This is a genomic window from Tsuneonella sp. HG222, assembly GCF_053819185.1.
Genome location: NZ_JBSOQZ010000001.1, coordinates 1,926,414 through 2,153,566 on the forward strand (window position 1 = coordinate 1,926,414; position 227,153 = coordinate 2,153,566).

At 65.7% G+C, this 227,153-nt stretch carries 209 protein-coding genes, 1 tRNA gene, 1 other RNA gene and 1 pseudogene (2 of these 212 cut by a window edge); 93 read left to right on the top strand and 119 right to left on the bottom strand.

Translation table 11 applies throughout. The features are described 5' to 3' along the window. The 8 genes from ACWPMZ_RS09790 to ACWPMZ_RS09825 all read right to left on the bottom strand — a co-directional run. On the bottom strand, positions 1–361 hold the start of the coding sequence (locus ACWPMZ_RS09790) for a glycosyltransferase (RefSeq protein WP_455703820.1). 782 nt of this gene lie to the left of the window's left edge; 361 of the gene's 1,143 nt are visible here — the first part of the coding sequence; it begins with the start codon at positions 359–361; its stop codon lies off the left edge, out of view. A gap of 45 nt (positions 362–406) precedes the next feature. Then, positions 407–1,465 (bottom strand): 3-isopropylmalate dehydrogenase, encoded by a 1,059-nt coding sequence (gene leuB / locus ACWPMZ_RS09795; protein WP_455703821.1) that lies wholly within the window; start codon positions 1,463–1,465, stop codon positions 407–409. Beyond that, a complete protein-coding gene (gene recO / locus ACWPMZ_RS09800; RefSeq protein WP_455703822.1) occupies positions 1,462–2,070 on the bottom strand; it encodes a DNA repair protein RecO in 609 nt (202 codons plus the stop codon). Before recO ends, leuB begins: the two co-directional genes overlap by 4 nt. Before the next feature lie 12 nt (positions 2,071–2,082). After that, a complete protein-coding gene (locus tag ACWPMZ_RS09805) occupies positions 2,083–2,595 on the bottom strand; it encodes a DUF1993 domain-containing protein (protein WP_455703823.1) in 513 nt (170 codons plus the stop codon). A 104-nt stretch (positions 2,596–2,699) separates the two neighbouring features. After that, positions 2,700–2,987, bottom strand: coding sequence for a hypothetical protein (locus ACWPMZ_RS09810; protein ID WP_455703824.1), 288 nt, complete (start codon positions 2,985–2,987; stop codon positions 2,700–2,702). Between the two features lie 70 nt (positions 2,988–3,057). Then, entirely contained in the window at positions 3,058–3,306 is a 249-nt protein-coding gene (locus ACWPMZ_RS09815) for an accessory factor UbiK family protein (protein WP_455703825.1), read from the bottom strand. 24 nt (positions 3,307–3,330) lie between these two features. Further along, positions 3,331–3,885: a TspO/MBR family protein gene (locus tag ACWPMZ_RS09820; RefSeq protein ID WP_455703826.1), complete on the bottom strand. Its 555-nt coding sequence runs from the start codon at positions 3,883–3,885 to the stop codon at positions 3,331–3,333. A gap of 43 nt (positions 3,886–3,928) precedes the next feature. After that, positions 3,929–4,711: a TlyA family RNA methyltransferase gene (locus tag ACWPMZ_RS09825; protein WP_455703827.1), complete on the bottom strand. Its 783-nt coding sequence runs from the start codon at positions 4,709–4,711 to the stop codon at positions 3,929–3,931. 64 nt (positions 4,712–4,775) lie between these two features. Between ACWPMZ_RS09825 and ACWPMZ_RS09830 the strand changes: the two genes are divergently transcribed. From ACWPMZ_RS09830 to ACWPMZ_RS09840, 3 genes are all read left to right on the top strand, one after another. Beyond that, positions 4,776–5,318 carry a hypothetical protein gene (locus tag ACWPMZ_RS09830; RefSeq protein ID WP_455703828.1) on the top strand — a complete coding sequence of 181 codons (543 nt, stop codon included), beginning with the start codon at positions 4,776–4,778 and terminating at the stop codon, positions 5,316–5,318. Between the two features lie 602 nt (positions 5,319–5,920). Beyond that, positions 5,921–7,048, top strand: a complete 1,128-nt coding sequence (locus ACWPMZ_RS09835; protein ID WP_455703829.1) for a branched-chain amino acid aminotransferase — start codon at positions 5,921–5,923, stop codon at positions 7,046–7,048. Between the two features lie 82 nt (positions 7,049–7,130). Beyond that, positions 7,131–8,915, top strand: a complete 1,785-nt coding sequence (locus ACWPMZ_RS09840; RefSeq protein WP_455703830.1) for a DUF885 domain-containing protein — start codon at positions 7,131–7,133, stop codon at positions 8,913–8,915. Positions 8,916–8,930: 15 nt separating this feature from the next. Here the strand turns inward: ACWPMZ_RS09840 and ACWPMZ_RS09845 are convergent, their stop codons facing one another. The 6 genes from ACWPMZ_RS09845 to ACWPMZ_RS09870 are packed head-to-tail and all read right to left on the bottom strand — an operon-like array spanning position 8,931 to position 15,725. Further along, positions 8,931–9,992: an MBL fold metallo-hydrolase gene (locus ACWPMZ_RS09845; RefSeq protein ID WP_455703831.1), complete on the bottom strand. Its 1,062-nt coding sequence runs from the start codon at positions 9,990–9,992 to the stop codon at positions 8,931–8,933. After that, positions 9,992–11,059: a HupE/UreJ family protein gene (locus tag ACWPMZ_RS09850; protein ID WP_455704187.1), complete on the bottom strand. Its 1,068-nt coding sequence runs from the start codon at positions 11,057–11,059 to the stop codon at positions 9,992–9,994. The genes ACWPMZ_RS09845 and ACWPMZ_RS09850 overlap by 1 nt, the downstream gene beginning before the upstream one ends. After that, positions 11,059–12,666 carry a GMC family oxidoreductase gene (locus tag ACWPMZ_RS09855; protein WP_455703832.1) on the bottom strand — a complete coding sequence of 536 codons (1,608 nt, stop codon included), beginning with the start codon at positions 12,664–12,666 and terminating at the stop codon, positions 11,059–11,061. Before ACWPMZ_RS09855 ends, ACWPMZ_RS09850 begins: the two co-directional genes overlap by 1 nt. Further along, entirely contained in the window at positions 12,663–13,646 is a 984-nt protein-coding gene (locus tag ACWPMZ_RS09860; RefSeq protein ID WP_455703833.1) for a glutathione S-transferase family protein, read from the bottom strand. The genes ACWPMZ_RS09855 and ACWPMZ_RS09860 overlap by 4 nt, the downstream gene beginning before the upstream one ends. A 33-nt stretch (positions 13,647–13,679) precedes the next feature. Further along, positions 13,680–14,693, bottom strand: a complete 1,014-nt coding sequence (locus ACWPMZ_RS09865) for a DNA topoisomerase IB (RefSeq protein WP_455703834.1) — start codon at positions 14,691–14,693, stop codon at positions 13,680–13,682. A 39-nt stretch (positions 14,694–14,732) separates the two neighbouring features. Beyond that, a complete protein-coding gene (locus ACWPMZ_RS09870; protein ID WP_455703835.1) occupies positions 14,733–15,725 on the bottom strand; it encodes a methyltransferase in 993 nt (330 codons plus the stop codon). Positions 15,726–15,853: 128 nt separating this feature from the next. Here ACWPMZ_RS09870 and yghU point away from each other — a divergent pair, with 128 nt between their 5' ends. The 4 genes from yghU (at position 15,854) to ACWPMZ_RS09890 (ending at position 18,594) form a co-directional block, all read left to right on the top strand. Continuing rightward, positions 15,854–16,720 (top strand): glutathione-dependent disulfide-bond oxidoreductase, encoded by an 867-nt coding sequence (yghU, locus tag ACWPMZ_RS09875; protein WP_455703836.1) that lies wholly within the window; start codon positions 15,854–15,856, stop codon positions 16,718–16,720. A 74-nt stretch (positions 16,721–16,794) separates the two neighbouring features. Continuing rightward, a tRNA-Gln gene (locus ACWPMZ_RS09880) sits at positions 16,795–16,869 on the top strand. Between the two features lie 22 nt (positions 16,870–16,891). Beyond that, positions 16,892–17,278 (top strand): VOC family protein, encoded by a 387-nt coding sequence (locus ACWPMZ_RS09885; protein WP_455703837.1) that lies wholly within the window; start codon positions 16,892–16,894, stop codon positions 17,276–17,278. Beyond that, complete coding sequence (locus ACWPMZ_RS09890; protein ID WP_455703838.1) at positions 17,275–18,594, top strand: sulfatase-like hydrolase/transferase; 1,320 nt, start codon at positions 17,275–17,277, stop codon at positions 18,592–18,594. Before ACWPMZ_RS09885 ends, ACWPMZ_RS09890 begins: the two co-directional genes overlap by 4 nt. Here ACWPMZ_RS09890 and ACWPMZ_RS09895 read toward each other — a convergent pair. Continuing rightward, positions 18,591–19,541, bottom strand: a complete 951-nt coding sequence (locus ACWPMZ_RS09895; RefSeq protein WP_455703839.1) for a LysR family transcriptional regulator — start codon at positions 19,539–19,541, stop codon at positions 18,591–18,593. The two genes, ACWPMZ_RS09890 and ACWPMZ_RS09895, sit on opposite strands and share 4 nt — an antisense overlap. Before the next feature lie 133 nt (positions 19,542–19,674). On the opposite strand from ACWPMZ_RS09895, the gene ACWPMZ_RS09900 reads away from it, so the two are divergent. Together ACWPMZ_RS09900 and ACWPMZ_RS09905 are read left to right on the top strand one after the other, a co-directional pair. Further along, entirely contained in the window at positions 19,675–22,773 is a 3,099-nt protein-coding gene (locus tag ACWPMZ_RS09900; RefSeq protein WP_455703840.1) for a TonB-dependent receptor domain-containing protein, read from the top strand. 88 nt (positions 22,774–22,861) lie between these two features. Further along, complete coding sequence (locus ACWPMZ_RS09905; protein ID WP_455703841.1) at positions 22,862–24,313, top strand: sulfatase-like hydrolase/transferase; 1,452 nt, start codon at positions 22,862–22,864, stop codon at positions 24,311–24,313. Between the two features lie 50 nt (positions 24,314–24,363). Here ACWPMZ_RS09905 and ACWPMZ_RS09910 read toward each other — a convergent pair whose 3' ends face one another. From ACWPMZ_RS09910 to ACWPMZ_RS09945, 8 genes are all read right to left on the bottom strand, one after another. After that, positions 24,364–25,734, bottom strand: a complete 1,371-nt coding sequence (locus tag ACWPMZ_RS09910) for an MFS transporter (RefSeq protein WP_455703842.1) — start codon at positions 25,732–25,734, stop codon at positions 24,364–24,366. A 58-nt stretch (positions 25,735–25,792) separates the two neighbouring features. Continuing rightward, positions 25,793–26,467, bottom strand: coding sequence for a retropepsin-like aspartic protease family protein (locus ACWPMZ_RS09915; RefSeq protein WP_455703843.1), 675 nt, complete (start codon positions 26,465–26,467; stop codon positions 25,793–25,795). 39 nt (positions 26,468–26,506) lie between these two features. Further along, complete coding sequence (locus ACWPMZ_RS09920; RefSeq protein ID WP_455703844.1) at positions 26,507–27,439, bottom strand: DUF5996 family protein; 933 nt, start codon at positions 27,437–27,439, stop codon at positions 26,507–26,509. Beyond that, positions 27,436–28,422: an L-histidine N(alpha)-methyltransferase gene (egtD, locus tag ACWPMZ_RS09925; protein ID WP_455703845.1), complete on the bottom strand. Its 987-nt coding sequence runs from the start codon at positions 28,420–28,422 to the stop codon at positions 27,436–27,438. The genes ACWPMZ_RS09920 and egtD overlap by 4 nt, the downstream gene beginning before the upstream one ends. Further along, positions 28,419–29,654: an ergothioneine biosynthesis protein EgtB gene (gene egtB, locus ACWPMZ_RS09930; protein WP_455703846.1), complete on the bottom strand. Its 1,236-nt coding sequence runs from the start codon at positions 29,652–29,654 to the stop codon at positions 28,419–28,421. The genes egtD and egtB overlap by 4 nt, the downstream gene beginning before the upstream one ends. Positions 29,655–29,759: 105 nt before the next feature. Then, the gene (locus tag ACWPMZ_RS09935; protein WP_455703847.1) at positions 29,760–31,535 is read right to left on the bottom strand and encodes a diguanylate cyclase; all 1,776 of its coding nucleotides are present in this window, start codon (positions 31,533–31,535) and stop codon (positions 29,760–29,762) included. A gap of 115 nt (positions 31,536–31,650) precedes the next feature. Then, positions 31,651–33,024: a class II 3-deoxy-7-phosphoheptulonate synthase gene (locus ACWPMZ_RS09940; RefSeq protein WP_455703848.1), complete on the bottom strand. Its 1,374-nt coding sequence runs from the start codon at positions 33,022–33,024 to the stop codon at positions 31,651–31,653. Positions 33,025–33,119: 95 nt separating this feature from the next. Further along, a complete protein-coding gene (locus ACWPMZ_RS09945) occupies positions 33,120–36,032 on the bottom strand; it encodes a M16 family metallopeptidase (protein ID WP_455703849.1) in 2,913 nt (970 codons plus the stop codon). A gap of 89 nt (positions 36,033–36,121) precedes the next feature. Between ACWPMZ_RS09945 and ACWPMZ_RS09950 the strand changes: the two genes are divergently transcribed. From ACWPMZ_RS09950 to ACWPMZ_RS09990, 9 genes are all read left to right on the top strand, one after another. After that, positions 36,122–36,694, top strand: a complete 573-nt coding sequence (locus ACWPMZ_RS09950) for a NifU family protein (RefSeq protein WP_455703850.1) — start codon at positions 36,122–36,124, stop codon at positions 36,692–36,694. Continuing rightward, positions 36,694–37,284 carry a malonic semialdehyde reductase gene (locus ACWPMZ_RS09955; protein WP_455703851.1) on the top strand — a complete coding sequence of 197 codons (591 nt, stop codon included), beginning with the start codon at positions 36,694–36,696 and terminating at the stop codon, positions 37,282–37,284. The genes ACWPMZ_RS09950 and ACWPMZ_RS09955 overlap by 1 nt, the downstream gene beginning before the upstream one ends. 13 nt (positions 37,285–37,297) lie before the next feature. Then, on the top strand, positions 37,298–37,930 hold the full coding sequence (gene tsaB / locus ACWPMZ_RS09960) for a tRNA (adenosine(37)-N6)-threonylcarbamoyltransferase complex dimerization subunit type 1 TsaB (protein ID WP_455703852.1): 633 nt from the start codon (positions 37,298–37,300) through the stop codon (positions 37,928–37,930). Continuing rightward, complete coding sequence (locus tag ACWPMZ_RS09965) at positions 37,927–38,397, top strand: GNAT family N-acetyltransferase (RefSeq protein ID WP_455703853.1); 471 nt, start codon at positions 37,927–37,929, stop codon at positions 38,395–38,397. Before tsaB ends, ACWPMZ_RS09965 begins: the two co-directional genes overlap by 4 nt. Positions 38,398–38,531: 134 nt before the next feature. Continuing rightward, positions 38,532–38,978: a MucR family transcriptional regulator gene (locus tag ACWPMZ_RS09970; protein ID WP_455703854.1), complete on the top strand. Its 447-nt coding sequence runs from the start codon at positions 38,532–38,534 to the stop codon at positions 38,976–38,978. Positions 38,979–39,050: 72 nt separating this feature from the next. Beyond that, positions 39,051–39,473, top strand: coding sequence for a Fur family transcriptional regulator (locus tag ACWPMZ_RS09975; protein WP_455703855.1), 423 nt, complete (start codon positions 39,051–39,053; stop codon positions 39,471–39,473). Positions 39,474–39,477: 4 nt separating this feature from the next. Beyond that, complete coding sequence (locus tag ACWPMZ_RS09980; protein WP_455703856.1) at positions 39,478–40,191, top strand: lysophospholipid acyltransferase family protein; 714 nt, start codon at positions 39,478–39,480, stop codon at positions 40,189–40,191. Positions 40,192–40,298: 107 nt separating this feature from the next. Continuing rightward, on the top strand, positions 40,299–41,642 hold the full coding sequence (miaB, locus tag ACWPMZ_RS09985) for a tRNA (N6-isopentenyl adenosine(37)-C2)-methylthiotransferase MiaB (protein WP_455703857.1): 1,344 nt from the start codon (positions 40,299–40,301) through the stop codon (positions 41,640–41,642). Continuing rightward, entirely contained in the window at positions 41,639–42,373 is a 735-nt protein-coding gene (locus ACWPMZ_RS09990) for a transporter (protein ID WP_455703858.1), read from the top strand. Before miaB ends, ACWPMZ_RS09990 begins: the two co-directional genes overlap by 4 nt. Here the strand turns inward: ACWPMZ_RS09990 and ACWPMZ_RS09995 are convergent. Beyond that, positions 42,370–42,930, bottom strand: coding sequence for a hypothetical protein (locus ACWPMZ_RS09995; protein WP_455703859.1), 561 nt, complete (start codon positions 42,928–42,930; stop codon positions 42,370–42,372). The genes ACWPMZ_RS09990 and ACWPMZ_RS09995 overlap by 4 nt on opposite strands. A gap of 130 nt (positions 42,931–43,060) precedes the next feature. Between ACWPMZ_RS09995 and ACWPMZ_RS10000 the strand changes: the two genes are divergently transcribed. The 4 genes from ACWPMZ_RS10000 (at position 43,061) to ACWPMZ_RS10015 (ending at position 46,534) form a co-directional block, all read left to right on the top strand. Beyond that, complete coding sequence (locus ACWPMZ_RS10000; protein WP_455703860.1) at positions 43,061–44,116, top strand: PhoH family protein; 1,056 nt, start codon at positions 43,061–43,063, stop codon at positions 44,114–44,116. A gap of 8 nt (positions 44,117–44,124) precedes the next feature. Then, the gene (ybeY, locus tag ACWPMZ_RS10005; protein ID WP_455703861.1) at positions 44,125–44,631 is read left to right on the top strand and encodes an rRNA maturation RNase YbeY; all 507 of its coding nucleotides are present in this window, start codon (positions 44,125–44,127) and stop codon (positions 44,629–44,631) included. 5 nt (positions 44,632–44,636) lie between these two features. Then, positions 44,637–45,572: a hemolysin family protein gene (locus ACWPMZ_RS10010; protein ID WP_455703862.1), complete on the top strand. Its 936-nt coding sequence runs from the start codon at positions 44,637–44,639 to the stop codon at positions 45,570–45,572. Between the two features lie 77 nt (positions 45,573–45,649). Further along, positions 45,650–46,534, top strand: coding sequence for a LysR substrate-binding domain-containing protein (locus ACWPMZ_RS10015; RefSeq protein WP_455703863.1), 885 nt, complete (start codon positions 45,650–45,652; stop codon positions 46,532–46,534). Between the two features lie 7 nt (positions 46,535–46,541). Here ACWPMZ_RS10015 and ACWPMZ_RS10020 read toward each other — a convergent pair whose 3' ends face one another. Continuing rightward, complete coding sequence (locus ACWPMZ_RS10020; protein WP_455703864.1) at positions 46,542–47,069, bottom strand: PilZ domain-containing protein; 528 nt, start codon at positions 47,067–47,069, stop codon at positions 46,542–46,544. Positions 47,070–47,116: 47 nt separating this feature from the next. Then, a complete protein-coding gene (locus ACWPMZ_RS10025; RefSeq protein ID WP_455703865.1) occupies positions 47,117–47,578 on the bottom strand; it encodes a peptidylprolyl isomerase in 462 nt (153 codons plus the stop codon). Between the two features lie 97 nt (positions 47,579–47,675). Here ACWPMZ_RS10025 and mgtE point away from each other — a divergent pair, with 97 nt between their 5' ends. Further along, positions 47,676–49,094, top strand: coding sequence for a magnesium transporter (gene mgtE / locus ACWPMZ_RS10030; RefSeq protein WP_455703866.1), 1,419 nt, complete (start codon positions 47,676–47,678; stop codon positions 49,092–49,094). 188 nt (positions 49,095–49,282) lie between these two features. Further along, a complete protein-coding gene (locus tag ACWPMZ_RS10035; protein WP_455703867.1) occupies positions 49,283–49,675 on the top strand; it encodes a DUF1489 family protein in 393 nt (130 codons plus the stop codon). Between the two features lie 28 nt (positions 49,676–49,703). Here ACWPMZ_RS10035 and ACWPMZ_RS10040 read toward each other — a convergent pair whose 3' ends face one another. From ACWPMZ_RS10040 to ACWPMZ_RS10050, 3 genes are read right to left on the bottom strand one after another with little or no spacing between them, the layout of a single operon-like run. Beyond that, positions 49,704–50,384, bottom strand: a complete 681-nt coding sequence (locus tag ACWPMZ_RS10040) for a DsbA family oxidoreductase (RefSeq protein ID WP_455703868.1) — start codon at positions 50,382–50,384, stop codon at positions 49,704–49,706. Then, positions 50,381–51,253: an NAD(+) diphosphatase gene (gene nudC / locus ACWPMZ_RS10045; protein ID WP_455703869.1), complete on the bottom strand. Its 873-nt coding sequence runs from the start codon at positions 51,251–51,253 to the stop codon at positions 50,381–50,383. The genes ACWPMZ_RS10040 and nudC overlap by 4 nt, the downstream gene beginning before the upstream one ends. After that, positions 51,250–52,530 carry a serine hydrolase domain-containing protein gene (locus tag ACWPMZ_RS10050; protein WP_455703870.1) on the bottom strand — a complete coding sequence of 427 codons (1,281 nt, stop codon included), beginning with the start codon at positions 52,528–52,530 and terminating at the stop codon, positions 51,250–51,252. Before ACWPMZ_RS10050 ends, nudC begins: the two co-directional genes overlap by 4 nt. A 101-nt stretch (positions 52,531–52,631) precedes the next feature. Between ACWPMZ_RS10050 and ACWPMZ_RS10055 the strand changes: the two genes are divergently transcribed. Further along, complete coding sequence (locus ACWPMZ_RS10055) at positions 52,632–52,853, top strand: hypothetical protein (RefSeq protein ID WP_455703871.1); 222 nt, start codon at positions 52,632–52,634, stop codon at positions 52,851–52,853. Here ACWPMZ_RS10055 and ACWPMZ_RS10060 read toward each other — a convergent pair. Further along, positions 52,850–53,878 carry an A/G-specific adenine glycosylase gene (locus ACWPMZ_RS10060; RefSeq protein WP_455703872.1) on the bottom strand — a complete coding sequence of 343 codons (1,029 nt, stop codon included), beginning with the start codon at positions 53,876–53,878 and terminating at the stop codon, positions 52,850–52,852. The genes ACWPMZ_RS10055 and ACWPMZ_RS10060 overlap by 4 nt on opposite strands. Before the next feature lie 29 nt (positions 53,879–53,907). Between ACWPMZ_RS10060 and ACWPMZ_RS10065 the strand changes: the two genes are divergently transcribed. The 4 genes from ACWPMZ_RS10065 to ACWPMZ_RS10080 all read left to right on the top strand — a co-directional run bounded on the left by ACWPMZ_RS10065 (position 53,908) and on the right by ACWPMZ_RS10080 (position 59,468). Then, positions 53,908–54,477, top strand: a complete 570-nt coding sequence (locus tag ACWPMZ_RS10065; protein ID WP_455704188.1) for a DUF721 domain-containing protein — start codon at positions 53,908–53,910, stop codon at positions 54,475–54,477. Beyond that, a complete protein-coding gene (locus ACWPMZ_RS10070) occupies positions 54,474–55,139 on the top strand; it encodes a DsbA family protein (RefSeq protein ID WP_455703873.1) in 666 nt (221 codons plus the stop codon). Before ACWPMZ_RS10065 ends, ACWPMZ_RS10070 begins: the two co-directional genes overlap by 4 nt. Positions 55,140–55,264: 125 nt before the next feature. After that, entirely contained in the window at positions 55,265–56,017 is a 753-nt protein-coding gene (locus ACWPMZ_RS10075; RefSeq protein WP_455703874.1) for a DsbA family protein, read from the top strand. Between the two features lie 28 nt (positions 56,018–56,045). Further along, entirely contained in the window at positions 56,046–59,468 is a 3,423-nt protein-coding gene (locus tag ACWPMZ_RS10080) for a chromosome segregation SMC family protein (protein WP_455703875.1), read from the top strand. Between the two features lie 3 nt (positions 59,469–59,471). Here the strand turns inward: ACWPMZ_RS10080 and ACWPMZ_RS10085 are convergent, their stop codons facing one another. Continuing rightward, a complete protein-coding gene (locus tag ACWPMZ_RS10085) occupies positions 59,472–60,650 on the bottom strand; it encodes an alpha/beta fold hydrolase (protein ID WP_455703876.1) in 1,179 nt (392 codons plus the stop codon). Between the two features lie 142 nt (positions 60,651–60,792). Here ACWPMZ_RS10085 and mddA point away from each other — a divergent pair, with 142 nt between their 5' ends. Together mddA and ACWPMZ_RS10095 are read left to right on the top strand one after the other, a co-directional pair. Beyond that, positions 60,793–61,530 carry a methanethiol S-methyltransferase gene (gene mddA, locus ACWPMZ_RS10090; protein WP_455703877.1) on the top strand — a complete coding sequence of 246 codons (738 nt, stop codon included), beginning with the start codon at positions 60,793–60,795 and terminating at the stop codon, positions 61,528–61,530. A gap of 161 nt (positions 61,531–61,691) precedes the next feature. Next, positions 61,692–62,339: an ATP-dependent Clp protease proteolytic subunit gene (locus ACWPMZ_RS10095; protein ID WP_455703878.1), complete on the top strand. Its 648-nt coding sequence runs from the start codon at positions 61,692–61,694 to the stop codon at positions 62,337–62,339. Here the strand turns inward: ACWPMZ_RS10095 and ACWPMZ_RS10100 are convergent. The 3 genes from ACWPMZ_RS10100 to soxR form a co-directional block, all read right to left on the bottom strand. Further along, on the bottom strand, positions 62,290–63,513 hold the full coding sequence (locus ACWPMZ_RS10100; protein WP_455703879.1) for a PQQ-dependent sugar dehydrogenase: 1,224 nt from the start codon (positions 63,511–63,513) through the stop codon (positions 62,290–62,292). The genes ACWPMZ_RS10095 and ACWPMZ_RS10100 overlap by 50 nt on opposite strands. Before the next feature lie 71 nt (positions 63,514–63,584). Next, positions 63,585–64,253, bottom strand: coding sequence for a spermidine synthase (locus ACWPMZ_RS10105; RefSeq protein WP_455703880.1), 669 nt, complete (start codon positions 64,251–64,253; stop codon positions 63,585–63,587). 22 nt (positions 64,254–64,275) lie between these two features. Beyond that, positions 64,276–64,719 (bottom strand): redox-sensitive transcriptional activator SoxR, encoded by a 444-nt coding sequence (soxR, locus tag ACWPMZ_RS10110; protein WP_455704189.1) that lies wholly within the window; start codon positions 64,717–64,719, stop codon positions 64,276–64,278. Positions 64,720–64,876: 157 nt separating this feature from the next. On the opposite strand from soxR, the gene ACWPMZ_RS10115 reads away from it, so the two are divergent. Both ACWPMZ_RS10115 and ACWPMZ_RS10120 read left to right on the top strand, forming a co-directional pair. Then, positions 64,877–65,251 (top strand): VOC family protein, encoded by a 375-nt coding sequence (locus ACWPMZ_RS10115; RefSeq protein WP_455703881.1) that lies wholly within the window; start codon positions 64,877–64,879, stop codon positions 65,249–65,251. Beyond that, the gene (locus tag ACWPMZ_RS10120; protein ID WP_455703882.1) at positions 65,244–66,062 is read left to right on the top strand and encodes an arylamine N-acetyltransferase family protein; all 819 of its coding nucleotides are present in this window, start codon (positions 65,244–65,246) and stop codon (positions 66,060–66,062) included. Before ACWPMZ_RS10115 ends, ACWPMZ_RS10120 begins: the two co-directional genes overlap by 8 nt. Here ACWPMZ_RS10120 and ACWPMZ_RS10125 read toward each other — a convergent pair whose 3' ends face one another. Further along, positions 66,063–66,941, bottom strand: coding sequence for a metal-dependent hydrolase (locus ACWPMZ_RS10125; protein ID WP_455703883.1), 879 nt, complete (start codon positions 66,939–66,941; stop codon positions 66,063–66,065). A gap of 145 nt (positions 66,942–67,086) precedes the next feature. On the opposite strand from ACWPMZ_RS10125, the gene ACWPMZ_RS10130 reads away from it, so the two are divergent. Next, positions 67,087–67,674: a TetR/AcrR family transcriptional regulator gene (locus tag ACWPMZ_RS10130; RefSeq protein WP_455703884.1), complete on the top strand. Its 588-nt coding sequence runs from the start codon at positions 67,087–67,089 to the stop codon at positions 67,672–67,674. On the opposite strand, the gene ygfZ is transcribed toward ACWPMZ_RS10130, so the two are convergent. Genes ygfZ through ACWPMZ_RS10145 form a run of 3 tightly spaced genes read right to left on the bottom strand, consistent with a single transcriptional unit; the run spans position 67,671 to position 69,878 of the window. Continuing rightward, positions 67,671–68,399 carry a CAF17-like 4Fe-4S cluster assembly/insertion protein YgfZ gene (gene ygfZ / locus ACWPMZ_RS10135; protein ID WP_455703885.1) on the bottom strand — a complete coding sequence of 243 codons (729 nt, stop codon included), beginning with the start codon at positions 68,397–68,399 and terminating at the stop codon, positions 67,671–67,673. The two genes, ACWPMZ_RS10130 and ygfZ, sit on opposite strands and share 4 nt — an antisense overlap. A 4-nt stretch (positions 68,400–68,403) precedes the next feature. Beyond that, positions 68,404–68,784 carry a response regulator gene (locus ACWPMZ_RS10140; protein WP_455703886.1) on the bottom strand — a complete coding sequence of 127 codons (381 nt, stop codon included), beginning with the start codon at positions 68,782–68,784 and terminating at the stop codon, positions 68,404–68,406. Next, on the bottom strand, positions 68,781–69,878 hold the full coding sequence (locus ACWPMZ_RS10145) for a PAS domain-containing protein (protein ID WP_455703887.1): 1,098 nt from the start codon (positions 69,876–69,878) through the stop codon (positions 68,781–68,783). The genes ACWPMZ_RS10140 and ACWPMZ_RS10145 overlap by 4 nt, the downstream gene beginning before the upstream one ends. A gap of 99 nt (positions 69,879–69,977) precedes the next feature. On the opposite strand from ACWPMZ_RS10145, the gene pyrC reads away from it, so the two are divergent. Beyond that, the gene (gene pyrC, locus ACWPMZ_RS10150) at positions 69,978–71,021 is read left to right on the top strand and encodes a dihydroorotase (RefSeq protein ID WP_455703888.1); all 1,044 of its coding nucleotides are present in this window, start codon (positions 69,978–69,980) and stop codon (positions 71,019–71,021) included. Here the strand turns inward: pyrC and rarD are convergent. Next, positions 71,018–71,932 (bottom strand): EamA family transporter RarD, encoded by a 915-nt coding sequence (gene rarD, locus ACWPMZ_RS10155; RefSeq protein WP_455703889.1) that lies wholly within the window; start codon positions 71,930–71,932, stop codon positions 71,018–71,020. The genes pyrC and rarD overlap by 4 nt on opposite strands. 166 nt (positions 71,933–72,098) lie before the next feature. On the opposite strand from rarD, the gene ACWPMZ_RS10160 reads away from it, so the two are divergent. Further along, entirely contained in the window at positions 72,099–72,569 is a 471-nt protein-coding gene (locus ACWPMZ_RS10160; protein WP_455703890.1) for a glycine zipper 2TM domain-containing protein, read from the top strand. A 291-nt stretch (positions 72,570–72,860) separates the two neighbouring features. Next, the gene (locus ACWPMZ_RS10165; protein WP_455703891.1) at positions 72,861–73,577 is read left to right on the top strand and encodes a hypothetical protein; all 717 of its coding nucleotides are present in this window, start codon (positions 72,861–72,863) and stop codon (positions 73,575–73,577) included. A 174-nt stretch (positions 73,578–73,751) separates the two neighbouring features. Here ACWPMZ_RS10165 and ACWPMZ_RS10170 read toward each other — a convergent pair whose 3' ends face one another. The 4 genes from ACWPMZ_RS10170 to ACWPMZ_RS10185 form a co-directional block, all read right to left on the bottom strand. Continuing rightward, the gene (locus tag ACWPMZ_RS10170) at positions 73,752–75,518 is read right to left on the bottom strand and encodes a flotillin family protein (protein WP_455703892.1); all 1,767 of its coding nucleotides are present in this window, start codon (positions 75,516–75,518) and stop codon (positions 73,752–73,754) included. Between the two features lie 24 nt (positions 75,519–75,542). Then, entirely contained in the window at positions 75,543–76,172 is a 630-nt protein-coding gene (locus ACWPMZ_RS10175) for an OB-fold-containig protein (RefSeq protein ID WP_455703893.1), read from the bottom strand. A gap of 237 nt (positions 76,173–76,409) precedes the next feature. Beyond that, the gene (astD, locus tag ACWPMZ_RS10180) at positions 76,410–77,825 is read right to left on the bottom strand and encodes a succinylglutamate-semialdehyde dehydrogenase (protein WP_455703894.1); all 1,416 of its coding nucleotides are present in this window, start codon (positions 77,823–77,825) and stop codon (positions 76,410–76,412) included. 82 nt (positions 77,826–77,907) lie between these two features. Further along, complete coding sequence (locus tag ACWPMZ_RS10185; protein ID WP_455703895.1) at positions 77,908–79,305, bottom strand: protein adenylyltransferase SelO family protein; 1,398 nt, start codon at positions 79,303–79,305, stop codon at positions 77,908–77,910. 65 nt (positions 79,306–79,370) lie between these two features. Between ACWPMZ_RS10185 and ACWPMZ_RS10190 the strand changes: the two genes are divergently transcribed. The 5 genes from ACWPMZ_RS10190 (at position 79,371) to ACWPMZ_RS10210 (ending at position 85,040) form a co-directional block, all read left to right on the top strand. Next, entirely contained in the window at positions 79,371–80,246 is an 876-nt protein-coding gene (locus ACWPMZ_RS10190) for an alpha/beta fold hydrolase (protein ID WP_455703896.1), read from the top strand. Then, complete coding sequence (locus tag ACWPMZ_RS10195) at positions 80,243–81,367, top strand: glycosyltransferase family 4 protein (RefSeq protein ID WP_455703897.1); 1,125 nt, start codon at positions 80,243–80,245, stop codon at positions 81,365–81,367. Before ACWPMZ_RS10190 ends, ACWPMZ_RS10195 begins: the two co-directional genes overlap by 4 nt. 112 nt (positions 81,368–81,479) lie before the next feature. After that, entirely contained in the window at positions 81,480–82,274 is a 795-nt protein-coding gene (locus tag ACWPMZ_RS10200; protein WP_455703898.1) for a tetratricopeptide repeat protein, read from the top strand. An 11-nt stretch (positions 82,275–82,285) separates the two neighbouring features. Further along, the gene (locus ACWPMZ_RS10205; RefSeq protein WP_455703899.1) at positions 82,286–83,635 is read left to right on the top strand and encodes an outer membrane protein assembly factor BamB family protein; all 1,350 of its coding nucleotides are present in this window, start codon (positions 82,286–82,288) and stop codon (positions 83,633–83,635) included. 49 nt (positions 83,636–83,684) lie between these two features. After that, positions 83,685–85,040, top strand: a complete 1,356-nt coding sequence (locus ACWPMZ_RS10210) for a methyltransferase family protein (RefSeq protein WP_455703900.1) — start codon at positions 83,685–83,687, stop codon at positions 85,038–85,040. 1 nt (position 85,041) lies between these two features. Here ACWPMZ_RS10210 and ACWPMZ_RS10215 read toward each other — a convergent pair whose 3' ends face one another. The 3 genes from ACWPMZ_RS10215 to ACWPMZ_RS10225 are packed head-to-tail and all read right to left on the bottom strand — an operon-like array spanning position 85,042 to position 88,503. Next, entirely contained in the window at positions 85,042–86,259 is a 1,218-nt protein-coding gene (locus ACWPMZ_RS10215; protein ID WP_455703901.1) for a cytochrome-c peroxidase, read from the bottom strand. 58 nt (positions 86,260–86,317) lie between these two features. Further along, positions 86,318–87,688: a glutamate--cysteine ligase gene (locus tag ACWPMZ_RS10220; protein ID WP_455703902.1), complete on the bottom strand. Its 1,371-nt coding sequence runs from the start codon at positions 87,686–87,688 to the stop codon at positions 86,318–86,320. Positions 87,689–87,747: 59 nt separating this feature from the next. Then, the gene (locus ACWPMZ_RS10225) at positions 87,748–88,503 is read right to left on the bottom strand and encodes a 16S rRNA (uracil(1498)-N(3))-methyltransferase (protein WP_455703903.1); all 756 of its coding nucleotides are present in this window, start codon (positions 88,501–88,503) and stop codon (positions 87,748–87,750) included. Between the two features lie 40 nt (positions 88,504–88,543). Between ACWPMZ_RS10225 and ubiA the strand changes: the two genes are divergently transcribed. After that, a complete protein-coding gene (gene ubiA / locus ACWPMZ_RS10230) occupies positions 88,544–89,461 on the top strand; it encodes a 4-hydroxybenzoate octaprenyltransferase (RefSeq protein WP_455703904.1) in 918 nt (305 codons plus the stop codon). Positions 89,462–89,493: 32 nt separating this feature from the next. Here ubiA and ACWPMZ_RS10235 read toward each other — a convergent pair whose 3' ends face one another. Then, a complete protein-coding gene (locus ACWPMZ_RS10235) occupies positions 89,494–92,478 on the bottom strand; it encodes a TonB-dependent receptor domain-containing protein (RefSeq protein WP_455703905.1) in 2,985 nt (994 codons plus the stop codon). A 93-nt stretch (positions 92,479–92,571) separates the two neighbouring features. Further along, positions 92,572–93,096, bottom strand: a complete 525-nt coding sequence (locus ACWPMZ_RS10240; protein ID WP_455703906.1) for a hypothetical protein — start codon at positions 93,094–93,096, stop codon at positions 92,572–92,574. Positions 93,097–93,257: 161 nt separating this feature from the next. Between ACWPMZ_RS10240 and purC the strand changes: the two genes are divergently transcribed. The 4 genes from purC (at position 93,258) to purQ (ending at position 97,986) form a co-directional block, all read left to right on the top strand. Next, the gene (purC, locus tag ACWPMZ_RS10245; protein WP_455703907.1) at positions 93,258–94,058 is read left to right on the top strand and encodes a phosphoribosylaminoimidazolesuccinocarboxamide synthase; all 801 of its coding nucleotides are present in this window, start codon (positions 93,258–93,260) and stop codon (positions 94,056–94,058) included. Positions 94,059–94,110: 52 nt separating this feature from the next. Next, the gene (locus tag ACWPMZ_RS10250; protein WP_455703908.1) at positions 94,111–96,957 is read left to right on the top strand and encodes a M16 family metallopeptidase; all 2,847 of its coding nucleotides are present in this window, start codon (positions 94,111–94,113) and stop codon (positions 96,955–96,957) included. A gap of 106 nt (positions 96,958–97,063) precedes the next feature. Beyond that, the gene (gene purS, locus ACWPMZ_RS10255) at positions 97,064–97,315 is read left to right on the top strand and encodes a phosphoribosylformylglycinamidine synthase subunit PurS (protein WP_455703909.1); all 252 of its coding nucleotides are present in this window, start codon (positions 97,064–97,066) and stop codon (positions 97,313–97,315) included. Continuing rightward, positions 97,315–97,986, top strand: coding sequence for a phosphoribosylformylglycinamidine synthase subunit PurQ (purQ, locus tag ACWPMZ_RS10260; protein ID WP_455703910.1), 672 nt, complete (start codon positions 97,315–97,317; stop codon positions 97,984–97,986). Before purS ends, purQ begins: the two co-directional genes overlap by 1 nt. Before the next feature lie 3 nt (positions 97,987–97,989). Here purQ and ACWPMZ_RS10265 read toward each other — a convergent pair whose 3' ends face one another. The 5 genes from ACWPMZ_RS10265 to glmU all read right to left on the bottom strand — a co-directional run bounded on the left by ACWPMZ_RS10265 (position 97,990) and on the right by glmU (position 104,273). Further along, positions 97,990–100,290, bottom strand: coding sequence for a putative bifunctional diguanylate cyclase/phosphodiesterase (locus ACWPMZ_RS10265; protein WP_455703911.1), 2,301 nt, complete (start codon positions 100,288–100,290; stop codon positions 97,990–97,992). A 116-nt stretch (positions 100,291–100,406) separates the two neighbouring features. After that, entirely contained in the window at positions 100,407–102,230 is a 1,824-nt protein-coding gene (glmS, locus tag ACWPMZ_RS10270; RefSeq protein ID WP_455703912.1) for a glutamine--fructose-6-phosphate transaminase (isomerizing), read from the bottom strand. Positions 102,231–102,233: 3 nt separating this feature from the next. After that, positions 102,234–102,611, bottom strand: a complete 378-nt coding sequence (locus tag ACWPMZ_RS10275; RefSeq protein WP_455703913.1) for a PIN domain-containing protein — start codon at positions 102,609–102,611, stop codon at positions 102,234–102,236. A gap of 3 nt (positions 102,612–102,614) precedes the next feature. Beyond that, the gene (locus ACWPMZ_RS10280) at positions 102,615–102,869 is read right to left on the bottom strand and encodes a ribbon-helix-helix protein, CopG family (protein ID WP_455703914.1); all 255 of its coding nucleotides are present in this window, start codon (positions 102,867–102,869) and stop codon (positions 102,615–102,617) included. 36 nt (positions 102,870–102,905) lie between these two features. After that, positions 102,906–104,273: a bifunctional UDP-N-acetylglucosamine diphosphorylase/glucosamine-1-phosphate N-acetyltransferase GlmU gene (gene glmU, locus ACWPMZ_RS10285; protein WP_455703915.1), complete on the bottom strand. Its 1,368-nt coding sequence runs from the start codon at positions 104,271–104,273 to the stop codon at positions 102,906–102,908. Positions 104,274–104,335: 62 nt separating this feature from the next. Here glmU and ACWPMZ_RS10290 point away from each other — a divergent pair, with 62 nt between their 5' ends. Further along, the gene (locus ACWPMZ_RS10290; protein ID WP_455703916.1) at positions 104,336–105,043 is read left to right on the top strand and encodes an HAD-IA family hydrolase; all 708 of its coding nucleotides are present in this window, start codon (positions 104,336–104,338) and stop codon (positions 105,041–105,043) included. A gap of 422 nt (positions 105,044–105,465) precedes the next feature. Here the strand turns inward: ACWPMZ_RS10290 and ACWPMZ_RS10295 are convergent, their stop codons facing one another. The 4 genes from ACWPMZ_RS10295 to ACWPMZ_RS10310 are packed head-to-tail and all read right to left on the bottom strand — an operon-like array spanning position 105,466 to position 108,462. Beyond that, positions 105,466–105,819, bottom strand: a complete 354-nt coding sequence (locus ACWPMZ_RS10295; RefSeq protein WP_455703917.1) for a DUF2794 domain-containing protein — start codon at positions 105,817–105,819, stop codon at positions 105,466–105,468. Between the two features lie 16 nt (positions 105,820–105,835). Continuing rightward, positions 105,836–106,546: a serine O-acetyltransferase EpsC gene (gene epsC / locus ACWPMZ_RS10300; protein WP_455703918.1), complete on the bottom strand. Its 711-nt coding sequence runs from the start codon at positions 106,544–106,546 to the stop codon at positions 105,836–105,838. Positions 106,547–106,576: 30 nt separating this feature from the next. Beyond that, positions 106,577–107,188: an ATPase gene (locus ACWPMZ_RS10305; RefSeq protein WP_455703919.1), complete on the bottom strand. Its 612-nt coding sequence runs from the start codon at positions 107,186–107,188 to the stop codon at positions 106,577–106,579. A gap of 8 nt (positions 107,189–107,196) precedes the next feature. Beyond that, entirely contained in the window at positions 107,197–108,462 is a 1,266-nt protein-coding gene (locus ACWPMZ_RS10310; protein ID WP_455703920.1) for a heavy-metal-associated domain-containing protein, read from the bottom strand. A 71-nt stretch (positions 108,463–108,533) separates the two neighbouring features. Between ACWPMZ_RS10310 and purM the strand changes: the two genes are divergently transcribed. The 4 genes from purM to ACWPMZ_RS10330 all read left to right on the top strand — a co-directional run bounded on the left by purM (position 108,534) and on the right by ACWPMZ_RS10330 (position 116,608). After that, a complete protein-coding gene (purM, locus tag ACWPMZ_RS10315; protein WP_455703921.1) occupies positions 108,534–109,643 on the top strand; it encodes a phosphoribosylformylglycinamidine cyclo-ligase in 1,110 nt (369 codons plus the stop codon). Then, entirely contained in the window at positions 109,636–110,610 is a 975-nt protein-coding gene (gene purN, locus ACWPMZ_RS10320; RefSeq protein WP_455703922.1) for a phosphoribosylglycinamide formyltransferase, read from the top strand. Before purM ends, purN begins: the two co-directional genes overlap by 8 nt. 101 nt (positions 110,611–110,711) lie before the next feature. Beyond that, on the top strand, positions 110,712–113,600 hold the full coding sequence (locus tag ACWPMZ_RS10325) for a M10 family metallopeptidase C-terminal domain-containing protein (RefSeq protein WP_455703923.1): 2,889 nt from the start codon (positions 110,712–110,714) through the stop codon (positions 113,598–113,600). A gap of 179 nt (positions 113,601–113,779) precedes the next feature. Beyond that, positions 113,780–116,608 (top strand): hypothetical protein, encoded by a 2,829-nt coding sequence (locus ACWPMZ_RS10330; protein ID WP_455703924.1) that lies wholly within the window; start codon positions 113,780–113,782, stop codon positions 116,606–116,608. 268 nt (positions 116,609–116,876) lie between these two features. Here the strand turns inward: ACWPMZ_RS10330 and ndk are convergent, their stop codons facing one another. From ndk to ACWPMZ_RS10345, 3 genes are all read right to left on the bottom strand, one after another. After that, positions 116,877–117,299: a nucleoside-diphosphate kinase gene (ndk, locus tag ACWPMZ_RS10335; protein WP_455703925.1), complete on the bottom strand. Its 423-nt coding sequence runs from the start codon at positions 117,297–117,299 to the stop codon at positions 116,877–116,879. Positions 117,300–117,371: 72 nt separating this feature from the next. Further along, positions 117,372–117,809, bottom strand: a complete 438-nt coding sequence (locus ACWPMZ_RS10340; RefSeq protein ID WP_455703926.1) for a DNA polymerase III subunit chi — start codon at positions 117,807–117,809, stop codon at positions 117,372–117,374. A gap of 73 nt (positions 117,810–117,882) precedes the next feature. Further along, complete coding sequence (locus ACWPMZ_RS10345; RefSeq protein ID WP_455704190.1) at positions 117,883–119,346, bottom strand: leucyl aminopeptidase; 1,464 nt, start codon at positions 119,344–119,346, stop codon at positions 117,883–117,885. 96 nt (positions 119,347–119,442) lie between these two features. Here ACWPMZ_RS10345 and ACWPMZ_RS10350 point away from each other — a divergent pair, with 96 nt between their 5' ends. The 8 genes from ACWPMZ_RS10350 to ACWPMZ_RS10385 all read left to right on the top strand — a co-directional run bounded on the left by ACWPMZ_RS10350 (position 119,443) and on the right by ACWPMZ_RS10385 (position 129,043). Then, on the top strand, positions 119,443–121,785 hold the full coding sequence (locus ACWPMZ_RS10350) for an LPS-assembly protein LptD (RefSeq protein WP_455703927.1): 2,343 nt from the start codon (positions 119,443–119,445) through the stop codon (positions 121,783–121,785). Positions 121,786–121,925: 140 nt separating this feature from the next. Beyond that, positions 121,926–123,293, top strand: coding sequence for a peptidylprolyl isomerase (locus tag ACWPMZ_RS10355; protein WP_455703928.1), 1,368 nt, complete (start codon positions 121,926–121,928; stop codon positions 123,291–123,293). Continuing rightward, positions 123,271–124,296 carry a 4-hydroxythreonine-4-phosphate dehydrogenase PdxA gene (gene pdxA / locus ACWPMZ_RS10360; RefSeq protein WP_455703929.1) on the top strand — a complete coding sequence of 342 codons (1,026 nt, stop codon included), beginning with the start codon at positions 123,271–123,273 and terminating at the stop codon, positions 124,294–124,296. Before ACWPMZ_RS10355 ends, pdxA begins: the two co-directional genes overlap by 23 nt. 9 nt (positions 124,297–124,305) lie before the next feature. Then, positions 124,306–125,130, top strand: coding sequence for a 16S rRNA (adenine(1518)-N(6)/adenine(1519)-N(6))-dimethyltransferase RsmA (rsmA, locus tag ACWPMZ_RS10365; protein ID WP_455703930.1), 825 nt, complete (start codon positions 124,306–124,308; stop codon positions 125,128–125,130). Positions 125,131–125,176: 46 nt separating this feature from the next. Further along, positions 125,177–126,388 (top strand): hydrolase, encoded by a 1,212-nt coding sequence (locus tag ACWPMZ_RS10370; RefSeq protein WP_455703931.1) that lies wholly within the window; start codon positions 125,177–125,179, stop codon positions 126,386–126,388. Beyond that, a complete protein-coding gene (locus tag ACWPMZ_RS10375; RefSeq protein WP_455703932.1) occupies positions 126,385–127,401 on the top strand; it encodes an arginine N-succinyltransferase in 1,017 nt (338 codons plus the stop codon). Before ACWPMZ_RS10370 ends, ACWPMZ_RS10375 begins: the two co-directional genes overlap by 4 nt. Next, positions 127,398–128,645 (top strand): N-succinylarginine dihydrolase, encoded by a 1,248-nt coding sequence (locus tag ACWPMZ_RS10380; RefSeq protein WP_455703933.1) that lies wholly within the window; start codon positions 127,398–127,400, stop codon positions 128,643–128,645. The genes ACWPMZ_RS10375 and ACWPMZ_RS10380 overlap by 4 nt, the downstream gene beginning before the upstream one ends. A 116-nt stretch (positions 128,646–128,761) precedes the next feature. Next, the gene (locus ACWPMZ_RS10385; RefSeq protein ID WP_455703934.1) at positions 128,762–129,043 is read left to right on the top strand and encodes a hypothetical protein; all 282 of its coding nucleotides are present in this window, start codon (positions 128,762–128,764) and stop codon (positions 129,041–129,043) included. Between the two features lie 54 nt (positions 129,044–129,097). Here ACWPMZ_RS10385 and ssrA read toward each other — a convergent pair. Together ssrA and mscL are read right to left on the bottom strand one after the other, a co-directional pair. Continuing rightward, positions 129,098–129,446, bottom strand: a transfer-messenger RNA (tmRNA) gene (ssrA, locus tag ACWPMZ_RS10390). Between the two features lie 19 nt (positions 129,447–129,465). After that, entirely contained in the window at positions 129,466–129,879 is a 414-nt protein-coding gene (gene mscL, locus ACWPMZ_RS10395; RefSeq protein WP_455703935.1) for a large conductance mechanosensitive channel protein MscL, read from the bottom strand. Between the two features lie 148 nt (positions 129,880–130,027). On the opposite strand from mscL, the gene ACWPMZ_RS10400 reads away from it, so the two are divergent. From ACWPMZ_RS10400 to ACWPMZ_RS10445, 10 genes are all read left to right on the top strand, one after another. Beyond that, complete coding sequence (locus ACWPMZ_RS10400; protein ID WP_455703936.1) at positions 130,028–130,702, top strand: LemA family protein; 675 nt, start codon at positions 130,028–130,030, stop codon at positions 130,700–130,702. 23 nt (positions 130,703–130,725) lie between these two features. Continuing rightward, positions 130,726–131,568 (top strand): TPM domain-containing protein, encoded by an 843-nt coding sequence (locus tag ACWPMZ_RS10405; RefSeq protein ID WP_455703937.1) that lies wholly within the window; start codon positions 130,726–130,728, stop codon positions 131,566–131,568. Positions 131,569–131,604: 36 nt separating this feature from the next. Continuing rightward, the gene (locus tag ACWPMZ_RS10410; protein ID WP_455703938.1) at positions 131,605–132,246 is read left to right on the top strand and encodes a TPM domain-containing protein; all 642 of its coding nucleotides are present in this window, start codon (positions 131,605–131,607) and stop codon (positions 132,244–132,246) included. Between the two features lie 58 nt (positions 132,247–132,304). After that, positions 132,305–132,817, top strand: a complete 513-nt coding sequence (locus ACWPMZ_RS10415) for an NUDIX hydrolase (RefSeq protein ID WP_455704191.1) — start codon at positions 132,305–132,307, stop codon at positions 132,815–132,817. Next, positions 132,814–133,737, top strand: a complete 924-nt coding sequence (locus ACWPMZ_RS10420; protein WP_455703939.1) for a ketopantoate reductase family protein — start codon at positions 132,814–132,816, stop codon at positions 133,735–133,737. Before ACWPMZ_RS10415 ends, ACWPMZ_RS10420 begins: the two co-directional genes overlap by 4 nt. 62 nt (positions 133,738–133,799) lie before the next feature. Continuing rightward, positions 133,800–134,636 carry a beta-etherase gene (locus ACWPMZ_RS10425; RefSeq protein ID WP_455703940.1) on the top strand — a complete coding sequence of 279 codons (837 nt, stop codon included), beginning with the start codon at positions 133,800–133,802 and terminating at the stop codon, positions 134,634–134,636. Between the two features lies 1 nt (position 134,637). Continuing rightward, positions 134,638–135,606 (top strand): 2-hydroxyacid dehydrogenase, encoded by a 969-nt coding sequence (locus tag ACWPMZ_RS10430; protein ID WP_455703941.1) that lies wholly within the window; start codon positions 134,638–134,640, stop codon positions 135,604–135,606. Beyond that, positions 135,603–136,463 (top strand): kinase, encoded by an 861-nt coding sequence (locus tag ACWPMZ_RS10435; RefSeq protein WP_455703942.1) that lies wholly within the window; start codon positions 135,603–135,605, stop codon positions 136,461–136,463. The genes ACWPMZ_RS10430 and ACWPMZ_RS10435 overlap by 4 nt, the downstream gene beginning before the upstream one ends. A 44-nt stretch (positions 136,464–136,507) precedes the next feature. After that, a complete protein-coding gene (locus ACWPMZ_RS10440; RefSeq protein WP_455703943.1) occupies positions 136,508–136,978 on the top strand; it encodes a (2Fe-2S)-binding protein in 471 nt (156 codons plus the stop codon). Beyond that, the gene (locus ACWPMZ_RS10445; protein WP_455703944.1) at positions 136,971–139,187 is read left to right on the top strand and encodes a molybdopterin cofactor-binding domain-containing protein; all 2,217 of its coding nucleotides are present in this window, start codon (positions 136,971–136,973) and stop codon (positions 139,185–139,187) included. The genes ACWPMZ_RS10440 and ACWPMZ_RS10445 overlap by 8 nt, the downstream gene beginning before the upstream one ends. Here the strand turns inward: ACWPMZ_RS10445 and ACWPMZ_RS10450 are convergent. Continuing rightward, positions 139,184–139,762: a nucleotidyltransferase family protein gene (locus ACWPMZ_RS10450; RefSeq protein ID WP_455703945.1), complete on the bottom strand. Its 579-nt coding sequence runs from the start codon at positions 139,760–139,762 to the stop codon at positions 139,184–139,186. The two genes, ACWPMZ_RS10445 and ACWPMZ_RS10450, sit on opposite strands and share 4 nt — an antisense overlap. Then, positions 139,759–140,607, bottom strand: a complete 849-nt coding sequence (locus tag ACWPMZ_RS10455; protein WP_455703946.1) for an XdhC family protein — start codon at positions 140,605–140,607, stop codon at positions 139,759–139,761. The genes ACWPMZ_RS10450 and ACWPMZ_RS10455 overlap by 4 nt, the downstream gene beginning before the upstream one ends. Positions 140,608–140,705: 98 nt before the next feature. On the opposite strand from ACWPMZ_RS10455, the gene hmgA reads away from it, so the two are divergent. From hmgA to maiA, 3 genes are read left to right on the top strand one after another with little or no spacing between them, the layout of a single operon-like run. Then, a complete protein-coding gene (hmgA, locus tag ACWPMZ_RS10460) occupies positions 140,706–141,980 on the top strand; it encodes a homogentisate 1,2-dioxygenase (RefSeq protein WP_455703947.1) in 1,275 nt (424 codons plus the stop codon). After that, a complete protein-coding gene (gene fahA, locus ACWPMZ_RS10465) occupies positions 141,977–143,269 on the top strand; it encodes a fumarylacetoacetase (RefSeq protein WP_455703948.1) in 1,293 nt (430 codons plus the stop codon). The genes hmgA and fahA overlap by 4 nt, the downstream gene beginning before the upstream one ends. Continuing rightward, positions 143,266–143,907: a maleylacetoacetate isomerase gene (gene maiA / locus ACWPMZ_RS10470; RefSeq protein ID WP_455703949.1), complete on the top strand. Its 642-nt coding sequence runs from the start codon at positions 143,266–143,268 to the stop codon at positions 143,905–143,907. The genes fahA and maiA overlap by 4 nt, the downstream gene beginning before the upstream one ends. Here the strand turns inward: maiA and eda are convergent. The 3 genes from eda to ACWPMZ_RS10485 are packed head-to-tail and all read right to left on the bottom strand — an operon-like array spanning position 143,904 to position 145,842. Next, the gene (gene eda, locus ACWPMZ_RS10475) at positions 143,904–144,515 is read right to left on the bottom strand and encodes a bifunctional 4-hydroxy-2-oxoglutarate aldolase/2-dehydro-3-deoxy-phosphogluconate aldolase (protein ID WP_455703950.1); all 612 of its coding nucleotides are present in this window, start codon (positions 144,513–144,515) and stop codon (positions 143,904–143,906) included. The two genes, maiA and eda, sit on opposite strands and share 4 nt — an antisense overlap. Further along, positions 144,512–145,489, bottom strand: a complete 978-nt coding sequence (locus tag ACWPMZ_RS10480) for an NAD(P)H-dependent flavin oxidoreductase (RefSeq protein WP_455703951.1) — start codon at positions 145,487–145,489, stop codon at positions 144,512–144,514. Before ACWPMZ_RS10480 ends, eda begins: the two co-directional genes overlap by 4 nt. Continuing rightward, positions 145,486–145,842: an ArsR/SmtB family transcription factor gene (locus tag ACWPMZ_RS10485; protein ID WP_455703952.1), complete on the bottom strand. Its 357-nt coding sequence runs from the start codon at positions 145,840–145,842 to the stop codon at positions 145,486–145,488. The genes ACWPMZ_RS10480 and ACWPMZ_RS10485 overlap by 4 nt, the downstream gene beginning before the upstream one ends. Positions 145,843–145,976: 134 nt before the next feature. Here ACWPMZ_RS10485 and ACWPMZ_RS10490 point away from each other — a divergent pair, with 134 nt between their 5' ends. After that, entirely contained in the window at positions 145,977–146,657 is a 681-nt protein-coding gene (locus ACWPMZ_RS10490) for a response regulator transcription factor (RefSeq protein WP_455703953.1), read from the top strand. A gap of 9 nt (positions 146,658–146,666) precedes the next feature. Here the strand turns inward: ACWPMZ_RS10490 and ACWPMZ_RS10495 are convergent, their stop codons facing one another. Next, positions 146,667–149,369 carry a TonB-dependent receptor domain-containing protein gene (locus ACWPMZ_RS10495; protein WP_455703954.1) on the bottom strand — a complete coding sequence of 901 codons (2,703 nt, stop codon included), beginning with the start codon at positions 149,367–149,369 and terminating at the stop codon, positions 146,667–146,669. Positions 149,370–149,448: 79 nt separating this feature from the next. Continuing rightward, positions 149,449–151,047 (bottom strand): hypothetical protein, encoded by a 1,599-nt coding sequence (locus ACWPMZ_RS10500; RefSeq protein WP_455703955.1) that lies wholly within the window; start codon positions 151,045–151,047, stop codon positions 149,449–149,451. 263 nt (positions 151,048–151,310) lie between these two features. On the opposite strand from ACWPMZ_RS10500, the gene ACWPMZ_RS10505 reads away from it, so the two are divergent. Further along, a complete protein-coding gene (locus tag ACWPMZ_RS10505) occupies positions 151,311–151,685 on the top strand; it encodes a hypothetical protein (RefSeq protein WP_455703956.1) in 375 nt (124 codons plus the stop codon). A gap of 42 nt (positions 151,686–151,727) precedes the next feature. On the opposite strand, the gene ACWPMZ_RS10510 is transcribed toward ACWPMZ_RS10505, so the two are convergent. The 4 genes from ACWPMZ_RS10510 to ACWPMZ_RS10525 form a co-directional block, all read right to left on the bottom strand. Continuing rightward, entirely contained in the window at positions 151,728–153,914 is a 2,187-nt protein-coding gene (locus tag ACWPMZ_RS10510; protein WP_455703957.1) for a xanthine dehydrogenase family protein molybdopterin-binding subunit, read from the bottom strand. Further along, positions 153,911–154,891: an FAD binding domain-containing protein gene (locus tag ACWPMZ_RS10515; protein WP_455703958.1), complete on the bottom strand. Its 981-nt coding sequence runs from the start codon at positions 154,889–154,891 to the stop codon at positions 153,911–153,913. The genes ACWPMZ_RS10510 and ACWPMZ_RS10515 overlap by 4 nt, the downstream gene beginning before the upstream one ends. After that, complete coding sequence (locus ACWPMZ_RS10520) at positions 154,888–155,406, bottom strand: 2Fe-2S iron-sulfur cluster-binding protein (protein ID WP_455704192.1); 519 nt, start codon at positions 155,404–155,406, stop codon at positions 154,888–154,890. Before ACWPMZ_RS10520 ends, ACWPMZ_RS10515 begins: the two co-directional genes overlap by 4 nt. A 180-nt stretch (positions 155,407–155,586) precedes the next feature. Next, positions 155,587–156,174, bottom strand: a complete 588-nt coding sequence (locus ACWPMZ_RS10525; protein WP_455704193.1) for a trehalose-6-phosphate synthase — start codon at positions 156,172–156,174, stop codon at positions 155,587–155,589. Between ACWPMZ_RS10525 and ACWPMZ_RS10530 the strand changes: the two genes are divergently transcribed. Beyond that, on the top strand, positions 156,109–156,294 hold the full coding sequence (locus tag ACWPMZ_RS10530; protein WP_455703959.1) for a hypothetical protein: 186 nt from the start codon (positions 156,109–156,111) through the stop codon (positions 156,292–156,294). The two genes, ACWPMZ_RS10525 and ACWPMZ_RS10530, sit on opposite strands and share 66 nt — an antisense overlap. Positions 156,295–156,580: 286 nt before the next feature. Here ACWPMZ_RS10530 and ACWPMZ_RS10535 read toward each other — a convergent pair whose 3' ends face one another. Together ACWPMZ_RS10535 and ACWPMZ_RS10540 are read right to left on the bottom strand one after the other, a co-directional pair. After that, positions 156,581–157,954 (bottom strand): sensor histidine kinase, encoded by a 1,374-nt coding sequence (locus tag ACWPMZ_RS10535; protein WP_455703960.1) that lies wholly within the window; start codon positions 157,952–157,954, stop codon positions 156,581–156,583. Beyond that, a complete protein-coding gene (locus ACWPMZ_RS10540; RefSeq protein ID WP_455703961.1) occupies positions 157,948–158,634 on the bottom strand; it encodes a response regulator transcription factor in 687 nt (228 codons plus the stop codon). Before ACWPMZ_RS10540 ends, ACWPMZ_RS10535 begins: the two co-directional genes overlap by 7 nt. A gap of 138 nt (positions 158,635–158,772) precedes the next feature. Here ACWPMZ_RS10540 and ACWPMZ_RS10545 point away from each other — a divergent pair, with 138 nt between their 5' ends. Together ACWPMZ_RS10545 and ACWPMZ_RS10550 are read left to right on the top strand one after the other, a co-directional pair. Beyond that, entirely contained in the window at positions 158,773–159,648 is an 876-nt protein-coding gene (locus tag ACWPMZ_RS10545) for an ABC transporter ATP-binding protein (RefSeq protein ID WP_455703962.1), read from the top strand. 12 nt (positions 159,649–159,660) lie between these two features. Beyond that, a complete protein-coding gene (locus ACWPMZ_RS10550) occupies positions 159,661–163,257 on the top strand; it encodes an ABC transporter permease/M1 family aminopeptidase (protein ID WP_455703963.1) in 3,597 nt (1,198 codons plus the stop codon). 394 nt (positions 163,258–163,651) lie between these two features. On the opposite strand, the pseudogene ACWPMZ_RS10555 reads toward ACWPMZ_RS10550, so the two are convergent. The 8 genes and pseudogenes from ACWPMZ_RS10555 to ACWPMZ_RS10590 form a co-directional block, all read right to left on the bottom strand. Then, a pseudogene (locus ACWPMZ_RS10555) lies at positions 163,652–164,331 on the bottom strand (IS6 family transposase). A gap of 14 nt (positions 164,332–164,345) precedes the next feature. Further along, a complete protein-coding gene (locus ACWPMZ_RS10560; protein WP_455704194.1) occupies positions 164,346–164,507 on the bottom strand; it encodes a DDE-type integrase/transposase/recombinase in 162 nt (53 codons plus the stop codon). A 97-nt stretch (positions 164,508–164,604) separates the two neighbouring features. After that, positions 164,605–165,393: a YaiO family outer membrane beta-barrel protein gene (locus tag ACWPMZ_RS10565; RefSeq protein ID WP_455703964.1), complete on the bottom strand. Its 789-nt coding sequence runs from the start codon at positions 165,391–165,393 to the stop codon at positions 164,605–164,607. A 17-nt stretch (positions 165,394–165,410) separates the two neighbouring features. Further along, positions 165,411–166,007, bottom strand: coding sequence for a hypothetical protein (locus tag ACWPMZ_RS10570; RefSeq protein ID WP_455703965.1), 597 nt, complete (start codon positions 166,005–166,007; stop codon positions 165,411–165,413). Between the two features lie 10 nt (positions 166,008–166,017). Then, positions 166,018–167,154, bottom strand: a complete 1,137-nt coding sequence (locus tag ACWPMZ_RS10575) for a glycosyltransferase (RefSeq protein WP_455703966.1) — start codon at positions 167,152–167,154, stop codon at positions 166,018–166,020. A gap of 10 nt (positions 167,155–167,164) precedes the next feature. Beyond that, positions 167,165–167,803, bottom strand: a complete 639-nt coding sequence (locus ACWPMZ_RS10580; RefSeq protein WP_455703967.1) for a PIG-L deacetylase family protein — start codon at positions 167,801–167,803, stop codon at positions 167,165–167,167. A gap of 528 nt (positions 167,804–168,331) precedes the next feature. Beyond that, complete coding sequence (locus ACWPMZ_RS10585) at positions 168,332–170,461, bottom strand: sensor domain-containing protein (protein WP_455703968.1); 2,130 nt, start codon at positions 170,459–170,461, stop codon at positions 168,332–168,334. A gap of 228 nt (positions 170,462–170,689) precedes the next feature. Then, the gene (locus tag ACWPMZ_RS10590) at positions 170,690–171,211 is read right to left on the bottom strand and encodes a BLUF domain-containing protein (protein ID WP_455703969.1); all 522 of its coding nucleotides are present in this window, start codon (positions 171,209–171,211) and stop codon (positions 170,690–170,692) included. 250 nt (positions 171,212–171,461) lie between these two features. Between ACWPMZ_RS10590 and ACWPMZ_RS10595 the strand changes: the two genes are divergently transcribed. Further along, positions 171,462–172,115, top strand: a complete 654-nt coding sequence (locus ACWPMZ_RS10595; protein WP_455703970.1) for a PilZ domain-containing protein — start codon at positions 171,462–171,464, stop codon at positions 172,113–172,115. Positions 172,116–172,259: 144 nt separating this feature from the next. On the opposite strand, the gene ACWPMZ_RS10600 is transcribed toward ACWPMZ_RS10595, so the two are convergent. Both ACWPMZ_RS10600 and ACWPMZ_RS10605 read right to left on the bottom strand, forming a co-directional pair. After that, the gene (locus tag ACWPMZ_RS10600; RefSeq protein ID WP_455703971.1) at positions 172,260–172,958 is read right to left on the bottom strand and encodes a response regulator transcription factor; all 699 of its coding nucleotides are present in this window, start codon (positions 172,956–172,958) and stop codon (positions 172,260–172,262) included. Continuing rightward, complete coding sequence (locus ACWPMZ_RS10605; protein WP_455703972.1) at positions 172,951–174,501, bottom strand: PAS domain-containing sensor histidine kinase; 1,551 nt, start codon at positions 174,499–174,501, stop codon at positions 172,951–172,953. The genes ACWPMZ_RS10600 and ACWPMZ_RS10605 overlap by 8 nt, the downstream gene beginning before the upstream one ends. 969 nt (positions 174,502–175,470) lie before the next feature. Here ACWPMZ_RS10605 and ACWPMZ_RS10610 point away from each other — a divergent pair. From ACWPMZ_RS10610 to ACWPMZ_RS10630, 5 genes are all read left to right on the top strand, one after another. Continuing rightward, positions 175,471–175,773 carry a hypothetical protein gene (locus ACWPMZ_RS10610; RefSeq protein ID WP_455703973.1) on the top strand — a complete coding sequence of 101 codons (303 nt, stop codon included), beginning with the start codon at positions 175,471–175,473 and terminating at the stop codon, positions 175,771–175,773. Positions 175,774–176,064: 291 nt separating this feature from the next. Beyond that, positions 176,065–177,435 (top strand): site-specific DNA-methyltransferase, encoded by a 1,371-nt coding sequence (locus tag ACWPMZ_RS10615; RefSeq protein WP_455703974.1) that lies wholly within the window; start codon positions 176,065–176,067, stop codon positions 177,433–177,435. A gap of 117 nt (positions 177,436–177,552) precedes the next feature. After that, positions 177,553–178,083 carry a DUF5681 domain-containing protein gene (locus tag ACWPMZ_RS10620; protein ID WP_455703975.1) on the top strand — a complete coding sequence of 177 codons (531 nt, stop codon included), beginning with the start codon at positions 177,553–177,555 and terminating at the stop codon, positions 178,081–178,083. Then, the gene (gene terL / locus ACWPMZ_RS10625) at positions 178,080–179,537 is read left to right on the top strand and encodes a phage terminase large subunit (protein WP_455703976.1); all 1,458 of its coding nucleotides are present in this window, start codon (positions 178,080–178,082) and stop codon (positions 179,535–179,537) included. Before ACWPMZ_RS10620 ends, terL begins: the two co-directional genes overlap by 4 nt. A 424-nt stretch (positions 179,538–179,961) precedes the next feature. After that, a complete protein-coding gene (locus ACWPMZ_RS10630; RefSeq protein ID WP_455703977.1) occupies positions 179,962–180,465 on the top strand; it encodes a MucR family transcriptional regulator in 504 nt (167 codons plus the stop codon). A 15-nt stretch (positions 180,466–180,480) separates the two neighbouring features. On the opposite strand, the gene ACWPMZ_RS10635 is transcribed toward ACWPMZ_RS10630, so the two are convergent. The 16 genes from ACWPMZ_RS10635 to ACWPMZ_RS10710 form a co-directional block, all read right to left on the bottom strand. Beyond that, entirely contained in the window at positions 180,481–181,371 is an 891-nt protein-coding gene (locus ACWPMZ_RS10635) for a bestrophin family protein (RefSeq protein ID WP_455703978.1), read from the bottom strand. A 208-nt stretch (positions 181,372–181,579) separates the two neighbouring features. Next, a complete protein-coding gene (locus ACWPMZ_RS10640; protein WP_455703979.1) occupies positions 181,580–182,818 on the bottom strand; it encodes an NAD(P)/FAD-dependent oxidoreductase in 1,239 nt (412 codons plus the stop codon). Between the two features lie 3 nt (positions 182,819–182,821). Further along, on the bottom strand, positions 182,822–183,139 hold the full coding sequence (locus ACWPMZ_RS10645) for a 2Fe-2S iron-sulfur cluster-binding protein (RefSeq protein ID WP_455703980.1): 318 nt from the start codon (positions 183,137–183,139) through the stop codon (positions 182,822–182,824). Then, the gene (locus ACWPMZ_RS10650; protein ID WP_455703981.1) at positions 183,139–184,251 is read right to left on the bottom strand and encodes an S-(hydroxymethyl)glutathione dehydrogenase/class III alcohol dehydrogenase; all 1,113 of its coding nucleotides are present in this window, start codon (positions 184,249–184,251) and stop codon (positions 183,139–183,141) included. Before ACWPMZ_RS10650 ends, ACWPMZ_RS10645 begins: the two co-directional genes overlap by 1 nt. 248 nt (positions 184,252–184,499) lie before the next feature. After that, positions 184,500–185,912: an aldehyde dehydrogenase family protein gene (locus tag ACWPMZ_RS10655; RefSeq protein ID WP_455703982.1), complete on the bottom strand. Its 1,413-nt coding sequence runs from the start codon at positions 185,910–185,912 to the stop codon at positions 184,500–184,502. 244 nt (positions 185,913–186,156) lie between these two features. Continuing rightward, the gene (locus tag ACWPMZ_RS10660) at positions 186,157–186,534 is read right to left on the bottom strand and encodes a hypothetical protein (protein ID WP_455703983.1); all 378 of its coding nucleotides are present in this window, start codon (positions 186,532–186,534) and stop codon (positions 186,157–186,159) included. Then, entirely contained in the window at positions 186,531–186,929 is a 399-nt protein-coding gene (locus ACWPMZ_RS10665) for a c-type cytochrome (RefSeq protein WP_455703984.1), read from the bottom strand. The genes ACWPMZ_RS10660 and ACWPMZ_RS10665 overlap by 4 nt, the downstream gene beginning before the upstream one ends. Next, a complete protein-coding gene (locus ACWPMZ_RS10670; protein WP_455703985.1) occupies positions 186,926–188,464 on the bottom strand; it encodes an FAD-binding oxidoreductase in 1,539 nt (512 codons plus the stop codon). Before ACWPMZ_RS10670 ends, ACWPMZ_RS10665 begins: the two co-directional genes overlap by 4 nt. A 371-nt stretch (positions 188,465–188,835) precedes the next feature. After that, the gene (locus ACWPMZ_RS10675) at positions 188,836–189,420 is read right to left on the bottom strand and encodes a TetR/AcrR family transcriptional regulator C-terminal domain-containing protein (RefSeq protein ID WP_455703986.1); all 585 of its coding nucleotides are present in this window, start codon (positions 189,418–189,420) and stop codon (positions 188,836–188,838) included. A gap of 260 nt (positions 189,421–189,680) precedes the next feature. Further along, on the bottom strand, positions 189,681–190,682 hold the full coding sequence (locus tag ACWPMZ_RS10680; RefSeq protein WP_455703987.1) for a zinc-binding dehydrogenase: 1,002 nt from the start codon (positions 190,680–190,682) through the stop codon (positions 189,681–189,683). Positions 190,683–190,725: 43 nt separating this feature from the next. Then, positions 190,726–191,349 carry a nuclear transport factor 2 family protein gene (locus tag ACWPMZ_RS10685; RefSeq protein WP_455703988.1) on the bottom strand — a complete coding sequence of 208 codons (624 nt, stop codon included), beginning with the start codon at positions 191,347–191,349 and terminating at the stop codon, positions 190,726–190,728. Beyond that, positions 191,346–192,383: a Rieske 2Fe-2S domain-containing protein gene (locus tag ACWPMZ_RS10690; protein ID WP_455703989.1), complete on the bottom strand. Its 1,038-nt coding sequence runs from the start codon at positions 192,381–192,383 to the stop codon at positions 191,346–191,348. The genes ACWPMZ_RS10685 and ACWPMZ_RS10690 overlap by 4 nt, the downstream gene beginning before the upstream one ends. 126 nt (positions 192,384–192,509) lie before the next feature. Next, positions 192,510–193,382, bottom strand: coding sequence for an SMP-30/gluconolactonase/LRE family protein (locus tag ACWPMZ_RS10695; RefSeq protein ID WP_455703990.1), 873 nt, complete (start codon positions 193,380–193,382; stop codon positions 192,510–192,512). Positions 193,383–193,517: 135 nt separating this feature from the next. Next, a complete protein-coding gene (locus tag ACWPMZ_RS10700; RefSeq protein WP_455703991.1) occupies positions 193,518–195,920 on the bottom strand; it encodes a TonB-dependent receptor in 2,403 nt (800 codons plus the stop codon). A gap of 164 nt (positions 195,921–196,084) precedes the next feature. Beyond that, positions 196,085–196,225, bottom strand: a complete 141-nt coding sequence (locus ACWPMZ_RS10705; RefSeq protein ID WP_455703992.1) for a hypothetical protein — start codon at positions 196,223–196,225, stop codon at positions 196,085–196,087. A gap of 68 nt (positions 196,226–196,293) precedes the next feature. Further along, positions 196,294–196,809, bottom strand: coding sequence for a TetR family transcriptional regulator (locus ACWPMZ_RS10710; RefSeq protein WP_455703993.1), 516 nt, complete (start codon positions 196,807–196,809; stop codon positions 196,294–196,296). Positions 196,810–197,014: 205 nt separating this feature from the next. Here ACWPMZ_RS10710 and ACWPMZ_RS10715 point away from each other — a divergent pair, with 205 nt between their 5' ends. Together ACWPMZ_RS10715 and ACWPMZ_RS10720 are read left to right on the top strand one after the other, a co-directional pair. Further along, positions 197,015–197,818 carry a hypothetical protein gene (locus ACWPMZ_RS10715; protein ID WP_455703994.1) on the top strand — a complete coding sequence of 268 codons (804 nt, stop codon included), beginning with the start codon at positions 197,015–197,017 and terminating at the stop codon, positions 197,816–197,818. 14 nt (positions 197,819–197,832) lie between these two features. After that, entirely contained in the window at positions 197,833–198,207 is a 375-nt protein-coding gene (locus ACWPMZ_RS10720) for a DUF6152 family protein (protein ID WP_455703995.1), read from the top strand. Position 198,208: 1 nt separating this feature from the next. Here the strand turns inward: ACWPMZ_RS10720 and ACWPMZ_RS10725 are convergent, their stop codons facing one another. After that, positions 198,209–199,264: a MarR family winged helix-turn-helix transcriptional regulator gene (locus tag ACWPMZ_RS10725; protein ID WP_455703996.1), complete on the bottom strand. Its 1,056-nt coding sequence runs from the start codon at positions 199,262–199,264 to the stop codon at positions 198,209–198,211. 207 nt (positions 199,265–199,471) lie between these two features. Between ACWPMZ_RS10725 and ACWPMZ_RS10730 the strand changes: the two genes are divergently transcribed. Beyond that, positions 199,472–202,426 (top strand): TonB-dependent receptor plug domain-containing protein, encoded by a 2,955-nt coding sequence (locus ACWPMZ_RS10730; RefSeq protein WP_455703997.1) that lies wholly within the window; start codon positions 199,472–199,474, stop codon positions 202,424–202,426. A 124-nt stretch (positions 202,427–202,550) separates the two neighbouring features. Here ACWPMZ_RS10730 and ACWPMZ_RS10735 read toward each other — a convergent pair whose 3' ends face one another. Further along, positions 202,551–203,222 carry a TetR/AcrR family transcriptional regulator gene (locus ACWPMZ_RS10735; RefSeq protein ID WP_455703998.1) on the bottom strand — a complete coding sequence of 224 codons (672 nt, stop codon included), beginning with the start codon at positions 203,220–203,222 and terminating at the stop codon, positions 202,551–202,553. 238 nt (positions 203,223–203,460) lie between these two features. On the opposite strand from ACWPMZ_RS10735, the gene ACWPMZ_RS10740 reads away from it, so the two are divergent. Beyond that, positions 203,461–203,751 carry a putative quinol monooxygenase gene (locus ACWPMZ_RS10740; RefSeq protein ID WP_455703999.1) on the top strand — a complete coding sequence of 97 codons (291 nt, stop codon included), beginning with the start codon at positions 203,461–203,463 and terminating at the stop codon, positions 203,749–203,751. Positions 203,752–203,958: 207 nt separating this feature from the next. Here the strand turns inward: ACWPMZ_RS10740 and ACWPMZ_RS10745 are convergent, their stop codons facing one another. The 8 genes from ACWPMZ_RS10745 to ACWPMZ_RS10780 form a co-directional block, all read right to left on the bottom strand. Then, positions 203,959–204,447, bottom strand: coding sequence for a DUF6644 family protein (locus ACWPMZ_RS10745; RefSeq protein ID WP_455704000.1), 489 nt, complete (start codon positions 204,445–204,447; stop codon positions 203,959–203,961). Positions 204,448–204,462: 15 nt separating this feature from the next. After that, positions 204,463–204,930 carry a hypothetical protein gene (locus ACWPMZ_RS10750; protein WP_455704001.1) on the bottom strand — a complete coding sequence of 156 codons (468 nt, stop codon included), beginning with the start codon at positions 204,928–204,930 and terminating at the stop codon, positions 204,463–204,465. A 174-nt stretch (positions 204,931–205,104) separates the two neighbouring features. Beyond that, positions 205,105–205,905, bottom strand: a complete 801-nt coding sequence (locus ACWPMZ_RS10755) for a hypothetical protein (protein ID WP_455704002.1) — start codon at positions 205,903–205,905, stop codon at positions 205,105–205,107. 36 nt (positions 205,906–205,941) lie between these two features. Then, on the bottom strand, positions 205,942–206,313 hold the full coding sequence (locus tag ACWPMZ_RS10760; RefSeq protein WP_455704003.1) for a DUF6152 family protein: 372 nt from the start codon (positions 206,311–206,313) through the stop codon (positions 205,942–205,944). A 30-nt stretch (positions 206,314–206,343) separates the two neighbouring features. After that, a complete protein-coding gene (locus tag ACWPMZ_RS10765; RefSeq protein WP_455704004.1) occupies positions 206,344–206,751 on the bottom strand; it encodes a DUF6152 family protein in 408 nt (135 codons plus the stop codon). Positions 206,752–206,777: 26 nt separating this feature from the next. Then, positions 206,778–207,680 carry a hypothetical protein gene (locus ACWPMZ_RS10770; protein ID WP_455704005.1) on the bottom strand — a complete coding sequence of 301 codons (903 nt, stop codon included), beginning with the start codon at positions 207,678–207,680 and terminating at the stop codon, positions 206,778–206,780. An 88-nt stretch (positions 207,681–207,768) separates the two neighbouring features. After that, positions 207,769–208,407: an NAD(P)-dependent oxidoreductase gene (locus ACWPMZ_RS10775; RefSeq protein ID WP_455704006.1), complete on the bottom strand. Its 639-nt coding sequence runs from the start codon at positions 208,405–208,407 to the stop codon at positions 207,769–207,771. A gap of 51 nt (positions 208,408–208,458) precedes the next feature. Next, complete coding sequence (locus ACWPMZ_RS10780) at positions 208,459–210,066, bottom strand: GMC family oxidoreductase (RefSeq protein ID WP_455704007.1); 1,608 nt, start codon at positions 210,064–210,066, stop codon at positions 208,459–208,461. Between the two features lie 200 nt (positions 210,067–210,266). Between ACWPMZ_RS10780 and ACWPMZ_RS10785 the strand changes: the two genes are divergently transcribed. Continuing rightward, positions 210,267–211,469: an MFS transporter gene (locus ACWPMZ_RS10785; RefSeq protein WP_455704008.1), complete on the top strand. Its 1,203-nt coding sequence runs from the start codon at positions 210,267–210,269 to the stop codon at positions 211,467–211,469. An 18-nt stretch (positions 211,470–211,487) separates the two neighbouring features. Here ACWPMZ_RS10785 and ACWPMZ_RS10790 read toward each other — a convergent pair whose 3' ends face one another. From ACWPMZ_RS10790 to ACWPMZ_RS10825, 8 genes are all read right to left on the bottom strand, one after another. Next, positions 211,488–212,489: a hypothetical protein gene (locus ACWPMZ_RS10790; RefSeq protein ID WP_455704009.1), complete on the bottom strand. Its 1,002-nt coding sequence runs from the start codon at positions 212,487–212,489 to the stop codon at positions 211,488–211,490. Positions 212,490–212,492: 3 nt separating this feature from the next. Beyond that, positions 212,493–213,389 carry an SDR family NAD(P)-dependent oxidoreductase gene (locus ACWPMZ_RS10795; RefSeq protein ID WP_455704010.1) on the bottom strand — a complete coding sequence of 299 codons (897 nt, stop codon included), beginning with the start codon at positions 213,387–213,389 and terminating at the stop codon, positions 212,493–212,495. A 127-nt stretch (positions 213,390–213,516) separates the two neighbouring features. Next, the gene (locus ACWPMZ_RS10800; protein ID WP_455704011.1) at positions 213,517–214,998 is read right to left on the bottom strand and encodes a carotenoid oxygenase family protein; all 1,482 of its coding nucleotides are present in this window, start codon (positions 214,996–214,998) and stop codon (positions 213,517–213,519) included. 450 nt (positions 214,999–215,448) lie between these two features. Continuing rightward, positions 215,449–216,375, bottom strand: coding sequence for an NAD(P)H-binding protein (locus ACWPMZ_RS10805; RefSeq protein WP_455704012.1), 927 nt, complete (start codon positions 216,373–216,375; stop codon positions 215,449–215,451). 201 nt (positions 216,376–216,576) lie between these two features. Next, the gene (locus ACWPMZ_RS10810) at positions 216,577–217,626 is read right to left on the bottom strand and encodes a Rieske 2Fe-2S domain-containing protein (RefSeq protein ID WP_455704013.1); all 1,050 of its coding nucleotides are present in this window, start codon (positions 217,624–217,626) and stop codon (positions 216,577–216,579) included. Positions 217,627–217,723: 97 nt separating this feature from the next. Beyond that, positions 217,724–220,213 (bottom strand): TonB-dependent receptor, encoded by a 2,490-nt coding sequence (locus tag ACWPMZ_RS10815; protein ID WP_455704014.1) that lies wholly within the window; start codon positions 220,211–220,213, stop codon positions 217,724–217,726. A 346-nt stretch (positions 220,214–220,559) separates the two neighbouring features. Then, entirely contained in the window at positions 220,560–221,678 is a 1,119-nt protein-coding gene (locus ACWPMZ_RS10820; RefSeq protein ID WP_455704015.1) for an amidohydrolase family protein, read from the bottom strand. Positions 221,679–221,739: 61 nt separating this feature from the next. Continuing rightward, positions 221,740–223,323 (bottom strand): MFS transporter, encoded by a 1,584-nt coding sequence (locus ACWPMZ_RS10825; protein WP_455704016.1) that lies wholly within the window; start codon positions 223,321–223,323, stop codon positions 221,740–221,742. Between the two features lie 170 nt (positions 223,324–223,493). Between ACWPMZ_RS10825 and ACWPMZ_RS10830 the strand changes: the two genes are divergently transcribed. The 4 genes from ACWPMZ_RS10830 to ACWPMZ_RS10845 all read left to right on the top strand — a co-directional run. Further along, positions 223,494–224,183, top strand: coding sequence for a TetR/AcrR family transcriptional regulator (locus tag ACWPMZ_RS10830; protein ID WP_455704017.1), 690 nt, complete (start codon positions 223,494–223,496; stop codon positions 224,181–224,183). A gap of 340 nt (positions 224,184–224,523) precedes the next feature. Beyond that, a complete protein-coding gene (locus ACWPMZ_RS10835) occupies positions 224,524–224,655 on the top strand; it encodes a short-chain fatty acyl-CoA regulator family protein (RefSeq protein WP_455704195.1) in 132 nt (43 codons plus the stop codon). Between the two features lie 361 nt (positions 224,656–225,016). After that, complete coding sequence (locus ACWPMZ_RS10840; RefSeq protein WP_455704018.1) at positions 225,017–226,837, top strand: glycosyltransferase family 2 protein; 1,821 nt, start codon at positions 225,017–225,019, stop codon at positions 226,835–226,837. After that, a protein-coding gene (locus ACWPMZ_RS10845) for a hypothetical protein (RefSeq protein ID WP_455704019.1) crosses the window boundary here: on the top strand, positions 226,834–227,153 show its 5' portion. It continues 166 nt past the right edge of the window; the window shows 320 of its 486 coding nt (coding positions 1–320); it begins with the start codon at positions 226,834–226,836; its stop codon lies beyond the right edge, outside the window. Before ACWPMZ_RS10840 ends, ACWPMZ_RS10845 begins: the two co-directional genes overlap by 4 nt.

Genomic DNA, 227,153 nt, shown 5'->3' on the forward strand with positions numbered 1-227,153 from the left:
TTTCGAGCAGCAAGGCCGGATCGTGCTGGTGGTCGGCATCCATCACCGCGACATAGGGCGCGGCCGTGGCGCACATTCCCTCGATCGCCGCGCTGGCCAGGCCCCGGCGGCCGATGCGCTGGATAACGCGGATGCGCGGGTCGGTCTTGCCGATCTCGCGCGCCGCGTCGGCCGTGCCGTCGCGCGAATTGTCGTCGACGAAAACGGCTTCCCAGCCCCCCGGGCCCAACGCTTCGTCCAGCCGGGCGACCATCGGCGCGATATTCGCCTTCTCGTTCAACGTCGGCAGGACGATGGCGAGCTCCAGCGGCCTGTCGGCTGCGGTCACGGCACGGTCCAGTTCGGCATGGGTCATGTCCATGGACCTGCCCGATATATGGTAAAGATCAAGAAAACGTTGCGGCGGTCAGAGCCGCGCAACCACCGCGTCCCCGATCTGGACCTTGCTTGCCCCGCCGCCCAGGTCCGCGCCCTTGACCTCGTCGGCCAGCGCGCGCGCCACCGCGGTTTCGACCCGCGCCGCGTCCGCCTCGCGCCCCAGCGAATGGCGCAGGAGCATGGCGAGGCTCAGGATCGCGGCCATCGGGTTGGCGGTGCCCTGCCCCGCGATGTCGGGCGCGCTGCCGTGGATCGGTTCGTACAGCCCAAAGGTACCGAACGCCGTCCGCCGCTCGCCAAGGCTGGCGCTGGCGAGCAAGCCGATCGACCCGACGCACATGCTCGCCTGGTCGGACAAGATGTCGCCGAACAGGTTGCCGGTCACGATGGTGTCGAACTGGCCGGGATTGCGCACCAGCTGCATGGCCGCGTTGTCGACGTACATGTGGCTCAGCTCGACGTCGGGGTATTCCTGCCCCACCTCGATCATCACGTCGCGCCAGAGCTGGCTGGTTTCGAGCACGTTGGCCTTGTCGACGCTGCACAGCTTCCGGCGGCGGCCGCGCGCGGCCTGGAACCCGACATGGGCGATGCGCCGCACCTCGTCCTCGGCATAGGACATGAAGTCGAACCCCTGCCGCCGCCCGTCGTCGAGGATGCGGATCGCCTTCTCGCCGAAATAGACGTCGCCATTGAGTTCGCGGACGATCAGCAGGTCGATCTCGCGCGCGATCTCGGGGCGCAGGGCCGACAGGTCCTCCAGCCCGGGAAACAGCGTCGCGGGCCGCAGGTTGGCGAACAGACCCAGCGCGCTACGCAGGCCGAGGATCGCCTGCTCGGGCCGCAGATGCCGCTCCAGCCCGTCGCATTCGGGATCGCCCACCGCTCCGAACAGCACGGCATCGGCCGCGCGGGCCATTTCCAGCGTCTCCGGGGGAAGCGGATGGCCATGGCGCCGATAGCCTACCCCGCCGACGTCGCCTTCCCACAGCGTGAGGCCGGGCAGTTCGAGCGCGGCGAGCACCTTGCGCGCCTCGGCCATGATCTCCGGCCCGATCCCGTCGCCGGGCAGTATCGCGATCTTCATGCCATTCTCCCCAGCAGCTCCCTCAGGCGGGCGCGGGCGGCCATAACGTCTCCCCTCCGGTCGGCAAGGAGGTAGTGGTCGAGCGGCGCCGCCAGCTTGTCCATCGCCGCCAGCACGTCGGCGAGATCGCCCTCGGGGACACGGGCGCCGGCGGCGCTGGCGCCATAGCCGAGCTCGCGCAGCAACAAGATTTCATAGCCGACCAGCGCGGGCGCCCAGCCCCGCGCGGACGGCGCGTGGCAGATCGCCGACAGCAGGGCCGTAAGCGCCTGCCACAGCGCGGGATAGGCGTGGCGTTCCGGCAGCGCGGTCGCGGTCAGCGCGCAGGCCCAGCCGATCGCCGCCGCCGGCAGCGGCTCGCCAAGCCAGGGCCCGCGGCTTTCGACCAGCTCGAGCCTGGCGAAGGGAAGCTGCGTGTCGGAGCGCGAGCGAAAGTCGGCCGCCACCAGGTTGCCGGGAATGACGACCGGCCGCAGCACGCGCCCGCGCCCGCCAGCGACATAGCCCGCGACGACGCCCGCCTCCTCGGTCAGGAGGCGCGCAACCACCGCCGTCTCGCCGTGCTGGCGAGCGGACAGGACGATGGCGGGCGCACGCAGTTCCATCGCGGGGCGGGGTTACATCTGCTCCGGCTGGCCGAGATGCTGGAGGAAGTCCGGCTTGCCTAAAGGCACGCCGTTGGCCCGCAGGATGGCGTAGGCCGTCGTCGCATGAAAATAGAAGTTGGGCAGCGCGAAATCGCGCAAGTAGTCGGCGCCTGCCCAGCGATAGCCCATGCCGTTGGGAAACTTCATCACGACCTCGCGCGATTCGACTCCATCGAGCTGCGAGGCGTCGACGCTCTTGATGAAGGCGATGGTCCTGTCACACCGGTCCGCCAGCTCGGCGAACGTGGTCTCGGTATCCTCCATCACGGGGGGCGTGATGCCCGCCAGCCGGGCGATCGCATTCTTCGCAGCGTCGGAGGCGAACTGGTACTGCGCGGTCAGCGGCTTCATGTCTTCCGCCAGCCGCGCCCCGGCCAGCGCCTCGGGGTCTCCCTCCTCTGCCGCCTTGTCGAGCCACGCGCGCATGTTGCGCAGCATGGCGATGAAGGCGGGGGCGGCAATGGAGTACAGATTGGTCGGCATGGCATTCTCCCGGTAACAAGGTCCGGGTCTTTGCGCCGATCCGCCCGCTACGGCCAGCCCGTCCTGTCAGGCCCAGCCCGACCTGTCAGGCCCAGCCCATCCTTTCAGGCATAGTCGCGCGGAGTCGCCAGCAGATCGGCGCAGTCTGCGCACGGTTGTTCGCGGCGCGCGGCCTTCTCGGCGGAAACCAGGGGATTTTCCTTGCGGCCCATCGTCCAGTTCTTCTGCATCCGGACCTTGGGGTTGGGGGCGCACCAGATTTCGCCGGTCTCGTCGATCGCCGTGATCCAGATCAGGTTGTGCTCGGGGCCGTAGTCGATCAGTCCGATCGCCTGGCCCGGGCCCTTGCCGAGCACATGGAGCGGAATCGGAGGATTAAGCTGGGTGAACATGAGGGATGCCTTTCGACATCGCCAATGCCCGGCGCGCGCGGCCAGTTCCCCGCGCCGCGCAAAACAAAAGCTATTTCGGCAACTTGGCTTCCAGCACCGCGATCTTGGCTTCGAGGATCTCGACCTTTTCGCGGGCCATCGCGGCCATGTCCTTGACCGCGTCGAATTCCTCGCGGCTGACGAAGTCGAGCCCGCCCAGCGCTTCCTTCAGCCGCTCGCGCCCAGCCTCGCGGGCTTCGCGGGTCATGCCGGCAAAGGTCCCGGCGGCGGCGTTCGCCATCTTCACGAAGTCGGCGATCAGGGGGTTTTCGCTTTGCATGGCGCTATTGTGGCCCCGCTTCGATCACAATTCAATCCGCTGGACCGAACCTGACACGTCCCTACCGTCGGCATCGGGGTTCAATTGCAGGAACTGCCAGTTGAGCACCGTCGCGAACAGGACCCACGCCAGATAGGGGACCAGCAGCCAGCCGGCCAGGCGCCGCACCCGGAAGAACAGGATCGTCGTGGTCAGCACCGCCACGTCGATCGCCAGCAGCAGTGCCAGCGCCAGGGTGATCTGGTGGAAAGCGAAAAAGGTCGGCGACCAGGCAAGGTTGAGCGCGAGCTGGATGACGAAGGCGGCGATCGCCAGCCCGCGCCCGCGGGCACCCCAGGCGGCGCAGACCAGCGCCAGCGCGATGCCCATCAGGAAATAGAGGATCGACCAGACGATCCCGAAGGCAGCCGGCGGCGGGAAGATCGCCGGCTTGTCCAGGCTCATGAACCACGGACTGTCCGCCGTGCTGCCCCCGACCACACCGGACAGGTATCCCAGAAGCATGACGGTGGGCACGAGAAACAGGGCCCAGCGCAGGACGCTGGCACGCAACTGTGACGGGGACGCGAGGCGGTTCATGCGGACTCCTGCGATTCGCCCGGTCTTATGGCGGGGGGCCCGGTCAGGCGCAACTTGGGTCCACGATGCCGTCCCGCCCCGGGCCAGAGCGATGCCCGCGTTGCGCCGCGACGAGGAACTCGACGTTGCCTTCCGGGCCGGTGATCGGGCTTTCGACGATCCCGTCGACGGTCCAGCCGCCGCTCTCCAGCCAGTCGCGCACTTCGGCGCATACGCGGGCATGGAGTGCCGGGTCGCGCACCACCCCGCCCTTGCCCACTTCCTCGCGCCCAACCTCGAACTGCGGCTTGATCAGGGCGACCAGGCGGCAGTCCGGCGAAGCCAGTTCGAGCGGGCGTTCGAGGACCTTGGCCAAGCCGATGAAACTGGCATCGCACACCACCCAGTCGCACGGTCGGTCGATCTGCTCGGGCGAAAGAATCCGCGCGCTGGTCTGTTCCAGAACCGTCACGCGCGGATCCTGTCGCAATTTCCAGGCAAGCTGGTTGGTGCCGCTGTCGACCGCGAAGACGTGCTGCGCCCCGCCCTGCAACAGCACGTCGGTAAAGCCGCCGGTCGAACTGCCGATGTCCATCGCCATCGCCCCGTTTGGGTCGAGGGCGAAGTGCTGGATCGCGTGGGCCAGCTTGATCCCCCCGCGGCTGACCCAGGGATGATCGCGCCCCTTGACCTCGATCGACGCATCTTCAGCCACTTGCTGGCCGGACTTGTCGATCTTTCGTGTATCCGCGAAGACCAGGCCCGCCATGATCAGTGCCTGTGCCCGCGCGCGGCTTTCGGCCAGGCCGCGGGACACAAGCAGTTGGTCGATGCGTTGTTTCGCCATGGAAACGCGCTTAGCCGCTGCGGGCCGCTTGAGCCAATCCCGTCGATCCGCCAAGGTCGAGCTGATGACCCGCACCAGACTTCTTATCGCCCTGCCGCTGCTGGCTGTTGCCAGCGCCTGCGTCCCCTCGACACCTGCTCCGACGCCGATCCCGACCCCCACCCCGCGCCCAAGCCCGGTACCCACGCCCACGCCGACCCCTGCGCCGACCCATGCGAGCTGGATGGACGCTCCAGCAACGCCGGGCGACTGGACCTACCGGACGACGGCAGGCGGAAGCGCCGCGACGTTCGGCGAGGCCGCCAGTGGGGCGCGCTTCACTATCGCCTGCAATCGCGCCGCGCGCAGCGTCTCTCTGACCCGCGCCGCCAGTTCCCAGGTCGCGGTGCCGATGCAGGTCCGCACCGAGACGGCAGAACGGGCATTCACCGCGGTGCCGGGACAGGGCGGCGTGCCCGAACTTGTAGCCACGATCACGGCCAACGACTCGTTCCTCGACGCCATCGCGTTTTCGAGGGGTCGCTTCGCTGTGGAAATCGCCGGGGTGGCGCCGCTTTATATTCCCGCATGGCCCGAAATCGGCCGGGTAATCGACGACTGCCGCTAGGAGAAAGGCATGCGATTTGCGCAGGCCAGAAGCTGAGAATTCTGACAGCGAAAAACTTTAATGCAAGACTTGCGTTAGCACCTGCAACGAATCACATTGCACCTCGGAAGAAGCGGTACACGCGGCTTCCGGACCCCGGTGAAACGGCGGGCCTGGCTTAAACAGCGCGAAAGGAGGTGATCCGATGTCTCATGGTTCAGCAGGGAGGTCGGAAACGACCCGCGCGGAGCATATTCGGTAAACATCACTTTCGCCGAGTAAGGCTCCGTGAGCGGTCCCAACACGACCGCTGACCATGCGAAGGGCGGTATCCCATCCGGGGTGCCGCCCTTCTCATTTTTTCGCTTTCCTACCGCCGGCGAGGCGTTTCATGGTGACGCGTGTCGACGCACGATGAATGCATACCGGATCACCGGTTCGCCTCTCGCCGGCCAGGCCGGAGTGCATTCGGCGCGTCCAATTTAGGTGTCACCTTAGGGGTAACCTTCGACGTACCAGCGCATCCCTTCAATTGCGGTCCAAGACACGCTAGACGGGGCATTCCAGTTCAATAGCTTACCATTTATTTCATTTCGCTTGCCTGTTTTGAAATAATCAGACAGATGCCGCGCCGAAAGCAGGACTTCATGCACGCCACCGCCAAACCGCCAATCGACTTCGACCGCATTGCCCATCCCGCCCCCGTTCCGGGTGCGACGCGCGATCAGGCCATCGCCGATCCCGGCTTCGGCAAGGTCTTCACCGACCACATGGTCTCGATCGACTACACCGAAGGGCGCGGCTGGCATTCTGCGACGCTCGGCGCGCGCGGCCCTCTGACGCTCGATCCGGCGGCGGCCGTTCTGCATTACGCCCAGGAAATCTTCGAAGGCATGAAGGCCTATCGGCTCGACGACGGGACGATGGCACTGTTCCGCCCGGAGGCGAACGCCGCGCGCTTCAACGCATCGGCCGATCGCCTGGCCATGCCGCGCTTGCCGGAGGAAACCTTCGTCGAGGCGGTGCGCCAGCTCGTCCTGGCCGACAGGGCCTGGTTCCCGCCGGTTGATGGCGGCTCGCTCTATCTGCGCCCCTTCATGTTCGCGTCCGAGGCCTTCCTCGGCGTGCGCCCGGCACGGGAATACAAGTTCCTCGTGATTGCCAGCGCGGCGGGCAACTACTTCAAGAGCGGCGTTCCTGCGGTCTCCATCTGGGTGAGCGAGGACTATACCCGCGCGGCGCCCGGCGGGACCGGGGCAGCCAAGTGCGGGGGCAACTACGCCGCCAGCCTCGTCCCGCAGGCGGAGGCGATCGCCAAGGGCCACGACCAGGTCGTGTTCCTCGACGCCGTCGAGCGCAAGTGGATCGAGGAACTGGGCGGGATGAACCTGTTCTTCGCCTTCGACGACGGGTCGGTCCTGACCCCGGAGCTGACCGGCACCATCCTGCCGGGCATCACCCGCGATTCGATCCTGCAACTCGCGCGAGAAGAGGGCCTTTCGATCCGTGAGGGGCGCTACAGCATCGACCAGTGGCGCGCCGATGCCGAGAGCGGCAAACTGCTCGAAACCTTCGCCTGCGGCACGGCGGCCGTCGTCACGCCGGTGGGCAAGGTAGCCGGGCGGGATGGAGAATTCACCATCGGCAGCGGAGGGCCCGGTCAGTTGACCGGCCGCATCCGCGACCGGTTGGTGGGCATCCAGCGCGGCATCATCGAGGACCGCCACGGCTGGGTCCATCGGCTCGACTGAGCCGCCATGCGCCCCGACGAGCGACTTTGCCTGCCGACGAACGGCATGACATAGCTGGGCTGCCAAGTTCAGGGGATACCACATGACCGTTCGCCTCGCCTCTCTTCTGGGCGCTGCCGCCCTTGCCTTCGCCGTGCCGGCCGCGGCGCAGGACAATTCGCCGCCCGCATCTGCCACGACCGACGACAAGGCGTGGATCGAGAAGAGCAACACCTACACCACGGCACTGATCGAAGCGCAGGCCGCCTTTTCTCCGGAAGGCGCGTCGGGCGCCGGCCTCGAGCAGTTCGACGGGCTGGCCATGGACCTCGGCCCCAATCTCCCCGATCGTATGGTTGCCATGCTGGAGAGCCAAGTCACGCGCCTGACCGCCGCCAAGGCGTCGGAAGGCGATCCGCGCGTGAAGCAGGATCTGCAGATCCTGATCGACGACCTCATTCATTCGATCGAGGGAGTCCGGCTTAACCAGAAGACCCAACTGGCGTGGACCGACGTGCCCGCCACAGTGTTCGGCGTGATGAACGGGGTGCTCGACGACCAGCGCTCGCCCGCGCGCCGGCAGAAGGCGCTGGAGCTGCTGCAGCGCTATACCGGGCTCTACAAGGGCACCACGCCGCTGACCGAGCTGGCCAAGGCGCGTTGGGCCGAGAGCCAGAGACAGGGGAAGATCGGTCCGTTCAAGGGCCGGGTCGAGGACACGCTGGGCAAGACCGACGTCTATATTTCCGGCGTGCGCGAACTGTTCGCCAAGTACAAGATCAAGGGCGCGGACAAGGCGCTCGACGCCATGGAAACGCAGCTGCGCGACTATGCGGAATGGGAGCGCGCCAACGTCCTCCCCGCGGCGCGCGAGGATTTCCGCCTGCCGCCCGAACTCTATGCTTATCAGCTCAAGGGCTACGGCATCGATATCGCGCCCGAGGAACTGATCAGCCGCGCCCGCCGCGGGTTCTACGAGATCCGCCAGCAGATGCGCGCTCTCGCCCCGCAGATCGCGGCCAAGAACGGTTGGAGCGAAACCGATTATCCCTCGGTATTGAACAAGCTGCGCGAACAGCAGATACCGCCCGAAAGGATGGAGGCCCGCTACGCCGAGATCCTGGGCGAGATCCAGCAGATCGCCGCGCGCGAGAGGATAGCCACCCTGCCGTCATATCCAGTCGCCATGCGGCTTGGGACCGAGGCGGAAAACGCCGCCAGCCCCGCGCCGCACATGCGCCCCCCGCGTCTTATCGGCAATACCGGCGAGCAGGGCGTGTTCGTGCTGACCACCGGGCAGACGAAGGACAACCCGATCGAAGCGCACGACTTCGACTTCGATGCCGCCGCCTGGACCCTGAGCGTCCACGAAGGGCGCCCGGGACACGAACTCCAGTTCGCCCGCATGGTCGAAACCGGGGTCAGCCAGGCCCGCGCGCTCTATGCCGCCAATTCGGCCAACGCCGAAGGTTGGGCGCTCTATGCCGAAGCCGAGATGCAGCCTTACGAACCGCTCGAAGGCCAGCTGATCGCGTTGCAGCACCGGCTGCTGCGTGCCAGCCGGGCGATGCTCGACCCGATGCTCAACCTGGGCCAGGCGGACCGCGAGACGGCCGAGCGTATCCTGCGCGAAGAAGCGGGTTTCTCCCCCGCGATGGTGAAGCAGGAAGCCGACCGCTACACCTTCCGCGCCCCTGGGCAGGCGGGCAGCTATTACTACGGCTATAGCCGGCTGCTCGATATCCGCATGCAGGCCGAGGTCGCGCTCGGGGCCAAGTTCGACCGGATGGCCTTCAACGATTTCATCCTCGCCCAGGGTCTGCTGACCCTGAACGGCCTGGAAGACGCCGTGAAAACGCAGTTCATCCCCGCGATGGCGGCCAGGTAACCGGCCGCGGCCGGATCAGGGCTTGTAGCCCTGGTCCGGCGGCAGGTTCATGATCAGCGGCGGCTTCTCGCCCTTGAGTTCGGCGAAGGCCACCATGGCATTGATCAGTGCGCGGTTCTGGCCGGTGCTGCCGTATTCGAGCCCGGTCAGCGTGGTCGGCTTGAGGAACGGCGCATACTTGCCGCTGGCGATCAGCGCGGTGACCACGTCCTTCGGCTGCCCGCCGGCTGCCTGAACCCGGCGCGATTCGTCGACCAGCGCGCGGTTGAACGCGGCGAAATCCACCAGCCGCTGCCAGGGCTGGATATAGCCGTGCCCTTCCACGATGGTGTCTACGTTCTTCACGGTGCGGACCAGTCGTTCCATCGTGTCGGCCGCCTTGACCGCGCTACCGCCCGAGTTGCCGTCGATCAGCGGGGCCATCGACCACGCCATCGCATCGCCCATCGCCATGACCTTGTCGTTGGCGAAGACGACGAACGCATCCCCGTCGGTATGCGCGGGGCCGGTGTAGTAGAGGTCGATGCGGTTCTTCCCGCTGCCCAGCGTCATCGTGTCGCCGAACTGGCGGGTCGCGGGATTGGCCGGCATCGGCCCGACCGGCTTGCTCATCCGCAGGGCTGTGTTGGCTTGGGCGACCACCTCGACCGTCGGCCGCTGGTCCTTGAAGAACTGGTTCGAGCCGTTGTGATCGGGGTGGCTGTGGGTGTTGATCACCAAGGTGACCGGCTTGTCGGAAACCTTGCGGATCTCGTCGAGGATCTTCTGGCCGTTATTCGCCAGCTTGGTGTCCACGATGGCGACCCCGTCGTCCATCAGGAAGACCGTGGTGTTACCGCCCGCGCCGAAGATCTTGTAGACGTTGCCCTTCACGTGCTCGATCGGGCTGATGCCGGGCAGGCCGGGCCCGCCGCCCGGAACGTAGTTCGGCGGCGCGGAGTCCATCGGCGTCGTGGCGACGACGCCCGAAGGCGCGCCGCCGTTGCCTCCGGTGCTGGCAGTGTCGCCCGGCTGCGTTGCGCAGGCGGCGGCGACGCCGGTGACCACGATGGCCGACAAGATGGCACTGCGCTTCATCAGGTTCCTCCCCAAAGGATTGTTCTTTGGACGAACCAGTAGACGCCCCCTGCGATCACCGCAACGGAGCCGAGAGTAGCAATTTGTCGTGCGGCGCGCGGGCGGGTTCGCCACAGCCAGCCCAGTGCAAGGGTGAGCGGTATGACCACGGCGAGCTGGCCCAGCTCGACCCCGAGATTGAAGCCGAACAAGGACCAGCCGAGCGACGCGGGCGGAAGCCCGAATTCGCGCAGCACGGAGGCAAAGCCGAACCCGTGGATCAGCCCGAAGGCGCCCGCCATCCACGCCCGCAGATCCTTGCCCTCGCCGCGCAGCAGGTTGTCCGCACCCACCACGACGATGGTCAGCGCGATCGCCGGCTCGATCAGCCAGGCCGGCGGCACCACGAGGTTCGTCGCCGCTAGCCCGAGGGTGATCGAGTGGCCCAGGGTGAAGGCGGTGACGATGCCGACCAGCCGCCGCCACGTGCCGCCGAACAGCAGCAAGCCGAGCAGGAAAAGCAGGTGATCCGGCCCGATCCAGATGTGATGCGCGCCGGCGGGGATGAAGGTCCGCAGCACCGACAGGCGCCCTTCGGCGGTGCCGCGCCAGAAAGTCTGCGGGGCGCTCGTGCCCGAGGTGATCCACTGCTGGCGGATTTGCTTGCCCTCGTAGACGTTGACGAAGGTCTGATGCTGCGGGTCGTAGGGGAACAGGTCGCCGCGATAGGTCAGCTTGCCGCCTGGCGGGGCGGTCGCCTCGAACCACAGGCGGATCGCGTCCTGCCCTTCCACCGGCTCGATGTAGGTCCATTCGAGCGCGAGGGGCCCGTCGTCGTTCGACAGGGCAAACCTCTTCGCCAGCATCTGGTCGAGCAGACCGAGCTGGTGAATGAGGAAATGCGGATCCTTCAGGACCCGGGGATCGCCCAGCTGCAATTCATGCGCGGCATCGAAATCGTGGATCGTCAGCGTGCCGGTCAGCTTGTCGCCCTCGTACCGCAGGTCGAGGTAGGAGAACGGCGCCGGGTGAGCCGCCGCCGGTGCCGCCGCGAGCAGCGCCAGGATAGCCAGCAGGAACCGAAGCATCACGCCGCCAGCTTGCCCTTGAGCCGGTCGAGGATCAGGTCGCTGGCCCGCTCGCCGATCATGATCGCCGTGGCGTTGGTGTTGCCCTGCGGGATCGTCGGCATGATCGAGGCGTCGGCCACCCACAGGCCGTTGATGCCCCGCACACGGCAATCCGGCCCGACCACCGCCATGGCGTCGTCCACCGCGCCCATCCTGGCGGTGCCGACCGGGTGGTACATCGGGATTGTCGCCGCCCGCACGTAATGGCCCAGCGCCTCGCGATCGGCGAGCTCCCTCCCAGGGCGGACCTCGCTAGTCACGTCTTTCGCGATGGCGGGCTGCGCCATGACCTTGCGGGCGATTTCCAGACCGTCGATCAGCTGTTCGAGGTCATCCGTCTCGCCCAGCAGGCGGTGGCGGATCAGCGGCGGAGCGGAGGGATCGTTGCCGCGCAATTCGATCGAACCGCGCGAGGTGGGCCGCATCAAGCCGACCAGCGTGGTGACGCTGGGCTCTTTGCGCAGTTCGAGGTTGCCCTGCAGGGTGATGTCGAAGGCGAAGGCGCTGAAGGCGAGCTGCAGGTTCGGCGCGGACATCCCCTCGCGGCTCTTCACGAATGCCTGCGCGTGGCCGATACCAGTGGTCAGTGCGCCGCTTCGGCGGATCGCCATGGCCAGCACCTGCCGCAGCCCGGCCAGCCCACGGCTGTCGTCGTTGAGCGTGCGCGCGCTGACGGTATTCACGAGGTGGCAGGCGGAATGTTCCTGCAGGTTCTGCCCCACGCCCGGCAGGTCGCAGACGACCGTGATGCCGTGATCGCGCAGATGGGCCTGCGGACCGAGCCCGCTCAGCATGAGCAGGCGAGGCGTGTTGAGCGCACCGGCACACAGGACCACGCCCTGGCCGGCGACGATCGTCTCCTGGCGACCCGCCCGCTGCACGCGAACGCCGGTTGCCCGGGCGCCCTCGAATACGATCGCCTCCACCTGCGCTTCGGTCATGACCGTCAGCCCGGCAGGCGGCGGGGTGAGATAGGCGGCGGCGGTCGAATGTCGCAGTCCGCGCTTCTGCGACAGCTGGATGTAGTCGACGCCCTCGGCGTGCTGGCCGTTGAGGTCGGGCGAACGGGGATAGCCGGCCTGTTGCACGGCCTCGATCCATTCGTCGGTCACGGCGTAACGGCTGCGGATCTCGCCGACCGAGAGCGGGCCGCCCTGCCCGCGCCAGGCGTCGGTGCCCCGCTCGTTGTGCTCCATCCGGCGGAAATAGGGCAGCACGCTGGCGTAGTCCCAGCCGGTTGCGCCAAGTTCGGCCCACCTGTCGTAATCCCACCTGTGGCCGCGGATGAACATCATTCCGTTGATCGCACTGCCGCCGCCCAGGCGCTTGCCGGCGGGCCAGACGTCGGGGCGGCCGCCCACGCTCTCGTCCGGCTCGGCGCTGTACATCCAATCGAAATCGGGCGTGTGGACGATGCCGCCCATCAGCGCGGGGACCTTGGACCGGATGTCGCGATCGCTCTTGCCGGCCTCGATCAGCAGGACCTTTCTGCCGCCCTGGGCGAGACGTGCGGCGCAGGCCGCCCCGGCGCTGCCGCCGCCGACGACTATCAGGTCCGAGGTCACGCGGCGTACTCCCGCTCCCGCATACCCTGCCCGGGTAGCGCATCGCGGCCGTGCTGCGTCGTCAGGTCGAGCTCCGGGCCGATCGCATGGATCCCGTGCTTGTCGGTCAGCGCGTAATAATTCTGTTTGATTTCATCGAGTTTTACGGTCGCGGCGATACCCGGCCACTGATAGAGCTCGCGCAGATAGCCGCGCAGCGCCGGATAGTCCTCCACCCGCCGCAGGTTGCACTTGAAGGCGCCGTGGTAGCCGACGTCGAACCGGACGAGCGTGGTGAACGCGCGCCAATCCGCCTCGGTCAGCCATTCCCCGGCGAGATAGCGGCTGTGCGACAGGCGATCCTCGAGCGAATCGAGCGCTCGAAACACGCCCCGGACAGCCTGATCGTAAGCGGCCTGCGTGCTTGCGAAGCCCGCGCGGTACACGCCGTTGTTCAGCGCCGGATAGATCAGGTCGTTCCAGCGGTCGATCTCGGGGCGCAGGTCTTCGGGATAGAGGTCGAGCCGGTTACCCGTGATCGCATCGCACGCGGTGTTGAGCATGCGGATGATGTCCGCGCTCTCGTTGTTGACGATGCGGCCGGTCTTCTTGTCCCACAGCGTCGGCACGGTGGCCTTGCCGGTGTAGTGCGGATCGTGCGCCTGGTAGACTTGGTAGAGCGGATGCGGCACCTCAAACGGCGGGATCGTGTCGTCCTGGAAGATCCACCCCTGGTTGCCGATCACTCCGTGGCTGGCCGAGAGCGAGATGACGTCCTCGAGCCCCTTGAGCACGCGGTAGGCGGTGACGCGGCTGGCCCACGGGCAGACCCAGGCGACGAAGAGATGATAGCGGCCCGCCTCGGCCGGGAACTCGGCATCGGGATCGGGCGAGATCCAGTTACGCAGCGGGCTCTCGATGCGGCGGAACTCGCCGTCCGATCCGATTTCCTCGGCTGCCGGGGGGCTGCCGCGCCAGACGCCGTCGTAAAGCTGGGACACTAGAGGCTCCTTCCGAAGCCTCCCTAACCGTTCTTACGCGGCGAGCAACTTCTGTGCCTTCGGGTTGGCTTCCAGCAGTTCGATCAGCCCGCGCTCCTCGCGGCTGAGCCAGCGGGTCTTGCGCGGCAGGCGCAGGCCCTCGCGCCATTTCACCTGCCGGTCGACCAGCGCAACCACCGCCGGATGGACGTAGCTCTTGCGCGCGATCGTGGGCGTGTTGCCCAGCTTCTCGCTGACTTCCTCCATCAGCGCCTTGAGCGTCATCGCGCCCGACGCCTCGGCCAGTATCTTGAACGCCAGCACGCTGGCATGCCAGGTGCGGAAGTTCTTGGCGGTGAAATGCTCGCCCATCGTCTCGCACAGGTAGGCGTTGACCTCGCCCGAGCCGACGTGATGGATCGCGCCGTCCTCGGCCTCGTACTGGAAAAGGTGCTGGCCGGGCAGGTCCTGCATCTTGCGTACGAAGTGCGCCAGGCGCCGGTCGGAAATCGTCACCTCGCGCATCTTGCCGCTCTTGGCCTTGAACTTGAGCGTCAACCGATGGCCCTTCACCTCGGCATGGCGCTGGCGCAGCGTGGTCGCCCCGAAGCTCTTGTTCGACTTGGCGTAGGCCTCGTTGCCCACGCGGATGACGCCCAGGTCGAGCAGCCGCACGACGCTGGCGATGGCATGGGCGCGCGACACCTTGGAACCCGAAAGGTCCTCATCCACCCGCTTGCGCACCAGGGGCAGCAGTTCGCCGAAGACACGGCAGCCGTCGAACTTCTCGCTTTCCTTCATGGTGCGGAAATCGGGGTGATAGCGATACTGCTTGCGCCCCTTGGCATCGATACCGGTGGCGAGGATATGGCCGTTCTCCGCCGGGCAGTACCAGGCGTCGGTATAGGCGGGCGGCAGGGCGATGCGGTTCAGCCGGTCGATCTCGTCGCGGTCGGTGATGCGCTCGCCCTTGGGGTCGAAATAGGCCCACCCCTTGCCCTTCTTCTGCCGGCTGATGCCGGGCATGTCGTCGCTGACGTAGATGAGCTTGGGCGTCCGACCGGTCATTGCGAGCGCTGAACGCGCCGCAACTTCAAAGGGTTCCGGCTAGATCGGCAAGGCCTCGATCACGCTGTGCCCGCGCGGGTTGCGAATGGCCCTGCCCATGCGAAAGCCCGCCCGTCCGAAAAGCTGCGCGAACTGCGCCAGCGTCCGCTCATGCCCGGTGGCCCAGACCATCATCGCGATGTCGGTCGACAGCGCCTCGCCCGGCTCCGGGCTCTCACCGAGAAGGTGGTCGATCACCACGACCGCACCGCCGGGCGCGATGGCGGCCCGTATCGAGGACAGGATGGCGACGGATTCCTCGTCGCTCCAGTCGTGCAGGATCTGCTTGAGAAGATAGAGGTCGCCCGGCGGGACAGCCTCGAAGAAACTGCCGCCGATCGCTTCGATCCGCGTGCCGGCGAACCGGCCCTGCGCCCGCGCGGCGACTTCGGGCAGGTCGAACAGGATGCCCCGCGCCTCGGGCCGGTCAGCCAGCACGTATTCCAGCAGGCTGCCCTGGCTGCCGCCCACGTCGATCGCCACGCTGAACGGGGCAAAGGCGTAGTTTCCGCGCAGGAAATCCAGCGTCCGCGCGGTCATGAAGGACATGAAGCTGCCGAACTGGGCGCCCAGTTCGGGATGGTCGGCGAAGTATTCGAACACCGGCTGGCCGAATCGCGCCTCGAACCCGTTGGTGCCTGCGGACAGTCCGTCGAGCAGCGATGCGCCCGCGGCAGTGGTGTTGATCATCTGCTGCCACAACCCGCGCAGTTCGGCGATCCGCGCGGTGCGCGAATTGGCGATCAGGTGTCCGCCCGGCTCGACCTCCAGCAGTTCGTGCGCGGCAAGGTAGTTGCCGATCCGTCGGATGCTGTCGGCGGGAAGCCCGCTGGCCCGCGCGAATTCCGCCGGATCGACCGGACCCGCGGCCACCGCCTCCGCCAGGCCAGAGCGGCAGGCGAAGTGCAGCATGGGCAGGCCGATGGCGACGGAGTGCAGCCAGTTGAACAGGATGTCCGGATCGTCGAGATTCCGGCCGATCGGTTGCTGCACTCGTGCCTCCCTCGCGAACTTCGGGGGGTGATAGGTAACATTGCCGTGCCCGGCGGCAAGTTCGCTTGCGCCGCCGCCCCGCCAGTCCCATGTCGCAGGCCGCAAGACAGAACGAGGAGCCCCGCACGATGTCCGACGTCTACACCCCGCCCGAAGTCTGGGCCCCCGACGAGGCAAACGGCGGGGCCTTCGCATCGGTCAACCGCCCGACTGCGGGCCCGCGCGAGGAGCGGGAGTTGCCCGTCGGCGACCACCCGTTCCAGCTCTATTCGCTCGGCACGCCCAACGGGGTGAAGGTGACGGTGATGTTCGAGGAGCTGCTCGAAGCCGGGTTCTCCGATGCCGAATACGATGCATGGACGATCAAGATCTTCGACGGCGACCAGTTCTGGTCGGGCTTCGTCGACCTCAATCCCAACTCCAAGATCCCCGCCCTGCTCGATCGCAGCGGACCCGAACCGTTCCGCGTGTTCGAGAGCGGGGCGATCCTCGTCCATCTGGCGGAGAAGTTCGGCTATCTCCTGCCCACTTCGGGTGCCGCCCGCGCCGAAACGCTGAGCTGGCTGATGTGGCAGATGGGCAGCGCGCCGTTCATCGGCGGCGGGTTCGGGCATTTCTACGTCTACGCGCCCGAGCGCTACAAGTACCCGATCGACCGCTATGCGATGGAGACCAAGCGGCTGTTCGACGTGGCCGACAGGCAACTTGCCAAGACCGAGTACCTGGCGGGCGACTACTCGATCGCCGACATCGCCGCCTACACCTGGCTCGGCAACCTCTATCACGGGGCCTACAACGGCGCGGACAGGTTCCTGTCGCTGCACGAATACGAGAACGTGGGCCGCTGGGTGAAGGCGATCGACGCGCGGCCCGGGGCGATCCGCGGGCGGCTGGTCAACAGCCCGGCCATGCGCGAGCGGCATTCGCCGGTGGACTTCGACTCGGTCGAGGACCGCAGCCTGTTCGAACCGGTCCGCAAACGCGCCGACGTCTGACCCCGGCACGCTGCCGGGCGCGGCCTTGCGCCGCACCGGCCAAGCGCTATAGGCGGCGCGCAGCACGCGCATGCTGGGGCGTCGCCAAGTGGTAAGGCACCGGTTTTTGGTACCGGCATTCGCAGGTTCGAATCCTGCCGCCCCAGCCAGTCTTCCCATGCGGAGGGACAAGTGAACGGCATCCGGCTCGCGTTTTTCAAGCTCAACGTTCCGGCGATGGAGCCGGCTCTCGCCTTCTGGTGCGGGGCATTCGGGTTCGCCGTCACCATGACCTTCGACGAGCCGGGTTTCCTCGAACATGTGTTGGCGCTTCCGGGGCAGGAAGCCGGGCCGATGCTGATGCTGGTGGAAAGCAGGGACGGGCGCGACGTGACAGTGGGCCGCGGTCACGGCCCGGTGGGCCTGATGTGCGACGACATCCAGGCGGAATGGGACCGGGCGATCGCGCACGGGGCCACCCCCGTGCTCGCCCCGTTCGAGGCTGGCGGCGCACAGGTGGCGATCCTTGCGAGCCCGGAGGGTCACGAAATCGAACTGGTGCAGCTGCCCCTGGAATGAGCCGGCAACCCAACATCGTCTTCATCATGGCCGACGACCTCGGCTACGCCGACCTGAGCTGTTACGGCCGGCAGGACTATCGGACCCCGGTGCTCGACGGACTTGCCGCGCAGGGCGTCCGGTTCACCCAGGCCTATGCCAACAGCGCGGTGTGTACCGCGACGCGCGTGGCGCTGATGACCGGGCGCTATCAATACCGCCTGCCGATCGGGCTGGAGGAGCCGCTGCAGGACCGCGCGCTTGGCCTGCCGCCGGAGCATCCCACGCTTGCGTCGCTTCTGCGCGGCTGCGGTTATCATACCGCGCTGGTGGGCAAGTGGCACCTTGGATCGCTGCCGGAGTACTGCCCCCTCAAGAGCGGCTTCGACCAGTTCTGGGGCATCCGCGGGGGCGGGGTGGATTATTGGACCCACCAGCTCGACGGCGTGAACGACCTGTGGGACGGGACCACGAACGTCGAGCAGGCTGGTTACCTCACCGACCTGCTGGCCGACAAGGCGGTCACGGTGCTGGAAGAGCGCGCGGCGGCGGGCGGTCCGTTCTTCCTCAACCTCAATTTCACCGCCCCGCACTGGCCGTGGGAAGGTCCGGACGCGGCGGGCCGGGCCGAGTCCGAGCGGCTCGCCGCGAAAGCCGGGCCGATGCCGATCCAGCACTGGGACGGCGGCGATAACCCGACCTACGCCGCGATGATGCGCTCGCTCGACGAGGCATGCGGCCGGGTCCTTGCCGCGATCGACCGGCTCGGAATGCGCGAGGATACGATCGTCGTCTTCACTAGCGACAACGGGGGCGAGCGCTTCTCCGACGTCTGGCCTTTTGTCGGCCGCAAGACCGAGCTGCTGGAGGGCGGACTGCGGGTCCCCGCGATCGTTCGCTGGCCGGGCGTCGCCCGCCCAGGAAGCGAGAGCGCCGAACTGCTGATAACGATGGACTGGCTGCCCACCTTCCTTGCCGCGGCGGGCAGAGCGACCGATCCCGCAGCGCCTTCCGACGGCATCGACCTGCGCCCTGCCATTGAGGGAAGAACCCTGCCGGACCGGACCCTGTTCTTCCGCTTCTCCCACCGCGAGCAGAAGGCCGCGCGCAAGGGGCGGATGAAGTTCCTCGAGATCCTCGGCCAGAGTTTCCTGTTCGACGTGGTCGCCGATCCGATGGAGCGGGCGAACCTGAAGGACCGCCGGCCTGACGAGTTCGCTGCCTTGGTGGCCGAGTGGGATGCATGGAACGCGGGCATGCTGCCACCCGACCCCGCCGCGGGGCGGCACGGCTTCACCGGCGACAAGCTGGCCGAATACTTCGGGGTCGACAGTTAGCCCGAATAGCCTTCGGCGAAGACGTCGATGGTCGGATAGTTGGGATCCTGCAGTACGGCGGAGAGCATAAAGCTCTCGACCGCCTCGCAGCGCGGGTCGCCGCCCCGGTCCTTGCGGAACCACAGCAGGCGCCAATTCTCGAGCGGATAGATCAAGGCCACCGTCTCGCGCGCCTCGGGGCTGAGCATGAACTCCGAGAACGAGGCGACGCCCAGCCCGCGCTCCACCATAGTACCCATGACGTCGAAATATTGGGTGTGGCCGATGACCTTGCGCGGCACGATCCCGTGGCGATCGAAGGCCTGCAGCACGTCGAGCTCCTGCTGGCTGCCGACCTGGGGCAGGATGAAGGGTAGGTGGTTGATCTCGTCGGCCGATAGCGGCGCCGTGCGCCCCTTCAGGAAATCGCGATGCCCGAAGATGCCCCCGCGCACCATCGCCAGCTGGCGCAGGCCGGGATCGACTGGCCGGTCGGCGCGCAGGTGATAGAGTGCGAAATCGAACCGGCCGTCCTGGATGTCGAGCGCGTAGCGGAAACTCGGCGGCCGGGCGTCGAACTCGAGGTCGATCTGCGGATGGCGGGCGAGAAAACGATCGAGCTTGGGGCGGATGAAATTGTCGAGCATCCCCTGCCCGACCCTGATCCGATAGGTTGCCGGGCGCACCATCTCCATTGTGTCGCGCCGGTGCGCGGCCAGCCTCTCCCCGGCCTGCTGGAAGACGGCAAGATCGTCGAGGAAAGCTACCCCCTCGACTGTCAATGAGGGCCGCTTGCCCGGCTTGCGCGCCAACAACGAGACCCCGAGCTGCGCCTCCAGCGCCTTGATCTGGTTGCTGACCGATGCCTGCGAAATTCCCAGCGCATTGGCCGTGCGGCGGAAGCTGCGCGTGGCGCACAGGCTGTCGAACACGTCGAGCTGGCGCAAGGTGAAAGGTAGAGTGGGCATTATCGCTCTCGACCCCACACATAACTGCGAAGTGATGACCTGTCATCACCTCGCGATGCGTTGCTTTGTAAGGCCGATAACTCGATTTCCGATCCCATGAACGGCCGAAAAGGCCGGCATTGGGGAGGAAACGATGAGAACACTGTCCGCTTCCAAATCGACGCCGCGCACGCGTCGCTGGGCGTCACGCACCGTCAGCGCCATGGCCCTTGCGCTGGCCACGCAGGCTCAGGCGCAGGACAACCAGCCTCCGGCCGACGAAGCGGACGCGGGCGAGGCGATCGTCGTTACCGGATCGCGCCTTGTCACTTCGGGCATGGATTCGCCGGTCCCGGTTACCGCGGTCGCGGCCGAGGAACTGAACGCGATGGACCCCGGGGCGCTAATCAACGCGGTCAGCCAGTTGCCGCAGTTCTACGGCAACCAGACGCCCAACAACTCGAACTTCTTCGTGCGCGGCGGCACCGGAAACCTGAACCTGCGCGGGCTCGGCCCCAACCGCACCCTGACCCTGCTCAACGGCCGCCGGGTGCCGGCCACCAGCGCCTTCGGCGGGGTCGACATCAACCTGTTCCCCGAAGCGATGATCCGCGGCATCGAGACGGTCACCGGGGGCGCCTCCGCCGCCTACGGCACCGACGCGGTGGCCGGCGTGGTGAACTTCCTGATCGACACCGATTTCGAAGGCCTGCAGTTCGATGTCCAGGCCGGAATCACCGACGAGAACGACGGCGCGAACTACGAGGCGAAAGGCGCCTGGGGCATGGCGCTGGGCGATCGCGGGCATCTGCTGCTGTCCGCATCCTGGGCCAAGCAGGAGGGCATCCACGACATCACCAGCCGCGAATGGTACCGCAACTACGGCGCCATCAACACCGGCACCACGGCGGCGCCGTTCTGGGATGTGTTCCCCGACGTGCGATCGATCGGAGCCTCGTTCGACGGCATCATCTACGCGCCCAACACGCCGATCAACGGGCTCGCCCTCAATCGCGACGGGACTCTGGCACCGCTCAACATCGGTTCGATCAACACGGGCGCGGGCACCGTGGGCAACCAGGGGCGCGCGGTGGGTGCCGGCAACGATCTCAATGCCGAACTCTTCACGCTCTATCCCGACACCCAGCGCTATTCGGCCTTCGCCTATGGCGAATACGACCTGACCGACGACCTGATGTTGTTCGGCCAGTACATGCGCGGCTGGAACAAGCAATTCCAGTACAACACCCCGCGTTCGTCGCTGCAAGGCGTGCCCACCGCTATCACGATCTTCCGCGACAACGCCTTCATTCCCCAGCAGCTGCGCACCATCCTCGACGCGAATCCCACCATCGCATCGTTCAACCTGCGGCGCGTCGGCAGCATCGAGGACATCGGCGACGTCTGGTTTCGCGACGAGGTCACCCAGAACGTCGGCACCGCCGGCTTCGAGGCGAGCGTGCTGGGCAACTGGAAGCTCAACGGCTACTACCAGTACGGCAAATCCAAGCGGATCTGGGATCAGTACACGCTGCGTGTCGACCGCATCTTTGCGGCGGTCGATGCGGTCAAGAATGCCAGCGGCAACATCGTCTGCCGGGTGAGCACTGTGGCGGCCGGGGCAGCAGCCTTCCCTGGCTGCCAGCCGCTCAACCTGTTCGGGCGCGGCAATGCCAGCCCGGGCGCGATCGACTACGTGCTGGGCAACGACCCCGGACTTGCCATCAGCACTCCGCTCTATTTCGCCAACCTGGGCCTCACGGGCGAAACCTACGACTACACGTCGGTCGCTCCCAAGCGCAACGTGACCACGTTCGAGCAGCACCTCGCAGAGGTTTCCGCAGCGGGCGAACTGTTCGACGGCTGGGCTGGGCCGATCTCGCTGGCACTGGGCGCATCGTGGCGCAAGGAATCGATCTACCAGGTGGTGCAGGACACGGCCAATCTGCAGTCGAACCACGACGGCGGCTATCGCCCCTGTCCCACTGCGGCCGTCGCCGCCACGCTGGGCTTGCGCGGCCTCAACCCGCCGGACTGCAACAACACGGTGGCCTTCCAGTTCTCGAAAGTCTCGAACGTACAGGGCCAGGCGACCGTCAAGGAAGCCTTTGCCGAAACGCTGATCCCGCTGGTGAACGCGGGCAGCTTCGATGCAACGCTGAACCTCGCGGGCCGCTGGGCGGACTATTCGGGGTCCGGATCCATCTGGGCCTACAAGGCCGGTCTCGACGTCGCGCCGTCCGACTGGCTGCGCCTGCGTGGCACCTATTCGCGCGACGTGCGCGCCGGCAACCTGTCCGAACGGTTCGACAAGACCGGCGGCACCGCCAACGTGACCGATCCGCGTTCCGTGGCAACCAACCCCACGTATGGCGGCACGACCTACCAGACCACGATCTTCTCGGGCGGCAATCCGGCCATCCAGCCCGAAAAAGCCGATACCTACACCGCGGGCATCGTGTTCCAGCCGGCATTCCTGCCCGGCTTCTCGGCTTCGGCCGACTGGTACAAGGTCGGCATCAGAGATGCGATCGCGCAGCTCACCGTGAACGACGTGGCTCGCCGCTGCCTGATCGACCAGGAGCCGACCTTCTGCGCGCTGGTGACCACCGATCCCGGCCAGAACGGCAAGATCATCCTGGTGGGCAACCAGTTCGTGAACATCAACAAGCTGCGGGTCGAGGGGATCGACGCTGAAGTAGGATATCGCACAAGCGCCGACATTTTCGGCGGCGGCGACGAAAGCCTGGGGTTCAGGTTCCTCGCTTCGTGGCTGCTCGACAGGTCGGATGTGGGCGCCCCGACCGCAGCGGCGCCGAACGGCGCGGTCACCCGGTTCGACGGGCTGACCGGCATCGCGCCCGACAGCGGCACGGCGGGCATTTTCCCCAAGTTCAAGGCCAACGCCAACCTGACCTATCGCAACGGCGGCTTCTCCAGCTTCATGCAGGCCCGCGTCATCGGCAAGGGCAAGAACACGTACCTGTTCGGCACCGCGCCCGCTGTCGAAGGCGTCAACATCGCCGACAATTCGGTGCCCGCGGTCACGTACATCGACCTGCGGCTTGGCTACGAGGTACCGGTGGCCAATTCGACCGCCGAGTTCTGGGCCTCGATCACCAACCTGTTTGATAAGGCCCCCCCGGTCACCGCCACATACTCGACCTTCACCGCCACCTCCACGCAGTACAACGCCGCGCTGTTCGACGTGTTGGGGCGGCGCTTCACCCTCGGCATCAAGTTCAAGCTTTGATTGTGCTTCGACCGAAACGGAACCTAGGATCGGCCCCGCTGCGGGGCCGATCCGCCCGCCGCGCCTGAATTACCTGAAGGGACGCCCAATGACCGAAACCATTTTCCCGTCAGCAATTACCCGCCGCGCCGCCGTCGGCGGGATGGCTGCAACCGCCGCCCTCGCGGCCGGACCGGGCTTCGCCCACACCCCGGCGCGCAAGCCGAATTTCCTGTTCATTATGGCCGACGATTTCGGCTGGGCCGACCTGTCGTGCTACGGCCGCCAGGAATACCGGACCCCGGCGATCGACAGCCTCGCGGCGCAGGGCATGAAATTCAACCACGGCTATGCCAACAGCGCGGTGTGCAGCGCCACGCGCATGGGGCTCATCACCGGCCGCTACCAATATCGCCTGCGGTCCGGGCTGGAGGAACCGATGGGCGGGCCGGTCCACGGGCTGCCGCCGGAGCACCCCACCCTGCCCTCGCTGCTCAAGAAGCAGGGATATCGCACCGCGCTGATCGGCAAGTGGCACCTCGGCAACCTGCCCACCTTCGGTCCACTGAAAAGCGGATACGACGAGTTCTGGGGCAACCGGGGCGGCGGCGTCGATTACTTCACCCACAAGGTCGGCGGCCAGCTCGACGTGTGGGACGGCGACGTGAAGGTCGAGCAGATGGGTTACTACACCGATCTGTTGGCGGACCGGTCGATCAAGTATCTGGAGGACCGCGCAAAGGAAAAGGACAAGCCCTGGCTGCTCAGCCTGCATTTCACGGCCGCGCACTGGCCGTGGGAGGCGAACGACGCGAAGGGGCGCGCGGAAAGCGCCCGACTGGATGCGAAGAACACCGGGCAGTCCGCCAACGGCGCGGATTCCGCGCTGCACATCGCCCATTACGACGGCGGCGACATGGAAACCTATGCCGGGATGGTCACGTCAATGGACATGAACGTCGGGCGGATCCTCACCCGGCTGCGCGACCTAGGCATGGAACGCGATACGGTGGTGGTCTTCACCAGCGACAATGGCGGCGAACGGTTCAGCAACAATTGGCCGTTCACTGGAATAAAGACCGAGCTGCTCGAGGGAGGGCTGCGGGTGCCTTTCATCGTCAAGTGGCCGGGTCTCGTCGCGCCCGGCAGCGAGAATGATTACCCTGTCCTGTCGATGGACTTCCTGCCGACATTCCTAGCCGCCGCGGGCGGCGCGCCAGACCCGCGCTATCCCGCCGACGGGGTGGATATCCAGCCCGCGCTGGCAGGTGCGGCGCTGCCCGAACGGACGCTGTTCTGGCGGTTCTGGAACAAAGACCAGAAGGCCGTGCGTCGCGGGCGCTACAAATACCTGTCGATCAACGGCAACGAATACCTGTTCGATATCGTGGCCGACCCCCGCGAGCGCGGAAACCTGGCCGCCCGGATGCCGGACAAGTTCGCCGAACTGAAGGCCGCATTCGCCGACTGGAACAAGGACATGGTCCAGTACGACAAGGCCGTGTCGAGCTTCGGTTGGGGTCCGGCCGAACTGGCCGACCATTACGGCATCAACGACTGAGGTTGAGGGGGGAGCCGGGCGGCGAGCGGGACATCCGCTGCCGCCCGCTTTCAGTGACTGATGGCGGCGCGCTTGCGAGGATAAAGCACCGGAGCGACGAAGCCGAGCAGGATCACGAGCAGGCCCACACACACCGCCAGCGCGGCGACGCCGGCCATGATCGTTTCGAGCGGCATCATCATCCTGAGCGCCATGGCACCGGCGAAAGGCGCCATGACCATGCCCGAAATGCGGCCCCACCCGCCGGCCCAGCCGATCCCGGTGGAGCGCATCTCGGGCGGGTAGCTGAGGGTCGCCAGATTGTTGAGCCCGGTCTGCCCGCCCACCTGCGTGAAATTCCACATGATCAGCGCGCCCAGGAACACGCCTGAGCTGAACGGCACGTTCCCCAGCACAACCAGTGCGATCGCCTCAACGAAGTAGAACAACGCGATCAGCCAGTAAGGGTTGAGCCGGTCCATCAGGAAACCCATGATCAGCGTGCCGGTCGCCCCGCCGATGAAGCTGATCATCGCCGAAACCGCGAATTCCTGGATCGGGATGCCGCCGATTTCCTGGAAGAAGGTCGCCATCCAGTTCTGCAACAGGGCGATATTGCCCAGCGACAGGAAGCAGGCGACCCACAGGATCAGCGTCTGCGTCAGGAACTTGGGCTGCAACAGCGCCAGCGGGCCCAGCTTGGTCGACGGCGGCGCCTCGTCCCCCATATGGAAGGCTTCGCCGCCCTGGATCGGCTGGTTGGCGCCGATCGCCTTGATGGTCAGCGGGATTTTCGGATCCTCGCGATTGCGCACCATACGAAAGGCGAGCGATTCGGGAATGGCGGCAAGCAGAGGCAGCGCCAGGAAGCCCAGCACGCCGCCGACCCAAAAGCCGATCTGCCAACCGTACAGGTCGAGCAGCCAGGCCGCGATGATTCCGCTCGCCGCATTGCCGCCGGAAAACCACACCAGCGCAATGGCCATGAACGCCGCGCGCCAGCGCTTGGGTGTCATTTCGGAAAGCAGCGCCAGCGCGATCGGAAGCATGGCGGAAAAGAAGATGCCCGAAAGGCCCCGGACGATAGCCATGTGGGTGACCGTCTGCGCGTAGGCGCCCACGATCGACAAAACGCCGAAGCCGAATGCGCAGACTGCCAGGACCGGGCGCCGCCCGATCCTGTCGGCCAGCGGGGGCATGAGGAACGCGCCCACCGCCATGCCGACATAGGTCCAGAAGATCACCGTTTCCATGTCGGCCGGCGCGGCATTCAGCCCCGTGGCGATCGCCGGCAGGATCTTGCCGAAGAAGTACATGTCGAAACCGTCGATGAAGAGCACCAGCGAGCAGACCGCCAGCATCAGGATTTCGCGCCAGGTAATCGGGCGGTCGTCCATCCACGCTGCGACGTCGAAGCGCCGTTCGGCTGCCGCCGTGGCCATGCGTCCCTCTCCCCTGGACTCTGTCAAAAAGGGAGAGTGACCGTGCGAAGGGCCGCCGTCAATCGGCGGTTTCGAGTTCCGGCTGGGGATTGTGCGGCACCAGGATCAGCTCGTTGTTCTCCACCCGCCACGAGGCGAGGCGGCTGAGCAGATTCATGCCGATGACGTTGGTGTTGCCGAGGCCCGGTGCGATCACCGCATCCAGCCCGCGCGCCGCGACATTGCCGAAGCGCAGTTCGTCCAGCGTGGTCAGTTCGGCCGAGACCGAGCCATTGGCGGTCTGCATGATGACCGGGAACCCGGCGTTCTTTGGTTCCAGGCCCGCCCGGTCGGCCGTCTCGCGCGAGACCGCCGTCAAGGTCGCGCCGGTATCGACGAGGAAGCGGACCGGCACCCCATCGACCTCGCCGCGCAGCCAGAAGTGGCCGTCGGGCGCCAGCGGCACGCGGGTCTCGTTGCCCTCCACCACCTGCTGCGGCATCCCGAGTTCGGGCACGGCCATCTCGAAGCGCGGATCGATCCGCGAGATCTGCAGCACGACCATGACCAGCACGCCCATGAGGCCCAGGGTGCTGGCCATGCGCAGGCTTTGCCCCAGTGCGGGCAGGCGGCGCATCACCAGAGAGCCGAGCACGCCCATGATCATCGCCGCGAGCGCCGCCAGCAGCAGCCCCGACTTGGGCAACGCGCGCACCGTCGCGGCCAGTTGTTCGAAGATCGGAGCGATGTCCATGCAGGGTATATAGGGCGGCGCTGCTTGCCTTGCGATGACTTAGAGCGGCGGCGGCCGGCCGAACGTCGCGGGCTCGGCTCGGGCAAGGTCGGGCGGCCAGTCCAGCCGCTTCGCACCCGCCGCGTAAGTCGATTCAAGGAAGCTGCGCAGTGCGGCGTCGGGGTCCGGTGAACGGCGCACCACTTCGTATGGCAGGACGAACTCACCGAGCCCCTCGTCCCAATAAGCTCCGTCCGGCGCGACAGGGCCTTCGGACAGGCCCTCCGGCGCAGGGTAGGCGTAGGCATAGAAGGCCGCCTGTCCGAACCCACCGTTGCCAGGCCAGAAGCCGGCGCTGATCTCTTCCGCGCTGTAGGCCTCGCGCGTAACCGGGTCGGGCAGGTTGGGAATGCCGCCGGGGTGCGCGGGCGCGGGGCGGCCGGAAAACCGCGTCACGGCCAGGTCGAAGCTGCCCCAGAACAGGTGGCTGGGGGAGGACTTGCCGCTGTAAAGCGAGCGAAACTCATTGAAGACCCGGTCGGCGCTGAGGAACGCCCGGTGCAGCCGTATCGCAGCATCCGGGTCACATTCCCTCGGGCGGTCGTCGCCAGCGAAAGGCAGGGGATCGGGCAATTCGTTGGGCCCGCCCCACAGCGGCGCGGGCAGGCCCATCGAAACCAGCAGCGCCGAAAGCTCGGCATGAACCGCTGCGATCGTCTTGCCGGCGACGGACAACTCCTCCGCAGCGCCGGTGTCGCAGGTAACGCGGATCGCCCCGGCGAGGAAATCGAGTTCCGCCGCAAAGTGCCGGCCGCCAGCCGGGATCGAGCGGGTGATCGCGCCGCGCGGGGTCATCCGCAGCGCGACATGCCAGCCATGGTTTACCCAGGGATGAAGCCGGGTGGGTAACTTGCCGATTAGTTGCAGCAGCAGGTGGAGGCTCTCGATCGTCCCCTCGTCCTGCGCAAAATCGAGCTTGGGCCAGTCGCTCACGGGGCGCCGCGCGGCACGGTCCAGTCGGCGAGGATCAGCGAGAACCGCCCCTCGCCATCGGTCCAGCGGTGGACCGGCGTCCATCCCCCGGCCAGAAGCAGGGTGTTCTGGCTGCGCAGGTCGAACTTGTGGCTGTTTTCGGTGTGGATGGTCTCGCCCTTCGCCATTTCGAAGCGATTGTTCGAAACCTCGAACCTGATGTCGTCGCTAGCCTGGAGATGCATTTCGACCCGCGCGAACGTGTCGTTCCAGCGCGCGACGTGGCGCAGCTTGTCCACCGGAATCGTGCCGCCCAGCTCGCGATTGATCCGATGCGCCAGGTTGAGATTGAACGCCGCGGTCACCCCCTGCGCGTCGTCGTACGCGGCTTCCAGCACCGCCGGGTCCTTGATGAGGTCCATGCCGATCAGCAGTTTCGCGCCGGCTCCGAGCGTTTCGCGCATCGAGCGCAGGAGGTCGACCGCCGTGCGAGCAACCATGTTGCCGATGGTCGATCCGGGAAAGAAGCCGAGCTTGGGCATGTCCGCCACCGCATCGGGCAGGGTGACCGCGCGCATGAAGTCCGCCTCGACAGGATGCACCGGCACATCGGGAAACTTCGCCGACAGCTCAGCCGAGGATTCGCGCAGGAAGTCCCCCGAGATGTCGAGCGGGACATAGGCTGCCGGCTGGATGCAGGAGAGCAACACCGGGGTCTTGACCGAACTGCCCGAGCCGAATTCGACGACTGCCCGGCCCGGCCCTATCAGCGATCCGAACTCGCTGCACCGCTCGCGCAGGATCTCCGTCTCGGCACGCGTCGGATAATATTCCGGCAGGCCAGTGATGTCCTCGAACAGGCGTGAACCGGCTTCGTCATAGAACCAGCGCGCGGGGACGGCCTTCTGCGGCTGCGCCAGCCCGGCCAGCACGTCCGCGCGAAAGGCCCGGTCGACGCCGTCCTCGTCGCGATCGACGAGCGCGAGGCCTTCATGCGGACTCACAGGTCGCGCGCCAGGCGCAGGCCGGTGAACTGCCAGCGTTGTTGAGGGTAGAAGAAGTTGCGATAACTCGCCCGCGAATGGCCGCGCACGGTGGCACAGCTTGCGCCCTTGAGCACCCACTGGCCGGCCATGAACTTGCCGTTGTACTCGCCCACCGCCCCTTCCGCGGTCCGGAAACGCGGATAGGGCAGATAGGCGGACCGTGTGAACTGCCAGCAATCGCCGAACAGCGCGTCGCTGCCTCTGGGTGTCGGCGGCGCCGCCTCGTCGAGCTGGTTGCCCCCGTCCGGATCGTGCCCCTGCAGCGCAATCGCCTCCCATTCGAACTCGGTCGGCAGGCGATGGCCAGCCCAGGTCGCGAAGGCATCGGCTTCGTAATACGAAATGTGCGTGACCGGCGCGAGCGGATCGCGCGGTTGCCAACCCTGCAGCGTGAACTGGTCATCGCCCCGCCAGTAGAGCGGCGCAACGATCCCGCAGCGCTGGACCCAGGTCCAACCGTCGGACAGCCAGTGCGCGGCGGTCGAATAGCCGCCGTCGGCGATGAATTCTTCCCACTCCCCGTTGGTGACGAGCCGCCTGGACAGCGCGAAAGGCTCAAGCAGCACGCGGTGCCGCGGGCCTTCGTTGTCGAACGCGAAACCCGCGCCGTCATGGCCGATCATCCCGATGCCGCCCGGATGTTCGTGCCAGCCTTCGGTCGATCCGGCGGATGGTTCGGGCGAACCTTCCCACATCGCGGGCCCGAGCGGGTTCTGGAACAGCGCATGCTTGATATCGGTCAGCAGGAGCTCCTGGTGCTGCTGTTCGTGCGCAATGCCCAGTTCGATCAGGTCCGTATGAGCCGGGTCGGCCAGCAGGTTCTCCATTGCCGCATCGACGTGATGGCGCCAGCCGAGCACGTCGGCCACGCTGGGCCGCGAAAGCAGCCCGCGCTTAGCGCGCATGATGCGTTCGCCTTCCGCCTCGTAATACGAGTTGAACAGGTACGGCCACTGTTCGTCGAACAGGCGGTATCCGGGCAGCCGGTCCCGCAGCAGGAAGGTTTCCCAGAACCAGGTCGTGTGCGCGAGATGCCACTTGGTGGGACTGGCATCGTCCATCGACTGAATGGTCGCATCCGCTTCGGAAAGCGGAGCCGCGAGCGATTCGGACAGGGTGCGCGTCGTGCGAAACCGGTCGGCGAGGGGTTGGTCTTCATGCGCCGCTGTGCGCACACCCGCTTCGGGCAAGGTCGTCTCCTCTGAGCCGGTTCCATCGGGACAATGGCGGGGTTGGATGACGATGAAAAGACCGACCGGGAAAAAAGTTTCCCAAATGTTCCGACAGCACGACTGTCAGGCCGCCTTGCGCACCCGGTTGCGTCCGTCATCCTTCGCGAAATAGAGCGCCTTGTCCGCACGCACCAGTAGATCGCTCGCACTCTCGTCGGAGCGGCGGCAGGCCAGTCCAACACTGACTGTAACCGGCGGAAGACCACTCCTGCCGGTATTGCCCGCAATGGCCTGGCGCAGGCGCTCGGCCAGCCGCGCAGCGCCCGCCTCGGCAATCCCCGGCAACAGCCATACGAACTCCTCCCCGCCCAGCCGGCCGACCAGATCGTCGGCCCTCACCATGGCCTGCGCGATCCGCGCCACGCGCACCAGCACCTCATCCCCTACTCCGTGGCCATGCCTGTCGTTGACCTGCTTGAAATGGTCGATGTCGAACATCACGAGCGAAAGCGGCGTGCCTTCGCGGCGTGCCTGGAGCAGCATCTTGTCGAGCGTGGCCAGCGCACAGCGCCTGTTGGCCATACCGGTCAGGACATCGGTGTTGGCCAGCCGTTGCGCCTCGGTAGCAAGGCGCAGGGCATCGGCGCGTTCACGATCGAGCGATCGCTCGCGGATGCGCTGGTCGGTGACATCCATGGCCACGGCGAAGATGGCGCTGCGCCTGTCACCGCTGAACTCGTTGAAGGCATTCATCCGGAGGATCTTCTCGTGTCCGACCGGCGGCTGAATGCGGTAGTCGAAACTGTAGGGTATACGGCTTTCCCGGCGGGCCGCGATCAGGCCGAACAGCTCGGTCCCGCCGTCGGGCAGGAGTTCGCGAATGTCCCCGGGATCGGGCGCGTACCCCGGCGGCAGGCCGTTGAGCGCCAGCATCTGTTCCGACCAGTTCTGTTCGCCCGTGCGGCAATCGAGCCGCCATCGCCCCATCCCTGCGAGCGTTTCCGCCAGCTTCAGGATCGTCATGTTGGCACGCAAGTCGTCGTTCCGCCTGCGCAGCGTCCTCTCGAGCCGCTGCCGCGAGATCAGCGCGGAGGCGAGCGGCAGCGACGTTGCCAGCATCAGCAGCATGTAGGCTTGCAAGGCCAACCCGGCGAGGAATGGCGACAGGCCGAATGTCTCCGCCTGAACGAAACCCAGCCTTTCGCCCACCGTCGCGGTCGCGGCAAAGCCCAGGACCGATGCGGCGGCACCCATCTGCCCGCTTTTGAGCACCCCGAAGACGAGACCGCAGAACAGGAGCGGGATCGTGGCAAATGAGTTACCCGTCAGGACGAGGGCCGACAGCACGACCGCCGACACGAACACGACGATCACGTTCGCCGGGGGATTTCGCTGCAGCGTCTGGGTGCGCTGTTCGCCGCCATGCAGGAGCTGCCGCACGTAAACGATGATCGGCGTTCCAACGAGCATCCCCAGCGTCGTCGCGAGGAACCACCAGACCTGCTGGCCGAGACCGCCGTGCAGGCGGAACGGCAGGGCAAGCAGCGTACTTGCAGCGCTGGCAGCCAGCGCGGCGAAGAATATTCCCGTCAGGTGCCGCATCGTCTGCGGTACGTCATGGCGGCCCAGCACCCTGCGCCCGATCGAGACGCAGACCACGGCCTCGGCCAACTGTGCGGTCGCGAAACCGGCCGACCGGCCGAGCGGAATGCCGAACAGGAGGCTGGCGGCGAAATTCGCGCAGAACAAGGCGATCAGGAACGGCGGCCATTCGTCTCGTCTGCGCTGCGCGAGCGCGGCGACGGCAACCGCGCTCGGCAACCAGAGGAGCAGCACGCCGTGCCCGCTTTCCCGCACGCCGAGCGAGGCGCAGGCAAGAACTGCCCACGCAGCTGCCATCCTTGCGGGGCATTTCCACTGGCTCAACAACTGCAGGGTTCCGACCTCCGTATCGAGGTGGAAGCTCTACCGCCGCTTGGTTAGCGGGCCCGCGCCGGGCCCCTAGGCAAAAACCCTAGGCAGCATCCCGCTGGCGCTCGACCGATTCCAGGTTGAGCATCTCCGCGATCAGGAACGCCAGTTCGAGCGACTGGGCCGCGTTGAGGCGCGGATCGCAATGGGTGTGATACCGATCGGCTAGGCCCGCATCGGTGATGGCCACCGCGCCGCCGGTGCACTCGGTCACGTCCTGCCCGGTCATCTCGATATGGATGCCGCCGGCGTGGGTCCCCTCGGCGCGATGGACCGCGAAGAAGCCCTTCACCTCGGTCAAAATGCGGTCGAACGGGCGGGTCTTGTAGCCGCTGTCGGCCTTGATGACGTTGCCGTGCATCGGGTCGCAGCTCCAGACCACGGGATGCCCTTCCGCCTTCACCGCGCGGACGAGCCGGGGCAGGCCGGCTTCGACCTTGTCGTGCCCGAACCGGGTAATCAAAGTCATACGCCCCGCCTCGCGCGCGGGATTGAGCGTGTCGAGGAGGCGCAGCAGGGCGTCCGGCTCGAGGCTCGGGCCGCATTTCATGCCCAGCGGATTGCCGACCCCGCGCAGGAACTCGACGTGGGCCGATCCTTCGAAGCGCGTCCGGTCGCCGATCCACAACATGTGCGCGCTGGTGTCGTACCATTTGCCAGTGAGCGAATCCTGCCGGGCAAGCGCCTGTTCGTAAGGGAGCAGCAGCGCTTCGTGGCTGGTGTAGAAGTCGGTGCTCTTGAGCTGCGGCACCGTCGAGGGATCGATCCCGCAGGCTTCCATGAAGTCGAGCGACTCGCCGATGCGGTCGGCCAGGTCGGCGAACTTCGCGGCCCAGGGGCTGCGGCCCATGAAATCGAGCGTCCACTGATGCACCTGGCGCAGGTTGGCATAGCCGCCCCCGGCGAAGGCGCGCAGCAGGTTGAGCGTCGCGGCGCTCTGCGAATAGGCCTTCACCATCCGCTCCGGATCGTTGACCCGCGCGGCCGCTTCGAACTCGATCCCATTGACGCTGTCGCCGAGATAGCTCGGCAGGGTGGTTTCGCCCTGCGTTTCCATCGGCGCGCTGCGCGGCTTGGTGAACTGGCCCGCCATGCGGCCAACCTTCACCACCGGGCGCTTGCTGGCGAAGGTCATCACGACGGCCATCTGCAGAAGCACGCGGAAGGTGTCGCGGATGTTGTTGGGATGAAACTCGGCGAAGCTTTCGGCGCAATCGCCGCCCTGGAGCAGGAAGCCGTGCCCGGCCGCGACGTCGGCCAGCTGGGCGGTCAGCGCGCGCGCCTCGCCGGCAAACACCAGCGGCGGATAGGTGGCGAGGATCCCTTCGGTGCGGGCGAGCGCCTCGCGATCTTCGTACTGGGGCAGGTGCTTCGCTTCGCACGCCTTCCAGCTGTCGGGTTTCCAGTCCTGTGCCACGTAAAAGCCTTCCAGATGCCTTGGCCGATGGTTGCGGGGAGCGGCGCGTTTACGCCCCGCCCCGCCCCATTGCAAAGGTTACATCTGGTATCGAATCAGCGGCCGGCGACTGCCTGTGTCTCGCCCCGCGGAAGCACTTCGATGCGGAAACTGCGGCCCGGCACCAGATATTTCGCGGCGAGCATCTGCAGTTCCTGCGGGCTCGTCTGCGTGTAGTCCACGAGGAGCGAGCGCAGGTTGTTCACGTGGTTGGCGTCGGCCGTCGAACCTTCGAGCTGGTTGAGCCAGAAGGTGTGACCCGTCTGCAATCGGGCGATCAACTGGGCCATCGGCTCCGTTGCGCGCGAGAGTTCCTCGGCCGTCGGCCCGGTCGCCGCGAGGTCGGACGCGATCTTCTCCGCCATGGTGAAGAACGACGAGACCTTCGCCACCGGGATATTCGCGAGCGCGACGATCTGGCCGCCGCTGTCGATGTCGGTCGGCCAGTCGGAGAACACCTGCGGCGAATAGGCATCGCCCGCATTCTCGCGCAGGGCATCGAGCAGGCGGTTGGAGAAGACCTGGGTCAGCAGATCGACCTTGCGACTTTCCGGGAGCCCGGCAGAGCCCGCCCCGCCTTCCCAGGCGATGACCGCGGCGGCCTGGTTGGAATCGCCGGTATGGCGGAGCGTGACCGTGGGCTTCCCGGCGGGAAACTCGGTCTTGCGCGCCAGGGCGGTGGCGGGGATCGGCTGACGCGTAGGAAGAGCGCCGAACGTGCGCGAGATCGCCTCGACCGCGGCATCCTTGTCGATATCACCGAACACGTCGACTTCGACCGGACCCTGGGCGAGCAACGGTTCCCACACCTTCTGGAAGCCTTCCACCGTGGCGCGGTCGAGCGCTGCCGGGTCGGGCGTAGCGAAGCGAGGATCGTTGTTGCTCAACAGGTATCCCAGGTCGCGGTTGAGCACGCCGACGGCATTGATGTCGTAACTGTCGTAGGCGAGTTTGGCAGAGGCCAATGCGCGCTGGATCGGCCCCGCGTCCCACCGCGGCTGCGCCAGCTTGAGCGCGAAGAGATAAAGCTGGTCGGCCAGATCGTCTTTCCGGGTCAACCCCTCGAAGACGAAGACGCCGTCCTCGATCTTGAACGAGAAGCCGAGCTTCCGCCCGCTGGTGACGGCGTCGATCTCGTCCTGGCCGAGTTCGCCCTCGCCGGCGCTGACGAGCGCCAGTTCGCCCAGCTTGGCATAGACCGCGTCCTGCCCGGCGAAACCGCGCCAGCCGCTGCCGAAGCGGACCCTGACGGTCACGCGGCCCGGCTCGTTGCCGCTGTTCCAGACCATCGCCTTGACGCCGTTGGGCCAGTCGTACTGCTCGATGTCGTAGACGCCGATGCTCGTGCGCGTAACCGGATCGACCTTGGCGCCGATCGGGGGAAGATCGGCGAACGACATGGCGGCGGCGGACAGGCGGCCGCTTGCGTTAGCCACTGCCGTCTGCCGCAGCGCGGCGGCAATATCCGCGGCGTCCGCCTCGCCCACGGCCGGCGTGAGATAGAGAGCGCGGATCACGTCGCCCTTGTAGAGCGCGCGGGTGTGCTCGAGCACTGCCTGGGGAGTGAAACGCGGCTCCATCTCGCGGAACAGTTGCAGGAACAGGTCGGGCGTACCGACTGCTTCGCCGATATCGATCGCGTTGATCACGTCGTCGGCCAGTTGCGACCCGGCCTGAACCGGACGCTGCTCGACCTGGTTGACGAACGCCACCTCCAATTGGGCGCGCTCGCGGTCGATCTCCTCCTGCGACGGCGGCTCGGTAAGTGCATCCGCGATCACCGCACGCACGTCCGCCAGGGCGGCGCGCCAGTCGGAATCGAGCGGGGCGAAAGTCACGAAGGTGCCCGAGACCGAACGGCTGATGTCCTGATTGTCGGCCTGCGCGAACAGGAAGCGCCCGCCGTCGCGCGCACGCTTCTCGAGCCGGCGGTTGATGATCATCTGGCCGATTGTGTCGATCAACCGCCCGCGGTTGAGCTCCAGGTTGTCGGTCACCTGAACGTAGGGCTTGGCATAGATATAGGTGAAGGCCCGCGGCTGGCCGGGCTCCACCAGGACGCGGGTGTTGCCCACCGGATTGGCAGGGTCGACGCCCGCTTCGGCCTTGATGACGCCGAAGTTAGGCGCGGGGGTGCGCGTTCCGCTGACCTTCCAGTCGACGAAATACTTCTCAATCAGCCCGGCGAGCAGCTTCTGGTCGACATCGCCGGCGGCGACAACGACAGTGTTTTCCGGCCGGTACCAGCGGTTGTGGAACGCCTTGACCGATGCAGGAGTCGCCTTTTCCAGCGCCTCGACCGTCCCGATGACGCCATGATCGGCCAGGAGCGTGCCTGCAAACAGGGTTTCCCTTGTGGCGTCGCCCAGCCGCTCTTCCGGCCCGGCCCGGTCGCGCCGTTCGGCCAGTACGATCGGCACGTCGGCCGAAACCGCCCGCTGCGACAGGGTCGGCTCGCGCACCATGCCGCTCATGTACTTGATCGCCAGATCGAGCGTCTCGGGCTGCGCGTTGGGTAACGTCAGCTTGTAGACCGTATGCGTCGGCGAGGTCTCGGCATTGGTGTCGCTACCAAAAGCCGCGCCCCAGCGCTGAAATGTCGGGATCGCCTCGCCAAAGCCGAGATACTTGGATTCGCGATAGGTCAGGTGCTCGAGCAGGTGGGCAAAGCCTTCCTCGCCCTTGCGTTCGTGCAGCGAACCGGCGTCGATCCTGATCCGCAGCACGACCTGGCCCGGCGGCACGCCGTTGTGCCGCACCGCATAGCGCACTTTGTTGGGCAGTTCGCCGAACAGCCATTCGGGATCGATGGGAATGTCGGTTCCGCGGAAAATCCACGGATCGTTCGGCTGCGAATAAAGCGGCGTCGCGCTGGTTGTGGCAGGTGCCGCCTGCTGCGCGGCGAGCGGCAGCGGGGCGATCAGCAGGAAGGGAGCGAGAACGCGGAACGCGCGCGGTAGGGAAGTCATCGACCCCGCCATATCGGGCAAGGCGATGAAGGGACAGTGAATAGTCAAGCTTGCTTGCGGGTGCGGTCCGCCGCTCCTACATCGCGGCCATGTTCATAGAAACCGAGACCACGCCCAACCCCGCAACGCTCAAGTTCCTGCCCGGGCGGCAGGTGATGGAAAGCGGCACGCGCGAGTTCACCACGCCGGAAGATTCCGCGGCATCGCCGTTGGCCGAGGCGCTGTTCGATACCGGCGAAGTGACGGGTGTGTTCTTCGGCGCCGATTTCGTTTCGGTCACCGCGGCGCCCGGCGCCCAGTGGAGCGCGCTGAAGCCGCAAGTGGTGGCGACCCTGCTCGACCACTTCGTGTCGGAAGCGCCGCTTTTCGCGGGCGGCGATGCCACCGGGATCAGCGTTCCCGCCGAAGAGGAGATAGCGGACGATCCGGCGGACGCGGAGGTCGTGGCGCAGATTCGCGAGCTCATCGAAACCCGCGTCCGTCCGGCGGTTGCCGGTGACGGGGGCGACATCCAGTACCGTGGCTTCCGCGACGGAGTGGTCTATCTGCAGATGCAGGGTGCCTGTTCGGGCTGCCCCAGCTCCTCCGCCACGCTCAAGCATGGCATCGAAGGCCTGCTGAAGCACTATGTCCCCGAGGTCAGCGAAGTCAGGGCCGCGTGATGGCAAAGCTCGACGACAAGGCGCTCGACCAGCTGTTCCGCGAAGCGCGCAGCTACAATGGCTGGACCGACGAGCCGGTGTCCGATCAGGACATTCATGCGATCTACGAACTGATGAAGATGGGTCCGACTTCTGCCAACATGCAGCCGGCACGGATCGTCTGGTGCAAGTCGCAGGACTCGCGCGAAAAGCTGGCCGCTCTCGCCAGCGAGGGAAACAGGAAGAAGATTCTGGCGGCGCCCGTCGTCGCGATCATCGCTTACGACATCGACTTTCACGAAGAACTGCCCTGGCTGTTCCCGCATACCGATGCGAAATCGTGGTTCGAGGGCGACGAAAAGGGCCGCGAGCAGGGCGCTTTTCGCAATTCCAGCCTGCAGGGTGCATACCTGATGTTCGCCGCGCGTGCGCTCGGGCTGGACTGTGGACCGATGTCCGGGTTCGACAATGCCGCCGTGGACAAGGCGTTCTTCCCCGATGAGCCGCGCCATCGCAGCAACTTCATCTGCGCCATCGGCCATGGCGACCGGTCGAGCATCTTTGCCCGCAGTCCGCGGCCCGAATTCGACACCTTTAACCGCATCGACTGACCGGGCGGATCCCGTGCCGGGGTTGTCGAGAACATTGGTCATAGACTGCGCCACCGAGGCCTGCTCGGTCGCGCTGCTTGAGGACGGCAATCTGCTGGCCGGGCGCTATGAGGTGCTTGGCAGGGGGCATGCCGAGAAGCTGGTGCCCATGATCGCGGCTCTGCCCGACAAGGGAAAGGCTGACCGCATACTCATTTCCCTCGGGCCGGGGAGCTTCACGGGCGTGCGTATCGGTCTCGCGACCGGACGCGCCCTGGGGCTGGCCTGGAAAGCCACCGTCGACGGCTATCCGACGCTGGCGCTCGTCGCGGCGATGGCACAGCGCGAGCGGACTTTAGAACCGGTGAGCGTCTGCATGAGCGGCGGACATGGCGAATGGTTCGTCGAGAATTTTGCCGCCGATGGATCGTCGGAAGGGAATCTTGCCTCGCTTCCCCCTGCGGCGGCTGCCCAGGCATGCCGCCACCCATTGATCGCTGGAAGTCAGGCGGCCGCAGCTGCTTCGCTGCTGGGCGACGACCGGACGAGCCTGGACCTGCTGCCCGACGCGCGCCAGACGATGGTCCTGCCGGAACGCGCCATCCTTGGCGCCCTCGCCCCTCTCTATGGTCGGCCACCCGATGCCAAGGTCAAGGGTGCCTTGTGACTGACGATCTCGACCGCATCATGGAAGTCATGGTCGCCGCGTTCGACCCCACGTTCGGCGAGGCGTGGAATCGGCGCCAGGTGGGCGAGTCGCTGGTTCTGCCGCACACGCATTACCTGCTGGCCGGCCCCGATGGTGAGTCGCCGCAAGAGGATCAGCCCACGTGCGGCTTCCTGCTTTCACGCGGTGCGGCCGGCGAAGAGGAGTTGCTTCTGATCGCGGTTCATCCCGACCACCGCCACAAAGGCATCGGACGGCGCCTGATCGAGCGCTTAGCCGAAGAAGCAGGAACGAGGGGAACCACGCGCCTTTTTCTGGAGATGCGCGACGGAAACCCCGCGGCGTCGCTTTACCTGTCTTGTGATTTTGTACCGGTCGGTCGGCGAAAGAACTATTATCGGCAAGCGAAGAGCGGACCGATTGACGCCGTTACTTTCGCGCGTCAAATTACTCCTCTCAATACTTAGCACTTGCGAAGAGCGGAATTTTGCGCGTTAGAGAAGCGGGCCCTGAGCGCTCGTTCCAATCCTCGCCCTGGGCCTCGGGGATCGCTCCTGCGAAGGCGCAAAAGCGCCAAGATAATAAAAAGAAAGTTCGCACCATGACTGACATCGAAAACGAGATGGCTGAAACGCTTATCATGCACACGACGGATATCGTCGTCTCCTATGTCTCGAACAACTCCGTGGCGGCCGACGAGGTATCGACGCTGATCCGGACCGTGCACGCCACCCTCGCCGGGCTCGGCGGGGCCGAAGCGCCGGTGGAAGAACGGCCGGAACCGGCTGTGTCGGTTCGCTCCTCGATCAAGAGGGATCACATCGTCTGCCTGGAAGACGGCAAGAAGATGAAGATGCTCAAGCGGCATCTGATGACCGATCACGGGATGACGCCCGATGAGTATCGCGCTCGCTGGGGGCTGCAGGCGGATTACCCCATGGTCGCGCCGGAATATGCCGAGAAGCGCCGCGACCTCGCCGTGAAGATCGGCCTGGGGCGCAAGCCCGGCCAGAAGCGTGGCCGCAAGAAAAAGGTCGCAATGACGTAATCCGGTGACGGCTTGAGATAAGCGCCCTGGGCCTCTACGGTCCCGGGGCGTTTCTCAATTGGCGAGCCCGAATTGCACCAGACCATCGATCTTGAAGCCCTCTGCGCCGAACGTGGCCTGCGCATCACCGAGCAGCGGCGCGTGATCGCGAGGGTCCTGTCGGAGAGCGAGGACCACCCCGACGTCGAGCAACTGCATCGCCGGGCCAGCGCCATCGATCCGAAGATCTCCATCGCCACCGTCTATCGCACCGTCCGCCTGTTCGAGGACGCGGGCATTCTCGACCGCCACGACTTCGGCGACGGCCGCGCCCGTTACGAGCCCGCGCCCGAAGCCCATCACGATCACCTGATCGATGTGGAGACCGGCAAGGTCGTCGAGTTCGTCGATGCGGAACTCGAGCTCCTCCAGCGTCAGATCGCCGAGCGACTGGGCTACCGCCTGGTCGATCACCGGATGGAACTCTACGGCGTCCGCATCGACCGCGAGGGCTGAGCGGATGGGCACGGCGCGCCTCGCCCTGCGCGGGCTGGCGATTGTGCTGGGTTTCCTGCTGCTAATCCCTGCCCATTTGCTGATGAGTCTTCTGGGCCGGCGCAACGCGGTCCCACCCATATTCCTGGGATACATGGGACGCGCCGCCGGATTGCGCGTCCGCACCCGGGGCAAGCCGCGCAAGGGTGCCCTGTTCATCGCCAACCACGAATCGTGGCTCGACATCCTCGCGCTCGCCGGAGAATCGCGGGCGATCTTCGTGGCGCACAGCGGCCTGGCGGGGCATCCGGTCCTCAAATGGCTGTGCGACCAGAACGACACCGTATTCATCACTCGGGACCGGCGCGGCAGCGTGGCCGCACAGGTCGCCCAGGTGCGCGACGCGCTGGGCGACCGTCCGCTGACGATCTTTCCCGAAGCGACGACCAACGATGGGCGTGACCTGCTGCCCTTCCGAAGCTCGCTCCTGTCCGCGGTCGAACCTCTGGCACACGAAGTTCCGATCCAGCCGGTCGCGCTCGAATATGCCGATGCGGAGGAAACCTGCTGGTTTGGTGACGAGCCCGGCCTTGCCAATGCCAGACGGATCCTGTCGCGGCCGGGGTCGGTCGGGCTGACGATCCACTTTCTCGATCCGCTCGAGGGCCAAGCGCTGGCCGACCGTAAGGCGATGACGAGCGCCGCCCGTGAAGCGATCGGCGCCGCCCTTGCGCGGTGAGGAAGCTGCGAAAAAGGCTGCGCATTCGCCGGATGTTCCGCGGCTCAGCGCTCTGCCCACACCCGGCGTTTGAAACGGCGCGGCGAATAACCTAAAGGCCGCGCCGAATGGACGTTCGAGAGAAACCACGGACCTTCAGGGTCAAGAGCTTCGGCTGCCAGATGAACGTCTACGATGGCGAGCGCATGGCCGAGCTCCTCGCTTCGGACGGGATCGCTCCCGCCGCCGAGGGCGAAGAGGCCGAGCTCGTCGTGCTCAACACTTGCCATATTCGCGAGAAGGCGGCCGAGAAGGTCTATTCTGATATCGGTCGCCTTGTGAAAGCGGGCGCGCAAGCGGGCCGCAAGCCCATGATCGCCGTCGCCGGCTGCGTGGCACAGGCCGAAGGCGAGGAGATCATGACCCGCGCCCCGGCGGTCGGAATGGTCGTGGGACCGCAGGCCTATCACCGCCTTCCCGCGATGATTGCGCAAGCCGTGAAGGGTGAACGGGCAACCGACACCGACATGCCGGCCGACGCGAAGTTCGCCGCCCTCCCGGTGCGCCACAAGACCGCGCCGAGCGCCTTCCTGACCGTGCAGGAAGGGTGCGACAAGTTCTGCACCTACTGCGTCGTTCCCTACACCAGAGGCGCGGAAATTTCCCGTCCCTACGGCGATTTATTACGCGAAGCGGAGAAGCTGGTCGAAGCCGGGGCACGCGAAATCACGCTGCTGGGCCAGAACGTCAACGCCTGGACCGGCGTGGATGGCAAGGGCCGCGAGCTTGGGCTCGACGGCCTGATCCGCGACCTGGCCAAGCTGCCCGATCTCGCCCGCATCCGCTACACCACGAGCCATCCCAACGATGTGACCGAGGGCTTGATCGCCGCGCACGGCGAGATCGACAAGCTGATGCCGTTTCTCCACCTGCCGGTGCAGAGCGGCAGCGACCGCGTGCTCAAGGCGATGAACCGCAGTCATTCGGCGGACAGCTATCTCGCGCTTCTCGACCGGTTCCGGGCGGCCCGCCCCGACATCGCGCTCTCGGGCGATTTCATCGTCGGGTTTCCCGGCGAGACCGAAGCCGAGTTCGCCCAGACCCTCGCCCTGGTCGACGCCGTCGGTTACGCCCAGGCCTTCAGCTTCAAGTATTCGCCCCGCCCCGGCACACCGGCGGCGGGAATGGAAGGCCAGATCGCCCGCGAAGTGATGGACGAGAGGCTGCAGCGCCTGCAGGCAGCACTCAACCGCGACCAGTTGGCCTTCAACCAGGCGAGCGTGGGCAAGCGCTGCGACGTGCTGATCGAGCGCAAGGGGAAGAAGCCGGGCCAGTGGCTTGGCAAATCTCCCTGGCTGCAATCGGTGCTTTTCGAAGGCGATGCAGCGATCGGCGAGATCGTTCACCTGGACCTGGCCGAAGCGGGCCCCAATTCGCTCCGCGGTGTGACGAGGCAAACGGTCGCGGCATGAGTTCCTTGGCGCCGCGAGCTCTGGCGGCGCTCTCGGCCCTCGTCACCGCGCTGCTATCCGACCCTGCGCGCGCCGATATCCCGTTCACGACCGATGATCCCGGAGTTCTGGCGCCCGGCGAATACGAAGCCATCGCCTATAGCGACGGAACACTGGGCCTCGGGCAATACGAAGGCGAACTCGGGCTCGACTTCTCGCTCGGCGTGGCGGAGCGCATCCAGGTGGGCGTCGCTCTGCCGGTCGTACGGTTCGACGACGAGCCTGATCGTTTCGCCATCGGCGATGTAGCCATCGGCGCGAAAATTCTCCTGCTCGACGGCGGCCAGAGTGGCGTGTCAGTCGCGCTGGCGCCGACGGTCAACGTCCCGGTCGGCAGCAGATCGCGCGGCGATTTCGGCATCGACGTTCCACTCTGGTTCGGGACCGAGACGGGAAAGTGGTCGCTTTACGGCGGCGGCGGGATCGGCATCGCCTCGCGAGCCGACGGCGGCGATGTGCGGTTCGGCGGCCTGGTGGCCAGCCGCAAGCTCGACGAACGTCTTTCGCTGGGCGCCGAACTTTACGTCCAGGAGGCGGACCAGGACGGACAGGCGTTGGCTCTCGCCGGGGTCGGGCTTGCCTGGCAGTTCGCGCAGCGCCTGTCCCTCGCTGTCGGCGCCCACGCGGCACTCGCCAATCGGCGCGAAAACGGCGATGGGACCGTGTTTGTGGCGATCCGGCTGACCCCCTAGTTCAGCCAGTCGAGCTCGGTATCCTCGATCAGGATCTGCGCATCCAGAACCTTCAGTTCTTCCGCCGGGGGCACCGTCGGATTGCTCGGGTAATTGTCGCCATCGTAGCGCAGGATCCGCCTTCCGCTCAGTTCACCTCCCCCCGCGGTCGAAACCCACAGATCGCGCCAACCGTTGGTCGAGCTGTCGAGAACGCCCACCGGGAGCCGGGTCACAGAGGTTTGCAAGACCTTGGTCAGAGCCTCCCCTTCGCGCTTCGCGACGACCAGCGCACAGCCGCCCGTGCCGCATAGCGTCGTCCCGCCGATATAAGCCAGGACCTCCGGCTTGCCATCGCCGTCCAGATCGTACTCGCTCGATAGATAGCCGAGCTTTCCGTATGTCGCGTAATTGGCCAGGATCCACTGCTCGAGCAGTTCGCGCGGAAGCGGTCCAGCATCGGATGCACTCGCGCTCCGCTCGTTTTCCGAGGCCGGGGTCATGGGATCGTCGTCGGGGCTGCTGCCGCAGGCTGCCAGTGGCAGCGCCAAGAGCGCCGCCGTCCACCACTTTGTCATTTGCCTGAACTCCCCTGTTTGCCCTGAAACGCTTCAGGCGCGGTTGTTTTCCCCGCCGGTGTGGCCCCCTTGCGCTTGCGCCCCACTTCGCCGGGCCTACATTTCCGACTCGTACACGCGAAAGGAGAGCATGGCTCGCAAACCTGACCGCAGCGACGCCAACGCGGCGCTGGCTCATTCCGAAGACCGCCAAGGCGGCCTGCGCCACGATCTCGGGCGCCGGGCGCGAGCGGAGATCGAATTCGATGCACAGGCCGTGTTGGGCGCGCTGTTCGGCGAATTCGACGCCAACCTGGTCCTCATCGAGAATCGCCTGGGCGTCTATATCGGCGCCCGCGGCAACAAGGTCGTGATCGAAGGCACCGAAGATGCCGTCGCCCGGGCTCGCGAGGTGCTCAAGGCGCTGCACGAGAAGCTGCTGACAGGGCAGGACTTCGACGCCGGAGCCATCGAGGCGCTGATCGCGATGTCGGGCGAGCCGACGCTGGAAGGCATCATCACCGGCGAGGCGAAGACCCCGCCCATCATGATCCGCACACGCAAGAAGACCATCGTGCCGCGCACCGCCATGCAGGGCGGCTACATGCGGCAACTGGCCAGCCAGGACATCATCTTCGCCCTGGGCCCGGCCGGCACGGGCAAGACCTATCTCGCGGTGGCGCAGGCGGTGAGCCAGTTGATCACCGGCAGCGTGCAGCGCCTGATCCTGAGCCGCCCGGCGGTCGAAGCGGGCGAGAAGCTCGGCTTCCTACCGGGCGATATGAAGGAGAAGGTCGATCCCTACCTTCGCCCGCTCTACGATGCGCTGTACGACTGCATGCCGCCCGAGCAGGTCGACCGCCGGCTCGCCAGCGGCGAGATCGAGATCGCACCGATCGCCTTCATGCGCGGCCGCACGCTCAGCGATGCCTTCGTGATCCTGGACGAGGCGCAGAACACCACGCGCGAGCAGATGAAGATGTTCCTCACACGCTTCGGCCAGGGCAGCCGGATGGTCGTGTGCGGCGATCCGCGCCAGGTGGATATTCCCGGTGGCGACAAGATGAGCGGCCTGGCCGATGCGGTGGCCCGGCTCGAAGGCGTCGAGGGCGTTGCAGTGACCCGCTTCACCGCCGCCGACGTGGTGCGACACCCGATCGTGGGCCGCATCGTCGAAGCCTACGAGGGCGAGAACGCGAGGCCCTAGCCGTTCCGGTGGAGCTCGATGTCGACATCGAAGAGCCCTGGCCTGCGGGCCAATGGCAGGACCTGGCCCAGCGCGCGACGGACGCGCTGACCGCAGTCGCGCCGGAGCTCGCCAACCCGCGGCTGTCCGCCAGCGTGCTGTTCACCTCGGACGAGGAAATCCATCGGCTCAATCGCGAGTGGCGCGGACGCGACAAGCCGACCAACGTGCTGTCGTTCCCCATGCTGGAGCGCGGCGAGCTGGTGACCTTGCGTGACGAGGGGCCTCCGGAACTGCTCGGCGACATCGCCCTCGCCCACCAGACTTGCGCCCGCGAGGCCGCGGACAAGGGCATCGCGCTGAGCGATCACGCGGCGCATCTGATCGTCCACGGGCTGCTCCATCTGGCAGGGCACGACCACGAACTGGGCGAGGCCGAGGCCGTGGCGATGGAACTTCTCGAGACGAAGGCGCTTGCACTAATCGGTATAGCCGACCCATATGGGGACCGCATGACAGATACAGGGGAAGCGTAAGGGCGATGCCCGAGAGTTCCAGACCCGAATCCTCCAGCGGAGACGGGGACAGTAGCGGCGGCCTGTTGAAGGCTATCCGCAAGTTGTTCGACACAACCGAAGCCGACACCTCTCTTCGAGCGCAGCTCGAGGAAGTGATCGACGAGCACGCCGAGGAGGCGCAGGCGCCCGGCGGCCAGGAGCCGGAATCCGGCGACCTGACCCCGTTCGAAGTGCAGATGGTGCGCAACCTGCTGCATTTCAGCGAGCACGACGCCGACGACGTGGCGATTCCGCGCGGCGAAATCATCGCGCTGAGCGCCGACGCATCGTGGGAGGAGGTCGTCGCCGGCTTTGCCGAGCACGGCCATTCGCGCATGCCGGTCTATCGCGGGACGCTCGACGAGGTCATCGGCATGATGCACATCAAGGATGTGTTCCCCTTTTTGGCCACGGGAGCGCCGCCTCCACCCGTCTGGACCAGCTTGATGCGCCAGCCGCTCTACGTGCCCCAGGCGCGCGGCGCGCTCGACGTGCTGGCCGACATGCGATCCAGCCGGACGCACCTCGCCATCGTCCTCGACGAGTTTTCAGGCACCGACGGGATCATCACGATCGAGGACCTGGTCGAGGAGATCGTCGGCGATATCGAGGACGAACACGATGAAGCCCCGGTCGAGCTGATCACGCCGCTGGGCGATGGCATGTGGGATGCCGATGCCCGTGCCGAGCTTGAAGACGTGGCCCAGATCGTCGGCGATCCACGGATTGCCGAGGTGGAGGAAGCCGTCGACACGCTTGGCGGACTGGCTTTCGTGCTTGCCGAACAGGTGCCCCAGCCGGGCGCGATGCTCGAACATCCCAGTGGATGGCGGATCGAGGTGACCGAGGGCGACGAAACCCACGTCACCCGATTGCGGCTTCACCGGCCGGTAGTGCGAGAAACTCCCGAAGGCGAGTAGCGGCCGATCTGAAAAATTGTGCAGTGCGGCAAATACGGGCTCGACTTTTGTTGCTATGACGCACAACAATCCGTCTCATGCCGACGCGCCGCCTACCACCTCTGCGAGCCCTCGAAGCGTTCATGCGGACCGTTCGTTTGGGCTCGGCCCGCGCGGCGGCCAGTGAAATCGGACTGAGCCCCTCGGCGCTGTCGCGGCGGATCGGCAGTCTGGAAGATTTCACCGGCCGCAAGCTGTTCTCGCGCAGCGGGCAGACGATGAAACTGACCGACGAGGGGCGCGTTTTCTACGATTCGATCGCCCCGGCGTTCGACGCGCTGGCCACCGCTGTCGAAAACCAGAGCGAGAACCAGCAGCTCCTGCGTCTGCGCCTCGGCGTGTTGCCCCTCTTCGGCACGCAGCGGCTGTTCCCGCGGCTGCAGGAACTGCGCAAGCTGCACCCGCGGCTGCACATCGACATCGACACGGGGCCGCACCTGATCGACCGGGTCGGCGACACGCTCGACGCCGCGATCCTGCTGACCACCCGGCCGGACGCGAGCTATTACGCGGTGCAACTGGACCACAACACGGTCCACGCGATCACCAGCAAGGTTCTGGCCGAAGAGCTCGGCGCGAACCCCGGCATTGCCGAGCTGGAACGCCAGACCTTCCTGATCCACTCGGACATGCCCAACAGTTTCGACGCCTGGAAGGCCGCGATCGGGATGCCGGGGCTGCACCCGCAGGCGATCGACCATTACGATTCTGGCCAGCTGATCCTCGAGGCGGCGGCCCAGGGGCTGGGCGTGGCGATCATGCACGACGACCACTTGAAGCGAGCCGGCGACCCGCGTCTCGGCCACCTGTTCGATGTCGAGGTGGAAAGCCCCTACAGCTATTGGTTCGTCTGCCGTCCGGTCGACCTGACGAACCGCCCGGTAAAGATCTTCCACGACTGGCTGGTCGGCGCCGGGCTGTAGCCCCCGATCACTTGTCGAGCGCGGCGATCACCAAGTGGAGGATGTCGCCCAGCACCTGTTGCGAACCGTGGTAGACCGCCGCCGCCCCGGCCACGGCAAACAGCAGGATCGATGCGAAGTCGAAGCTCCGGGCCAGCAGGCGGCTTTGCTCGAACGCGTCATGGACTTGGCTCCGCGGCCTTGCGACAACGGGCGGGCGGGCAGACCGGCGACGCTCGATGCCCGGAGGGCGTCGGGTGCCCGAGGGCGAACCTGCAAGGAGCGCGATGTCGACGTCGTCCTGCGTGCGGATGCCGCAGCGCTTCCCCCGGTTCCACACGACCCGGCCGACGATCACCTGATCACAGTGCCGCACTTCGATGAAGGTCTGCCGCTCCAGCGCGAGCGGCGCTTCCAGCAACATGCCGCGCGACGAGGCATTGCCGATCGTGACATCGTGCCAGCTGCCGTCGAAGCGCATCCGCGCTCGCACGCACAACGGCACACGTTGCTCTCGAAGCTTGTCCCGACCCATGGCACGCTTCTGGCGCGCCATGGGTCAAGAGCTTGCTGTCCCCGAGCTAGGGATTGTCCGCTAGGGACCTAGCTGACGGTCGCCTTGACGATCTTGCCCGGCTGCCGCGGCGGCTCGCCCTTGGGCAGGGCATCGACGTGCTCCATGCCGCTCTCGACCTGGCCCCACACGGTGTACTGCTTGTCGAGGAAGCGGGCATCGTCGAGGCAGATGAAGAACTGGCTGTTGGCGCTGTCGGGCACGGCGGTGCGGGCCATCGAACAGACGCCGCGCACGTGCGGCTCGCTGTTGAATTCGGCCTTCAGGTCCGGCTTGTCGCTGCCGCTCATGCCGGTGCCGGTCGGGTCGCCGCCCTGCGCCATGAAGCCCGGGATCACCCGGTGAAAGACGACGCCGTCATAAAACCCGTCGTTGGCGAGTTCGGTAATGCGCTCCACGTGGCCGGGAGCGAGGTCGGGACGCAGCTTGATCACCACGTCGCCGCCCTTTCCGTCGCCGCAGTCCAGGGTGAAGGTCAGGGTATCGGCCATGGGGTAATCTCCTTTGAATGCGGGGCCGATATAGGGGCGCGATGCCAGTTGTCACCCCGCACTTGCTTTTGGCCCCCGGCGGCATAGGGAAGCGCGCATGAGCGAAACCTCCCTCGACGATCTGGCGGCCGACAGCGCCGAGGCGGCCGAGGAGGAACAGCTCGACGACGAGAACCGGCTCAAGTCCGAGTTCGTCCGCTCGGTGGCCGAGGCGATCGAGCAAGGCGACGAGGCGCGCGCTTACGAACTGGTCGAGCCGCTCCACCCGGCCGACATCGCCGACCTGTTCGAGCTGATCGACCGCGAGGACCGCGGGCCGCTCGCCAAGGCCATCACCGACCTGATGACCGGCGAGGTCATCGCCGAACTCAACGACTATGTGCGCGAGGACATGGTCGAGGCCCTGCCCGCCTCCGCCGTGGCCGAGATCGCCGAACAGCTCGACACCGACGACGCCGTCCAGCTGATCGAGGACCTCGAGCCCGAGGACCAGCGCGCCATCCTGGCGGCGATGGAGCCGGAAGACCGCGCCGCGATCGAAAGCGCGCTGGCCTACCCCGAGGAAACCGCCGGCCGCCTGATGCAGCGCGAGCTGGTCGCGGTGCCCGAGCACCTGACCGTCGGCGACCTGATCGACTACATGCGCGACAACGACGACCTGCCGACCGAGTTCTGGGAGGTTTTCGTCGTCGACCCCAAACACCACCCGGTCGGCACATGCGCGCTCAGCTGGATCCTGCGCACCCCGCGCCACATCGCGCTGGCCGACGTGATGAAGCGCGACCAGACGCTGATCCCGGTGGGCATGGACCAAGAGGAGGTCGCCCTCCGGTTCCAGAAATACGCCCTGATCTCGGCCGCCGTGGTCGACGAGAGCGGGCGGCTGGTCGGCCAGCTCACGGTCGACGACATCGTCCACATCATTTCCGAGGAAGCGGGCGAGGACGCGCTGCTCCTGTCCGGCGCCGGCGAAGGCGACATCAACGAGCCCATCCGCGAGGCCTATACGGCGCGGGTCCGGTGGCTGATCGCCAACCTCGCCACCGCCTCGATCGCCTCCTTCGTCATCAGCCGGTTCGAGGACGTGATCGCCCAGCTGGTGACGCTGGCCGTGCTTATGCCGATCGTCGCCGGAATCGGCGGTAATGCCGGGACCCAGACGCTGGCAGTGACGGTTCGCGCGCTGGCGACCAACCAGCTCACCGCATCCAACACCTGGCGCGCGGTGCGGCGCGAGATGTCGATCGCCGCGCTCAACGGGGTCAGCGTGGCGATGGTCATCGGCGTGGTCGTCACCGCGCTGTTCGGCGACTGGCATCTCGGCCTCGTCATCGGGCTGGCCATGCTGACCAACATCCTCATCGCCGGCGTGGCCGGCGTGCTGGTGCCGCTTACGCTGGAAAAACTCGAGGTCGATCCGGCCATCTCGAGTTCGATCTTCGTCACCATGACGACCGATTCGATGGGCTTCCTGGTTTTCCTGGGACTGGCCGTGGCGACGGGCCTGGTCGGCTGACGCCGGAGACATGGACCGGATGTTACACGGTCCAGGGGCAAGAAACCGGCCTGCCCACAACACCGCCGCCAGCAAGGAAACGCTCGCGAGGAAAATCGGCCCGACCATAGCAGCCACTGGTCACATTCCGGGCATTGTAGGAAAGCGATTTCCTTGCCCGCCACGCAGCGATCCCTATCTCCCTTGTCATGCCGCTTTCGATGACCAAGATCGCCTACACCTCGAAAACCATCGAAGTGCTGCGCAAGTGGGTCGAAGCGGAACCCGAGGCGCTGATGACCACGCGCTATCTCCCCAAGCGGCACGAGGAGATGATCGGCGGCTCGCTCTACTGGATCCTGCAGCACGCCATCGTCGCCCGGTGCGAAATCCTGGGCTTCGAGCAACGGCCCGACGGGCGTTGGACGATCCGCCTGGAAGGCAAGCTGCGACTGGTCCATCCCAAGGCCAAGCGCGCCCACCAGGGCTGGCGTTACCTCGCGGAGAAGGACGCGCCCGCCGACCTGGCGGAAGGCGAGGAACAGGGCGACGCCTTGCCCGGCAGGCTGGTGCGCGAGTTGAGCAAACTGGGGCTGGCCTGACGACCGGTCGCGACCGGCGCGCCGGGGATCAGACCGTTGCCAGTTCCGCCACCTTGCGGATCGTCGCTTCGAAAACCTCCGGCTCCTGCGCGCCGGGGACGAGATACTTGCCCGCGAATACGAAGCTGGGGACCGAGTTGATGCCCGCCTCGATGCCCCGGCGCTCTTCCATGCGGGTGGCGATGGCCAGCGCCTCCTCGTCCAGCGCAGCGGCGGCGGCCGAGCGGTCGAAGCCCTGCTCGGCGGCGATGTCTAGCAGGACGTCGCGATCCCCCACGCGGCGAGCCTGCTGGAAGTGCGCCTCGAGCAGCGCGACCTTGAGGCGGGTCTGCGCCTCCGGCCCCTGCGCGGCGAGCGCCCAGCGCAGCAGCTTGTGCGCCTCGAACGTGTTCCACATCATCGCCGGCTCGCCATCGGGCGTAGTGAAGCGCATCGGAAAACCGGCTTCCTCGGCCCGCTTCTCCATCCCGGTCTGCATCTCGGCGATCTGTTCGGGCGTACGGTTGTAGACCGCCGCGATGTGCGCTGCCTGGCTCTTGCCCTCGGGCGGCATGTCGGGGTTGAGCTCGAACGGCATCCAGCGCGCCTCGACCTCGATCTCGCCGTCGAGCGCCGCGACCGCCTTGGCGAACTGCGCATAGCCGATGGCGCACCAGGGGCACATTACGTCCGACCAGATCTGGACTTCGACCTTCTTTGCTTCGCTCATGCCGTTTCCTCCAGCCACCAGTCGAGCAGGTGCCACGCGACCGCCATGGGCGGCGGCGGAATGAATGTGTGGCTCTGCTCGCGTTTATCCATCGCCTCGGCCACCTCGGCGCGGGTGAACCAGCGCGCATCGGCCAGTTCGGTTTCGTCGATCATCAGCGCGTCGTCGTCGGCCATGCAATGGCAGGCGATCATCAACTGGCTGGGAAAGGGCCAGGGCTGGTTGGCGACGTAACGCACGTCGCGCACTACAACCCCCGCCTCCTCCAGCACTTCGCGTGCGACGGCTTCCTCGATCGTCTCGCCCGGCTCGATGAACCCGGCGAGCGCGGAGTAGCGGCCCGGCGGAAAGCGGCTGTTGCGCCCCAGCAGGATCCGGCCGGCGTTCTCGACCAGCATGATCGTAACCGGGTCGGTGCGCGGAAAATGCTGGGCCTTGCACGCCGGGCAATCGCGCTGCCAGCCGCCCTTGGCGATCCGCGTCGGCTGGCCGCACTGGGCGCAAAAGCGATGCCGGGCGTGCCAGTCGAGCAGGCTGCGCGCGCCGCCGTAAATTGCCAGATCGTCGAGCCCCATGCGCCCGAGCGCGGCGAAGGTCTGCGCGCGGGAATAGGCAGGATCGGGGTCGCCGGCCTCGGGCACCGCGCCGAACAGCGCCTCGCCATGGAGCAGCCCGAGGAACACAAGATCGGCGCCATTCGCATCGCCCAGCCGGCCCCATTGCAGGCTGTCGCCTTCGCCCAGGTCCGGGGTCAGCCCGTCGAGCTTGAGCAGCCGGGCGTCTGGCGTCGCCAGCGCGGCCAGGCGCGCGGGATCGGCGCGAACATGATCGGCACGGTCGAGCGGATGGCCGGTGAAGGCGATCCTCATCCGAGGCCCTGCGCCTTGAGATCGGCCAGGACCGCGGCGGGAAATTCATCCATCAGCGGGTAGGCCTGGCTGGGCATGTACTGGGTGAACAACCCGGCGCGCAGGCCGAGTTTCGAATGGATGAAGCCGATCGTCCCGGCCGCCCCGGCCCAGCCGTAGACCCCGTCCCAATCGCCGCGCCCGACGCGGCCGAGCGCGCCGAAACCCCAATCCCTGCCATAGTTTTGCTGGTTCAGAAGCGTGCGGGGCAAGATGTCGCTGGTGCCGAGGCGGACAGCCGCGGCGCTCATCACCTTTGCCCCGTCCGGCTCGCCCAGCGCGAGCAGCATGCGCAGGAAGCGGTCGTAATCCAGCGGCGAGCTCGCCAGCCCCGCCCCGCCGAACGGGAACGGCGGTTCCTCGAGGTAGATCGAATTCGCGCCCAGATCGATCGGCAGCGGCAGCCCGCCGGCGAGGAAATAGCTGGTGGTCAGCCGCTCGGCCTTCTCGTGCGGGACCTGGAAATGGGTGTCGCCCATGCCCAGCGGATCGAAGAACCGCTCCTGCAACACGCGGTCGAACGGCTTGTCCTCGACCACCTCGATCACCCGGCCGAGCAGGTCCGCGCCGGTCGAGTAGGACCAGTGCTCGCCCGGGTGGTAGACGAGCGGAAACTCGGCCAGCCGGTCAGCGAAGTTCGCCAGGCCGCGCACCGGCGTGCCGCGAAAGGCGGGCGAGGTCTGCGGCCGCGTGGCCATCGCCGGCACCACGCCGCGATCGCGCATTGCCTCGGCCAACGGGCCCTGCTGGACTATGGGATAGCCCAGGCCCGCGGTGTGGGTCAGCAAGTGGCGGATGGTGATGGCGCGCCTCGCCGGTTCGACGTCGCCCGGCCCGATGCCGCCGTCATAGACCTTCTGCACCTGCATGGTGCGGTAGGCGGGCAGGATGTCGTGCAGCGGCTGGTCCAGACCCAGCTTGCCATCGGCGATCAACTGCATCGTCGCCATGCCGGTGATCGGCTTGGTCATTGAATAGATGCGATAGAGCGAATCGCCGTCCGACCGGCGCGGCTTGCCGAAGGTGTCGGCGCCCGCGGCGATGAGCATCGGCGCGGCCTGGCCGAAGCCGAGGACGGCGACCATGTTTGCCACCTTGCGCCCGTCGACGTAGCTGGCGATCAGCCGGTTGAGGTTGGTCCAGCGCGCGGCGTCCTGCGCCATGGCCGGCACGCCGAACGCGGCCCCCGCACCCAGCGCGGCCGCGCCGCCAAGCCATTGCCTGCGTGAAAACTCCATCGGCGTCCTCTGCATCCTCGTCCGGGCGCCAGCTTAGGCAGGCGTCCCGAAAATCGCACCACAATCTTGCGCTTGCCAAGTGCCTTATCTAAGTAAGACACATGCTGAACGTGCTCTCGATCCTCACCGGACTGCTGTCGCTGCTGATAGTGATCCCCTCGCAGATCCCGCTGCTCGGCTGGGGCAACTGGTTCGCCTTGCCGCTCTGCGTCGTCGGGATAGGCCTCGGGGCGCTGTCGAGCAGCAACGGCGGGCGCAATTTCTGCCTCGTCGTCTTCGCGGTGGCGGTGGTCCGGCTGATGCTGGGCGGCGGCGTGATCTAGGCCAGCGCGAGCCGCGCGGCCTTCGCGAACAGCGTCGGCAGCCCGGCCTGGTTCAGATCGGCGACCGGCCACCATTCGCCCTCGTCGAGCAGGGAAAACGCCTCCCCCGCGTAGATCGCCAGCCCCAGTTCGAGATCGAAATGGGTGAACCCGTGGCGCACGACGCCGCCCGCCTTCCACCCGCCGGTCAGCGGCGGATCGCCCGATCCGTCGGCGCTGGCCGACCAGCCATCGTCGGGCAAGGCGCGCATCCCGCCGAGCATTCCCCTGCCCTGCCGGCGCACCAGCCAGACCGCCCCCTCGCGCTCGATCCAGAACGCGGTGCCCATGCGCTGCGGCCGGGCCTTCTTGGGCGCCTTGACCGGGAGCCGCGCGGGATCGCCCTCCGCCCTCGCCCGGCATGAGACGCTAAGCGGACAGAGCAGGCATTTCGGATCGCGCGGGGTGCACATCGTGGCGCCCAGGTCCATCATCGCCTGCGCGAAATCGCCCGCGCGCTCGTCTGGCGTGATCGTATCGGCCGCGGCGCGGATGGCCCTGCGCGCACCCGGCAGCGGCTCGGCAATGGCGAAGAGGCGGGCGACGACCCGCTCGACATTGGCATCGACCACCACCGCCCGCCGGCCGAAGGCGATCGCGGCGACCGCGGCGGCGGTATAGTCGCCCAGCCCGGGGAGCTTTCGCAACTCGCCCTCGGTGGACGGAAACGCCCCCATTTCCGCGACTTGTCGCGCACAGCTGACGAGGTTTCGCGCCCGCGAATAGTACCCCAGCCCGGCCCAGGCGGCCATCACGTCATCTTCCGGCGCGGCGGCGAGCGCATCGACCGTCGGCCACCGCTCGGTAAAGGCGCGGAAGTAGGGGGCGACCGCCGTCGTCGTGGTCTGCTGCAGCATCACTTCGGACAGCCAGACGCGGTAGGGATCGGCCGCACCGTCGCCCGGCGGAACGCGCCAGGGCAGGCGGCGCGCGTTGCGGTCGTACCAGCCGAGCAAGGCTTCAGCGATGGACCCGGTGGCGCTCACGCGGCGGCTATGGCATGGCGGCGCGGCACATGGAACGCGACGGCGACAAACCCCCACAGGCCAAGGAGCCCAAGACCGCGCGCGGCGCGAAAGCGGGGCCGGCGGTCAAGCCGTACGAACGCCCGCGGGGCGGCCCCGCAAGGCCTATCAGCGAGCTGATGCCCCAAGTCGGGCGCGCCGCGTTTCGCCGCTTCGGCTTCGTCCAGAGCTCGGTCGTCACCCGCTGGCCGGAAATCGTCGGCGAGCGCCACGCGCGCGTCTGTCAGCCCGAGGCGATCCGCTTCCCACCGGGCGAGAAGAGCGAGGGCATCCTTCAGCTCGTCGTCCTGCCCGCGCACGCGCCGATCATCCAGCACGTGATCCCTGAGATCATGGAGCGGGTGAACCGCTTTTTCGGCTACAAGGCCGTGGCCAAGGTGAAGATGCGGCAAGGCGAGGTTAAGCCGCAGAATGCTGAAAGGCCCAAGGCGCCGCCTTCGCTCAAGCCGATCCCGATGGAATTGGGGGAAAGCCTGCGCGACATCGGCGATCCGGAATTGCGCACGGTGCTCGAATCGCTCGCCCGCAGCCTGGGCGATCAACAGGACGAACAGGGATGAAGAAATCGATCGTTCTCGCCGCTCTCGCGGCGCTGGCCATGCCGGCGATGGCTGCCGGGCAGAACTGGCTCGCCACGCAGGCCTCCACGCCCGACGGCGGCAAGCGCGTGGGCAACCCGGCCGCGGAAAAGAAGCTGATCGAATTCGTCAGCTACACCTGCCCGCACTGCGGACACTTCTTCCAGGAGGCGGACGGCGCGATCAAGCTGGCGCTGGTGCAGCCGGGCAAGGCTTCGGTCGAAGTGCGCCACGTGATCCGCGATCCGATCGACGCCACCGCCGTGGCGCTCGCCAATTGCGGCGACCCGAAGAAGTTCTGGGGCAATCACGACATGTTCTTCGCCCAGCAGGACAAGTGGCTCGGCAAGGTCCAGCAGACGACGCAGGCCCAGCGCCAGCGTTGGCAGACCGGCCCCATGCCCGATCGGCTGAAAGCGATCGCAGGCGACCTGGGTTTCTACGGCATGATGGCGACGCGCGGCTACTCGCGCGCCCAGGCCGACCAGTGCCTAGGCGACGTGAAGAAGCTGCAGGCGCTGGCCCAGCAATCGGAGGCCGCGGCGACCAAATACGGCGTCTCCGGCACGCCCAGTTTCGTGCTGAACGGCAAGCTGCTCGACGGGGTGCACTCCTGGGATACCCTGCAAAAGGCGCTCAACTGAGCTGGCAGGCACCGGCAGGGTGAAAAGCCTGTGTAAAAGACCGGCCGCGTTGGTTACCGTGCTTTGCCGCAGGTGCGGCCTTCGCTAGCTTCGCCATCCGTATTTCACGCTCGTCAGGAAACGTCATGACCATGCTCCGCCGCATCGCACCCCGTTCGCTCTTGGCCGCTCTGCTCGTCGCCGGGCTTGCCGCCTGCAACGACACGGAGGCCGACGGTACCGCGCAGCAGGCCGCCATCGCTCCGGTCGCCGCGCCCGCGGGCCAGAACTGGGTCGACGTGGCGACCGAAACGCCCGAGGGCGGGTTTCTCATCGGCAATCCGAACGCGCCGGTGAAGTTGATGGAATATGCCAGCCACACCTGCCCCCACTGCGCCGACTTCGCGGCCGAGGCGGGCGAGGAACTGCGCGAGAAGTATGTCGCCAGCGGCGTGGTCAGCTACGAGCTGCGCAACCAGATCCACGATCCGATGGACCTGACCATGGCGCGCCTCGTGCGTTGCGGGACGGAGCCGACGGCCGTGATTCCGCTGGCCGAGCAGCTGTGGCAGAACCTGGGCAACATGTCGGCGCAGATGCAGGCCAACCAGGCCGCGATGCAGCAGGCGATGAGCCTGCCCGAGAGCGAGCGCTTCTTTGCGCTCGCACAGACGCTCGGCCTGGTCGATTTCATGGCAGCGCGCGGCGTCTCCAGCGATCAGCAGCGCCAGTGCCTGAGCGATTTCGCCTCGATCCAGGCGATCGCCGATCGCTCCAACAAGCAGTCCGAAGAACTCAACGTCACCGGCACCCCGACGTTCTTCATCAACGGCCGCAATGTCGGCACGCTGGGGTGGAAGGAATTGCAGGCCAATCTGCAGAACGCCGGCGCCCGGTAGGGCCGGCGGCGGGGGGGCCAGCACGAGGATGCTCTTCAGGAAGCTCAAGCTGTCGGGCTTCAAGAGCTTCGTCGAGCCTTCCGAACTGCGTATCGAGCCGGGCCTGACCGGCGTCGTCGGGCCGAACGGCTGCGGCAAGTCCAACCTGCTCGAAGCGATCCGCTGGGTCATGGGCGAGAACTCGCCCAAGTCCCTCCGTTCGGGCGGGATGGACGACGTCATCTTTGCCGGGACCGCGACCCGACCGCAGCGGGACTTCGCCGAGGTCGTGCTCGACGCGGTCGACGACGATGGCGAGGAGCTCCAGGTCACCCGCCGGATCGAACGCGGCGCAGGCAGCGCCTATCGGGTGAACGGCCGCGACGTGCGCGCGAAGGACGTGGCGCTGGTGTTCGCCGATGCCGCCACCGGCGCGCATTCCCCGGCGCTGGTCTCGCAGGGCAAGATCGCCGCGGTGATCGCCGCCAAGCCGGCCGAACGCCGGATGATGCTGGAAGAGGCCGCGGGCATCGCCGGCCTCCACGTGCGGCGCCGCGATGCCGAGGGCAAGCTGCGCCAGACCGAGGCGAACCTGGCGCGGCTGGAAGACCTGATGGCCGGGCTCGACAGCCAGATCGCCACGCTGCGGCGCCAGGCCAAGCAGGCAGAGCGCTACAAGATCCTGTCCGACCAGATCCGCATGGCCGAAGCGCGCCTGCTGTTCGCCCGTTGGCGCGACGCCGCCGCAGCGGCTGAGACGGCGCGCGAGCAGGCAAGCTCGGCCGATGCCCAGGTGGCGCAGGCCAAGGGCGCCGCCGATGCCGCGCAGAAGGCCCAGGCAGCTCTCGCACTCAAGCTTGCCGAAGTGCGCGACGAGCTTGCCGACCGGCGGGACGATGCCACTGCCCACGGGCACCGCATGGCGACCCTGACCGGGCAGCTCGAAGCGGCCGAGCAGCGGCTCGCCGACCTCGACCGGCAGAAGGCACGACTGGAGGAGGACCGCGGCGAGGCGGACCGGCTGACCGGCGATGCGGCCGAGGCGCTCAACCGGCTGCGGGCGGAGGTCGAGGCCGGCGAACAGGCCCTCGCTGCCGAGGAAGCGCGCCGCCCCTCGATCGCCGCCGCAAGCGAGGAGGCCGAACGGGCCGGGCGCGCGGCCGAACTCGCGCTGGCCCGGGCGACGGCCAACCACGCCGGTGTCGAGGCCGAATGGCGAGTGGCCGAGGCGGAGGTGGCGCAGGCGTGCACCCGGATCGAGCGCATCGGCGGGGAAATGCGCCGGCAGGACGAGGCACGGGCTGCGCTGGCGCGCGAAAGCGATCCCGAGGCTGCCGCCGCGCAGGCCCGGCAAGCTGCGGAGTCCGCCGGGCAATCGCTCAACCGCCTGCGCGCCGACCTGGAGGAGGCCCGATCGCGCCGTGAAGGGCTGACGGAGAAGCGCGATGCCGCGTCGAGCGCGCTTTCCGCGGCGCGCGCCGAACTGGCCGGCATCGAGCGTGAATACGGCGCGCTCGCGCGCGACCGCGAGGCGCGCGCGAAGCAGGCGGCGAACAAGCACGGCCTGCCGGCCGCGCTCGACAAGGTGGCGGCCGAGAAGGGCTACGAACGGGCACTGGCCGCCGTGCTGGGCCGCGATGCGCGGGCGCCGCTCGGCTCCCCTGAGCACGGGGCGGAAGGCCGCTTCTGGACCGGCTCGCAAGCGCCCGCAAAGGTTGCCGATTCCCTCGCCGATCATGTGCCGCGCTGCCCGCCGGAACTGCTCGCGCGGCTGGCGCTGGTGCATGTTGCGGACGAAGATGACGGGCGGGCGCTGGGGCCGGGCGAATGGCTCGTCACCAAGGGCGGCGCATTGCGGCGGTGGGACGGTTTCGTCGCCCGCGGCGAGGGCGCGGCGGAGGCGGCGCGGCTCGAAGCGGAGAACCGGTTTGCCGATCTGGAGCAGCAACTCCCGGCGTTGCGCCAGGCGGCCGGTGCGGCCGAGGCGGTCCACCGCGATGTGAACCAGGCGCTCGAAGCGCTGCAGAAGCAGCTGGTGAGCGACGAGCGATCGGTCGCCCAGGCGTCCGAACAGGAGCGGCAGGCCCTGCGCGCGCTCGACCAGGCCGAAGCCGCGCGCGAGCGGCTGGCGGCGCGGATCGAACAGCTTGACGCGACGGCGGCGGAATTGGCCACGCAGCGCACGGCGGCTGAGGCCGAACTGACGGCGGCCGAAGAGAAGCGCTCTGCCCTGCCCGATCCCGAAAGCGGCCGCGCTACGCTGAACGCCGCACAGGCGCGGCACGAAGCGGCGCGAACGGCGCTCCAGGCCGCGCTCGCCGCGCTTGCCGCGCACGACCAGGCGCTGGCCGTGGCGCGTGAGCGCTCCGCAGCGCAGCGCGCCGACATTCGCGGCTGGGAAGCGCGTGCCGGCGATGCCGCGCGCCGCCTGGCCGAGATGGAGCGCCGCTTCGCCGAAATCGCCGAGGAGCGAGCGGTCGTCGCGGCCAAGCCGGCGGGGCTGATGCGCGAGATCGAGCAGGGCGACACCGTCCGCGCGCGCCTGGCGGAGGACCTTGCCGCCGCCGAAGCCGCCGTCGCCGCCGTGAGCGACGAAATGAAGCGCGCCGAAGCCGCCCTGGCGGAGGCGGCCGAAGCCTTGTCCACCGCGCGCGAGAACCGCGCCGGCATGGCCGCCCGGGCCGAGAACGAGGAACAGCGGCGCGAGGAAATGGCGCGTATTTCGGGCGAGCGGTTCCAGGCCCCGCCCCCGCTGCTGGGCCAGCGCTTCGGGTTCGACGAGACCGAGGTTCTGAACGCCGGTCTCGAGAGCGAAGAGATGGACCGCCTCACCGCCTCGCGCGAGCGGATCGGGCCGGTCAACCTCGTCGCCGCGGACGAGCTGGCCAGGCTGGAAAGCCAGCATGGGTCGAGCGCGGAGGAACAGGCCGAACTCGCCGAGGCCGTCAATCGCCTGCGCGGGTCGATCGGCAGCCTGAACCGCGAGGGGCGCGAGCGCCTGCGTGCAGCGTTCGAGGCGGTCGATACGCACTTCCGCCGCCTGTTCACCCGGCTGTTCGAAGGCGGCCAGGCACATCTCGCGCTGGTCGACAGCGACGATCCGCTGGAGGCCGGGCTGGAAATCTATGCCCAACCGCCCGGCAAGCGGTTGCAGTCGCTCACCCTGCTCTCGGGCGGCGAACAGGCTCTAACCGCAACCGCACTCATTTTCGCGCTCTTTTTAACCAATCCGGCACCCATTTGCGTGCTGGACGAGGTCGACGCGCCCCTCGACGATGCCAATATCGACCGCTTCTGCGACCTGCTCGATTCCATGGTCGCCGAAACCAAGACGCGTTATCTGATCGTCACCCACAACGCCGTTACGATGAGCCGGATGCACCGCCTGTTCGGCGTGACGATGGTGGAAAAGGGCGTCAGCCGCCTCGTTAGCGTCGATCTGGGCCAGGCGGAACTGCTGGCTGCGGAGTAATCCTCAGGCGTCGAGGAACCGGCGCAGCTCGGCGCGGAAGTCCTGCCACGCCGGCTCGTGTTCCAGGAGAATGTGGTTGGCGCTGTCGAGCGGCAGGAAGCGCGCCCCGGGGATGCGCGCGGCCAGTTCGCGCCCAAGCGATGCCGGGATCACCTGATCGCGCAGCGAATGGGCGACGAGCACCGGCAGCGACAGGCGGGGCAGCAGGTCCATCACGTCGAGCAGGCCTATGGCATTCTGCAGCCGCTCGGCATTGGCCGGCGAGGTGGAAATCCGCTGCAGCTCGTTCCACCAGCCGAGCTGCTCGGGCGTTCCGCCGGGGATGTAGAGGTTGGTGAAGGTCTGCCGGAACACGGGCTTGTCGCTCCCCCATCCCGTGCGCGAGAGCGTCACCAGTGCTTCGGCCAGCCGGAGCGTCTCGCCGCGCATGCGCAGGCGCCAGCCTTGCGCAAAGCCGCCCAGCAGGATCATCCGGCGCACGCGGTGCGGATGGCGCGCGGCATAGGCGATCGCCACGGCCGCACCCTGCGACAGCCCCAGTATGTCGAACCGCTCGACCCCGGCAGCGTCCACCACGGTTTCGAGATCGTCGACGAAGGCATCGAGCGAGAGTTCGGGCGTGTCCCAGTCCGACAGGCCGTTGCCGCGCTCGTCGTAACGGATCAGCCGCCGCCCGGCCGACAGTTCCGCCAGCCAGGGCCGCCAGACCGGGCTCTTCGCATCGAAATCCAGATGGTTCAGCCAGTTGGCCGTCTTCACCAGCGGAAAGCCCTCGCCCATTTCCGACCACGCGATGGTCGTGCCGTCGGTCGCGCTGCAGTATGCGATCGCCTGCGCGGCCACGCTATCAGCACGGGGGAATTGCCCTGCGCGCGCCCAGGCGATCGGCGATGCCCCGAACTGCCGCCGGAAGGCGCGACTGAACGCCGCCTCGCTGCCGAACCCGACCCGGTAGGCCGTCTCGCTGGCGGTCGCTCCTTCCGAACGGAGGATCTCCGCGGCCCGGTCCAATCGGTAGCGGTTGCAATAGCGCATCGGCGGACAGCCGAACGCGGCGACGAACCGTTCGCGCAGGATCGTGCGGGACACGCCGGCCGCGCGGGCGAGCATGGCGATGTCGATCGGCTGGGCGTAGCTCTGCCCGATCGTCGCCAGCGCGCGATCGAGGGCCAGATCGGCCATTCCAGCGCCTGTTTCGCCAACGCTTGCGGCCATGCCCCCGGTTACCCCCTTCCGGCTTTTCAATCAATCAATACGGCGGCCCGGTCATTGCCGCGAGGGGCGCAAAGGCGGATTGTTGCGATCTTGCTTGGGGAGACCTGTCATGGCCGCCGTCGTCAGCCTGCTTTTCGCCGCCGCATCCTACGCCATCTTCTTCGCGACCTTCCTGTACCTGATCGCCTTCACCGGCGACATGCCTTTCGTGCCGGTCACGGTCGACCGTGGGCTGCAGGCTTCGCCGATCCTGGCAGCGGTCATCAACGTGGGCCTCATCGCCACGTTCGGACTGCAGCACAGCGTGATGGCCCGCAAAGGCTTCAAGCAGGCATGGACCCGGATCGTCCCCAAGCATCTTGAGCGCAGCGTCTACGTCCTGGCCGCGAGCCTGGCGCTGATCCTGCTGTTCGCCTTGTGGCATCCGATCGGCGCGACGGTCTGGTCCGTCGAGAACCCGCTCGGCCGCGGTCTGCTGTGGGCGCTGTTCGCCACAGGCTGGGTGACGGTCCTGGTCAGCACCTTCCTGCTCAACCATTTCGAACTGTTCGGACTGCAACAGACCTGGTTTCACGCCCGCCGCCGCGAGAGTGCCGCCCCGGTGCTGCGCGAGCCGTTCTTCTACCGCTTCGTGCGCCATCCGCTCTATTCGGGCTTCCTGCTGGCCTTCTGGGCGATCCCGGTCATGAGCGTGGGCCACCTGCTGCTGGCGGCGGGCATGACCGTCTACATCCTGATCGCGATCCGCCACGAAGAGCGCGACCTGGTCGACCTGTTCGGGCAGCAATACGTCGATTACCGCGCGCGCGTCGGCATGCTGACGCCGCGGATGGGACGGCCGAAATAGCGGCTGCCTGACGCCCCCTTCTGCTGGTCTGTTCACTGGCGGAGGAAAGTTCTGATCCGGCAATAGCTTGCCACCTGTCGCCACGCGTCGCGCCGGCGCGGCCACGGGAACCACAACCCGGCCGCCCGGTTCCGGTCCTGCATCGGCAGGGAGCAGGCGAGATGGCACGAGACGACCGAGACATGGCGCAAGACCGGGTCGAATTGCTGCGGCCCCGGATCGCGCTGCGCGGCGAGGTCGGCGAGGCCATGCTCGGCTCCCTGATCGAAGGGCTTCAGGCGGCCGAGCAGGACCCGCACGGCGGGGACGTTACCGTCGAAGTCTGCACGGTGGGCGGAGACGCCGAGATCGGCCGCCGGATGATGCTGGAAGTCGACCCGTTCCGCCGCGCGCTTGCCCCCCGCCGCCTGCTGTTCCTCGGCAAGACGACGGTCTATTCGGCCGGAACCACGCTGATGGCGGCGTTCCCGCGCAAGGACCGCATCCTGACCAGCGACGCGACGCTGATGATCCACTGCCGGCAACTGGAAAAGACGTTGCAGATTTCCGGGCCGATTCGCAGCAGCCGCCCCAAGATCGAGGCCCTGCTTCACCAGATCGAGGCCGGGATCGAACAGGAAACCGCCAACTTCGAGCGCTTGATCGAAGGCAGCGACGTGACGATGGACGAACTGCTCGGGAAGGCGCTCTACAACTGGTATCTGCCTGCCGGCGAGGCGCTCGAGCGTGGCCTGATCGGGGCTATCGCGGACACCGGCGTCAGCGAGCCGGGACAATCCGCAGGATCGCCCCGTCCTTCTGCTCGGTAGCCAGGTAGATGTAGCCGTCAGGCCCCTGCTTCACGTCGCGCACGCGCTGGTGCAGGTCCCACAGCAGGATTTCGCGCCGCAGTTCCTCCATGTTCTCGTTGAACACGATGCGCTGGAGATGGCCGGTGCCGGGAATCTCGCCGGTGCGCAGCGCGCCGACGAAAACATCGCCCTTCCACGCCGGCAATGCGTCGCCGGTGTAGAACATCAGCCCCGAAACCGCGATCGCGGGGGTCCAGTAGACGACCGGGGGCTCGAAGATCTCGTGCCCCGGCCGGTTGCTCGACTGCCACGGCCCCGGATAGGTGCGGCCCAGGCTGACGAAGGGCCAGCCGTAGTTGGCGCCCGGCTTGATACGGTTGAGCTCGTCGCCGCCGTTGGGGCCGTTTTCCGATTCCCACAGTTCGCCGGTCACCGGGTGGATCGCCAGGCCGAGCGCCCCGCGATGACCATAGGAATAGATCCCCTTGGCGACCGCATCGTTGCCGGCGAAGGGATTGTCGGCGGGTATCGTCCCGTCATCGTTGAGGCGCAGCAACTTGCCGCCCGGGGCCGACAGGTTCTGCGCGTCGCCCCCCGCCCCGCTCAGGAACAGCTTGCCGTCGCGCGCGAAGGTGATGACGATCAGCCCGCCCGCCTTGGGCGGCGCCTGCCAGATGTCGGCGAACCCTTCGATCCTGGAGCCCGTCCAGCGCCCCCGCCCGACGGCCGCGCGGCGACCGTCACCGTCGGGCTTGTTGTACGATAGGTAGACCAGCCGATTGGTGGCGAAGTCGGGATGCAGCGCGATGCTCATGTAGCCGTGCGAGGTGCCGGCATCGCCGGATTCGCCGCGAAACACGGCCCGCGGGCTTCCGCTCACGATGGTCGAGCGGGTCGCGCCGGGCGTCAGGTGGCGCAGTTCGCCCTTGCGGGTCGCGACCAGCATCGAGCGATCGGGCAGGAAGGTCAGCGCCATCGGATATTCCATCCGCGCGACCACCTCCACGCGGATGTCCATTCCTTCCGCCGTGCGATAGGTGAACGGTCCTGGCGCCAGCGGATTGTCGGCCACGCCGGTCGGCGCGACTGGGATGCCGTTGGCCATGGGAACCGCGCGCTGAGCCTGGACGGCGGTGAACCACAACGCAGCCCCGGCGAGCGCGCACAACGACAGCCGCGATGTCTTCATCATCCCTCTCCCCCAAATCGCCGCCGACAATGCCATTGCCGCCGCCGATGCGGAAGGGGCGTCTGTGCCGCTGCCTAAACCTGCGCGAACCAGATCGTGTGCTTGGCGCCCTTGCCATTGCTGCGGGCACGCACCTGCACCTCGTCAACCGTGAAGCCGGCCCGGCGCAGGCGGTTCGCGAAGACCGTATCCTTTGCCGCAGACCAGACGGCCAGCACCCCGCCCGGCGTCAGCGCGGCCTTTGCGGCTGCCAGGCCATCGCGGGTGTAGAGCCGGTCGTTCTCGGCCCGCACCAGGCCGTCGGGCCCGTTGTCGACATCGAGCAGGATCGCATCCCATGCGCTGCGCTTACCGGCGATCTGCAGCGCGACGTCGGCATGGACCAGCGTGACGCGCGGATCGTCGAGACAGCCGGCGGTCAGCTCCGCCATCGGGCCGCGCGCCCACTCGACGATCTTGGGCACGAGCTCTGCCACTGTCAGGCGGGCATCGGGCCCAAGCACGCCAAGCGCGGCGCGCAGGGTGAATCCCATGCCGTAGCCGCCGATCAGCCAGCGCTGGCCCTTCCGATCGACAAGGCGCGCAGCCGTCATCGTCGCAAGCGCCTCTTCGGATCCGCTCATCCGGCTGTTCATCAACTCGTTGCGGTCGAGCACGATCATGTGGTCGGGACCGCGCCGCATCAGCCGCAGCTCCGCGCCGCCGGGGACCTGCGCAGTGTCGAGATGTTCGAGCGGGATCATGCCCGCCGCCCTAGCCTTGCGCTCAGTCGAGCACCAGCCTCGGCCCGGTGGCGCCCGCCGCGCCCATCTTGTCGTCGCGGTTGTAGAGCTGGCATTTCTGCAGGCTCAGGCAGCCACAGCCGATGCATTCGTCGAGCTTGGCGCGCGTGCGGCTGAGCAGTTCGATCTTCTTGTCGATCGCGCTGCGCATCTGCTGGCTGATCTGGCGCCAGTCGCGCGGGGTGGGCGTGCGGCCGCGCGGGAGAAGCGAGAGCTGCTCCTCGATCTCCCACAGCGACAGGCCCAGGCGCTGCGCGATGAGGATAAAGCTGATGCGGCGGATGTCCGATCGCAGGAAGCGGCGCTGGTTGCCGCTAGTGCGGACCGAATGGATCAGCCCCTTGTCCTCGTAGAACCGGATCGCCGAGACCGCGACGCCCGTGCGCCCCGCCAGCTGCCCGATCGGGATGATGTCGTCTTTTGTTATCGACCCCATGACATTCACTTGTCCGAACCTCCCAGTCCCGGCCTTGACCTCAACTTAGCTTGAGGTTGCATAATGGCAAGCACGCGATTCGCCCTCGCCCGTCCCGAGGCGAAATTGTGACCTGAAACTGGATGCCGGATGAACGAAAGGGGCCGATATGCCGCAAGGCACGATGGAACATGCAAATCTGACGGTGAGTGACATCGAGCGCTCAGCCGCGTTGTTCGAGCGGCTGCTCGGCTGGGGCCAGCGCTGGCGCGGCCCGGCGATGAACGGCGGGGAGACCATCCACGTCGGCGACGAGAAGACCTACCTCGCGCTCTACACCGACCGCAAGCCGCACGCCCGCCACGCCAAGGGTGCGCCGCTCAACCACGTCGGTTTCGTGGTCGACGATCTGGCGGCTGCGGAGCAGGTGGTGCGCGACGCAGGGCTGGAACCGTTCAACCAGGGCAAGTACGAACCGGGCCCGCGAACGTTCTACTTCTTCGACTGGGACGGCATCGAGTACGAGGTGGTGAGTTATGGCTGAACTGCAGCGCTACCTTGGCCGGATCGGTTTCGCGGGCGAGCCCCGGCCCGACCGTGCCACGCTGCGCGCCCTCCACCGGCTGCACCTCGCTGCGATCCCGTTCGAGGCCATCGACGCGCAGAGCGGCGTCGTCCCGTCGATGCGGATCGAGGACATCTTCGCCAAGCTCGTCGAACGGCGGCGCGGCGGCTGGTGCTACGAGATGAACGGCCTGTTCGGCTGGGCGCTCGAGCAGATCGGTTTTCCGGTCACGCGTGTGTCATGCGGAGTCATGCAGCATGTCGGCGGCGAGGAGCGGGCGGATACGCACCTGGCGCTGCTGGTCGAAGCGGACGGGCGCACTTGGCTCGCCGACGTCGGCTTCGGCAGCACGCAGGCCGAACCGATCCCTCTGGACGAAGGCGAGCACGATCACCTCCCCTTCAAGGTCGGACTGTCGCGGATCGACGGCGCGCGCTGGCGGTTCTCGGAGCATTCGGGCGGCGACCCGTTCTCCTACGACTTCGCTGCGGCGCCCGGAGACGAGAGCCGGTTGACGGCCAAATGCCACTGGCAGGCGACCGCGGCGGATTCCAATTTCGTGCAGAACTTCGTAGCCATGCGGCGCGACGGCGACGATCACCTCAGCCTGCGCGGTCGGGTGTTCACGCGCCGGTCGGCGAACGGCGCGCAGCCGGAGACGCTGTCCAGCGCCGAGGAATTCGACGAAGTGCTGCGGACCCGGTTCGGCATCGACCACCCCAACGCCCGCGCCCTGTGGCCCGCCATCTGCGAGCGTCACGAGGCGCTGTTCGGCGCGCCCGCGAGTTGATCAGCCCGGCAGGACTGCGTCGGCGAATTCGCTTTCGTACTTACCGATCAGCGCGCGGTCGTCGTGGTTCCAGGGGTGGAAGCCCGGCAGGAAATAGCCGACCCATGCGGGGAAGATGCGCCGGAAGATTCCGGGGTTGCCGAACATGTACCAGTACAGCCGCGCGCGAGCCTTCCAGCCGGTGATCCCGTCCTGCGCCAACATGGTCAGGGCATCCTGGCTGCGATGCTTGATGAACCGCACGGTGACGTCGAGCATGACGTAGGACCGCAGTGCCCAGCGGCGCCGGCGCGGCCAGTCGCGGGTTGCCCACAGATAGGTATCGTAGGCGACGCCCTTGTGCTCGATCTCCTCGATCGCATGCCAGCGCCAGATATCGGACAGCGAGTTGCTTTCGGGGAAGAAATCCCCGGGCCTTTCCAGGAACACGCGGGCGAACATCGCCGTGTAGTGTTCCAGCGCGATGGTGACGGCGAGTTGAACGATCGGCGGGCGCGAGCGGGCGCGGGCGACATTCTCGGCGATGCCGGCGTCGATCGCGGTCATGTCGTAGCCGGCCTGCTCGGCTGCCCGGTTGAAGGCCAGGTGCTCACGGGTGTGGTTCACTTCCTGCTGCACGAAGGCGCGGATTTCCTGCGCCAAGCGCGGGGGAGCCCCGTCGCGGAAAGCCTTTACCGAATCGATGAAAAGCCCCTCGCCGCGCGGGAAGCTGGCAGATAGCGAGTTGTTCCATGCGGTGGCGATCGGATCGCCGCCGCACCACCAGCGCTCCATTTGCGCGCCGCGCCCGAAGCGCCGGTCGCGCACGGTGATCGAAAGGTCGCCCGGCGTGGGCGTTTCAAAACTCGCCGGTTCGGCGATGCGGACAGGGGCGTTCATGCATTGGCTCCGTTATGCCCACTGAAATATGCAGAACTTACATTCGTGTCAATAAGCCAACCCTGCCTTGTCGCCGTGGACGCTTCGCTCTACGTCTTGACCATGGGTCCTATAGTGGCCCGAAAACTATTGGGCATGAAAATCAATGACAACCCGCAAACGCCTCTCTCCCGAACAATCGCGTCTGGCCGCGCTTTCGGCGGCGCGATTGTTGCTGATCGAGGCCGGGCCGCAGGCAGTTACGCTCAAGGCCGTGGCCGGCCGGGTCGGCAAGACCCACGCGAATCTGCTGCATCATTTCGGGTCGGCATCCGGCCTGCAGAAGGCTCTCGCCGAGCACCTGGCGCAAGCGGTCTGTGCCAGCATCGCCGATGCGGTGCGGGCGACGAGGGCCGGCATCGGCACCCCGCGCGAGGTGGTCGACCTGACTTTCGACGCGTTCGACCGCGAGGGCGCAGGCGCGCTGGCGAGCTGGATGCTGCTGTCAGGCAACGAGGATGCGCTCGACCCCATCGTCGAGGCGATCCACGATCTGGTCGAGGAACTGCATCCCGAGGAAGCCGGACATGAGGGGCTCGACCGGATGCACCGCGTCACCCTCTCGCTCGTGCTGCTGGCGCTTGGCGATGCGCTGCTGGGCGCGCAGCTGGCCGGATCGCTCGGCCTGCCGCGTGGATCGGCCCGGGAAACGGCCGACGCGATGCTGACCCAATCGCTCCAGCCGGCGCGCTAGGCGCCTTTCATCCACGCCGGGAGCGTCGCCGGGTCGAGATCCTCGACGCGCAGGTGATCCACCGCCAGGCCGAATTCCGGATAGCTCGCCTTGCGGCGCTTCTCGTCGGATTGGCCGAGCGGCACGACCACCAGCCGGCGGTTGACCTTCTGCCGCCAGTTCATCCGCGCGGTGTTCTCCTGGCCGACATAGCAGCCCTTGTCGAAGCTGACCCCCTTCAGTTCGACCGCGTTCGCCTCGAGCCACAGGATGTCGCCCAGTTCGCCGCGCCCTTCGGGCACACCGAGCGAAAGGCGATGGCGGGTCCACGCGTCGTCGGCGCCAGTTTTGTCGTCCTCGGCAATTTTCGCGATCCAGCGCTGGCCGAGATCGGGCAACCGCGGGTCGGGCGCGCCGCCGTCGCCCAGTTGCGCCTGCCAGTAGACACCCAGCGTGTCGTCGCGTTCGATCGCGATCTTGCGCCGCAGACGATAGAGCGACAGGCGCTTGGCCAGATCGTCGGCCGCATCGGCTTCGCAGTCGATCAGCAGTCCGCCCTCGCCCGCCGGCCAGACGATGAAATCGAACATCGCCTTGCCCTGCGCGCTGAGCAGGCCCGCCCAGACCGGCAGGGTGCCGGTCACGTCATTGGTCACCAGACCCTGGAGAAAGGCGGCCACGTCTTCCCCCGGCTCCTGCGGTGACAGCCGGATCAGGGCGCGGGAAAAAAGGCGGCCCCCGGTCATCGCGTCAGGCGCAGTGGCCGCCCGCGGCGCCGAGCGCGGTGCGGATGACCTTGTGAGCGTTGGCCGGCTTCGGAATCAGCAAGGCCCCCAGAGCGCGCACGGTCTCGTTCTGGCGATCGAGATCGCCGGAATGGAGAATGTAGGGGATGCCCCGCTTCTGCAGCTCGCGTGCGACCGGTTCGCAGGTTTCGCCCTCGCCCAGGTTCACGTCCAGAATGCCGACCTGGATTTCGGGCTGCCCTTCGAGGAGCAGCGCCATGGCTTGCCGCACATTCGTGGCCGAAGACGGAACGCATCCGCAGTCTTCCGCCGCAAACTCGAGGTCCATGAGGATCATCGGCTCATCCTCCAGCAGCAGGACGCGGCATTCGCGCGCGGCGGTCACTCGCCCTTCTTCCCGATCGGCACGTATATTGTCCCCGTCAGGCCCCCGGGTGCCCAGTCGCGGTCGATCCGCCCGCCGCCGAAGCGCAGCAGGCGATCGACGATGGCGGAGCCGGTGCCGCTGCCCGGAGGCGGCGGAACCACTGGGGGCCCGCCCGTTTCGGACCATGTCAGCACCATCGAGGACTCGCCATCCACGATTTCCTCCTGCCAGTCGACCGAAACCGAACCTTCCGGCTCGGACCAGGCGCCGTACTTGGTGCTGTTGGCCGCCAGCTCGTGCAGCACCAGGCCGATGACCGAAACGACCGGAAACGGAACCCGCAGGCCGTTGCCGAGGAATACCAGACGGCCGTCGCCCCCATAGGGTTCGAGGATGGCGCGGATCGCCTGGCCGACTTCGATCCTGCCGGCCGAAGCCTCGTCGAGCGTGGTTTCGTAGGCGCGGCCGAGCGCCTGGACGCGGTCGTTGATTTCCGCCGCCTCCTTTTCGATACCGCGCATGCGGCCGGTCACGTTGACGATGCCGGAGATCACCGCGAACATGTTCTTCATGCGGTGCGACAATTCGCGCGCCATTTCGCGGGCGTAGTGCTCCTCGGCGCGCGCGGCGCGCACGTCGGACACGTCCCACTGGCTGCCGTAGAAATAGGTCAGGCGTCCGGCCGCGTCGTAGATCGGGCCGATGTGCAGCGCATTCCAGAACGGGGTGCCGTCCTTGCGGTAGTTGAGCAGCTCGACAACCGCCACGTCCTCGGTCTGCAATGCGGTGCGGATCTTGGCCACTTCCCCCTGGTCGGTGTCCGGGCCCTGCAGGAAGCGGCAATTTCGCCCGATGATCTCTTCCTCGTGATACCCGGTCAGCTGGCGAAACGCGCGGTTGGCAAACACGATCGGGATGTCGGGCTTGTGCGGATCGCACAGGCAGATCGCCATGCGCGTTTGCGCCATCGCCTGTTCGAACAGCACGCCGGACGAGCCCGCGAACTGATCGTCGGGATGCTCGCCGCGGAAGCGGTCGGGGCTGTCGTCGAAGTCGCGGGGATTGAGGGTCGCTTGCGAGGAGCCGCGTGGCGGATTGTCTTCGGTATTCAAAAGCTGGGGCCCCGCGCGAACTCGACTTGGGTCGTCAACCGCCCACCGCGCCAACGGTTCCGCGCCTTGTCGCACGCTGCCCGTGGGACTATCGGCCCGGTGATGGACACGCTGACGATCCGCCGCCCCGACGACTGGCACGTGCACCTGCGCGACGGGGAGATGCTGCAGGCGGTGGTCGGACACACCGCGCGCCAGTTCGCGCGGGCGATCGTCATGCCCAACCTTGCGCCGCCCGTGACCGACGTCGGCGCCGCCGAAGCCTATCGCGCGCGAATCCTGGCCGCTCTTCCGGAAGGCGCGGATTTCACCCCGTTGATGACGTGCTACCTGACCGATGCGACCGACCCCGACGAGGTGACGCGCGGGTTCGAGGCGGGCGTGTTCACTGCGGCCAAGCTCTACCCCGCCAACGCGACGACGAACTCGGCGCATGGGGTCACGTCGATCGCGAACATCATGCCCGTTCTCGAGCGGATGGCCGAAATCGGCATGACGCTGTGCGTTCATGGCGAGGTGACGGACGCGGACGTGGACGTGTTCGACCGGGAGGCGGTCTTCATCGAACGCTCGCTCGCCCCGCTGGCCGCACGACTGCCCGAACTGCGCGTCGTGTTCGAGCACCTGACCACCTCGGAGGGAGTGCAATTCGTCGAAAGCGCAGGCGAAAACATCGCGGCAACGATCACGCCGCAGCACCTGCACATCAACCGCAACGCCATGCTGGTAGGAGGGATAAGGCCGCACGCCTATTGCCTGCCGGTGGCCAAGCGCGAGGCGCACCGGCTGGCGCTTCGCCGGGCCGCCACCTCGGGATCGGCGAAATTCTTCCTTGGGACCGACAGCGCGCCGCACGCGCGCCATGCCAAGGAAAGCGCCTGCGGCTGCGCGGGAATCTTCAACGCGCCCTATGCGCTGGAAAGCTATGCCGCTGTGTTCGAAGCGGAGAACGCGCTCGACAGGTTCGAGGCCTTTGCCAGCGAGAACGGCCCGCGGTTCTATCACCTGCCGCTCAACGAGGGCACGATGACCCTGGTGCGCAAGGCCATCGAAGTACCCGGCGAGATCGCCGCGGGCAGCGAGACCCTGGTACCGTTTCATGCGAACGAAACGCTCGGCTGGCGTCTCGAGCAGCCGGCCTAGCTGACCGGCGCAGGCACCTGCACCGTTCGGCTGCCGCGCACCGCGTCCGCCACGAAGATCAGCGCCGCGGCCCAGATCGCGACGAAGCAGGCGAGCTGGGCCGGCTTGAGATCCTCGCCGAACACAAACATCCCGGCCAGGAACACGATCGTCGGGCTGGCGAACTGCAGGAAGCCGACCACTGTGTAGGGCAACCGCCGCGCGGCGAAGGCGAACATCGTCAGCGGCACCGCCGTCAGCGGCCCGCCCAGCGCGACCCAGGCCATCTGCACCGCCCCCTTGTCCAGCGCAGAGCCCTGCGCGCTCGAGCTGTACCAGACCAGCACCGCCAGCGCGAACGGGGCCAGGATCAGCGACTCGACCGTCAGCCCCGCCAGCGGACTGGCGTTCACCGTCTTGCGCAGCAGCCCGTAGATGCCGAACGAGACCGCCATGCTGAGGCTGAGCCACAGCGTGGTCAGCGCGCCCAGCGCAAGGAAAGAGACCCCGACCACCGCCAGCGCGACCGCGATCCACTGCGCCCGGTTCAACCGTTCGCCCAGGAACAGCATCCCCAGCACCATCATCACCAGCGGCAGAATGTAATAGCCCAAGCTGGCGGCATAGACGTGGCTGGTCTGGATCGCCCAGACGTAAAGGAACCAGTTGAACCCGATCAGCATCGCCGTGGCGAGCAGCGTGCGCATCGCCTTGCTGTCGCGCAGCACCGCGCGCACTTCGCCCATCGAGCCGCGCCACAGGAGCAGCGCCAAGCAGAACGGGATGCCGAACAGGATCCGCCAGGCGAGGAATTCCAGCGCCGGGACGCTGCGCACCGTCAGCAGGTAGATCGGCATCGATCCCCAGAACACGTGCGCGGTCAGGGCGGCGGCAAGCCCCTTGCGATCCCACTTGCCCGGCGCTTCGCTCATCGCCGGCACGATTACGCCCCGCGCCCGCGGCTCACAACCATGCCTTAGAAACAAATTTCGCTGTCATTTCAGGATGGTGTCGTTTCTTGCAGCGCCGTTGCCGAGCGTTCACCAAACGATGCATAAACCTTAACACATCGAGTGGGGCCAGTCAGGAGTCGCTTCCATGAATACCATTTTCCGTACTACCGCCCTGGCTCTGGCCGCTGGCGGTCTCGCCGCCCCCGCCGTCGCTGCAGACTTCGATCGCTCCGGCGCATCGCCCTATGTCGATGTCCAGTACGACCGCGGCAAGCACAAGGGCTGGCACAAGGGCCGCGGCAACCAGGACCGCTACTACGACCAGCGATCCTATGGCGGCGGCTACTACCAGCCGCGCACCTATTACCAGCCGCGCCAGCAGTATTACGCCGAGCCGGTCTATCGCGACACCCGCGTGTGGCGCGGCAACGACGGCCAGTACTACTGCCGCAAGCGTGACGGGACGACCGGCCTGATCGTCGGTGCCGCCGCCGGCGCGCTGCTCGGCCGCTCGGTCGACCGCTACGGCGATCGCACGCTCGGCACCGTTCTCGGCGCCGCCGCCGGTGCGCTGCTGGGCAAGGAAGTCGCCTCGGGCGGCAGCGGTTGCCGCTGATAGCGCGATAGCGAATACCGGCCGCGCCTTCCCTGTTGGGCGCGGCCGGAGCGCGGCCCCCGGGTCGTAAACTTAATGGGGTCGCGCCAAGGCGCCCGCGCATTAGGTTGTGCGGGCGCCTTGTTCGTCTGGTGGCGGCTTCCGAGCATTCCTCCGAAGGGATTGCGGCGACCCGGCGTTCATTCGCGGCCCCTCGACCGTCCGGAAACGGGACCGGCTCAATCTCGCCCGCCCCGCGCGGCAAGGCATGCGGTAAGGAGACGGCAAGACCCCTACGCTAGAGGTATGCCCATGATCCGCCGTTCGCTCGTCCTGCTCGTCCCCGCCCTTCTTCTCGCCGGCTGCGGCAAGGAGGAAACCGCGCTGCAGAAACCCGAGGACGATCCGGCCATGACCAGCGCGCTGGGCGACCAGATCATGGTCGATCCCGATCTCGTGGGTCAGAACCGCGCCGCCAATGCCGCCGTCGTCTCGAGCGGCGACGGATCGATCCCGGTGGAGGATTCCTCGCCCGAGGCGGTCGCCGCCGCGCGATCCGAAGCGCTCGACCTGGTCGGCGGCCCCGGCAAGATGAAGAAGGCCCCGCAGCCGCGCGAGATCGCCGGCGAGCTCCCAGCCGATGCCACGCTGACCGCCGCCGCCCGCGCCGCGGCCTCGCCCGGCGGATCGGGCGACTGTGCACAGGCCGCCACCTACACCGCCTCGTGGGCCGCTAAGATGCCCAAACCGTTCCCCGTCTACCCGCGCGGCGCCGTGCAGGAATCGGCCGGCACCGACGCCGGCCGCTGCCGCCTGCGGGTGGTCAATTTCACCACGCCCGTGCCGGTGAAGGAGGTCATGGACTTCTACTTCACCCGCGCCGCGAGCGCCGGCTATTCGGCACAGCACGTGTTGACCGGCGAGGAACACGCCATGGGCGGCAACCGCGAAGGCGCCAGCTTCATGGTCTACGCGCGCCGGACCCCCACCGGAGGCAGCTCGGTCGACCTGGTCACCAACGGCGGCTAGTTTTCCTTTGGGCGGGATCGGTCGGTAAATCGAAAGGCACTAAGTTCAAAGCTGCCTGACCGCTAACGACCCTGTTGTTCGAATGCTGGTCATCCCATGACTAGGCCCGCAGCCATTCCTTATGCTTCGGTCCGGCCACAAGTCTCTTGTTCGCCAAGGCGATCCACTCACGAATCAATCAGATGGGTTTGCCTTGCCGAAGCCCTTGGTAATTTCAGCAGCAGGCGCAGCCGTAGGCGCATCCGCCGTGCCGCGGGCATTGCTTTCCGTTTCGACCGCGCCGGTGTCCAGAGGCAGGTGCGCCTTCAACTCGCTCAAAGAAGCCCCTTCGACCATTTTGCCTAGCGAGGAGCCGTCCAAACCCAGCTCCTTCATCAGTCCGTCGAGCACAGGCGCCTGCGCACGATAGGCCAGCGCGGCGGCTACAGCGTCATTGGCAAGGTTGCCGGACCCTCCGGCGTTGCCACCAGTTGTACCCGGCGCGCCGTATTTCTGCGTCAGCCCGTCCACCTGCACGATCTTGATAGAATCTATAGCTTCCATCGGCTTGGCGCTTTCACGGATCATTTCCGGTAGCACCTTCAGTAGCGCCAGCTTGGTCTGCAAGCTGATCTGGTCCATCGACAGGATATTCGCAGCCTCGTTTATGGCCCGTTGGCCAGCGGCTTCCACGTCGAACCGCACGCGGTCGGCTTCGGCCCGCAACTTCACTGCATCGGCAGCGCCTTCGGCCTCGCGACGGATCGCTTCGGCGCGATTGATCGCCGCGTCCTTGTCGGCCTCCGCATCGACGCGAATCTTGATCGCGTCGCGCTCGGCTTGTTTGGCCGCCTCGATCAGCTCGATCTTCTTTCCCCTTTCGGCGATCTCGCTCTCTCGGCTGGTGGCGACACGTTCCTCAGCCTCGACCGCCTTGGCGCGCGCTGCATCGGCTTCGGCCTTTGCCTGACTTTCCTCGCGGCTTTTGTTCTGCACGGCGATCTGCTGTTCCTGCCGTGCGATTTCCAATGCGCGAACCTGATCGATCCGAGCTTCCTCGACTAACCGGTCAGCCTCAATCTGCTGTGCATCGACCTGCTTTTTAGCCTCGATCCGTGCGGCATCGGCCTCGCGGGTTCGTTCGGCCTGTTCGCGGGCGATTTCAGAAGACTGCTTGGCACGGCGCATTTCGACTTCGCGCTCCTGCTCCAGCCGGGCATATTCCTTGTCGCGGCCGATCTCAAAGCTCCGCGTATCAGCCTCGAGATTCTTGGTCTCAATCTGCACGCGAGTGTCTTGCTCGATATCATTGCGCAGCTTCTTTCGTGCCTCGATCTGCTCGGTCAGCTTGGTCAGGCCTTCGGCGTCGAATGCGTTGTTGGCGTTGAAGTGCTCGATGCTGGTCTGGTCGAGGCCGGTCAAAGACACTGATTCCAGCTCCAACCCGTTCATCGCCAGATCGTTGGAGCTGACCTGCTGCACCTTCTGGACGAAGTCGGCCCGCTGTTCGTGAAGCTCGTTCATGGTCATGCCGGCCGCAACAGAGCGCAGCGCGTCAACGAATTTGCCTTCGACAAGATCTTTCAGAGCTTCTGGTTGCATGGTCCGCTGACCAAGCGTCTGTGCCGCCATGCCGATTGCTGCGGCATCGGGCTTCACTCGTACGTAAAATTCTGCCTTCACGTCGATGCGCAAGCGGTCGAGTGTAATCAGCGCCTCGGCATCGCGGCGAATTACCGCAAGTACCAGCGTGTTCATATTGACAGGCATGGTTTCATGGAAAACCGGCAGCACCAGGGCGCCGCCGTTCATCACGACCTTCTCGCCTCCCACACCCGTCCGCACAAAGGCGGTTTCCTTGCTGGCGCGGTGATATAATTTGAGAATGAAAATGATGATGGCGAGTACGCCTATCGCTCCTGACACCGCCAGAACTGTCCCGCTTCCAATTACTTCTAGCATCACTTACCCCGTCGATTGGTTGTGTCAGGACATCGGTGCGAGCTTGCGCTCTGAAAGCGGCACCCCGTAGAAAACTTGGTCTTCCCGGCGCACCAGCAACAGTTCGTCCCCTTCCAAGAGTTCGCTCGCTTGCTCGTGGGGTTCGACCATAACGTAATGTGCATGACCATAACGATCGAGGACCTTGGCCCGCGCTGGATACCCGGCGGCGGCACGTCCATGGGCTATGACAGCCCTGCGCCCGACAAGGCTGTCGACCTCGACTGCACTGGTTTCGTCCTGCGGGAGAACGCGCGCCAGCGGGCGCACCAGTATCCCCGTCGTTGGCAGTGTTGCCACCGCTGAGATGGCAGAGGCAAGCCACGAGTGCAGAGGTGTGCCGATGAGGAAGGAGCTAAGTGACTGGATGCCGATACCTATGGCGGCGAACAGAAAGAGGAAGACGATTAGCCAGATTAGGAATGGCACACGTCCAATGCCCAGTAAGGTGGTGAGGCCACCCAAAAAATTCGTCGCCCCGTCGATGTCGCCATCAACATCCAGGTCCACATCGGGACCGAAATCGGCGAGGCCGACAATTTGTAGCAGCGACAGCAGGAGCATCGCGCCAAGCGCGACGGCAAATGGCAAATTGTAAGATGCCAGCATTTCCATGGCACCCTCCCCTAAACAGACGGCGCACAAAATTGCATCCCTTTTTCAATTGCCATTCGACATCGGCGAATTCGCCCTGATCAGAAAAAGGTATTGAAAACTCTGTATCGAACAAAGGTGACGGCTACCCGCTGATGTCAGCTAACCACCCCACAATCGGACGTTCGCGCTCTCCGGGGCGCAAGCCGAAAGCGGACGCTCTATTGGCTAGGTCCCTGCCCCCACCGGAGACCCGGCCTAGTCGTCCTTGAAGCCAACGCCCAGGCTGGCGCGGGGCTGTTCCATTTCGGTGCTGGCGACCGGATAGGCGCAATAGTCCGCCGCATAGAACGCAGCCGGGCGGTGGTTGCCCGACAGCCCGATCCCGCCGAAGGGCGCGCCGGAACTGGCGCCGTTGGTCGGCCGGTTCCAGTTGACGATCCCGGCCCGGATGTTGGCCCAGAAGCGGTTGTATTCCTGCGGGGTGCCGCCGATCAGCGAAGCCGACAGGCCGAAGCGCGTGTTGTTCGCCTCGGCGATGGCCTGGTCGAAATCGTCCACCTTGATGACCTGCAGCAAGGGGCCGAACAGCTCCACGTCGGGCCGTTCCTTCATCGCCGTGGTGTCGATGATCCCGGGTGTCAGGAACGGCAGGTCGCCCTTGGGGCGGCGCAGGTGGCTTATCGCCCTGCCGCCGTTCGACAGGAAATAGAGGAACGCCTCGGTCAGCTGGTCGGCCGCCTGGCCGTCGATCACCGGGCCCATGAACGGCGCCGGATCGTCGAACGGGCCGCCGATGATGATCCGTTTGGCGAGCCGCTTAATTTCCTCGAGCGCCTGGTCGTACAGGCTGGCCTTCACGATCAACCGGCGCGCCGCCGTGCAGCGCTGCCCGGCGGTGGTGAAGGCCGACTGCACGACCAGCGTGGCCGCATCGTGCATCTTGGGCGTGTCCCACAGGACCACCGGGTTGTTGCCGCCCATTTCGAGCGCCACGACCTTGCCCGGATTGGCCGCCAGCTTGCGGTTGATGGCTATGCCGGCCTGCGCGCTGCCGGTGAACAGCACGCCGTCGATGCCGGGGTGGGCGACCAGCGCCTTGCCTTCTTCCGGCCCGCCCTGCAGCACCTGGATCAGCGCCGCGCTGATCCCCGCGCGATTGAACAGCTTCATCAGGAATTCGCCCACCGCGGGGGTCTTTTCGCTGGGCTTGAAGATTACCGCGTTGCCGGCGATCAGCGCGGGCACGATATGGCCGTTGGGCAGGTGCGCGGGGAAGTTGTAGGGGCCCAGCACCGCCATGACGCCATGTGGCTTGTGGCGCACCGCCGATGCGCCCTTCAGCGCGCTGTCGAGCTTGCGCTGGCCGGTCCGCTCGGCATAGGCGCGCACGGAAATCTCGACCTTGGCGATGACCGACTCGACCTCGGTGCGCGCTTCCCACAGCGGCTTGCCGGTTTCGCGCGCGATCAGCTCGGCGAAGGCGTCCTGCTCCTTGCGCACCTCGTTGGCGAAGCGGCGGACCAGTTCGATGCGGTTGGCGAGCGGCTGCGCGGCCCAGGCCGGCCACGCACGGCGCGCGCGATCGACCGTCTCCTCGACGTTCCCGGCCTTGCCGCGCCAAAATTCCGCGCCGGTCGCCGGCTCGGTGGAGATGATGGTATTCTGGGTCAAAGGGACAGGTTCGGCTCGCGTAGGACTGCGCTGATAACGGCTGCCCGTTAACCAAGCCAGTGCGTTAACGGTTTAAATTGACCTAAGCGTGGCCGGCCGGCACGGGCGGTTCGCCCAGCGCACGGCCCATCTCGCGCAGCGCCGCGACCTTGGTTTCCAGCGGCCCCCAGTCGTCGCGTTCGGCGATGGCCGACCAGATCGCCTCGACCTCGTCGATCAGCATCGCCTGCGGCTCGCCGCCCTGCCAATAAGGATGGTCGTCGCCGACCGCCTCGTAGCCGCTCAGCGCCTCGGCCAGTGCGCCGGTCGCGCCCCGCCCGCCGCGATGGACGAAGAAAAAGGCATCGGGGCCGATGGCCGCCTCGCGCATTTCCTTCTCTGCCGCCGCGATCAGCGCGCCGTCGGTCTCCTGGCCCCGGCTCGCGACGCCGAGGCGCCAGCGGAACCGCCGGGTCATCGCCGCTTCGTAGAGGTCGCCGAAGCGGTTGAACGCGGCGACCAGCGGCTCCGCCTCGCAGATCGTGCGCAGCGCGATGGCCAGCTGGCCCAGGTTCCAGCGGATCGCCTCGGGCTGGCGGGCGAAGGCGTAGAGCCCGGCATGATCGAAATAGGCGGCGGTGAAGGCCGGGTCCCAGCGCGGCAGCCAGCGCCACGGGCCGTAATCGAAGCTCTCGCCCGTCACGTTCATGTTGTCGGAATTGAGCACGCCGTGGACGAACCCGGCGACCATGTAGCTTGCGGCCAGGTCCGCCAGGCGCTCGGTCACGTGGTGCAGCAGGATCGCCGCGGGCTCGTCGCGCCCCGGCGCGTCGGCGGGCGGCGGCAGGCCGGGATAGAGCCGCAGGCAGTAATCGACCAGTTCGCGCATGTGATCGCTCTCGCCCAGCGCGGCGAGGCGCTGGAACGTGCCGATGCGGATATGCGAATGGCTCAGCCGCACGAGGACCGCGGAGCGCGTCGGGCTCGGCTCGTCGCCGCGCTCGAGGTCCTCGCCGGTCTCGACGACCGAGAAGGTCTTGCTGGTGTAGGTGCCGAGCGCCTCGAGCATCTCGGTCGCGAGGATCTCGCGCACCGCGCCCTTGAGCGTCAGCCGGCCGTCGGCCGTGCGGCTCCACGGGGTGCGGCCCGAACCCTTGGTACCGAGGTCGAGCAACCTGCCCTCTCCATCGCGAAGCTGCGCGAAGGTGAACCCGCGCCCGTCGCCGATCTCCGGATTGTACACCCGGAACTGGTGCCCGTGATAACGCTGGGCGAGCGGCTGCGGCAGGTTTCCGGGCAATGGCTCGAAGCGGCCGAAGTGGCGGGTCCAGTCCGCGTCGTCCAGCGTATCCAGGCCCACCGCGCGGTCCCATCGCCGGTTGCGAAAGCGCTGGATCGCCTGCGGAAAGTCGGCCGCCTCGACCGGGTCGGCCAGCCATTCGGCCAGCGAGGAAAGCTGTGGGTCGGGGCGATATTCGCCTGCTTGCGGATCGGCGCGCATCTGCCATTAGTGGCCCCGCCACGGGCCACGTTCAAGGCGGGCCGCAATGGGGAACGGCGCGCAGTATGGCGGAATCCGCCTGGATCGACGGGGAATGGCAGAGCGAGGACGGGCTGACCCTGGCCTATCGCGACTATCCCGCCGCGCCCGGCAAGGGTGGCGGCAGGCCGCCACTATTGTGCCTCCACGGCCTGACCCGCAACGGCCGGGACTTCGCCGCTCTGGCGGAAGATCTGGCCGGCGAATGGCGGCTGATCGTGCCCGACATGCGCGGCCGCGGCCGCAGCGAATATGCCAAGACCAGCGGCAGTTACGACTTGCCGACTTACCTGGACGACGTGGTCCGCCTGCTGCAGGCGCTCGATCCCGGCCCCGTGGCCGTGGTCGGCACGTCGATGGGCGGGCTGATGGCGATGGTCATGGCGGCGACCGGCGCCTGGCCGCTGGCCGGCGTGCTGCTCAACGACATCGGCCCCGATCTGGAGCCTGCGGGCCTCGACCGGATCCGCTCCTACGTGGGGCAGCCGCGCAGCTACGAAACCTGGATGCACGCCGCGCGCGGGCTGCGCGACAGCGCCGGTCCGGCGCACCCCGATTTCGTCCTGAGCGACTGGCTGACGATGGCCAAGCGCACGATGTGCGTCACCGGCAACGGCCGCATCGCGTTCGACTACGACATGAAGATCGCCGAGCCGATGGCCGCGACCGAAGGCGCGCAGGTGCCCGACCTGTGGCCCGCCTACCGCGCGCTGGCGGGCCTGCCGGTCCTGATCCTGCGCGGCGAGAAGTCGGACCTTCTGTCGGAAGCCACCGTCGCCAAGATGATCGCGGAAGTGCCTGGCGCGCAGGCGGTAACCGTCCCGCGCGTGGGCCACGTCCCGCTGCTGACCGAGCCCGAGGCGCGTGCCGCGATCGCCGGCTGGCTCGCCCGCCTGGCATGAGCGTCCCGCGTTTCCTCCACCTGCATTCCGCCTTCGACGCAGGCGGCAAGGAAGTGCGTTGCGTCCGCCTGATCGAGGCGTTCGGCGCGGCGGCGGAGCACGCCATCGTGTCCGGCGATCCCGAGCGGCGCGGGGCGGCGAAGCTGCTGAGCGGCAAGGCCCGGGTCGCCTGGCCCGCCTTCCCGGCCCTGCGCGGCAAGCCTTTCCCCAACCGCCTGCGCCGCCTGGCCGAGGCGATGCGCGGCCACGACCTGGTGCTGACCTACAATTGGGGCGCGATGGATGCGGTGCTGGCGCACACGCTGTTCGCCGACGTCTACAAGCTCCCGCCGCTGATCCATCACGAGGATGGCTTCAACGAGGACGAGGCCACCGGCCTCAAGGCCACCCGCAACGTCTATCGCCGGATTGCGCTGGGCCGTGCCCACGCGCTGGTCGTCCCCTCGCGCACTTTGAAGCGGATCGCGCTCGACGTGTGGCACCAGCCGCAGCGGCGGGTGCGCCGCATCGCCAACGGGATCGCGACGGCCCGTTATGGCGGCAAGCCCGACCCGCGCCTGCTGCCCGGCCTGATCAAGCACGAGGGCGAGATCTGGATCGGCACGCTGGCCGGCCTGCGCAAGGTCAAGAACCTGCCGGCCCTCGTGCGCGCGGTGGCCCCGCTCCCTGACGAATGCCAGCTCGTCATCGCCGGCGAGGGGCCGGAACGCGAGGCGATCCTGGCCGAGGCAGGCAGGCTGGGCATCGAGGACCGCGTGCATCTGCCGGGGTTCGTCGATCCGACGAAGATCGCCCCGCTGTTCGATGTCTTCGCCCTCTCGTCCAACAGCGAGCAATTCCCCATCTCGGTGGTCGAGGCGATGGCCGCCGCGCTGCCGGTCGTCGCGCCCGACGTGGGCGACGTGGCGCCGATGGTCGCGAACGAGAACGCGCCGCTGATCGTCCCGGCGGGCGACGAGCGGGCCCTGTCCGCAGCGCTCGAGCGGATCTGCCGTGACCGCGCCCTGGCGAGCGAGATCGGCGCGGCCAACCGGGCAAAGGCACTGGCCGAGTTCGACGAGGCGACGATGATCGAGCGCTATCGCAAGCTCTACTGGGGAGCCATCGCCCGCCAGGGCTGACCTTCACCCGCTGTTCACCTGCTGGTGGACACATCGCACAGACAGATTGAGTTTCGCCGTCCGTTTCCTTAACGGGGCGCGGACAAGTGAACCGCTAGATCGAAAGCCCGGCGTGGCCCTGACACCCATCACCCCCAAGTCCGAGTCCGAAAAGCAGGCGGCGCGCGAAGCCGCGCAGCAGGACATGCTGCTGCGGGAAGTCGACGATGCCGTCAGGCAGGACGACGCGACCGAGTTCGTCAGGCGCTACGGCAAGCCGCTGGGCGCGCTGTTCGTCGCCGCGCTGCTCGCCTTCGCCGGATGGCTGTGGTGGAGCGGCCATCGCGCGGGCCAGGAGGAAGAAGGGTCCGAGGCGTTCGTCAAGGCGCTCGACCAGTTCCAGGCCGGCAACCTCGACACCGCCGACCGGCAGCTTGCCACGATCGCCGAGAACGGAGCCCCCGCTGCGGCAGCTGCCGCAGCGATGATGCGCGCGGGCATCGCGGCGCAGAACGGCAACATCGACCAGGCCGCGCAGATGTTCAACGCCGTCGCCGCCGACGGCGACGCGCCCAAGGAATACCGCGACTTCGCCACGGTGCGCGCGGTCGCCGCCAGTTACGAGAAGATGAAGCCCGAGGATGTCGTCGCCCGGCTGAAGCCGCTCGCCACGCCCGGCAACCCCTGGTTCGCCAGCGCCGCGGAACTGGTGGCGATGGCCTATATCAAGCAGGGCAATAACGACCTGGCGGGGCCGCTGTTCACGGCGATCGCGCAGGACGAAACCGCGCCGGATACCGCCCGCTCGCGGGCCCGGCAGATGGCTGGCATGCTCGGCTTCGACGCGATCGAGGACGTTGACGCAACGCTGGCCGAACTGCGCGAACGCGATGCCGCCGCGCAGGCGCAGGCTCAGGCCGCTCAATAATGGATCGACAGATGAACCCCACCAAGCGCCTAGTTTCCTTCCGTAGTATCGCTCTGGCGACCGCGGCCCTCGCCATGCTCGGCGGGTGCAGCGCGCTGGGCGGCGGCGGTGACAAGAAGACGACTCCGACCGTGGGCAACCGCAAGCCGATCCTGTCGACCATCAGCCAAGTCGTCACCGCCGACCCGGCGCTGGCGGGCGTATCGGTCGTCGTGCCCACCGCCACCGTCAACGCGGATTGGCCGCAGGCCGCGGGCAATGCCAGCAAGTCGGTCGGCAACGTCGCGCTGGGCGCGGCCCCGGTCCGCGTCTGGACCGCGCAGGTCCCCGGCACCAGCAAGCGCGAGCGCCTTGCCGCGGCCCCTGTCGTGGGCGGCGGCTCGCTGTTCGTGGTCGACGTCAACGGCGAGGTGCAGGCTTTCGACGCGGCAACGGGCGTCAAGCGCTGGAGCCACACGATCGAGGTCGCCCGCGACCTGCGCCCCTCGACCTTCGGCGGCGGCGCGAGCTATGCCGATGGCAAGGTCTACGCCACCAGCGGCGCTGGCGATGTCGTCAAGCTCGACGCAGTGACCGGCGCCGAGGAATGGCGGGTCAAGCCGGCAGGTCCGCTGCGCGGTTCGCCCACCGTGGCCTTCAACGCGGTCTACGCGATGACGCAGGACAACCAGATCGTCGCGCTCGACATCGCCGACGGCCACACCGTCTGGCAGGACGCCGCCGCCTCGGGCGAATCGGGCGTGTTCGGCGTGGCTGCTCCCGCAGCCGGCCAGGGCACGGTGATCGCCGGCTACAGCACGGGCGAAATCGTCGCCTACCGTTACGAGAACGGCCGGACGCTGTGGTCCGATGCACTGTCCCGCACTTCGATCTCCACCTCGGTCGGCACGCTGACCGATGTCGACGCCGACCCGATCATCGACGGTGGCCGCGTCTACGCGCTGGGCCAGGGTGGGCGCATGGCGGCCTACGAGCTGGTCACCGGGCAACGCATCTGGGAACTGCCGCTGGCCGGCATCTCGACCCCGGTGGTCGTCGGCGAATGGCTCTTCACGCTGACCGACGATGCGCGGATCATCGCCATCGCCCGCTCGACCGGCAAGGTGCGCTGGATCAGCCAGCTCATGCGCTACCGGAACGAGGAAAAGCGCGAGAACCCGGTGTTCTGGACCGGCCCGGTGCTGGCCAATAGCCGGTTGTGGATCGCCAACACGCGCGGCGAACTCAAGTCGGTCGATACGATGACCGGCGAAGTGGCCGACTTCGCGGAGTTCGACAGCGCAATCTCGCTCCCGCCGGTCGTGGCCAACCAGACGCTCTACGTGCTCGAGGACAACGGGCGCATCAGCGCCTACCGCTGAGCCGGGTTTTACCGCGGCCTTAACCCTTTCCCGCCTAGAACGGCGGGGCATGAGCGCGCGTTCACCCTCTGCCAGCCGGCCGCCGGCCAGCGACGTCTCGCCCTGGGTCGGCGCGGTCGGCCTGTTCGCGCTGCTCGGCTGGATCGCGGTGGCGCGCCAGTGGCCGGCCATTTCCGCCGCCTTCGACCTGCCCGGACCGCGCGAGCCGCTCTCCGGCCCCTACAGCGCGCTGCTGGCGATGGTGCTGACGGGCGTCGCCATGGCGGCCTGGTCGGTGCTGGTCGACAAGGTTCACCGCAACCCCAGCACCGGGATCGACTGGGCGCGCCCGCGCCCGCTGCACGAGGCGATGGAGACCGCGGTCACCAAGCTCGCCGGCCTGTGGGCGACCTGGGCGGCAATCGGCTTCTTCTACTGCCTGGGGCGCTGGTACTGGGACGGGCAATACCTGTTCGCGATGGAAGTGATCGGCCTCGCCGCGCTGCCGCTGTTCCTGCTGTCGATCCCCTACGTCCTGTGGCTCGACCGCGTGCTGGTGAACCCGCGCGACGGCGCCTGGCATTTCGGCGCGATGCTGATTGGGCGCGAGGCGTGGGATACCGAGCAGGTGAAGAAGCACTGGCGCGCCTGGGCCATCAAGGGCTTCTTCGGCGCCTTCATGATCTCCATCCTGCCACCCGGCTTCGCCGCGGCGGTGGAAACCGACTGGTCGCTGCTGCCCAGCGATCCGGTCTTTGCCGGCAATGCGCTGCTCAACCTGATGTTCGTGTTCGACGTGCAGATCGGCACCGTCGGCTATCTGCTGACGTTGCGCCCGCTCGACGCGCACATCCGCAGCGGCAACCCCTATCTCGGCGGCTGGCTCGCCGCGCTGCTGTGCTATCCGCCGTTCGTGTGGGGCTTCATGGGTGACGGCGGCGCGCTGCAGTACGAGGTCAACACCCAAAGCTGGGACGTTTGGTTCGAAGGGCATACAGTGCTGCTCTGGGCCTGGGCGGCGCTGCTGGTGGCGCTGACCGCGATCTACGCCTGGGCGACGGTCGCATTCGGCATCCGCTTTTCCAACCTGACCTATCGCGGCGTGCTGACCAACGGGCCGTACCGGTTCACCCGGCACCCGGCTTACCTCAGCAAGAACGCCTTCTGGTGGCTTTCGACGCTGCCCTTCTGGGTGACCAGCGATTCCTGGACCGACGTGGTGCGCAACACCGTGTTCCTCGGCCTCGTCAGCGCGATTTACTACTGGCGCGCGCGGACGGAGGAGGCGCACCTGCTGGCCGAGGACGCGAAGTACCGCGAGTACCACGCCTGGATGGCCGAGCACGGCTTGATCACGAGCCGCCTCGTGCGCCTGGCGCAGCTTGCCCGCAGGCGCCCGGTCGCGGCCGCGCAGCCGGCCGAATGAGCTAGCGGAACGGGTCTGAGAACTTCGGGTCGGCCGCCAGCGTCTCGTCGTTCAGGGTCAGCATGAAATCAACCAGCGCCTGCCGGTCCTCCACCGACAGGTTGAGCCGCAGCGGTGCCCCGCCGGCCGCCCCGCCCTGCCGCAGCCGGTTGTCGAGCACGGCCGAGTCCTGGATGCCCGTGCTGTAGAAATTGACCACCTGCGACAGGCTGAGGAAGCGCCCGTCGTGCATGAAGAATGCCGAGCGGCCGACGTTCTTGAGCGAGGCGGCCTTGAACAGCCGCGTCTCGTCGGCATCGAGGCCGTTGCCGCGGCTGCTCGCCGCCAGCGTGAAGGTGGGCGGCACGTGGCAGGCGGCACATCCGGCGCCGCCGCCCGGCCCCGGCGCGTTCATGAACAGCTCGCGGCCGCGCTGTTCGGACGCGGTGAAGCCCGGCAGCGGCTGGTCCAGCCCGCGGTTGGGCGCAGCGGGCGCGAAGACCTGGGCATAGGCGCGGTCCCACTTGCTGTCGGACGAGATCATCGCCCGCTGGAACTGGCCCAGCGCGCGCTGGATGCGGGCCTCGCTGATCGCCGCATCGCCGAAGGCCCGGCGGAACAGTACCGGATAGTAAGGTTTGGTGCCCAGCTTGGCGACCAGTGCCGCAAAGCCGCCCTGGTCCTGCCAGCCCATCTCCACCGGGTTGAGGATGGGGACCGAAGCTTGCGCCTCGACCGTGGCGGCGCGGCGGTCCCAGAACATCGTCCCGGGCTGGAAATAGCGCAGGTTCCCCAGCCGCATCCCGTGCGCGTTGATGAAGGCCGACCCGGTCGATCCGATGCTGAAGCGCTTGTCGTCGGCAAAGCCGAGTGCCTGCCGGTGGCAACTGGCGCACGAGACGGTGTCGTTCGTGCTCAGCGCGCGGTCGTAGAACAGCACCCGCCCCAGCGTGGCCGCGGCATTGGTGACCGGGTTGTTCGCCGGCGTGTTGTCGAGCGCCGCCAGGGTTCCGTCGTAATGGGCCGGCAGCAGCGGCGCGGCATAGTTGGGCAGGTTGGCAAGGTCGATCGTCAGGGCGGCCTGGACCGCGGCCTGGTCCGAAGCCGCCGTTTCGCTCGGCGTCGGGGTGGGCGTGGCGGTGGGCGCGGGCGTCGGCGGGCCAGAGCCGCCGTCGCCACCGCCGCACGCTGTCAGCGCCAAGGCCAGCAAAGCGCCGGTACCTGTTCCCTTCAACCGCATGACCGACCCGTCTCTTTCCCGGCGGCACAATGCCCGATCCGGGGGAGCGATCAAGGGGTCAGAAGCTTTCCTCGTAGACCCGCGCGATGTCGCCGTTCCATTCGCCATGGAACTTGTCGAGCAGGCGCTGGGCCGGGACCTTCCCGCTGGCCACGATCTCCTCGAGCGGTTCGAGGAAGCCGGTTTCGTTGTCGCCGCTCGAATTGAGCATGGCGCGGCTCGACAGCCCGGCACGGGCGATCGGCAGGATTTCGCGGGCAAGGTCGCGCAAGGTGCGCCCGCCGGGGACCGGCGCGGCAAGGCCCTGCGCGGGCACGGCGTTGCGCAGCGCCTCGCGCTCTTCCATCGACCAGCCCTTGACCACGTCCCACGCCGCGTCGAGCGCGCCTTGGTCGTAGAGCAGGCCGACCCACAGCGCCGGCAGCGCGCAGATCCGGTTCCACGGGCCGCCATCGGCACCGCGCATCTCGAGGAAGGACTTGAGCCGCACTTCGGGGAAGGCGGTCGACAGATGGTCGATCCAGTCGCTCTCGGTCGGCAACTCGCCCGGCAGCGCGGGAAGTTCGCCGCGCATGAAGTCGCGGAAGCTCTGCCCCGCGGCGTCGATGTATTGGCCGTCGCGGAAGACGAAGTACATCGGCACGTCGAGCATGTAGTCGACGTAGCGTTCGTACCCGAAGCCGTCCTCGAACACGAAGGGCAGCATGCCCGTGCGATGCGGGTCGGTGTCCGACCAGATGTGGCTGCGATAGCTGAGGAAGCCGTTGGGCTTGCCTTCGGTGAACGGGCTGTTGGCGAACAGCGCCGTCGCCAGCGGCTGCAGGGCCAGGCTGGTGCGGAACTTGGCCACCATGTCGGCCTCGGACGAATAGTCGAGGTTGGTCTGGATGGTGCAGGTCCGCAGCATCATGTCGAGGCCCAGGCTGCCCACACGCGGCATGTGCCGCATCATGATGGCATAGCGCCCCTTGGGCATGATCGGCAGCTCTTCGCGCGTCTTGTCCGGCCACATGCCGAGGCCCAGGAAGCCGACCCCGCATTCCTCGCCGATCGCCTTGACCTGGGTCAGGTGGCGGCCGGTCTCCGCGCAGGTCTGGTGCAAAGTCTCGACCGCGGCGCCCGACAGTTCGAGCTGCCCGGCGGGCTCGAGGCTGACGGTGCCGTCCTCGCCGCCCATGGCGATGACCTTGCCGTTTTCCTCGATCGGCTCCCAGCCGAAGCGCCGCAATTCCATCAGGATATCGCGGATACCTCCGGCCTCGTCGTAACTCGGCGCCCGGTGATCGCCGGTGCGGTAGACGAGCTTTTCGTGCTCGGTGCCGATCCGCCAGCGCTCGCGCGGTTTCTCGCCTGCAGCCATGGGCTCTGCCAGCTGCTCGCGGCGTTCGATGCGCCGCTCCTCCCCCTCTGACGCCTTGCGCGTGCTCATCGCGGCGCGGTTAGGCGAGGATTCGGCCCGGCGCCAGCGCTTTTCGCAGCGATTTCACGCTAATCTTGCGGGCGCCAATCCCCGGCCACGCCCATCCACAGCGCGGTGGCGGCAATGGCGGCCGTTTCGCCCCTCAGGACCCGGGGGCCGAGCGAGATCGCCAGCGCTGCGGGATGCGCGCGGATCGCGGCGCGCTCCGCATCGTCGAACCCGCCTTCGGGCCCGACCAGCAATGCGGCAGGCTCGGTGCGCGCGGCGAACGCATCGGCCGCCGGCGCCCCGCCCTGCTCGTCGGCAAAGAACAGCGCCCGGTCGGCCGTCCAGTCGCGCAGCAGCGCGTCGAGCGTCACCGGCGCTGCGACGGCGAGCAAGGCGGTGCGGGCGCATTGCTCGGCCGCCTCGGTCACGTGCGCCAGGGCGCGCTCCATGTTGAGCTTGTCGGCCACGCAGCGCCGGGTCAGCACGGGCCGGATCGCACGGACGCCAAGCTCGGTCGCCTTCTCCAGCACGAGGTCGAAGCGATCCTTCTTGAGCAGGGCCGGGCAGAGCCAGAAGTCGGGCACGTCCTCGCGCGGGCGGAGCATTTCGACCGCTTGCAGCACGACTTCGCGCTTGCCGGCCGAAACGACTCGCGCCGCCCATTCCCCGGTCGCATCGTCGCACAGCACGACGGCATCGCCCTCGCCCACGCGCATGACCTTGGCCAGATAGTGCGCCTGGTTCCCTTCGACCGTCACGGCCTCGCCCTCTGCCAGCGGCGGGGCGACGAACAGCCGCGGGGCGGAGCGCGGGGGCCAGGCGGGGGTGGCAGGCATGGCTGGTCACTAGCCGCGCCGCGCGTTACGGGGCAAGCGAATGAGCGCCGAGACCATCACTCCCGACAGCGAGCGCAAGAGCCTTTCGGGCGGGCTCGTCGGCGCCCTGCCGCCACGCTTGCGCGATTTCGCGCTGCTGGCGCGGTTCGACCGGCCGATCGGCTGGTGGCTGCTGTTCTGGCCCTGTGCCTGGGGCGTATGGCTGGCAGGCGCCGGGTGGCAGGTCGCGCTGGTCGCCTGGCTGCTCCTGGGCAGCATCGCGATGCGCGGGGCGGGCTGCGTCTACAACGACATCGTCGATGCCGATCTCGACCGGCAGGTCGCGCGCACCGCCGTTCGGCCCGTGGCGAGCGGGCGGGTGAGCGCGAAGGCGGCTTGGGGCTGGCTCCTGCTGCTGTGCCTCGTCGGGCTGGTCGTGCTGCTGCAACTGCGCTGGCAGGCGCAACTCGTCGCGCTGGCGAGCCTGGCGCTGGTTGCGGCCTATCCCTTCATGAAGCGGATCACCTGGTGGCCGCAGGCGTGGCTCGGCCTGGTCTTCACCTGGGGGGCGCCGGTCGGCTGGATTGCGCTTCGCGGCGATCATCTCGGCGCGATGCTCGCGCTCTACGCCGGGGCGTTCTTCTGGTGTATGGGCTACGACACGATTTACGCCTGCCAGGACCGCGAGGACGATGCGCTGGTCGGCATCCGGTCGAGCGCGCTGCGGCTGGGCCGCAAGGTGCGCGCCGGGGTGATCGCGTTCTACTGCCTGGCGCTGGCCATGTGGGCGCTGGCCTTCATGCTGCGGCGGCAGGACTGGCTGGCGCTCATCGCGCTGCTGCCGGCCGCGATCCACCTGCTGTGGCAGGGGCTGACGCTGGACCCCGACAGCGCCGACAACGCGCTCGCCCGCTTCCGCTCCAACCGCTGGGCCGGGGCGCTGGTCGCGGCGGCCTGCTTCGTGGTCGGCAACGCCTGACCCGATCACCTGGCCGGCCGTGGCCGAAGATGCTAGAACCCGATGCTGGCGCCGATCTTGGCCGTGAAGCCCAGCGGGCTGGCGGTGAACGGGTCGTAGTTCTGGTCGAGCCGGGCGAACGGCGGATCGGCGTCGAGCAGGTTTTCCAGCGCCAGCGTCAGCGTTGCCTTCTCCAGCACCGACCAGCGCCAGATCGCGTCGAGCGTGGTGAAGCTGCCGATCCTCTTGCCCGCCGTGACCGACGCCCCGGCAAGCGATGCGGTGTTGGGGCCGAACACGTCGGCGCCGCGCTGGTCGGTATAGCCCGCGACGTGGTTGGCCTGCAGGCGCACGAGGTGATCGCCGCTGCGCCCCTGGAGCCACGCCTGGCCCTTCCAGCGCGGGATCGGATAGGCGGTGGTCTGGAAGTTGAGCTTGCCCGCCGCGTCGAACGCGGGCTGCACCAGGATGCCCTCCACCGCAACGTCGCCCACCCGGTAATCGAACACATGGCTGCCGTTCAGCCCCACCTGGAGCGCCTGGTCGGCAAGCCGGAAATCGTAGCTCGCCCGGAAATCGAGCCCGCTGGTGCTCACGTCGGCGGAATTGAAGGCATAGGTCGCCAGCCGCTGGACGTTGCCCGCCGCGCAGACCCCGCCCGAAAACGTAAAGCGCGCGCGCAACCCGGCATAGGCGGGATCGGCGCAGTTGGCGGTCCCGCTGGCGCCGAACAGCGCGGCGACCATGCCGTTGATCGGCTCGCTTTCGATCGCGCCGGAAAAATCGTAGCGCCAGTAGTCGACGCTGGCCCTGAGGCCGCCCCGGTCGAGCAGCACGCCGGCGTTGTAGGTCGTCGCGGTTTCGGGCGTCAGGTCGGGGTTGGCGAAGATGTCGACCGCGCGGAACGCGCCGCCGATGAAGGTCAGGATGACGAGATCGGCCGCGGTGTTCTGCGGCGGCGGCCCGCGGAACGTCGTGCCCGCCCCTCCCCTGAAGGCCAACCAGTCGGTCGCCTGCCACTTGAGGCGCAGTTGCGGATCGAAGGTCGCGCCGATGCGGCCGCCGTAATCCTCGTAGCGCGCCGAAAGCTGGGCCTGCAGGCGATCGGTCACCGGCAGTTGCAACTCGCCGAACAGCGCCCAGACGTCCTCGGACACCGCGGTGTCGACACCCGAGCCCAGGAAACCGATGGCGCCTGTCCTGACCGCACAGGTCGCACCGGGATCGAGCACCGAGCCGGGGCACGGCAGCAGATCGAGGTTGTGGTTGTCGCTGTAGGTCCGGCGATAACGGTCGTCGCGGTATTGCGCGCCGAGCGCGAAACGCACCTCGCCGCCGGGAAGCGCGAACCCGGCATCGCCCGAAACCTGCAAATCGGCCACCCACTGGCGGGTGAAGGCGCCGCGCTGGATGGTGACGAAGAAATCGTCGAGCGTGGAGGCGTCGTTGATCAGCCCCGCCCCCGGCAGCAGCGACAGGCCGAGCGGATTGGCGGTCCCGGCATAGCCCGGGTTGGTCTGCCCGGTCACCGCGTTGGCGGCGATGGCGGTCGAGAACGGGTTGAAGAAATGGCACCCGCCCGTCCCGGCCACGGCGGCCAGTTGCGCCGCGCTCAGCCCCGCGCGCGCCTGCGGCGAGGCATAGGCGCAGCTTTCCCCGCCGAAGCCCGCGAGCGCGTTCTGCAGCAGGTCGACATAGCTGTCGATGCCCTGGAAACGCCGGTCGTTGGCGGAATAGGTCAGCCCTGCCGAGAGGTCGATCGCGTCGCTCAGCGGCCGGTCGTAGCTTGCGGCGAACTGGTACTGCGCGGCCTCGTACTGCGGCGTGGCCGCCCCGCGGTCGTTCGCATAGAGCGGATTGCCGCCGAGCAGGACCGGGCGGAAGCGCACCGGGAAGGCGAGCGCCGGCTGCTGCGGAGCGCCTGCCGCGTCGAGCGCGCAGCCCGCGGCCGCCCCGAACCGGCTGCAGTAGTCGCGCAGCGCCGGCGCATATTGCGGAATGACGAACAGCCCCTGGCCGCCGAATGCCGCGCTGGTGCTGGGGGCGATCGTCGGCAGGTAGCTGGGCGACGTGGTCAGCATCGTCTCCGACCGGCCGTAGAGCCCGCTCAGCCGGATCTCCCCGCCGCCCACCGGCAGCGCGATATCGGCAAAGGCCTGCCAGCGCTCCTCCGGCTCGACCAGGTTGGTGAACCCGAGGTAGCTCGTCTGGCACAGGTCGCCCGCCGAGCCGGGCAACGAGCGGAAGCCCCCGAGCGCGGTGCAGCCCTGATCGGCGGTGAAGGAAAATCCGCCCAGCGCGCCGTTGAAATCGAAATTGCCCGGGTTGCCGCCGCCGGAATAGCCGCCCTGCGGGTTGGCGGCATAGGGCAGGATGCCCCAGTCGCGGTCGGTCGTCCGCAGCTCGCCGCGCTTCTGCCAGCCGCCCGAAACGAAGACCCGCGCCGGACCGATATCGCCGCCCCAGCTCAGCCCCGCCGTCCAGTCTCCGGCCGAGCCGTCGATCCAGCGATAGTCGGCGCCGAATTCGAAACCGTTGCGATGATTCTTGGTGATGAAATTCATCACGCCCGCAATGGCGTCCGAGCCATAGGTCGCGGCCGCCCCGTCCTTGAGGATCTCGATCCGGTCGAGCGCGGCCAGCGGCAGCAGGTTGATGTCCACCAGCGGCAGGTTGCCCGCCCCCGTGGCGACGATCCGCTTGCCGTTGAGCAGAACCAGCGTGCGCTGTGGCCCCAGCCCGCGCAGGTTGACCGAGGCGGCGCCCTGGTTGAACTGGCTGCGAGTGTCGAACTGGCTGGCATCGCCCAGCACGCCGCTCGAGACGGCCAGCGCCTTCGACAGGTCCATCGCAGTGGGCCCGCCGCGCGCGTCCAGTTCGTCGCGGCCGATCACCTCGACCGGGGCCGGCGCATCTTCCGCCGACCCGCGGATCAGCGTCCCGGTCACGACGATCTCGTCGTCCTGCGCCCGCACCGAGGCGGACAGCATCGCGCAGGCGCACGCGAGCAGCGAAACCGCCGGACGAGAGATGACCACTGTGCGCCCCCGTTGTTGTTGCGCGGGCGTTAGCGGGTCGGACGCGGCAGGGTCAACGCATCAGGGCGTTCGCACTCCCCGTTGCAACGCGTGTCAGCCCGCGGAGTCGGCGGGAACCGACCCGGCCCATGCGACCAGGTCGAAATCGTCCGGCATGCGGATGAAGATGTTAGCCACGGGGGTGAGCAGCCGGGTGACATGCCCCCTGCCGGTGCGGTCCTCCAAATAGACCAGGTCTCCCTTGCCGATCTTCACCTTCGTCCCGTCGCTCACCTCGGCCTCGATGTCGCCCACCACGTTGATCGTGAAGAGCTTCGCGGGCGCGATGTGCCAGTCCTCGGTGCCCTGGGCGATCGAGGTCATCGACACGTCGGTGGCCGGGAGATCCCTGGGCGATCCCATGACCTTGACCTGCTCCACATGGCTCACCCCGTCCTCGTCGGCCCAGATGCGGATGATCTCCGCCAGGCCCGAGGGGCCCGTGGCCGGGTTGGTCGTGGGAGAATCGGTCGGCGCCGACGGCGTCTCCTGCGCGCAGGCCCCCGTGGCGAGCAATGCGGTCAGCGCCGCCCCGCTCGAAATCCCCTTCGTCATCAGCGTACGGCGATCGGTATCCATCGTCCCCTCTCCCTTCGCGGACCGGTCTACGCCGCTGGGGCGGCCCTGCAATTGCTTTTCGGCAGGGTTCGCGTATAGGCTCGCGGCACGCCCCGGGCCCGTGCGAACCCATTTCGCCCGCCGGGGCGCTCGCTTTTCCACTGCCAGTGAAGGTCATGCCCATGTCCCGCCGCCGCCAGATTTACGAAGGCAAGGCCAAAATCCTCTACGAAGGTCCGGAGCCGGGTACGATCATCCAGTACTTCAAGGACGATGCGACTGCCTTCAATGCCCAGAAGAAGGGCACGATCAACGGCAAGGGCGTGATCAACAACCGCATCAGCGAGCACGTTTTCACCCGCCTGGCGCACATCGGCATCCCCACGCACTTCATCCGCCGCCTCAACATGCGCGAACAGCTGGTCCGCCAGTGCGAGATCATCCCGCTCGAGGTCGTCGTGCGCAATGTCGCCGCCGGGTCGATCAGCAAGCGTCTGGGTATCGAGGAAGGCGAGCCGCTGCCGCACACGCTGATCGAGTACTACTACAAGGACGATGCGCTGAACGACCCGATGGTCGCCGAAGAGCACATCGCCTGCTTCGGCTGGGCCAACAACGAGGAGATGCAGGACATCTCCAGCATGGCCATCCGCGTGAACGATTTCATGTGCGGAATGTTTGCCGCGATCGGCATCCGCCTGATCGACTTCAAGCTGGAGTTCGGGCGCATCTGGGACGGCGATTACGCCCGTGTCATCCTGGCCGACGAGATCAGCCCCGACGGCTGCCGCCTGTGGGACATGGCGAGCGGCGAAAAGCTCGACAAGGATCGCTTCCGCCGCGACCTCGGCGGCGAGGAAGAGGCGTACCAGGAAGTCGCCCGCCGGCTTGGCCTGCTGCAGGAAGATGGTGGCCCGGGCGAAGTATTCGACCTGAGCGCCCACCGCACCAGGCTCCGCGGCGGCCCCGCCAAGAAGAAGTAGTCCATCGGATTGACATTGCGGGTTCAGGCACCGTCGGCCAAGGTCGGCGGCAATGAACCCGCGCCTGCTGCTTTCCGCCTTTCTCCTCCCGCTTGCCGCCTGCGCGCAGACACCGCCGCCTGCACCGGCTGCCGTTGCACCGACTGCCGTTTCCCCGACCGCCATGCCCGACTGGGCCTTCCAGGTAAGCGACCTGCCGGTCGATCCGGAGTTCCGCTTCGGCAAGCTCGACAACGGAATGCGCTACGTCATTCGCCGCAACGAGACTCCGGCGGGCCAGGGCATGGTCTGGATGTGGGTCAACGGTGGCTCGCTGTTCGAGACCGATGACGAGCGCGGGCTCGCTCATTTCATCGAGCACATGGCGTTCAACGGCACCACGGATATCCCCGAAGGCGAGATGGTCCGCCTGCTCGAGCGCGAGGGGCTGGCCTTCGGTGCGGACACCAACGCGTCGACCTCGTTCGACCAGACGATCTACAAGCTCAACCTGCCGCGCAACGATGCCAAGCTGCTCGACACCTCGCTGATGCTGATGCGCCAGGTGGCGAGCGAGATCGCCTTCTCCCCCGAGGCGGTCGAGCGCGAGAAGGGCGTCGTGCTGTCCGAACGGCGCGTGGGCGATACCTTTTCCTATCGCAACACGGTCGACTCGCTCGAATTCCAGTACCCCGGCTCGCGCTTCTCGCAGCGCATGCCGATCGGCACGGTGGAGGCGCTGCAGGGCGCCACGAGCGAACGCCTGCGAGGACTGTGGCAGCGTTATTATCGCCCGTCGAACAGCGCGGTCATCGTGATCGGCGCGTTCGACCCGGAGCAGGTCGAGGCGGCGATCAAGGCGCGCTTCGCAAGCTGGCCGGCTGCCGACCCCCCCGCCGTGCCGAGTGCGGGGCCCGTCGCCACCGATCGCCAGGGCGCGACCGACATCTACGTCGACCCCGCCCTGTCCGAACGCGTGACGGTTTCGGCCAACGGACCCTTCCTCGACGAGCCGGACACCGTGGCGAACCGCCAAAAGGCCATCCTGCGCCAGATCGGCTATGGCATCGTCAACCGCCGCCTGCAGCGCCTGACCCGGGCCGACGACCCGCCGTTTCGCGGCGCGGGCCTGGGCAGCTCCGACGTGTTCGAGGACGGACGCACGACCAACCTGATCGTCGACAGCGGCGACGGCGAATGGCAGCGCGGCCTGGCCGCGGCGCAGGCCGAGTATCGCAAGGCGTTGGCCTATGGCTTCACCCAGGCGGAGATCGCCGAACAGCTCGCCAACATCCGCACCTCGCTGGAAAACGCGGCGGCCGGCGCCGCCACCCGCTCCAACGCGGCGCACATGAACGCTGTGCTCTCGCTGCTCTATGACGATGTCGTGCCGGCCACTCCGGAAAGCTCGCTCGAACGCTTCCGCGCGCTCGAGCCTCTGGCGACGCCCGAGGCCGTGATGGCGGCCCTGCGCGAAGAACTGATCCCGCTCGACGATCCCTTGATCCGATACCAGGGGCGCACCGCGCCGGCCGGCGGTGCCGACGTCCTGCGCGCGGCGTGGAAGGAAGGCATGGCGCAGGCGGTGGCGGCCGACGACCGCGGGTCGCTCGGCACCTTCGCCTACACCGATTTCGGGGCGCCGGGCACGGTGGTCGCCGACACGGTCGAGCCGGTCATGGGCATCCGCACCCTGCGCTTCGCCAACGGCCTGATGCTCAACCTCAAGCCGACGCAGTTGCAGAAGGATCGCATCGCGGTGGAGCTGAACGTCGACGGCGGGCAGATGCTCAACACGCGCGATAATCCGCTGGCCACGGCGATGACATCGGTCCTCGCGCAGGGCGGGCTCGGCAAGCACCCGATCGACGACCTGCAGACGATCCTGGCGGGCCGCAGCGTGGGCTTCGGCGTCCAGGCGGAAGACGACGCGTTCGTCATGTCCTCGACCACGACGCCGCGCGATCTCGAGCTGCAGTTGCAGCTCTTCGCCGCCGCGCTGACCGATCCCGGCTGGCGGCCGCAGGGCGAGGCGCAGTACCGGCGCAGCATCGAATCGTTCTTCGGGCAATTGAACGCGACGCCTAACAGCGCCCTTGCCAATGCCCTGGGCGGTATCCTGTCGGACGGGGACCCGCGCTTCACGCTGCAGCCGAAGGAAAGCTACCTCGCGCTCGACTTCGCCAAGTTGCGGCAGGACATCGGCGGCCGCCTGGCGGGCGGCGCGGCCGAGCTTGCTCTGGTCGGCGATTTCGACCCCGAGCAGGCCATTGCCCTCGTCGCGCGGACCCTCGGCGCCATCCCCGCGCGAGAGCCGCAATTCCAGGACTATGCCGCGAACCGCCAGCGCGGTTTCACCGAGGATCGCTCGCCGCGGACCGTGCGCCACGAAGGGGCGGCGGACCAGGCGGTGATCCGCATGACCTGGCCGACCCGCGACGATGCCGATTTCAAGGACTCGCTGCGCCTGGAACTGCTGGAAAAGGTCATGCGCATCCGGCTGACCGAGAGTTTGCGCGAGGAACTGGGGCAGACCTATTCGCCCGGCGTCAACGCCAGCCAGTCGCGCGTCCACACCGGCTACGGCACGTTCAACATGGCGGCGGCGGTCGATACCGCGGATGTCGAGAAAACGCGCCAGGCGATGCTCTCCGCGGTCGAGGCGCTGATCGCTGCCCCGGTCGATGACGACCTTCTGCTGCGGGCCCGCCAGCCGATGCTGGAAGCCTACGACAACGCGCTCAAGACCAACAGCGGCTGGATGAGCCTGGCCGACGATGCCCAGCGCGATCCCGATCGGCTCGCCCGCTTCGCCAGCGGCAAGGCGACATTGCAGGCGCTGACGGCGGCCGACGTGCAGGAGATGGCCCGGCACTATCTCGATCCGGCCACACGGCTGGAAATCGTCGCCCTGCCGTAACAGGGGGAATGATCGGGCGAAACCGCGCGGCTCGCCCTTGCCCGCGCGGGGCACCTCGGCCATAGGCTCCGCGCGAGTCCCCCCGCCCTTCAGCGAAAGGCCCGCCATGAAAGTCCGCGTTGTCGTCAGCCTCAAGCCAGGCGTCCTCGATCCGCAGGGCCGCGCCGTCCATCACGCGCTCGAGGGGCTGGGTTTTTCCGGCGTCGACGACGTGCGGGTCGGCCGGGTGATCGAACTGTCGGTGGCCGACGGGACGAGTGACGAAGCGCTCGACGAGATGTGCCGCAAGCTGCTCGCCAACATGGTGATCGAGAACTACCGGATCGAGATGTTGCCGGAAACGGTGGGCGCCGCCTGATGCGCGCCGCGGTCGTCACCTTCCCGGGATCGAACTGCGATCGCGACATGGCGATGGCGCTGGAAGCGGTCATGGGCAAGCCCGCCATCCGCGTGTGGCACGGCGACGCCGACCTGCCGGCCGATCTCGATTTCATCGCCCTGCCCGGCGGCTTTTCCTACGGCGACTACCTGCGTTGCGGTTCGATGGCGGCGAAGAGCCCTATCATGCGCTCGGTCGTCGCGGCGGCGGAGCGCGGGGTGCCGGTGCTGGGCGTCTGCAACGGCTTCCAGGTGCTGACCGAAAGCGGCCTGCTGCCCGGCGCCCTGATGCGCAACGCGCAGCTGACCTTCACCTGCCGCACCGTTCCGCTGCGGGTGGAAAACAGCCAGTCGCTGTTCACCGGCGGATACGATGCCGGGGAAGAGATCGCGCTGCCGGTGGCCCATCATGACGGCAACTATTTCGCCGACGGCGAGACGCTCGACCGCCTCGAAGGCGAGGGCCGCGTGGCCTTTCGCTATCTCGACGAAGTCAACGGAAGCCAGCGGCGCATCGCCGGAGTCCTGAACGAAGCGGGCAACGTGCTGGGCATGATGCCGCACCCCGAACGGGCGATCGAGCCGGCCCACGGCAACACCCAGGGCCGCGCGCTGTTCGAAGCGGCAGTCGGCGGCCTCGTTGCGGCCTAGGTCCTAGGCGGCCTTCGCGGCGCGCTGGACCAGGGCCATCGCTTCGTCGGCAGGCATCGGCCGGCCGAAGTAGAATCCCTGGATCTTGTTGCAGCCCATTTCGCGGATCAGCGTGGCCTGGGCGGCATCTTCCACCCCTTCGGCGGTGGTCGTCATGTCCAGGCTCTGCGCCATCGCCACGACGGCCCGCACGATTGCCAGCGATTCCGGGCTCTTCTGCGCGGCGCCCTGCACGAAGCTGCGATCGACCTTGATGGTCGAGAAGCGGATCGCGCGCAGGTAGCCGAGCGAGGAGTAGCCGGTTCCGAAATCGTCGAGCGCGATCGTGCAGCCCAGGGCCATGATCTCTTCGAGCGCCTGGCGGGCGATCTGCGCATCGCGCACGAAGATGCTCTCGGTCACCTCGACCTCGAGCCGGTTGGCGGGCAGCCCGCTGTCGGTCAGCGCGCGCACGACCGAGTTTGCGAAACCCGGTTCGAGCAGTTGCTCGCCCGAGACGTTGACCGCGACCTTGATGTGCGTCGGCCATTGCACCGCCTGGCGGCACGCCTCGCGCAGCACCCAGTCGCCGATGGGCACGATGAGGCGCGTATCCTCAGCCAGCGGAATGAACTTGTCGGGCCGGACGAACCCGTGTTCTTCGCTCTGCCAGCGAACCAGCGCTTCGAAGCTGACCACCTGTTCGGTCCGGGCGTCGACCACCGGCTGGAAATTCAGCAGCAGTTCGCCCTTGTCGGTGGCGAAGCGGAGCGAGTTCTCCAGCAGGCGGCGCTCTTCTGCCTCGGCGTGGAGCGTCGGCTCGAACTTGCAGTGCTCCCCGCCGCCCTCGTCCTTGGCGCGGTACAGCGCCAGGTCGGCGTTACGCATCAGCATCTCGACCGAATCGCCGTCGCGCGGCCCCATGGCGGAGCCGACGCTGGCGCCGATGTAGAGCTTGTTGTTCTCGACATCGTAAGGATGCGAGAGCGTTTCGATGATCGAGGCGGCAAACCGCTCGACCGCGCCGCGGTCCGACGCGTCGCGGATCACCACGGCGAACTCGTCGCCGCCAAGCCGCCCGCACATCTCGTTGTCGGTGGCCAGCATTTCGAGGCGCTGCGAGACCTGCGCGAGCAACTGGTCGCCGTACTGGTGGCCCAGCGAATCGTTGACCGCCTTGAAGCGGTCGAGGTCGATCATCAGGAAGCCGCAGCGCGTGCGCCACTGTTCGGAATACTTGAGCGCTTCTTTCAGGGACTCGGTCACCATCAGGCGGTTCGGCAACCCGGTGAGGGTGTCGTAGCGGGCGAGATAGGCGATCTTTTCCGACGATTCGCGCTGTTCGGTGACGTCGGAGCCGACCCCGCGGAAACCGATGAAGTTGCCCTTCTCGTCGCGCATCGGCGTGCCGGAGATTTCCCACCAGCGGCGGCCCGAGCCGACCTCCACCTGGACCAGCAGGTTGGAGAAGTTCTCGCGCCGCTTGAGCCGTTCGGCGAGGTCGTGGAGGCTGGCCGGAAACTGTCCGCTTTCCCACGAGGAGCCGGCGATCATCTTGATGAAGGAAGAGCCTTCGACCTCCGCGACGTCGCGGCCGAGCGCGAAGGCGAAGCGCGGGCTGGCGGAGCGGACGAGGCGGTTGGTGTCGATCTGCCACAGCCAGTCGGCCTCGTTCTCCTCGAACTCGCGCAGCAGCAGCGACACGACCTCGCTCTTTTCGGCGACGCCCTCAAGGGCGATCTGGGCGGCGAGGAAGGTGCGCGATACCGTAAGCGACCCGGCCACCGCAACGCAGACGAAGCCCAGGACCATGGCGGCGTAGGCGAACTGCAATTGCAGTGCGAACGAGACGACGCCGGCAAGCCCGGTAATTCCGCAGAAGACCAGCGTCGCCATCGGCGCTGGCGCCATGGCCAGAGCCGAACCGGCAACCAGCATCGATACGATGCACCACAAGGCGACGTGATCGGCCGGCGGTCCGAAGTAGGGGAGTACCAGCAGCGCTGCGGCCCACGCGCCGGCAGACCCGGCCACACCCTGCGCCTGGCGCTTGAATTCGTACCGCGTCATCGTGCGCCGGTCGATGTCGGCCAGGCTGCAGTCGATGCGCGAGGCATTCCACTGCGCCAGCCCGATCAGCGGCAGCAGGGGCAGCAGCAGCCACAGCGGCGCCTTGCCGAAATAGAGCCCGACCATGACAATCGCCGCCATCGCGTGAACGATCGCCCGGCTGCGCGCCAGGCGGTGCAACGAGGCGTACTGCAACGCACGAATGTGCGCCCAGTTGGCCTGGGCCGGGTCCTTGAGCCCGATCAGCTCCGCCAACGTGAGTTCCGTTGGCAGCTGGTGCAGTGCGGAATTGCTTTCGGTCACCCCTCGCGGATTAGGGGGCAATCGTTGAGACCCGGTAAATTACGGGGTCGCGGATCGCGATTGAGCAATCATTCCACGGTAACCGATTTTGCCAGATTGCGCGGCTGATCGACGTCGGTCCCCTTGGCCACCGCGACGTGGTAGGCGAGCAACTGGACCGGCACGGCATAGACCAGCGGCGCGATCAGCGGATGGACCTGCGGCATCTCGATCGTGGCAAGGCAGCCCTCGCCCGCTTCCTCGAGCCCCGCGCGGTCGGAAATCAGCACGATCTTGCCGCCCCGCGCGCGCACTTCCTGCATGTTCGACACGGTCTTTTCGAACAACGGCCCCGACGGTGCGAGAACGATAACCGGAACGGCCTCGTCGATCAGCGCGATGGGCCCGTGTTTCATCTCGCCCGAAGCATAACCTTCAGCATGGATGTAGCTGATTTCCTTGAGCTTCAATGCGCCTTCGAGCGCCAGCGGGAAGTCCGGCCCGCGGCCGAGATAAAGCACGTCGCGCGCCGGGGCGATGAGGTGCGCCATGCCGGCAATCTCGTCGTCGTGCGCCAGCGCCGCGTTGAGGCAGGCGGGCGCTTCCAGCAGGTGGCGCACGATCTCCGCCTCGTCCTCGCGCGAGAGCTTGCCCTTCTTCACCGCGAAATGCGCGGCGAGCGCGGCGAGGACGGCAAGCTGGCAGGTGAAGGCCTTGGTGCTGGCAACGCCGATCTCCGGGCCCGCATGGGTCGGCAGGAGCAGGTCAGCCTCGCGCGCCATCGAGCTGGTGGGCACGTTGACCACCACGGCGATGGTCTGGCCTTCGGCCTTGCAATGCCGCAGCGCCGCCAGCGTGTCGGCGGTCTCCCCGCTCTGCGAGATGAACAGCGACAGCCCGCCCGGTTGCAGGACCGGCTCGCGGTAGCGGAATTCGCTGGCGAAATCGATGTCGACCGGCACCCGGGCGAACTGCTCGAACCAGTATTTCGCCACCATTCCAGCGTAATAGGACGTGCCGCAGGCGACGATCGTCACCCGGTCGATGCCGGAGATGTCGAAGTCGATCTGCGGCAGCGCCACCTGCTGTTCCATCGGCCGCAGGTAGCTGCGCAGCGTCTGCGCCACGACGGTCGGCTGCTCGAAGATCTCCTTGAGCATGAAATGCCGGTAGTTGCCCTTCTCGATCGCCGCGGCGGAAGCGCCCGAGGTGGTGATCTCGCGCTCGACCGGCCGGTTCTCGGCGTCATGGACCTTCGCGCCCTCGCGCGTGATGACGACCCAGTCGCCCTCGTCGAGATAGGAGATCTGCTGCGTCAGCGGCGCCAGCGCCAGCGCGTCGGAGCCGAGGTAGGTCTCGCCATCGCCGTAACCGACCACCAGCGGAGAGCCCAGGCGCGCGCCGATCAGCATGTCGGGATGCTGGCGGAAGGCGATCGCCAGCGCGAAGGCGCCGCGCAGGCGCGGCAGCACGGCCTTGACCGCGTCCTCGGGTGAGGAGCCTGCCTCGACCTGTTCGGACACCAGGTGCGCCACGACTTCGGTGTCGGTCTGGCTTTCGAAGGTGCGGCCACGAGCCTCGAGCTCGTCGCGCAATTGTTTGAAGTTCTCGATGATCCCGTTGTGGACCAGCGCCACCTCGGCGGTCGCGTGGGGGTGAGCATTGTTCGTGGTCGGCGCGCCGTGGGTCGCCCAGCGGGTGTGCGCGATGCCGACGTCGCCCGGCGCGGGATTGCGCTCAAGCTCGGCGGCGAGATTGCGCAGCTTGCCCTCCGCCCGGCGGCGGACGAGATCGCCGCCGTAGAGCGTGCAGATGCCCGCGCTGTCGTAGCCGCGGTATTCCATCCGCCGCAGTCCATCGACGAGGCGATCCGCCACGGGTTCCTTGCCGACGATGCCGATGATGCCGCACATGTTTTAGGTCTTTCGCTGGAGGATGTAGGGAATGCGGATGCCCGGCATGTTTGCCGGGAAGTCCTTGATATTTCGCGTAACCAGGATTGCCCCATTCACCTGCGCGGTGGCCAGGACATAGGCGTCGAGAAGCTTGAGCCGCGAACGGTGCCGGATATCGGCCGCGGCCGCCGCGATGCGGGCGTCGAGTTCCACCACGTCGAAGGGGAGCAGCGTGTCACGCACCATGTCGCGCCGCTCGAGCGGTTCGCCCGCGAGCACCTCGGTCCACACGATGCGGCTGATCCGGTGGCGATTGTAACGCGACAGTTCCGCGCTGGCCTGCGGAATGTCCCTCAGCCAGTCGATCAGGATGTTGCAATCGAAGAACGGGTCGGACACCCGTCAGATGTCTTCGTATGGCCGGCGATCCTCGCGGATCGCGCGCTGATAGTCGACCCCGTCGCCGATGTCATGGCGGTCCTTCCACAGGCCCGCGCCGCGCGCGATCCAGTCCTTGCGGCCCGAACCGGGCGCCTGCGCCTTGAAGGTGGCCACCGCCTCGCGCAGCACCGACGCGCGGGACTTGCCCTCGGCGGCCGCGCGGGCGTCGAGCCATTCGATGTCGTCGTCGGGCAGGTCGGCAAGAATCCGGGTCATTGATATCGCGATATCATATCATGATATCATTGCAAGCTATTTCTTGGCCTTGGCATCTGCCTTCTTGCGCTTCATCGCGTCGTGGAAGCGGTCGGCCCAGCCAGGCTTCACCAACTGGTCGGCGCGCACCATCCGCAGCTCTCCGGCCGCAACGTCGCGGCTCACCGCGCTGCCGGCCGCGACGATCGCGTCGGCCCCGATGCTGACCGGCGCGATGAGCGAACTGTTACTGCCGATGAAGGCACGTTCGCCGATCACGGTCTTGTGCTTGAAATAGCCGTCATAGTTGCAGGTGATCGTGCCGGCGCCGATATTGGCCCCGGCCCCGATCTGCGCATCGCCCAGATAGGTCAGGTGGCTCGCCTTGGCGCCTTCGCCCAGCACGGCGTTCTTGATCTCGACGAAATTGCCGACCTTGCTGTCGGCGCCCAGCGTCGCCCCGGGGCGCAGGCGGGCGAAAGGCCCGACCGATGCATTGGCCCCGATCGTGCAGCCCTCCAGATGGCAGAATGCGTGGATCGTCGCGCCGCTGGCGACCTTGACCCCGGGTCCGAAGACCACGTTGGGCTCGACGGTCACGTCCTCCGCCAGTTCGGTATCGTAGCTGAAAAACACCGTCTCGGGCGCGGCGAGCGAGACGCCGGCGGCCATCGCTTCCTCGCGGCGGAACGCCTGCCACTGGCGCTCGGCCGCCGCCAGTTCCCCGCGGCTGTTGATGCCCTGCACCTCGCTCTCGTGCGTCTCGATAAACTTGGCTTTGCGCCCGTCCTGCGCGGCGATCTTGACCACGTCGGGCAGGTAGAATTCGCCGGCCGCGTTGTCATTGGTGACGCGCGCCAGCAGCGCGAACAGGTCGCCCGCACGGCAGGCCATCATGCCCGAATTGCACAGGTCGATCCTGCGCTCGTCCTCGGTCGCATCCTTGTATTCGACCATCTTGACGATCGTCTCGCCGTCGACGCTGACGACCCTGCCATAGGCGCCGGGATCGGCCGCCTTGAACGCCAGCACCACTGCTGCCGGGGAATCCGCATCGCCCAGCCGGTCGAGCATCCGCCGCATGGTCGAACGGGCCACGAACGGGACGTCGCCGTACAGGATGATCACGTCGCCATCGAACCCGGCCAGTACGCTTTCGGCCTGCTGCACCGCGTGCCCGGTGCCCATCTGGGGTTCCTGCACCACGATCTCGGCCCGGTCGCCCAGCGCCGCGGCCAATTGCTCCTTGCCATGGCCGACGACGACGACCGTCTTGACCGGGTCGAGCGCCGCCACACTGGCCAGCAGGTGGTCCAGCATCGGCCGCCCGGCGACCGGGTGCAGCACCTTGTGCAGCGAACTCTTCATCCGGGTGCCCTTGCCGGCGGCAAGGACGATGGCGGCAACGGGGCGGCTCTGGCTCATGCCGGGGTCCATGCCAGCAATCGGTTGCGGTTTCCATAACCCTGCGGCAGGGCTCCGCAGGCATGAACGCCTTCCCCTTCGACACCATCGGCTTCGACCTCGACGGCACCCTGGTCGACACCGCGCCGGACCTGTGCCGCGCGGTCAACGCGGCCCTGACCTCGGCCGGCCGCCCCACCGTCAGCGCGGAGGTGACGCGCGAGATGATCGGCGGCGGCACCCGCGCCATGCTGACCCGCGCGTTCGAGCGCACCGGCGGCATGGTCGCCGACGAGGAATTCGCGCAGGCTTACGACGTGCTGATGGACTTCTACTTCGCTCATACCTCGGCCCACTCGCAACCTTATCCCGGGCTGCTCGACGCGCTCGATGCCCTCGCCGCGCGCGGCTGCAAGCTGGCGGTCTGCACCAACAAGGTGGAGCAGAACGCGGTCAAGCTACTCGACGAGCTGGGCATGAGCCACCGCTTCGCCGCGATCCTGGGCGGCGACACCATGGGCCCCGGCCGCAGCAAGCCGCAGCCCGACATGCTGGACGAAGCCCTGCGGCGCTGCGGGGGCAAGCGTTTCGCAATGGTCGGCGACGCGAGCTTCGACGTGCTGGCAGCGAAGGCTGCGGGCGCGCCCTGCGTGGTCTATGCGCCCGGCTATCACGACATGCCGGTCGCGGAGCTTGGCGCCGACGCGATCATCGAGGATTATGGAGAACTGGCCGGGGCGCTCGAGGGGCTCCAGCACCGATCCGCCTCTTCGGGAGAGCAGCCCCGCTGAAGGTCAGCCGGGGGAGTGGCACTTCGGCGCACTCTTCCCTGCGGTTGCAGCCCGCGCGCGTGCCTGTACCCGAAACAAAGCGATCGATGCCTTCTGGGACAGCTTTCGGCGGTGTGGCGGGTATGACGAGCGAGACGCCCATCGTTGCGGTCGGCGACCCCTCGCCCGCCACGGCGCCTGCACCCGAAGCAAGAAATGCAAGGGCGGCGGTCCCCTTCGTCAGCGCACGGCAAACGGCGGTCGGCACGAAAAACTCTCCAACAGATCGCAGGGCATTCGTCTGTCGCAACCGGCCCGCCGTGCCGAGTGCCACGGCCGGGGTGTCGCAACCTGAAACGATCTATTGAGTAGAAATACCGGGCGTTGGCGCCGGTTCCATGCTGCGCGCGCGCGTAATCCCCGACTGAAATGGGGGTGTGGTCCTAGTCGACCGCCTTGACCAGCCGCCGTTCGATCGGGGCGAGGACGTTGGCCAGTTCGTGGCCGCGCTTGAGCACCTGGCCGTGTTCGCCGAACAGGGTCCACATGCCCTGCTTGCCGCGCAAGGCGGGGCGCTTCTCAAGGCGCATCTGCGGCACGTCGGCCGTGCGGCGGAAGGCGGCGAAGGTCGCCGCGTCCTTGCGGAAGTCCATCGCATAGTCGCGCCATTCGCCGGCGGCGACCATCCGCCCGTAGAGATCGAGGATGCGGGACAGTTCGGCGCGCTCGAAACCGACCTGGTTGGGTGGGCGGCCCGGGAAGGCAAGAACCTGGCCGAGGCCCGGCAGACCTTCCATCAGCAGGCGCCTGCCATCAGCTGCCCGTCTTCTTGCTGCGTGCCACGACCGGCGCCGGCTGGGCCGCCGCGGCACCCGCCCGCAGCTTGTCCAGTTCGCCCTGCAACTGCGTCAGCCGCGCCTCGAGATCGTCGATCCGCTGCGTCGAGGGCTCGCACGGCTCGTCGCACGGCGTGCCGTAGGGAATGAATTCGCGCAGCCAGGTCTCCGCCGGGACCAGCGTGGAGCGGGCCTTGAGGCCGATCATCGTCGCGCCTTCGGGCACGTCGTCGGTCACGACCGCATTGGCGCCCACGCGCGCCCGCTCGCCCACCACGATGGGGCCGATGATCTGCGCGCCCGAACCGATGATCACGTTGTCCCGCAGCGTCGGGTGCCGCTTGCCGGCCTGCCCGTTGGTCGGGTTGGTGCCGCCCAGCGTGACGCACTGATAGATCGTCACGTTGTCGCCGATCTCGGCCGTCTCACCGATGACGGTGAAACCATGATCAATGAAAAAATTCTTCCCAATCTTCGCGCCGGGATGGATGTCGATCGCGGTCAGGAAGCGGCTGAGGTGGTTGACCAGCCGGGCGAGGAAATAGAGCCCGGCCTCGAACAGCCAGTGGGCCACCCGGTGCAGGCCGAGGGCCAGCACGCCGGGATAGAGCAGTATCTCGGCCCGGCTGCGCGGCGCGGGATCGCGCGCGCGGATCGAGTCGAGATATTCCAGGAGCGATCCGAACATACCGGCAACAATCCTCCCTCAAACCCCGCTTTAAAGCAAGCGCGGTTCCTCCGGCCCCTCGACCGCCTCGAGTGCCGCCCGCCAGATCGCCAGCGTGGGGGGCACCTTGCGCTCCAGGCTCAACCGGTCGATCGCCTCGACCAGCTTTTCGAGCCTCAGGTAGGATCGCGTCACCCGCGGGACAAGATAGGCCGCCGCCTCGGGCCCCAGCGGCAAACCGCGTTCGGCCGCCAGCGACAGCAGGAGCTCGCCCATCAGCGCGTCGTCCGGCGGGCCGATCTCGAGCTGCAGCGCAGCGCCCAGCCGGCTGCGCAGGTCCGGCAGCGCGATGTCCCACGGGGGCTCCCCGCCGACGATCAAAAGCGGACTGCCGTCCTCCTGCGCCCGGTTCCAGCGGTGGAACACCTCGTCCTCGGGCATCGAGCGCGCGTTATCGAGCGCTCGATTGGCGCCCTGCTCGGCGAACCAGCGGGCGAACAGCGACTTGCCCGATCCCGGCGGCCCGGTGAGCACGGCGGTGCGGAACGGCCAGCCTTGGGGCGCGGCGAGCGCTTCGGCGACGTGGCGGTTGCCCTCCCCCAGCACGATCCGCGCGGGACCGGCGCCCCCTCCGCGCGGCAAGGGCAAGGCGATCTGCGACACGGGCGGACTTACCGCCGGATCGACAGTGCGCTGCCGAGCGACTGGACCTGGAACCCGCGCGCGCGCAGCGCTTCCGCGAGGTCGGAGATGTCGCCCGCGAACGTCACCCGCATCACGGACACGCCGCCGATGGCGATGCTCGACGTGGCGACCGCGCGCACGCCCGGCGCGCTGCGTACGCCCGCCAGCGCGGCATCGACCGAGGCTGGGTCGGGCGTGGCGAACTGGACGGTGATCGCGTTCAGGACCTGCGGCTGGTCGGGCACCGGGCTCGACGTCGGCAGCGCGCCCGGCGTGGCGGACGCTTCTGCGGGCGGCGCGACTTCCGCCTCCTCGGCCCGGCGCGAAGCCTCGATCAACGCCTGGATCTCGGGGCTGAGCTGGATATCCTGCCGGCCGAGCGTGGGGTCGGGCTGCAGCAGGCCCTGGGCCAGCGCATCGGCATACATCCGGTCGAAACGCACCACCGCCTGCTCCAGCATCTGCGGCAGGGCGGCTTCGCTCGGCGCGGTCAGCTGGAACTGGCCGAGCCAGGTGTTGTCGGGGCCGTAGCGGGCGGTGAACGTCCCGCGCACCGGGCCGCCGGGATATTGCCGCTCCAGCCGCGCGATCGGCATGATGACGTCGGCGGCGCCGAACTGGTCGAGGATGGTGTTCCACCAGGCGCGGCTGCGGCGGCCGAGCTGGCCTGCAGTGAGCAGCAGCGATTCGCCGCCCGCGCCGCTGGGGCGCACGTAGTCGATCGCGCTGGCGCCGGCCTGGTATTCGGCCCAGGCGCGCTGCCAGGGGCTGCGCACCTCGTAAAGCGTCTCGGTCCCGCCGCTGATCATGACCGGCAGGGTCAGCATGGGGGCGGAACGGATGCGCTCGCCGTTGCCGGCGCCGAGCAGACCCCCCGCCCGCGCGCGGTCGAAGATCACGCCCAGCTTGGCGACGTAGCGGCGCGGGCCGAGCTGTTCGCTCTCGATGACGATCGCCGAAACGTAGGATGCGAGCTGCCCGTCGGGAATCTTCGGCCCGCCGAGCTTTTCCCAGGCTTTGCGCTGAGCCTCGCGCCAGCCGAGGGCGCGCGCGTCTTCCGAATCCTTGCCCAGCACGTTCACTTCGATGCCGTTCACGGTGATGTCGGTGCTGCTGGCGACCGGCGCGATGCCGCGGTCGCCGCCAACCTGCGCGATCAGCGCGGCCGCGCCCAGCGCGAGCGCGGCGGCGCCTGCCAGCACGAGCAGCGGGCGGCGGTTGCCTGGCTTGGAAGGGAGCGAAAGTGCCGTCATCGGGTAAAACCGCCCGCCTATTGCCCAATGGCGTGTTGGAATCCAAGCGCGAAAGGATAAAGCGTTCGGCGATGGCTACCGACAACCCCAGGCTGAACCGCTACACGTACGAACAGGCAGGCGTCTCGATCGACGCCGGCAACGCGCTGGTCCGGGCGATCGGCCCGCTGGTCAAGGCGACGCGCCGCCCCGGCGCTGACGGAGAGATCGGCGGCTTCGGCGGCTTCTTCGATCCGCGGGCGGCGGGCTATACCGATCCCCTGCTGGTCGCCGGCAACGACGGCGTGGGCACCAAGCTCAAGCTGGCGATCGATCACGACCGGCATGACACCGTGGGCATCGACCTGGTGGCCATGTGCGTCAACGACCTGATCGTGCAGGGCGCCGAGCCGCTGTTCTTCCTCGACTATTTCGCCACCGGCAAGCTGGAGAACGGCGTGGCCGAACGGGTCATCGCCGGGATCGCCGAAGGCTGCAAGATGGCCGGCTGCGCCCTGATCGGCGGCGAGACGGCCGAGATGCCGGGCATGTACGCCGCGGGCGACTACGACCTGGCGGGCTTCTGCGTCGGCGCGGTCGAGCGCGGCGAGCAACTGACCGGCGAACGCGTGGCCCCTGGGCACGTCCTGTTGGGGCTGACCAGTTCGGGCGTCCACTCCAACGGCTTCTCGCTCGTCAGGCGGCTGGCGGCCGACAGGGCCTGGGCGATGGACGCCGCGTTCGGCCGTGATAGCGAAACGGGCACCCTGCTCGACGCGCTGGCCGAGCCCACGCGCATCTACGTCGCCAGCCTGCTGCCCGTGGTGCGCGGCGGCAAGATTGATGCGCTGGCCCACATCACCGGCGGCGGCCTGCTGGAGAACATCCCGCGCGTCCTGCCCGAAGGCGCGCACGCCGTGGTCGACGCCGGCGCCTGGGAACAGCCCGCGCTGATGGCCTTCCTGCAGGCCGAGGGGAATATCGAGCCCGGCGAGATGGCCCGCACCTTCAACTGCGGGATCGGCATGGTCCTCGCCGTCCAGCCCGAACTCGCCGGCGAAGTGGTCGCCGAGCTCGAGGAGGCGGGCGAGGAGGTGGTTCACGTCGGCGAGATCGCGCAGGGTCCGCGCGGCTGCACGGTGCGCGGCCCGGCCGGAAGCTGGCGTTCCGAGCAGGCGTGGGAAGCCGTCCACAATGCCTGACAAGGCGCCGCGCAAGGTCGGCGTGGCGGTCATGCTGTCGGGCAGCGGCACCACGATGTCCTCGCTGCTGTTCCAGTCGCGCCTGCCCGACTGCCCCTACGAGATCGTCCTGGTCGCCAGCAACGTGCCCGATGCCCGCGGCCTGGCCATCGCCGAGGCCGAGGGGATCGCCACCTTCGCGCACCCGCACGGCGGGATGACGCGCGAGGAGCACGAGGCGATCATGCTCGCCGCGCTGGAGAATTCGGGCGCCGAATACATCGCACTGGCCGGCTACATGCGGGTCCTGACCGCCGGTTTCGTCGACAAGTGGGAGGGCCGGATGGTCAACACCCACCCCTCGCTGCTGCCCAAGTTCAAGGGCCTGCACACCCATCGGCGCGCGATCGAGGCGGGCGAAAGCCACGGCGGCTGTTCGGTCCACGTCGTGGTGCCGGAACTCGACGCCGGCCCGCTGCTCGGCCAGGTGCCGGTGCGCATCCTGCCCGACGACACGCCCGAAACGCTGGGCGCGCGGGTGCTGATGGCCGAATACCAGCTCTACCCCCGCTGCCTTGCCGATTACGTCGGCCGGCCGTTCCGCGCCGACTGGCTGCTCGAACAGGTGAACCGCATCGCCCTTGCCCTGCCCGAGGTCGAGGAGCGCGAGAGCCACGGCTCGCCCGGCTGGCGCACCGGCGGCAAGAGCGGCAAGTACTTCGCCTATTTCAGCGATCAGCATCACGGCACCGAGCATGTCGCGCTGCTGATCAAGACCAGCGGGCCGGACGAACTGGCCGCGCTGTGCGAACGTTCGCCCGAGACCTATTTCAGGCCCGCTTACTATGGCGCGAGCGGCTGGGTCGGCCTGATCCTCAACCGCCCGGGCGTCGACTGGGATCACGTCGGCGAATGGCTCGAACGCAGCTGGCGCAGTGTTGCCCCGAAGAGACTCACCGCATTAATGGACGCGGCCGACGCCTTTTGACGGCGGCAATCGGCTTTACTTCGCGCAACTTTGAGTCATTGTTCCGGACATAGGGGGTCGGGGAGCGGCCGTCTGGTCATACCGGTCGCGGAGCAACACCCATGGACGTCATCGAACCCGGCACCAGTGGGCGCGCCGAAACCGACGCGCTTGTCGAAGGCCCCAAGTGGGCAGGCACGACGATCACGTTCTCCTTCCCCGACCTCGCGGGCTATGCCGATTACGGCGGGGTCGACGAAGTGGCCAAGAACTTCGAGGCGTTCAACGCGGTCCAGCAGGCAGCCGTCCGCTCGATCCTGACGCAGATTTCCAGCTTCACCGGGTTGACCTTCGTCGAATTGAGCGGCCCGAATGCCGCCAACGCCACGCTGCGCTTCGCCATGAGCGACGAGGCGGAAACCGCCTACGCGTACCTGCCCAACCCCGGCAGCTTCGGCGGCGATGCGTGGTTCAACAATTCCAGCGGCGATCACGACAACCCGATGCCGGGCAACTACGCCTGGTACTCGCTGATGCACGAGATCGGCCATGCGCTGGGGCTCGGTCACCCGCACGAATCCGCTCCGCCGATGTCTCACGAGACCGATTGGATGCCCTACACGGTAATGAGCTACCGTACGCGCCAGGGCGGAACCGTCGAGAATTATCAGGCGGGCGACGGGTCGTTCGCGCAGACCTTTATGCGCGAGGACATCGCCGGCCTGCAATTCCTCTATGGAACGAATGCCTCCTTTCGCGCAGGCGACACCGTCTATCGGTGGAGCGAAACGACCGGCGAAATGTTCGTCGACGGCGTCGGCCAGGGCGCCCCGATCGAATCGAGGATCTTCGGCACGCTCTGGGACGCGGGCGGCATCGACACTCTCGACCTGTCGAACTTCCGCGGTGCAACCGTGCGTTTGACCCCGGGAATCTTCAATACTTTCAGCCCCACGCAATTGGCCAACTTCGATGGCCCCAGCGCTCCGGGAAATATCGTCCTGCCCTTTTCGCCGACGGGTGACGCGCGAGGCCGGATCGAAAACGTGATCGGCGGCGTCAGCTTCGTGATTCACGGGAACGAGGCGGACAATCACCTGAGGATGGTGGCGGGACACAACACCCTTTGGGGATATGACGGAAACGACTGGATCGAAGGCGGAAACGACCTCGATGTGGTTTACGGCGGCACAGGTAACGATCGACTCGTCGGCAATGAGGGCAGGGACGAACTCAGAGGAGAAGACGGCGACGACCTTCTCGACGGCGGGGCTGACGCCGACGAGCTCGTGGGCGGCTTCGGCAACGATTACATTGCCGGTGGGCCGGGCACTGATCGTTTGATGGGGGACGAGGGCAGCGACCGGCTTTTCGGCGAGGACCTGGACGACATTCTCGACGGTGGGGCGGGCGCCGACTACATGGCCGGCGGCACCGGAAACGATGACTATTACATCGATGATCCCGACGACGTAATCTTCGAAGCTCCCGGCCAGGGTACCGACCGCGTCTTCACTCCGTTTTCCTACGAAGTCAGCGATGTATTCGAGGACGCATGGTTGATAGGCACGGCCAACGCCCAGCTGACCGGCAATGCCCAGTCCAATATTTTGAGGGGCAACGCGGGAAACAACATCATCGATGGGCGCGCCGGTGCGGACGTGATGGTCGGCGCGGCAGGAGACGACGTGTTCTTCGTCGATGACATCGGCGACAAGGTCTACGACGGGTACGCCGAAGGTGGCTTTGACACCGTTTACAGTTCGGTCGACATCGTCCTGATCGACACAAATATCTATCACGATCCCGGCGCCGGTGCCTCGCTGGCAGGGTATACCGGCTGGGCGAACCGCATCGAGTTGGTCATTTTGACCGGTTCGGCGAACCTGTCCGCCAAGGGCAATGTCTACGAGAATATCCTGCGCGGAAACTCCGGCGACAACCGCCTCGAGGCCGGCAACGGCAACGATATTCTCCAGGGTGGAGCGGGTGCCGATACGCTGATCGGCGGAGCCGGATTCGACTTAGCCGATTACAGCCAGAGTTCCGGAGCGGTCACGATCAATCTGCTGACCGGACGCGGCTCGGGAAGCGAAGCCGAGGGCGATACTCTCGAAACGATCGAATGGGTTATCGGGGGCTATTACGACGACACGCTTGTCGGCGACGCCGAAAACAACGTGCTGACCGGCCTGTTCGGCGCCGACACGCTTATCGGCGGGGGCGGCATTGATACCGCCAGTTACGAAAGCGACGCGGGGAGCGTGTTCGTCAACCTGACCCTGGGTCGCGGCTACGGCAACGCATCGTCCGGCGACACTTACGACAGCATCGAAAACGTCATCGGTACGTCGTACAACGATTTCCTGATCGGGGACCCCGGTGTAAACCGCCTCGACGGGGCGGCGGGCGACGACATCATCATCGGTGCGGTGGGGCCCGACGTCGTCGTCGGCGGCGCCGGGGCCGACTGGGCAAGCTTCGAGGACAACTCGGGCGTGGTATTCATCAACCTGATGCTGGCCAGGGGTTTCAATAACGCCGCCGAAGGCGACACCTATCAAGGCGTCGAGCACCTGATCGGCGGCTTGATGGACGACTTCTTCATCGGCGACGACAACGCCAACCGCCTGAATGGCGCGATGGGCGCCGATACTCTGGTGGGCAACGGCGGGCAGGACATTTATATGTTCACCTACGCGCCGGGCGCGACGAGCATCTGGGGCAATCCCAACCTCGACCTGATCCTCGACTTCGCGACGGGCGTCGATCGGATCGAGCTCAGCGCTGGTGCCTTCCCGGGCCTGCCGGTGGGCACGCTGGCGGCCGGCGCCTTCTGGGCCGGCACGGCGGCGCACGATGGTGACGACCGGATCCTCTACGACGCTGGCACCGGCAAGCTGTTCTTCGACCCTGACGGCACCGGCGGCCAGGCCGCGCTGCTGTTCGCCGTGCTGGGCGAGACAAGCCACCCCGCCGCCCTCGCGGCGAGCGATTTCGTGGTGGTCTAGGCCGTAAAGGATCGCAGCAGGCGCAGTGTTGCCCCGAAGAGACCCACGACACTGACGGGCGCGACCGACTCCTTTTGATGGCGGCAATCGGCTTTACTTCGCACAACTTTGAGTCATTGTTCCGGACATAGGGGGTCGGGGAGCGGCCGTCTGGTCATATTGGTCGCGGAGCAACACCCATGGACGTCATCGAACCCGGCACCAGTGGGCGCGACGAAACGGACGCGGTAGCCGGCTCCTACAAGTGGGCCGGAACCACGATAAGTTTCTCGTTTCCAACCTTGGCGGGGTACGCGGATTACGGCGGCACGGGCGAACCAACTCTGGAGTTCGCCGTGTTCACCCCCGCCCAGCAAGCGGCCGTGCGCGAAATCCTTGCGCAAGTATCACGGTTCAGTGGACTCACTTTCGTCGAACTGACGGGTGCGGAAGCAGGCACCGCCACTTTGCGGTTCGGTCGGACGAGCGTGTCAAGCGTCGACATCTATTCGTCATATTCACCATCATCCGACCCAAGAGGGGGTGACGTCTGGTCGAGTAACTTCGATTTCTTTGCTCCGGCCCCGGGCAACAAGCAGTGGTATCTGCTCACGATCGAGATCGGCCATGCATTGGGTCTCGATTACACGAGACAGGCCTCGCCCCAGCTGGACCAAGACCTCGATTGGATGAGTTACACGGTCATGAGCGAGAGGGCATGGAAACCCACTGCTCGTGACGATTACAGCTACGTCAGCACATGGAGTTACCCGCAGACGTTTATGCGCGAAGATATCGCGGCGCTGCAGTTTCTTTATGGCGCCGGTTTTAACGGCCGCACCGGTGACAATACTTATCGCGTCGACCCGGTGACAGGCGAGCTATTCGTCGACGGAATCGGTCAGGGCGTGCCAAACGGCAACAAGGTGTTCTTCACCCTCTGGGATGGCGGCGGGGTGGACACCTTTGATTTTTCCGGTTTTGGCAAGGGCTTGGGCCTTAATTTCCAGCCGGGCGGGACAATCCAGCTAACGGATGCAATCGAACCCAAACTAGCGATCAACGATCTGGTCGACTGGGGGATCGTGAATGCCCTGTCGTACCATGGCGACACCCGTTCGCTGATCGAGAATATAATCGGGACGGCATTCAACGACTACATCGCCGGCAATGCTGCCGACAACATCCTGCTTGGGGGCGAAGGCCGAGACTTTTTAGCTGGATACGAGGGAGCGGATTTCATCGACCTCGGCCCGGGAGACAATCGCGGTTACGGCGGGCCGGGAAATGACACGATCATTGGCTACGACGGCAATGACGAAATCTATGGCGACGACGGGGACGATTACATCGATCCAGGCAACGGTAGGAATATAGTTGCGGCAGGATCGGGAAATGACAGGATTTTTGGAGGGTTGCAGGATGATAATATCGACGGCGGAGATGATAATGATCTGATTATAGGAGGTTTCGGATTCGATTATTTGGATGGCGGCCAAGGCGACGACGAAATTCACGGCGGGCCAGACAATGATACTATCGGCGGAGGCGGAGGCAACGACCGCCTTTTCGGCGACGATGGTAACGATTGGGTGTACGGTTGGGGGAACGACGACTACATGGTGGGCGGCCTGGGGGACGATACCTATCAGGTCGATTCCCCTGGCGACGTAATCGTCGAGTTTGAAGGGGAAGGATACGATTGGGTATCCGCCAGCATCAACTACACCTTACCACTCCAGGTTGAGGCAATCAGTGTAAACGGTTCGCCCGACGGCACCAAGGCCACTGGAAACGAGCGCGACAATGTGATGGTCGGGGGGTGGAACTCGGAAATCTTCGACGGGATGGGCGGTCGCGATATCATGAGGGGAGGACCTGGCGACGACACCTATTACGTTGATAATCCCGAGGACAAAGTTTGGGAGTTTCAACGTCTGGATTTCGTCCCGGTGATCGGTACCCCAAATCTCTACGGAAACGATACAGTCTATTCGACTGTTTCCTATGTTCTAGATAGCACCACCGAAGCGGTAACTGCACATTTCAACTTGATTTATGATCCGACATACCTCGGCGGAGCTGAAAATCTCATCCTGATCGGTTCAGGAAACCTGAACGCGACTGGGAATTTGCTCGACAACAAGCTGCTCGGCAATGGCAGTAACAACATTCTCAGCGGACTCGCCGGCAACGACATCCTTGTGGGCGGTACCGGCGAGGATGCGCTGTTCGGCGGCGCCGGTATCGACACCGCCAGCTACGAGGGCGACGAGGGCGGCGTCTTCGTCAACCTGTCGCTCGGCCGCGGGTACGGCAATGCCAGCTTCGGCGACACCTACGACAGCATCGAGAACGTCATCGGCACCGCCTACAACGACTTCCTCATCGGCGATCCGGGCCTGAACCGGCTCGACGGGGCGGGCGGCGACGACACGATCGTCGGCGCGGTGGGGGCGGACGTCATCATTGGCGGCAGCGGTTTCGACTGGGCGAGCTACGAGGACAACTCGGGCGTCGTGTTCATCAACCTGACGCTGGCCAAGGGCTACAACAACGCGGCCGAGGGCGACACCTACGAGGGGGTCGAGCACCTGGTCGGCGGGCTGATGGACGATTTCTTCATCGGCAACGACGGCGCCAACCGGCTGAACGGCGCGATGGGCGCCGACACGCTGCTCGGTGCCGGCGGTGCGGACATTTTCATGTTCACCTATGCGCCGGGTGCCACCAGCATCTGGGGCAATCCCAACGTCGACCTGATCCTCGACTTCGCGACGGGCGTCGATCGGATCGAGCTCGGGGCCGCCGCCTTCCCCGGTCTGCCGGTGGGCACGCTGGCGGCCGGCGCCTTCTGGGCCGGCACGGCGGCGCACGACGGCGACGACCGGATCCTTTACGACGCTGGCACCGGCAAGCTGTTCTTCGACCCCGACGGCACCGGCGGCCAGGCAGCGCTGCTGTTCGCTGTGCTGGGCGAAACCAGCCACCCCGCCGCCCTCGCGGCGAGCGATTTCGTGGTGGTCTAGACGGCTAGGGGAGCCATTCCGAACAGCCCGAAGGAACGCTGAGAAACCGCCTTCCTACTGGCTCCCGATCATGGCTCAGGCTCGTGGATGCCGCAGCTGCCCCCTGCCCCGCCAGCCACTTCGCCCGGCGCGAGGACCGGCAGCGGGATTGGGGCGGTTTCAGGTGTATACTTGGTGTCACCTTTGCCCCCGCGCGGCCCTGGCAGGACAACGAAAAGGGCCGCCGGATCGCTCCGGCGGCCCCTTTGCTGTCAGGATGGTCCGCGGATCAGCCGACGATTTCGTCGGGCTTGAAGAAATAGTCGATCTCGATCGCGGCGTTTTCTTTGCTGTCCGAACCGTGGACCGAGTTCGCCTCGATCGATTCAGCGAGTTCCTTGCGGATCGTGCCTGGCTCGGCGTTCTCGGGGTTGGTGGCGCCCATCACGTCGCGGTTGCGCTTCACGGCGTCCTCGCCCTCGAGCACCTGGACCACCACCGGGCCGCTGGTCATGAAATCGCACAGTTCGCCGAAGAAGGGGCGTTCCTTGTGCACGGCGTAGAAGCCCTCGGCCTGCTCGCGGGTCATGTGGATGCGCTTGGAGGCGACGACGCGCAGGCCGGCGTCTTCCAGCATCTTGGTGACCGCGCCGGTCAGGTTGCGGCGGGTGGCGTCGGGCTTGATGATCGAAAAGGTGCGGGTGACCGCCATGGGGATTTCCTTGCGCTGGGGGGTGGGAGAATTGGGCGCGCCCCTAGCGCTGCGGTGCACCCCGCGCAAGTGTCACGCCTTCTTGACCCACTTGCCGCCTTCCTGCGCGAAGTAGCCGGGCGTCACGTCCTCGCGCCCGGCGAACAGCCGCCAGACGATGCGGGCGTCCTCCGCCCCGGCCTCGTCGAACAGCAGGATCGTGCGGTCGAAGCCGATCGCCTCCTCGCGCCAGATGCCGTCGGCGAGGATCGCGAAGCGCGCGCCGTTGGCCGCCTGCGGGGTGCGGGCAAGGAGGATCGGCTGGCGCTCCGCTCCCGGCTCGGCGGCATCGCCGTTGGCCAGAAAGGCTTCGGGTTTGGTTTCCCACAGCAGGCTGGAGATGGCCTGCCGGCGGGCATCGTCGGCATCGACCACCAGCAGCCGCTCGCCCTGGTCCATCGCGCGGGCGGCGATCATCGCCACGATCCGTTCGACGGGCCCTTGCGTGAACTGCCAGAAGTTGAGCTGCACCCTGTTGACCTACCGCTTCGCTACCTGAGGCCCTTGCTCGGCCTACCGCTTTGCTACCTGAGGCCGGATGGGCCTATTTCTCCAGCACCGAGCGCACGTACTGATCGATCAGGCGCACGCCGTATCCGGTCGCGCCCTTGTCCCACACCGCGCCGGGCTTGTCGGCCCAGGCCATGCCGGCGATGTCGAGGTGCGCCCAGGGCGTGTCGTTTTCGACGAAGCGCTTGATGAACTGCGCCGCCGTGATCGAGCCGCCGTAACGCGGGCCGACGTTCTTCATGTCGGCGATCGGGCTGTCGATCAGCTTGTCGTAAGCCGGGTCGAGCGGGAAGCGCCACAGCTTGTCGCCGCTCGCCTTGCCCGCCGCCAGCAGGTTGTCGGCCAGCGTCTCGTCGTTCGAGAAGAGGCCGGCATGCTCGTGGCCCAGCGAGATGACCATCGCGCCGGTCAGGGTGGCGAGATCGACGACCGCGGCGGGCTTGAACTCGCGCTGCAGCCAGGTCAACGCGTCGCACAGCACCAGCCGGCCTTCGGCGTCGGTGTTGATGACCTCGATCGTCTGCCCGCTCATCGAGGTGACGATGTCGCCCGGGCGCTGAGCCTTGGCATCGGGCATGTTCTCGACCAGCCCGCACACGCCGATAACGTTGGCCTTCGCCTTGCGGCCGACCAGCGCCAGCATGGCCCCGGCCACGGCGCCGGCGCCGCCCATGTCCCACTTCATCTCTTCCATGCCGGCCGGCGGCTTGAGCGAGATGCCGCCGGTGTCGAAGGTCACGCCCTTGCCCAGGAACACGGTCGGCGCCGTGCCCGGCTCGCCGCCCATCCACTTGATGCACAGCAGGCGCGGTTCGCGGTCGGAACCCTGGTTGACGCCCAGCAGGGCGCCCATGCCGAGTTCTTCCATCTCCGCCTGGCCGAGGTAGGAGACCTCCGCGCCCATGCCTTCGAGCCGCTCGCTGACGCGGTCGACGAAGGTGGCGGGGTAGATGATGTTCGCCGGCTCCGCCACGAGCTCGCGGGTCAGTTCGACGCCCGCGGCGACGGCCTGCTCGATTTCCCAGGCGGCATCGGTGCCGGCGGGCGCGCCGATCACGACGACCTCGCTCAGGGTGCGCTTCTGCTCGTCCTTCAGGCGGGTGCGGTAGGTGTCGTGACGCCACGAGCGCAGCCGCAGCCCCGTCAGCACCGAGGCGACGGCGGCGGCGTCGAGCCGGCCGTCGGATACGTCCAGCGCGATGGCCTTCTCGCCCGAGCACAGGTAGCGCGCGGCCAGCGCGGCGCCGGCCTTCTCGAGCGAGGGGTGCCGCTCCGCCGCGCCGGCCTTGCCCGCGCCCACCAGCACCTGGCGCACGACGCGCCCGTCGATCTCGGCGAAGCTTTCGAACACCTGGCCCGCCTTGCCGGTGAAGCGGGCGGCGGCGGCGCCTTCGCTGTCCGAACGGCCGAGATCGGACGGAAGGGCGTCCTGGTCGGCGACCCGCGCGACGAGGCGCGGCGTGGTGGAATCGGCGGAAGCGCGAAAGGTGATCTGCATGGTCTCTCCGGTGAACAGGTGGCCTGCTGCGCCGATCGGCGGCGGCCGGGATTGGATGGCGTTGCGCTTAGTCAGCACCGGTGCAATAGGCAAGCCATGCCCCCCGTCCGGCAGCACCCGCTGCAAGCCAGCCGATTCCGCTTGCGCGTCGCCCGTCCGGGAGCGGCGCTGGCGCTTGTCATCGCCATCGCCCACCCGGCCCATGCCTGGGCGCAGGACGGCGCCGCGCCGGGCGTCGAGACGCTCGAGCCGCAGAGCGAGGAAGTCCTCGCCGCGCGGCCCGCTGAAGATGCGCCCGTGCCGCCGCCCGCGCCCGAATTCAACGCCGCCGGGGAGCGCCAGATCGCGTTCGAGGCCAACGGCCTTGCTTATGACGACGGCAGCGACACGGTCTCGGCCGACGGGAACGTGGTCCTGCGGTCGGGCGACCAATCGGTCCGCGCCGACGCGGTGAGCTGGAACCGGACGACCGGCCAAATCGTCGCGACCGGCAACGTCCGGCTGGTCGACGAGGACGGCAACCAGCTCTTCACCGACCGGCTCGAACTGACCGACGAGCTGAAGGCAGGGGCGATGAGCAACCTGCTGATCGCGATGCGCACCGGCGGGCGCCTGGCGGCCGAGCAGGGCCTGCGCGACGAGAACGGCCGGGTCGAACTCACCCGCGCGGCCTATTCGGGCTGTTCGGTCGAAACCGAGGAAGGCTGCCCGAAAAGCCCGAGCTGGCGGATCACCGCCGAGCGGGTGGTCTACGACCAGGAAAACGATTCGATCACTTTCCGGGGGGCCTGGCTCGAGATCTTTGGCATGCGCGTCCTGCCGCTCTTCGGCCTGAACCTGCGGACCGACGGGTCGGCCAAGTCCGGCTTCCTCGTGCCCGACATCGGCTACAGCGCGTCCAACGGCCTTGAACTGAGCGAGAGCTACTACCTCCGCCTAGCCGAGAACCGCGACCTGCTGCTTTCGGGATACGTCTATACGAAGACCGCGCCGATGGTCTCGGCGCAGTACCGCCATCTGTTCGACAACGGCGCGTTTCAGGCGACCGGCTACCTGACCTACGGATCGCGTATCCCGTTGGCCGCCACCGTTCCCACGCGGCAGAGGGACCTGCGCGGCTACCTGTTCGCCAACGGCCGCTTCCAGGTCGACCCGAACTGGAGCGTCACGGGATCGATCCGCCTGGCGAGCGACCGCACGTTCCTGCGCCGCTACGACATCAGCCGCGACGACCGGCTGCGCTCGACGATCAATGCCGAACGGATCGACGACGATTCCTATTTCTCGGCGGCCGGCTGGTACACCCAGGCCCTGCTCACCAACCAGTCGCAGGGGCAGGTGCCTATCGCGGTCCCGGTGATCGACTACCGCCGGCGGCTGGCCGATCCGCTGCTGGGCGGCAAGATCGAGATGCAGCTCAACACGCTCGCGATCACCCGCTCCGAAGGGCAGGATACCCAGCGCGCCTTCGCCCGCGCCCAGTGGGACCTGCGCCGCGTGACCGCCTGGGGTCAGGAATTGACGCTGACGGCGATGGGCCGCGCCGACATCTACCATTCGGACGAGAATTTCGCGACGATCACCCCCAGCTATCGCGGGCTGCAGGGGTGGCAGACGCGGGCGATCGCCGCCGCCGCGGTGGACCTCAAGTGGCCCTTCGTGGGCGAATTCCTCGGCGGCACGCAGGTGATCACGCCGCGGGTGCAGGTCGTCGCCAGCCCGCCGATCCGCAACCTGGCGATCCCCAACGAGGATGCGCGGGCGATCGACCTGGAAGACAGCAACCTCTTCGCGCTCAACCGCTTCCCCGGCTACGACCGGTTCGAGGACGGCGCGCGCGTGACCTATGGCCTCGATTACCAGCTCGACCGGCCCGGCTGGCGCCTGCGCAGCACGATCGGCCAGTCCTATCGCCTGACCGACAAGCCCACGCTGTTTCCCGACGGCACGGGTCTCAACGAACAGTTCTCCGATTTCGTCGGGCGGACCGAAGTGCGCTTCAAGGACTTCGTGAAGCTGACGCACCGGTTCCGGCTCGACAAGGACACCTTCGCCGTGCGGCGCAACGAGCTCGACGCGACCGTGGGCAGCGACCGCAACTATGTCGAGGTCGGGTATCTGCGCCTCAACCGCGATATCGACCTGGCGTTCGAAGACCTGCAGGACCGCGAGGAACTGCGCACCGCCGCGCGCTGGGAAGTCGCCCGCTACTGGTCGGTCTTCGGATCGGCGGTCATCAACCTGACCGACCAGGACGAGGATGACAACTTCACCTCCGACGGCTTCGAGCCGCTGCGCACGCGGCTTGGTTTCGCCTATTCGGACGACTGCCTGGAATTCGGCGTCACCTGGCGGCGGGACTACGTGCGGATTGCCGACGCGCGGCAGGGCAATTCCTTCCGCGTGTTCTTCTCGCTCAAGAACCTCGGGTTCAGATGAGGATTGCGCTGACGGCAGACGTTGGCAGGCCGGGGCAAAGGCGCTAGCAGCGCTGCTCAGCTACGGTTCAGCCGATTTCGCCCAATCGGCCCCCGAAACAGTGGACCGGCGCGCCCCTGCGCCGTTGCGAGGATAACCAAGTGAATCGATCGGTCAGGCGACTTTGTGTTACTGCCGGCAGCGCGCTCGCGCTGACGTTGCTCGCGGTCCAGGCCGCCCCGGCGCAGGACGCCGCGCCTCCCGCCGCGGACGGCGAAGGCACCGCGTTCGACATTCCCGAGGACGTCCAGGTGCTCGACGCGATGGACCCCAACGCGCGCCGCGCCACCGCGAAGATCAACGGGCAGATCATCACCGGCACCGATATCGAGCAGCGCCTCGCGCTCGTCATCGCGGCGGCCGAGGGGCAGACGATCTCGCCCGAGGAACTGCAGCGCCTGCGGCTGCGCATCCTGCGCAACCTGATCGATGAGACCCTGCAGATCCAGGAAGCCTCGGCCCAGGACATGGGCGTGACCAAGGAAGAGGTGGAGCAGTATTACCAACGCTTCGCCCAACAGCGGTACAACCGCACGCCCGAGGCGCTCGACGCGCACCTGCGCTCGCTCGGTTCGTCGCCGTCCTCGCTCAAGCGGCAGATCGAAGGCGAGCTGGCGTGGAACCGCCTGCTCCAGCGCAACGTCCAGCCGTTCGTGAACGTCTCGGCTGACGAGGTGAACGAACTGCTCGGCCGCATCCAGTCCTCACGCGGACAGCCTGAGTATCGGCTTGCGGAAATCTACCTGTCCTCGACCCCGGCCACGCACGAGCAGGTGGCGCAGAACGCCATGCGCATCGTCGAACAGCTGCGCCAGGGCGGAAGCTTCATCGCCTACGCACGGCAGTTTTCGGAAGCCTCCACCGCGGCGGTGGGCGGCGAACTGGGTTGGATCAAGCTCGAGCAGCTGCAGAATCCCACTCTGGAGGCCGCGGCCCGCGACCTTGCCGCTGGCCAGCTGGTCGGACCGATCGAGATCCCTGGCGGCTTCTCGATCCTGTACCTGCTCGACAAGCGCCAGGTCGGCGTCGCCGATCCGCGCGACGCGGTGCTCAGCCTGAAGCAGATTTCCTTCCCGATGGACGCTTCGCTGTCCGAAGAAGCGGCGCGCCAGCGCGCCAGCACCTTCGCGCAGGCGATCCAGAACATCCGCGGGTGTGGCGAGGCCGACGCAGCCGGCGCTGCAATCGGAGCGAGCGTGGTGACCAACGACGAACTGACCGCCCGGACGCTTCCCGAAGCGCTCCAGCAGCTCGTCCTGGGACTCAACGTCGGCGAAGCGACACCGCCGTTCGGCGACCTCAAGGAAGAGGTGCGGGTTCTGATGCTGTGCGGCCGCGACGATCCGCCGGACGCCAGCGGGCCAGGCTACGACGAGCTGATGGCCCAGCTGGAAGACGACCGGGTCGGCAAGCGCGCCCAGCGTTATCTGCGCGACCTGCGGCGCGATGCGGTGGTCGAGTATAACTGACGCCCTGCCGCTGGCCGTATCGCTCGGCGATCCGGCGGGCGTCGGCCCCGAACTGATCTGCGAGGCATGGGCCCGCCGCGAGGCGGAAGGGCTGCCGCCGTTCTTCGTGTGCGGCGGAGCCGGGCTGCTGCGCGATGCCGCGCGCAGGCGCGGCCTTGCGGTCGATCCTGCGCGGATCGGCACCCCCCAGGAGGCGGCCGCGTGCTTCGCCACAGCGTTGCCCGTGCTGGGTGACGAAGACTGCGCCTATCGCCCGGGCGCGCCGGACAGGGCGGGCGCGCGGTTCGCGCTCGGTTCGCTCGATGCGGCCACGCATTGGGCCGTGAGCGGTGCCGCCGGGGCCGTCGTCACCGGGCCGATCGCCAAGAGCCTGCTGGCAGAGGTCGGCTTCGCCCACCCCGGGCAGACCGAATTCGTCGCGGCCGCCAGCGGCGTGGCGGCGGAAGATGCGGTCATGCTGCTTGCCGGGCCGAGCCTGAAGGCCGTGCCGCTGACCGTTCACTGCGCTTTGTCCGAAGTGCCCGCGCGCTTGTCTACCGAACTGATCGTGCGCCGTGCGCGGATCGTCCATGCCGCCGTGCGCAATGACTATGGGATCGACGCGCCGCGCATCGCCATCGCCGCACTCAACCCCCACGCCGGCGAGAACGGGCGCATGGGCCGGGAGGAGAACGAGATCATCGCCCCGGCGATCGCCGCCCTGCGCGCGGAAGGGATCGACGCCACCGGGCCGCATCCCGCCGACACCCTGTTCGCCCCGCGCGCCCGCGCGAACTACGACGTTGCCATCGCGATGTATCACGACCAGGCGCTCGTGCCGCTGAAGGCGCTCGACTTCGACCAGGGCGTGAACGTCACGCTCGGCCTGCCGATCGTCCGTACCTCACCCGATCACGGAACCGCGTTCGACATCGCCGGACGGGGCATTGCCGATGCCGGCGCGACGATCGCGGCGATCCGCATGGCGGGCGAAATCGCCGCGCGGCGGGCCGCCGCCGGTTAACCCGCCCGGATGACCTCGCCGCCCCTCCCTCCCCTGCGCGAAGTGATCTCGCGGCACGGCCTGTCGGCCTCCAAGGCGCTGGGGCAGAACTTCCTGTTCGACGAACAGTTGCTCGCCCGCATCGCCGCGATTCCCGGCTCGCTCGAAGATCGGGCGGTTCTGGAGGTCGGGCCGGGACCCGGCGGCCTGACCCGCGCCTTGCTCAGGGCCGGCGCGCGGGTGACCGCGATCGAGATGGATCGCCGCTGCCTGCCCGCGCTGGCAGAACTGGCCGAGGCCTTCCCCGGCCGTTTGCGGGTGATCGAGGGCGATGCGCTCAAGCTCGACCATGCCGAGCTGATGGGCGAGCCCTTCGCGGTCCTCTCCAACCTGCCGTACAACGTGGGCACCGCGCTGTTCGTCCGCTGGCTCGGCGGGCAGGCTTGGCCGCCCGTCTGGACTTCGCTGACGCTGATGTTCCAGCAGGAGGTCGCCCAGCGCATCGTCGCGCTGCCCGGCTCGGACGCCTACGGGCGCCTGGCGGTGCTCGCCCAGTGGCGCAGCGCCGCGCGGCTGGCGATGAAGGTCCACCGCAGCGCCTTCACCCCGCCGCCCAAGGTGATGAGCGCAATCGTCCACGTGACGCCGGATACCATGCCGGCGGGCGTCGCAGCCGCGATGCTGGAGCGGGTGACCGAAGCGGCATTCGGCCAGCGGCGCAAGATGCTCCGGCAGTCGATGAAGGGGCTGGACGGGGCGATCCAGGCGCTCGATTCGCTCGGCATCGACACGGCGCGGCGGGCGGAAACGCTGTCGGTGGCCGAATTCGTCGCAATCGCCCGCGCATTGTCCTGACCGCCGGGGTTGGCCGCCGCCGCCGGGCTCGCTACGGTGGTTGCAGATGAAACAGCTTTCACCCACCGAACGCGCGCTCGCCGACGAGGTGGACCAGGCCGCCATGCTGTCCCAGGTCGAACGCTGGAGCGCGACCAACACCGGCACCACGAACCTCGCCGGGCTGGCCACGCAGGCCGCCACGCTGGCCGACGCTTTCGCCGCCTTGCCTGGCGATGTCGAACTGCTCGACCCCGCCCCCGTCACCGCCATGGACGCGCAAGGCCGCGAGACCGAACTGAAGCACGGCCGCCATCTGGTCGTGCGGGTGCGCCCGGGGGCCGAGCGGCGCCTGCTGCTGACCGGGCACATGGACACGGTCTACCCAGCCGATCATCCCTTCCAGCAGGGGAGGTGGCTCGATGCCGACACGTTCAACGCGCCCGGTTCAGCGGACATGAAGGGGGGAATCGCGACGATCCTCCACGCGCTGGCCGCGTTCGAGCGAACGCAAGCCGCCGCGCGGATCGGCTACGACGTGATGGTCAATTCGGACGAGGAAACCGGCTCGCTGTCCTCCGCCCCGCTGATCGCCGCGCTGGCGCAAGGCAAGTACGCGGCCCTGACCTACGAGCCATCGGCCCTGCCCGACGGGACGCTGGCCCACGCGCGCGGCGGCAGCGGCAACTACTCGCTCGCGGTGACTGGCCGCTCCGCCCACGCCGGCCGCAATCCGCAGGACGGCCGCAACGCGCTCGTCGCCGCCGCCGCGCTGGCCGTGGCGCTCAAGGCGATGGATCACGCAGATCTTTCGGTGAACCCGGCGCGGATCGACGGCGGATCGGCCAACAACGTGGTGCCCGACAATGCCGTGCTGCGCTTCAACATCCGCCCCCGGACGACGGCAGCAGCGGAACGGTTTGCGCGCGACCTGGGCGCACTTTGTGATGAAATCATCGCCTCGCACGATGTCGAAATTCGTCGCCACGGCGGCATTACCCGCCCGCCCAAGCCGGTCGATGCGCGCGCCCAGGCGCTGTTCGATCTGGTCGCCGACACGTCCGAGGCGCTGGGCCGGCCGGTCGGCTGGCAGAGCTCGGGCGGGGTCTGCGACGGCAACAACATCGCGGCCTGCGGCGTGCCGGTGGTCGATACGATGGGCGTGCGCGGAGGCAGCATCCATTCGCCCGGCGAGTACATGATCGCCAGCTCGCTGTCGGAGCGGGCGGCGCTCTCGGCGGTCCTGCTGCACCGCCTGGCGACGGGGGACAGCCTGTGACGTTCGTGATCCGCGCGGCGCACGAGGACGACCTCGAAGCGCTGTACGAAATGGCCAAGAGCACCGGCGGCGGGTTCACCAATCTGCCGCCCGACCGCGACGCGCTGGGCGCCAAGCTGGAGCGGTCGGCCCAGTCCTTCGCCCGCGACGAGGACGATCTGGCCGACGAGCTGTTCGTCTTCATGCTGGAGAATACCGCCACCGGCGAAGTGCGCGGATCCTGCCAGATCATGAGCCAGGTCGGTCAGCGCTGGCCGTTCTACTCCTATCGCCTCAACACCCTGTCGCAGCACTCGCGCGAGCTCGACCGCACAGTCCGCGCCGAACTGCTGAGCCTGGTGACCGACCTCGAAGGATCGAGCGAAGTCGGGGGCCTGTTCCTCCACCCGGCCGAGCGGTCGGGCGGCAAGGGCATGCTGCTGGCGCGCAGCCGCTACCTGTTCATCGCCATGCACCGCCTGCGCTTTGCCGAGCGCGTGCTGGCCGAACTGCGCGGGATCATCGACGAGCGCGGCGGATCGCCTTTCTGGGACGGGGTGGCGGGGCGCTTCTTCGGCATGACCTTCCAGGATGCCGACTATTTCAACGCCATCAACGGCAACCAGTTCATCGCCGACCTGATGCCCAAGCACCCGGTCTACGTCGCAATGCTGAGCGACGAGGCGAAGAAGGTCATCGGGTTGCCTCACCCGACCGGTCGGGCGGCGATGAAGATGCTGGAGAACGAAGGCTTCAGCCACGAGGGGTACGTCGACATCTTCGACGGGGGCCCGACGATGACCGCGCGCACCGGGAAGGTCCGCTCGATCCGCGAGGCGCGCCCTGCGCAGGTCAGCGGCACGCAGCTCGACATCGGCGAGCGGGCGATCCTGGCGACAGGCAAGCTCGCGACCTTCCGCTGCTGCTACGGCCGGCGCGACCTGGCGCCCGAAGGCGGCATCGTGATCGACGAGGCGGCGGCGCGGGCACTCGGCGCGGATCACGGTGGCGAGGTGTGGAGCGTCGCGCGGTGAGCCTCGTCGAGATCAACTTCGACGGGATCGTGGGCCCGAGCCACAACTTCGCCGGCCTCAGCCTGGGCAACCTTGCCGCGACCGCTCATGCCGGCGAGGTGTCGCACCCGCTGGCCGCCGCCCTGCAGGGGCTGGCAAAGATGCGCGCGAACATGGCGCTCGGCTTGCCGCAGGGGTTCTTCGTGCCGCTGCCCCGCCCCAGCCGGCGCTGGCTAAAGGACACGGCGGCCGACGGGACCGACGCGGCGCTGGTCGCGGGAGCCTGGTCGGCCAGCGCAATGTGGACCGCCAATGCCGCGACCGTCAGCCCCGCTCCGGATACCGCCGACGGGCGCTGCCACCTGACCGTCGCCAACCTGGTGACCATGCCCCATCGCAGCCACGAGTGGCCCGACACGCTTGCCCAGCTCAGGCTGATCTTCGCGGATTCGCGGCATTTCGCGGTCCACGGGCCGGTGCCATCCACCTTCGGCGACGAGGGCGCGGCCAACCACATGCGCCTGGCCGGCACACACGGCGAAGCGGGGGTCGAAATTTTCGTCCACGGGCGCGGCGGCGGGCCGTTCCCTGCGCGCCAGCACGAACAGGCCGGCCGCATCGTCGCCCGCCGCCACGGCCTGGACCCGGCGAAGGTCCTGCACATCGAGCAAAGCCCCGAGGCGATCGCCGCCGGGGCGTTCCACAACGATGTGGTGGCCGTCGCCAACGAGCGCGTGCTGCTATGCCACGAGCAGGCCTTTGCCCGCCCGGAAATGACCTACGCCGCCATTCGCGCCGCGTTTCCCGCTGTCGAGATCATCGAGGTACCGGTAACCGCCATTCCGTTAGAAGAGGCCATCTCCTCCTATCTGTTCAACGGCCAGTTGATCACCCTGCCCAATGGCGAAATGGCGCTCGTGGTGCCCGAGGAATGCCGCGAGAACCGCGCGGTGTGGCGCTGGTGCGAGTCGCTGGTCGCTGGCAACGGTCCGGTCCGCAGGATCGCCCCGGTCGACGTGCGGCAGTCGATGGCCAACGGCGGCGGCCCGGCCTGCCTGCGACTGCGTGTGGTGGCCGACCCTGCGAACGTGGACCCGCGCTTCCTGCTCGATGAGCCGAAAGCCGATCGCATCGAAACGATCGTGGCCGCGCACTGGCCCGAGGAAATCGACCCTTCCAGCCTCGGGGACGAAGGGCTGGAGCGGTCGGTCGTCACCGCACGCGCAGCCCTGCTCGCCGAACTGGACTTGCCCGAACTGGCCTGAATCGGGACTGTCGGGAGCCTTTACAAGCTTCGCGCGCTTAACCGTCGTAACCGGCGGAATTCCGGGGCTGGCACGCAGCTTGCTCCGAGTCGCGTTAAGGAAGGCAAAGAGAGTTCATGCTGCGCAACCTGGGCCGACTGTTCACGATCAAAACGCGCTGGGAAGCGTTCCTGATCATCTATGCCCTGGCGCTGGGTGCCACGACCCGTGGCGCGCACTATCTCGAAGTCTATCCCGGCGTCGGCGGTTGGCTGCTGTTCTTCGCCTGCACCGGCGCTGTGTTCATGGCCGGAGGCAAGATCCTCGACTGCCTGAGGCACGAGGCCGCAGCCCGACCCGGCGCCCTGCCCGCACCCGTCGCGGCCAACGACCAGCAGCGCGAAAAGCGCGCGGCATAACCTGGCGAATGGAAATGGGTGGGGGATTCTGTTGCTAGGCTCCCCCGGGCCCCCGGTTTCCGATTCTGTTACCCGGTTCGGTCCGAACCGTGCTCTAACATTGTAAGATCAGGCCGTTAGGCCTTCAGATTACGCCGCGAGAGCAAGTGCTTCGTTATCGTTGGCACTTGTGGGTTTTTGAGCCTTATGCGGGTTACTCAGCCCGGGCGAAAACAATGCCTTTCAACACACGTCGATCCTGGTTCGGCCCCGTCAGGAAACCCTGCCGAAGCAGGATTTTATGGTGGAGCCGCCGGGTACTGCCCCCGGGTCCGCTGTGCCTATTGCACACTGCAATTCATCGCCATCTCCGACCGAAGCCGGCACCGACCCATATAGGCGATGCCGGCTTAATGTGAAGTGACTGCGATGACGCGCGTGCGTCAGGGGCGTTTCCGCAGCTCGTCGCGGATTTCCGCTAGCAGCTCGGTCTCGCTCGGGCCGGCGGGGCCCTCTTCCTTCTTGGGCATCGCGCGGTTGGCCGCCTTGACCAGCTGGAAGATCACGAAGGCCAGGATGAAGAAGTTGATGACGACCGACACGAAGCTGCCCCAGGCCAGCACGTTGGCCCCGGCGGCACGCGCCGCCTCTAGGGACGTGCCCGGCGCGACTTCGCCCGACAGGACGAAAAACTTATCGGAAAAATCCATCCCGCCGAAGATTGCCCCGATGACCGGCATGATCAGGTCGTCGGTCAGCGAGGTGACGATCTTGCCGAACGCCGCGCCGATAATCACCGCGACGGCAAGGTCGAGCACGTTGCCCTTGTTGATGAAAGCCTTGAATTCCGACCACATGGCCTGGTCCCTCCGTAATGCGAACCTGCCGAAAGCCTGCCACCGGCGAATCGAGGCGACAAGTCCCGCGAGTTCGATATGAACGCCTTGAACGCCGCCGGGCGTGTGCTATCTAAACAATACACTTGCTCGAGGAGGAGCTGAGCGAATGAACGGTTTGACTTTCACCCGCATCGCACGCGGCGCATTCGTTGCCTTGGGAGCTCTTGCCCTGTCGGCCTGCGGCATCAATTCGGTGCCCACGAAGGAAGAGGCCGCCAAGGCTCAGTGGGGCAATGTCGAAACCGCGCTTCAACGGCGTGCGGACCTGATTCCGAACCTCGTTTCGGTCGTGCGCGGCGCTGCGGCGTCCGAACGGCAGATTTTGACGGAAGTGACCCAGGCGCGCGCCGATGCGACGCGGATCACCGTCGGTCCCGAACAGCTTAGCGATCCCGACGCAATGGCGCGCCTTGCTGAAGCCCAATCGCGCCTGACGGTGACCCTTCAGCGCCTGCAGGAAGCGTATCCCGAATTGCAGAGCCAACCGCGCTTTGCCGACCTGATGGTCGCGCTCGACGAGGCGAACAACCTGATCAACACCGAACGCGTGAGGTACAACGACGCGGCGCGCGATTATAACACCGAGATCCGCACCTTCCCCGCGACGATCGCAGCGAACGTTATCTACGGCGCCGATCCGTTGCAGTATTTCGAAGCCGACGAAGCGTCGCGCGCCAATCCCGATGTCGACCTCGAGAACATCGGGGGCACGCCGGCCGCAGCCCCCGCGGCCACGAACGACAACGCCGAGGACAGTGTCCCGGCCGCGGCTGCGAACTGAGCGGGGTCGTCCGGAACGCTTCGGTGAACGGCGCCCGATTTGTCCTGCGTCGCCTGCTCGCGCTGGTCGGCCTGTTGTGGCTCGCTGTCGCGGCGCAGGCGCAGGCACAGGATTTTCCGCCCCGTCCGGCCGGGCCGATCTACGACGGCGCCAACATCATCTCGGCCGGCACCGAGGCGCAGCTCGATGCCCGTCTGCGTGACTACAATCGTGAGACGGGCCGTGCCCTGATTATCGCTACCGTCCCTAGCCTGGATGGCGCCAGCCTGGAGCAATATGCGACTGGCCTCTATGCCGATTGGGGCATTGGCGGTGCGGGGCGCGACCAGGGATTATTGCTGCTGATCGCACGCGACGATCGCAAAATTCGCATCGAAGTCGGCTACGGACTCCATCCGTATTTTGGCGGGATCATGGCCGGCCGGGTCATTCGCGACGACATCACGCCGCGCTTCAAGCAAAACGATTACGACGGTGGGATCGTTGCCGGGATCGACGCGATTACCGCCCACCTTGCCAAGAGCCCCGAGGAAGCGGCAGCGATCGCGGAAGCGGCCGAGGCCGCCGAGGCGCAAGAAGGCACCGGCGGCTTTCCGATCGGTGTGCTGGTTTGGCCCGCTATCCTGTTTTTCTTCTTCGTCCTGCCAATGCTCGGCCGAGTTCGCGGCCGCCGTTACCGTGGAAGCGGAGTGGCGGGTGCGGTTGGCGAAGTGCTCCTATGGACGGCCGTCAATGCGGCGATGAACGGCGGACGCGACTCCGGGGGTAGCTTCGGCGGCTTCGGCGGCGGTGGTGGTGGCGGTGGCGGTTTCGGAGGTTTCGGCGGCGGAATGTCCGGGGGCGGCGGCGCGAGCGGGAGCTGGTAGTTGGGGGCCCATCTGACAACCGAGGAGCACCGGCGGGTGAGCGACGCGGTCGCAGCCGCCGAAGCGCACACTGCAGGCGAGATCGTCACTGTCGTGGCGGATCGGTCCGATGGCTATTCGGACGTTGCCTTCGGGTGGTCGGCCTTGGCTGCTTTCACGGCGCTGGCTGTGTTCGCGGTCTTTCCGCAATTCGTCCTCAGCAAGGTGGATTGGTTCGTCGGTGGCTGGACCCATGAGTGGTCCGATCGCGAACTCTTGGGGATCGCGACGGCGCTCGCGATCACGAAGTTTCTTGCCGTTTGGCTCGTGCAACTGTGGCAGCCGCTCAAATTTGCCCTGGTGCCAGCTTCGATCAAGACGGCCCGGGCGCTCTCGCGTGCGATCGATCTTTTCAAGGTCGGTGCGGAGCGGCGTACGCACGGCCGCACCGGCATCCTCATCTACCTTTCGATGAAGGAACACCGCGCGGAGATCGTCGCCGACGAAGCGATAACCTCGAAAGTGCCGGCGGAAATCTGGGGTGAGGCAATGGCTGCGATGCTGGTGCACATCAAGGATGGCCGGGTTTCCGATGGCATGATCGCAGCGGTCGAAAAGGTCGGCACGGTCCTCGCGGAGCACTTCCCGCGCCACGAGGACGACGTGAACGAGTTGCCAGACCGGCTGATCGAACTCTAGACGCTGCGGCGTGACCGATGCGCCGCTTCCGCCCGATTCCGACAAACCCGAAGAAACCATGTGGCAGGGCCGCTTCATCGCCGTCCGGCGGCGGGGCCGGTGGGAGTATGTTGGGCGAGCGCGCGGGATCCGGGCGGCGGTCATCCTGGCGGTCGAGGCGGGTGAGATCGTGCTGGTCGAGCAGTACCGCGTCCCGCTCGGCCGGTTCTGCATCGAACTGCCCGCCGGGCTGATCGGCGACGATGACGGCGGCGAGGACGAAGACGTCTTCGCCGCGGCCGAACGCGAACTGCTGGAAGAAACCGGCTTTGCCGCCGCACGCTGGGAGGATCTGGGCGAGTACGCTTCGTCCCCCGGCATGGTCAGCGAGACGTTCACCCTGCTGCGGGCCAGCGGGCTGACCCGGGTCGGCGATGGCGGCGGGGTCGCCGGAGAAGGCATCGTGGTGCACCGGGTGGCGCTGGCTGCGCTCGAGGATTTCATCGCCCGGCGCCGCGCGGCGGGGGCGATGATCGACGTGCGCTTGCTGATGGTGCTGGGCGCGCGAATGATCGAGGAGAGCGAGGCATGAAGGTCGCGGTTCTGGGCGCGGGGGCGATGGGCTGCCTCTATGGCGCGGCACTGCACCGCGGCGGGGCCGAGGTGACGCTGGTCGACACCAACGCCGAGCACCTCGCGGCCCTGCAGCAGCGCGGGCTGGAGCTGGAACGGCGCAGCGGCACCGAGATGCTGCCCATCCCCGCCTGCCTGCCGGATGAGCTGGACGGGCCGCAGGACCTCGTCCTCGTCTTCACCAAGACTTTCGTCACCGACGCCGCGCTGGCGGGCATCGCCCGGGCCATCGGGCCCGGCACCCGCCTGCTCAGCCTGCAGAACGGGCTCGGCAACGACCGCCGGCTGACCGCGCATGCCGACGAGGCGCGCGTCCTGGTCGGCGTCAGCTCGCTGCCCTCGGATCTCGTCGGGCCAGGCCGCGTTCGCAGCCATGGCGAGGGCGGGACCAGGCTCTACCCAGCGTTCGGGGCCGACGGTGGCTTTGCCGAGGAAGTCGCGGCCCTGCTCACCCGCGGCGGACTTTCCGCCATGGCCGACCCGGCAATCCACGAGGCGGTCTGGTCGAAGGCGATCTTCAACGCGGCGATGAACCCGCTATGCGCGCTGACCCGCCGCACGCCGGGCTTCCTCGGCTCGCACGAGGAGAGCCGGGCGATGATCCGCCAGGCGGTCGAGGAAGGCGTCGCCGCCGCGCATGCCAACGGCGTCATGGTCGGTGCGCAGGCGATCCATGACCTGACCGGCGTTTCGGTCACCGACCATGCCGACCACGAAGCCTCGATGCTGCAGGACGTGAAGGCCGGCCGCCGGACCGAGGTAGATGCGATCAACGGAGCACTCGTCGAGGCCGCGCGGGCCAAGGGCGTGGCGGTGCCGCTGCTCGAGACGCTGTGGCGGCTGGTCAAGCTGGAGGAAGCGAAACTGGCAGGGGAATAGGGCCTTCCCTTTTACCCGCCCGCGCCATACCGTCCGGACAAAATCAACGGGACGAGGACGGCATGGCCGAGAACGACACGATCACCTTCTACGACCTGCAACTCGCCAGCGGCTGCACGATCAGCCCGTTCGTCTGGGCGACGAAATTTGCAGTGGCACACAAGGGGTTCGACATGGACATCGTGCCCGGCGGTTTCACCGGCATCATGGAACGCACCGGCGGCAAGACCGAACGCGTTCCCGCGATCGTCGACGACGGGGACTGGGTGCTCGATAGCTGGGGCATCGTCGAATACCTCGACGCCAAGTACCCCGACCGGCCGATGCTTATCCCGCACGAGAGCACCGCGGCGCTGACCAAGGCGCTCGACGCATGGTTTTGGCCCACGGCGGTGGGGCCGTGGATGCGTTGCTTCTGCGCCGACTACCGCGACCTGTCGCTGCCGCAGGACCACGACTACGTCACCAAGAGCCGCGAGATCATGCTCGGCAAGACGCTGGAGGACATGCAGTCCGGCCGCGAGGACCGCCTGCCCGGCATCTCCGCCGCGCTCGAGCCGCTGCGCATGGCGCTGCGCGAGCACGACTGGCTTGGCGGCAGCAGCCCGAACTACGCCGACTACCGGATCATCGGCGGCATCCTGTTCACCGCCTCGGTCTGCCGCATCCCGGCGCTGGCGGAGGACGACCCGCTGCGCGACTGGATCGAGCGGGTCCGCGGCCTGTTCGGCGGACTGGGTTATCACGAGGGCCTGCAGGACCTCTACGGCCTGCAGCAGCGCGAGCAGGACCCGCCGCTGTTCATGAAGCCCGACCCTACCGGAGGCGGCATCTTCAAGCGCAACACCGGCCCGGCGAGCACGCAGGGCGAAACGCAAAAGATCACGAAGACCGCCTGACGTGTCCGGCCCGCGCGTCCTCCTCACCCGCCGCTGGCCGGAAGCGGTCGAACGGGCAATGCAGGCCCGCTTCGAGACGGTCCTGAACGACGGCGACCGCCCGCTCAGCCAGGCCGATCTCGCCCGCGCCATGTCGAATTTCGACGTCGTTTGCCCGACGGTTTCCGACAGAATCGACGCCGATGTCATCGCCTGGGCCTCGCGCGCGAAGCTGCTGGCGAATTACGGTGTCGGCTTCGACCACATCGCCGTCGCCGCCGCCGAAGAGGCCGGCATTGCGGTGACCAATACCCCCGGCGTGCTGACCGACGCGACCGCCGACATCGCGCTGACCCTGCTGCTGATGGCCGCGCGCCGGGCCGGCGAAGGCGAGCGCGAGCTGCGCGCCGGCCGATGGAGCGGCTGGCGGCCGACGCATCTCGTCGGGTCCTCGCTCAAGGGCAAGCGCCTCGGCGTCGTCGGCTTCGGCCGCATCGGCATCGCCACCGCGCGCCGCGCCCATCACGGCTTCGGCATGGACATCGCCTACTACGCCCGCCGCCCGGCCGATCCTGCGGTGGTGGAGGAACTCGGCGCCGCCTGGTTCACCGATCTGCACGACCTGCTGGCGAGTTGCCACTTCGTCTCGCTGCACATCCCCGGCGGCGCGCAGACCGCGAACCTGATCGACGCGGCCGCCATCGCCGCGATGCGGCCCGGCAGCTACCTGATCAACACCGCGCGCGGAGGGATCGTCGATCACTCCGCGCTGGCCGAGGCGCTGGCCAGCGGCCATCTCGCCGGCGCCGGTCTCGACGTCTACCCGGCCGAACCGCAGGTGCCGCCCGAGCTGCTCGGGCTGGAGAACGTCGTGCTGCTGCCGCACCTGGGCAGCGCGACGCAGGAAACGCGCACCGCGATGGGCGAAAAGGCGATGGCCAACGTCGTCGCCTGGGCCGAAGGCCGCGACCTGCCGGACCGGGTGGTGTGATCGACGCCCTGATCGCGGCAGAGCGTCTGCCCGCAAGCTACCGCGCGGTGGCCGAAGAGTACTGGCAGCCCCTTACGAAGACCATCGCAGCCAGCGGGGCCCGCATCGTCGGCATCAACGGCGCGCAGGGGTCGGGCAAATCCACCGCCTGCCGCTTCCTCGAGCCGTTGCTCGCCGCGCAAGGCCTGGCCGCGGTAACCCTGTCGCTCGACGATCTCTACCTGACCCGTGCCGAGCGCGAGGTGCTGGCCCGCGACCACCACCCCCTGTTCCGCACCCGCGGCGTGCCCGGCACGCACGACGTCGCCCTCGGCATGACGCTGCTCGACGACCTGCTGGCCGGGCGACCCGCCGCCCTCCCCCGCTTCGACAAGGCGAGCGACGACCGCGCCCCTGAGCTTCGCCAGATCGATGGCAGGGTCGATGTGGTGCTGTTCGAAGGCTGGTGCGTGGGCGCCGCGCCGCAACCGGCGGCCATGCTGCGCCAGCCGATCAACGTGCTCGAGCGCGAGGAGGACCCGGACGGGACCTGGCGCCGCGAGGTCAACCGGCGCCTCGCCACCGATTACGCCGAACTGTTCGACCGGATCGATCTGCTTGTCATGCTGAAGGTGGCCGATTTCTCCGCCGTGAAGGCCAACCGCGCGCGCCAGGAAGCCAGGCTGGGCGCGGGGCCAGCAGTGATGGACGAGGCCGCGCTCGACCGGTTCGTGATGCATTACGAACGGCTGACGCGATGGCAGCTTGCCGAGATGCCGGACCGCGCGGACATCCTGCTGGAGATAGGGGCGGACCAGAACCCCGTCTCGGCCCAGCCGGCGCTGGGTGGCGCCCTTGGCCCCGGGGGCGAATCGTAGTAGACTGAGTCAAATTGCCAATTGGACGGACTGGGGAATTTTTCATGGCCAAGGTGACCATCAACGGCGAAGCGCGCGATCTCGCCGTTCCCGACGACATGCCGCTGCTCTGGGCGCTGCGCCAGGAACTGGGCATGGTCGGCACCAAGTTCGGCTGCGGGATCGGGGCCTGCGGAGCCTGCACCGTCCACGTGGACGGTGTCGCCACCCGCTCGTGCGCGACCCCGGTGGGCTCGCTCGCCGGCAAGCAGGTGACCACCATCGAACAGCTCGAACAATCCCCGCTGGGCAAGGCGCTGCAGGATGCCTGGCTGAGCGAGGACGTGATGCAGTGCGGCTACTGCCAGGCCGGCCAGCTGATGAGCGCCAGCGCGTTGCTCGCCAAGAATTCCGATCCGAGCGAGGAGGACGTGGACCGCGCGATGCAGGGCAACATCTGCCGCTGCGCCTGCTACCACCGGATCCGGTCCGCCATCCAGATTGCGGCCAAGAACGTGGAGACGGCCGATGTCTGATCTGGCCGCAAAGACCAATCTCTCGCGCCGCACCCTGCTCAAGTCCGGCGCGCTCGCCGGCGGCGGGCTGTTCCTTTCGGCCACGATCCCCGGCATCGCCCGCGCGGCGACCGGCGGCGCGGTGACGCCGATCAACGCCTTCATCTCCATCACGCCCGACAACAAGATCACCATCGTCGGCAAGAACCCGGAATGCGGCCAGGGCATCAAGACGATGCTGCCCATGCTGATCGCCGAGGAGCTCGATGCCGACTGGGATGCGATCGAGATCGTCCAGGGCGACCTCGACCCCAAGTTCGGTCCGCAATTCGCCGGCGGCAGCTTCGCCACCCCGATGAACTGGATGCCGATGCGCCAGGTCGGCGCGGCGGCACGCGCGATGCTGGTCGAAGCGGCCGGCGTGAAGCTCAAGGTCGCGCCGTCCTCGCTCACCACCAGCAAGGGCGTGATCACCGATCCGGTCAGCGGCCGCAAGGTGACCTATGGCGAAGTGGCTGACATCGCCGCCGCCATCCCGGCCCCAGCACCCGAGCGGGTTCAGCTCAAGAAGGACGCGGACTTCACGATCATCGGCCGCGCGATCGGCGGGATCGACAGCCCCAAGGTGGTGCGCGGCGAGCCGATCTTCGGCCTCGACACCCAGCTTCCGGGCCTGAAATACGCCGCCTTCGAACGCGCCCCGGTGTTCGGTGCAACGCTCGTCTCGGCCGATCTCGCCGCGGTGAAGGCGATGCCGGGCATCGAGGATGCCTTCATCGTCAAGGCCGACAACCTGGCCGACGGCGTGGTCGACGGCGTGGCGATCATTGCCAGCAACTGGTGGCTCGCCAACCAGGCCCGTGCCAGCCTCAACGCCCAGTGGGACACCGGCAAGTGGGCCAGCCATTCGACCGCGGGCTACGACGCGAAGGCGAAGGAACTGCTCGCCGGCGAGGCCGCGACCTCGCTCAAGAACGAAGGCGACGTTGGCGGGGCCTTCGCGGGCGCTGCCAAGACGCTCGAGGCGGACTATGCCTACCCGTTCCTCGCGCACGCCCCGATGGAACCACAGAACTGCACCGCGCTGTTCAAGGACGGCACGCTGGAAATGTGGGCCCCCACTCAGAACCCCACGCCGGGCGCCGCCGGTTCGGCCAAGGCTGCGGGCATCGCGCCCGACAAGGTCAAGGTCCACATCACCCGCATGGGTGGCGGCTTCGGTCGCCGGCTGACGAACGACTTCATGTACCAGGCGGCAGCTATCGCGGCGAAGAAGCCCGGCGTGCCGATCCAGCTGATCTGGAGCCGCGAGGACGACACGCGCAGCGACTTCTACCGGCCGGCAGGCTGGCACCGCATGAAGGCGGCGCTGGATGCCAACGGCAAGCTGACCGCGCTCGACAATCACTTCGTCACCTTCGCCAATTCCGAAGGCAAGGTGCCGATGGAAGCCTCGATGACGCCCGACGAATTCCCCGCCAGGTACGTGCCCAACGTGCGGCTGGGCCAGTCGACGATCGAGACGCGCGTGCCGACCGGGCCGTTGCGGGCCCCGCGCTCCAACGCGCTGAGCTTCGTCTACCAGGGCTTCCTCGACGAGATCGCCATGGCGCAGGGCCGCGACCTGCCGAGCCTCATCCTCGAACTGGCCGAAGGCCAGCGCAAGGAGCCGGATTCGCGCGGCGGTCCCTTCGGTCCGCAGCCGGGGTTCGATCCGGCGCGGGTCGCGGGCGTCGTGCGTAAGGCGGTGGAGATGTCCAACTTCAGCGCCCCCGTCGGCGAACGGCGCGGCAAGGGCTTCGGCTTCTACTACAGCCACCTGGGCTATTTCGCCGAAGTGATTGAGATCTCCGTGTCCGACAGCGGCCAGGTAACCCCGCACCATGTGTGGGTGGCGGGCGATGTCGGGCGGCACATCATCAACCCCTTCGGCGCGCTCAACCAGGTGCGCGGGTCGATCATCGACGGCATCGGCCAGGCGCTGCAACTGGCGGTTGAGATCAAGGACGGCGCGGTCGTGCAGTCCAACTTCCACGACTACCCGTTGCCGCGCATGCAGATGGTCCCGCCGATCGACGTCGAGTGGGTCAAGTCGGACGTCGAGCCCACGGGCCTGGGCGAGCCGGCCCTGCCGCCGATCATCCCGGCGCTGACCAACGCGATCTTTGCCGCCACCGGCACGCGCGTGCGCAGCCTGCCGATCGACCGCAAGGCGCTGGCCAAGGCCTAAGGCCGGACGCGCGCCTGCAGAATTGCCGCGATGTCGGCCAGGTCCCCGGGCCGGTCGACATCGCGCAATTCCTGCGCCGTTGCTTCGACCAGCCGCAAGCCGGATTGGGCCGCCAGCAACGCGCCCGCACCGCTATCCGCTACACAGGCCGCGAGAGCGCTCAGCATCGACGCGGGAAAGCACGCCGGAACGCCCGGCCGCCCGCTCGGATAGCGCACCGCGGCCGGCAGGCTCCCTTCCGCCAAGTCCCGCAGCGTGGCGGCGGTGACGAGCGGCATGTCGGCCAGCGTGAGCAGGAGCGCACCGGCGCGGCGTTCGATCGCCCAGCGCGCCGCCGCTGCGACCGAGGTGCCCAGCCCTTCGTGCGCTTCGGGATTGGTTATCGTGGCAGTCCCGACGGCAAACGCGGGCGCCGCAGCACCGACGACCAGCGCGACCTCGCTGCCGGTTTCGAGCGCCGCATCGAGCGCCCACCGACCCAGCGGCTTTCCCGCGCATTCGGCATCGAGCTTCGCCCCGCCGAACCGCTCGCCCCGTCCAGCGGCGAGCACCGCGATCAGCAGGCCACCAGTCACCGGTGCGGGTGCAACGCTTCATAGGCGGCAATCACTTCCGCCAGGACGGAGAGCGCGAGCACGCGGGCGTCGCGCGCTTGGGGAATGAGCCCGACCGGACTGTGAATCCGCGCCAGTTCGGCCTCGCCATGCCCGGCCGCGCGCAGCCGCTCGATCCGCGCCGCACGGGCCGGCGCCCCGCCCTGCGCGCCGATCAGGAAGGCCGGGGTCATCAGCGCCCACTCGAGCAGCGCGTGCTCCCACTCGTGATCGTGGAACAGCAGCAACACGGCCGTCCAGGGATCGACCGCGATGCCTTCCGGCGCCCTACCCAGTTCCAGGCCGTCGCCCGCCTCGCGCCATTCGACGGCGACGCCCTGCGCCTCGCACAATGCGACGAGCGCGGAACACTCCGCCCCGGCGCCGAGCAGAACCAGGCGCGGAACCGGGATGAAGTGCCTGTCGGGCAAAAACTCTGGCGCTTGGTTCGCCGGCAGTCCGACCGGCAGGACCGCCTCCTCGCGCCTTTCGAGGCAATCGAGGCAGGCCCTCAACGTGGCCGCATCGGGGGCCGGATCGATCCAGATGTCGAGCCCCGCGCCGCACGGCAGGCGAAAGTCGACGAACGGCGAACCCTGCCCGTAGCGCAGCAGGCGGGGCGCATTTTCCTTCATCGCGTCAACGGCTTGCAGCGCCAATTCGGCATCGAGGCACTTGTCGGCCATGTCGCCGACCCGCGATCCGTCGGCCCCGACCGCAAGCTGCGTCCCGACCCGGCGAGAGAAGCTCCCGTCGATCCCCACGATGGTGCACAGTGCCGCGCCGCCCTCGGCCGCCCGCGCCAGCGCCAGATGATCGGCAGACAAACTCCCATCCATCCGCGCGGTGTGCCGGGAGCGGATGCCGCCCGCAACGGTTGATTTGGTGCCGCGCCCGGCTTATCCGGCATGCAGGAGATAGTTTCATGAAAAACTATATGACCGGGTTCGGCAATCATTTCGCCAGCGAGGCCGTCGAAGGCGCGCTCCCGGTCGGCCGCAACAGTCCGCAGCGCCCCGCTTTCGGGCTTTATGCCGAGCAATTCTCCACCACCGCCTTCACGGCCCCGCGCGCGGCCAACCGGAGGACTTGGCTCTACCGGATGCGTCCATTGGCCGATCACGCGCCTTTTTCGCTTCTGGGATGGGACGAGCGTCTCGCCTTCGCCGAACCTGTGAGCCCCAACCGCTTGCGCTGGGACCCCCTGCCGATCGACGAGCGGATGGATTGGCTCGAGGGGATGGCCGCTTTCGCAGGCAATGGCGACGTCGGCATCGGGTCCGGTCTGGCGATCTACCTGTACGCAGCGGGGCGTTCGATGGACCGACGCGTGCTGCAGGTTAGTGACGGCGAGTTGCTGATTGTCCCGCAGCAGGGCACCCTGATGATCACCACTGAAATGGGCCGAATGGCTGTGCCCCCCGGGCACATCGCGGTGATCCCCCGCGGCCTGCGGTTTTCAGTCGCTCTTGACGGGCCGAGCCGCGGCTACGTCTGCGAGAATTACGGCGCGCCGTTCCAGTTGCCCGACCTCGGGCCGATCGGGTCGAACGGGCTGGCCAATCCGCGCGACTTCGAGACTCCGGTGGCGTGGTTCGAAGACGTCGAAGAAGAGCACGAGATCATCCAGAAATTCCAGGGAAACCTCTGGCGCACGGTGGTAGATCATTCACCCTTCGACGTGGTAGCCTGGCACGGCAACTCGGTGCCCTATCGCTACGATCTGGAGCGGTTCAACACCATCGGCACGGTGAGTTTCGACCATCCCGATCCGTCGATTTTCACCGTCCTGACCTCGCCCGGGGAGACCCACGGCACCGCCAATTGTGACTTCGTCATCTTCCCGCCGCGCTGGATGGTGGGCGAGGACACGTTCCGCCCGCCGTGGTTCCACCGCAACGTCATGAGCGAGTTCATGGGCCTGATCCGGGGCGTCTACGACGCCAAGGAAGGCGGCGGTTTCGCACCCGGCGGCGCCAGCCTGCACAACCAGATGAACGGCCACGGCCCCGACGCGGCAAGCACCCGCCGCGCGATGGAAGCGAAGCTCGAACCGGTGAAGCTCGACGAGACCCTCGCTTTCATGTTCGAAAGCCGCTGGGTCATCCGGCCGACCCGCGCGGCGATGGAACTTCCCGGGTTGCAGGCGGATTACGACGAATGCTGGCACGGTTTCGAAAAGGCTGAACTCCCCAAGTGATCGATCTCGACCATACCCACGACGCTGCTGCCTCTTCCTGGGTGGAGGGTGCCGACGACCACCCGTGGTTTCCCGTGCAAAACCTGCCGCTGGGCATATTCTCCACCGGCGACGGGCTCCCGCGCGGCGGCATGGCCATCGGCCGCTACGTGCTGGACCTGGCGCCGATCGCCGAACACTTCACCTTTATCGCAAGGGAAGCGGCGATGCTTGCGGGGGGGAGCACGCTCAACGCGCTGTTTGCCGGCGGCAACGCGGCGGCGGACGCCCTGCGCATCGCCGTCTTCGACCTGCTGACCGATGGCACGAGCGAAAACGAGGTGGCGCCCCACCTCATTCCCGTCGGTGAGTGCAAACTGCATCTGCCGTTCGCCATCGGCGACTACACCGACTTTTACACCGGCATCCATCACGCCGAGAACGTCGGCAAACAGTTCCGGCCCGACAACCCGCTGCTGCCCAACTACAAGTACGTGCCGATCGGCTACCATGGCCGGGCCAGTTCCATCCGGCCGAGCGGCGAGACGTTCCGGCGGCCGAGCGGCCAGCGCAAGGCGCCCGATGCCGACGCCCCTGTCTACGGTCCCAGCCAACGGCTCGATTACGAGATGGAAATGGCGATCTGGGCCAGCGGCTCCAACGAACTCGGCAGCACGGTCGAGATCGCCGAGGCGGCCGATCATATCGCCGGGCTCGGCATTCTGAACGACTGGTCGGCGCGCGATCTGCAGGCCTGGGAATACCAGCCGCTCGGCCCGTTCCTCGCCAAGAACTTCTTCTCCACCGTGTCGCCGTGGGTGGTCACCAGCGCAGCCCTTGCGCCCTACCGGATCCCCCAGGCGCGGCGCCCGGATGGCGACCCCGCTCCCCTGCCCTACCTTTACGACGAGGCTGATCAGGCGACAGGTGCGTTCGCCATCGAGATGGATGTGGCGATCCAGACGGCAGCCATGCGCCAGGCCGGCATCCCGCCACACCGGCTGACCCGGGGGCCGATGAGCGCCATGTACTGGACCGCAGCACAACTCGTCGCGCACCACACCGCCAACGGCTGCAATCTCCAGCCCGGCGATCTGCTCGGCACTGGAACCCTGTCGAGCGAGAGCCCGGATACCTTCGGAAGTCTGCTCGAGTTGTCCGAAGGCGGCAAAAGCCCGCTCAAGCTGCCGAACGGCGAAAGCCGCACTTTCCTGGAGGATGGCGACGAGATCGTCATGACCGCACAAGCGGTGCGCGACGGGTTTAGGACGATCGGTTTCGGCGAGTGCCGCGGGCGGGTCGCAGGGTGAGCGACCTCGTCCTCCACGGATTTTACGGATCGGGCACCAGCTATCGCACGCGGATCGCGCTCAACGTCAAGGGTGTCCCCTATCGCCAGGAGCCGGTCGATCTCAGGAGCGGCGGGCAAAAATCGGACCGGTTCCTTGCCCTCAACCCGCAAGGTCTGGTGCCGGCCCTCGAATGCGATGACGGGGTGCTGACCCAGTCGTCCGCCATCATCGAATGGCTGGACGAGCGGTATCCCGATCCGCCGCTTCTGCCGCCGAACCGGGCCGATCGCGCCGTCGCCCGCTCGATGGCGATGGCGGTGGCGTGCGACATCCATCCGCTCAACAACCTTCGCGTGCGCAAATACCTGCAGCACGAATACGGGCAGGACGCCGCCGGGATCGACGCCTGGTCGCAGACCTGGATCCGCGCCGGTTTCGATGCGCTGGAGGTGATGATCGATCGCCACGGCGGACGGTTCGCTTTCGGCGACACGCTGACCACGGTCGATTGCCACCTCGTCCCGCAGGTCTATTCGGCCGAGCGCTTCAACGTCGACTGCAGCCCTTGGCCGGAATTGATGCGCGTGGTGGGCAACGCCCGGGCCGAACCGGCTGTCGCCGCCGCCCATCCCGATGTGCAGCCCGACGCCCCCTAGGCCAGCGTAGCCGCCCGGCGAGCGGTGGCCTCGACCTCCGCGAAATCGAGCTTTCCGCGCGGCGCAAGCCACGAGCCGCCGACGCAGAGGACTTGGTCGAGCGCCAGCCACTCAGGTGCCGTCGCCTCTGTGATGCCCCCGGTGGGACAGAAGCGAACGTCGCCGAATACCGCCGCGAGCGCCTTGAGCGCCGGCAGTCCTCCGGATGCGGTCGCAGGGAAGAACTTAAAGTGCGACAGCCCCAGATCCAATCCGCGCATGATGTCGCCCGCGTTGGCCGTTCCGGGGAGGAAGGGCACGCCGCGCGAAACGGCCGTCCTGCCAAGCTGCTCGGTCAGTCCCGGAGAAACGATGAACTCGCTCCCGGCGGAAATCGCGGTTTCAAGCTGTGCCGGGTTGAGCACCGTCCCGGCCCCGACGATCGCGCCGGGAACCTGTTTCATCGCCCGGATGGCGTCGATCGCGGCGGGAGTGCGCAGGGTGACTTCCAGGACCCGCAGCCCCCCGGCCACCAGCGCCTCGGCCAGCGGAACCGCATCGGTCGCATCCTCGATGACCAGCACCGGGATGACGGGCGCCGTCCGCATGATGGAGCCGATATCGCTCATTGACGAAGGCTCGCTGGGATCTTGCTCTCAAGCGCGGCGAGCGCTGCGGTATATTCTGTCTCCAGCCGCGCTATGTAGTCGGCCGCCGGCATGACCGCGTCGATCGGCCCGATGCCCTGGCCGCAACCCCAGATGTCTTTCCAGGCCTTCGTACCCGCGCCTGCGAAGTCCATCGTCGACAGGTCGCCCTGCGGCAGGTTGTCGGGGTCCATCCCCGCCGCCTCGATCGAGGGCTTGAGGTAATTGCCGTGCACCCCGGTGAACAGATTGGAATAGACGATCTGATCCGCCGCGGAATCCACCACGCACCGCTTGTACGCCTCGCTCGCCCGCGCCTCCTCGGTAGCGATGAACGGCGAGCCGATATAGGCGAAGTCGGCACCCATCGCCTGCGCAGCCAGGATCGAGCTGCCGGTGGCGATCGAGCCCGACAAGGCGACCGGCCCGTCGAACCATGCACGCGTCTCCTGGACGAGCGCGAAGGGCGATTGCGCACCGGCGTGCCCTCCGGCCCCGGCCGCGACGAGGATCAGGCCATCGGCCCCCTTTTCGATCGCCTTGTGCGCGAAGCGCTGGTTGATCACGTCGTGCAGCGTGATGCCGCCCCAGCCGTGGACCGCCTGGTTCAGGTCCTCGCGCGCGCCGAGCGAGGTGATGACCAGCGGAACCTTGTACTTGGCGCAAACCGTTAGGTCGGCTTCGAGCCGGTCGTTGGACCGGTGGACGATCTGATTGACCGCAAAGGGGGCGGCGGGTCGTTCCGGATTGTGGCGGTCCCAGCTCGCCAGCGCCTCGGTTATCTCGGCCAGCCATTCGTCGAGCTGGCTCGCGGGGCGGGCGTTGAGGGCGGGAAACGAACCCACGATCCCCGCCTTGCACTGCGCGATCACCAGTTCCGGCACGGAGATGATGAACAGGGGGGCGCCGATCACCGGCAGGCGGAGCGACCGAGCGAGCGTGTCCGGCCGGATCATGCCTTCCGCTCGCGCAGCATGGCGGGCGCGAAGATTTCGCACAGGGTGGCAAGAAGGCGCAGGGTATCGGGGTCGTCTATCCGGTAGAAGATCGTCTGCGCGTCACGCCTGGTCGCCAGGAGGCCGGCTTCCCGCATTCTTGCCAGATGCTGCGAGGTTGCCGACTGCGCCAGCCCGGCGGCTTCGGCCAGCGGCGTTACCGCGCACTCGCCTTCCAGCAGCTTGCACAGGATCAGCAGGCGCTGCTCGTTTGCCAGTTGCTTGAGCAGGGTCGAGGCGCGCTTGGCGCTCTCGCGAAGCGTTTCGACCGAGATGGTGTCGACCGGCTCGGTGAGGACCAGAACTTCGCTCATCGCAGGGACGCTATGCAGATTTTACCGGCCGGCGCAAATGGCGCGGGCCCGCCTCTGGGCACAGTTTCCGCAGCGTTCGTCACAAACGAGTCACATGCCCGAAGCAAGGTCGCCCGGCGACTGGGGCACAGGAAATGACGACCGTTCAGATTTTCGCGACAGATCGGAATGCCGGGGACTTCGACGATTTCGTGATCGGCGATGCTCGTTTCGTGTTCGCGCCGCTGCTTCCCACCGGCCCGGCCAAGCTGGTCGAGGGATCCTGCTGGATTTTCGTCGACTGGATGCTCGACGATTTGTCCGGCCTTGAGATGTGCCGGCGGCTGCGCGCCGACCCGCGCACCAGCGATGCCCACGTCACCATGGTCCTCGAAGCCGACGATGCCGAGGATCGTCGGCGCGCCTTGCGGGCGGGGGCCGACGACTACATGCTCGGCCCGATCACCCGGCAGGCCGTGCTCGACCGCATCCTGGCGCAGGATCCCAACGTGGGCCTCCGTTTTGCCGCACAGACGATCAAGGTCGGCCGCCTGGCGATCAATCCCACCGCCGAGCGGGCGAGCTGGGGCGAAACCGTGATCGAGCTCAGCCCCAACGAGTTTCGCCTGCTGCGCTTCATCGCCGAAAACCCCAACCGGATCCTCTCGCGCCGCGAGCTGATCCAGTCGCTCGGCAAGGCGGGCGACCCCGATTACCTGCGCACCGTGGACGTGTGGATAAAGCGGCTGCGGGCCGCGCTGCGCAAGGCTGGTGCCGGTCCGGTGCTACGGACCGTCACCAACAAGGGTTACGTGTTCGACGTTCTCGACGGCTGAGGACCGGCCTCAGAAAGTTGCCGAGATCGAGGCGCCGAAGCTGCGGCCTTCGCGATAGGTGTTCACGTCCAGCCGGTTGTCGCCGCTCTGCTGATACTCGACATGATCCGTGCCCAGGATGTTGCGCACCTCGATCTTCAGTTCGAGGTCGGTGCCCAGGGCCTTGAACCCCTCGCGCATGACGAAATCGAGCTGCACGCCCGGCTTTTCGATCACGTCGGGCTGCGGCGGGCTGCCGTTAAGGCCGCGGCTGACCACGCGGTCGCTGGCGTAGCTGACCAGGAATGTCTGCTGCGACAGTCTGTCGTCGTTTTCCAGCCCGAATTGCACGTTGGCGATGTGATCGGATTGGCCCGTCAGCGGGACGCCGTCGCGGAAATAGTCGCGCGCGATGGTCGAGGCCGCGCCGAAATACGCCACGGTGTCGCTGGGCCCGACTTTCAATTTCGACTTGGTCCAGGTGTAGTTCGCGCCGATCACGAGCCGGCGAAATCCTTCGTTGTTCCAGTCGCCCAAGTCGAACGACTTCTGCACGTCGAACTCGGCCCCATAGAGCTGCGCCTCGGGCGCATTGGCGTAGGAGGTGGTGAAGTCGATACCGGCGATGAAAGCCTCGATCGGCTTATCGATCTTCTTGTAGAAGCCGGAAACCGAAACCCGCTCGTCGCGCGCGAAGTAGTACTCGAACCGCGCCTCGCCGTTGTACAACTGGCTGTCCACGAGCAACGGATTGCCGCGATAGGGGCGGCTGGTGTCAGGATCGTAGTACGGCTGGTTGATCAGTTCGCGAAACTGCGGCCGGGCGATGGTCTTCGACGCGCTCAGGCGCACCTGCATGCCGGGTTGGATCTCGTAGGTCAGCGTGCCTGCCGGCAGCCAGTATTGCCTCTCGAGGCTGGTCGTCGCGGCGATCGCCCCCGGATTGGTGAAGACCGGGATCGGCGCGACCGTCTGTGTGGCGCGCTCGTAGCGAACACCGATGTCGAGGGCGATGCTGTCGGTCGCCTGCCAGTTGACCTTGCCGTAGCCGGCCCATGTCGTCATGTCGGCGGCGAAGGCAGGGTTGCCCTCGTCGGTCTCGATCATCGTCAGGCCGTTGCCGTACTGCAGGAATCCCGGTGCGGTCAGGGCGTTGACCAGCAGGTCTGGCCGCAGCGTGCCGATGGCGCTGATCACCGCCGATGAGCCCAGGAACTGGTTGGGCGCAAGAAACAGGAAATCGCGCCGCGTGACCTCGCGATGCGTATCGCTCCACGCCCCCCCGACCGTGGCGACGAGGCTGGACCCCAGTTCGTAGCTGAGGTCGGCGCCCGCCGACCACAGATCCTCGTCGAGATAGGAGAAGGTCACGCCCCCATCGCCGCCGTTGCCGTTGTTCAGCTTGTTGATGAAGAGGCCGCCGAACGGGTCGGCCGGGGAATTTGTCTTGATATATTCGAAGGCGAGCTCGAAGGGAGCATCGCGCTTCGACCTGGCAAAGCCGCCACGAAGATCGAGCGACAGGCCATCCATGATGTCCAGTTCGGCGACGGCCTGGGTGTCGATCAACTGCCGCTCGTAGAAGCCCGTCCGCTGCGTCATGAAATCGGCCAGGCCGTTCTGCGACGGCTTCTGCGCCAGGCCGATGCGCGCCTGCTTTACGGTGTCGTGGATGTACAGGTTGGTCCAGCGGATCGAATTGCTGTCGCCGAATTCGTAGCCGAACCCCAGCAGCGCGTTCACGACCACGCGCTGGTCGGTCTTGGTCTGGGTGCTGTCGGTTTCGATGGTGGACAGGTCGGCACTGAGCGACGCCTGCTGCCGCGGCTGCGTGGTCTTCCACTTGCTGGAAATGCCGCCGCCCGCGATCGCTCCGAACTCACCGTCGCCGAGTGGCATGGCTGTCCCGGCCGAGAAGCTGGCGGACCAGTTGAACGGAATGTCGTCGAAGCGCTGAACGATCGAGTTTCGGCCGGTCACGATCTCGCGCGCGATCGCCGTAGTATTCACGGTCCCGTCGCTGATCCGCGCCCCGCTGTCGAGGAAGGCCTGCAAGCCCGCGGGAATGTCGCGGTTGCCGTTGTCGTAACCCGACCAGTCGGTGCTGCTGCCGTAATAGGTGAGGCCCGGAAAGCCTGAGGTTATCGAGTCGCCGGAAACTCCGGCGCCGACGGTCAGGAAGGATTCGCGTGGCACAGCCTTGGTCGTCAGGTTGATCACGCCGCCGCCGAATTCGCCGGGGTAATTCACCGAATAGGACTTCTGGACCAGCGACGAAGCGATCACGCCGGTCGGGAACAGGTCGAGCGGCACCACGCGCTTCAGCGGCTCGGGGCTCGGCAAGGGGGACCCATTGAGCAGGGCCAGCGAGTAGCGGTCGCCCAGGCCACGCACGTAGACGAACCCGTTGCCCACCACGCTCAGGCCGGTCACACGGCCAAGCGCACCGGCGATCGTGCCCTCGCCCGTCTTGGCGATCTCGGCCGATGACAGGACCGAAAGCACCTGGCTGGATGCCTGCTCCGGGTTCCTCTGGAGGCGTCCGGTCACGACGATCTCACCACCGGGGACCGAGATGTCGAGGTCCTCTTCCTCGGGCGCGGCTTCGTTATCGGCGGATATCGGCGAATCGGCGGAAGTGCCGGGATCGGTCTCCTGCGCGGATGCCGCCGCGGGATATGTCAGGGCGCTGGTAAGCAGGAGTGCGCCGGCGAGCCGCGAGCGATTGGACATCGGATTTTCCTCGAACATCGAATGCAGGTGCGGGGGCGGCGCGTTTCCGGCCGCCCCCGCTGGTGCGTCTGGCGGCCGGTCAGGTGGTCGGCAGCGAGGTGCAGGCGCTGCCCCCGCCAAGGTTCGCGTAGCTGCTGTTGCAGGTCCATCCGGCGATCCAGCCGGTGTTGCCGCTCCACGCGGCGCCAATCCGGTACGGGGTGGGCAAGTTACTGAAGAACGCCGAGACCGTGGTTACGTCGAACGGCGACACGGCGTCTTCATTCGTGCCGTTGACGAACAGGCTGGTAAGCGTGGACGCGAAGGCATCGTTGTTGTTGTTGCTGCCAGAACCGAAAGCGGCCGCGACTTGCGCATTCGTGATCGAACCGCTGCCGATGTACTTAGCGGTGTTGCAGGTCATCACGACGGAGCGGGCCGTGAAGGTCACCGGGGTCGTCCCGGACCCGTTCAACCGGATGCACTCGTTGTTCGGGCTGTAGATGATCCCGTTGAGCAGCGTGATGTCCGAGTTGCCACGGAAAAGGGCGGACGCGCGGTCGTTCCCTTCATTGTTGGCGCTGACGTTGGGCTGGATGGCGACGAAATTGACCACGCGCAGGCGGGTGCGGGGGGTATCGCCCTCGTTGCCGTTGCTGTCGATTTCGAACAGCGCATCGCCTTCACCCGGGCGCTGGATCAGCACCACGTGCTGCATATCGGTGCGCGACCCGACGTCGACGTCGAGACTGTCGTCATCGGCGCCGGTGGCGACATAGTACTTCATGTCGACCACGCCGCCGAAGAATTCGGCGCCGTCGTCCGAGCTGTTGTGCGCCTGGATGTGGTCAAGCGTCGTGCCACTACCCACGCCCTCGAGCGTAAGGGCCTGCAGTTCCGAGTTGGAGCCGAGCACGAAGCCCGAATAGCGGATCTGGACGAAGCTCATGCGGCCGGCATTGTAGTTGTCGTCGGTACCGCCGTAGAGCGCCTGGTCGGCAGCGCCCTCGGTCGTCCGTTCGCAGGTGTTCGAGGCCACCGAACCGGTCAGGCAGTCGGTGATCCGCCCGCGACCCATCAGCACCACGCCGCCCCATTGGCCGATTGTCGAGTCCGTGGCGAAGCCGGCGATGTTGTCGCTGCTGGTGAAGATGATCGGCTGGGTGGCAGTGCCCGCCGCGTTGATCTTGTTGCCGCGGTTGACGGCGAGCCACGACTGACCGGTCTTGCCGAAGAGGATCACGCCAGGTTCCACCGAGAGGGTGACGTTGGTGTCCGCGGTCAGCGTGCCGCAGCCCACGGTCGTCGATGCGTAGGGGGCGCCGGCGGTGGGGGCAGCGAAGCCGCCGTCGCAGCCGACGTCGACCCGGCCGTTCATGGCGTAAAGAACGCCCGGCAGCTTGCGCAGCGTGGTCGAGGCCTTGATCACCCGCGGCAGTTCGCAGACGCGGTAGCTGCCGGTCGGCCCGGAAATAACGCCGCCGTTGGTGAGGCCCTGCGTATCGGCGATCGTCGGGCAAGCCCCGGCCGCGACCACAGTGGCCGGTCCGCTGGGGCTGGGCGTCGGAGACGGGGCCGGCGTGGAGATGTCAACGTTCACGTTGCCGCCGTTGCCGGGCGACGCAATATCGTCGGGGCCACATGCCGTAATGGCCAGCACGCTGCAGCCGAGCACGAGCGAACGATGGAAATTGGTCACAGCAGATACCCCTCAAAAGCCGAGAATCGAAGCGACAGGAAATGACCGCTTCGAGACTCGGCTAGGCGTCCGACGTGACAGAAATTTTGCAGGATTTCGGTTAGATTACAGGGACGTGATTATGTCCTTCATGTGACGAATGTGACGTCGACGGGTGTGGGCCGGGGCGATGTTACAGTTCGATGACAATGTTTCATTTTTATTGCACGGGCGACACATTCGGCTGATCCATGTGCTGCAGATAAGAATTGGGGAGATTCGACATGTCCATCGCTTTGCTCCTTGCCGGCGCTCTCGTCGTCCAGGCACCGGCGCAACCTCGTGCCGATAGCAGCCTCGTGGAAGTCGCCTATAACGACATGGCCGCCGGCCAGTCGGAAGCCGCGGTCGATCGCATCCTGCGGGCCGATCCGCGTCATGCGGATCATCCCGCGCGCCTGATCAACCTCGGCATCGCGCATGCCCGAATGGGCGAAATCGAGAAGGCCCGCACCCTGTTCGAGCGAGCATCCTCGCGCGACCGCTACCGTCTCGAAACGGCCAGCGGCGAATGGCTGGACTCGCGCGACCTCGCCCGTCAGGCGTTGGCGATGCTCGACCGCGGCGACTTCTCAAGCACCCAATTCGCCGCACGCTGAAGGGACGATCCGTCCCGGCTGTCTCGACTGAGCAGCCGGAGCTCAAAGCTGTGAGATAAGCCGGTCCGGCGTGATCGGGTACGAAGTAACGCGCACGCCGCAGGCATCGTAGATCGCATTGGCGATTGCGCCCGCGCCGCCGCACATGCCCAATTCGCCCACACCCTTCGCCTGGATGAGACTGGCGGCCCCGTCGCGTTCCTCGATCAGGATCACTTCGAGATCGGGTACGTCGCGATGTACGGGCACGTGATATTCCGCCAGGTCGCAATTGGCGAGGTGGCCGTCGACGGGATCGAACAGCAGACCTTCGGTGAGCGCGCTGCCGATGCACCAGGTCATCCCGCCCAGACACTGGCTGCGCGCGGTCTTGGCATTGAGCACGCGACCGAATCCGAACGCGCCGGTCATCCGCCTCACCCGCGTTTCGCCGGTCCAGTGATTCACCCCAACCTCGGCGAAAAACGCACCATAGCTGGAGATTGCGTTGTCCTCGCTCGACGCGCCGGGCTCGAAATGACCGGTTCGCTGTATCCGGTCACCGTCCAGCACTTCGGCCAACGAACGCTCGCCGCCGTCCCAGCGCGCGATGCCGTCTTTCATCTCCAGCCGGTCGGGCTCGATGCCGAGCCGGTCGGCGATATCTTCCCGCAGCCCTTCGCAGGCGAGGAAGACCGCCGAGCCCACGGAAGGAGCGCCCCAGCTTCCTCCCGAGCCCGGACCGCGAGGGAAATCCGTGTCGCCCAGTTCGACCAGCACGTCGCCCGGTGACAGGCCCAACATCTCTCCGGCGATCTGACCCAGGATGGTGTAGGTGCCGGTGCCGATGTCGGTCATGTCGGTTTCGACATGCGCGGTACCGTCGGGCCGCAACGTCACGCGCGCCTTGGCCTCCTCAACGTTGTGCACCCGCGCGGCGCTCGCAACGCCCGTGCCGATCCACCATTCGCCTTCGCGTGTGTGCCGCGGCGCCCTCGGCCGCTGCTCCCAGCCGAACGCCTCGGCACCCTGCTGCAGGCACTCGGCCAGCTTCCGCGAGCTGAACGGTGTGCCTTCGGACGGGTGTTCGTCGGGAATGTTGCGCAGCCGCAGTTCGATCGGGTCGATGCCGACCTTCTCCGCGAGCATGTCCATCGCCTGCTCGACCGTCTGGACCCCGACCGCCTCGCCCGGCGCCCGAACCGAACCTGCCGTCATGCGGTGGATGCGCGCCACGTCGATCCGCAGCAGGCGGTTCTCGCCGGCGTAGAGAAACTCGCTCGATTGCGTGACCGGTTCGGCAAACTGCTCTCCGGGCAGGTTGGAGACGCGCGCCTCATGGCCGAAGCCGGTCAGGCGGCCGTTCGCGTCGGCAGCCAGTCTGACGCGCTGCTCGGTTTCGGACCGTCGCATGATCGATTGGAACACCTGCTGGCGGCTCATCGCCACCCGCACCGGCCGTTCCAGCTCGATCGCCGCCAGCGACGCGGCGACGCATTCCTGGCTGATCCCCAGCTTCGAGCCAAACCCTCCGCCAACATAGCGTGACACGAGGCGGATCGAACCCTCTTCCATCCCCAGCGTGTCGGCGAGCTCGGCGATATTGTAGTTGAGCATCTGCAGAGACGTGTGAACGGTCAGCTTCTCGCCGTCCCATTCGGCGATGGCGGCATGGGGCTCCATCGCCGCCGACGCGTGGCCCTCGGTGGTGAACGTCGCATCCACGGTGTGGGCCGCATCGGCCATCGCGCGGTCCAAGTCGCCCTGGCTGGTGCCCTTGTTCTTCGGTTTACTCTCGACCTCGGCGGGATCGACCGGCGCGTCCTCCTCGTGCAGCGTCATGGCAAGCTGCTTTGCCGCGTCGCGCGCCTGCTCGAACGTTTCGGCGACTACCAGCGCCACCGGCTGGCCCCAGTAGCTGATCTCTTGTGCAGGCTGCTGCGGAGCCTCGCCCGCAGTTCCCTGCGCGGCACGGCCGGTCATCCTCTTGTCGGACAGCACGGCGATAACGCCCGGCATGCCCATCACGCTTTCGGCGTCGATCGCCTCGACTTTACCCTTCACCACCGGCGCGGTGACAAGCACGCCCTCGATACACCCCTCGATGGGGTATTCAGCGGCATAAGGGGCGGTACCGGTGACCTTGAGCATCCCCTCCGCGCGGTCGAGCGGCTGGCCGATTACCCCCTGCGAAGTATGGTCGAGCACGTTGCGCTCGTCGGCTTCGTCCTGCTTGCGATGCATGGTCATGACTCCACTCCCGTTGCTTCGCACAGCACCGCCGCCAGCGTCCGGCGTGCGAGCGGAATTTTGAAGTCGTTGTCGCCGTAGCCTTGCGCGCCTTCGAGCAGGATGTCGGCCGCTTTGTCGAACAGGGCGAGCGAGGGCTGCTCGCCCAGCAGCAGTTCGGTAATCCGCCCGTCGTGCCAGGGTTTGTGGGCAAGACCCCCGAACGCCAGGTCGGCACGAGTGAAGCGGTTGTCGGCAACCTCGACGATAGCCGCGACCGAACAGAGCGCGAAGGCATAGGACGAACGCTCGCGAACCTTGCGGTAAAGCTGCGTGCCGCCGACTGGAGCCGGCAGGGTAACGCCGGTGATGATGTCGCCGGGCTCGAGAACATTGTCGCGCTCGGGCGTGTCGCCCGGCAAGCGATGGAATTCGCGCACGGGGACCGAGCGTTCGCCGGTCGCCCCGGCGATCTCGACCGTCGCGTCAAGCGCGGCCATGGCTACCGCCATATCACCGGGATAGGTGGCGATACACTGATCGCTGGTTCCCAGGATGGCATGGAGGCGCGCCACGCCGCCGATCGCCCCGCAACCGGAACCCGGTTCGCGCTTGTTGCAGGGCTGATCGATATTGGTGAAGTAGTAGCACCGCGTCCGCTGGCACAAGTTGCCGCCGGTCGTGGCCTTGTTGCGCAGTTGCTGGGTCGCCCCGGCGAGGATCGCCCGGGCCAGCACGGGATAGTCGGATCGCACCCGGGGATGGACGGCGGTGGCGGTATTGGTCGCCAGCGCGCCGATCCTCAGGCCGCCATCCGTCTCGGCGATCTCACCCAGCGAAAGGCGGCCGATATCGACCAGCGTCTCGGGAATTTCGACTTGCAGCTTCATCAGGTCGATCAGGTTCGTGCCGCCGGCCAGGGTCATCGTGCCGGGCGACGTGGCGAGCCGGGTGACGTGATCGAGCCGCTCGGCCCGCTGATAGTCGAACGGCCTCATGCCCCCGCCTCCGCTTCGGCCACTTCGAGGATTGCGGCGACGATGTTGGCGTAAGCACCGCAGCGGCAAAGATTGCCGCTCATGCGCTCGCGAATTTCCTCTGCGCTAAACTTGGGCGATCCGTCGAGGTCGCCGGTCGCGTCGCTCGGCCAGCCGGCGGCGATCTCCTGCAACATTGCCGTCGCCGAGCAGATCTGGCCCGGCGTGCAGTATCCGCACTGGAAGCCGTCGTGCTTCAGGAAAGCCGACTGCAACGCGCTGGGCGCGGCTGGCGAACCCATGCCCTCGATCGTCGTGACCTCGTCGCCGGCGTGGGTCACCACCAGGGAGAGGCAGGAATTTATCCGCACGCCGTTCACCAGCACCGTGCACGCCCCGCACTGACCATGGTCGCACCCCTTCTTGGTGCCGGTCAGGCCGACATGATCACGAACGAAGTCCAGCAGGCTGACGCGCGGGTCCTCCGGCAGGTCGTAGCTGCTGCCGTTGATATTCACAGAAGATGACTGGTGCATGCCTTTCATAAAGCCGGGCGGGCCGTTTCGGTCCCGGTTCGTTTCCAAATCGTAAAAGTTTGCCCTCGATGAGGAAGATGAAGCCACCGATACTAGGTAGATATCCAGCCGGAATTTCCCGCTCGTCCAATCCGGCCGGCGTCATACGCAGCTGATGGCTTAACCCATCATCTTGATGGATCAGCCCGCGAGGTCGCGGGGGAAGTTCTCGGTCCAGGTCTGGACGTTCTCGTCGCGCACGCACTCGTGCATGGGCCGCCATCGCGCGATGCGTTCGTCGAGAGGCATGTCCATCGCCTCGCGGATGCCGCTGGCGATATCGTCCGGGCTGTGCGGGTTGAAAAGGATCGCGCCCGGGGCCAGTTGCCGCGCCGCTCCGGCGAAGCGGCTCAGGATCAGGACGCCGGGGTCCTCCGGATCCTGCGCGGCGACGTATTCCTTGGCGACAAGGTTCATCCCGTCGCGCAAGGGGGTGACGATGCCAATCTTGCTTGCGCGGTAGATGCCGTAGAGCTCGGCCGCGCTGTGGCCCTGGTTCACATACCTGATCGGCAGCGGGTCGATCCGGCTGCGCGCGCCTTTTGTCTGGCCGGTCTTCTGTTCGAGCTCGGCGCGGATTTGCTGATAGGAACTGATGTCGGCCCGGCTTGGCGGGGCGATCTGGACGAAAACGAGATCCTGCACCTTTTCCGGGTGGCGGTCGTGCTCGACGGCGCTCTGGCAGACAACGGGATGATCGCCTTCAAGCCGTGGCTCGACGCCGCGCAGGTCGAGGCGATCCGCGGCTACGTGCTGAGCGAAGCGGCGCGGATGGCCAAGCTTCCGCCCGACGAACTCGCTCCGCCGGACAAGACCGGCGACAAGGGGCCGGCGCGGGCAGGCAGCTAGCGTCTCAGCATTGTGAACTTGCCGGCGGGCCTTGCCGCCCGTGGGCTCAGAGCGTGCGAGTGACGCGGCGTTCGTCGACGATTTCTCAGCAGGATCAACCGACCTTTAGGGCCAGCCCACACGAAAAACCCCGCTGCGAACAGCGGGGTTATTGGCTTCCGATGAAGCTGGATCGTGGTGGTTGCGGGGGTTGGATTTGAACCAACGACCTTCAGGTTATGAGGGCTCTGGTGAATTGCAACACCCCCCTACGCCAGGTTGCGCTTAAGCCCATACTTTGAGCAGCTTATATTTCACGTTGCTGAGCCTTTGTTTCGCCGCCCGTAGGGCCAAAACTTAGTCTGAAGGTTGATCCCCGCTGATTGGACATCAGGTGCACATCCCCAGCGTGCGCGCGCATGATCTCGCGCGTAAGGTGCAGCCCCAATCCGCATCCCTCTGCGTTCTGGCTGCCTCGTGAGAACGGCTCGAACAGGCGCGCTTCCAAATCCGCGGGCACACCAGGGCCTTCGTCAGCGACGTCAATCGTCCTATCGTCCCGAACGGTCACCGAAATCGATCCAGCACCGCCGCCGTGCGTGATGGCGTTTGCGAGAAGGTTAGTAATGGCGCGGGAGATTGCGTGGGCATCACCGTTCACGATTACCGGCGCATCCGGCGCATCCAGTGAGAGTTCATAGCCTGACTTGATCGCAGTCGGCGCAAGGTCTGCCACGACGTCCCGAGCGACCGCAGCCAGATCAAGTTTCAAACGTTCCTGCCCCGACAAGGACAAGCGCTCAACGTCGAGCATCTGCGTCACAATGTGCGTCAATCGCTCGAGGCCGCGCCGCAGTTCCTGCTTTGCGGGCTCATCCTCAAGAGCTTCCACCCGCAATGCAACAACGGCAAGCGGGGTCCGCAATTCGTGCGCGGCGTCGGCGATGAAGCGCTTGCGCCGTCCAAGCTCGGAGGCCAGCCTGTCGAGAGCGCCGTTAAATCCGCGGACGAGCGGCAGCAGTTCGCGCGGCGCCTTGCGCTCGTCGAGGCGCCCCGACGGCTCTTGCGGGAGAATAGCGGTAGCCTCTGCAGCAAGTGGCCTCAGCGCACGCGAAAGGATAGGCAGCGCGATCATCATCGCCGCGAACCCGACAACGGCGATCAGGGTGAAGATCAGGAGAACCGGACCACCCCAAGAAACGAACGGTGTGTCCTCACCCGCCAGCGTCGCAGGGTCTACTCCGCCGGCGGCGAGGATCACGGTGTCGTTGCCCATCTGGCGTCTCTCGACCACTCCATTCGCCAGCGGGCGCTCGGCTCCCGCGACGAAGAAGCGGCCTGATACGAACACCAGCCGGTTTCCCGCAAAGGTGCCCGCCACGGCCTCGGGCACCGGGCCAAAGGAGAAAGTCGCGTTGCCGCTGCGACCGATGAGCCAAATTGCCGGGTTGCGGGAGGCGAGCTCGGCAAAGCGGCCGTCCCGCCTGATGGCAAAGCCGTTTTCGGTTCGCACCAGGTCCTGCGCGGCGTGAGAGATGGCGACCTTTGGGCCCCTGTCGCGATGGTCGCTGGTCTGATCCGTCAGGATAAGCGCCGTGAGGATAAGGACGACCGCGGAGATATAGACGGCGGTGAAGGTGAGCACCGCGCGCAGGGCCAGTGAAGGGGTTCGTTTCAGCATGGCTGAAGCATGTAGCCGACGCCGCGAACGAGCCTTACCTCCACACCGGCATCTTCGTCTTCGAGGCGTCGTCGCAGTCGGGAAATCAGAGCATCGAGCGCATTGGCAGAAACTTCCACATCGAGCCCGTACAGCTCGGATTCGAGATGCCCTCTTTGAACCACGCGGCCTGCGCGTTGAGCCAGCAGTTCAAGCAAGGCGAGCTCGCGACGGGGCACAACGACCGGTCGCTTCCCCACTAGTACCTCGCGGGTAGCTGGGTCGAAGCAGAGCCGGGCAACTTCGATCGGCCTCGGACGGGTTCCGTGCCCTGGACGTCGGCAGGCCGCGCGAAGCCTGGCGAGCAGCTCTGCCAAGGCGAAGGGTTTCACCAGATAATCATCTGCACCGGCGTCCAGGCCCTCAACGCGGTCGGCCAGATCGTCGCGCGCCGTGAGGAAGATGATGGACGGAGGGGTCGGTCTCGATTTCGCTGCGGGGATGAGTCCGATCCCGTCCCCATCTGGCAGCCGGCGGTCGAGAAGGACCACGCGATAGGGAAACTGGATGATCGCTTCGAAGGCCTCGCCGAGTGTGCCGACATGGTCGATCGGCCAATTGTCTCGCTGCAACGCCCGCACGATTTCGCGGGCGAGAAGAACATCGTCTTCAACAAGCAGGATTCTCGATCCGTCCACCATGGGCTCCCTCTAGGCGACCGCCCTGACACCAACCTGACGGAAAATCACGTGCCGCGACAGATTGCCGTGAGCGGCGCGAAATAAGCACGTTCCTGCCTCTCGCGAAACGACGCGAGCGGCACGGCTGAAGGGTAGGAAATGCTTGAACTGAACGACGTGAGCCATGTCTATCCCAATGGGACTCGGGCTCTCGATCATCTGACTTTGACAATACCGCGGGGGATGTACGGCCTGCTCGGTCCGAATGGCGCCGGCAAATCGACGCTGATGAGGACGGTTGCGACGCTGCAGACCCCTACTGAAGGGAGCATCCATTTCGGCGACATCGATGTGATCGCCGAGCCTGAAAGACTCCGGCGGACGCTGGGCTATCTTCCTCAGGAGTTCGGAGTCTATCCGCGCATCTCCGCTTACGACATGCTTGATCACATAGCGGTGCTGAAGGGCATCCCCTCCACGGACCGCAAGACGACGGTCGAGACATTGCTCAACCTTACCAATCTCTGGTCAGTGCGCGGGAAGGCCATCGCAGGCTTCTCGGGCGGAATGCGGCAGCGCTTCGGGATAGCGCAGGCGCTGATCGGCAATCCCGAACTCGTCATCGTAGACGAGCCGACGGCCGGGCTCGATCCGGAAGAGCGCAACCGCTTCCTTAATCTGCTTGCCGAGATCGGGGAGAACGTGGTGGTGATCCTCTCCACCCATATCGTCGAGGACGTCTCCGATCTTTGCCCGAGGATGGCGGTGCTGGCTGCGGGGCGGATCCAGCTCGAAGGGGCTCCACTCGAGCTGATCCAGTCGACCGAGGGCAGGATTTGGATGAAGGTGATCGAGCGAGGGGAGCTCGACACCTATCGAGACCAATATGAGGTGATCTCCACCCGCCTGTTCGCCGGTCGGACCATCGTCCATGTGCTGGCCCAGAGCGATCCCGGAAACGGGTTCGAGCGGATCGCCGGTGGGCTGGAGGACGTCTATTTCTCCACCCTGGCGCAATCGCGCCGGTCGTCCTGAGGAGCCCGCATCATGCTTCTCCAGATCGCGAAATTCGAGCTTCGATATCAAGTCAAAAGCCCGATCTTCATAGTAGCCGCAGCCTTCTTCCTCCTCGCGTTCTTCCTGGACATGGCGGTGCTGAAGCTGGCAACCGTTGGCGGGGGAAACGTCCTTTTCAATAGCCCGCACAGCATCATCGTGTCCCACCTGCTCGTGTCGCTACTGTTTCTGTTCGTGGGCGCAGCCTTTGTCTCCAACGTGGTCTTACGCGACGACCAGACCGGTTTTGGCGCGATCCTGAGATCCACCCAGATCACCAAGCTGGACTATCTTCTTGGCCGGTTCCTCGGTGCGTTCGCCGCCAGCGCTCTCTTGATGGCAACGGCCACGCTGGGCGCGTGGCTTGGAACCTTGATGCCTTTTGCCAACCAGGAAATGCTCGGACCAAACCGCATTTCCGGCTTTGTTTATGGCTATGGCCTGTTCGCGCTCCCCAATGTCCTGATCATCTCGGCCATTCTCTTCGCGCTGGCCACGGCGGTCCGCTCGACAGCGGGCACCTTCATTGGGGTTATCGCCCTTCTCATCCTCTACCTGGTCGGCCAGAATTTGATGGAGGGCGAGACACAGCTGCTGAACTCGCGCGTGCTGGCCGATCCGCTGGGCATGTCTGCCTACATGGCAGCATCGAAGTATTTCACAGCGGGCGAGCTGAATGCCGGCCTTGTCCCGGTTTCCGACCTAATGGTGCAAAGCAGGTTGATCTGGGTGGGCGTGTCGATTGTCCTCCTGGGGGTGACGTATCGACTGTTCCGGCTCTCTGATCGCGGCATGTCCCGGCGGAGGCAGCGCAAGCTACGACGACAGGTCCAGATGGAAGCGCATCACGCTGCGCCGGGCTCGGGCATGGAGATCAGCCGACTGGCTTCACCAAGCTTCGACGGCCGCTCCGCTCGAGCCCAGTTCCGCGCTCGCGCGTGGATCGAGATGCGCCACATCCTCAGGAGCCCCGTATTTCTCATTCTTCTTGGTCTTGCATTCTTTTTCACCCTTACGACCGGGTTGACGGCCGCAGACGTGTTCGATGTGCCGTTTTATCCACTGACCTTCCTTTCCCTGCCGGAGAATGGATTCGACACGATCCTGGTCATCATCGCCACGTACTATGGCGGCGAGCTCGTCTGGCGGGAGCGCGAGCACAAGACCCACGAGATTATCGACGCGACCCCCATTCCGGCGGCGGCTTTGATGCTCCCGAAGATGCTCGGGCTTACTCTTGTTCTCTTCGCCACCCTGCTGATCGGCGTCCTCATCAGCATGCTCGTGCAGCTTCTGAAAGGCGGAGTCGATCTCGAACCCGAGCGCATCCTGCTCTGGTATTTCCTGCCAAGCGCGGTTGACGCCGCCCTGCTCGCGGCGCTCGCAGTCTTCGTACAGGCGCTCAGCCCAAGCAAATATGTCGGCTGGGGGATGATGGTCATTTACATCATCCTCCGGATTTTCGGACCGACCATGGGGCTTGAGTACCCTCTGTCCCTCTACCGCGGCGTGCCCGAAGCACCTCTTTCCGACATGGCCGGCGCGGGCATCCACTGGAAGGGCGCATGGTGGTTCAGGCTTTTCTGGTCCGCCATCGCGGCGCTGCTCCTGATCGCTGCACACTTGCTCTGGCCGCGGGGTACCGAGGAGCGCTTGAGCCGGAGACTGCGGCGGCTTCCGGCGCGCTTGAAAGGCCAAACCAGCATTGTGACAGCCGCCGCGATCGCGCTGAGTGCACTGAGTGGTGGCTGGACCGTCTATAACACCCTAATCTTGAACGACTTTCGTACATCGAAAGAATCGGAAGCCTATTTCGCGAACCTCGAGAAGCGCTATTTTCGCTATGCGAGCTTGCCACAACCGTCGGTCAAGCATGTCGATCTTGAGGTCGACCTCTTTCCCGAGCAGATCCGCGCCGAGGTGCGAGGCCGCTACCGTCTCGTCAACGAGACCAATGCGCCGATCGGCCAAGTCCATGTGCGCCTGCTCGATCTCGATCTCGATCTGGTCGGGGTGGAATTTCCAGATGCTCGGCTAGAGCTGAATGACGAGGAGATCGGCTACCGTATCTATCGGCTCGATGTGCCGATGCAGCCGGGCGAAACGCGCTCGCTCGCCTTCCGCACCCGGCGGCAACAGCTGGGCTTTCGCGCCTCCGGTGCCGAGACCGGGCTGGCGCCGAACGGGACCGATCTCAACAGTCTGGAACTGACTCCCGGCATCGGCATGAGCGATATGGGACTGATAGAGGACCCAGCCACCCGCCGTAAGTACGGCCTCTCCCCCCGGCAACCGCTCCCGCGACTGGACGATGCGGCGGCGACGAAGACCACCCCGGGCGGCGACCGTGGCTGGACGACTGCGAAAATTAGCGTCTCGACCGCGGCCGATCAAACCGCGATCGCTCCGGGCAAGCGTGTGACGGAACGGGTCCGGAACGGCCGCCGCACGGCCGTGTTCGTATCTGACACGCCGATCAACAACATGTTCTCGATCCAATCGGCCAACTACTCCGTCAAAAGGCAAGCGATTGGCGGCATCGAGCATGCCGTCTACTACCACCCCGCGCATCCCTGGAACGTCGGCCGGATATTAGCTGCGATGCAGGCATCCATCGACTATTACAGCAAAGCTTTCGGCCCCTATCAGTTCGACCAGATCCGCATTGTGGAGACCCCAGCCTATCGGCGGGGCGGGGGACAAGCCTTTCCGAACACCGTTGCAGTCGGCGAGATGGTGTTTGCCTGGGATGTCAGCGACCCGAACCAGCTCGACATGGTCACCCTGATGACGGCTCACGAGCTTGCGCATCAATGGTGGGGGCATCAGGTGCGTGGCGCCAGAATGCAGGGCGCAGCGCTTCTGGGAGAATCGATCTCTCAATATTCCGCACTGATGGTGCTGAAGAAGGTCCGCGGGGACAGCAACCTCCGCCGCTTTCTCCATGCTCAGATCGACCGCTATCTGACCGGGCGGCGGACCCAGATCGCCGAGGAACAGCCGCTCGTCAGCGCCGGCCTGGACCAGGATTATGTCAACTACGGCAAGGGTCCACTCGCCTTCTATTTACTCCAGCAACGGATGGGGGAGGAGGCCGTAAACCGCGCGCTCCGCCGCTTTGTTAAAAAGTACAAATTTGGGGGCGCCCCTTATCCGCGTTCCGTTGATCTCATCGCGCTGCTGCGGGCCGAAGCGCAGAACCCCGAGCAGCAGGCGCTTATCACCGATCTATTCGAGCGCATTACGCTCTACGATCTCAAGGTTGAGAACCCGACTGCGGTCAGGCGGCGTGACGGACGCTGGGAGGTGACCGTGCCGGTCGAGGCGATGAAGCTCTACGCAAACGGAAAGGGCACGGAGACAGAGGCCCGGCTAACGGAGAATATCGAGATAGGCCTGTTCACCGCAGAGCCTGGATGGGCCGGGTTCGACACGTCGAATGTGATCAGCCTTCAGCGTCATACAATCCGCTCCGGCAAGCAGGTGCTGAAGTTCGTCACGGATAGAAAGCCCAGCCATGCCGGGATCGATCCCTACAACTTCTACATTGATCGCAACCCTTGGGATAATGTTTCGCCGGTGAATTGAGCCCGGAGTCTCTGAGAGAGATTACCCGCCTATTGATCGAGGCGATGTCAGTGTGTTTCGACCCTCGCCAACGTCGCCGGACCGCTCCTTCTCGAACCGTGTCGCCTGAGGGGGCGCTGGGAAACCGTACCGATGCTCATCTGCGCGGAGATTGGCCTCGCAAAGCCAGCCCGGAGCTGGCGAAGGATGGGGCCAACGAGTCGAGCCCTGACGGCTTGCTGCCGTGTGTGCGGCCTGTTCCGCGGCCTTGCGCGGGTGCCCTTCAAGAAGAGACAAGTCCTGTGGATGTATGGCGGTGCTGTTAGTCTAATCGTAACTTGGCTCCGCTCGACCCAGTGCTACCTTCCCCAGCGCCAGTTCATGCCATGAGGTTCTGCCACTCGGCCAGTGCAGCCTAGCGGCGAGTCTCGGAGGTCTCTCTGTCGACGAAGTGGCGTGCAAGGTTGAAGTGGTTGTGGACGTGGGCGTGAACCCAAGCGAACTTCTGCAGGCTCTTCATCTGCCGGAACCGCAGCATCGCCCGCTCTCGTCGCCGGAACGGCAGGTGCGAGTTCTCCACCGGGTTGTTGGCCCAGCGGCCGATCTCCTGCTTGTCGGCATTACCAAGCTCACTCATCGCTGCCTTGTACGAGCGCAGACCGTCGGTGGTGATCGCCTCGGGTGAGCCGTGGCGCTTCAGCGCCTTCTTGATGAACCTCAGCGCTGCTGCCTTGTCTCTCGTCTTCGTGACGTAGCTATCGAGCACCTCGCCTTCCTGGTCGACCGCTCGCCACAGGTAATGCATCTCGCCGTTGATCTTCACGTTGACCTCGTCGAGGTGCCACTTCCACTGGCGCCAGGCCCGCATGCGGCTGACCCGCTGCCGGCGTACGTCGGCGGCAAACGACGGACCGAACCTGTTCAACCAGCGCCGCACGGTCTCGTGGCCGATGTCGTTCCGCGCTCGGCCTGCAGGTCCTCCGCGCTGCGCAGGCTCAGGGGGTAGCGGACCTACATCAGGACCATCAGCCGGATGATCTCCGGCGATGAGTCGCAGTAGCAGAACGGGCTATTCGGCTTCCTAGGACGAGGCATTCTCCGACCTGCGCTCAATTCCTTCCAAGTGGGAGCATTTGCTCTAACAGGGCCAACACCTCGCCCTCCTGATCCGCCGGTCGCCATAGGTAGTGCGTCTCGCCGTTCAATTTCACGTCCATCTCGTCGAGGTGCCATCGCCGCCGACAGAGCCCACCCGAGCGTTCCTTAAGCAGGTGGCGGCCACTGAAAAAACAGACCTTAAAAGGTTCTGCTTTGCAGTGGCCGCCGGTGCTGCCGCCGACAAGGGGAAGAAGGCGGCAAACTTCAGGACTAGAGGCCTAGCTGGACACCGAGGGAAACGGTCGTCGCGATAATCCGAGTGGCTGGGCGGTCATAGGACGAGATGCCAGCACCCCCGATCAAAGCGATGTTTTTGCTCACAGGCTGGACGCGCTGGATCAGCACCGACAAGTCATCACCGGTGAAGTCGGTTTCCAGCGGCGCGCGTTCGAGCGAAGCGGCGCCCGCTCCCAGCCACAGTTGTGTCTTGCCTTTGCCTCGAGCGTCGTTGACCGAAAGATTGAAGAGGTGGCTGAAGAACGCTTGGCCGCTTTCCGGATTTACCCGGCTAAGGCGATAGGCAACCGAGCCGCGCTTGAAATACTGCCTCGCGCCCGCTGACAGGAAAGTGACTTCCCGATCGCCGAAATGCCGTGCCCAACGCCCGCCCACGGTCACCGTGGTGTTATCAAGCACCTTAACTGTGAGGTCTTGGGCCAGGTCGAGGTTTGCGAACACCGGCGCGTCTTCGGCGACGAAGGCCACGGTGCGGGTCGATATGCCGTCCAACCAGTCGTGGTAAACGGCAACACGACCGCCGATTGCGACGTCTTTCTGTCCGGGTGCGCTGCGCTCACCGTAGGTCGGGGTCACTACGATGGCGGTGTCAGGGAGCACCGCCTTGTATTCGATTGTGGCAGACCGTACCGAACCAAAGTCGCGTGAGAAGTCTTTACTCTCCACGCTGGTGCGCACGGAGCTTTGCGCCTGCGCGTTTGTCGTCGCCGCGATTAGAATAGGCGCCAGCATGCTGGCCGCCGCGAGGGTAGCTTTCATCATCACGTTTCTCTTTCAGCTTAGTGGACGAGTTCGATCGCTTGGCGGACCCGATAGCGACCGGTGGGAAGGTTGCGGGTAACGGTCACCCGCGGTTCGAACACTGTGTCTTGGGCAATCACTCTGCCGGGCAAAACGATGACTTGGATACCGAGTGCAGCACGGGCACCGATCCAGCAGCCCAACTTGTCGCTGTCGGTTACAACCACTCGCTCGCCGTCGCGGACGGTGATTGCCTGGCGATCGAGCCTTTGATTGGAGGTCCGCACCTGGGCTCCGAGATAGACATCCTCGTCGACCCGCGAGTCCGCGACAAAGCACTGTGGCCCGATCATGACACGGTCTGCGATTACCGCCTGCTTGATCTCCACCGCATAACCGATGCGCACGTTGTGACCGATCAGCGTCGGCCCTCGGACCATGCACAGGTTACCGACTAGGCATCCGTCGCCGATCATCAGCGGGCCGCGAAGGATTGCCCCGGCGCAGATTCTGGTACGGGCTCCTATCACGATGGGACCCTGACTATCATCCAGGATCACTCCGTGCTCAACGGTCGCAGTCGGATCAATGCGGCTGCTCTCGCTACCGATCTCCCTGGCCAACCGTTCGTTCAAGCTGCTGACTTCAGCCCACCACATGGGAATACCTCGTCGGCTTGTCGCGCACAGGCTCGCTACCGGTCAGCAGACCCTTAAGGCCGTGGATCAGCCAGATAATGTAGGCGAGCATGACGTAGAACAAGGCGGCCGGCGCAAGGGCTATAAGGCGATAGCGCTTCTGGTGTATCGCGCTGATCGTGCCAATCGCGATGACCACGCCAACCCAGAGAACGGGGAACAACTGGCCCGGAATTTGCTCCGGCTCGCCTTTGCTGAACAATTGGGCGAGGTTGGCGGAGTATGACGCCAGCCCGAGCAGCACGACCAGAAACATCGGCATGATGCTGAACAGTCCGAAGCGCGAAAGCAGCAGCTTGCGGTGGAGGCGCATGCACACGGCGTAGCCGATAATCCAGCGTCGCCAGCGCAGCCACTCCGCTTTAAGGGAGTTGCATTCCTGCGAATAGACCACGCATCGCCAGGTCTGCCGAACCTTGTAGCCTTTCGCCACCAGCGACCAACTAAGATCGAGATCCTCGACTTTTGTGCGGTCGGAAAACGGCACCGCGCGAAGCACTTCAGTTCTAAACAGACCGCAAGACCCGGAGACAATAAAAGGCGCGCCCCCGAGAATCTGCTGAAACGTCCGCTTCAAAGCAATCATCGGCACTTTAACCGACGCTCGGATGTGCGGCAGCAAACCAGCGCCGCTCAGATTTGATGCCGGAATTCCCCCGACGGCGTCTGCCCCCCGCTTCATTTCGGCGAGCATATAGCCCAAGCCATAGCCTTCGGCGGGCAGTATAGTATCTGCGTCAGTTAGAAATACGTAAGGAGCGCGGGTGCAAGCGACGCCTGCCATGATTGCGCCACCTTTGCCGGTATTTGCTTGATGAACGGGGATCACTCGCGGATTGTAGCTAGCCATTTCGTCGATGAGCGCGGCCGTACCGTCAGTAGAGCCGTCGTTCACTACAATGACACTGCCGATGTACGGGTTCTTGAGCAGCCCAATAACGGAATCAGCAATACACAGCTCCTCATTGTAAGCCGGCACGATCGCGTCAATCAGGCCAAATTGCTTTGAGGGCCGCTGACGTAGCCGAAAAAGGAACCAAGTAAGCGCGAAAGTTGTCGCGATTAGGAATAGAAATGTCTTCATCAGCTGGTCCTCAAAGGATCATTCTATAGGGAATAAAGGCTTCGCTCGGCCCAAGGTCGGCCTGCGCACCGCGAAAATTCGCCGCACTGCGGATTTTTTCCTCTTGCATGTAGAGGCGATCGCCCTGGCTGGCATGGCACTTTAGTGCATTCACCTTGCTCTCAAGATATTGATCGATTGGCTCGAATACTGTCGGCATAAAATGGGGATAAGAACTGGGCGTCTCATACCCCAAGAACTGGGGAACCGTGCGACAGGCGATGGCAGAAGCTTCGTAAACCGCTCGGTGATCCTGATGGCGATCATGCTGAAACATCGTGTAAGCCCGATGAGGTCTAAAAGCCTTCACGTGCTCGTCGAGCAACGCGATCATCTCGTTGAGATGGCAGGACAGCCGAGTATCCTCAAAGTCATAGACCACTACATCGTCCACGCCGAGCGTACTCAAGGCGATGCGAGTTTCCTTTGCGCGGTCCGCGTCGCTCAAAGCACCGCGACGACCTTTGGAGAAAATGACCACTCGAATTGCGGCTCCGGAACGTGCCAGCTTGGCCAGAGTGGCTCCGCAGCCGAGTTCTATGTCATCGGGGTGGGCACCTATTGCGAGAATCGATACTGGGACCCCCGGCGTCTCCGATACTTGAACCATTGTCTCGTCCTCAAATGCATTTCTTTCGATGCCGAGGAACTAGATCATATGTATTAGGACGTTTCGCAGCACTGCTATGGCAAGAACGCGCAAAGATCTTTTAATGGTGTATTAACTTCTATATCGAGGATACTGAGATTCCCGTGACGTCAACGCAATCTGAGCCTCGGTTGCCGTGCGCATCTGGGTTTACGAGACTACGGCCCCCAAAGAATCTCGGAAACCGCTACTTCGGTCAAACCGAGGACACCGCGTCCCCGGTGGCCCAACTTCACCTCGGCATCGGCATTCGCCACCAGAGCGCTAGTAAGATCCTATGTCGGGGACAATGCGCCGAACGAAGGACGTTCGTTAAACTTCAAAGCCGATCAGCGGGAATTCGGCGGCCAGCTTGATCCTCTTCCCCACATTCAGTCCGATTGGGGCCCTGGTTAACGGCTTAGTGCACACGCATATCCATTTGCTGGACATCCAGCGCGTGCAAAAGGATCGTCTCAAATTTTTCAAGTAGCCGGCAAAATGCTTAGACTATGCCGCGAATCTATTCGGATTGATGCAGGACAATAAGGAGGGAAGGTCAGCTGCCTGAACCGCCCGTCCAAACAAATAGCCCTGTCCCATTTCACAGCCTTGTTTGAGGAGATACCGTCTCTGATCCTGCGTTTCGACGCCCTCGGCAACGACTTCGATTTTAAGACTCTTGGCGAGATTGATGATGGCGCACACAATGGCGCGAACTTCAGGATCGAAGATTACTTTCTCGATGAATGACCTGTCGATCTTCACGACATCTACTGGATAGTCGCGCAGATGGGCTAAGGATGAAGAGCCGGTTCCAAAATCATCGAGTGCAATTCTGAGTCCTCGATGAGATAGCTTCTGCAAGGCCCGCCCGACATAATCCGAGCTGCGCTCATTGAATGCATGCTCAGTTACCTCGATTTCTACCAAATGTGGGGGGATGCCATGCTCCTGCATGCGATCAAGAAGCCGCTCCGCGAAGTCGTCCCGCAAGAATTCGACAGGCGCCGCGTTGATGGCGACGAAGCCGAACGGTACATCCTTATCGAGCCACAGACGCATGTCCCTAAACACACGTTGCTGCACCAGGTCTCCAATCCGGGAAGCTAATTCAAAGTCTTTGAATGCTTCTGCGACGGTCGCAGGTTCCTGAATTCCTCGCGTGGCATGACGCCATCTTAGCAATGCTTCAAAGCCCGCAATGCGTCCGGTGCTGAGCTCAATTTTTTGTTGATAATGAGGCTCAACAGAAGTCGCTGTAACCGCGTTGCGGGCAAGGCTTAACTGGGAAGACACCAGTTGCGCCTGTTCCCGCATGTGTTGATGAAACATCCTGGTACCACCCCGCCCATTTTCCTTAAGGGCGTAGAGCGCGATATCTGCGTTGTTAAACAGCTCATTGGCGGTCTTGGCATCATCAGGGAAAAGGGCGGCACCGATGCTTGCCCCAGCACTCAGGACGCGACCCGCGAAAGGGATGGGCTCCCCAAGGCGCTGCAAGATAGACCGGCCAGCAGCGGGCAGATCAAGCTCGATATCAGCCTCCTCGACAATTACAGCGAATTCATCACCGCCGAGACGCGCGACGAAGTCTCCGCCCCGGACGCATTCTCTGAGGCGCTTTCCAAACTCAAACAAGAGGTGGTCACCCGCTGCATGTCCAAGTGTATCATTCACGTGCTTGAAGTGGTCGAGATCTAGCAGCAACAATCCGACTTTGCCGCCTGCCTGCATCGCCCTGATGATAGAAGCTTGTAGTCGTGCCTCAAATGCCCGGCGATTGGCCAATCCGGTAAGGGGGTCATGTTCACTGGCCCACTTCACCTCTGCAGCCGCGCTGCGCTGTACCGTGATGTCCCGAGAAATTGATAGGAGCTTCGTGACCTCACCTTCTTCATTCAATATAGGCGAAACAACAACGTCCCACCATTTCGGTTGGCCTTTAGCAGTCGGACAGAATCCACTGAAGCGAGCAACCCTGCCGGCAGCGCCATCGATGATCGCAGCCTGAGCGAGCTGTCGGCTCTCAACTGGCCAAAGGTCCACCCAAACGGCATTGCGGATAGCATCGAAGCCATCAATTTCCATAGCGCAGAGACCAGGATTGTTCATCGACACAATCCTGCCTTCAATATTTATTACTTTGATGCAGTGGACAATCGCTTCGAGAACATTTTGGTGAATTATGGAGGCTTCCTTCAACTCAAGATCGATGTTTTTCCGATCCGCAATGTCTTTGGCAATTATCATCACTCCTTCCAGCATCCCGAAGCTGTCTGATACACGTGATAGATCTACGTCACACCATCGTGGCGACCCGTCTGGTCGTATATAGCGGATTTCTGCTTTTAAATGCACACCGTCCGCAACACTTTCCAGAATGATTGGCAGCGTCTGAGCATAATCGCATGGATGAACCAATTCGTTCATTGCGAAGCTCTGAAGTTCCTCTTCACTTCGACCCAAAATATCACAAAAGCGGTCGTTAACTTTCTTCACTTTACCGTCAGGTCCACATTCCATTATCCCTACCAAGGACTGGGAGAAAATGTTGGACAGTTGGGTCTCCCGCCTACGAAGTCTATCGCCATCGGACATCAACGTGGTCATCTGGCCCACAGAACGGGCTGAAGCCATCGCCCACCTTTCCTCGCCTGCAGCATTGTGACGGGGAGTATTCATGCCGTTGATAATGGACAGATCAGCGCTCCAAAGCGACCCAGGGGAGGAGGGGCCGCACTGTTTGTGATCCACGGACTTCCTTGCTGGTGCGTTGGATAGGTTGTCCATTGTTCTTGTTCCATGGGTTTGGGTTGCGCAAAGGCGGCGCCGGCGACCCTCATTAGAAGGTTCAAGACGCGTCAGTTATTCCTCACTCATCGACAGTCGATCCTCGGTCCGAAAGGACTTCATGATCGATAGTAAATCGGCAATACCGCGCTCGGATCCACGGAGGGCCTCCAACACTGGCTGCTTGATTGAACGCCCAATAAACAAGGAGGGCCCGGCATAGCCAAGAGCCCAACCTGAAAATCGACGCTTCGACAGCCTGCCTTGCTTCAGAATACATATATTTGTATGCCGCGGATCGCGAGAAATGCTCGCCATAATCTCTTCCACAAGGGCTTGATCACCCTCAAGCGATTGCGCAAATCGCCCTCCTGCAAAAAGCAGACATCCACTAACATTTGCGATCTCGTTTCGTCGGCGGCTGACGCTAACGATGTTTTCGACGGCCGCATCCGCTTCCGCTCCCCAAACGAGGCTTTGACTTGCATAGAGAAGACCAAACAATGCCATCGTTACCGTCCAGGGATCCTTGAACGCGCCCCAAACCAGAGATCTGAGATGCTGATTACATTTCGACGCCACGGCGAAAATCGCCATCGCGAGTGCAGGGACCGTCTCTCACGCCTTACCGAGCAGAACAATACGTTGAAAGTACGCGATTCGCATTTATGTATCCGTTACTAATCCGTAATCGCGTCGAAGCTCGGATTGGTTTAGATATTGTTGATTAGCTCTGCAGTTGTCATGCGGTCTTTATCACAGTTCGCAATGTTGTAGGCGAGTCTGAGTACTAGATCGCCGGGAGCGTCCTGTGAGAAATCGAAATCTGGCATCGTTCGAAACTTGGATGGTAACGTCGCATATTCCGTTTACCACCATCGGCCAGCGCCGCGCCGAGGCTCGGTCGGCAACCGTCCTTCGTCCCGTACTCGTTCAGGTGGGGTCCTTCTCCGGCTTTTGCCTAGTACGTAATCTTTCGCCGAACGGCATGATGGGAGACATTTACGCGAATTTCCGCGTCGGCCTTACGATGCGCGTACAATTTGCCGCTTCTAATGTTTGTGGAACTATCGTGTGGTGTCGCGACGGGCGAGCCGGGGTGCGGTTCATAGAACCCATCGACCTGGAGACGACCCTTAAGGCGCTTGGATTGAGGACCGTTGCAGGTAGGCCGGGCAGGGCGCCACGTTTAAAAATCCGGTGCGCAGCCGAGATAAACAACGGCAAAAGCCTACTCTCCGTCTCGGTGAGAGACATTTCACAGCGCGGTCTGAATGTCGACGGAGCCTCCGTCAAAAATGGAGAAGAGGTTCTTGTTCGCTTGCCTGGGTTGCAGGTCCGCAAGGCGATCGTTCGCTGGGCAATATCAGGCTCCATGGGCCTGAATTTTTTACGGCCTATTTCAATAGAAGAATTGGCGACATGGACAGTCCAGCAGCAAATGAATGACGGGAACTTGGAGCCATTTGCCGCCTCGATCGCGCACGGGCTTCCGGCTTAAAACGCCGCCCAACGGGCCTTAAACTACCCTGGATCAACGTATCTCAAGACGCTGGCGTGACAAAGGTGTTGTAGCGCGGAACCGCAGCAACAGTTTCGAGAACAAGGCCGTACGGTTTCCTAGAATATCATATTCCCAATATTCTCATGCCTGCGGTGCACCAACTTCAGCCAGCATCGCGAGGTGCAAGACATCCGCGATCGAATTAGCACCCAACCGCTCCATCATCCTCGCCCGATGCATCTCAACCGTTCGAACACTTAAGCTAAGGGAGTTAGCGATAACCTTATTGGACTGTCCATCGATAAGTCCCTCCATGACATCACGTTCGCGTGGACTCAGGGTCGCTACGAGGGACGCAGCATTAACTCGCTTGCGCTCAGCATCCGCTCGCTCGGGAAGGCTCGCAAATACCTCCTCTAGCGTTTCGATAAGCGCCGCGTCGGAAAAGGGCTTTTCAAGAAAATCGGCCGCTCCTGCCTTCATGGCTTCGACTGCTACATCTACCTCACCGTGACCCGTAATGATCACAACGGGCAGTCGACGCGTACGTGCACCCAATTCAGCAAGGACCGACATCCCATCCCGGCCTGGCATCCTCAAGTCGAGCAACACACACCCTGGCGCCAATGAATCAGCTTCTTCCAGAAGGTCTGCCCCACAGATAAACGCGCGAGCTTCGAACCCTGCCGTGGACAACGCGAAGAAAAGAGAGCGGCGGACCATGCTGTCATCGTCAACAATATACACATGTTTGCGTGAGCTTCGAACGGGATGCTCGCGCGTCGAGAAAGGCGCGTAAGCTCCTGCCAGCCTGCCCTGAGTGGCGCTCTCATCAGGCATCAACTGCCTCCTCCTGGCTTGACGTCATAGGCATAGAGAAGCAGAACCGAGAGCCTGATCGATTGCTGTTTTCTAACCAGATTCGCCCGCCGTGTCGCTCCACAATGGTCCGACAGATAGCTAGACCCAACCCGCTGCCACCATGCTTTGTAGAGTCAGTCCAGGTGAAAATATTTTGGGCAGCCTCGGCAGAAAGGCCTGGTCCATTGTCTGTAACTGCGACTACGATCTTGCCCGCCGCTTCTAAGATCTCGACGGCGACCTTCCCGTCGAACTGAACAGAGACCGCCGAGCAACCGTTCTGCACCAAGTTAATGACTACCTGTTGGATCTGAACTCGATCCCCGAGCACATGCACGTTATCCAAACCGCGTGCATCGATCGTGACATTGCAGTGCCCTACTTCTACGAGCCTTATGCATTCCAAAATAGCTTGGTTTAGGTCAAAGACAGTCAAGGGTGTGCGACCACGCCTTGTAAGCTCGCGCACATTTCGGATGACTTCGCCGGCGCGCTGGGCAGCGCCTTTTATCCCGTCAATTGCCAACGCAAGGGACGCGGCCTGGTCGGATGCGGGATCTAGCAGGCGCTCAAGGCCCGCGGCGTAACTAGATATCGCTGCAAGCGGCTGGTTGAGTTCATGAGCCAAGGTAGCGGCCATCATACCCATAGCATTTACGCGAGATGCATGTGCAATCTCGTCATGCAACAAAGCAAGTTGCTCAGCAGCAAAATGCTCCGCAGTTGCATTATAGCCTTCTAAAAATAGCCCTGTTACTCTACCATCTTCATCTTTGACGGGCTGATACACGAAGCTGACATATTCTGTTCTAGAATTTTTCTCGCCGCTGAATGTGATCGGCATTCGCTCGCCAACGAAGGGTACTCCTGTCTCGAATACATCGTCGAGGAGTTGGATGAATCCTTGAGCCTCAATCTCCGGCATAACATCCTTGACCCTACGTCCGATAAAGTTTTTCCGCCCGACCAGACGCTCGTAGGTTTCGTTTGCGAAGATAAAGCGGTGGTCCTTACCAGCGGTTGCCGCAATTATGCCCGGCGCTTTCGCATAAAGCTCATTAAATTCAAGACGTTGTTGAATCAGTCTATCTATGCGGCCGCTAACCTCGACAAAGCATATAAAATGCTGGCGGGTGATACCCTCACGGTCATTTACGGGGCTGAAGAATACGGTCGCTAAATACTCGCTCCCGTCAGCACGTCTGCATCGTGCCTCGATTGTACCACTCGTCTTCTCATCTAAGGCCGATTCAATTGTCGAACCGGTACGGTCGTCCACGATTTCCTTGAGAAGAAATGCGACGCCCTTTCCCATTATTTCCGCTCGGGTGAATCCCGTCAGCGAAAAAAAACTGTCGTTTGCGAAAACTAGAGGGTGGCGATTAATTTGCGCGTCAGTGAAAATCATGGCCATGCGCGTAGTTTCGGCAGCGATCACAAATGGCCCTAGGGCATCGCGAAAATCGGCTATGCGCGCTTCACCCGCCAGCTGCGCTCCTCGAGCTCCTGCATCTAGTTCCATGTGAGGCACCTGTGTGCTCCAAAGCTAAGTAGAGTCCTTACGCAAGGTCACGCGGAGGAGTTACAGAAGAAATACGGTAAGCGAGCGTGCGTGGCGGCTCTGTATGCGCCCATATCCTCGTTAAAACGACCCCGATGCGGTACCGGCGAGGCAGATAATCGGGGTATGGCAATGCCAACCTTTCTCACCCGAGAAACAAACGTTCCCGACCGGTCCGTTTGACAGGTCGCCAACGTCCTCGCGGGGCGTCAGCCGCCTGCGCTCAACCTCCAACAACTGGTCCAGATGGACCTGCCGCTCGAATGGTCGCGTCAGCACGAAGTGCTCGGCTGGCCCGATCCGACGTAACCCTATTATGGCGAGCAAGCGCCCTGTTCGGCGCGATCACCTCCTGTTACGCCGATTAAGTTGCCTGTTCTGCCGAATAACAGGGAAACGGGATTTTGCCGCTTTAAGTGATGGTAATGGCGCGGATAAATCTGGTGGCCATTGGCAAGATTGGCCAAATCGGCCTGATTTGCGGGCGAAGATTTATATCTTTCCCTGTTCTTCCCTGAAAAGCAGGGAAACCGTACCGATGCTCATCGGCGCGGAGACTGGCCCGCGAAGCCGGCCTGAAGCTGGCCAAGATAGGAGCCAGCAAGCCGAGCCGTGACGGGTTGGCGCGCGCTGTGCGGCCTGTTCCGCGGCCTTGCGCGGGGGGGCCTGTAAACGGAGACAAATGCTGGGAGTTCATGGCGGAGGATGCAGTCTGCTGCGAACTGCTCTCCACTCTGCATTCCCTGAAACACGGGAATTTACAGGGAAAACACGTCGTCCGAGGCCCCATTTCGAGATTCTGAACTGCTGACACCCGCAGAAATCAGCCATTCCGTCGAGCGCTTTCCCTAGACCACGAACAGCGAATTATCTTGCGCGAACAGGGAGTGCGCCGGGAGCATCAGGGATGGATCATAAGCGAACAAGGAAGTGCAGACGGACCCGTTAGCTTTAGCCTGCGTGCCGGATGACACGGCCGGTGGAACTGCACAGGACGCACTCATCAATCAGACGTTCGAAACTGGCGGCGCCGGCAAGTTCGATGTTGTGTTTACCAGCTTTCCCGAGATCGCCGAGAGCGAGGCGTTCAGCGATGCACTGGTCACGAACTGGTTGAGGAGAGAGGCGTTGAACGAACGCTCTCATTTAGTTGAAGCTGGCCATGTCGCCGCGTGCTTCCGCCTTGAGACTTTGACCCCTCATTTCCAGGCCTCGGTTCTAAAATGTGCCTAGCTTTATATCAGGGAATTTGGGCCGCAAAACAGGGAACTGGTTGAGCAAAGACGGTTAACACCTTGGTAATGGCTAGAAAATTTGTTCGCGGCACCCTTGACGTTGACCGGAGTACGACAGATACTCGGTTCGTCTCTAACGCAGATTAGCGCCGCGTTCGCGCGGAACAGCAGCAGCAGAAGGGGCAACTTCACCCAGCCACGCATTTGCGGGCGGGATGGTGGTTGTCTGCTTAGGTGCTGCTCGCCTCTGTCTCGTCGCCTTGCTGGCCAAGCAATGCGAGACATTACCATGCGCAAATCCAAATCCGCTCGGGAAGCCACCTCCCTCCCCAATCAGCTGACCGCGCTCGAGCAGCGGCTCGGGCCGATCGAGTACCGCTCGGTCAGCGCCTTGGCGAGCTACGAGAACAATCCGCGCAAGCATCCCGAAAAGCAGCTTACCAAGTTGACCGCGTCGATCCGTGAGTTCGGTTTCGTGGCTCCGGTTCTGATCGACGAGAACGGCACCATCATTGCTGGCGAAGCCCGGGTCACCGCGGCCAAGCGCCTTGGTATCGGCGAAGTCCCGGTGATCGTCGCTCATCACTTGAGCCCCGCTCAGGTGCGCGCCTATCGCTTAGCGGACAACCGGCTGGCCGAACTGGCCAAGTGGGACGACGAGGCGCTCGCGATCGAACTGGCGGCGATCATTGAATGCGACGAAGCGCCGATCGAGATCCTCGGTTGGGAAACGGCGGAGATCGATCTGATTCTGGATGGCGCCAGCGATCAGGGCAATTCGACTGATCCGGCGGACGAGCAGGCCGAGCAGCCAGCCGCCCCGATCTCTCGCGAAGGCGACTTGTGGCTCCTTAGCGGGCACCGCCTGCTGTGCGGCTCCAGCCTCGAAGCGGCGAGCTGGGCCCTGCTCCTCGGCGACGAGTTGGCGGCGATGGTGTTCACTGATCCGCCGTACAACGTCCCTGTCTCGGGGCATGTCTGCGGCCTCGGCAAGGTCAGCCACGCCGAGTTCGCCATGGCTTCGGGCGAGATGTCGAAGACCGAGTTCACCGCCTTCCTCGCCGACTTCATCGGTAAGCTGGTGCCGCATTTGAAGGATGGGGCCGTGCTCGACCTGTGCATGGATCACCGGCACATCGTCGAACTGTCGCAGGCGATTGAGGCCAATGGCCTTTCGATGCTGAACCTGTGCGTGTGGAACAAGACCAACGGGGGCATGGGTTCGCTCTATCGCTCGAAGCACGAGCTGATCTTCATCGCCAAAAAGGGCAAGGCGCCGCACACCAACAACGTCGAGCTCGGCAAGCACGGTCGCTACCGCACCAACGTGTGGGATTATGCCGGCGTCAACACCTTCGGGAAGGCCCGGATGGCCGACCTGGCGGATCATCCGACGGTCAAGCCGGTCGCGCTCGTTGCCGATGCGATCCGCGACGTTAGCCTGCCCGGCGAGATCGTGCTCGATGCCTTCATGGGGTCGGGCACGACCATCCTCGCGGCAGAGCGGACAAAGCGGCGGGGTTTCGGGATCGAGATCGCGCCCGGCTACGTCGACGTGGCGATCCGCCGCTGGCAGGCGATGACGGGCCAGGGAGCGGTGTTGGAGAGTACTGGCCGGACCTTCGCCGAGGTCGCCGATGAACGCACCAACGCGGCCTAGGCAGGTGACGCGTTGGCCAGCGCCCACGCCGAACCGGTCCCCACTGACAACTGAGAAGTGGGCCCGGTGCGATGAACGCGCCGGGCCTTACTTGCATCCAGATCCAGGAGAATTCCCATGGCCATCGTTTCCATCGCTGCGAAGAAAGCGGCTGCCCAGAGTACGTCCCTGCCCCCCGTCCGCAAGCGCACCCGTCCCGTTCCGCAACCCGATCGCATCCCTCCAGCTGAAAGCGTGATTGACCCGCCGGCCACGGAGCCCGACTACACCGTCGGGTACGGCAAACCGCCCAAGCACTCTCAGTTCAAGGCCGGCCAGTCGGGCAACCCCAAGGGTCGGCCGAAGGCGGCAAAAGGGCTCAACTTGCTTGTCCGCGATACGCTGACGCAGAAGGTCGCCGTTCGCACCGCTAAAGGAGAAAAGAAGATCAGCCGCATCGAGGCCGTCCTTCAAAAGACGGTCGAGCAGGCCATGAAGGGCAACCCACGCGCCCTCGCCGAGCTGCTCAAGCTCTATGCCAATGCGGTTCCCGATCAGAAGCACGACGCCGAACACTGTGACCGAGACGAGGACCTGACGGCCACCGACATCGCGACCCTCGAGGAGCTGCGGCAGCTGCTGATTGGCGAGCAGGAGCAAACGCGATGAAGCTCAAACCGAACACTCTGGCAGCAGCTCGCCGCCAACATTTCCATTTGTTCCTTATAAAAGCATTCGAGACCCTTCACCCGGGTGATCCCGTGCTTGAGCTCGCCTGGTATCTGAAGGCGATCTGCCATGCCGTGGCGCAGGTCCATTCGGGCGAAGAACGGCGGCTCGTTGTGACCGTGCCGCCCCGGCATCTCAAGTCGGTCGCGGTCTCGGTGGCTTTTGTTGCATGGGAACTGGGTCACAATCCCAAGGCGAAGATCATGGTCGCGAGCTACAGCCAGGACCTCGCGCGCCACCACTCCAACCAGACCCGCAAGATCATGGAAAGCGAATGGTACCGCCGGGACTTTCCGGGAACGCGCATCAGCGATCGCGGCAACCGCGCGCTGGAGCTCGAGACTACTGCCGGTGGTGTCCGCAAGGCGGTGTCGGTGGGCGGTTCGATCACCGGCTTTGGCGCCGACATCATCATTGTCGACGACTGCATGAAGGCCGATGAGGCGAAGAGCCCGACAGTGCGCCAAGATCTGCGCAATTGGTTCGACAACACGCTGCTGAGCCGGCTCAACGACAAGGCGACCGGCCGGATCATCTCTATCCAGCAGCGGCTCCATGAAGACGACTTGTCGGCCTACATGTTCGATAAGGGATACCGGCATCTCAATCTGCCGGCCATTGCCGAGACGGAGGAGGAGGTCGACGTCGGCGCGGGCCGCACGCACCACCGGCGGGTAGGTGACCTTCTCAATCCGTCGCGCGAGTCCAAGGAAACGCTTGATCAGCTGAGGCGCGACTTGGGGCCCGTGGTATTCTCAGCCCAGTACCAGCAGGAACCTGTCACCGCCGATGGCAACATGATCCGCATGGAGTGGTTCGGGACCTACGACGAGGCCCCTCCCCGCCACCGGTTCATCAAGGTCGTTCAGAGCTGGGATACTGGCATGACCGCCCAACCGACGAGCGACTGGTCCGTGTGCACGACTTGGGGGTTCGAGCTCGAGAGCCACAAGTGGTACCTGCTCGACGTCTTCCGCAAGCGCCTGGATTATCCCGACCTCAAGCGCGCGGTTGTCGATCTGCGTCGGAGATACAGAGCAGACAAGTTGATCATGGAGGAGGCTGGTAGCGGGTACGCCCTCTATCAGGACCTCCGCAGTACGGGCGACTTCAGACCAATCATGATTAGGTCCGTCGCGAGCAAGGAGGAGCGCTTCAATGGCTGCCTGGGAGAGGTCGAGGCGGGCCATTTCCTGCTGCCCAGAGAGGCGGCTTGGCTCGATGCATTCAGGTTCGAGCTGAAGGCATTCCCGCAGGGAAAACACGACGACCAGGTCGACAGCTTCAGCCAGTTCGTGAAACATCAGATGGCCAACTGGCGGTGGGTTTTGACGGAGCGGACGCTGGAGAGGAGGGTTCGGAATATCGTGCGGCTGAAACAACGGCCGTGGTGAATTCGTGGGAAGAGCGCTCTGGCAAGCGATCTATGATTCCATTTCTACGTCATTGTTCTCAACGCCCATAACCTCCGGGCGTCACTACCGTATGGGCCACTTCGGCATATCCACGTGGCGGAGATCTTGTTCCGCCCCTGTCCGAGGTTTGAACCTTCAGCGTGCGGGCAGCTATGCGCCCTTCTGCGCCGGTCAGGAGGTTTAGGTTGGTGCTCTAAAGCAGCCACCCAAACAGCGAGACACCCGTGGCAGCAACACGATCAAGGCTAACGCGACGACGGCCGCTATCGCAACGAATGTAGCCGCCGGGTTATGCGTGTATATCAGCATGGCAGCAACTGGAGCGATCAGCAGTCCCGAACTTTGAGCGGCCGACGTCATGCCCGTGACGGAACCTTGCATTTCGCGTGAATTGGCCAGCGATATGCCCGACGCTGCCGCCGGCATCCCAAACGCGCCGCCCGCACTGCTCACAACAAACGCCAAAGTCACGAGCGCGTATGTGTCGGCGAGGGCCACCCTTATTACGTTCGCCGCAGACATCGTTGCCGCGCACGTCAGCAACAACAGTGTGTCGGTGGAAGAAGTCACCACATTGATTGAGAACGTTTATGGAGCGCTCGCCGGTCTCGGCACGGCCCCCGCATCGGAAGTGAAGCTGGAGCCGGCGGTGTTGGTGCGTTCGTCGGTCAAGTCGGACCACATCCTCTGCTTGGAAGACGGCAAGAAGATGAAGATGCTCAAGCGCCACCTGATGACCGATCATGGCCTTACGCCGGCAGAGTATCGCGCGCGGTGGGGTCTGCCTGCGGATTATCCGATGGTCGCGCCGGAATACGAAGAGAAGCGGTGCGTGCTGGCTATGGAAATCGGCCTTGGTCGCAAGCCCGGCCAACGCGGCGGACGGCGCAAGAAGGCTGCCGCCTGAATTGGGCAACGAAAGTCAGCTGAGAAAGAAGTTCTTTGCAGTCAGGAGTTCTGGCGCAGGCTTGCCTAAGTGAGGGGCCAGGCTGATCTCAGCTGTGCGGCAAATCGCGTCCAGTGGCAGCGCGTTCGGAGTGATGCCGAATGGATGGCTCAGCTCCTCACTGACCTCGGCAAGTCCGAGAAACATGTATGCCACGATGCCGACAAAGACGGGCGTCATCCAGCCAGCAGGCCCTACCAACGCTAACGGAAGTAGCAGGCAATAGAGGTAGGTCGTTCGATAAATGAGCAGCGAGTACACGTAGGGGAGTGGAGTTGTCGCAATGCGCTCGCATCCCGCTTGCTGCTGGGACATCGATGCCAGCCTCTCGCTCAAGGCTCGTGCTCCAAATCCGTCGATTGTTTGATCAGCACAACCCGAGAGGATGATCTCGGCCATCCTATCGAGTGCGGCACACGGCGGATGCGGTGCATTGACGAGGGCATCCTTGCTAGTGCGATCCTCTAAGTCAGCAGGAATGCCGCGCAGGTTCTGACGATGCAGATGCAGGAACGCTAAGGCGACCTCCAGTAGTGCATGTTTGAGATCGCGATCGCGCACGAACACTTCAGCTTCGCGGGCGAGGCTGCGGACGTCTGCGAGCAACCCTCCCCATAACTTCCTCGCTTCCCACCATCGATCATACGCCGCGTTGTTGCGGAACCCGAGGAACAGTGAGAGCGCGATACCGAAGGTCGTGAAGCCAAAGGCGTCGACTTCCGGAAACAGTCCGAAGTATCGATGGAGTGCAACCATTGCAGCCGAGACGGCCATTAGAAACGCAACGCGAGGGGCGATGACGGGCACAATCGAGCCGCGCACCGCAAAGAGGAGTTCCATCTTTCCCGGCACATCGCGCACGATCATTGCTGGCATTTCCCAACTGAAAAATGACCCAAGTCTTTTGGACTGGGGTCAAGGTGAGTGGACGATATGGCATCATCCGTCCACGGGAGAGAAACCTGTTCATGTTTGCGATGCCATTTGTATCGTCGCGTGTGCCACTGCCAGGCGAGCAACCGGGCAAAGTGGCGGCTGACACCGAAGTTCCGATCGATGATGCTGACCTGGGTGATCAAGACTCAGGTCTCGCAGCCATCTCCTTGAGGGGGACGGCCGTGTTCGCGAGCATCGCAGGTGCTATCGCGGCCTTCGCCTCCACCAGCTTGCGGCCTTGAGCGTAATCCTTCGTTCGGTTGACACAGTCGAGCGCGATGACTTGCCCGCCCTTCAGGTAGAGCACCGAGAAGCTGCGTTCCTCCGGGTTGCCGCGCAGCACGGTGGCGTCATGGCCCAGGCTGAGGCCAACGGTCTGCAGGCGCAGGTCGTACTGGTTGGACCAGAACCACGGCACCGCCTCGTAAGGCTGCGGATCGCCGCAGATCGCGCGCGCGGCGGTGCTGGCCATGTCGTTGGCGTTCTGCACGCTCTCGAGCCGGATCACCGCCCCGCCGGCATAGGCGTTGGCGTGCGCCGCGCAGTCGCCGATCGCGTAAACGTCGGGCAGGCTGGTGCGGCACATCGGATCGACGTCGACCCCGTTGGCCCCGGCCGCGCCCGCCGCGATCAGCGGGCCGATGGAGGGCACGATGCCGATCCCGGCGACGACGAGGTCGCACTCGATGATCTCGCCGCTCGCCAGCCGCACGCCGGTGACGCGCTCCTCGCCCTCGATCGCCTCGACCTCGGCCTGCAGCAGCACCGTGACGCCGTGCGCCTCGTGCTCGGTTTCGTAGAAGCGCGACAGGTCCTCGCCCGCCACGCGCGCCAGCAGGCGATCGAGCATCTCGACCACCACCACGTCGCAGCCGAGCTTGCGCAGCACCGCCGCCGCTTCGAGGCCGATGTACCCGCCGCCAACGACCACGGCCCGCCTGGCGCCGGCCTCAAGCTCGGCGCCGAGCCGGTCGGCGTCGGCCATGTCGCGCACGGTATGCACGCCCGGCAGTTGCGCGCCGGGGCACGACAGCCGCCGGGCATCGCCGCCCGCCGCCCAGACCAGCGTGCCGTACGTCACGGTCTTGCCACCGGTCACGGTCAGCTCTTTCGCCGCCGGGTCGATCTTGCTGACGTTGGTCTGCAGCATCAGCTCGACCCAACGCTCGGCCCAGAACGCCGGCGGGCGGATCAGCATGCGCTCGAACGGCTTCTCGCCCGACAGGTATTCCTTCGACAGCGGCGGCCGCTCGTACGGCGGCTCGCTGTCGCGGCCGATCATCAGGATCGAACCCGCAAAGCCCTGCTGGCGCAGCGCGATCGCTGCCTGGGCTCCGCCGTGACCGGTCCCGACGATGACGATGTCAGCGGCGCTCATCAGTTAGTCGTCCGGAGCAATTCTGACCGTCAGACCATCGAGCTCTTCATTCATCGGGATCTGGCACGAGAGCCGCGAGGCTTTTGCGCGATGGTCAGAGCTATCGAGGAGAACGTCTTCATCCTCGTTGATCGGCGGCAAGCGATCAGCAAAGGCCGGATCGACAAAGACGTGGCAGGTGGCGCAGGATGCACACCCCCCACACAGTGCGAGGACCTCGTCTATCCCGGCATCGCGAATCGTTTCCATCAGGCTGATGCCCTTGCGGATTTCGAGATGATACTTCTCGCCCCCGCGGGTCGTGACATGAACCTGGCCCATCAGAACACCACGACGCTGCGGATGGATTCGCCAGCGTGCATCAGGTCGAAGCCCTTGTTGATCTCTTCGAGCGTCAGGACGTGGGTAATCATCGGATCGATCTCGATCTTCCCGTCCATGTACCAGTCGACGATCTTGGGCACATCGGTCCGCCCCTTGGCTCCGCCGAACGCCGTCCCGCGCCAGTTGCGGCCGGTCACAAGCTGGAAAGGCCGGGTGGCGATCTCCTTGCCCGCTTCGGCCACGCCGATAATGATCGAGGTGCCCCAGCCGCGATGACAGGCTTCGAGCGCGGTGCGCATGACTTCGGTGTTGCCGGTGCAGTCGAAGGTGTAGTCGGCCCCTCCGTCGGTCATCTCGACGATCCTGGCGACGATTGTGTCGCGATTCATCCCCGTCGTGTTGACGAAATCCGTCATGCCGAACCTGCGGCCCCACTCTTCGCGCGCGGGATTGATGTCGACGCCGATGATCCTGTTCGCGCCTGCGAGTTTCGCGCCCTGGATGACGTTGAGGCCGATCCCACCGAGCCCGAACACCACCACGTTGTCGCCGACCTGCACCTTGGCGGTGTTGGTCACCGCCCCCACGCCCGTGGTGACGCCGCAGCCGATGTAGCAGCTGGTCTTGAACGGCGCGTCCTCGCGGATCTTCGCCACGGCGATTTCCGGCAGCACGGTGAAGTTCGAGAACGTCGAACAGCCCATGTAGTGGAAGATCGTCTCCCCCTTGTAGGAGAAGCGGCTTGTGCCATCAGGCATCTGTCCCTTGCCCTGCGTCGCGCGGATCGCGGTGCACAGGTTGGTCTTGCCCGACAGGCACGACTTACACTGGCGGCATTCGGGCGTGTAGAGCGGGATCACGTGGTCGCCCGGCTTGACGCTGGTCACCCCCGGCCCGACTTCGCGCACCACGCCCGCGCCCTCGTGGCCGAGCACCGAGGGAAAGATGCCTTCGCTGTCGAGCCCGTCGAGCGTGTAGGCGTCGGTATGGCAGATGCCGGTCGCCATGATCTCGACGAGCACCTCGCCCGCATTCGGCCCCTCGAGATCGAGTTCCACGATCTCGAGCGGCTGCTTGGGGGCGAAGGCAACGGCGGCACGGGTCTTCATGAGTAAGTTCCTTTGATCCTTTGCGCCGCAATAGGTGCAACCGAACCGGGCTGCTTTTGCTGTCGCGACGATGATTTGTTTCGGAGGGACGAAAGTACACTGAGTCCGGCCCGCTCGTGTCCGACGACTGACTGAAAACTCCTTGCAGAGTCGAACTTGACAAGTCCGAGCCGCTACCTGGCCTGCAAAGCCGGGGCCGCCCGGGAGTTCATCTCTTGCTCTTGTGTCCGTTCGCAGCCGGCGCCCGATCAGGCGAGCTCGACCGCGTTGACGATGTGGGCCTGAGTGTATTCATTCAGCCCGGCTTCCCCGAGCTCGGCCCCGAGGCCCGATTGCTTGGCACCCCGGAACGGAATGGTCGGGTCGATCGCCAGGTGCTGGTTGACCCACACCGTGCCGGTGTCGATCCGCTGCGCGACCTCGAGCGCGCGCTCGAGGTCGTGGCCCCAGACCGTACCGCCGAGGCCGAATTCGGAATCGTTCGCCCGGGCGATGACTTCGTCGACGGTATCGTAGCTCAGGACCGGAAGGACCGGACCGAACTGCTCCTCGCGCACCAGCGGCGCATCGTCGGCAAGGTCGCGCACGATCGTCGGCGGGATGAAGTAACCTTCGCGATCGAGCGGGGTACCGCCGGCGATCACGGTCCCGCGTTCGCGGGCATCGGCAAGCAAGGCGTTGACGCGGTCAAACTGCATCCGGTTCTGCACAGGCCCGATCGTCGTGCCCTGCTTCGCCCCGTCGTCAACGATAGCCTGGCCGGCCAGCTCGGCGATCTCGTCGCAGAACGCGTCGTACATCGACGCGGGGACGTAGGCCCGCTTGACGGCAACGCAGATCTGGCCAGCATTGGCCATCGCGCCGTCGTAGACCTTTCTCGCCGCCAGCTTGGGATCGACGTCGTCGAGGACGATCGCCGCGTCGTTGCCGCCGAGCTCGAGCGTCACGCGCTTCACCATTGCCGCGGCCGAAGCCATGACCTTCTTGCCCGTCGCGGTCGATCCGGTGAAGGCGATCTTGTCGATCCCCGGATGGCTGGTCAGGTCGGCGCCGAGATCATTCTCGTCGCAGATGATGTTCACGACACCTGGCGGCAGGATGGCCGCGCAAATCTCACCGAACAGCAAGGTGGTCAGCGGTGTGGTCGGCGCGGGCTTTACGACCATGGTGTTACCGGTAGTCAGCGCGGGTCCGAGCTTGTTCATCAGCAGGATCAGCGGGAAGTTCCACGGCGTGATTGCGGCGCATACGCCGAGCGGCGTGCGGTGCTCGATGACCCGGTTTCCGCCTTCGTCGCGCAGCACAGTCGGTGACAGCCGGCTGTCGCGAAACGCGCGCAGGATGAACACGCAGCCAAAGATCTCGCCCATGGCCTGGTCGAGCGGCTTGCCCTGCTCGGTGGTCAGCAGGCTGGCGAACTCTGGCGCCCGGCTTTCGAGAGCGGCGGCGAGCTCCTCGAGCTTGTCGGCACGCGCTACGGCCGGCAACGCCGACCATGCCGGGAACGCTGCCCGGGCTGCGGCGACTGCCGCGTCGAGCTGCGCCTTGTCGGCCTTGGGGCAAACCGCGAACGGACGGCCGGTCGCTGGATTGATCACATCGATCGAGCCCGCACCATTCACGAGCTGGCCACCGATCAGCAGCTTGAATGCATTTTCCATTGTCAACCTTTCGAACTGGCCCGGCGCCCTGCAGCAACCAAGCGAATGCACATCCAACACATCACGCTATCAGCGTTCGTGCCGCGGTCCCGCCGCGCCCCGGATGCGGCGCTGCACGACACCCGGTGCGACCGAACTTCCGTTCCTCGGCCAGCCGGCCACATGGCCGGACCTGTCACCCGAGACCGAAGTGCAGCACCCGCGGCGCTGCGGTTGTGACCCTGCGGCTCCCGCTCGGCGGGATTCAGCCCGCCCTTGCGATCCTCGTCCTGAACACGGATTCCCCAACCCGCTGTTGCTCGACCGAAAATCCCTCGTCCCGAGCCAGGCCCTCGAGGACCAGCGCCAGGTCCCAGCGGGTGTAAGCTTCGATCGACCGGCCGCCGGCGACCCGCTCGCGCAACTCCGCCCGCCAGGCCCTGACGATCTCGACCGGCAGGTCAACATCGGGGTTCCGGGCACGCCGGCCAAGGAGCGTCCGCTCAGCTTCGGACAGCCGGCCATCGAGGCCGACGAGCGACGCCCGGCGGGTCAATGCCGACGCGGGCGTGAGCGAGACCGCCGACCCCGCCGCGACCCCGACCAGGCCGATAAACGTGCGCCGGGGTAAGTGGTCGATCACTTGCCGCGCCCTTTCGCAAGATACTCACTGATGCGGGCCAGCTGCTCGTCCGAGACCTCGCCCGGCGGGAGCGCGGGCATGTTGCCCATGCCCTTGCGTACGACCGTGGCGACATACTCGGCCGGCAAGGCACGGTCCTCGAGCACCGGCGACTGGTCGTCGCCGCGCCGCTGCAGCAGCACGGTGCCCATGCCCATCTCGCGATGGCACATCGAACACTTCTCGACGTAGAGCGCCTCGTCGGGTGACGAGAAGCTGCGGTCCTGCATCAGACCGCGCGAAGCGGCCGCGGACTGGGCCTGCGGCTCGTCCTGCGAACTTGCCGAGCAAGCCGCCGAGACCGCGAGCAGCGTGCCCAGGGCGAGCACCAGCGCGGGGCGCGATACCATGGTCATGCCTGCACCCCCCTTTGCGCCGCCGACCGGATGCCGCTCTTGCCCGGCGCGATGATGCCGTTGGGATCGAGCGCATCCTTGACCCGCTCGTTCAGGCGCCGAAGGGCCTGGTCGTTATAATCGAATGTCGAAGCCACTAGGTCCATGTATTCGATGTGGGCGCGATACTCGGTGAAGCCCTGCTTCGCGGCCTCGGAGACGAGCTTGCGCAGCAGCAGATCGACCTTGGCAGTCATCTGCGCATCGTCCTTGTTGAACAGGATCTGGTTGACGTTGGTCATGTGCCGCTCGCCCATCGCGAAGCTCGGGTGGTAGTCGAACCCCATCTCGTCGAAGAGCGCTTTGGCCTTCTGCGTCTCGCGCATCGCCAAAGCGCCGCTTGGGGGCATGACCGGCGAGAAACCGATGTGACCGCCGCGGCCCCCGAACCAGTTCGCGTTAGCCAGCGGGAACGTGACCGGCACGCCGGTCCAAGGCGATCCTTCGGGCGCCTGGCCCTTGACCCAACGCGACGGCGTCAGGCGGGCGCCGGTCCCGGCAAACGCGCGTTCGACGACCTTCTGGGTGGCGTCTACAATCTCGACCGGGCCATAGTATCGCGTCGAGACTGACCACCAGCCGATGTTGAAGCGCTTGCGGATGGCATCGATCGCGCTTGCCCCGAGCGGCTTGCCGGGCTCACCCCAGTCCGCGCGCGTCGTCAGGGGCGCGGCAGCACGCAGCCAGTTGCCGATGCTCGGTGTCTGCTGGATGACGTTGTCGCGGCGAAGTTTCGCCAGGGTATCGACCAGCCACACCAGGTCGCCCTCGCCTTCCGCCTCGATATCGAAGCCCGCCATGCCTTCGGGCTCGGGCATCAGCCACAGCCCGAGCTTGGTGACCACGCCGAAGTTCGACTGCGTGAACATCGTGTCCCACGACGGTCCGTAGCCCGGCTTGTAGAGCTGCCAGGTGGCAGAGTTGGAGATGCCGCCGGTACCGGTCCGCACGAGGCTGCCATCGGCGAGGACCACCTCGAGGCCGCAGATCCGTGAGGCATGGTCGCCGTATGTGGTATAGCCGACGCCGCGATCGAGCGCGTTGCCGGCAACCGAGCCCCAGCTGTTGCCGGGCACGGACAGCCACAGCGGAATCTTGTTGGACTGCAAGTAATCGTAGAGGTCGAAAAACCCGACCCCCGGCTCGAGCAGCACGGTGCCGTTTACCTGGTCGACCTCGATCTTCTTCATGCGAGAGAGGTCGAGAACGATCGAGCCGGCCATGACCGGCGCAGTGCCGCCATAGCCCAGGTTCTTTCCGCGGCTGATCGGCCACAGCGGAGCCTTCTCCTCATTGGCGATCCGAACGATCGCCTGGACCTCCTCGACGGTCGATGGGCAAACGGCGCCCCCGGGCAGGTGCCGTTCGGGGTCCCACGCGAAGCTGTCGGCGTAGATGGCGCGTTCGTCGTCGCTGAAGAACACGTTCGCAGCACCGACAACGCCAGCAAAGCGCCTCAAGGCCGCAGGAACACCGGGAACTTGTGATTCAGCCATCCCAAACCCTTTCAGATCAGGAGTAGGCCTACAGATCGCCTGGCACGTCCGACCAGGCGAAGCCGTCATGCCCAGCTGCGAAGCACCCTTCGCGCAAGCGGAGCATCCGCCTCTCCATCCTCGTGTAGACAGAAGGGCCCACGGCCACCCCGTCTCACATTATTTATCGGTGATAAGGAATGAGTCGCGTCGAGTCAATCTGGCTTGGCTCGCGTTGTCGCTCCGGCATCTCCACCCGCCGTCGCGGCGTCAGTCCTGTCGACAGTGGACGGATTCCGACGGGCTCCGGCGTGACCGTTGAGACCAATGCGCCCAGCCAGGCGCGCCCACCCCGCCTCGGGAGCTGCTACCGCGGGGCGGACGCTGGCGGATCAGGTTGGAGACGCGGCCTTCTCGCGCAGGCCGAGAATATACGCGTCAAGGCAATACTCGAAGGAATCCTCGGTATCGCCGAACGCATCGGCGAATGCCCTGGTGTCCTCGTTCTGCTCGTAGATCACAGTCCCCAGCACCATCCTCGCGAAGCCGCCCCAGGCAGCTGCCGCATCGTTGCGAGAGAACCCTTCGGCAGTCAGGCGATTGACGACGCCCTCGAAAAACTCGTCGCGCAGCTTCTCGGTCGGCGATGATTGCGAGGCGATCAAGCCGCTGTCGCGATGCGACAGAAGCGTTCTGCGCTGCCGGCGGGCAACTTCGCGCAACCATTCCCACCACGGAAGATCCTGGGGGACCTTGGCCAGGCTCCCGAACAGCGCCCGTTCGATCATCAGGCCCATGAGCTGGCGCTTGTTGCGGACGTGCCAGTACAGCGCCGGGCTCTTCACATCGAGCGCGGCGGCCAGGTTCCTTGTCGAAAGTCGCGCAATTCCCTCTCGATCGACCAGCAACCACGCCTCTTCGACAATCTTGTCGACGGTCAGGTTAAAGTCGCTCTTCTTCGGTCTTCCTGCAGCCACATCATCCCCACTGACCGGCGTTGGCCGGATCGATAACAGCAACGCCCCAAGGAATAAATGCTCTGGAGCGCGCTCTCGGCTCGCCGGAGCGCGCCAACCTTACCCTTCATTCGATCCGAACGGTCAAGCCTGACGCCAAGAAGCTCGTCAGACCGGTCCGCAGCTAGCCGGGGAACGACCGGCGATCGCGCATCGGGCAGCTCCACGGGCATAGCGGGCGAGCGCCGGCTCCCTGGCGTGGTCTCACTTCATCACGGGTCCTAGTCGACCTCGATGATCAACTTGCCAGAGTTCGCTCCCGAGAACAGCAGTTCGACCGCTGCGGGCGCGTTCTCGAGACCCTTGATGATCTGCGGACGGCTCGCCAACTTGCCGGCTAGGTATAGGCGCGTCAGTTCCCCGAAGTATTCAGGAATACGCTCGTGCGGCTCGCCGGCGATGAAGCCCTCCATACGAACGCGGCGAAAGACGAGCTCCATGAGGTTCCTGACCCCTTGTCCGTCGCTGCGGTCGTTCGAGTTATAGAGCGCAATCTGCCCGCAGACCGCGACCCGCGCGCGCAGCGCCAAATTCATCAGGACCGCGTCCAGAATCTGCCCCCCGACGTTGTCGAAGAACAAGGTCGCCCCCTCCGGGCACAGTCGCCGAAGCTCGGCTTCGACGTCGCTCCTGCGATAGTCGATGCAGGCCTTCGCGCCGAACCCCTCAACGAGACGACACTTGTCCGCGCCACCGGCAATGCCGAGGACGGTCGCGCCGTGGGCCACAGCAATCTGGACGGCAAGCGCGCCGGTCGCCCCGGCCGCGCCCGACACCACCACGGTGTCTTCAGGCGTCAATTTGCCCACTTCGAGCAGGCCCGTGACCGCGGCAAGCCCGATATGGGAAAATATCGTCAGGTTGGCCTCGAGCGGTACCTCAGGCTGCACCAGACGAACGCGCTCGGCGGCGACCACCGAGTAGCGCTGCCAACCCGCCATGCCGGTAACCCAGTCGCCGGCGGTAAACGTGTCGGACCGGCTCTCGATCACTTCGGACACCCCCTGACCGATCATGACCGACCCGACTTTGAGGCCGAACACGTTCGACGACGGTTCGAGCTTCAGCCAGTTCCTGCTCGTGGGATCGAGCGACAGCAAGTGGGTCCGGAGCAGCACTTCGCCCTCGCCGAGCGGCGGCACCTCGCGCTCCTCGAGCGAGAGGCAGTTGGGGGCGTAAATGCCGGTCGAGGCATATTGAATAATCCAGGCCTGGTTGCGCATCGAGATCTCTCGCCTGGGGCGCGCGCCCCTTGTCTGTCGCCGGTCAGCCGGCCCGTTCGGGTGGAAGGGGTCCAAAATCCATGGGCTGCGCCGGATCGTACCCCTCGAAGGGTTCGCTCGGCCGCGACGGGTGACAGCGCTCGGGAAAGTGGCTCAGATCGAGCGGCGCGACCGTCGACATCGGTTGCCGGACCCAGCCCTCGTGGAACGGCGTGCGGAAATTGCACAGCCAGCGCAGGCGCAGGATGCGCCAGCGATCGCCGGTTTTCGAGAACGCGTTGTCGTACTTGCCCTGCTGCCAGGTGGCCACCAGTCCTTCGGACGTGGGGAAGGCATTGCACCCGAGCGTCTGCCACATGCCCAGCGCACTCGCGCCGTCGGCCGACACCTCGACGACCTCGGTGCTCATCATGTGGATCGGCAAGGATCCCGGCGAGGTGAACAGCGGCTTGAACAGCTCAAGGAACAAAGCGCGGATCTTCTCGGCGCCTACGTAGACCCCGGTACTGGAAATCTCGACCGATACCGAGAGATCGTCGAGCGCGAACAGATCGAGCACCCGGTCGTATTCGTGCGACTGCATGTAGTACAAGTACCGTGCTTGGAGCTGCGATATCTCCTTGATATCGTGCAGCTCCGTCAGCATCCCGCGCTCAGATGGGGTCATGCGGCCACCGGGTTGTCTTTGGCGAGCCGCTCAACCATGCGGTTGAAGATGGTGATGCCGCGGTCGTGCCCGGTCGGCATAACCGTCGGCTTGTCGGTCGCGTTGATGACCTTTTGCTGCGCCTCGATCATGTGCTTGTCCTCGCCGAATGCCTGGTCGGCCACGCCCATCAGGATGTCGCGCAGACCCTCGTCGCCGTGATCCCTGTGCGGGCCCCAGCAGAAGAAATAGCGGGCGGTGCCCGGACCGGTCGGCGTGACGGCCTGGCTGGTAAAGGTCACGCCGGCGATCGCCTTGCTGCGATCGGGCGGGCCGAACGCGAACTCTTCGGCGGCGCCGAGCGCGAAGCTGCCGCTCCACATGAGCAGTATGCCCGGCAGCATGAATTCGTAGCTCATGTAGTTGTCGAAGTTCTGCGCGCCCCTGCGGCCCACTGGGCCGGGGTCGTCGGTGATCCAGCGCGAGAAGCGTACCCCGCGCTCGAGCGTTTCGAGCTTGGGCGGATCCGACGCGAAATCGTTGCCCGCTTGGAAGCTGTTCGCGTGAACGAACGTCAGATGGCTGAAGTCGAGCAGGTTGTCGTTGATGAGGCTTGCTTCGGCGTCATAGTCCAGGTGACCGTGACCCATGATAAAGTCGGGGTGCTCCGGACCGATGGCCTCGGGGATCAGGTCCGGGTCTGCCCTCTCGGCATCGCCCATCCACACCCACACCCAGCTTGCCCGCTCGACCGCCGGATAGGCACGCACGCGGGCGTGCGGGGGAATCTGGGTTTGCCCGGGTATCTCCGCGACCTTGCCGTCGGGATCGAACAGCAGGCCATGATACATGCACCGCAGCCGCGCGCCTTCGCAGCGGCCAAGCGACAAGGGAGCCAGTCGGTGCACGCAACGGTCCTCGAGTGCGACGACCTGTCCCGTCGCGCTGGACCGATAAATGACGACAGGCTCGCCGAGGATCTTCACCCCGATCGGCGTATCGTCGGCGAGCTCGTTGCCCCATGCTGCAACATACCAAGCGTTCTTTACATACATCGCCTCAATCCTTTCGTTGCATCCCGACAGGTGAGCAGGTGCGCCACGCCCTGAAGAGGACCGCTACCGTGGCCACCGCCGGTAGCCGTCCGGGGCGGACGGCACGCCGACGCCCGCCGGCGCCCGTCACGCGCCGAACCTCGGCTCGGCGATGCCGGAGACTCCGAGATCGTCGATAACGAAGGTGCAGCCGTCCTGCGGGTCCGGCTCGCGTCCCATGAACGCGGGGCTCAAGCTGGGAACGAACAGGCGATCGAGATCGGGGCCGCCGAACATCACGCTGGCGGGGAGCTTTAAAGGAAACTCGACGACGCGCTCGATTGTGCCGTCTGGCCGAAAGCGGACCAACTTGCGGCCTTCGCAGATCGCGCTCCACACGTGTCCCTCGGCGTCAACCGTCGCTCCATCGGGGATTCCGTCGAGCTCGGCGGTGCTGGCGAATTCGCGCTTGTTCGACACCGAGCCGGTCTCGATATCGTAGTCGTAGGCATAGATCTGCGTCTTGACGCTGTCGGCGTGGTAGAAGGTCCGATCGTCCGGCGACCAGCACGGTCCGTTCGAAAGGATGATCCCCTCGTCGATCGCCCTCAGCTCGTCGCTTCCCGGCTCCAGCACGTAAACTTTGCCCCGCGCCTCTTTCATGCTCCGGTCGCTCGACCCGACGATGAAGCGCCCGCGGCGGTCGACTTTGCCGTCGGCAAGCTGGACCTGCTCGCTGAGATCCGGGCTAGTCGCTTCGAGGACGCATTCGCCGGTCTTGAAGTGCAGCCGGTACACGCCGGTCGCGAGGGCGACGAGCGCCGACTGCCCGTCGCGGCAGATGGCCATTGATCCGATCGTCTCGGGAACATCCCAGGTCATGACCGCGCCATCGGCATAGTCGTAGCGAAGGACTTTCCTGCCGAGGAGGTCGATCCAGTAGAGAGCCTGCTGCTCGACGTCCCACACCGGACCCTCGCCAATCGTGCAGTGGGGCACATCGAGACGGGCAATCTTCATATCCAACTCCAAGTCTGTCCGGCCAATTGCGCCGGATCTGCATAAGCCACGCAATTAAACAACCGATGGTCCCGACGCCGCCGACCGAATAAGGGGGCTGCCCACAAGGGAGTAACGGACAGCCCCCACCCGGCCTCAGAACCTGCGCGTCACGGTCAGGGCAAACTCACGCGGACGACCGACGAAGACGCTCGCATTGCCGAGGCTGGCGAGATTGTCGGCCGCGGCGGTGTAGTAGTACTCGTCCGTCAGGTTGGTGGCCGAGGCGCTGACCGACCAGTTGCCGTCCTCGGTCTCATAGGTAATCCGGGCGTTGAACAGATTGCGGCCCGGGATCAGGGCGTAGGGACTGATCACCGCCTGGTAGTAGAAGTCCGACAGGTAACTCCAGTCGGCGCGCGGCGTGATCGTGCCCGAGCTGTTGAGGTCGATCTGGTACTGGACGCTTGCCGACGCCTGCCACTCGCTCGCGAACGGCGGACGCATGTCCAGGGTGACGAGGCTGTTGACGTCGATGATGTCGGTATACTCGGCATCGAGATAAGCCAGGCTGCCCTCGATGGTCAGGCCGTCGATAGGGCGCAACACGGTCTCGAGCTCAACGCCGGTGTAGCGCGCATCGGCAACGTTCTTGGTTTGCCCGCAAGCCGTGCTGGCGCTGTCGGGGCAGAAATACACCACCCGCTGGATATTGTCGTAGTAGCTGCGGAACACCGCCGCGTTGAGCCGCACCCGGCGATCGAGGAAGTCGCTCTTGAAGCCGACCTCGTACGTGGTGAGGGTTTCCGGATCGAACGGCGCAACCTGATCGGGCACAAATGGCTGCGGGTTGACACCGCCGCCCTTGTAGCCGGTCGACACCTGGGCATAGGCCATGAAGCCGTCGCTGAAGCGATAGTTGGCGCCGGCCCGGTAGTCGAGGCGATCGCCCGCGAACGTCGAGGACAGGCCATCGAGGCCGATGACCAGGAAGTTGAGCGGCAGCGGGCTGCCCGGCGGCACGATGGTACCAACCGGCGTTCCGTCGGGATTGTGGCGGCTGAACGAATAGGTCTTCTTGTCGTCGGTGTAGCGCAGCCCGCCAATCAGAGTCAGGTCGGGCATGGGATGAACTTCGACATGCGCGAAGCCTGCCACGCTCCGGTTGGTCGCCGGATCGTTGGTGAGGAAGTCATACAGGAAGGTCGGAATCTGAACCCGGAACTGCTCGCGGTCGTTCGCGTCGTAGAAGAACCCGCCGACAGTGTAGTCGACCAGGTCGTTCACACTGCCCGTCAGGCGCAGTTCTTGGGTGAACTGCCGATGGCTGTGATCCATGCGGATCTTGATGATGTTGAGCGGCGAGCCGTCGACGTCGGCGACGGTTACGCCCTCGGCCTCGCGATAGCCGGTGATCGAGATCAGCTGAAGGGCATCGGAGAGCGCGTACTCAATTGTGCCCGCGACGCCCCATGCGTTAGCGCTGTTCTGCTGCTCATCGGTAAACACGCCAGGGGCGACCTGATACGGGAAGCCGAACAGCGTGGTGTAGTTGCCCGCCGCCGAGCCGTCGGCATAGTTCGTGTAGTCCTTCGGTCCCGTCAGGAAGCGGTTGTCGAACGGCACGCCGGCGAATGGGTCGGCGGCGACATAGCTGCGCACGCTCGGGTTGGCCGCGGCCGCCAGCTTAGCCGGGACCACGCCTGAATCGTCGCGCGACACGTCGGCGACGATGTTGATCTCGAGGGGCGAGCCGGACGGCGCGTAGCGTAGCGCGCCGCGCAGCGCGAGCAGATCCTTGCCACCTTCCTTCCCGATCACGCAGTCGTCTGACGGGTGGTCTGCGGGGATCCCGCCACCGGGGTTGACGCAGCCATAATCGAGATTCTTGAAATAGCCGTCACGGTGGTTTGCGACCGCCGAAAAACGGGCAAAGAGATCTTCGGCAACCGTGAAGTTCGCGCTGGCCCGTGCATCCATGCGGTCGAACGAGCCGTAGGTCGCCTCGACGAAGCCTCCGCTGTTGTCGTCGGGCCGCATCGAGAACAGCTTGATCGCGCCGCCGAGCGAGTTCTTGCCGGCCAGCGTGCCCTGCGGGCCGCGGAGAATTTCCACGCGCTGGAGGTCGGTCAGGTCCATGACCGCCCCGAAGGTCGTGCCGTAATAGATGTCGTCGATGTAGATCCCGACGCCCGGTTCGAGGGCGAAGCTTGCCGCCTCTTGGCCAATGCCGCGAATGAAGGCCGAGATTGCGTTCCCCTGGATGCCCGACGCTTCCGACAGGTTGACGTTCGGGGCGCTGGCGCCGAGGTCGGCAACGCTGGTCTGGCCACGAGCCGCCAGCGTCTCGCCGGTGATCGCGGTGATCGCGATCGGCGTGTCCTGCAGCCTCTGCTCGCGGAACTGGGCGGTGACGACGATCTCGCCTTCCGCAGCGTCGGGTGCCGCGGCTGCGGACGCCTCGTCCTGCGCCCAGGCCGTTGCCGGCAAAACGCTCGCCGAACCGACCACCAGCGCAGTCCCACACGCGAGGACGGAACGCGAAAAGCGACGCGACATAAATTCTCTCCCAGTGACTTCGGCACGGCGCTTTGCACGCCCAGCTATAATTTATCAGTGCTAGTTCCCTATCAGTGATAAATAATGCGTGCAAGACTCGATCGTGTGCAAAATTCCCCGTGGAAAGGCCAACGAGCCATCTGAGCCGTCGCGCGCGACGCTGATCAAGCCGTCGCGGCCTTCTGCCGGAGCCCGAGGATGTAGGCGTCGAGGCAATAGTTGAACGATTGGTCTGCCCGAGCGAAGGTCTCCGCGAAGGCCCTGGTGTCCTCATTCTGCTCGTAGAGCACCGTGCCGATGACCATGCGCGCAAGGCCACTCCAGGCCGCAGCGCCCTTGGCTCGGGAAAAACCGCTCTCGACGAGCGTGCTGACTACGACTTGAAGGTCTCATCACGCAGCTTCTCGGTCGGCGCGGTGCGCGAAGCGATCATGCCGATATCCCGGTGCGACAGGAGCGATGCGCGCTGCTGACAACCAACCGACTGCAGCCACTCCCACCACCGAACGGCCTTGGGCTCCGGCCACATAGTGTCGAACAGAGCCTGCTCGATCATCAGGCTCATCAGGTGACGCTTGTTGCGGACATGCCAGTAAAGGGCCGGACCCATCACAACGAGTGCGGCGGCAAGCTTGCGCGTGGACAGGCCGTCGATGCCGTCACGGTCGACCAGGCGCCATGACTCTTCGACAATGCGATCGAGGCTCAGCCCCTCGCCCTTCCTTGGCCCACCGACCACCACGCGTCTCGCCCAATTTATTTTATCGCTGCTAAAGGCGTAAGGTTGTCGCTGCGAGGCAAGCGCCGCCCCCCCTAACGGATCGAGTTGTTTTCCTCGCGAGAGAGAGCCGCTGAAAGCGACCGCCGGTGCACTGGAAGCTTCCTCCATTGCGCACGCTAACGGGAGGGCCGATCTCCCGAGATTGACGATGTCCTCCCATGTGGACCCCCGGATGTGTCACAAATCCCGCGGTTCTGCGACAATTTGGGAATGAGCGCGAGCCTCATATGTTGACATTTGCAACTTCAATCGACATCACGCAGCCAAGGCAGCCAAGAACTGCCGTTCCGCAAAACCCCGGAGTGGAGAAGACATGCGCCTGCGAAATCTAGGCATTGCGGCAGGCGTCGCGATGCTCTCATCTCTCGCTTACGCCAGCACCGAAGACGAAGCCCTTACCCCGGAGCGCGACTTCAGCGGAGTGTGGGTTCAGTACGTCGATCCGAGCGTGCCGCCTTCGTTCGCATTCCCCACGCCCGATGTCCCCTTCACACCCGAAGGCAAGCGTCGACGCGACGAGTACTTCAAAGTCACGATGGCAGGTGACTCGCCGTTTGGCGGCGACAATCCCGGCGCGCACTGTGTGCCCTACGGCATGCCAACCATGATGCAGATGGCCGGCAGCTATCCCATCGAATTTATCCATCGTCCCGAGCAGCTGACGATGATCTACGAAGTCGAGAGCGAGACCCGGCGGGTCTACATGCCGAGCAAGGCCACCGACGAGGAAGGGCGCTTCGCGGTCCGCCAGGGCTATTCGGAGGGTCACTGGGAAGGCAACACGCTGGTGGTGCAGACGACCGACATGACCGACGCCCCCGACCAGATGTCCTATCCGCACACCGACCAGGCGAGCATCGTCGAGCGGTTCACGCTCGTCCCGGACGAAAAGGTCGGCAAGATCCTCGAGTACGAGATGACCCTGATCGACCCGGTCTATTACGACCAGCCGGTCAGCTTCACGAAGAAGTGGATGCCGATGCCGAACGGCCGGATCATGGCCTACAACTGCACCGAGGAACCGTGGCTGCGGCTGCTCGAGGCTCGGCGCAAGCAACTCGAGGCCGGCGAGCCGGTCACCGCAAAAATGAGCGATGTCATCGACATCTACGAGTGATTCCGGAGATTCTTATGAACAAGAGTATTCTCGGCCTGGTGGCGGTCGTCACCACGATGGTCGCCGTCCAAGCCAGCGCCCATCACTCCGCCGCCCAGTTTGACTTCTCCAAGCCCACGACCCTGCAGGGTGTGGTCAAGCGGGTCGAGGTGGTGAACCCGCACACGCACATGCTGCTCACGATCACCGATGGCCGCGGCACCCGCGACGTCGACTTCGAGGGCCACAGCGCCAGCAACTTCTTCCGGGCGGGCTACCGGCGCGGCATGATGCAGGCCGGCGACAGGATCTCGATTACGGTCGCCCCGATGCGCAACGGCGCGGACGGCGGCTTCATCCTGTCGTTCACCACCAAGACCGGGCGGAAGGTCGGCTTCTCTCCGATGTGAGCTAGGCCTCGAGGGCGTCTTTCTCGGCGCCCGCCGGCAGGTCAGTCTCGCGCAGCTTGCGCAGCATGCGCGAGGCATTGACCGTCAGCACATCGAGGACCGAGGTGAACGATGCCTGCTCGGCGTGCGAAATCCCCTCCATCAGCAACGCGTCGCGCAGCTGGGCAATTTCGACCATCTGCGCCGAAACGCCGCGGCCCCGGGCCGTCAGCCGAAGGACCACGCGGCGCAGGCTCGACGACGGAGCGCGCTCGACCAGGCCGGCGGTTTCAAGCGTCTTGAGCATGCGCCCCACCTGGCCCTTGTCCCGGTCGGTCAGCTCGATCAGCTCGGTCAGGAGTGTTTCGTCGCGGTCTCCCAGGTGCGAGATCATAATCGTCTCGAACATCGAGAACCGCAGCAAGCGGCGATAAGTGAGGCCGGCCCCGCGATCGAGGTAGGCGAACAGGGTCATGAGCCGCGGCGCGACAAGGAGGGACATCGGCGTGTCCGGCCCGATCCGGCGAAGACGCTCGGGGAAGGTGCTCATTTCCGGCACCTTGACCCCCAGCTCGGCGACCGTTGCCACAGCCGCCTCCTGCTCGTGCGCGAGAACCATGGCCGCGCGGTCGGTGAGCTTCTGCAGCGTTCGCAGGAACACCGCGATCTGCAGCCGCGGCACGCCTTCGGTCAGCTCGGCATTCCATTTCTCGGCCACGGCCATGAAGCGCTCGAACAGGTCGCTGCCGGCGGTAGTGAGGACGACCGGCGAGCGCAGCCTCGGCCGCTCGAGCATACCCGCTTCGATGAGGTCGGATATCGCATGGCTGATCTGGGCCTTCTCGCGGCCGATCAGGGCAACGAGTTCGGAAAACGTCGCTCCGCCATAGTTCCCCACCATCGCGATCACGCTGCGATGGAGATCCGGCAGGTCGTACTTGCGCTGGTACGTGAGCTTTCCGCAGGCGCTCGCGATCCGAAGCAATTCCCAAACGCGGATCAGCAACAGATCCCTGCGTTCGATCCGCACTCGCGAGTCCGACGGCGGACCTGGCACTTCGCCACTCTGTTCGGTCATTCAGTCACCTAGGAACTTCGCGCAGGATAACCCGGCCCCGTTTCCGACTACCCGGCTTGTTGCCTGAGATAGCCAGAATACCGGTCACGGCCAAGCTTGACATGCCAAGCAGATTAAGTTGACTATTTCAAGTTCGGAAGCTAACGCCGATTCACCGAAAAGCTGGCCACTGTGCACAATGACGGGGCCAATGGGGGAGTTTCTGAAATGCCTGCGAGTCCTTCTCGAATCAGCCGGAGCGGTCTTCTGGCCGGCGCCGCGGCAAGCGCTTTCATCGGCATCATAGTCTCGAGCCCGGCGATTGCCCAGGGCGTGACCAACGCGGACGAGGAGGAAATCATCGTCACCGGCTCGCGGCTCGGCCGCCGCAGCCAGGAAGCGCCGACACCTGTCACGGTTCTCAGCGAGGAAGACATCAACAACCTGGCCCTGACGAGCGCTTCCGAGGTGCTTCAAGAACTGCCGCAGAACTCCGCGTTCACCGGCACGCAGAATGTCGGCGCCGGAAACTTCAACATCGGAACCTCGCTAGCCAACCTGCGCGGACTCAATCCCTTCTTCGGCACCCGGACGCTGACCATGGTCAACACCAGGCGTCACGTTCCGACCACAAATTCCGGCGCCGTGGACCTCAACGCCGTCCCCTCGGTGCTCATCCAGAGCGTTGAGACGGTCACCGGCGGCGCCTCGGCCGTCTATGGCTCCGAAGCCATCGCCGGTGTTGTCAATATCATCTTGGACACCGAACTCGAGGGCCTGAAAGGGCAAGTCGACTTCGGAATCACCGATCGCGGCGACGGCGATGAGTTTCACGCCGGTTTTGCATACGGGCTGACCTTCGGCGGTGGCCGCGGCCATCTAATGATCGGCGCCGAGTACAACAAGGCCGACGAAATCCGCTGCGACAGCTCGCGGGCCACCTGCAGCGACAACTCGAACGTGTTCGTCAACGCGAACTACCTGACGAACGGCCAGCCGCACTATATCCTCGGCGACAACTCGCGCTTCTACAACTCCAACAACGGCATCTTCCCGTTCCTGAATCAGCAGTTCAACGCCGCGGGCACGGCGCTTGTCCCGTTCGTACCCGGCCAATATGCCGATCCGTTCCAGTTCGGCCGCGGCCAGATGCAGGGCGGCGCGGACGCGACCCAGGATCAGTTCGCGGATGTCAGTCTGCGGCCCGAATCCGAGCGGTACACTGCGCTGGTCCACGCCAAGTACGAATTTAGCGACTCTCTGACCGGATGGATCGAGGGCTCGTACTATCGCAACAATGCGACCAACCGGCAGACCCAGTCGGGCGCCTCGCTGTTCTTCAATTCGATCCAGCCCGACAACGCCTACCTCTCGCCGGCCAGCGCCGACCTGCTCGGCTTCCTGCCGCCGTTCCTGCGAGCGTTCTCGACCAACGGCCAGGAGCTTCCGGCCAGGACCAACGACACCCAGGTCGAGGTCTGGACGATTGCGACCGGCCTCGAGGGCAACATCACCGACAACTGGACGTGGGACGCCTACTACTCTTACGGCAATAACCGGGTGCACCAGCAAGTCGACAACCTGAAGTCGAACCTGTTCTTCGCCTATGCGCTCGATGCGATCGACAATCCCGCCACGGTGGCGTTCGATCCGATCTGCCGGGTTACCCTGTCCAACCCGACGAGCCTGCTCGCGGGCCAGGGCTGCGTGCCGATCAACATGTTCGGGGCGAACAACGTCACGCCGACTGCGTTTGGCTATGCCTACCGCTCGCTGGTGCAGGACGAGACCTACGAGCAGCACGTCGTTGCCGGCAACGTCCGCGGCGACCTGTTCGATGGTTGGGGCGCCGGGCCGGTCCGCCTCGCGGTCGGCGCCGAGTATCGCAACGAATCGCTCGTCAACACGCACGATCTCGCCAACCACCCGTGGTATAGCACGCTCGAGCTGTCCTACGGCGAGGAGTTCTCGGGCAATCTCGACGCCATGGAAGGATTCCTCGAGCTCGGCGTGCCGATCCTCAAGGACCTCCCGCTGGTCCAGGCGCTGGTTTTCGACGGCGCGATCCGCCAGTCGCATTACGAGAATGCCAGCCCGACGAGCGGCACCAGCCGCGAGGTCGATTTCACCACCTGGAAGCTCAGCGGCATTTGGGAAATCAACGACTGGCTGCGCATCCGCGCCACGCGATCGCGCGACGTGCGCGCGCCGAGCTTCTACGAGCTCTACGCCAGAAGCATCGTGTCGGGCGGTTTCTTCGGCCAGGTCACCAACCCCTGGGCCGGCAACGCGCCCCAGGCGGTGACGGCAACGCTCGGCGGCGCCTCGACCGACCTCGGCGTGGAAAAGGCCGACACCTGGACGCTGGGCGCGGTGTTCAACGGGCAGCAGGCGCTTTCAGGCTTCTATGCCTCGGTCGACTGGTACGAGATCGGCCTCGACGGCCCGATCTCGACCCTGGGTTCGGCGCAAGCGGTGGTCAACGCCTGCTACAACGAAGGAACGTTCTGCGACGCGCTTACCGGCACGGGCCCCGTGACGGGCGGCGGCTTCACGACGATCAGCACCGTCGGCGTGAACTACCAGAACCTCGGCAGCTACAAGACCAGGGGCGTCGACTTCGAGCTCGGCTACTCGCTGCCGCTGTCGGGAAGCAGCCGGTTGAGTGCCCGAGGCATCGCGTCGTACCTCTATGACCTGATCATCGACTACGGCACGGGCGCGCCCGTCCGTGACAATGCCGGCATCAGCGGCCCGACCTCGGCCTTCGGGTACTTCAACACCTCGCCGGAATGGCAGGGCAACGTGTTCCTGACCTATTCCGACGATATCTTCACTGGGACGGTCCAAGCCCGCTACATCGGCTCCGGCAAGCTCGCCCTGCTGAACGGAACCACTGGCCAGCCCTACGTCGCTCCGGGCGATCCGGGCTACAGCACGACCGACATCAACAGCATAAACACCAACAGCGTCGACAGTGCGATCTACATCAACCTCAACGCGTCGGTGAAAATCCGCACCGGTGGCGGCCCCGACGACGGGTTCGAGCTGTTCGCAAACGTCTCCAACCTGTTCGACAAGGATGCGCCGCCGGCGCCGGGTGGCAATGGCTACGGCACCAATCCGGTGTACTTTGACACCTTCGGCAGAAGCTATCGTCTCGGTGCTCGCGTGCGCTTCTGATTGTTGGATATCGAGCTGGGAAGCCGCTTGACGCGGCTTCCCAGTTTCCCGCAGGCCCAATAGCTCCAGCCCGTGCCAGGCGCGGCCGGCGAAGGGACAGCGGAAGCGGTCGCCCCCGCCGGTGTCAACGGAACTGGCCGCTCTGCAACCCGCCCACGAGAAACCGAACGATCTCTTCAGGCGCGGCAGGCCAGTCGACCTGGTCGTCCTCTATGCGGTTGGCGTAGGCCATCCGATACCCGAACGACTGCGCGAACACGAGCGCGCCGACCGAGCTGGTGAAGCGCCAGAAGAACCGCTCGTCACTGATCTCGGGCAGGCACTCGCGGATCAGCTCGCGCCACAGTTCGGTGACATCCCTGAAGATCTCCTGCGATATCCTGAGCACGACCGGCGATGGATCGGTCAGGACGCGGCCGTAAAGCTGGCGGGTCACGAACGCGACCTTGGGATCCTCGATCAGATCGAAACCCGGAAAGACCATCGCCGAGACCACCGCCTCCAGGTCAGGCGGGCGCGCAACCTCGGGACGCGCCTTGATCGCCTTGAGCAGCTCCACCTTTCGCTGTTCTACTACGGCGAAGCGGCGGAGAAACACGCTGCGGAACAGGTTCTCCTTGGTCCCCCAGTGGTAGACCACTGCCGAGAGGTTGGTCTTTGCCCGGGTCGAGATGGCTCGGATCGAAGTGCCCTCATAGCCGAGCCGGATGTAGAGCCCTTCAGCGGCATCCATATAGCGGCGCATGGTGTCCCTGCTGCGCGCGGTGGACGGATGCACCTTGCCTTGGTCCTGCATGGTAGGTCTACCTTCGTCGTCGATTTCATACGATCATATGATTTTTGCTGGCCAATCCGCCAGAGGCATGCTGGACTGGGGAAGGAACTGGAAAATCGCAAGCGGGCACCATCGGAAGAGGCCGCGACATGCACGGTGTGGACTGGCGGGAGCGTGTCATCCGACCCGGCGTCATCCCGTCGTGGAGTCATCCGCGCCGGCACCGACCGCCCATCGCGCCCAAGGCAAGGAGAAGACCATGAAGGGCATGCTGATCTATTTCGACATCAAGCCGGGCATGCAGGATGCGTTCGAGGCTGCCACGCGCAAGCACATCTCCGATATCCGCGAGCGCGACCCATCCTATTCGCTCTACAGCCTGGCGAGGCTCAGGGAGAGCGATACCCGTTATGTGCTCGTCCAGCGTTTCGGTAGCTGGGAAAACCAGATGGCGCACAGATCTTACGATTACGTGCTCGAGAACATGAAGGCCATGGAGCCGTGCATCGCCGCGCCGCCGCTGATCGAGGAACTCGAGATCATCGACTGACCGCTCTCACGCGTCACGGTTGACGACAACCGTTCTGGCCTTGGCGAGAAAAGGTGCCCCGGGCGGAGGCCCGGGGCACCAAGGCTGGGAGGTCCGATGGGCACGGGTTTCTCTCGTGCACATCGGTAAACCGCCGACCGTGAGAATAATCGGCGGAATGTCGGTTCGCCACCGGACGCGCCCCGCGCGCGCCCCGAAGGCCAGGTTTCAAGTAAAGCCCACGAAGCGCCCCGCGGTGAGGATCGCGCTCCACAGGACCAGCGAACACAGTCCGGCAAGTCGAGCCGCCGGCGGCACGTGCTGACCTACGCTCCAGCCGGCGACGCGCCGGTGGCTCCAGGCGTGGAACAGCGCCATGTTTACCCCGGCGGCCAGCAGAAGCCCGAGCTTGATGAGAAAGACAGGGTTTCCGAGGTAACTCGTTGCCCGGCTGACGAACATCAGGAAGTCGGTGAGCACGGCGAACACGAACGCGCCCACGGTGACCGGCAGCACCGTTCGCATCAGCCTGTCGAGCGGATAGGACTTCGACGCGACGCCCAGCAGGCGAAGATCGAAGAGGAAGATCGATCCCACCACCAGCGCGATCGCCCATACGTGCGCGACCTCGAGCAGGGGAAAGGCGGTCAGGCTCTCCTGGATCGCCTGGGCCAGGCCCGTTTGCTCGAGCGCACCTGCCCAGCCCGCGTTGTCCATCCCGGTTCGTCCTTCCTAGACGTAGGCGATCCACCGGCCAGCAAAGATGATCGCCAGCCAGAGCGCGAACAGTGCGAGTGCGATGAGCTTGTCGGCGATACCGGCTTCGCCGTCATTGCGCACGGCGATGCGCCGTTGCAGCCAGAGGCAGTCCGACGTGGCCAGTACAACGCCGAGCATCTTGAGCTGAAAGACGTAGTTCGGCAGCTCCCGGACCGGTTCCGCCGCGATCAGCACCAGCCCGGACGCCAGCAGCACGGCCAGCGCCCACCACTGCTCGGGGTAGAGCCGTTCCACCCAGCGGCTAAGCGGCCAGTCGAGCCCCGCCACACGCCAGGCGCGCACGCCGACAAACAGGCCCGCGGTGAGGACGAGGCACATCGCGAGGATGTGGACCGTCTGCACGGTGGGCACGACCCACAGCGCATTCTTGAGCGCGAGGCTCTTGGAAGTGCCATCCAGCCAAGTCGCGAAGCCGGTCACTGGGCAGATCCCTCGATGGTCGTGCGCCGCTAGCGACGATGTCCGCGCCGCTATCGATCATTTGGTTGATTTTGTCAACTTCAATACAGCCCGCAAAGTACGCACCATGCAAAAATGGGGCGGGCGCCGGATTGCCGACGCCCGCCCCACAGGTGTTCACGTGCGCGCTAGTACCTAATGGAACTCGGTCCGGCCCTCGGCATCGACCGGGTTGCGGTCGTTCTCCGCGCATTGAAACTCGAGCAACGCACCGTTCCGGTCGCGCTTGTAGGAAACCGTGAAGTTGTAGGGCTCCTCGAGCGCGAGGGGATCGGTCAGCGTGATCGTGTTGACCAGTTTGTCCGGATCGGTGCCGTCCAGCCGGATGCGCTCGCGCACGCTTAGCTGGGCTGAATGAAACATGCCCATGCCAAGCTCGATGTCTTCGTTAAGTCCGATCGTATCGACGACCAGCGTGCCGCCTTCCCACTTGCCGATCGAGTGGCCATTGAAGGCCGGGCTCGGATCTTCGGGGAGCTGCCGGCCATCGGTCCAGATCGTGCGGCTCTGCATCCACGCTTCCTGGTTAATCGTCACCCGACCGGGCGTGAACAGATACTCGAAGGGGTATTGCGGTATCTGCATCAGGATCGGCATGCCGGGCGGGCTGCAGTTCGAGCGGTTGCGCGGCGCATCGCCGTTGTTGGCGATCACGGCCTGTCGCCAGGCTTCGTACCGTTCGAGGTATTCGCCCTTGAGCTTCGGCTGGCTTTGCACCGCGCCGGGCGCCGGCATCTCGAAATTGAGGAACCAGATCCCACCCCAGTCGGGCAGGGCATCGAGCTCGTCGTAGCGGCCGGCGGGATAGCCTGCGCTCTGCCCTTCCTGCAGGCCGGCAGGCGGCGGTGAGGGTGCTGCGGGACCGAACTGGGCGGACGCCGAGGTTGCAACGAGTGCGCCAGCGCTCGTCAGCAGCGCGAGGACGAAGTGTTTCATATGTATCGCCAATCCCGGACTAGAGGTTGCCTGTGGCTAGTCGACCTGGCCAAGGGTAGATCCGTTGGCCAGCCGAACGCCGCGGAAGCTTCCGCCCTTGGCGCCGTTGCGCAGCGGATAGACATACAGGGTGACCCTGTCCGCCAGCTTGACGCTGGTGCGCGTCCAGCCTTCCTGGGCCAGGTTGTTGGGGCTGGTCAGCTCGATCGCCCAGCGCTCCGATGCCCCGCCGACCGTGGCGGCATCGACCTCAAGCCAAGCGTGGGGATTCTGCCATTTGAACTTCACGACCGTGGCATTGAGCCTGACTGTCCTTTGCATGTCGAACATCGCAAAGGAGTGGTGCGCAAGCACCGGGATAGGAACGGCGAGCGCTACAGCCAGTGCGAGTTTCAGGGTTGTTCTCATCGGGTAAAATCTCACTCTTGTGTAGGTCGTTCAGACGCGCGGCACATTCACCGGGGTGCCGTTCTTGGGCAGGCCGGAATCGAGCACCCTGCCGCTCGGCAGGCGAACGTCGAGAAACAGCCCACCCGGCGAACCGTTGCGCAACGGCGCAACTCTGACCGTGACCTTGTCGCCTGCCCTGAGGGCTTTGCGAGTCCATCCCTGGCGTGTCAGGTTGTTGGGACTGTTGAGCTCGATGCTCCAGCGAACCGCCCGGCCGCCGCTGGGGACGTCGAGTTCGATGAACGCGTGCGGATTGGTCCACTGGAACTCGTGCACGGTCCCCTCGAGGCTCATGACCTTCGTCTGGTCGAACATGGCGAAGCTGTGGTGCGCGACGGCGGGCACCGACGCCACGCCCATCAGGAGCGCAAGCGATGCGACGATCGAATTTCTCATGGATAATCCTTGACTTGGAACTGCATTCATTCGCCGGTGTTCGACTTGCCCCGCTCCTCGGCGGTTGCGCGACCCAGGTCAGTGCCCGGCAGATGTTCGTTATACTGCAGGATGCACTGCGACTCGTTGATGTCGGTGTAGTCCTGTCGAAGGTATTTCTTGGTGTTGTGCCACTCGCCGGCCCAGTTGTTCGGGTCGACTAGGATGTACTCGACCTCCATCACCTTACCGCCGTCGATCAGGCGCACGCGCTCGGTCAGCTCGAACTGGTCGGATATCGGCAGTCCCAGGTCGATCCAGTGGTTGTCGGTCTCGAAATACTTCGTGTGGATGACGAGCACGTCGCCTTCCCAGTGCCCGACGGATTCCCCGTTGTAGCTCGGCACCACCAAGTCGGGGTCACTGAAGTCACGGCCATCGAGAAAGATCGACCGCACCGAATTGTTGAACCCGGAGATCATGTAGATGACGGTCGGCAGCTGGACGAACGCGTGCGGCCAGACGCGTGTCATAATCATCGGCATGCCCGGGGGGTAGCATTGGCCGATGCTGTCCCGGTAGTTCTCGCCGCGCGCCATGTACTTGGGCGCTTCCTCCAGCGCTTCACGGCCGCCTTCGTAGAACTCCGGATAAGGCGGACCGAACAGGAACTTCATGAAGCCCTCCCGCAGGTCGACGAACCACGTTCCGGTGAGATCGAACGGCGCAGCCGGACGCGGCTTTGCGAGGTTCTCCGGCGCCAGCGCCCCCATGTATCCTGGATGCTTGGGGATCATCAGGTCGAATTGCGCGTCGGGGATCGGGCCGGTCGGAATGCCAGGCTGCGCGGCGTCCGCGGCGTCGGGGCTGGCTTCCTGCGCATGGGACAGGCTCGGCAGGCAAACAAGCGCGCAGCCCGCGATCAACGCGGCCCTCACCAGATATTTCACGAGTCTCTCTCCCTCGGGCCGCAGCCAGCGGCATTGCGAGGGTCATACTGAATCTAAGTTGATTATGTCAACCTAAGTCGTCAGCCCGTCAGTACCCGACCGTGAAGCGCTGACGGATATGGGCGCCCGCCTCGAGCTCATCGACGAGCGCGACGGCATAGTCCTCGTATGAAATCTCGCTCTCGCCACTTTCACCGACGAGCAGCTCATCCTTACCGAGGCGGAATGTGCCCGTCCGATAGCCGGGCTTGGTGCCGAACTGCTCGTCGTTGGCGAACATCATCGGCGGCGAGAGAAAGGTCCAGTCAAGGTCTTCGACTTGCTTGAGGACATCGAGGAACCGGGCCCCTGCCGTGGGTTCGGGCAAGTATTGTTCGGGAATCGCGCCTGCATCGAGCAGCTTGGTCTGCGTGCCCGGGACATAGAGGCTGGCGGCGCCGCCCACGCAGATGTAGCGCTTGACCCCAGAGGCCCGGATCGTGCCGATCAGGCCTTGGGGAGAGGTTTTGAGGAAGCGCACCGAGCTGATCACCGCCTCGTGCCCGGCCAGCGCGACGGAAAGGCCCGCCTCATCAGCCACGTCCCCGGGCACGGGATGGACATTCGGTGCCACCGGAACGTTCTCGACGTTGCGCACGATCGCCGTCACCTCATGGCCGCGCTCAACGAGCTCGGCGAGGATGCGTCTGCCAACCGGTCCGGTTGCCCCAATCAATGCGACTTTCATCGGCTCTCTCCTTGTTGGGCGGTCCAGCACCAGCGTCCCGTTGACCCGACCCTAGCCCAGGCCGGACAGGGTTTTCATAATATGGTCGGCCGCCTTGTCGCCGATCATGATGGCCGCGGCATTGGTGTTGCCCGAGATGAGCTCGGGCGCGATCGAGCAGTCGGCGACCCACAGCCCGCCTACCCCGTGCACCGCCAGGTCCGGGTCGACTACTGCGTTCTCGTCTGTGCCCATCCGAGCCGTCCCCACCGGATGGAACAGCGAGATCGCATTAGCGCGGATCCACGCCTCGAGCTCGGCTCCGACGATCGACTGCGAGGGTTTGGTTTCATCGAGCACGTTGTCGGCGATCGGTCTTGCCGCCATGATCGCGCGCGATAGCGCAATGCCTTGCACCAGCAAGTCGAGATCGCGCGGATCGGCCAGGAGTTCATGCTCGATGAGGGGCGGAGCGTCGGGATCGAGCGCCCGCAGGCGGATCGAACCGCGCGCGCCGGGGTGCAGCACCCCGACCAGATTCGAGATCATCGATTGCTTGGGCATGACCCGCTGCCCGTCCGGCATGATGTCGAACGAAAACGGACTGAAGGCCAGCTGCACGCTCGGCGCCGGCCGATCGGCGTCGAGCCGCACAAGCGCATGCGCGTTCGAGATCGCCGCGCTAAGCATGCCTTTGCGCTGCAGCAGGTATCGCAGCAGGGCCTTGGCTGGCCCCAGCCCGCGCATCTGGCTATTGATACTGGCGCCGTGCACGCTCCATGCGAGGTTCACGCCCACATGGTCCTGAAGGTTGTGCCCGACGCCCGGCAGGTCGCGGACCACCTCGCCGCCGAGGCGCGCGAGCTCTGCTGCGGGTCCAATGCCCGACAGCATCAGCAACTTGGGCGTCGCTATCGTGCCCGCCGAAATGACGACGCCGGCGCGCGCACGCAAGGTGAGCCGGCTGCCGTCGGCGCGGCGCGCGATGACGCCTTTCGCACGGCCCTCGCCGAGCACGATCCGCTCGACGCGGACGCCGTCGAGGATCTCGAGTTTGGGCGGGCGGCGATTACCCCTGAGATAGGCGTCAGCGGAACTCCACCTGCGCCCGTGCCATTGCGAGGCTTGCACGCGATCGACGCCGACCGCCTCGCGCCCGTTGCCATTGAGGTCCTCGGCACGGGCGATGCCGGCAGCCTCTGCGCTAGCCATCCACTGCTCGGTCAAAGGATAGGACAGGCCGCTTTCCGAGACCCGCACCGGCCCGCTCGATCCGTGAAATACACCACCCCGGGGATTGGCTTCCATGCGCCTGAAGTAGGGCAGACAATCGTCATAGGCCCACCCGCGCGCGCCGAGCTCCGCCCACCGATCGTAGTCCGCGGCATGGCCGCGCACAAACATCATGCCGTTGATCGCGCTGCCGCCGCCAAGAACCTTGCCCGCCGGCCAGAAGCTCGGCTGTCCCGCAAGCGAGGCATCGGGCTCGACCGGATACATCCAGTCGTAGGCGGGGTTCATCACGACTTGCGCCACCATCGCGGGAACTGTGGTCTTGAGGTCCAACGCCGCCTTGCCCGCCTCCAGCAGGAGCACCCGCAAGTTGCCCGTTTCGGCCAGACGGGCGGCGACCGCGCAGCCCGCCGATCCGCCCCCCACGACGATCACGTCCGCTTCCACTGGGACTCCTTTCCCGAAAGCCCAGCGTCCGAATGGTTCGCCCCTGGGTTGCACATATTGCAGCGATTGACGCTGACCGCACGACGAATTAGTACGGTCGTATCAATTGGTCAACGGGCCCGGGGTCGCACCGCGGTACAGTAGCTCCCCGCGACTTGCTTGATGACGGCAATGAACCGCGGGAAGGACGACGCACAATCATGAAACAGGGCAGTTGGCCGTCGATCTTCGGGATCTACCTTTTCGGCATTTGCGGCGCGTCGACGGTCAGCAAGATCATCCCGCTCAATGCCGATTTCGGATCCCATTTCGGACTGGCCGCGGCCAATTTCGGCTGGCTTGTCTCGCTGATCGCGGTGCCCGCCGCGCTTTTCGCGATTCCGAGCGGCCTCGTCGTCGACCGACTGGGGCCCAAGCGTGTGCTGCTGCTGGCATCGCTCGGCGGGATCCTCGCCAACGCGCTGTACTTTTTGGCACCGAGCCTGATGTTCGTCCAGGTCGCGCGGCTGCTCGAAGGCTTCGCGATCGTGCACCTGTACACGGCCGGACCGGCGATGCTGATGTCGACCACCGAAGGCAACAAGCGCACCCGGGCGATGACGCTTTGGTCGACTTACGCGCCGGTCGGCACCGCGCTCGGCCTCGCGCTGGGCGGCATGTCCGCCGAAACGGACGGGTGGCGGAACGCCTTCCTCCTGCATGGCTCGCTGTTTGCGCTCGCGGGATTGCTGTGCCTGCTGCAGCCGGCGATGCAGCCCAAGCGCGCCGATCAAAGCCAGACGCTCGCAGGCAGGGTGCGCGATCTCGGGTCCGCGTTCGTCAGCCCGAAACTCGCGTTTCTCGCCCTCGCGTTCTTCCTGCTGATCAGCATGGGCCTGGGCGCGAACGTCACCTTCCCGGCCTACCTTGCCAAGGTTCATGCGATCCCGATCCAGGTTTCGTCGAACATGGTGGCGAGCACGACCGTAGCGATGGTCATCGGATCGCTAGGCGTGGGCCTGCTGCTGCCGCTCGGTGTCCGTCCTCCGGTGCTGCTTTCGGTCCTGGCGCTGGTGGCCTTCGTGTGCGGCGTGCTGAGCTTCTACCCCGAGGTGACCCTCAGCGGACGCTATGGCGTGCTTGCCGCCTGGTTCGTCGTGACCGGGGCGTGCATGGCAACAATGCTGGCCATGCTGCCGACCGTTGCCGAGGCCGGCCGGCAGGGCTCCGCGGCTGCGCTGATCAACTTTGTCGGCGCACTTGCAACGTTCCTCAACCCGCCGCTGTGGCTGGCGATTTCGGACAGTGGCCAATGGACGGGCTTTGCCATCCTCATGGCGATAGGCTGGTCACTGATAACTGTCCTGGTCTGGGCAATCGCGATCGCCGTGAGGCGCACGGCCGGGGTTGCGCCCGCTAGCTGACCCTGGCTTGGCAGTGGTTTACCAGCCGCTGCCGGTCGCCAGCGGGAGCTGGATGCCAATCGCCTCGACGTGGTCAATGCGGCGCTCGTCGTCGAGCGCAAACAGCTCGAAAATCGAGGTGTCGAACGGCTGCCGGAGCTGGCGCGGAAACACGATCCGGCGTCCGTCCCGTTCGATCTCGGCGATCGTCCCGGTGTGCTCAAACACGACGCCCGCGACCGCAACGCCGGCGAGCTCGTCGACCACCAACAGCCGCCTGTCGGTCGCGGCCGTGATGTGCGCGTTGGCACCGCTGTCGATGCTGGCCCGGCAGCCCTCGGCCAGGACCGCGCGCCAGCTTGGCGAGTCCAGTTCGAGAAACGGCCCCCGTGCGAGATCCGCCACGCCGGTTGTCTGCTGCCCGTTCTCGATGCGCAGGCAATCGTCGGCAAACGACACGCCGCGCGCGCTTACGGCTTCGATCGCATCGAAGTAGGCGTCGGGCGCCGCAGCCAGGGCAGCCTGGTCGACCGGTGGCTGGCCGCTCGCAGCGCGCCCGCTGAACCTCGAGCTTGGCCGAGGCGCGCCAAACCGCCTGGCGGCAGCCTCGTTGCGCACCACCAGGTGCTCGGCTTCGGCCAGCGCGCCGTCGACCACGCGCAGGCGAATGCCGACGATGGCTTCGTTGCCGTTCTCGCTGATCGTCCCGATGAAAACCATGCTCTGGCGCAGTGGGTCGAAGAAGGCATAGTGAAAGGCCCCGACGTCCCCGGCGGTCGCCCAGAGCCCCTGACCCGGGCGCAAGGTCACAGAGTTCTCGGTAAACCGGGCACCGGCGGCCCAGGTGAGCTGCCCGGGCGCGCGTTGGGCGAGCGCGGCGAGATAGGCCTCGAGCTGTCCGGCGAGGCACGCGCGGTTACACGTGGCCGCTGTGGGCGGAGTTTCGACGCCGGACGCGAGCGTGGGAGCGCTCGTCGCCAGCATCAGCGATGCGAGCGACAGGCCGGCTGCACGGCGAAAGACCCTGACCGCTTCGCGCATCGTTCACTCCTCGATGATGCTGCCACCCGATGCCGCGGCCTCACGCCGCCGGTTCTCGATGGCCATACGCGCGGCGGGGATCGGCTCGTCTGGAAAGGCGGCCACGAGCAGGTCGCTCAATTCCTGGAATTCATCACGGAACTCGGGGTGGCTGAAGATCACCGGCGCGTTGGCCCGGATCCCGGCGACGGTCTTGCGGCCGACCTCGTCGGGATCCATCCCTGCGCTCATCATCTCGCCGAACGCGCGGACGAATGCCGGATCCGGCGCAAAGCTGGTGTCCGAGAATTCGGGTGGCCGCTTGCCGGCAGCCTCGTGGATGTTGCTCTGGGTCAGGCCGGGTGCGAGCTCGGAGACCCCGATGTTGTCGGCGGCGAGCGCGGGCCGAAGGCTGGCGGTCAAGCCCCGCACGGCAAACTTCGACGTCGAATAGGGTCCGACCTCGGAGGCCGGCAAGTAGGCCGCCATTGATGAGACGTTGACGATATGACCGCCTTCGCCATGACTGCGGATGCGGGGAATGCAGGCGTTCAGCCCGTAAACCACGCCGTAGAAGTTCACCTGCATGATCCAGTGCCAGTCATCCAGGGTCGCCTTGTCGATGGTTCCGGCGAAGGTGGTGCCGGCGTTGTTGACGAGGATGTGGATCTTGCCGAAAGCGCCTTCGATACATTCGACGGCCTCGGCCCAGTCCTGCTGACTGGCGACGTCCAGCCGCACAGGGAGGACATCGCCCAGACCTGCGCCGGAAAGCTGCTCGAGAGCAATCTCCAGCTGGTCCGGTCGACGGTAGCCGAGGGCGACCCTTACGCCCTCGCGCGCCAGTGACTTCGCGATTCCCAGGCCGATGCCACTAACCGCGCCGGTGACGAGGGCGACCTTGCCCGCTAGCTCTTGCATTTCAGCGTCCTTCCCGCATGTTTCGAAGCGCAGGCCGGCGGTCGCCGCGTGCCGTCCCGGCAGATGCTAGCGACGCCAAGTCAGCCTGCCCACCGGATAACATCGAAGAGCCGCCGAACGCAGTCCGCTACCGGTGAACTGCCATCTCAAGCTCGCGCATCGGCACCCAGGTCCCGTGAATCTGCGGACGCAGCCGGCGGCCCAGTCGAATCTTCGCGACCGGACCCTTCGGCAAGGCGGCAGCTTCCAGAATCCAAAGCTCGGACTGCATGGTGGAATCGGTGTCGACGACCGCGGCCAACCAGCCCTCGTGGCCTTCGTCGTCCGAGGCAATGTGAACGGGTTCGTTGATCGATCTGTCAGGTCCGATGAACAGCGGCGTCAGCTCGCCGGTCTGCACATTGATTCGGATGAGCGTGTTGAACCCCGCGCCAACCAGCCCGTGCATGATGGGCGGGCCGTACTGGGGATCGAAGCAGGCGTAATAGCCGATCTCGTACTTGCGGGCCTGATCCCTGCTTGCGGTCCGCGACATGTCGCCGGGAGGACCAAGCGGACGCTCGACGCACCCGCTGTCCAAGTCCTTGAGATCGAGCGTCCAGCGCACCAGCGAGGCGCGAATATCGGCCGGACTCGCATCGATCCCCGAGGCTTCCCGGATGAACGGGAAGATATTGGTTTCCATGACATTGAGGTCGATGTGAAGCAAGGTGGTGCCATCGACCTCCTCCTCGTACCCGTTCATCATGTGAAAACCCGACAGCCCCGGCGGCCCCTTGATCCAGCGGATCTCGTCGCCCTTGCCGTAGCGCGGGAGCAGACCGAGATAGCTCGGGACGTCGTGGTGGTGGACCCAGGCAGGACCACCGGCCTTCATGCGATCGAGGTCGGCGATGGTCGGGAAGAGCGGAAAGACCGCCCAGTTCTTCGTCAGGACGAAGTCGTGCAGCATACCGCAGTAAGGAGCTTCGAACCAGGTTTCGGAAACAAGTTCGCCGTCCTTGCCGACCACGCAGAAGGCCACGTCGCGCGAGGTCGGGCCCGACGCCTCGTAGCCGTGGATGAACATCTCCCCGGTGACCGGATCGAACCGCGGATGCGCCGACGTCGTCAGGGTTTTCAGCTGACCACCGTAAGTCCATGGGCCGAGGGTCTCGAGCGTATGTGGATTGACCTCGTAGCTGTGCGCATCCTCCTTGCTGAGAAACAGCCTGCCGGCATGCCAGATCGGCGTCGTGTTGGCGGTCGTTCGGTCGATATCGCGAACGCTCGCATGATCGGTGAAGGGATTGTGGTACGCGCCAAACAGCGCCCGGCCGGCCTTCAGCTCGGCCGTGTGTCGGGGGGTGGCCACGTAGCGCAGGTCAAAACGAACCTTGCCGTCCCTGATGAGGAAGCGGCTGACCTGGCCGTCACCGGACAGGAAGGTGTCCCTCTCAACGATCGGCCGGTAATACGGGTCTGCGCCCGCCCGGAAGAAGGCTCCCTGAATGCCGGGCGGGATCGTCCCCTCGACCTCGAGGTCGTCCTGCGACCATTCCTCGCCGATGGGCGCATTGAAGCCCTGGAAATCGAAAGAGGCCGGCCACGTCCTGCGGCGGCTAGTCATTGCATCGTCTAGAGCCAAGGTCATTTATTCCCAAGTTAACTTAATCAACTCATTCTTGTCTTGCGTTCCCGAAGGGCTTGAGACGCTCTTAAAGATTTTCCCCAATCTCTCACCGAGAGCGACGCCTTCACGTGTTGATAATTACACCTATCGCCGACAGTCAAGCGCGGGACCGCAGGGGTCCTGACCGTATCCCGCAAAGCTGAATGGGGACCGCCCCTTGGAGAGGATAACCGGCAGCCCCCACCCAGCCGCGCGCCGACTGCGGGCGCCCGACCGGAACCGGCCATGGCCGCGCTGGCGAACCACACGCAACGTCTGACCACTTCAGTTTTGTTCTGCGCTGCTCAAACGCTGGATTGAGCACGCTGAGGGTAAAGTTATCACTGATAAATAAATCCAGCAAGCAGATAGCGCGTCGCGCGTCTCATCCGCCTGCCGGTCTCTTGCTCAGCAGTTATTGTAATCCTTGCCTCGGCAGAACTCATAGACCTCTCGCAGGGGAATCGGCTTCTTACCGGTGATCATCTCAACATGGTCGGTGAGGATCGCATAGAAATTGCCAGCGAAGCCGACGTCCTGACCGACCATCTCCTCGCTGCACCAGCGTTGCGCAAACTCGTGGGTCGGCATGTCGTCGGAAAACTTGCGGGGCACGCGCATCTCGTCAAGTTGTCGGAAGCGCTCCAGGACGGAGACCGGCTCGTACTGGATATCCACGCCGAACGCCTCACCGCTGATTTGAGCGATTTCGCGATAGCCGAGCAGTTGTGGACCGGTAATTTCGTAGACCGCGCCATCATGCCACGCGGGATCCAGCAGGCAGGCCACCGCGCAGGCCGTGATGTCGCGCTTGGATACAGGCGCAAAGCGACCTTCCCCAGCGGCCTGGTGCCAAACGCCGAGCGGAATCACTGCGGGCGCAGCAAGCGTGGGGAAGACTTCGGCGTAAGTCTGGTTGCGAAGTATCGTATGGCCAAGACCGCTCGTCTGCAGGTCCCGCTCGGTGACGATATGATCCGATACCGAGGGAACCGGATTGCGCGGATGGATGCCGCCGCAAGAGGTGTAGACGATGTGCCTGACGCCGGCTGCCTTGGCCGCCGCGATCGCATTGCGATGCTCGGGAACGCGATGCGTGACGTCCAGACTGCTGATCAGCATCAGCACGTCGCCGCCCTGGTAGGCGTTCTCGAGCGCCTTCCTGTCGCGATAGTCGGCCTGAAAGATCGCCACATCGTCCGGTACGCTGTCCCTGACCTTTTCGGGCGTCCTGGTGGTCAGAGTGAGATGGGATGCAGGTATCCGCGCGAGTAGCGCCCGGGTGATGCGCTTGCCCATATCTCCGGAAGCACCGCTTACTACGACCTTGGTCATTCTCTCGCTCCAGTGGAAGATTACCTGCGGCGGCTTATCTGGCGAACGCGCAATCCTCGTGCGAGCTGGTGAGCCACGCGCCTATCCCAATGTCTACGCGCATAATCTATCACCGATAAATTATTCTTGCAACGACCCGATCAGGCGCTGCGTGGCGAACATTCCCGACAACGGCAGCGCCGTGCCTGATCGATACCGCGGTCAGGCTTGCGCCAGAGCCTTTTCGCGGTCCATCATCGCCTGGAGCGCGCGTCGACCGAGGACCGCGGTCGTATCGCTCTTGAGCATCAGCTCGCGCGGCAGTTCATCGACGGTCTGTATGATCTTCTCGATCTCGCGCGTGGCAAAGGCATCCTCCTCGACCACAGAACGCAGGTACTCCTTGGCGAAGGCCAGGTCGTCCCCTTGCGGCGCGGACATCGCGAAGAAGTAGTTCGTGGAATGCTTTTTGGCAGGTGTCACCCCGTGCCAGACTCGGCTCGCCTGGATCAACTCGCCGCCGCGGAGTGGATGGCTTGCAGGGATGCGGAATTCGCCAATGCCGGCGTGGAATCCGGGCAGGTGGAAGTCCATGCCCGACAGCCGATCGACGTTGCCGTCAAAATTCTGCTTCTCGACGAGGAACGGCGGCTGTGGCGTATCGAGCATGAAGCGCCGGCTGCCGACCTTTCGATCCGTAACCTCCCGCTGCTCGGGCGTGGCCGCATCGTCATCGGTCCCGATGCTGCTGCGGTGCAGGTAGCCGAGGTGTGTCAAGTCGAGCAGGTTGTCGTTGAGAAGCTGGTAGCGTCCGTCAACGTAGAGCGAGTAGCACGGCTCGGCGACGTAGCCCTCTAGATCAAAACCGATCTCGGTCAGGTCGGGGATAAGGCGAACATCGGCCAACGACGGATCGCCTGGCCAAATCCACGCCCACAGGCCGCGCTCGACGAGCGGATAGGCTTTGATCGTGTAGATGCCGGGGATCTTCTCCTGACTCGGCACGAACGTGCATTTGCCAGCGTGGTCGAACGTGATCCCGTGGTATCCGCACTGAATGGCGTCGCCGACGCGCTTGCTCTCGCCAAGCGGATAATGGCGATGCGGACAGCGGCCCTGAACCGCGACAGCCGCTCCGTCGGCCTTGCGATAGAGCACCACGGGCTCGTTCAGGATCCAGCGACTGAGAAGTTCGTCACCGATCTCGTTGCAGAAGGCCGCCACGTACCAGCCGTTCCTGGGCGCAAAGCTGCCGTCGGTGAACGGATACATTTCTCTCGCTCCATTGAGACGTGTGAACCGGCCTGCCTTTGGCACGGTTCACGCTCTCCAGGTTCGCGGCGGCTGCCCACGCCAAGGGAAGGAAGGGTCAGAACTTCTTCTTGATGCTCAGCGCCCACTCCCGCGGCCGTCCAGGTTGTGCGTTGGCATAACCCGCACCGGCGCCGGTAAGGTCGAAGGCCGTCAGGAAGTAGTATTCATCGAAGATGTTCGTGAGCTCTGCCGAGACCTCGAGATCCTCGCCAGCATTCCTCCAGGTCAGGCGCGCATTGGCGAGCGTATAGGAGGGAATGCGTTCGAGGTTCGTATTCGACGATCCCGAGAACACCGTGCTCTGATACGACGCGTCGATCCGCGGAGTGATCGATCCGCTATCGCCCAGATAGAACTCGTACTGCGCGCCGACGCTCCACTTCCATTCGGGGGTATAGGGCGGGACGTCATCGAGCTGGGGACCGGTCGGGTTCGTGGTGCCGCCTGCCTGCGCGTTGATGCTCGTGTAGTCGAAATCGAGGTAGCTCAGCGCGCCGTCGATCGAAAGGCCGTCCACCGGACGCAAGGACAGTTCCGCCTCGAATCCCTTGATATCCGCGTCACCGGCGTTCTGCGGCACCGCGCAAGGGCCAGGACCCCCGAATTGCGGACAGGACAGGAGGGTGAGCTGGATGCCCTTGTACTTGCTCAGGAAGGCGGCGACGTTGAAGCGCGCGAGCCGATCGAACAGGTCGCTCTTGAGCCCGATTTCGTAGGCGGTCAGCGTCTCGGGGCCGAACGGCACGACCTGCGCAACGTTGAACGGCCGCGGACTGATGCCACCGCCCTTGAAGCCGGTCGAGACCTGCGCATAGGTCATCAGGTCGTCGGTCCAAGCGTACTGGACGTTGGCGCGATAGTCCCAGCGGTCGCCGTCGAAGTCACCGGTGACACCGTTGAGCGCACCAAGGAACGCGTTCGGCGTGCCGTCCCGGTTCGTGCGCGAGAACGTATAATCCTTGTGCTCGTCGGTGTAGCGCAGGCCGCCGTTGAAACTGAGCTTGTCGGTCAGGTGCCATGTCAGGTGGGCGAACGCGGCAATGGTGTCGGCGTTGACGGGGTCGTCGCCCTGGAACTGCAAGGGGATGACCGGGTAGCGCAAGTCCTGGAACGTCGCGTAGACCGACCGCTGGTCCTGGTAGAACCCGCCGAGGGTGTACTCGATCGCGTTGTCAAACGCGGAGCCGTTGAGCCGGAGCTCCTGGCTGAACGACCAAAAGGTGAGGTCGCCGCGACCATTGCTAGCCGCAAGCGGCGAGAGATCGTCGTCGTTCGAGAATCGGTTGGTGTATTCGCGGTACGCGGTAATCGACTGCAGCTGGAGCTCGTCGAGCACGTCCCAGTCTACCTGCCCCGAGATGCCCCAACCCTCGAAGTCGACGCGGCCGTCGTTAATGGTCTCTACCAGCGGAAACCCGGTCGCCACAGGACCCAGCCAGGCGCCCGCGGGCGAGTAGAAAGACGCATAGTTGCAGTACTTGCCGCACAGGAAGCGATTGTCGAGCGGCACCGCGGTCGCGCTGCCTCGGATCCAGGGCGTCGGATTGAACACCGAGGTGTTGTTCGGAGTGGCAGCAGCGCCGGGGGCGTTGGTCCCTTCCACGAGGACCGACCCCGCGACGACGCGGTCGTCATGGGTGTAGTCGGCAATGAGATTGATATCGATGGCATCGCTGGGCTGGAAGCGCAGCTGCGCCCGCGCAGCGCTATAGTTCACGGCGCTTTCCCTAGCCATGACACAGTCGTTGTTGGACGAGACGCGCGGAGCCACGCCACCCACCGCCGGGTTGAGCGCGCTCCCCGGGGGATTGACGCACCCGAAATCGAGGCGATCGATATAGCCGTCCTGCCGTTTGGACACCCCCGCGATGCGCAGCGAGGCGATGTCGGTCAGGCCGATGTCCGCGGACGCGCGCAGGTCGAGCCTGTCGCGGCTGCCGTAGGCGGCCTGGACGTAGCCCGTGTTGCTTCCGATGGGCTTCTGCGAATAGAGCTTGATCGCGCCGCCGATCGAGTTCTTGCCGGCGAGCGTTCCTTGCGGACCGCGCAGGATTTCCACCCGGTCGAGATCGAGCAGGTCAAGGATCGAGCCGGACAGGGTCGCGTAGTAGACATCGTCGACGTACATGCCGACGCCGGGCTCGAGCGCCGGATTGAAGTCGAACTGGCCGACGCCGCGAATGTTCGCGCCGAGAGCCGGCCCGAACGCCGCGCCTTGGGGCTTGAGGGTGACCGACGGTGCCTGGTTCGCGACATCGGCAATATTGGTCTGGCTGCGTGCTTCAAGCATTGCGCCCGAGACCGCGGTGATCGCCAGCGGAGTTTCCTGAAGGTTCTGCTCGCGGAACTGCGCCGTGACCAGGATCTCGTCCGTCCCGTCTGCTTGATCAGCGGCCGCGGGCGCCTCGGCACTGGCCGCTCCTTGGGAATCGGAAGCCTGCGCGAGTGCCGAGCCCGGGGCGAGCATGGCCCACGCGAGCATGGGCGCGGATAGAGCCACCCGGCTGGAGTGCGACCGCCACGCGGCACTTAGGCGCATTGTCATCAGAAAAACCCTCCCAATTACGATCTCGTCGCTCGCTGCGCTTGTACGCTCGTACGAGATCAACGTCAAGGCGATGGGGAAGCGCACGGCGCCCGCCGCGAATGGGCTGATCGCAACCGGCGGAAACGCTGATGCAGGCGTCGCCTGTTCGCGGCGACTGGGATCGGCGTGTCGCCCCCCGCGCCGCCGGCCCAGGCTCTCGATGTACATTATCGAGGTGACCGCGGTCTCCACCGTCAGCGAGTGATCACTGCCGCCAAAGGGCCGTCGCCGACCTCAAGCGAGGCGCCTTTACCCGCACAAACCCTCAGCCGAAGCGCTTAGTGGTCCGCGTCGCGCCTGCGCGCTACAGCCGGAAGACTCGTTCGGCGTTGGTCTGCATCAGCATCGTCTTATGCTTGAGCGGGATGTCCATGGCATCGAATGCGGCAACCTCGTCGGCGTTCGCCTGATAGGGGTAGTCCATCGCGTAGAGGACGCGATCGGGCCCGAGCACCTCCATGCAGAACTTGATCGCGGGCTCCCACGGCACGCCGCTGGTGGTGATCCAGACGTTGTTGCGGAAGTAGTACGACACCTTGTGTTTGAGCACGGCCGCGTCGGCCCCGCCGCGCAGCCCGGTCTTGCCGTCGGACCCACCTTGCCACCAATCCATCCGATAGAGGTGCATCGGCATCGCCTCGCCCATGTGCCCGATCACCAGGCGCAGCTTCGGGAACCGGTCGAAGACGCCCGACAGGATCAGCGCCATCGTATGTAGCCAGACCTCGTGGGTGAAGCTGGCATTGACCATCCCCGCGCCGGCGCGGCGCGAATAGTATTCGTACATCGGCTTTGGTGGCACCGTCGGGTGGATGTATAGCGCGGCATCGTTTTCCTCGAGGGCCGCGAGGATCGGCTCGAACCGCGGCTCGTCGAGATAGTGGCCCTGGATGTGCGAGTTCACGACCACGCCCTTCATGTTCAGGGTCTGCATGCCGCGATTGATTTCCCGCACCGAGCTCGCGACGTCTTGCGGCGCAATCGCCAGCAGGCCGGAGAACCGGTCCGGATACCGGCTGCATGCCTCAGCGAGCCGGTCGTTCGAGAGCGCCGCAAGCTCGGCGCCAACCTCCCGCTCGAGCACTTGCACCCCGGGAGAGGTTAGCAGCAGCAGCTGGTGATCGATACCGAGCTCGTCCATGCGGCGGATCCGTTCGGGCCCGACCTCGCACAGCTCCTCCTGGAGCTGGGTTGCGCCGGCGAACATGGCCGCGATGTGCAACGAGCTGTCGTCGGGCGGGCAGGCACTGCGGACCAGATCCAGCTGGGCCTCAATGATCTCTGGAATGCTCCAGGCCTCCTCGGTCGCGATCCGCTTGTACGGCGCGCTCCGGTCAATCGGCCGGCTCGGCAGCAGAAGGGCCGAGGGGACCTGGCCGGGAATCTGGTCCATCCCGCCGGCGACATCCGAAAAATAGCTCATCTCAAACTCCAGTGTTTGCGGGCAGCGAAGGCCCAGGCCCAGGCCCAGGCTCAGACAAAGGTCACGTCATTGGCGCACGGCGCCAGGTTCGAACGAGAACGGGTGAGAGCGCCGCAATGATCGCGAGCGGCACCGCCAGTGCGATGAAGAAGTTTGATGGCGGCAGATGCATGGCGAGCAGCTGGCCACCGATGGCGGGTCCGACGATCGAGGCGAGGCGACCGCTTCCGAACGCCCAGCCGACCCCAGTGGCACGCATCGAGGTCGGGTAGGCGCTCGAGGCGAAGGCGTTCAGCGCACCCTGCGCGCCTGTCGCGCAATAGCCGGCGATGGCCACGACCACCCAGGCCAAGGCCGTGGCGTAATCGACGAAGCCCATGCTGAAAATGGCAACGGCTCCGGCCAGGTAGTATGCGGGAAGCGTAATCCCTGGCCCCCACCGGTCCATCACGAAGCCGCTCGTGCCCGAGCCCAGCAGGCCCCCGAACGAAAACACGGCAATGAGCAGCCCGGCTTCCTCGATGGCCAGGCCGAAGCCCTGGTTGAACAGCGTTCCCGACCATGCGGCGAGCGTCGTTGGCACAACGAAACTGAAGCTGAAGGTGGCCCACAGCAGGAGGGTCAGCGAGAGCCTGCCGCCCGACAGGATGTCGCGCACGCTGGCGAGACCTCCGGACGATCCCTCACGCTTGCCAGGGAGGGCCATCGCTGTGCCCAAGTCCAGGCCCGGGTCCATCGTGCGCAGCATGCGCATGAGCCGCGGATCACCCGGATCCCGGCGAGCGAGAAACCGGGCGGATTCCGGCAAGGCGATCAGCAGCAGGGGGACCAGCAGGAAACCGAGCCCTCCGCCGATCCAGAAGATGGTTTGCCATCCATAGCCCGCGAGCAGCTGCCCGTTCACGAGACTGCCGATCGTTGTTCCCGCCGCAAAGCCGCAGAACACCAAGGCGACGACGCCCGAGCGATACCGCCGCGGAGTCATTTCGTTGCTGAGGGCCACCGCGTTGGGGATGACCCCGCCGAAGAACACCCCTGAGATGAATCGTAACGCGGCGAAGGCGCCCAGCGTCCCGACCTGCGTGGTCGCGGCCGTCAGCACGGCGAACGCCGCCACGTTGACGATGAGCATGGGCTTGCGGCCGAACCGGTCTGAGAACGGGCCCGCAATATAAGTGCCGAGCGCCAGTCCGAGACTCTGCGCCACGAGCACGGGGGTGAGGTCCTCGGGGGCAACGCCGAAATCCCGGGCGATCAACGGGACGGCGAGACCGATCATGAACAGGTCGTAGCCGTCGATGATCATGGTCAGCAGGCACAGAGCGACGACGCGAATCTGTAGCGGTCCCATCGACTGCCGGTCGATGAACGCCTCGAGGTCGAACGGCGATGGATGCCCGGCTGGATTGGCCTGCGTCATCGGAATGGCGCGCCCAGGCGCCTTGCTTCGAACAAGCGACCGCGAGCCCTGTCGCCGCATGAAAGTCGCACGTTCCGCCGCCCTCCCGAGATCGATCGCGGTCCTGACCGTCGACCCGGATCCGCGAGGCCCAAATTCCTCCGGATCGCGCTTTGCGGCTTCCTGCCACCATTTCTCTTGTACGTTCGTACGAATGGTTGTCAATGCGTCGAACCAGTGGTTCATGACTCGCCCGCTTCGGTGCAATGCTGCCGAAGCGTACAAGGCCAAGAGTTCGGGTAGTGCCCGTTCCCTTCGATAGGCCGCCGGTGAACCTTGACCGAGAATGCCCCCTCTTTAGGGAACCGAGGGCGGCGTGTCGTCGAGACGTCAGATGGCGCTTGAAAGGTGCATGAATGAGTTCTCAGGCGGGCGAGGCCCAACGACGTCCGGTGCGGCTGAACGAAGGTACCGGCAAGTATCTCGACGCGGCTGAGGCCCTGTTTCTGCGATTGGGTTACGAGGGAACCTCGATGCGCGCGATCGCGACGCGCGCGCGGGTCAGCCTGGGCACCATTGTCTATCACTGGAATACAAAGGAGGCGCTGTTCCGCGCGGTGTGCCTCCGCCGGTTTTCCGCTCCGCTCGAAGAACAGAATCGGCGCCTGGCCGAACTCGAGAGCACCGCTGGCGGATCGACCGCCGAGGCCATAACCCCGATAGTGCGCGCGCTTGTCGAACCGCCTGTCCAGGCCGAGGCAGATCCCGCGTCGGGGCCGCTGCTCCGCTCGCTCTATGGCCGTGTGCTGACCGATCCAGCCCCGGTGGTGCTCAAAGTCACGGTCGACCTGTTCGGGGAAACGACCACCTTGCTGTGGAAGAAGATGCGCGAGTGCCTGCCGGACCTGAGCGACCAGGAATTCTACTGGCGGATGACCTGTGCGGTCGGCGCTTTCGTTTACGCGCAGTCGTTCGGACATCGTGCCGCCTACGCGACGGAATACGCCGAACAGGCCGAGGACTGGGAAACGGGCGCTGCCGAGATCGTCGCAGCCATGGTCGCCATATTGAGTGGCGCCCGGCCGTCGAGTCCCGTGCCGGCCTGAGAGACAGTCGCCCATCCGGGCCTTTAGCGCCGTAGCCCGCCGGAGCCCCAAGCGACCCTCGATGGGTCGCGTCCATCCCGATCATGTCCCGAATCGACCGACCGCGGCCGCTGAAGCGCGTGCAATGCGGCGCACGCAACGGGCGTTCAATTTTTGCACGCCCATCTCGAGGCGAACGAAGCCATCGGCTCGGTTCTCTGCGCGGCACATCTCGAAAGCGAGAACGCGCTCAGTTTCGCGCGCCGTGCACTGACAACCTACTGGGCGGCCGCACTAGTGATGCCCTATCGCCCTTTCGCCCGCGCCGCGCAGCGACGGCTTGGCAGCGGTTCCCCCGGCCTTGATCGGCGTTGGCTGTCACTTGTGCCATCGACCCAATTGCCAAGCCCGCTCGGCGCCGCCGATCGGCCGGGAAATCCGCTCCGATCGCTACCGGGAGGCCGGCGTCCCCTATCCGATTGCCGGAGAATGAGCCGGCCAGGCGATGACCAGGCTATGAGGCAAGTGCCTTGCTATGGGGCAAGTGCCTGATCGTAATCGAAGTCGCTCCGGCAAGAGGCCCTGCCCGCATCGGACCCCGAGCCTCACATACTCCCCGTTATCATCCTGAGCGTCCAAATTGCGCCCTATTTTCGGGCATCCCGGCTTTCCGGGCGAATTCCCAAAAGCCGCCGTTCTGTACATCGAGGCGTTGAAGGCCGGCTCTCGCCCTAATGTCGGTTGTAGAGCTAACTCCATTTCCTCCCGACACGGTAGCCTTACGGAGCCTTGTGCCTTGCCACCCGCTTTCCCCGAAGTAGGAGGACGCTGAGCGCAGCCTCGGAGACGTGCCGTTGAACAAACATCCTGGTTCGTTCTATTTCGACCGCTACGAGTCGCGAACCCCTCCAGCGCCGTTGGAATACTCCCGCAGGACCGAACTGCTCTGGCAAGTCCTAGCCATCGCCACCCTTATTGCTGGGGCGCTCTATCTTCACTGGCGGTGGACCGCGTCGCTCAACTTCGACGCGCTGGGGTTTGCCGTCCCGCTCGTGATCGCGGAAACCTGCGCGTACGTCGGGCTGGTCCTTTTCACCGCCAACCTGTGGAAGACGCACGACTACCCGCAGCAGCCCCCGCCGGCGTTGCTGGCCGACTGCGTGCGCGACGAGGCGGGATCGGACCGGCCGATTCGGGTCGACGTGTTCATTGCGACCTACAGCGAGGAGGAGGAACTGGTCCGCCTGTCGATCCGCGACGCCAAGGCGATCCGTTATCCCCACCCGCTCGAACTCGCGGTCCACGTGCTCGACGACGGGCGCCGCCCGGCGATGGCGCAAGTCGCCCGGGAGGAGGGCGTGGGCTACATCACGCGCGACAACAACGTCGGGTTCAAGGCAGGCAACCTGCGCAATGCAATGGAGCTGACCAGCGGCGACTTCATCGTCATTTGCGATGCCGACACGCGCCCCTTCCCGACCATGCTCGAGCGGACCCTGGGCTATTTCCGCGATCCCGACGTCGCGATCGTGCAGACGCCGCAGTGGTTCTACGACATTCCCGAGGGCGAGCGGCTGGAAGACGTCTGGGGCCGCCGCGCCGGCGCCCCGGGGCGGATCACCGCGCGAGCGATCGAGAAGGTGTTCGGCGAGATCAGGGTCGGCGAGGACCCCTTCGCCAACGACCCGGCCATGTTTTACGACATCATTCAGCGGCGGCGGAACGCCTGGAACGCCGCGTTCTGTTGTGGGGCCGGCTCGATCCACCGGCGCGAGGCCGTGATGTTCGTCGCCCTGCGCGAGTTTTCGCAAGCAGTCGCCTCGTCGGCCGAAGACTCGCGGCCGCCGATCGACCGTCTGCTCCGCCGCCGCGACGCGACCCGGGATGCCCTCGCGCGCTGGCAAGCCGCTCAGGAACAGGAGCTCACGCCCTATAAGTTCCACGTGTCGGAGGATATCTATTCGACGATCGTCCTCCACCAGGACACTTCGCGCGAATGGAAGACCGTGCTTCACCCGCAGGTCGAATCGAAGATGCTTTCGCCGCAGGATCTGCTGTCCTGGACCATCCAGCGTTTCAAGTACGCGGGCGGCAGCCTCGACATCTTCTTCAACGACAACCCGATCCTCAAGCCCGGCCTCTCGCTCATGCAGCGGGTCATGTACCTGGCCACGTTCTGGTCCTACTTCGCCGCCATCTGGAACCTCGTTTTCCTGCTGGCGCCAGTGGTCTACTTCGTCAGCGGGATCCCGCCCGTTTCCGCCTACACCGGAGACTTCTTCGCCTACGCGCTGCCGTTCCTGGTGTTGAACGAACTGGCGTTCATGGTCGGCACCTGGGGGCTGTCGGGATTCAAGGGAAAGGTCACCTACCTCGCAAGCTTCCCGCTCTCGCTGCGGGCCTTGTGGGCGGTGCTGCGCAAGAAGAAGATATCTTTCCCGGTCACGCCCAAGCAGCGCCAGGCCGGCAATCAGCTGCACATCGTCTGGCCGCAGATCGGGATCATCGCCGTGACCCTGGCGGCCATCGCCTACGCCGGCACGCGAACGGCTCTCGGCGAAGGCGGCTACAGCGTGGGCGGGCTGATCGTGAACGGCCTGTGGGGACTCAACAACGTGCTGGCCATGTCGATCATGGTGCGAGCGGCGCTCTGGAAGCCGGAGGACGAGCGATGACGTTCGGGGAAAAGCTGCGGCGCGGCCGCAGCCATCTGCTGGTCGTCGTCGTCATGATCGTCACCGCCGCGATCGTGGTGGGCATCGAAGACGAGAACCTGACGCGGGAAACCGGTAAAAGCCCGCCTGATCGTCGGTACCCCGGTCATTTGCAAACGACGCCGAATCCGGGATCTGGAGCGGCCATTGCAGATCGCACGGAACCGAGGCCCGGTGCGGGCGAGGCCGTCGGGCCGATGGTGCAATTGGGTGCCTACCTGTCGCGCGAGGATGCCCTGGCAAGCTGGGCCCGGCTGGTGGACGCACGGCAGGAACT

Coding starts and splice junctions, on each gene's coding strand:
- leuB (WP_455703821.1), bottom strand. CDS start 1,465: ATGAAGATCGCGATACTGCCCGGCGACGGGATCGGGCCGGAGATCATG.
- recO (WP_455703822.1), bottom strand. CDS start 2,070: ATGGAACTGCGTGCGCCCGCCATCGTCCTGTCCGCTCGCCAGCACGGC.
- ACWPMZ_RS09805 (WP_455703823.1), bottom strand. CDS start 2,595: ATGCCGACCAATCTGTACTCCATTGCCGCCCCCGCCTTCATCGCCATG.
- ACWPMZ_RS09810 (WP_455703824.1), bottom strand. CDS start 2,987: ATGTTCACCCAGCTTAATCCTCCGATTCCGCTCCATGTGCTCGGCAAG.
- ACWPMZ_RS09815 (WP_455703825.1), bottom strand. CDS start 3,306: ATGCAAAGCGAAAACCCCCTGATCGCCGACTTCGTGAAGATGGCGAAC.
- ACWPMZ_RS09820 (WP_455703826.1), bottom strand. CDS start 3,885: ATGAACCGCCTCGCGTCCCCGTCACAGTTGCGTGCCAGCGTCCTGCGC.
- ACWPMZ_RS09825 (WP_455703827.1), bottom strand. CDS start 4,711: ATGGCGAAACAACGCATCGACCAACTGCTTGTGTCCCGCGGCCTGGCC.
- ACWPMZ_RS09830 (WP_455703828.1), top strand. CDS start 4,776: ATGACCCGCACCAGACTTCTTATCGCCCTGCCGCTGCTGGCTGTTGCC.
- ACWPMZ_RS09835 (WP_455703829.1), top strand. CDS start 5,921: ATGCCGCGCCGAAAGCAGGACTTCATGCACGCCACCGCCAAACCGCCA.
- ACWPMZ_RS09840 (WP_455703830.1), top strand. CDS start 7,131: ATGACCGTTCGCCTCGCCTCTCTTCTGGGCGCTGCCGCCCTTGCCTTC.
- ACWPMZ_RS09845 (WP_455703831.1), bottom strand. CDS start 9,992: ATGAAGCGCAGTGCCATCTTGTCGGCCATCGTGGTCACCGGCGTCGCC.
- ACWPMZ_RS09850 (WP_455704187.1), bottom strand. CDS start 11,059: ATGCTTCGGTTCCTGCTGGCTATCCTGGCGCTGCTCGCGGCGGCACCG.
- ACWPMZ_RS09865 (WP_455703834.1), bottom strand. CDS start 14,693: ATGACCGGTCGGACGCCCAAGCTCATCTACGTCAGCGACGACATGCCC.
- yghU (WP_455703836.1), top strand. CDS start 15,854: ATGTCCGACGTCTACACCCCGCCCGAAGTCTGGGCCCCCGACGAGGCA.
- ACWPMZ_RS09890 (WP_455703838.1), top strand. CDS start 17,275: ATGAGCCGGCAACCCAACATCGTCTTCATCATGGCCGACGACCTCGGC.
- ACWPMZ_RS09895 (WP_455703839.1), bottom strand. CDS start 19,541: ATGCCCACTCTACCTTTCACCTTGCGCCAGCTCGACGTGTTCGACAGC.
- ACWPMZ_RS09900 (WP_455703840.1), top strand. CDS start 19,675: ATGAGAACACTGTCCGCTTCCAAATCGACGCCGCGCACGCGTCGCTGG.
- ACWPMZ_RS09905 (WP_455703841.1), top strand. CDS start 22,862: ATGACCGAAACCATTTTCCCGTCAGCAATTACCCGCCGCGCCGCCGTC.
- ACWPMZ_RS09910 (WP_455703842.1), bottom strand. CDS start 25,734: ATGGCCACGGCGGCAGCCGAACGGCGCTTCGACGTCGCAGCGTGGATG.
- ACWPMZ_RS09915 (WP_455703843.1), bottom strand. CDS start 26,467: ATGGACATCGCTCCGATCTTCGAACAACTGGCCGCGACGGTGCGCGCG.
- ACWPMZ_RS09935 (WP_455703847.1), bottom strand. CDS start 31,535: ATGGCAGCTGCGTGGGCAGTTCTTGCCTGCGCCTCGCTCGGCGTGCGG.
- ACWPMZ_RS09945 (WP_455703849.1), bottom strand. CDS start 36,032: ATGACTTCCCTACCGCGCGCGTTCCGCGTTCTCGCTCCCTTCCTGCTG.
- ACWPMZ_RS09950 (WP_455703850.1), top strand. CDS start 36,122: ATGTTCATAGAAACCGAGACCACGCCCAACCCCGCAACGCTCAAGTTC.
- ACWPMZ_RS09955 (WP_455703851.1), top strand. CDS start 36,694: ATGGCAAAGCTCGACGACAAGGCGCTCGACCAGCTGTTCCGCGAAGCG.
- ACWPMZ_RS09970 (WP_455703854.1), top strand. CDS start 38,532: ATGACTGACATCGAAAACGAGATGGCTGAAACGCTTATCATGCACACG.
- ACWPMZ_RS09980 (WP_455703856.1), top strand. CDS start 39,478: ATGGGCACGGCGCGCCTCGCCCTGCGCGGGCTGGCGATTGTGCTGGGT.
- miaB (WP_455703857.1), top strand. CDS start 40,299: ATGGACGTTCGAGAGAAACCACGGACCTTCAGGGTCAAGAGCTTCGGC.
- ACWPMZ_RS09990 (WP_455703858.1), top strand. CDS start 41,639: ATGAGTTCCTTGGCGCCGCGAGCTCTGGCGGCGCTCTCGGCCCTCGTC.
- ACWPMZ_RS09995 (WP_455703859.1), bottom strand. CDS start 42,930: ATGACAAAGTGGTGGACGGCGGCGCTCTTGGCGCTGCCACTGGCAGCC.
- ACWPMZ_RS10000 (WP_455703860.1), top strand. CDS start 43,061: ATGGCTCGCAAACCTGACCGCAGCGACGCCAACGCGGCGCTGGCTCAT.
- ACWPMZ_RS10010 (WP_455703862.1), top strand. CDS start 44,637: ATGCCCGAGAGTTCCAGACCCGAATCCTCCAGCGGAGACGGGGACAGT.
- ACWPMZ_RS10015 (WP_455703863.1), top strand. CDS start 45,650: ATGCCGACGCGCCGCCTACCACCTCTGCGAGCCCTCGAAGCGTTCATG.
- ACWPMZ_RS10020 (WP_455703864.1), bottom strand. CDS start 47,069: ATGGCGCGCCAGAAGCGTGCCATGGGTCGGGACAAGCTTCGAGAGCAA.
- ACWPMZ_RS10025 (WP_455703865.1), bottom strand. CDS start 47,578: ATGGCCGATACCCTGACCTTCACCCTGGACTGCGGCGACGGAAAGGGC.
- mgtE (WP_455703866.1), top strand. CDS start 47,676: ATGAGCGAAACCTCCCTCGACGATCTGGCGGCCGACAGCGCCGAGGCG.
- ACWPMZ_RS10035 (WP_455703867.1), top strand. CDS start 49,283: ATGCCGCTTTCGATGACCAAGATCGCCTACACCTCGAAAACCATCGAA.
- ACWPMZ_RS10040 (WP_455703868.1), bottom strand. CDS start 50,384: ATGAGCGAAGCAAAGAAGGTCGAAGTCCAGATCTGGTCGGACGTAATG.
- nudC (WP_455703869.1), bottom strand. CDS start 51,253: ATGAGGATCGCCTTCACCGGCCATCCGCTCGACCGTGCCGATCATGTT.
- ACWPMZ_RS10050 (WP_455703870.1), bottom strand. CDS start 52,530: ATGGAGTTTTCACGCAGGCAATGGCTTGGCGGCGCGGCCGCGCTGGGT.
- ACWPMZ_RS10055 (WP_455703871.1), top strand. CDS start 52,632: ATGCTGAACGTGCTCTCGATCCTCACCGGACTGCTGTCGCTGCTGATA.
- ACWPMZ_RS10065 (WP_455704188.1), top strand. CDS start 53,908: ATGGAACGCGACGGCGACAAACCCCCACAGGCCAAGGAGCCCAAGACC.
- ACWPMZ_RS10070 (WP_455703873.1), top strand. CDS start 54,474: ATGAAGAAATCGATCGTTCTCGCCGCTCTCGCGGCGCTGGCCATGCCG.
- ACWPMZ_RS10075 (WP_455703874.1), top strand. CDS start 55,265: ATGACCATGCTCCGCCGCATCGCACCCCGTTCGCTCTTGGCCGCTCTG.
- ACWPMZ_RS10080 (WP_455703875.1), top strand. CDS start 56,046: ATGCTCTTCAGGAAGCTCAAGCTGTCGGGCTTCAAGAGCTTCGTCGAG.
- ACWPMZ_RS10085 (WP_455703876.1), bottom strand. CDS start 60,650: ATGGCCGATCTGGCCCTCGATCGCGCGCTGGCGACGATCGGGCAGAGC.
- mddA (WP_455703877.1), top strand. CDS start 60,793: ATGGCCGCCGTCGTCAGCCTGCTTTTCGCCGCCGCATCCTACGCCATC.
- ACWPMZ_RS10095 (WP_455703878.1), top strand. CDS start 61,692: ATGGCACGAGACGACCGAGACATGGCGCAAGACCGGGTCGAATTGCTG.
- ACWPMZ_RS10100 (WP_455703879.1), bottom strand. CDS start 63,513: ATGATGAAGACATCGCGGCTGTCGTTGTGCGCGCTCGCCGGGGCTGCG.
- ACWPMZ_RS10105 (WP_455703880.1), bottom strand. CDS start 64,253: ATGATCCCGCTCGAACATCTCGACACTGCGCAGGTCCCCGGCGGCGCG.
- ACWPMZ_RS10115 (WP_455703881.1), top strand. CDS start 64,877: ATGCCGCAAGGCACGATGGAACATGCAAATCTGACGGTGAGTGACATC.
- ACWPMZ_RS10120 (WP_455703882.1), top strand. CDS start 65,244: ATGGCTGAACTGCAGCGCTACCTTGGCCGGATCGGTTTCGCGGGCGAG.
- ACWPMZ_RS10125 (WP_455703883.1), bottom strand. CDS start 66,941: ATGAACGCCCCTGTCCGCATCGCCGAACCGGCGAGTTTTGAAACGCCC.
- ACWPMZ_RS10130 (WP_455703884.1), top strand. CDS start 67,087: ATGACAACCCGCAAACGCCTCTCTCCCGAACAATCGCGTCTGGCCGCG.
- ygfZ (WP_455703885.1), bottom strand. CDS start 68,399: ATGACCGGGGGCCGCCTTTTTTCCCGCGCCCTGATCCGGCTGTCACCG.
- rarD (WP_455703889.1), bottom strand. CDS start 71,932: ATGAGCGAAGCGCCGGGCAAGTGGGATCGCAAGGGGCTTGCCGCCGCC.
- ACWPMZ_RS10160 (WP_455703890.1), top strand. CDS start 72,099: ATGAATACCATTTTCCGTACTACCGCCCTGGCTCTGGCCGCTGGCGGT.
- ACWPMZ_RS10165 (WP_455703891.1), top strand. CDS start 72,861: ATGATCCGCCGTTCGCTCGTCCTGCTCGTCCCCGCCCTTCTTCTCGCC.
- ACWPMZ_RS10170 (WP_455703892.1), bottom strand. CDS start 75,518: ATGCTAGAAGTAATTGGAAGCGGGACAGTTCTGGCGGTGTCAGGAGCG.
- ACWPMZ_RS10175 (WP_455703893.1), bottom strand. CDS start 76,172: ATGGAAATGCTGGCATCTTACAATTTGCCATTTGCCGTCGCGCTTGGC.
- ACWPMZ_RS10185 (WP_455703895.1), bottom strand. CDS start 79,305: ATGCGCGCCGATCCGCAAGCAGGCGAATATCGCCCCGACCCACAGCTT.
- ACWPMZ_RS10190 (WP_455703896.1), top strand. CDS start 79,371: ATGGCGGAATCCGCCTGGATCGACGGGGAATGGCAGAGCGAGGACGGG.
- ACWPMZ_RS10195 (WP_455703897.1), top strand. CDS start 80,243: ATGAGCGTCCCGCGTTTCCTCCACCTGCATTCCGCCTTCGACGCAGGC.
- ACWPMZ_RS10205 (WP_455703899.1), top strand. CDS start 82,286: ATGAACCCCACCAAGCGCCTAGTTTCCTTCCGTAGTATCGCTCTGGCG.
- ACWPMZ_RS10210 (WP_455703900.1), top strand. CDS start 83,685: ATGAGCGCGCGTTCACCCTCTGCCAGCCGGCCGCCGGCCAGCGACGTC.
- ACWPMZ_RS10215 (WP_455703901.1), bottom strand. CDS start 86,259: ATGCGGTTGAAGGGAACAGGTACCGGCGCTTTGCTGGCCTTGGCGCTG.
- ACWPMZ_RS10220 (WP_455703902.1), bottom strand. CDS start 87,688: ATGAGCACGCGCAAGGCGTCAGAGGGGGAGGAGCGGCGCATCGAACGC.
- ACWPMZ_RS10225 (WP_455703903.1), bottom strand. CDS start 88,503: ATGCCTGCCACCCCCGCCTGGCCCCCGCGCTCCGCCCCGCGGCTGTTC.
- ubiA (WP_455703904.1), top strand. CDS start 88,544: ATGAGCGCCGAGACCATCACTCCCGACAGCGAGCGCAAGAGCCTTTCG.
- ACWPMZ_RS10240 (WP_455703906.1), bottom strand. CDS start 93,096: ATGGATACCGATCGCCGTACGCTGATGACGAAGGGGATTTCGAGCGGG.
- purC (WP_455703907.1), top strand. CDS start 93,258: ATGTCCCGCCGCCGCCAGATTTACGAAGGCAAGGCCAAAATCCTCTAC.
- ACWPMZ_RS10250 (WP_455703908.1), top strand. CDS start 94,111: ATGAACCCGCGCCTGCTGCTTTCCGCCTTTCTCCTCCCGCTTGCCGCC.
- purS (WP_455703909.1), top strand. CDS start 97,064: ATGAAAGTCCGCGTTGTCGTCAGCCTCAAGCCAGGCGTCCTCGATCCG.
- purQ (WP_455703910.1), top strand. CDS start 97,315: ATGCGCGCCGCGGTCGTCACCTTCCCGGGATCGAACTGCGATCGCGAC.
- glmS (WP_455703912.1), bottom strand. CDS start 102,230: ATGTGCGGCATCATCGGCATCGTCGGCAAGGAACCCGTGGCGGATCGC.
- ACWPMZ_RS10280 (WP_455703914.1), bottom strand. CDS start 102,869: ATGACCCGGATTCTTGCCGACCTGCCCGACGACGACATCGAATGGCTC.
- glmU (WP_455703915.1), bottom strand. CDS start 104,273: ATGAGCCAGAGCCGCCCCGTTGCCGCCATCGTCCTTGCCGCCGGCAAG.
- ACWPMZ_RS10290 (WP_455703916.1), top strand. CDS start 104,336: ATGAACGCCTTCCCCTTCGACACCATCGGCTTCGACCTCGACGGCACC.
- ACWPMZ_RS10295 (WP_455703917.1), bottom strand. CDS start 105,819: ATGGAAGGTCTGCCGGGCCTCGGCCAGGTTCTTGCCTTCCCGGGCCGC.
- epsC (WP_455703918.1), bottom strand. CDS start 106,546: ATGTTCGGATCGCTCCTGGAATATCTCGACTCGATCCGCGCGCGCGAT.
- ACWPMZ_RS10310 (WP_455703920.1), bottom strand. CDS start 108,462: ATGACGGCACTTTCGCTCCCTTCCAAGCCAGGCAACCGCCGCCCGCTG.
- purM (WP_455703921.1), top strand. CDS start 108,534: ATGGCTACCGACAACCCCAGGCTGAACCGCTACACGTACGAACAGGCA.
- purN (WP_455703922.1), top strand. CDS start 109,636: ATGCCTGACAAGGCGCCGCGCAAGGTCGGCGTGGCGGTCATGCTGTCG.
- ACWPMZ_RS10325 (WP_455703923.1), top strand. CDS start 110,712: ATGGACGTCATCGAACCCGGCACCAGTGGGCGCGCCGAAACCGACGCG.
- ACWPMZ_RS10330 (WP_455703924.1), top strand. CDS start 113,780: ATGGACGTCATCGAACCCGGCACCAGTGGGCGCGACGAAACGGACGCG.
- ndk (WP_455703925.1), bottom strand. CDS start 117,299: ATGGCGGTCACCCGCACCTTTTCGATCATCAAGCCCGACGCCACCCGC.
- ACWPMZ_RS10345 (WP_455704190.1), bottom strand. CDS start 119,346: ATGCAGATCACCTTTCGCGCTTCCGCCGATTCCACCACGCCGCGCCTC.
- ACWPMZ_RS10350 (WP_455703927.1), top strand. CDS start 119,443: ATGCCCCCCGTCCGGCAGCACCCGCTGCAAGCCAGCCGATTCCGCTTG.
- pdxA (WP_455703929.1), top strand. CDS start 123,271: ATGCGGTGGTCGAGTATAACTGACGCCCTGCCGCTGGCCGTATCGCTC.
- rsmA (WP_455703930.1), top strand. CDS start 124,306: ATGACCTCGCCGCCCCTCCCTCCCCTGCGCGAAGTGATCTCGCGGCAC.
- ACWPMZ_RS10370 (WP_455703931.1), top strand. CDS start 125,177: ATGAAACAGCTTTCACCCACCGAACGCGCGCTCGCCGACGAGGTGGAC.
- ACWPMZ_RS10385 (WP_455703934.1), top strand. CDS start 128,762: ATGCTGCGCAACCTGGGCCGACTGTTCACGATCAAAACGCGCTGGGAA.
- mscL (WP_455703935.1), bottom strand. CDS start 129,879: ATGTGGTCGGAATTCAAGGCTTTCATCAACAAGGGCAACGTGCTCGAC.
- ACWPMZ_RS10400 (WP_455703936.1), top strand. CDS start 130,028: ATGAACGGTTTGACTTTCACCCGCATCGCACGCGGCGCATTCGTTGCC.
- ACWPMZ_RS10415 (WP_455704191.1), top strand. CDS start 132,305: ATGTGGCAGGGCCGCTTCATCGCCGTCCGGCGGCGGGGCCGGTGGGAG.
- ACWPMZ_RS10420 (WP_455703939.1), top strand. CDS start 132,814: ATGAAGGTCGCGGTTCTGGGCGCGGGGGCGATGGGCTGCCTCTATGGC.
- ACWPMZ_RS10425 (WP_455703940.1), top strand. CDS start 133,800: ATGGCCGAGAACGACACGATCACCTTCTACGACCTGCAACTCGCCAGC.
- ACWPMZ_RS10440 (WP_455703943.1), top strand. CDS start 136,508: ATGGCCAAGGTGACCATCAACGGCGAAGCGCGCGATCTCGCCGTTCCC.
- ACWPMZ_RS10445 (WP_455703944.1), top strand. CDS start 136,971: ATGTCTGATCTGGCCGCAAAGACCAATCTCTCGCGCCGCACCCTGCTC.
- hmgA (WP_455703947.1), top strand. CDS start 140,706: ATGAAAAACTATATGACCGGGTTCGGCAATCATTTCGCCAGCGAGGCC.
- eda (WP_455703950.1), bottom strand. CDS start 144,515: ATGAGCGATATCGGCTCCATCATGCGGACGGCGCCCGTCATCCCGGTG.
- ACWPMZ_RS10480 (WP_455703951.1), bottom strand. CDS start 145,489: ATGATCCGGCCGGACACGCTCGCTCGGTCGCTCCGCCTGCCGGTGATC.
- ACWPMZ_RS10485 (WP_455703952.1), bottom strand. CDS start 145,842: ATGAGCGAAGTTCTGGTCCTCACCGAGCCGGTCGACACCATCTCGGTC.
- ACWPMZ_RS10490 (WP_455703953.1), top strand. CDS start 145,977: ATGACGACCGTTCAGATTTTCGCGACAGATCGGAATGCCGGGGACTTC.
- ACWPMZ_RS10495 (WP_455703954.1), bottom strand. CDS start 149,369: ATGTCCAATCGCTCGCGGCTCGCCGGCGCACTCCTGCTTACCAGCGCC.
- ACWPMZ_RS10505 (WP_455703956.1), top strand. CDS start 151,311: ATGTCCATCGCTTTGCTCCTTGCCGGCGCTCTCGTCGTCCAGGCACCG.
- ACWPMZ_RS10510 (WP_455703957.1), bottom strand. CDS start 153,914: ATGACCATGCATCGCAAGCAGGACGAAGCCGACGAGCGCAACGTGCTC.
- ACWPMZ_RS10515 (WP_455703958.1), bottom strand. CDS start 154,891: ATGAGGCCGTTCGACTATCAGCGGGCCGAGCGGCTCGATCACGTCACC.
- ACWPMZ_RS10520 (WP_455704192.1), bottom strand. CDS start 155,406: ATGCACCAGTCATCTTCTGTGAATATCAACGGCAGCAGCTACGACCTG.
- ACWPMZ_RS10535 (WP_455703960.1), bottom strand. CDS start 157,954: ATGCTGAAACGAACCCCTTCACTGGCCCTGCGCGCGGTGCTCACCTTC.
- ACWPMZ_RS10540 (WP_455703961.1), bottom strand. CDS start 158,634: ATGGTGGACGGATCGAGAATCCTGCTTGTTGAAGACGATGTTCTTCTC.
- ACWPMZ_RS10545 (WP_455703962.1), top strand. CDS start 158,773: ATGCTTGAACTGAACGACGTGAGCCATGTCTATCCCAATGGGACTCGG.
- ACWPMZ_RS10550 (WP_455703963.1), top strand. CDS start 159,661: ATGCTTCTCCAGATCGCGAAATTCGAGCTTCGATATCAAGTCAAAAGC.
- ACWPMZ_RS10565 (WP_455703964.1), bottom strand. CDS start 165,393: ATGATGAAAGCTACCCTCGCGGCGGCCAGCATGCTGGCGCCTATTCTA.
- ACWPMZ_RS10575 (WP_455703966.1), bottom strand. CDS start 167,154: ATGAAGACATTTCTATTCCTAATCGCGACAACTTTCGCGCTTACTTGG.
- ACWPMZ_RS10580 (WP_455703967.1), bottom strand. CDS start 167,803: ATGGTTCAAGTATCGGAGACGCCGGGGGTCCCAGTATCGATTCTCGCA.
- ACWPMZ_RS10585 (WP_455703968.1), bottom strand. CDS start 170,461: ATGGCTTCAGCCCGTTCTGTGGGCCAGATGACCACGTTGATGTCCGAT.
- ACWPMZ_RS10590 (WP_455703969.1), bottom strand. CDS start 171,211: ATGGCGATTTTCGCCGTGGCGTCGAAATGTAATCAGCATCTCAGATCT.
- ACWPMZ_RS10595 (WP_455703970.1), top strand. CDS start 171,462: ATGGTAACGTCGCATATTCCGTTTACCACCATCGGCCAGCGCCGCGCC.
- ACWPMZ_RS10600 (WP_455703971.1), bottom strand. CDS start 172,958: ATGCCTGATGAGAGCGCCACTCAGGGCAGGCTGGCAGGAGCTTACGCG.
- ACWPMZ_RS10605 (WP_455703972.1), bottom strand. CDS start 174,501: ATGGAACTAGATGCAGGAGCTCGAGGAGCGCAGCTGGCGGGTGAAGCG.
- ACWPMZ_RS10615 (WP_455703974.1), top strand. CDS start 176,065: ATGCGCAAATCCAAATCCGCTCGGGAAGCCACCTCCCTCCCCAATCAG.
- ACWPMZ_RS10620 (WP_455703975.1), top strand. CDS start 177,553: ATGGCCATCGTTTCCATCGCTGCGAAGAAAGCGGCTGCCCAGAGTACG.
- terL (WP_455703976.1), top strand. CDS start 178,080: ATGAAGCTCAAACCGAACACTCTGGCAGCAGCTCGCCGCCAACATTTC.
- ACWPMZ_RS10630 (WP_455703977.1), top strand. CDS start 179,962: ATGCCCGACGCTGCCGCCGGCATCCCAAACGCGCCGCCCGCACTGCTC.
- ACWPMZ_RS10635 (WP_455703978.1), bottom strand. CDS start 181,371: ATGATCGTGCGCGATGTGCCGGGAAAGATGGAACTCCTCTTTGCGGTG.
- ACWPMZ_RS10640 (WP_455703979.1), bottom strand. CDS start 182,818: ATGAGCGCCGCTGACATCGTCATCGTCGGGACCGGTCACGGCGGAGCC.
- ACWPMZ_RS10645 (WP_455703980.1), bottom strand. CDS start 183,139: ATGGGCCAGGTTCATGTCACGACCCGCGGGGGCGAGAAGTATCATCTC.
- ACWPMZ_RS10650 (WP_455703981.1), bottom strand. CDS start 184,251: ATGAAGACCCGTGCCGCCGTTGCCTTCGCCCCCAAGCAGCCGCTCGAG.
- ACWPMZ_RS10655 (WP_455703982.1), bottom strand. CDS start 185,912: ATGGAAAATGCATTCAAGCTGCTGATCGGTGGCCAGCTCGTGAATGGT.
- ACWPMZ_RS10665 (WP_455703984.1), bottom strand. CDS start 186,929: ATGACCATGGTATCGCGCCCCGCGCTGGTGCTCGCCCTGGGCACGCTG.
- ACWPMZ_RS10670 (WP_455703985.1), bottom strand. CDS start 188,464: ATGGCTGAATCACAAGTTCCCGGTGTTCCTGCGGCCTTGAGGCGCTTT.
- ACWPMZ_RS10680 (WP_455703987.1), bottom strand. CDS start 190,682: ATGCGCAACCAGGCCTGGATTATTCAATATGCCTCGACCGGCATTTAC.
- ACWPMZ_RS10685 (WP_455703988.1), bottom strand. CDS start 191,349: ATGACCCCATCTGAGCGCGGGATGCTGACGGAGCTGCACGATATCAAG.
- ACWPMZ_RS10690 (WP_455703989.1), bottom strand. CDS start 192,383: ATGTATGTAAAGAACGCTTGGTATGTTGCAGCATGGGGCAACGAGCTC.
- ACWPMZ_RS10695 (WP_455703990.1), bottom strand. CDS start 193,382: ATGAAGATTGCCCGTCTCGATGTGCCCCACTGCACGATTGGCGAGGGT.
- ACWPMZ_RS10700 (WP_455703991.1), bottom strand. CDS start 195,920: ATGTCGCGTCGCTTTTCGCGTTCCGTCCTCGCGTGTGGGACTGCGCTG.
- ACWPMZ_RS10705 (WP_455703992.1), bottom strand. CDS start 196,225: ATGGTCATCGGCACGGTGCTCTACGAGCAGAATGAGGACACCAGGGCC.
- ACWPMZ_RS10710 (WP_455703993.1), bottom strand. CDS start 196,809: ATGGAGGAAGCTTCCAGTGCACCGGCGGTCGCTTTCAGCGGCTCTCTC.
- ACWPMZ_RS10715 (WP_455703994.1), top strand. CDS start 197,015: ATGCGCCTGCGAAATCTAGGCATTGCGGCAGGCGTCGCGATGCTCTCA.
- ACWPMZ_RS10720 (WP_455703995.1), top strand. CDS start 197,833: ATGAACAAGAGTATTCTCGGCCTGGTGGCGGTCGTCACCACGATGGTC.
- ACWPMZ_RS10725 (WP_455703996.1), bottom strand. CDS start 199,264: ATGACCGAACAGAGTGGCGAAGTGCCAGGTCCGCCGTCGGACTCGCGA.
- ACWPMZ_RS10730 (WP_455703997.1), top strand. CDS start 199,472: ATGCCTGCGAGTCCTTCTCGAATCAGCCGGAGCGGTCTTCTGGCCGGC.
- ACWPMZ_RS10735 (WP_455703998.1), bottom strand. CDS start 203,222: ATGCAGGACCAAGGCAAGGTGCATCCGTCCACCGCGCGCAGCAGGGAC.
- ACWPMZ_RS10740 (WP_455703999.1), top strand. CDS start 203,461: ATGAAGGGCATGCTGATCTATTTCGACATCAAGCCGGGCATGCAGGAT.
- ACWPMZ_RS10745 (WP_455704000.1), bottom strand. CDS start 204,447: ATGGACAACGCGGGCTGGGCAGGTGCGCTCGAGCAAACGGGCCTGGCC.
- ACWPMZ_RS10755 (WP_455704002.1), bottom strand. CDS start 205,905: ATGAAACACTTCGTCCTCGCGCTGCTGACGAGCGCTGGCGCACTCGTT.
- ACWPMZ_RS10760 (WP_455704003.1), bottom strand. CDS start 206,313: ATGAGAACAACCCTGAAACTCGCACTGGCTGTAGCGCTCGCCGTTCCT.
- ACWPMZ_RS10765 (WP_455704004.1), bottom strand. CDS start 206,751: ATGAGAAATTCGATCGTCGCATCGCTTGCGCTCCTGATGGGCGTGGCG.
- ACWPMZ_RS10775 (WP_455704006.1), bottom strand. CDS start 208,407: ATGAAAGTCGCATTGATTGGGGCAACCGGACCGGTTGGCAGACGCATC.
- ACWPMZ_RS10785 (WP_455704008.1), top strand. CDS start 210,267: ATGAAACAGGGCAGTTGGCCGTCGATCTTCGGGATCTACCTTTTCGGC.
- ACWPMZ_RS10790 (WP_455704009.1), bottom strand. CDS start 212,489: ATGCGCGAAGCGGTCAGGGTCTTTCGCCGTGCAGCCGGCCTGTCGCTC.
- ACWPMZ_RS10795 (WP_455704010.1), bottom strand. CDS start 213,389: ATGCAAGAGCTAGCGGGCAAGGTCGCCCTCGTCACCGGCGCGGTTAGT.
- ACWPMZ_RS10800 (WP_455704011.1), bottom strand. CDS start 214,998: ATGACTAGCCGCCGCAGGACGTGGCCGGCCTCTTTCGATTTCCAGGGC.
- ACWPMZ_RS10805 (WP_455704012.1), bottom strand. CDS start 216,375: ATGACCAAGGTCGTAGTAAGCGGTGCTTCCGGAGATATGGGCAAGCGC.
- ACWPMZ_RS10810 (WP_455704013.1), bottom strand. CDS start 217,626: ATGTATCCGTTCACCGACGGCAGCTTTGCGCCCAGGAACGGCTGGTAC.
- ACWPMZ_RS10815 (WP_455704014.1), bottom strand. CDS start 220,213: ATGACAATGCGCCTAAGTGCCGCGTGGCGGTCGCACTCCAGCCGGGTG.
- ACWPMZ_RS10820 (WP_455704015.1), bottom strand. CDS start 221,678: ATGAGCTATTTTTCGGATGTCGCCGGCGGGATGGACCAGATTCCCGGC.
- ACWPMZ_RS10825 (WP_455704016.1), bottom strand. CDS start 223,323: ATGAACCACTGGTTCGACGCATTGACAACCATTCGTACGAACGTACAA.
- ACWPMZ_RS10830 (WP_455704017.1), top strand. CDS start 223,494: ATGAGTTCTCAGGCGGGCGAGGCCCAACGACGTCCGGTGCGGCTGAAC.